We start from the raw sequence: 229,527 nt of genomic DNA, 5'->3' as shown, positions 1-229,527 counted from the left end.
CGAATAACCGCTCTAGCCCGCAACACATCAAACCCTCGGCGCGTCGATCGGCCGAGGGTTTTTTACATTCGGCGTAACAGTGTTTTGTTCTGAAACCCGCTAATTAGAGCCCTCTCATGCGACCTTGGTCGTGGGACGAGAAAAAGGCAAATCTCTAGACTTGGTCGCTCGCATCCTCGTCCCGAGATAAACAAACATGCACCGTGAACGTATCCGCCTGCCGTCTTTGATGAGCAAAGTAATGAGCGCGGCCGACGCCGCTTCCCTGATCAAGGACGGCATGACCGTCGGCATGAGTGGTTTCACCCGTGCCGGCGAAGCCAAGGCCGTGCCCAAGGCGCTGGCGGAACGCGCCAAGGCTCACCCGCTGAAAATCAGCCTGATGACCGGCGCAAGTCTGGGTAATGACCTCGACAAGCAATTGACCGAAGCCGGCGTGCTGTCCCGTCGTATGCCGTTTCAGGTCGATAACACGCTGCGCAAGGCAATCAACGATGGTTCGGTGATGTTCATCGACCAGCACCTGTCCGACACCGTCGAGCAACTGCGCAATCGTCAGATCAAATCGGTCGACATCGCCGTCATCGAGTGCGTGGCGATTACCGAGGAAGGTCATCTGGTGTTGAGCACGTCCGTGGGCAACTCGGCCAGCTTCGCCATTCTGGCCGAGCAGGTGATCGTCGAGATCAATCTGGCGCAACCGCTGGAGCTCGAAGGCCTGCATGACATCTATATTCCCACGTACCGCCCGACCCGCCTGCCCATTCCGGTGCTGAAGGCTGATAGCCGCATTGGCAGCCAGGCGGTGAAGATCGACCCGGCGAAGATCGTGGGCATCGTGATCAGCGACCAGACCGACTCACCTTCAACTGTACTGCCCGCAGACAGTGAAACGCAGGCGATTGCCGGTCACTTGGTGGAGTTCTTCAAGAACGAAGTGCGGCAAAACCGCCTGACCAACCAGCTGATGCCTCTCCAGGCAGGCGTTGGAACGATCGCCAACGCGGTCATGACCGGTCTGATCGACTCGCCGTTCCACGGCATGGCGATGTACTCGGAAGTGCTTCAGGACTCGACCTTTGACCTGTTCGAGGCCGGCAAGCTGGACTTTGCCTCGGGTTGCTCGATGACGCTGTCAGAGCGCAAGCACGACGCGGTCTACAACAACCTGGAACAGTACAAACCGAAACTGTTATTGCGCCCTCAGGAAATCTCCAACCATCCTGAAGTCGTGCGCCGTCTGGGCATCATCGGCATCAACACAGCGCTTGAATTCGACCTGTACGGCAACGTCAACTCCACACACGTGGGCGGGACGCGGATGATGAACGGCATCGGAGGCTCGGGCGATTTCGCTCGCAACGCTCACCTCGCCATCTTCGTGACCAAATCCATCGCCAAAGCCGGCGCGATTTCCAGCGTAGTACCGATGGTCAGCCACGTGGACCACACAGAGCATGATGTGGACATCCTCGTGACTGAGCAGGGGCTTGCCGATCTACGGGGCCTGGCGCCTCGTGAACGCGCTCGCGTGATCATCGACAACTGTGTTCATCCCGCCTACCGCGAAGCGCTCAATGACTACTTCCGCAGAGCCTGCGCTATCGGTGGCCACACCCCGCATGTGCTCCGCGACGCACTCAGTTGGCACCTCAACCTGGAAGAAACCGGCCGCATGCTGTCGGTGTAGGAAAACAGTTCTGGATTGGCGACGACCTTTCGTCGCCACTTTCCACGCACTGCACGCCTTTTTGACAAAAACTGTATTGCTGTACCGGTCGTTTTCACCTCTGAAAATTCAAAATTCACTGTTCCGGCGCACAAAACGCACCATATTTGTGCTTACCGGTACAGTTGCCCCACGAATGAGCAAAACAGTGCCTTTGAACAGTTAACTGGAGCATCACAATACAAGTGAACTGTGTCTGGAGAGAGAGCGACAACAAGAGGAAGATTGGCACCAATCAAGTCACTATCTAATCCCGCCACAAGCGGAAGGAAGAAGCACCATGGAACGCACCGTAAGTTCCGAACTGTTCTACGAAGAAACCGCTCAATCCGCTAAAGCCTCGTTGCCGCTGCGCATGTTCGCCAACCTGATGCTCTGGCAGCGTCGTCTGTCCAGCCGCCACCAGCTGGCCCGTCTGGATGCTCGTCTGCTGGCTGACGCCGGTATCAGCGAATCCCAGCGTTACGAAGAGCTGAGCAAGCCGTTCTGGCGCTAATTTAGCGTCCGCTGGTCCCAGGCGAAGAGCCTCTCACCAGCAACCCGAATTGTTCACACGAAGCCCGTCGCAGGAAACTGCCGACGGGCTTTGTTGTTTCCGGGTTTCGAAGATCGAGTGCGGCTATCAGCCTGATAGGTACAGTTTATTAATTTATTCTCCCAGCAAGTACAGTTGTTGATTCACGGGCCTGTCAGGCATTTCAGGTGACGATAAAGCAGGCTCATCCTGTCAGCTGGCATTTAGCCGTGATAGTGCTGACGATCCCGGTTACGCTAGTCTTGCTTCACCCTTTACCCCAACGCCTGCGAGATAGCTTTGCTCATCGTCGGCTTTGCGCATGTGGTTACTTATTTTGTTCCTTGTGGAGTTCAAACATGTCTCGCTTTCGCCTGATGAGTGCAGCTGTACTTTTGATCGCGGCAACCGGCGCTCAGGCGTCCAGCTTCGTGGTCACCACCGACACCATCGTGCGCGCACTGGACGCGTCGTCCAACGCCACCTCCAAGATCTCCTCGTCCTTCCATGACGACAAGATCGTTCTGGCCGCGCGCGATGACGCAGCCAGCTTCGTCGCCAGCAAAGGCGAAATCCGCGGAGCTCATCTGGAGGGTGCGTTTCAGCACATCCGTGAAGTCAGCCCGAGCTTGAATGCATCGGATGCGCAGCTGGCGCAGGCCATTCTCGCTATCTGATTCAGCATCGCGACAGCTTTGGCGCCGCACGCCCCGACACCTTCACTGGCTCTGGCCGGGGCATTGCGCTAGCCTTGCGATTCGTTTCGCCAATACCGAAGACTCATGCGTTCATTGTCTCGCCTGTTGATTGCAGCGACTGCCAGCCTGATCTGCGTTACCCAGGCTCAAGCGTTCGACACAACCACACAAAGCCTGATCAAAAGCGGGTACGCCACCAGCCAGGTGACGACCGGGCCTTTCGATAACAAGCTGATACTTGCCGCCCAGGATGATGCTGCAGCGTTTATAGCCAGTGATGGCCAACTGCGAGGAGCACAGCTGGAGGCCGCGCTGATGTATCTGCGTCAAGCCCAGCCAAAACTTCATGCCAGCGACCTTGAACTGGCGCAGGCAATTCTCGTCCAATAATCACTTTTGCACCTTCTGTATTCTGGAGCCGTTCCATGCGTACCCCGTTGATTGCCGCTGCCCTCGGCCTGTTGTTGCTGACCGATGTCGCGCACGCGCAAACCTTGAAAGCCACCAGTAACATCGTTGTCCGTGCGTTGGGCCGCAGCGTGGACTTCACCTCCGACACCACGTCTTCGGTTCGCAACTGGAAAATGGTTGTGGAAGCTCAGGACGATGCCGCCAGCTACGTCGCCACGAACGGCGACATTCACGGCGCTAAACTGGACGCCGCGTTCGCCACCTTGCGTGAGCGCCTGCCAGAAGCGCGCAATGCCAGTGACCAGGATCTCGCTGAAGCCATCCTCGCACTGTGAGGCGCGTAGCCGTCTGGCTGCTGGCTTCGGCGCTGTCGCTGATCTGTACGAGCGCCTTCGCCGGCTTGAGTCTGTCGCTGTACACCGACGGGCTGAGTCCTGCCCAGCAGCAAGCCAGCCAGACGCTGCTCGACGAGGCCATGGCGCATTTGCCGCCGATGTTCGTCAGCAAGCTTGATCGTAAAGTCGAAGTCCGCTGGACCGATGACATGCCGTCCAACGCCTACGGACGCGCAGACGGGCCTTACCGTCTGGACCTCAATCAACGCCTGCTGGCGGGCTTGACCGACGGCACCGCAGCCACCACCCGCACCAATCGCCCACACGGGACGGTGCGCGAAGAGATGCTCGCGACGGTGCTGCATGAGCTCACCCATATTTATGATCACGCCCAGCTTTGGTCGCCTGAAGACCGCAAGCTGATCATCGCGTGTGCGCGCCAGGGCAACAGCACCGGCAAGATCGGTCTGCGTGACAGTTGCCGAGGCCAGACCGACCGGCGCTTCACGTTGAGCGACGATCCACGCCTGCTGGACCTAGCCGGCTGGCCACAATACGTGGGACGTCGAGGGGAGCGTGAGGAACGCAACGGTCAGGTTGCCCGCAGCCCCGATATCTACGAAATCAGCAGCCCGTTGGAGTTTGTTGCGGTGAACATGGAGTACTTCCTCCTTGATCCGGCCTATGCCTGCCGACGTCCCGCGCTCTACGACTACTACAAACAGCTGTTCAACTGGGCGCCCGCCGCCAAGGATGACTGCCCGACTTACTACCCGTACCTGAACGCCGGTAACGACTTCGCCCGTGAGCCGCTGGGCAAGCTCGACCCCGAGCGCGTGTATGAGGTTGATTACCTGTTGGCCGAAGCCAATCAGAATCTGGTGAGTCGTTGGGGCCACAGCATGCTGCGCCTGGTCATCTGCAAGCCTGGACGTCCGCGCGGCCCGGATTGCCGTCTGGATCTGGATCAGCATCTGGTGTTGTCCTATCGTGCGTTTGTGAACGACCTGCAACTGTCCAGTTGGAGCGGCCTGACAGGCGCTTATCCATCGCGCCTGTTCGTGCTGCCGTTGGGGCAGGTGATCGACGAATACACCAAAACGGAATTGCGCAGCCTGGCGTCCGTGCCGCTGAAACTGTCCCGCGAGGAAATCGACGGGCTGGTCCAGCATGCCGCCGAGATGCACTGGGCGTATGACGGCAACTATTGGTTTCTGTCCAACAACTGCGCTGTGGAAAACCTCAAGCTGTTGCGCAGCGGCACTGACGACCCTCGGCTGGTGGGCCTCGACAGCATCATGCCCAATGGTTTGCTGGAAGTGCTCAAGGGCAGGGGTCTGGCGGACACCAGCGTGCTGGACGATCCCAAAAAAGCGCTGCGGCTGGGCTATCGCTTTGATTCCTACCGCGACCGCTACCAAGCGATGTTCGATGTGCTGCGCAAATCCACTGACGTGAAGGAAACCACCGTCGAAGACTGGCTGTCGCTGCCTGCGAAAGACCGACGCCCGTATTTCGCCCAAGCCGATCTGCGCACCAGCGCCGCCATGTTGCTTCTGGAGCAGGCCGCTCAACGCCGTCAGTTGCTGCTGGCGCAGGATGAGGTCAAGCAACGCTACCTCAGCGCGGTCGAGAAGAAGGACAACGGTGTGTCGAAGGCCACTGGCACGTTGCAGGACATCCTGGCCAACAGCGGCTTCCTCAGCCGCCCCGCGGAACTGTTGGGCAGTGGAGGGTACGGACTGCCGCAGCAGGGCGAATGGACACGTCTTGAAGAAGAAAGCAGCCAGCGCCAGAAACAGCTGCAGCGTCTGACCGGCGATCTGGACAAAGAGGTGAGGGCGCTGCTGGAGCCTGACCGCGCCGCCGAGATTGCCGCTACCGACGAAAATCTCAAGCAAGTGGGCGAGCATTTGCGGGCGTTGCATAAGGCGGCGGGTGGGTTGGAGTTACCTTGAATACGCGAAGCGATCTACAGGATTGGGTTTGCTCGCGATGGGGCTGGGTCAGATACGTTCATGCCGCCTGACGCTCCGCGTTCGCGACCGTCGTAACCTCCGATTGCTCCTACAGGATCGGCGTCGTACCTCAGATCTGAGGCCTGCCTGCATTTGCAGGGGTGAGCTTGCTCGCGATTAGGGTGGGCCAGACACCTTCATGTCGCATGACACTCCGCTTTCGCGACCGTCGTAACCTCCGATTGCTCCTACAGGATCGGCGTCGTACCTCAGATCTGAGGCCTGCCTGCATTTGCAGGGGTGAGCTTGCTCGCGATTAGGGTGGGCCAGACACCTTCATGTCGCCTGACACTCCGCGTTCGCGACCGTCGTAACCTCCGATTGCTCCTACAGGATCGGCGTCGTATCTCAGATCTGAGGCCTGTATGCATTTATAGGAGTGAGCTTGCCCGCGATTAGGGTGGGTCAGACACACTCATGTCGCCTGACGCTCCGCGTTCGCGACCGTCGTAACCTCCGATTGCTCCTACAGGATCCGCGTCGTACCTCAGATCTGAGGCCAGCCAGCATTTGCAGGAGTGAGCTGACTCGCGATAAGGGTGGATCAGACACATCAATGCCGTCTGATGCGCCGCGATCGGGACCTTCGTAACCTCCGATCGCTACCCCTGCTGGCAGAATCGACTCTGGGTGCGGCTAAACCGTTTCGCCTGGCTCGCCCGGCAGATGCTCATCCAGATGCAGCCAAGGCAATCGGTTGTCGGTCCAGATGTGCCGAACGGCCGGGGCGAGCTCGGGGTGGTCGAGCGTGGCGATGGTCACGTCCATGGTCTCCGGGCTGTTGCGGCTGAAGAGCGCCGCCTGTGCCCCACAGTTACTACAGAAGAACCTTACGCAGGTCGGTCCGGAATCATAGGCCGCAGGGCTTCCGGCCAACCATTTGAATGACTCTAGAGGCACGGTGATCCAGGACACCGCAATGCCGCCTGACGTACGCCGACAAATCGAGCAATGACAATGAGCAATGTCGCGCAAGGGCGCATCGAGTTGATAGCGCAGATTGCCGCAGTGGCATCCACCGGTATGCATTTCGCTCATGGTCATTCTCCCGTTCGTGTTCAGGCTCTGACTGCGTTCGGGCGAAAATGCTTCATTGGTGCGGCAACGATCAGCGGAGCGGCAGCGAAAGCTGGTTGAAAGGTAAGCGCTTTAGCATCACCTCACCGCCGGCGAAAGACCGGCCAGCCAGGACGAACGCTTTTCGACGTTCGCCGGCCCATCTACAACAACAATTCGGTGATTCTGATGCTTGCTCGTGCTCCGCTGTACCCCTCGCTCACCCCCCGACTCCCTGCGCTGCTCGTCTTGAGCTGATTGCTTCGTCTCGTCCGTTTTCACGTCGCGTAACGCCTGGAGTATTTCTATGTTGACCTTCCTCGGCTTTGCCATGGTTGTCGCTTTCATGTACCTGATCATGAGCAAGCGCCTCTCCGCGCTGATTGCCCTGATCATCGTGCCGATCGTGTTTGCCTTGTTCGGCGGTTTCGCCTCCGACATCGGCCCCATGATGCTCGCCGGCATCACCAAGCTTGCGCCGACCGGCGTGATGCTGATGTTCGCCATTCTCTATTTTGCCCTGATGATCGACTCCGGCCTGTTCGACCCGGCCGTACGCAAGATCCTCAAGCTGGTCAAAGGTGACCCGGTAAAAGTGTCGGTGGGCACTGCCGTTCTGGCCCTCGTCGTCTCACTGGACGGCGACGGCGCCACCACCTACATGATCTGCGTGGCCGCCATGCTGCCGCTGTACAGCCGCCTGGGCATGAGCCCGCGCATCATGGCCGGCCTGATCATTCTGGCGGGCGGTGTGATGAACATGACGCCATGGGGCGGCCCGACTGCCCGTGCGGCCAGTGCGTTGCATGTGGACCCTTCGGACATTTTCGTGCCGATGATTCCTGCGATGCTCGCCGGTGTGATCGCAATCCTGGTGATCGCGTACTGCTACGGCAAACGTGAGCGTGCGCGTCTGGGCGAACTGCACCTGCCGGGCGACGAAGTCGATCACAGCGAAATCAGCGTTTCGCAGTTCCCCGACGCACGCCGTCCCAAGCTGATCTGGTTTAACGCCGCACTGACGCTGGCGCTGATGGTTGCCTTGATCATGGGCCTGCTGCCGCTGCCGGTTCTGTTCATGATCGCGTTCAGTATCGCCATGATCGTCAACTACCCGTGCCTGCAAGCGCAGAAAGACCGCGTCGCGGCGCATGCCGGTAGCGTACTGGCAGTGGTCGGCCTGATCTTCGCGGCCGGCATTTTCACCGGTATCCTGTCCGGCACCGGTATGGTCGATGCGATGTCGAAAAGCCTGCTGGCAGTGATTCCGGACGCGATGGGCCCGTACCTTGCGGTCATTACGGCCGTGGTCAGCATGCCGTTTACCTTTTTCATGTCCAACGATGCGTTTTACTATGGCGTGCTGCCGGTGCTGTCCGAGGCCGCATCGCACTACGGGATCAGCCCGGTGGAAATGGCACGTGCCTCGATCGTCGGTCAGCCCGTCCATTTGTTGAGCCCGCTGGTGCCATCGACCTATTTGTTGGTCGCCCTTGCTGGCATTGAATTTGGTGATCATCAGCGCTTCACCCTCAAGTGGGCGGTGCTGGTCTGCGTATGCATCCTGGTCGCCGCACTGCTGATGGGGATCTTCCCTGCGTTCAGCAGTCTATAAGGCAACTGAACTCCCTCGCTGGCGGACCACCGGCAGCGAGGACTAACAAGCTCAAAGGAAAACGTAATGGAATGGCTGACCAACCCTGAGATCTGGGTTGCTTTCTTAACCCTGACTGCCCTGGAAATCGTTCTGGGCATCGACAACATCATCATGATCTCGATCCTGGTCAGCCGGATGCCCAAAGCGATGCAGCCCCGCACGCGGATCTTCGGTCTGGCGCTGGCGATGGTCACGCGAATCCTTCTGCTGCTGTCGATCACCTGGGTCATGCGCCTCACCGACGACCTGTTCGTCGTACTCGGCCAAGGCATTTCCGGTCGCGACCTGATCCTGTTCTTCGGTGGTCTGTTCCTGTTGTGGAAGAGCTCGCAAGAGATCTATCACGGCATGGAAGGCGAGGATGAGCAGATCGAAGAGCCGAAAGGCAAGGGTGGCATGTTCCTGTACACGATCATTCAGATCGCGATCATCGACATCGTGTTCTCGCTGGACTCGGTCATCACCGCAGTCGGCATGGTGTCTCATGTGCCGGTCATGGTCGCTGCGATCATCGTCGCGGTCCTGATCATGATGCTGTGCGCAGGCGTCATCAGCGATTTCATCGACAAGCACCCGTCACTGAAAATGCTGGCGCTGTCGTTCCTGATCGTCGTCGGTACGGTGCTGATCGCAGAGTCCTTCGATGTGCACGTGCCAAAAGGCTACGTTTACTTCGCCATGGCGTTCTCGCTGGCGGTCGAAGCGATCAACATTAAGATGCGTACCTCGATGGCCAAGAAGCGGGCGATGAAGGACCCCGTGAAACTTCGCAAGGACGTTCCGGGTCAATAACACCCAGAGTGCGTTGTAGCGGTGACAGAACGGGGCATTGAGTGCCCCGTTTTTTATTGAACCCGGCGCAATCCTGTAGGACCTGCCGGTGTTGCGCTTCATCTGGCCCCGCGATCTGCAGCAAACTGCGCAGACGCGGAGTACCTGGTACGACGTGCGCTCTGATTTTGCGACGAGTTCCTCGCCGATCGCGGGACAAGCCACGCTCCTACACGGACTCACACAAAGCAAACACCTGATTTATGACAGATTTGTTTCAGGAAATAATCGGCTGTGCCATGCTGGCAATAAGGCCTCAGGCCGACTAAAGCTTTAGTTGAGCAAGCTGATCACGACAGTGCCCAAGCGCTTTCGCTCGCTACACGCTGTACTTTCACTTCTTGCCCAACTGGGCGCTGGCTATTTTTGCCCGCCGGGCTATTAACAGGGGGCTTTCCGTATGCTGACCCTGCTCGATTTGCTTTCTGCCGTCGCGCTGTTGATCTGGGGCACGCACATCGTTCGAACCGGCATCCTGCGTGTCTATGGCTCGCAGCTGCGCCGTGTGCTCAGTCAGAACATGTCTAAACGTCCGCTGGCCTTCGTGGCCGGGATCCTCGTGACCGCAGTGGTGCAGAGCAGTAACGCCACCGCCATGCTGGTGACCTCGTTCGTCGGCCAGAGCCTGATGGGCCTGACGCCCGCGCTGGCGATCATGCTGGGTGCCGACGTCGGGACCGCCATCATGTCGCGAATCCTGACCTTCGACCTGTCGTGGCTGTCGCCGCTGCTGATCTTTCTCGGGGTGATACTCTTTTTGTCGCGCAAGCAGACCCGTGTCGGTCAGCTTGGCCGCGTCGGTATCGGCCTTGGGTTGATCATCCTGGCGCTGCAACTGATCGTCACCGCCGCCGCCCCCATCACTCAAGCGGCGGGCGTGAAGGTGCTGTTTGCGTCGCTGACCGGTGACATCCTTCTCGACGCCCTGGTCGGTGCGATGTTCGCGCTGATTTCCTACTCAAGCCTGGCCGCTGTCCTGCTGACCGCAACACTGGCAGGCGCTGAGATCATCAGCTTGCCGGTCGCCATCGGGCTGGTGATCGGCGCCAACATCGGCAGCGGTCTGCTGGCGTTCCTCAGCACCAGCATGCAGAACGTCGCCGGTCGCCAGGTGGCGCTTGGCAGCTTGCTGTACAAATTGATCGGCTTGCTGCTGATCATTCCGGTGTTGACGCCCCTGGTGCACTGGATGGAAACCCTGGAAGTCAGCCCGTCGAGCCTGGTGATCAGCTTCCATGTGATCTACAACTCGCTGCGCTGCCTGATCATGCTGCCCACGGTTGGACCGATGGGCCGACTGTGCGCCTCGATACTGCCGCAACAGGCCGAGGTCAATGGCGCGGTCAAACCCCGTCATCTGGACCTCACTGCCTTGGCGACACCGAGCCTGGCACTGGCCAATGCGGTGCGTGAAACCCTGCGTATGGGCGATCTGATCGACAGCATGCTCAATGCCATGCAGGAAGTGCTGCGGGGCAATCAGACGGCGGTCACCCAAGAGGTGCGGCGTCTGAACGACGACGTCGAGGTGCTGTACAACGCGATCAAGCTGTACCTGGCGCAAATGCCCAGAGAAGACCTCAGCGATCAGGACAACCGCCGTTGGGCCGAAATCATCGAATTGTCGATCAATCTGGAACTGGCCAGCGGACTCATCGAGCGTATGCTGCGTAAGGTTCAACAGCAAAAGACTTCCCAGCGGCGTTCGTTTTCCGACGTCGGGCTGGAAGAACTTTCCGGGCTGCATGAGCAGCTGATGGCCAATCTGCGCCTGGGCTTGTCGGTATTTCTCAGTGGCGACCCGGAAAGCGCGCGCCAATTGCTGCGTGAAAAACGTCGTTTCCGGGCACAGGAGCGGCGTCTGGCCCATGCCCATGTCAGCAGACTGCAACGTAAAATCGTGCAGAGTATCGAGACCAGCTCGTTGCACCTCGAGCTGATCGCCGACATGAAACGTTTGAATTCTTTGTTCTGCAGCAGCGCCTATGCCGTTCTTGAAACCTCTGACACCGGGGCCTTGTCCAGCGAAAGCCAACCAGAATAATCGAGGTGAACGCAGGGCCCGGTCTGAAGTCTGTTACACATACCGGCCCGCAAGGAAGCCCGTTTTTATGCGTTGCCTGCTGTTCGTTTGTTTGTTCCTGACATCCCTCTCGTCCATGGCCCTCGACCGCTTTCAGGTCGAGGGCTACGTGCTGCCCAATGGTTTGCAATTGCTGCTCAAACCTGCCGAAAAAGGTCATGTGTCGATCCGGCTGGTGGTCGGCATCGGCTTCGATGACTTCCCCTGCAAAGACAAAGAGCTCCCTCATTTGCTGGAGCATTTGCTGTTCAGTGGCATCGACAATTCCGGTGAGGGCGGCCTGGAGCAGCAGATGCAGGCGCTGGGCGGGGAGTGGAACGCGTTCACCAGCAACACCGACACCACGTTCGTGATCGAGGCGCCGGCGCAGAATCAGCGCAAGGTGCTGGACTTGCTCCTTAACGTGCTCACTCACACGCAGATCAATCAGGCGAACCTCGACACTGCCAAGCGCATCGTCGAGCGTGAAGACGGCGGTCACTACTCACACCTGCAGCGCTGGCTGGACAAGCGCGACCTCGGACACAGCGCCAGCAATCAATTGGCGGTAGAGTTGGGGCTCAAATGCTCGGAGCGGCCGGAAGTCGATCACCTGACGCTGGAGCAGATCGAAACCATCCACGACAACTGGTACGCGTCCAACAACATGACGCTGATCATCGTGGGCGAACTGGACAAGCTGTTGCCTGCTTATCTGGAGCGAACATTCGGTCAGCTGAATGCAGTTGACCCGACCGAACACCCGCCGCTGCCTTCCATCAACGCCAAAGCCGAGCCCGAGCGCACGCTGGTCCGCGGCGCGTTGGGCGATGGCGCGAAGCTGCACCTGCTGTTTCCAGAGCCTGACATGGGCGAGCAGCACGATGAGACGTGGGATTTGGTGAAAGCCTACCTGGACTGGTCGCTCTACAGCGAGTTGCGCCTGGACAAAGGCTATTCCTACGGCCCGTGGGCCGACCGGGAAGCCTTCGGCGACACCGGGTTCCTCAGCCTGAACGCCGATCTCGCACGTGATGATGTGGACGCGGCGGTGGCATCGGTGCGTTCGATGCTGGAACGGCTGCGCAAAGAAGGCATGGATCCTGCGACCTTCGCCCGGCTGCAACAGGCTTCGATCGCCAAACAGGCCTGGGCGGTTCAAGGCAACAGCGCGTTGGCCGATTATTACTGGGGCGCTCTGAACGATTATGAGGACGGCCGCTTCGAAGACCCGGCCAAGCGCACGCGGGGCGTGAGCCTGGATCTGGCGAATCGGGCCATGCGCCAGCTGTTGGCGCAGCCCGGGTATCTGCGCATTGAAGAGCCGCTGGTCAGCTATGACGAGTTGTATGAGATCGGCTTGGCGGTGGTCGCGTTGCTGGCATTGGTCATTTTCTGGCGGTGGCGTGTTCACAAAAGACGCCCGCTGTAACAGGACTGCGCTGAGTCCAAGCCCTCCCGTTAACGGTAGGAGCGCGCTTGCCCGCGATCTGCCGCGCAGCGGCAGTAGAACCAGAGGTCTGGATTCGTCTGACACACCGGGTTAGCAGTAATACCTGCCGCTGCGCACCAGATCGCGGGCAAGCGCGCTCCTACGCCTTCGGCAGAAGCAGTTTGTGTACGCGTATGAACTGTGATCATTGGTATCCTGCCAACGATTTTTCCTACAGCCAAAGTGAACACCGAAATGCCGGATCTCAACGCCCTCATGCAGAACTCCCTGGTACAGCGCGTACTGGAGTTCATCAAGCGCTACCCGGGGCTGATCGCGTTCTTCGGTTTTTGCTCCGGCATCGGCAGCTTCATTCTGGTGGACCGGCAAGCCAAGCTCGCGACCTGGATTGCCGTGATCATGCTGGTGAGCTGGTTGTGGCTGATGGTGGAAAACAGTGCCGTTGCGCTGCTGGCCAAACTGTTGAAGCGCGAAATCCCGCAGCCATTGCTCCGATACGCCACACAGATGATCCACCAGGAGAGTCTGTTCTTCGTCTTGCCGTTTTTCTTCGTGACCACCACATGGAACAGCGGCCAGCTGGTGTTCACCGGCGTCCTCGCGGCCGCAGGACTGATCTCGATCACTGACCCGCTGTATTACAAATGGCTGGCACCCCGTCGCTGGCTGTTCATGGCGCTGCACACGCTGACCCTGTTTGCCGCTTTGTTGACCGCGCTGCCCATCATCCTGCACCTGACCACCGCCGAGAGTTACAAGCTGTCGCTGATCATCGCCATGCTGCTGTCGTTCCCGAGCCTGGCCTCCAGTTTCCCGCTCAACAACTGGAAACGCGGCGTCGGGCTCGTGCTCATGACATTGGCCATTGGCGGTGCGGGCTGGATGCTGCGTTCGTGGGTGCCGCCCGCAACCCTGTGGCTGACAGAGGTGGCCGTCAGCACCCAGTTCGACAACCAGAACCGCACGCCGGGCGAGAGTATTCAGGAGATCGGCGTCAATCAACTGCGCAGCGCCGGGCTGTATGCGTACACGTCGATCAACGCTCCGCGCGGTCTGGACGAGCGGATTTATCACGTTTGGCGCCACAACGGCGAAGAAGTCGATCGAATTGCTCTAGACATCCACGGCGGACGTAAGGAAGGCTATCGGGCATGGACTCACAAACAGAATTTTCCGCCCGATGTGCTCGGCAAATGGCAGGTGAGGGTGCTGACAGAGGATGGCCAGATGATCGGCGTTTTGCGCTTTGAAGTGACCGATTCGGATCAGCCTGCGGTGACGCGCAAGAAGATCAAGCCCGCGGGGCTGAAGCCCGGCGCAGACACGTTGGGCTCGTCTGATTCAGACGCTGACAAGCCTGATGACAGTGCGCCAGCGGCGAGCCCGTCCACCCCGGCCAAAACCAACTAAGCTCGTCGCTATGACCCCATCGATCTCCCTCGTCAACCGCGCATCAACGGTGTGCGGCAGCGCCACACTGGACACTTCGACCGACCCTGCTCAGCTGTGGATCGCCGGAGACTGGACGCTTGCCCACTACCACGCACTCAAGCGCCAGACCGATGCGTTAAGCGACGGTTTCGGCCCAGCCACGCAGGTGGACATGAGCGGGTTGGGCGCCCTCGATACCGCAGGCGCGTCGTTGCTGGTGGAGCTTCTGGGTGTTCAACGTTTGCGTTTGCTGGCCGTTCAGGCGCCGAACCTGCCCGAGTCGAGCCGCGCGTTGATGCAGACCATCCAAAGCGCGTTGTGCGACTACTGCCAACCCGTGAAAGACCCTGAAGTCGCTGTCGGCACTCAGTTACTGGCGAGGATCGGGTCTGCTATCGAGGTCATCTGGAACGACACCCTGCAACTGCTCGGTTTCGTCGGCCTGATTCTGCAGACGTTCGTCACCACGTTGTTCCACCCGAAACGCTGGCGCACCACTTCAGTGATCGCCCATATCGAACAGATCGGTCTGGACGCGGCACCCATCGTGGCGTTGCTGACGTTCATGGTCGGCGCCGTCGTGGCCTTTTTGGGCGCAACGGTACTCAAGGCCTTCGGCGCCACGATCTTTACGGTCGATCTGATCGGCTTCTCGTTCCTGCGGGAATTCGCTGTGTTGCTGACGGCGATTCTTCTCGCGGGCCGCACGGCCAGTGCGTTCACCGCACAGATCGGGTCAATGAAAGCCAATGAAGAGCTGGATGCCTTGCAGACCTTGGGCCTCAGTCCTACAGAGCTGCTGGTATTGCCTCGCGTGCTGGCGCTGCTTATCTCACTGCCAATGCTGACATTTCTGGCGATGATCTGCGGCATCGTCGGTGGCGGCGTGGTGTGCGCGCTGTCGCTGGGGATCTCGCCAGCGATGTTTCTGTCGCTGATGCAAGCAGACATCGGCGTGCAGCACTTTCTGGTCGGGATCGTCAAAGCGCCGATCTTTGCTTTTTTCATCGCCGCGATTGGCTGCCTCGAGGGTTTCAAGGTCGAGGGCAGTGCTGAATCGGTGGGCGCTCACACGACGTCGAGCGTGGTGCAGTCAATTTTCGTGGTCATTGTGCTGGACGCACTGGCGGCGATGTTTTTCATGGAGCTTGGCTGGTGACCCGACGTTGCGTGCAACCCAGTGAAACCGTCATTGAAGTGCGTGGCCTGTGTAATCGCTTCGGGCCGCAGGTGGTTCACGAGCATCTGGATCTGGACCTCTATCGCGGGGAAATCCTCGGGGTCGTGGGCGGCTCGGGCAGTGGCAAGTCGGTGTTGCTGCGCAGCATCGTCGGGTTGCAGCGCCCTGCTGAAGGCAATGTCCGGGTGTTGGGTCAGGATCTTCTGAATCTGTCCGTTAAAGATCGCTCCCAGGTCGAACGACGTTTCGGCGTGCTGTTTCAGAAGGGCGCGTTGTTCTCATCACTCACGATCACCGAGAACGTGGCCTTACCCCTGATCGAACACGCGGGGCTGAGCCGTGACGAGGCCGAGCATCTGGCCGGCATCAAGATGGCCCTCGCCGGGTTGCCGCTGTCGGCCGCTCACAAATACCCTGCCTCGCTGTCCGGCGGCATGATCAAGCGGGCAGCGCTGGCTCGGGCGTTGGCACTCGATCCGGACATTCTGTTTCTCGACGAGCCCACCGCAGGCCTCGACCCGATTGGCGCGGGGGCCTTCGATCAACTGATCCTGACCCTGCGCGACGCACTGGGCCTGAGCGTGTTCATGGTCACCCACGACCTGGACACGCTGTACACCATCACCGACAGGGTGGCGGTGCTGTCTCAGAAACGCGTGCTGGTGGCCGATAGCATCGACAAGGTGTCGGCTTACAAGGACGCCTGGATTCACGAATACTTTCATGGCCCGCGCGGCCGCTCGGCCTATGCAGCGGCCACCCACCCACACGAGGTCTCATGATGGAAACCCGCGCCCATCACATCTTGATCGGCCTGTTCACGGTGATCGTGGTCGCCGCCGCGCTGCTGTTCGGGCTGTGGCTCGCCAAGTCCAGCGTCGACACGGCGTTCAAGGATTATCAGGTGGTGTTCAACGAAGCCGTGACCGGCCTGTCTCGTGGCAGCCCGGTGCAGTACAGCGGGATCAAGGTCGGTGACGTGGTTCAATTGCGCCTGGACCCTCAGGACCCTCGCCGCGTGCTGGCGCAGATTCGTGTGGCCGGGGAAACCCCGATCAAGCGTGACACCTTCGCCAAGCTCGCCCTGAACGGCATCACCGGGACTTCGATCATCCAGCTCAGCGGCGGCACGCCACAAAGCGAAGAGCTGAAAGGCGACGACGGCAACCTGCCTGTGATCATTGCGTCGCCGTCACCCATTTCGCGGCTGCTCAACGACAGTAACGACCTGATCACCGGCATCAACGTCTTTCTTCACAACGCCAACGAACTCCTGTCGTCGAAGAACGTGCAGGCGCTGAGCAACACCATGGAGCATCTGGAGCAGACGACGGCAGTGATTGCCGATCAACGCGACGATATCCGTCAGACCCTTAAGCAACTGCTGGTGCTGAGCAAGCAGGCCAGCGCCACGCTGGATCAGACCTCCACAGCGATGCGCAACGCCAATCTGTTGTTCACGGTCGACGGAAAGCAGGCCATCGCGACCGGTCAGGCGGCCATGGTGTCGTTGCAACAGAGCACTGACACCATCAACCAGTTGATCAAAGCCAACAAGGATTCCGTCGACGGCGGGCTCCAGGGGCTGAGTGAGCTGGGCCCGGCGATTCGCGAGCTGCGCGAAACCCTGACCTCGCTCAAGACCATTTCACGCAGTCTGAATGCCAACCCCAGCGGCTACCTGCTCGGTAGCGACAAGAACAAGGAATTCCAGCCATGAGGCTTGCCAGTCATTCAATCCCGGGGCTGTTGCTGGCAAGCGCACTGCTGACGCTCAGCGCCTGTTCGATATTGCCCAAGCAGGAACCGACGGACGTCTACCGCTTGCCCACGACTGCAACCATCAGCAAAGCAGCGACACCTGCGCCTTGGTCATTGCGCGTGGTCAAGCCAAAGTCCAGCGAGACGCTCGACAGCCCACGCATTGCCGTCATCCCGCAGGGTGATGTCATCAGCAGCTACAAAGGCGCCCGCTGGAGCGACCCGGCGCCGGTGCTGCTGCGCAATCGGCTAACCGATGCGTTCTACCGTGACGGGCGTGTGCAGTCGATCAGCACCGACGACAGCAACCTGCAGGCGGATTTCGAGTTGGGCGGGGAGCTCCAGGCGTTCCAGAGCGAATACCGCGGTCAGGCGATCGAGGTGGTGATTCGCCTGGACGCGCGGCTGGCCGATGACCATCAACGCATCGTTGCGAGTCGGCGCTTCGAGGTGCATCAGCCTGTTGGCGACAAACAGGTCCCAGCGGTGGTGGCCGCCTTTGGGCAGGCCAGCGATACGCTGACCGCCCAGGTGCTGCAATGGACCCTGGAGCAGGGCCAGAAGCATTACACCGTCGAGCCGAAGAACCAGTAGCAGACGCAGATCGCAGCGATCACGCCCGCCAGTTCAGCCAGCAGCGCGCACCCGACGGCGTGGCGGGCGCGCTGAATACCGACAGCACCGAAATACACCGCCAAGACATAGAAGGTGGTTTCGGTGCTGCCCTGAATCGTTGCGGCGACCAACGCCGGGAAGCTGTCCACACCCTGGGATTTCATGGTCTCGATCAACATCGCCCGCGCGGCGCTGCCCGAGAAGGGTTTGACCAGTGCGGTGGGCAGTGCGTCGACAAAGCGGGTGTCCAGGCCCATCCACTGAATCACGTGGCGAATCCCCTCCAGCGCGAAGTCCAACGCCCCGGACGCGCGCAGCACGCCCACGGCGCAAAGCATGGCGACCAGATACGGCAGCAAGTTCTTGGCGACGTCGAAGCCTTCTTTCGCGCCCTCGACGAACGTTTCGTAAACCTTGACCTTGCGCAACGCGCCGACCACCAGAAACAACATGATGATGCCGAACAGCGTCAGGTTACCGAGCACCGAGGAGAGGCTTGCCAGCGCCGTGGCGGACAGCCCCGCCAGCACGGCCATGAAACCGCCCAGCAGCAATGCGCCAGGCACCAGGTACGCCAGCACCACCGGGTCCCACAGGCGCAAACGCTGCATGACCGCGACGGACAGCAAGCCGACAAGGGTCGAGGCGCTGGTAGCGAGCAGGATGGGCAGGAAGACCAGCGTCGGGTCGACTGCGCCCTGTTGCGCGCGGTAAACGAAGATGGTGACCGGTAGCAGCGTCAGCGAAGAGGCGTTGAGCACCAGAAACAGGATTTGCGCATTGCTGGCCACGGTCTGGCTAGGGTTGAGATCCTGCAAGGCACGCATGGCCTTGAGGCCGATAGGCGTTGCGGCGTTGTCCAGACCCAGCGCGTTCGCCGCGAAGTTCAGCGTGATCAGGCCGAGGGCAGGGTGGCCGGGGGGCACTTCAGGCATCAGGCGACGGAACAATGGCCCCAATACTTTTGCCAGCCAGTCGACGATTCCGGCTTTCTGGGCGATGTTGAGAAACCCGAGCCACAGGGTCAGGGTGCCGAACAGCACCACCATGACTTCCACCGACAGCTTGGCCATGGCAAAGATGCTTTCGACCATCGCGGCAAAGATCCCTGAGTTACCTCCTACCAGCCATTGAGCCAGCGCGGAAATCGCCGCAACCACGAAAAAGCCAAGCCACAGGCCATTGAGCATCAGTAAATCCCCTCGCAAGATGCGGGGATGATAGCGGCGGGGCCGCAAACAACAAACCCTATCCCACAGTTACCAGACACGACACACAAACTGTAGGAGCGTGGCTTGTCCCGCGATCGGCTGCTCAGCAGTCGTGAAATCAGACCAGTCCATCTTGTCAGGTAATCCGCATTCGCCGTCTTTACGACGACTACGTCGCCGATCGCGGGACAAGCCACGCTCCTACAAAGTTATGCGGCGCTGCCCAGCCATCAGGTGCAGACCCGATCATGTAGGAGCGCGCTTGCCCGCGAATCGATTGTTCTGCCAACGAAGGTGCATTGGATGTGCCGGCCTCTCGCGGGCAAGCGCGCTCCTACCGTTCGGTACGCCTAAAACAACAAACCCCAGCCAGGGCCAGGGTTTGTGTGTTTGACGCTACTCAGCAATCAATCGACCGTCGACTGACCTGCTGGAAAGGATTCCTTGCTGCGCCAGTGCGGCAGCGAGTTCCAGTAGCGCTCGCCCTTGGCGTCGTCGTACATACCTTCCCAACGCGCGATAACCAGGACTGCGAGGGCGTTGCCGATCACGTTCAGCGCGGTACGGGCCATGTCCATGATCCGGTCGACGCCGGCGATGAAGGCCAGGCCCTCCAGTGGAATACCCACGCTGCCCAGGGTCGCCAGCAACACCACGAAGGAGACGCCCGGCACGCCGGCGATACCTTTGGACGTGACCATCAGGGTCAATACCAGCATCAGTTGCTGGCTGATCGGCATGTCGATGCCATACAGCTGCGCGATGAACAGCGCGGCGATGCTTTGGTACAGCGTCGAACCGTCGAGGTTGAACGAATAGCCGGTCGGCACCACGAAGCTGCTGATGGCTTTCGGCGCACCGTAGGCTTCCATCTTCTCGATTACGCGTGGCAGCACGGTTTCGGAACTCGCGGTGGAGTAGGCCAGCACCAGCTCATCCTTGAAGATACGCATCAGCTTGAGGACGGAGAAACCGAACAGACGGGCAATCAGCCCCAACACCACGAAGGCGAAGAACGCGATGGCCACGTAAACCAGGATCACCAGCTTGGCCAGCGGCAACAGCGAGGCAAAACCGAAGTTGGCGACGGTCACGGCGATCAGCGCGAACACACCGATCGGCGCGTAGTTCATGATCATGTGAGTGACCTTGAACATGGTTTCCGATACGCCCTGGAACACCTTGACCAGCGGCTCACGCACTTCAGCGTTCAGACTGGAAAGACCCAGACCGAAGAACACCGAGAAGAAGATGATCGGCAGCATGTCGCCACGTGCGACCGCCGCGAAGATGTTCGACGGAATGAGGTTGAGGATCGTGGCGATGAACGCGTGATCGTGCTGAACCTCGGCGGTGGTCTTCTCGTATTGCGAGATGTCCACAGTGCCCAGCGTGCTCATGTCGATGCCGGTGCCCGGATGGAACACGTTGGCCAGCAACAGGCCGACGACGATGGCAACTGTGGTGACGATTTCGAAGTACAGAATCGTCTTCAGACCGATACGACCGAGCTTTTTCGCATCCCCAACACCTGCGATGCCGACCACCAGCGACGAAATCACGATAGGGATCACGATCATCTTGATCAGGCGGATAAAGATGTCACCCGCTGGCTGGAGGATATTGCTGATCCACCAGGCCTTTTCAGCACTGAAGTGATTGAGCAAGGCGCCCAGCGCGACACCTAGCACGAGGCCGATGAGGATCTGCCAGGCGAGGCTCAGTTTTGCCTTCTTCATGTCATTACCCTTGTTGTAGTTGGCGTGGACATTTCTCAACCGACGCTTCCGAGGTCGCTCTTGCAGAGCAGCATCGAGGCGCGGATGCCCTTAGAGCTGTCCAGAAGGTCACCGCAAGCGAGCGTCCGAGCTCTTAGCAGGCGAAAAAGGGCGCAACTATTCCCACGGAAGGGCCTATCGTCTAATGCCGGAAATGCCTACCTCATGCCGAATCGGCATGAGGTAAATCAAAGACTTACCGAAACCCGGCTCAAATCCCGACATTTTCAGAAGGCAGTTTTATGCTTGGGAGTGGCTAAAACGTCGCCTGTAGCGATGCAGGCGATAAAAATGGCAGGGCAAGTGACAAATCGGTCACCCACGGCCAAAGGGGCATATTCGGTGATTTTTTGTCGATGTACGGTCGTAGGAAATGATGAAGGGCTATGTAGGAAGAGGAACAGGAGGGAAAAGTCTGGAAAACGGGGGTAAAACGCTAGGTCAATCGTTTGCGCGTCGCAAGTCCATAATCGGATCGCAGCGAGAGGGCTGATCTGACGATGGACTTGCGTTGCGGCTTTCCTGACCCGGCCCACGAACGGGAGTACTCCCTGTACACCTGGGTCGCTCCAACCATTCCGTTGGTCAGAACATCCCGGCCCCTTGGTCACGCCCAGTCCCTCCTCGGGGTTGAGCGGCTTTCGGGAAGACCCAAGCGAAATTCAGTCTTCCTTCATTTGAATCAGTACCAGTTTGGATCTTTCTTTAACTGCTCTTTCAGCAATCCCTGCATGCCTTCGTCGGGTTTACCGAGAAAGCGGTAGTTGGCATGCCGAGTCGGGGATTTGTCTGCTGGCAGGCCAGCTGGCACTTCCACCAACATCGCGTAGGCATGCGACTTGTCGAGACTGAACGCCACGATGAGCCGTTTGTTGAGGCACGTGTCCTGGGTTTCGCAGAGAGGCCCTACCAGGTATTTGTCGCCATCTTCGGTCACCGCATTCATCTGCTCGGAGGTACCGGAGAGATTGATCACCCAATCGGGCAAACGCTCTTCCTTCTTCACAACGCCCGACCACGTCTGACGATATTCCGGGTCCGAACTGAGCAGTTCGCTGACCCTCGCCTGACCGTCGTTTGCCGCCATCGCCATGGCGCTGGCGCTCGTCAAAAGCGCCAGCGTCAACGCATGGAAATGCGTGCGAATCATGGTTAACCCCGACCGCGACGACCGAAGAAGAACGACACGACGAACATCACCAGAAACACAACGAAGAGAATCTTGGCGATACCCGTGGCAGTGCCTGCGATACCACCGAAGCCCAGAACCGCTGCAACAATGGCGATGATCAGAAAAGTAATAGCCCAGCTCAACATGGTGATTCTCCTTACTGTTTTTAATTTCTAGCTACGACGAGGTGTCGGATTTGACCCTCGATGTAGATCGTGCCTCTGACGGTATGAATCAGAAGACCCAACTCTGCTGACGCGGCGCTTGATCGATAGCGGTTGCTGCGTCTTCAACCGGTTGCAGGCTCAGTGCAACATCCGTTGCCTTCAACGCACTCGCTTGGGCAAGCGGTGCGCTGTGGCTGTAGGCATGCTGAATCTGAGCCGCGTCGTGATCCTGATTCCAATGATTGAACTGCTGAACAACGATCAAAGTGACCATCAGGGCCAAACTGGCAAACAGACCTTGCTGCAGATGCAGTGGGGAAATGCGAAGTTTGGCGAGTGGTTGAGTGTTCATTCAGCAGGCTCCAGGAATCTTTTTGGCCGACGATGCAGACCTTTGTTACCTGAGACATTGCAGCCTGTGTGCCAGCTTTTTAAATGCAATAAATTCTTTGTAAATCAAATGGTTATGTAAATCTGAAAGATCCTTCTTACGAGCAAGCTGCACGATTGAACAATTGGCATCGTGCGTATTGCACGAAGGGATAGGGGAGGACCGTAAGAAGGCGCGATCTGTGTCGCATAGATAGTGCGAGCACGCATGCCGTCCAGCGGCCGGTACATCCGATGAATCCGCGTCGGCAGAACGATTGATTCGCGGGCAAGCGCGCTCCTACAAGTACCTGCCCGCGCTGAGACTGGCCAGCGCCGCATAACGATGCAGGCGCTTCAAGGAATTACTCGGCGCTCCGTGTCATGACGCGCAAAGTATCGGCATCCACCCCTTTGACGCCCCGAATATTTCGGGCGATTTCGACCGCCAGTTCCTTCTCGGCATAGTTGGCGACGACACCATTGAGGCTGACCACGCCGCTCTTGGTTTCGACCTTTATATTGAGCCCGTCGAGGTTGCGGCTATAGATGAGGCTGGATTTGACCTTGCTGGTGATCCACGCATCACTGAATTCCTCGCGTACGCTGCTGGCTTCGGCCTGATTCTGCTCCTTGATGGCCTGCGTATCCCGCGCACTGAGGCTAATCAGGTTGTTCACCTCGGTGACGCCGTCGGTGTTGCTGGCAAGGCTGCCCGCCAGTTGCTTGGCTTCGGCATCTTTGGCTTGGCCTTTGAGCGTGACGACGCCCTGAGCGGCCGTGACTTCAATGTTCAGCCCCTCGGTCACGCTGTTCCACAACAGCTTCGACTTGATGGTTGCGGTCAGCGTCGCGTCGTCGAAACGCTGGGCCATGTTGGCTTTAGTGCCAGGCTCTGCGGCCACCTGCGGGTCGATCTCCATCTGGTTATCGACCTTGTTGATGCCTTGTGTATCGCCCGCGATCTGGGTCGCCAGGTCTTTATCAACCTGATTTTCGACCTTGCCCGTCAGGGTCGCCGTACCCTGCTCGACCTTCACGCCAATATTGAAGGGGCTCAGGTGCCGGTTCAGCGCGAACGCAGTCCAGATTGACCCTTCCTGACGCGCCTGGGTCAGTTGAGCTTGCAAATCACCCTGCGCCGCCTCGGCGATGAGAGACGTCATTCCGAGCAGGCCGGCGGTGGCAACAGCGAGAGCGATTTTTTTCAGCGGGGGCATGGCAATCTCCAGACATTTTCAAAAAGTACTACTGGAGAGACTTTTCATTTGCGCAGATGTTCTGTTTCGCGAATCACCACGCCGCGAGCCCCTGCTTGAAGCGCTGCGTCCGCTGATGTTGGACGAACCGCGTGTTTTTTGAGTTTTTTGGCAGATCACTACCATGCTGCTCATTTAATCAATCAGAATGAACCATGCAACTTGCCCGATTTTTCCGGGACTAACCAAGATCATTCATTTAGGAGCGTAGGAAAAATGGAAGCAGCCACTGAGAATCAGGGCCGTATTCTGCTTGTGGATGATGAATCCGCCATCCTTCGCACCTTCCGCTATTGCCTGGAAGATGAAGGCTACAGCGTCGCCACCGCCAATAGCGCGGCTCAGGCCGAGGCGCTGCTGCAACGTCAGGTATTCGACGTCTGCTTCCTGGACCTGCGTCTGGGGGAAGACAACGGACTGGACGTATTGGCGCAGATGCGGGTTCAAGCGCCCTGGATGCGTGTGGTGATCGTGACCGCGCACTCCGCCGTAGACACCGCCGTCGATGCCATTCAAGCCGGGGCTGCTGACTACCTGGTCAAACCATGCAGCCCGGATCAACTGCGCCTGGCAACCGCCAAGCAGTTGGAGGTGCGTCAGCTGTCTGCACGGCTCGAAGCGCTAGAAGGCGAAGTGCGCAAGCCCAAAGACGGCCTGGACTCCCACAGCCCGTCGATGATGGCGATTCTGGAAACGGCCCGTCAGGTCGCCAATACGGACGCCAACATTCTGATCCTCGGCGAGTCAGGCACCGGTAAGGGCGAGCTGGCCCGTGCGATTCACGGTTGGAGCAAGCGCAACAAAAAAGCCTGCGTCACCATTAACTGCCCGTCACTGACGGCTGAGCTGATGGAAAGCGAGCTGTTCGGTCATAGCCGTGGCGCATTCACCGGCGCCAGCGAAAGCACGCTGGGTCGAGTGAACCAGGCCGACGGCGGCACCTTGTTTCTCGACGAAATCGGTGACTTCCCACTGACGTTGCAACCCAAGCTGCTGCGCTTCATTCAAGACAAGGAATACGAGCGCGTCGGTGACCCGGTCACTCGCCGTGCAGACGTGCGCATCCTCGCTGCAACGAACCTGAACCTGGAAGACATGGTTCGTGACGGGCGTTTCCGTGAGGACTTGCTCTACCGACTGAACGTCATCACGCTGCACCTGCCGCCGCTGCGTGAGCGTGGCGAAGACATCCTGACCCTGGCGGATCGCTTTCTGGCACGTTTCGTCAAAGAGTACAGCCGCCCGGCGCGTGGCTTCAGCGATGAAGCGCGCAGCGCGCTGCTCAACTACCGCTGGCCAGGGAACATCCGCGAGCTTCGCAACGTGATCGAACGGGCGAGCATTATCTGCCCGCAAGAGAAGGTCGAAATCACCCATCTGGGCATGGCCGAGCAGCCGACCAATAATGCACCGCGCGTCGGCGCAGCGTTGAGCCTGGACGAGCTGGAGAAAGCGCACATCGGGGCGGTGCTGGCCACCAGTGACACCCTTGATCAAGCCGCACGTACGCTCGGCATCGATGCGTCGACGCTGTACCGCAAACGCAAGCAGTACAACTTGTGATGGGGCATCGATGAAGTTCGGGATGAAGCTGCGCACGCGTCTGTTCCTCAGCATTTCGGCGCTGATGACCGTCGCTCTATTGGGGTTATTGCTGGGTCTGGTCAGCGTCATGCAGATGGCCAAATCCCAGGAGTCGCTGATTCGGCACAACTTCATCACGCTCGATATCGGCCTCAAGCTCAGGCAGAACCTGGGCGATCAGCTGGTGATGCTGCTCAGGGAGACGCCGGATCAAGCCGCGCTGGCGCGGAATCAGGCGCAGTTTCAAGAACTGCTTGATCAGGGCATCGACCACGACCAGCAGACCCTAACGAACAGCGGCTTCGAAAAAGCGCGCCTGGACTACGAGCAGTTCCTGAACGCCATTCAGCGCGCCGACGACCCGGCCAACGCGCTCAACGACGACAAGAACGTGACCAGCGCTTTCAACACGCTGCGCAACGGTCTGCTGAATGCACACCGTCAGGCCTTGGAGAACATCAGCCAGGCGGAAAGTGCTTCGCGTAGCCGAGCATTGTGGGTCGCGGCGCTCCTAGGACTGGTGGGCCTGGCGGTGCTGGCCATCGGGTTTGTCACCGCGCACGGCATTGCACGCCGGTTTGGTGCGCCCATCGAGGCGCTGGCCAAGGCCGCTGACAAAATCGGTCAGGGCAACTTCGAGGTGACATTGCCCATTTCCTCGGCCGCGGAAATGAACCAGCTGACCCGGCGTTTCGGCATCATGGCCGAAGCCTTGCGCCAGCATCAGGTCACCAACGTCGACGAACTGCTGGCCGGCCAGCAGCGCTTACAGGCGGTCCTCGACAGCATCGACGATGGCTTGCTGATGATTGATCGTCAGGGTCGACTCGAGCACCTCAACCCCGTGGCTCAGCGTCAGCTCGGCTGGGAAGAGAGCAAGCTCGGCCAAGGGTTGGGCGAAGCGCTGCAGCGGCCCGAACTGGATGAACAGCTGTATCTGGTTCTGCGCGGAGGGACGCTTGAGCGGGCGCCGGAAGACCTGTCCATTGAGATCGACGGCGAAGCCCGACTCCTGACTTACAGCCTGACCCCCGTCAGCCACACTCAAGGCCACGTCCTGGGGGCCGTGATGGTGCTGCACGACGTCACCGAGCAGCGAGCGTTCGAGCGCGTGCGCAGTGAGTTCGTCCTGCGCGCGTCTCACGAGTTGCGCACGCCGGTCACGGGCATGCACATGGCCTTCGGGTTGTTGCAGGAACGGGTGCACTTCCCGCCCGAGTCCCGGGAAACCGACCTGCTCAAGACGGTTAACGAGGAAATGCAGCGTTTGATGCAGCTGATCAACGACCTGCTGAACTTCTCTCGCTATCAGAATGGCTTGCAGAAACTCACCCTCGCGCCGTGTGACGTCACCGAGCTTCTTCATGAAACCCGTGAGCGATTTGCCGAATCGGCACGGGAACAGGACGTGATGGTGCTGCTGGAAATGCAGGAACCGTTACCGCGCCTGCAAGCCGACAAAGCGCACCTTGAGCGCGTGCTGGACAACCTGCTGGATAACGCCCTGCGCCACACGCCCCAATCCGGGCTTATCCGCCTGCAAGCGCGCCGGCACGGCGAACGCCTGGTCATCAGCGTCGAAGACAACGGCGAGGGGATTGCCTACGAGCAGCAGGCGCGGATTTTCGAGCCCTTCGTTCAAGTCGGCCGTAAGAAAGGCGGGGCAGGCCTGGGACTGGCACTGTGCAAGGAGATCGTGCAGTTGCACGGGGGCCGCATGGGTGTGTATTCACGACCGGGGCAGGGCACGCAGTTTTACATGGCGCTGCCTTTGTAGGTGTAGGCCTGTCGGCTCACCTCTTACGGAGAGCCCAGCGCCTTGGGTCGCCCGACCCCGTCACGCCACATCGTCAGTACGTCGCCCTGCGCTGCGCCGCCCACCCGTCACCAACTCGGTAAACTTGCTCGCGCTCAACGGTCGGGCGAACAGCCAGCCCTGACCATAGATCACGCCTTCACTCTTGAGCAGCAAGGCTTGAGACTCGAACTCAATCCCTTCAGCGATCACCCTCAACTGCAGCGCGTGCGCCATGCGGATGATGTGCGGCGCGACACCGCTGCTGGCAGCGTCGTGACCCAGCGCATCAATGAACGCCTTGTCGATCTTCAGGCAGTCCACTGGCAAGGTCTGCAAATAGGCGAGGCTGCAATAACCCGTGCCAAAATCGTCGATCAACACCTGATGGCCACGATCGCGCAGCGCCTGCAGGTGATTGCGCGCCACCACCACGTCGACCAGACCGCGCTCGGTCACCTCAAAGGCAATTTGCCGGGGCGCCACCCGATGCAGCGCCAGGAGCTTGGCCGTCACTCGACCGATGCGGGGCGCCATCACGTCGCAGGCCGCGAGGTTGACCGACACGTAAAGATGCGGATTCGCCCGCAACAGGTGACCGAGCTGCTCCAGCAACTGCTGCAGCACAAAGTCAGTGATCTGCCGGATTTGCCCGGTGTTCTCGGCCAGTGGAATAAAAAGGTCAGGGCTGGTCAGCGTGCCGTCAGGTCGTCGCCAGCGCACCAAGGCCTCAGCGCCCACGCACAGCCGGGTATTGAGGTCGAAAATGGGTTGATACAGAACCTTCAGCTCACCGCGACGCAGCGCGCCGTGCAATTCGCCCCCCAGCGACTGTCGCTGCCGGACCAGTTGCAGCACCAGAATCCCGATGCACAACGACACCAGCACGCTCGCAGGCACCAACAGCCACCAGGCGCCGGTAATCTTCTGCTGCAGACCGTTACGCGGGGTAATCAGCACCAATTGGTATTCCGGGCTCTGTGTCGGCATCCGGTAAACCAATTTGTCCTGCGTGGTGATCAGCGTTTCGACGGAAGTCGGGGTCCAGTCGGACGTGGGCGGCCAAGTCTGCGCCGGCCCCAACACGGGCACGGCCTTGGTCCCTTGATCCAGCACCACGACCAGGCTGCCACCGGGCGGCAGATCCACCACGTCGGTCAGGTGGCCGCGCGAGGTCGATACACGAAAATCACCGCGTCCCAGCATCAGCGACGCGAGGTTGTCATCGGGCTGGGTAGAGGTGTTGAGCCAATAGTCGTAAGTCGGGCCGCGGATGTCGGGCGCACGCGGCTTGCCGATCATGCTTTGCCGGGTCCAGCTGGAGCAGAACTGTGTGTCATCCACGTAAGCCACTTCATAGATGAAGCGATACCGCGAGTTGACCTGCCGCAATTGCTCGATCATCGCCGGGCCACAACCGCGTAGCGGCTGTGCTTCGAGCTGGTCCAGACCTGCGCGTAATTGCCCGAACAGCTGCTCAAGACGCACCAGAAAACGCTCGCCCTGAGCGTTCATCTGCGCGCTTTCTTCCTGCCGCGCCTGATGCATCGCGAGGCCGAAACTGCCCGCCAACAGCACGACAGCGCTCAACAACGCCGCCAGCAGTGCCAGGAGTGAAGGGCGATAAAGAACTGAGCGCAGTTGCGGTGAAGCCGTGAACATCGGCCGGTTTTCCAGATGGATACCAATGAGGTATAGCAACAAGCGCGGAAATAGCCCGCTAAAAACCGACAGTGCGGGTAATTTAGTGCCTGAGGTTGAGCACCTGAAGAATAGCTGCACTTTGCAGATCAGGTTCGCCGTCGAATTTCTGCGGACGGTAATGCATCTGGAAAGCCGCCAAGACGTGGCGACTCGCAATGTCCCATTCCCCGGTTTGCGGCGTCGCATAGCCCAAGAGCGCGAGTTGCTGCTGGAACCATGTCGCGCTGGGCACCACGCCCATCATCTGCGACTGACGCTGCGCAACCTGCTGTTCATCCGGCCAGATCCCCAACCCTTCCTGCGCCAACCGCTTCCATGGAAACAACGGTCCCGGGTCCAGTTTGCGCATGGGCGCAATATCGCTGTGCCCGATGACATGCCGGGGTTCGATCTTGTTGCGTTTGACGATGTCTTTGAGCAACACGATCAGGGACTGAATCTGCGCTTCGCTGTACGGATACCAAAGCCGCCCCGTTGGCGTGTCGCGATAGCCCGGATTGACGATTTCGATGCCGATGCTACTGGAGTTCAGCCAGGTTCGGCCGTCCCATTCGCTTTCACCTGCATGCCAGGCGCGCTGACTTTCATCCACGAGCTTGTAGACCGTGGCCGGGCCGTCGCCGATCAGGTAGTGCGCGCTGACCTCACCGTGGGTCAACAATGCGAGCGAACGCTCAAGCGAGGCCGACGTGTAATGCACCACGACAAACTGCGTGCGGCTGTCGAAATTGGCGGAGGGGTGGCTGGTGTCGAGCTTCGGACCGCTGGTGCAAGCGGTCAGCAACAACAGAAGGAAAAACGCTGAAAATGACTTCATAAAGGGCAGAACACATAGGCAAGTAATGCAACAGTGTAACGTAATGCCCGCGCCTCGCTCAAAAATGGCTGCTGCCGCGCATCACCGGCAACGGCGATGCCCTTATCCTTGCTCGATGCGATTACGCCCTTCGGCTTTGGCTCGGTATAACGCCTGATCCGCGCGTTTAAGCACCAGATCGCTGCGCTCGCCCGGTTTGAACGTCGTGATGCCCATGGACACCGTGATGGTCACCGGCTCGCCTTTGAAGTGAAAGGGACAGGCCTCAATGGTCACGCGTAAACGCTCAAGCAACGCCAGACCCTCGGCCATTTGAGTATGCGGGAGCAGGAACACAAACTCCTCACCGCCGAAACGCGCAATGAAGTCTGACGGCCTCACGCGCTTTTGCAGCTGGGTGGCAATGATCTTCAAGACCTTGTCGCCCGCCAGATGACCGTAGCCGTCGTTGATACGCTTGAAATGGTCCAGGTCGAGAATCCCCAGCAGCAGACTGGAGCGGTGCTTCTGTAGCTGGTCAACCTCATGATCCAGCCGCTCGTTCCAGGCCGCACGGTTAGGCAAACCTGTGAGGGTATCGATCAGGGCCTTCTGTCGCTGCTCTTCCAGGTGCGCGCGGAACCCCTGCGCCTCCTGCTCCATGGTTGCCACGCGGCTGGCCAACGATTGCAGACGCGTTGCGACCTCCTGCTCTCGTTGATCCCGTTGTTTCTGATGTTCGTCCATGGTGCCGATCAGGCCTTCCAGACGCCTCTCCAGCACATTCTTCAGGGTGTCGAGATCGGCCGCTTCCTGCACGCTGGTTTGCAGGTCGCCCACGTGCTCTCGTAATTGATCGTTAAGCTCACGCGAAGCAGACTGCTGCCCCGCGTGATCCTCGCTGGCGGCCTGCAGGTTGCTCTGGAACGACTCCAGCCGCTCATTGAGCTGTTTGAGGTAGAGCTCGAACTCATGCTGACCGCTGTCGGTGATCGCCAGCATCAAGACGGCAAGATCGTCGAGGATCGGCAACAACTCGTACCAGTTCAATCCATGTTCGAGCCGGGCACGCATGGCCTCGGCTTGAGGGCGGTGATGTTCGGGCAACGTCAGATCGTTGAGTAAGCCCAGCAGGGTTTCTTCAATGTGCGCAGCGACCGAGCTGTAGCTCGGCTCGGGCGAAGAAGGCAGCGCATAGGGTCCGTCTTCTTCAACATCGCCCTCGGCGCCGGGCTTGTCTTCACCGTCCGTCTCTTCGTCAGCCTGCGCTGCGGCCTCCTGATCTTCGCTGGACGCGGCTTCAGCCTGCGCGATGGCATGTTCTTCGCTGTCCGGCGTTGGCCCGTCGCTCACCTCAGCAGCGTCTGACTCAGCAGGCGCGATGTCAGGCGCAGCTTCGATTGGCGCTGACTCGGCGCTAGGCTCTGCGGGCGTCGCTTGAGTTTCGACCACCGAGGGTTCAGACGCTGGCGGCGCGACAGACGCCGGTTCAGCGGCTGGCGTGGCAGTCTCTCGCCGCTCGGGCTCACGCTCCGGCTCGACAGCAGGCACCACGGCGTCGGGCACTGCCTGCTTACCGGCGACGACGGACCCATCTGTCATTACTGCAGCAATCGCGGCAGGAGCAGGCTTTTCAGTCGTCACCGCCGCCTCTGATTGCGCGGGTGCCTCGTTCGTCCACTGAGCGGCCTGAGGCGCGCCGCGCGCCGGTGCCGCGTCTTCTTCCTCTTCCTCGGAATCAGGCTGATGAGCACTGGCTGGCGCAGGCTTCAGTGCTTCGACGTGAGGGTGGGCAGACGGAGTCGCCTCTCCCTCTTCGTGCGCATCCCGACCGCCAAACAGACGCTGGAGAAAACCGGGGCGAGCGGCTTCTTCCGGGTGCTCAAGCTGAGCCAGGGCCTGACTTTGCAGCCCGCTCAGTTCGCTGAGCAGCAGCGGCAGTTCACGGGCCTGATTGACGCGGTCTTCAAGATTCTTGGCGAAACGCTTAAGCGGTTTGGCGACTTCTCGGGGCAATGGCAGCGATTGCAGCTGTGCGACCAGCGAGGTCAACGCTGTGCCCATTTGCTCCACGCGCTTTTCGCGGCGTTGTTCGGAGTCCAGCACGGCTTTTTCGAGACGCGGGATCAAGGCTGCCAGACCGGCGTCCATGTCGTCCTTGCGAACGATCTCGCGCATCTCCTTCATGCACTGATCGACCGCCTTGTCAGCGCCTTCGGCCGCCAGGCTGCTGCGCACAAGGCCACGCCGGAGCAGGTCGAGACGAGCGTTCCAACGCTTTTCCAGCTTGTCTTGCTGCTCGATGCTCTTAAGGTACTTTTCTTTCCAGCGTTGGGCTTCGTCGCTCATTCCGAGGGTCCGCGAGGAGATGTGCTTGTTATCGGCAGCGAGTCGCCAATTAATGAGGCCGGCAAGCGAATCTCCACCGCGACGGGCAGATGATCGGAAATGGGCTGAGCCAGCACCTGGACTTTCTCAAGCGTCAGGGTCGGACTCAGAAGAATGTGGTCCAGGCAGCGCTGCGGGCGCCAGCTGGGAAAGGTGGCTTCGATCTGGGGCGCGAGCAGGCCAAGATCACGCAAGGGAGAGGTTTCCAGCAAATCGGCCGCGTGGGTGTTCATGTCGCCCATCAGGACCTGATGCTTGTAGCCGCCGATCAGCTCGCGGATATACGCGAGCTGCCGGGTACGGGTGCGCGCACCCAATGCCAGATGCATCACGACGACGACCAGAGCGTCTTCGCCTTCACCGAAACGAACCAGAATCGCGCCACGCCCGGCTGGGCCTGGCAGCGGATGATCTTCGATATCCCAGGGTCGCAACCGGCTCAGCACACCATTGCTGTGCTGGGCAAAACGTCCCAGGTTACGGTTGAGCTGCTGATGCCAGTACGGAAAAGAACCGAGCTGGGCGAGGTGTTCGACCTGATTGACGTAGCCTGAACGCATGCTGCCGCCATCGGCTTCCTGCAACGCGACCAGATCGTAGTCGTTCAGCAGGTTGCCGATCTTCTGCAGATTTCCGGCCCGACCGTTGTGGGGCAGCAAGTGCTGCCAGCCACGGGTCAGGTAATGCCGGTAACGCTCGGTACTGATGCCCACCTGAATGTTGAAGCTGAGCAACCGGAGCCGGCCATCGGCTGGCAATCCGGATTCCTGCACATGTCGCTCGTTGACCTTGGGGGTGTGCCGGGCAACAGTGCGTTCAGTACCCCAGCGCGTCATCGCCGGCGCTTACTTGGCGGTGAGCGTTGCGCGCTCTTTGGCGATCAGCTGATCGGCCACTTGCAGCGCTTGCTCAGGACCACCGGCAGTGCCCAGATCGAAGCGGTACTTGCCGTTGACGATCATGGTCGGGACGCCCGTGATTTCATACTTCTTGGCCAGTTCTTTGTACTGGGCGATCTTGCCCTTTACGGCGAACGAGTTGAAGGTTTCCAGGAACTTGGTCTTGTCGACGCCTTGAGTGGCGACGAACTCGGCCATGTCGTTCGGATCGGTCAGGCGCTTGCCGCCTTTCTGGATGGCGTCGAACACGGCAGTGTGGACTTTCTTCTCGACACCCATGGTGTCCAGCGTGATGAACAGCTGGCCGTGAGCATCCCATGGGCCACCGAACATGGCAGGCACGCGAATGAAGTGGACGTCGGCCGGGAGTTTTTCAATCCATGGATTGATCACGGGTTCGAACGCGTAGCAGTGAGGGCAGCCGTACCAGAACATTTCGACGACTTCGATCTTGCCTGGCTCGGAAACAGGGACGGCGCTGCTCAGCTCGACATATTGCTTGCCGGCTTCGATCGGCTCTGCAGCTTGAGCGGTCAGACCGAACAGGCTGGTGAATACCAGAGCGGCGCTGAGAATCAGATTACGCATGCTTAACTCCTGGGCATGAAAAGTCACCTCGACAGCGGCTGTTGGACCGGACGGGGTGATGTGAGTTCGCAAGTGTAACGCCTGCGCGCATAAAAAAGGGCAGCCGTTCGCTACCCTTTTTGGCCCGTCTGCACATGAAACATGTGCAAACATTTCTGATCGTCAATCCGCCTGCGACGGGGCCTGCAGCCTTAATCGAGGCTTAATGCAGACCCTGTATGTAGGCCGACAACGCGTCGATATCCTTGTTGCTCAGCTTGGAGGCGATGGAGCGCATGACCATGGTGTCGCCGTCGTTGGTGCGTTCGCCTTCGCGGAACGCGGTCAGCTGCTTCTTGACGTAGTCGGCATGCTGCCCACCCAGGTGTGGAAAACCGGCAGCAGCGTTGCCCGCGCCGTTGGGCGAGTGGCATCCCGTACACGCCGGCATGCCTTGATCCAGCTTGCCCCCACGGAACAGTGCTTCGCCTCGCGCCACCAGGTTAGGATCGGCTGCACCGACGCTGCCTTTCTGGCTGGCGAAGTAGGCGGCGATGTCCGCCAGGTCCTGCTCATTGAGGTTGTTGAGCAGACCCGTCATTTCCAGCACGACACGCTTGCCGTCCTTGATTTCGTGCAACTGCTTGAGCAGATAGCGCGGACCTTGTCCGGCGAGTTTAGGGAAGTTGGGGGCCATGCTGTTACCATCCGGGCCATGGCAGGCGCCACAGACAGCGGTTTTAGCCTGGCCCGCGGCAGGATCGCCCTTTACCGCATCAGCGGCCTGGGTGGTGCTTGAGATGCCCAAGATCAACAGCAGACTCAACAGTAATTTGTTCATCGGCTAATCCAGTACATTTTATTGTTGGAGTAAGGTTAGTCCGACTTGCGCGAACTTCATCCTGCTGACGCACAAAGCACACACAAAATCTGCGGCATTATATACTTGCGCCCATCAAACGGAAACGACACCCCGTTGCCGCACCCTTGCCGCAACGCCCTCACCGGATATCCCATGCAACTCAAGAACCCGATCCTCGGTTTGTGCCAACAAGCCAAGTTCATGCTCAGCGCCGCCAAAGTCGACCAATGCCCGGACGACGAAGGTTTTGAAGTGGCCTTTGCCGGCCGCTCCAACGCCGGTAAATCCAGCGCGCTGAACACCCTGACCCACGCCAGCCTGGCACGCACCTCGAAAACGCCGGGTCGCACGCAGCTGCTGAACTTCTTCAGTCTGGACGATGATCGGCGTCTGGTCGACCTGCCCGGCTACGGTTATGCAAAAGTACCCATTCCGCTCAAGCAACACTGGCAGCGTCACCTCGAGGCTTACCTGGGCAGCCGCGAGAGTCTGAAAGGTCTGATCCTGATGATGGACATCCGTCACCCGATGACCGACTTCGACCTGTTGATGCTCGACTGGGCCATCGCCAGCGGCATGCCCATGCACATCCTGCTGACCAAGGCGGACAAACTGACCTTCGGCGCGGCCAAGAACACGCTGCTCAAGGTGCAATCGGAAATTCGCAAGGGCTGGGGCGACGCGGTCACCATCCAGCTGTTCTCGGCGCCCAAGCGCATGGGTCTGGAAGAAGCGTACACCGTGCTGGCCGACTGGATGGAACTGGAAGACAAGGCGCCTGCGGCGTAAATCGCAGGCAAAAAAAACCCCGGACTTCATATGGGGAGGGGAAGTTCGGGGTCTAAGTCCAGACCACTAGGGAGAGGTCCGGATATCTGCCAACACTTAACACAACATAGGAGCATGAGTGGCTACGTCAACCACTCGCAAACTCTGACCGGGTTTTGTCCGCGGAAGTTCAAAATCTGCGGAAATTTAATGTTGGCAGTCCAGCCCGGACCGTGATTCCGGGCGCGGCCCGCAGGAACGCGCTCCTGCGGGAAAGGCAACAAAGCGCTTAGTGCGCCTCGTCCCAGTTGCTCCCCACGCCCACTTCCACCAGCAGCGGCACGTCAAGATCGGCTGCGCCGCTCATGTGGACGCGGATGTCCTTGCTGATCTGTTCGACCAGATCCTCACGCACTTCCAGCACCAGTTCGTCGTGGACCTGCAGAATCACCCTGGCATCAAGACCTGACGTGTCCAGCCAGCCATTCACCGCGACCATTGCACGCTTGATGATGTCCGCCGCCGTGCCTTGCATCGGCGCGTTAATCGCCATGCGCTCAGCCCCTTTACGCAGCGCCTGGTTCTTCGCATTGATGTCCGGCAGGTAGAGGCGACGCCCGAAAATCGTTTCGACGAAACCCTGCTCGGCCGCCTGAGTGCGGGTGCGCTCCATGTACTCGAGCACACCGGGATACCGCGCGAAGTAGCGGTCTACATACGCTTGCGACTGTTTGCGGTCGACACCGATCTGCTTGGCCAGACCAAATGCGCTCATGCCGTAGATCAGACCGAAGTTGATCGCCTTGGCACTTCGACGCATGTCGTTCGTCACCTCTGGCAATTCGACGCCAAACACCTCGGCCGCCGTCGCACGGTGCACATCCAGGTCGTTGCGGAAGGCGTGGAGCAGCCCTTCGTCCTTGGCCAGATGCGCCATGATCCGCAATTCGATCTGCGAATAGTCCGCCGCCAGCAGCTTGTACCCTTGCGGCGCCACGAACGCCTGGCGAATCCGACGGCCTTCGGCAGTGCGGATTGGAATGTTCTGCAGGTTGGGGTCGCTGGACGACAAGCGTCCGGTCACGGCCACGGCTTGGTGATAGGACGTGTGGATCCGCCCGGTGCGGGGGTTGATCTGCTCGGGCAGTCGGTCGGTGTAAGTGCTTTTCAGTTTGCTCATCGAGCGGTACTGCATCAGCACCTTGGGCAGCGGAAACTCTTGTTCGGCGAGTTCCGCCAGCACCGCTTCTGCCGTGGAAGGCTGTCCGGTGGCAGTTTTGCTGATAATCGGCATGCCGAGCTTTTCATACAGGATCACGCCCAGTTGCTTGGGCGAACCGAGGTTGAATTCCTCGCCCGCAATGGCGAACGCCTCACGCTCAAGCTCGGTCATCTTGTTGCCCAGCTCGACACTCTGGATGCCCAGCAACTTGGCATCGACCAGCGCACCCTGGCGCTCGATGCGCGCCAGGACCGGCATCAGCGGCATTTCGATCTCGTTCAACACCGGCGCCAACGTCGGGATCTTGTCCAGTTTCGCTTGCAGGATTTCATGCAGGCGCAAGGTAAGGTCGACTTCCTCGGCGGCGTAGATGCCTGCCTGCTCCAGCGCGATCTGGTCGAAGGAGAGTTGCTTGGCGCCCTTGCCCGCGATGTCCTGGAAATTCACCGGCGTGTGGTCCAGGTACTTGGCGACCAGACTGTCGCGGTCATGCCGAGTGGCCGTTGAGTCGAGCACATAGGATTCGAGCATGGTGTCGAACTTCACACCCTGAACATTGATGCCCTGGCTCTGGTCGCCTCCGATGGCGCAGTTCGCCAGCAGGTTGATGGCGAACTTGGCGTGCTGGCCGACTTTGATCTTGCTCGCGTCCTCCAGCATGGGCTTGACGGCATTGAGTACCGCATCGCGGTCCAGTTGCTGCGGCACGCCCATGTAGGAGTGGGTCAACGGGATATAGCAGGCTTCGTGGGTCTTGATCGCGAACGACAGGCCGACGATTTGAGCGCGTTGCGCATCGGTACCGTTGCTCTGCACAACGAAGGCGAACAGGTTGGCGGCCTGGAGTTTCCTCAGCCAGTCGTCAAACTGAGTCTGCTCCAGAATCAGCTCATATTTGGCCTCGATAACCGGCGCAGCCTCTTCGGCAGGCGCAATCTCGGTCCCTTCCTGTTTGGCTTCACGCTGCAGGTCGTTGACCCAGCTCTTGAACTCAAGCTCGGTGTACAGCGCCAGCAAGGCTTCGCGGTCTGGCTCGCCGCAGTGCAGGGCATCCAGTTCAATGTCCAGGGGCACGTCGATCTTGATGGTCGCCAGCTGGTAGGAAAGGAATGCCATCTCCTTGTGCTCTTCGAGCTTGGCGGGCAGCGATTTTGCGCCACGAATCGCCAGGCTCGGGACCTTGTCGAGGTTCTCGTAGAGCTCTTTGAGGCCACCGTTGATACCGACCAGCAGGCCAGCGGCGGTCTTTTCACCCACGCCGGGAACGCCGGGAATATTGTCGACTTTGTCGCCCATCAGCGCGAGATAATCGATGATGTGCTCGGGGCCGACGCCAAATTTCTCTTTCACGCCCGCCACGTCCAGCACGCTACCGGTCATGGTGTTGACCAACGTAATGTGCCCGTCGACCAGCTGCGCCATGTCCTTGTCGCCGGTGGAGATGACCACCGGACGATCGGCGGCAGCACTGCTGCGCGCCAGGGTGCCGATCACGTCGTCGGCTTCCACGCCTTCGACACACAGCAACGGATAACCCAGGCCTTTGACGCAGTTATGCAAAAAGTCGATCTGCACGCGCATGTCGTCAGGCATGCTCGGACGATTGGCCTTGTACTCGGCAAACATTTCATCGCGGAAGGTCCCGCCTTTGGCGTCGAACACCACGGCGAAGGGACTTTCCGGATACTGTTTGCGCAGGCTCTTGAGCATGTTCAACACGCCCTTGACCGCACCGGTAGGCAGGCCCTTGGACGTGGTGAGTGGCGGCAGCGCGTGGAAGGCGCGGTACAGATAAGAAGAACCGTCCACCAGGACGAGGGGCGCGAGACTCATGTGCAGGATCAACCTTTTCGGCGGGGTCGGCGCTAGAATGCGAGGACCGTTGACGACAAAGGAGCAAGGTTATCATGCGTACACAAAATCGCTTGTTACTGCTCGCTCTGTTGGTTGCCCCGCTGATCGCGGCGGCAGCCGAAGACGAAGCCCCGTCGGCTGAACCTGACGTCACGATCCGCAAGGAAGGTGACAATTTCGTGCAGGAATACAAGGCAAACGGCTTCGTTTATGCGGTAAAAATCACGCCGAAATACGGCAAACCGTACTATCTGGTGCGCGCCGATGGCACCAGCGGTCAATTCATTCGTTCGGATCAACCGGACATGCTGATCCCCCAGTGGGTACTATTCAGCTGGTAACGCCTTACATTCACCTTTTGCTGGCAGTGTTCATATGTCCGTTTTTACTCCCCTGGCTCGGCCCGAGCTGGAAGCTTTTCTCGCCCCGTACGGGCTCGGCCACCTGCGTGATTTCCAAGGCATCGCAGCCGGAAGTGAAAACACCAACTTCTTCATCAGCATGGAAAAGGGCGAGTTCGTCCTGACGCTGGTCGAGCGCGGCCCCGTGCAGGAAATGCCATTCTTCATCGAACTGCTGGACGTGCTGCACGACGCGAACCTGCCGGTCCCCTACGCCCTGCGTACCACCGACGGGCAGGCGTTGCGCGAGCTCAAAGGCAAGCCCGCGCTGCTGCAACCGCGCCTGTCGGGCAAACACCCGACCGAACCGAACACTCAGCACTGCGCGCAGATCGGCGAGCTGATGGCGCACATGCACCTGGCGACCCGTGAAAAGCCCATCGAGCGCAAGACCGATCGCGGTCTGGACTGGATGCTGAAGGAAGGCACTAACTTCATTTCGCACCTCGGCGAAACGGAAGGCGCTCTGCTGAAGCGCTCCGTCGAAGAAATCGAGCGTCAGAAAGACAAGATCATGGCCCTGCCGCGCGCCAACGTGCACGCCGATCTGTTCCGCGACAACACGCTGTTTGAAGGGACTCACCTGACGGGCGTAATCGACTTTTACAACGCCTGCTCCGCACCGATGCTGTATGACGTCGCGATCGCCGTGAATGACTGGTGCTCGTTCGAGGACGGCAAGATCGATGCGCCGCGTGCTCGCGCCTTGCTGGGCGCCTACGCGGCATTGCGTCCGTTTACGGCGGCGGAAGCTGAGCTGTGGTCAACGATGTTGCGCGTCGGTTGCGTACGGTTCTGGTTGTCGCGCCTGATTGCAGCGGAAAGCTTTGCCGGACAGGACGTGTTGATCCACGATCCGTCGGAATTCCGCAAACGCCTGGAACAGCGCCAGGAAACGCATATTCCATTGCCGTTCGCGTTGTAAATGCATTCGCGAGCAAGCTCACTCCCACAGGGCTGGGGCCGAACAGGTGTCCGTGCATCAACCCGATCCCTGTAGGAGACGTCCGAGGTTACGAGGGCAGCGATGCGGTGTGCCAGTCACCGTTGAAGTTGCTGACCCACCGCATTCGTCGGAACGCCGCCCAGACCAAGCGCGCTCCTACAGAAGAGCGCGCTTCAATTGTAGGAGCGCGCTTGCCCGCGATAACATTTTCCCAGACGCTACAAACTCTCCAGGCACCCCGCCAGATCATCAGCCAGCTTGCTCAACAACTGCTCATACCCCTGGGCCGTGGCAGGCGTGTATCCGCCAAGCCCATCCAGCTCAGCCAGTTTCACCGGCAACCCCGCACTCAGGGTTTCAGCCAGGCGCGGGCGCAGCGGCGGCTCGCTGAACACGCAGGTCTTGCCGAAGGTTGCCAGGCGCGTGCGCATGGCGGCGACGTGCTGCGCACCCGGCTGCACTTCGCTGCTGACCGCAAACACACCCGCGTGCTTGAGCCCGTAAGCCTCTTCGAAATAATCGAAGGCTTCGTGAAACACGAAATACGGCTTGTCGGTGATGCCCGCCACGCGCTGTTTGATCTTCGCGTCCACTGCATCCATGCGTGCATCGAATGCCTTGACGTTACTCTCGTAGCGCGCCGCGTTGGCCGGGTCGGCCTGACTCAGATCGGCAGCCATTTTCGCCGCGATCACCCGCGCGTTGACCGAGGACAGCCACAGATGTGCGTCAACGCTGCCCGGACGATGGTCGTGATCATGTTCGTCAGCATCACCGTCGTCGTCATGGTGATCACTGCTCGCGGTGAAGTGGCGCAAATGCATGCCCGGCAACGACTGCACCGGCACAGACGCCTTGGTTCGTCCCGCCAGCACGCGAGGCAGGAACGTTTCCATGTCAGGGCCGATCCAGTACAGAAGGTCGACGTCCTGGACGCGCCGTACGTCGGACGGACGCAGCGCGTAGTTATGCGGCGATGCGCCCGGCGGCAGCAGGACTTCCGGCACCGCGATTCCGTCCTGCACCGCCGCAGCAATCAGCTGTAGCGGCTTGATGCTGGTCAGCACGCGAACCTCGGCCTGGGCGGGAGCAATGGAAAGAAATCCGGTGATGAATACGACAAAAAGTAAAAAAAGTCGGGACACGGTGACCACTCATGGGGGCAGGAACGGGTAACATAATAACGTCTCTCTCAAAAGCCGTCGCCGCCCATGTCTAAAACACCACTGGCCAGTCGCCCCCACGATCACTCTCATTGCGTACACAGCGCCCTTACTGAAGCCGATACCTTGTGTGCCGGTAAAGGCCTGCGGCTGACCGCTCTGCGTCGTCGTGTGCTGGAACTGGTCTGGCAAAGCCATAAGCCACTGGGGGCTTACGACATCCTCGCGGTCTTGAGCGAAGAAGACGGTCGTCGTGCCGCGCCGCCCACCGTGTACCGTGCGCTGGATTTCCTGCTGGAAAACGGCTTGGTGCACCGCATTGCCTCGCTGAACGCGTTCGCGGGCTGCAACCACCCGACCCACGCGCATCAAGGCCAGTTCCTGATTTGCCGCGAATGCCATGCAGCCATCGAGCTGCAGCACGGGGCTATCAGTGCAGCCATCGTCAACGCGGCCAATGAAGTCGGCTTTGACGTGGAAGGCCAGACCGTTGAAGTGGTCGGTGTGTGTGCTGGCTGCAAGGCCGCCTGATGAGCGACGCACTGATCCGCCTGAAGGACGTCAGCGTCACTCGTGCCGGCCAGAGCGTGCTGGAGAACATCCAGCTGAGCGTCAGTCCCGGCGAGATCGTCACCCTGATCGGCCCTAACGGCGCGGGCAAGACGACGCTGGTGCGCGCCGTGCTCGGATTGCTCAAGCCTGATTCAGGCGATGTCTGGCGCAAACCCAGACTGCGCATCGGCTACATGCCGCAAAAGCTCCATATAGACGCCACGCTGCCGTTGTCCGTCCTGCGATTCCTGCGCCTGGTGCCGGGTGTCGACCGGGACACCGCGCTCGCGGCCTTGACCGAAGTCGGCGCCGAAAAAGTCATCGACAGTCCGTTGCAGGGTATTTCAGGCGGGGAAATGCAACGGGTTCTGCTGGCCCGTGCACTGCTGCGACAGCCTGAGTTGCTGGTGCTCGATGAGCCCGTGCAGGGCGTCGACGTTGCAGGCCAGGCCGAACTGTATGCGCTGATCACCCAATTGCGTAACCGTCATCAGTGCGGTGTGCTGATGGTGTCCCACGATTTGCATCTGGTGATGAGCACCACCGACCAGGTGGTTTGCCTGAACCGTCACGTCTGCTGCTCCGGCCACCCGGAACACGTGAGCAACGACCCGGCGTTCGTCGAGCTGTTCGGTCAGCACGCGCCGAGCCTGGCGATCTATCACCACCACCACGACCATGCGCACGACCTGCACGGTGAAGTGTGCCAACCCGCGGTTGCGCACGATCACCGTCATGATCCTGCGCCAGCACACACGCCCCCTCACAACCATGACCACGGAGACAGCTGCAAGCATGGCTGATTTTCTACTCTATGCCTTGCTCGCAGGACTTGCTCTGGCGATCGTCGCAGGCCCGTTAGGCTCGTTCGTGGTCTGGCGTCGTATGGCGTATTTCGGCGACACCTTGTCCCACGCCGCCTTGCTGGGCGTGGCGCTGGGCTTTTTGCTGGACATCAGCCCGACCATCGCGGTGACGGTGGGCTGCCTACTGCTCGCGATTCTGCTGGTGACCCTTCAACAACGTCAGCCACTCGCCTCGGATACGCTGCTGGGGATTCTCGCGCCCAGCACGCTTTCACTAGGGCTCGTCGTACTGAGCTTCATGCGCGAAGTGCGCATCGACCTGATGGGCTATCTGTTCGGCGACCTGCTGGCGATCAGCCCGACTGATCTTTCGTGGATTCTGGGCGGCAGCGCGGCGGTGCTGGTGCTGATCTGTGCGCTGTGGCGGCCGCTGCTGGCCATCACGGTCCACGAAGAACTGGCGACAGTCGAAGGCCTGCCGGTCGCGGCCCTGCGCATGACACTGATGTTGCTGATCGCCGTGGTCATCGCGGTGGCGATGAAAATCGTTGGCGTACTGCTGATCACATCCTTGCTGATCATTCCGGCGGCTGCGGCACAACGTCACGCCCGCTCGCCCGAGCAAATGGCGTTGGGCGCGAGCATCATTGGTGTGCTTGCAGTCTGTGGCGGGCTCGCGCTGTCCTGGTTCAAGGACACCCCGGCAGGCCCGTCCATCGTGGTCTGCGCTGCCGCGTTGTTTTTGCTGAGCTTCCTTTTACCCAAGCGGTAGAACCTTGGACTGGAAGAACAGTCATACTCCGCAATAATTGAATGGCGGCAATATGCAATGATTCGGTACAGCGCCGCCGATGGTGATCAGTTATTTTCGGTGCAAGGCACTTATGTGTAGACTTGCTCGTTTTTTGCGCAAATAGAGAATCGCAGGAATGAAGCCGTTCGCATCCCGTTATCTGCTGCTTGCTGCATTTTCCATCTTGTTGGTCGCCTGCCAAAGCAAGCCCGTCGAAGAGCCCGCGCCTGTCGCGGCGCCCGATGCGTATCAGCAGCTGGATCAGAATATTGCCAGCAGCGAATTGGCCACCGCTGAAGATCAATTGGCCGCTCTGCAGAGCAAGAACCCTGATGACCCACGCCTGGAGCAGTACCAACGTCAACTGGCTGAGGCGTATTTGAGCCGCAGTCAGATTGTGCTTCAGAAAGGAGACGTCAACGCCGCCGCCACCGCCCTGAGCCGTGCGCGCGCACTCATGCCCAAAGCGCCTGCGTTAACCAGCGGCGTGAATGGCGCGATCGCCAATGCTCGCAAGGCCGAACTCGACAAGGCTGAAGCCGATTTGCGCGCGGCTGAGGCCAAGCGCACTGCCAAGGTCATCGACCCGACCGTGGAAAGCACGACGATCAAGTTGAACATTGCCGATTCAAGGCAATTGCGTCGCCAACTGAACGACATCGCCGCCGATATCGCTGCGTTCAATTGCGAAGTGACCGTTCAGGTGCCCCGCACGGATGACTACCCTTGGCTGGCAACGTTGCTGACCAAGCGCGTGACGAAGATCAACCCGGACTTCGAGTTGCAGATGCAGCGTGAGATCGAAAGAACCGAGCCTGCGCAGATCATCCTGAAACCCGCAAAGCTCTGATCAGATTCTGATCAAAGAAAGGCGTTGCCCTTACGGGCAACGCCTTTTTATTTGGATGCGTAAACGCTTTGTAGGAGCCGGCTTGCTGGCAAAAGCGGCGGGTCCGTCACCTGATGAGTCACAGACCGGTCGCGTTCGCCAGCAAGCCGGCTCCTACAGTTTCGCGGTGAATGAGCCCACCGCGATTGACCTTAGGCCGGAATCGCCTTGGCCTTCGGCTCCCGCGCCCAAACACGATGCTGCTTCATGGCATCGAAGAAGGCGTCGAACGATTTGCTGTCCGAGACCGCCAACAATCCCGCATCCGGGTCCAGGTGCAGCGTGTCGATCAGCTGTTTGGCATCTGCGGCATAAGCGATCGCCTTGAGGTGCTTGTAAGCTTCCAACACGTAATGCAGCGCCACGCCGTTACCGCTCAAGGCTTTCACGGAAGCCGCGCCACCTGGGATGAACACCGCATCGAACGCGATGGACGGCAGGCCTTCCGCCGAGGCATCGACGGCCAATGTACCGCCGCCCGCTGTCTTCACCGGCGCCGAGGTTGGCCCAAGCACCTTGGCATGAGCCGACTCGGCTTCCAGCGCCGCCTTCATGGCGGCAACGGCTTTCTCGTCCACGCCGTCAGCAACCAGAATCGCCACTTTGCGTGAGGCAATATCGCCCGGCAGCAGGTTGGCCTGACTCAGCAATGGCGACTGATCCACCGTCGGTTTGCCAGTCTTCTGAGGTTTGACGGTCGGACCTTTTGGTGCAGGCAACCCGAGGTTCTCGGCGACCCGCTTGGCGAGGGTCATGTCGATGTTCGCCAGAATCTCATTCACCTGACGGGCGCGAATGTGCTCGCGCTCGACTTTGCCAAGCTCGAAGCTGTACGCCGCGATGATGTGCTCTTTCTCGTGCTCGCTCATGCTATTGAAGAACAGGGTGGCTTGGGAGAAGTGATCGCCAAACGACGGACTGCGCTCACGCACCTTGTGCGCTTCAACGCGCTCCTGATACGTCTCGAAGCCGCCATCTTGCGGACCGGCCGGTGTTTCTTTCGGCCAGCCACCGTCAATGGAGTTTGGCTCGTAGGACGCACGGCCCTTGTCGATGGTCATGCGATGCTGAGCGTCGCGCTGACCGCTGTGGTTTGGCGATACCGGGCGGTTGATCGGGATCTCGTGGAAGTTCGGGCCACCAAGGCGGCTGATCTGCGTATCGGTGTAGGAAAACAGCCGGCCCTGCAGCAGCGGGTCGTTGGAGAAGTCGATGCCTGGAACCACGTGGCCGGGGCAGAAAGCGACCTGCTCGGTTTCGGCAAAATAGTTGTCCGGGTTGCGGTTGAGCACCATTTTGCCCAACGGCGTCACTGGCACCATTTCCTCGGGAATGATCTTGGTCGGGTCGAGCAGGTCGAAGTCGAACTTGTGCTCGTCTTCTTCAGCGACGATCTGCACGCCCAGTTCCCACTCTGGATAGTCACCTGACTCGATGGACTCCCACAGGTCACGACGGTGGAAGTCCGTGTCCTTACCCGCAAGCTTCTGAGCTTCGTCCCAGAGCAGCGAGCAGGTGCCGTACTTGGGTTTCCAATGGAATTTCACAAACGAGGATTTACCCTCGGTGTTGATCATGCGGAAGGTGTGAATGCCGAAGCCCTGCATGCTGCGCAGGTTTTTCGGAATCGCCCGGTCCGACATCGTCCAAAGCACCATATGCGCGGATTCAGGGACCAGCGAGACGAAATCCCAGAAGGTGTCGTGGGCCGAGCCGCCGGTGGGGATCTCGTTATGCGGCTCGGGTTTCACGGCGTGCACGAAGTCTGGAAACTTGATCGCGTCCTGAATGAAGAACACGGGCATGTTATTGCCGACCAGGTCGTAATTGCCTTCGCCTGTGTAAAATTTGACCGCAAATCCGCGCACGTCACGCACCGTGTCGCCGGAACCGCGTGGGCCCTGCACTGTGGAGAAGCGCACGAATACCGGGGTTTTCTTCCCCGGATCACGCAGGAATTCGGCTTTGCTCAGCGCTGAATGGTTCTCGTAGCTCTGAAAGTAACCATGGGCGGCGGTGCCACGTGCGTGAACGATGCGCTCCGGAATGCGCTCATGGTCAAAATGCGTGATTTTCTCGCGCATGATGAAGTCTTCGAGCAGCGACGGGCCGCGGTTGCCGACCTTTAACGTGTTCTGGTTGTCGGAGACTTTCACGCCTTGGTTGGTGCGCAGGGCCTGACCGGTCGCGTCTGAACGGAACTGCTCAAGACTCTCGAGCTTCTCGTTCGTGTTGCCTCGATCCAACGTATCGGTGCCGGCCAGGTCACTCTTGGATGTCGGACTTACAGGTGCTGGTTTCTTCGTAGCCATCAGTCTAAAACTCCTCGGTTCAGGCGGCTCTTTCTCGTTCTTCCATAGGCGAAAGGCGAAATAAGCTCGTTAAGCAAGGATTTCCCGGACAGAAGACACGGGAAATCGCGACGCTTATTAAGTGACTGAGGGAAAAAATGGCCGTTCCGTGTTTTTTCTGACCTTTGGTCTAACGTTGCTTCAGCCAAGGGCAGGCCAACCGAAAATGGCGTTATGACCATTCGGCAGGTGATCCGCTAAATAAATGCTAAGAATTCTGGGCCCAACCTTGGCCCGACAGGCTAAAATGCGCGCCCGGTTTATCCAGCCGAGGCGATAAACGGCCGAAATGGCATCGCCCAGCAGTGTGTTCGAGCTTTCCTCACACCCTGTTTTTTCTACCGCGCCCCCACAAGGTTCGCTAAGTGATCGAGTTTCAAAACGTCCATAAAACCTATCGGGTCGCCGACAGGGAAATCCCCGCGCTGCACCCGACCAGCTTGCGGGTCGAAGACGGCCAGGTGTTTGGCCTGATCGGCCATTCCGGTGCGGGTAAAAGCACCCTGTTGCGCCTGATCAACCGCCTGGAAGCGCCAAGCGGCGGCAAGATTCTGGTCGATGACGTCGATGTCACCGCCCTGGATGCCGATGGCCTGCGTGGCTTTCGCCGACAGGTCGGGATGATTTTCCAGCACTTCAACCTGCTGTCGTCCAAGACTGTCGCCGATAACGTCGCCATGCCGCTGACCCTGGCCGGGGACATGTCCCGCGCCCAGATCGATCAGCGAGTGGCCGAACTGCTGGCCCGCGTCGGGCTGTCCGACCACGCCAAAAAGTACCCCGCGCAATTGTCCGGCGGCCAGAAACAGCGCGTCGGCATCGCTCGCGCGCTGGCGACCAAGCCGAAGATCCTGCTGTGCGACGAGGCCACCAGCGCCCTCGACCCACAAACCACGGCGTCGGTCCTGCAATTGCTGGCCGAGATCAACCGGGAGTTGAAGCTCACCATCGTGCTGATCACTCACGAGATGGACGTGATCCGTCGCGTCTGTGATCAGGTGGCGGTGATGGACGCCGGGGTGATCGTCGAGCAAGGCCCCGTGGCCGACGTGTTTCTGCACCCCAAGCATCCGACGACCCGACGCTTCGTCCAGGAAGACGAACAGGTCGACGAGAACGAGCAGAACACCGACTTCGCTCATGTTCAGGGCCGTATCGTGCGCCTGACCTTCCAGGGCGAAGCGACCTATGCGCCGCTGCTGGGGACGGTCGCGCGGGAAACCGGCGTGGACTACAGCATCCTGGCCGGCCGAATCGACCGCATCAAGGACACTCCCTACGGGCAACTGACGCTGGCCATCACGGGCGGCGACATGGACGCTGCGTTCGCCCGCTTCACCGCGGCTGACGTCCACATGGAGATCCTGCGCTGATGGACACCCTGATCAATCTGTTTTCCAACGTCGACTGGTACGAAATCTGGGTTGCCACCGGCGATACCCTGATCATGCTTGGCGTGTCACTGGCCTTCACCGTGCTGCTGGGCCTTCCGCTCGGCGTACTGATGTTCCTCACCTCGCCGCGTCAGTTGCTCGAGAACAAACCGGTCTATGCCACCGTCGGCCTGATCGTGAACATGCTGCGGGCTTTGCCGTTCATCATCCTGTTGATCGTGATGATGCCGCTGACCGAAATCATCACCGGCACCTCGCTGGGGATTCTCGGCACGCTGCCGCCGCTGATCGCAGGCGCCACGCCATTCTTCGCACGCCTGGTCGAAACGGCATTGCGGGAAGTGGATCGAGGCATCATCGAAGCGATTCAGGCGATGGGCGCCACAACGCGCCAGATCATCGTCAAGGCGCTGCTGCCTGAAGCCCGTCCGGGCATTCTCGCGGCGATCACGGTGACGGCGATTGCGCTGGTGTCCTTCACCGCGATGGCGGGCGCCGTGGGTGCCGGCGGTCTGGGTGACCTGGCGATTCGCTACGGCTACCAGCGCTTCCAGAACGATGTGATGTTCGTGACGGTCGTATTGCTGCTGGTGCTGGTGCAGATCCTGCAAACCGTGGGCGACAGACTGGTCGCGCATTTTTCGCACCGTTAATTGAATTCGCCGGTCATAGACCGGCAAGTGCGCGCCACACCGCGCGCATTTCAAGGAGTAGAACCCATGAAAAAACTGTTGGCCGTATTCGCTGCCGTGGCTGCCTTTTCCGCCCACGCCGATGAAACCCTGACCGTTGCCGCCACCGCGGTGCCGCACGCCGAGATTCTCGAATTCGTCAAACCGACGCTGGCCAAAGAAGGCGTGACGCTGAACGTAAAGGTCTTCAACGACTACATTCAGCCAAACGTGCAGGTCGATCAGAAGCGCATGGACGCTAACTTCTTCCAGCACCAGCCGTACCTGGATGAGTTCAACAAGGGCAAAGGCACACATCTGGTGAGCGTGGCCAAGGTTCATGTCGAGCCTTTCGGTGCCTACTCGGACAAGATCAAGAACCTCGCCGACCTGCCTGATGGTGCGACCGTCGCGCTGCCGAACGACGCCACCAACGAAGGCCGCGCGCTCCTGCTGCTGGTCAAGGCCGGCCTGATCACCCTGAAAGACCCGAACAGCATCACTGCCAAGCCAAGCGATGTGCAGCAGAACCCGAAAGCGTTGAAATTCCGCGAGCTTGAAGCGGCCACGCTGCCACGCGTGCTGACTCAGGTGGACCTGGCGCTGATCAACACCAACTACGCGCTGACCGCCAAGCTTGATCCGACCAAGGACGCGCTGGTCATCGAAGGCCAGGAGTCGCCGTACGCGAACATACTGGTCACCCGCGAAGACAACAAGGATTCGCCGGCCATCCAGAAACTGGTTGCCGCGCTGCACAGCCCGGAAACCAAAGCGTTCATCCTTGAGAAGTACAAAGGGGCAGTGGTTCCGGCGTTCTGATCAGAACCTCGCGACACCGCTTTGACTGATCATTCCCACGCTCCGCGTGGGAATGCCGATCAGGCCGCTCTGCGTCCACTGTGACGCGGAGCGTCACGAGATGCATGCCCACGCGGAGCGTGGGAACGATCAAAACAGGTCTGGCATCTGCCACACCATGTGTAGCGAACAATCCCCCATTACTTCCTTTCAACCAACCCCGGCAACTGCGCGATCAGCTTCTGGTTGTTCAACGGCGCGCGGATGAAACCGCGTTGGGTGCCGTCCGGACCGAGGAGGGCGAGGTTGCCGCTGTGGTCGACCGTGTAATTGGGCTTGCTGGTGTCGGCTGGAATAAACGGAATGCTCACCGCATTGGCCAGTTTCTGGATGCTGTCCACCGGCGCGGTCAGGCCCACGAACTGTTTGTCGAAGTAACCCAGATACGTTTTGAGCTGCTGCGGGGTATCGCGGTTGGGATCGACGCTGACCAGCACGATACGCAGTTTGTCGACGGTTTCTTTCGGCAGCTCACTCTTGATCTGACGCAGCTGGGCGAGGGTGGTCGGGCAGATGTCCGGGCAGAAGGTGTAGCCAAAGAACAGCAGCGTCCATTTGTCCTTCAACGAGCCCAGCGACACCGGCTGGCCGTCCTGGTCGACCATTTTCAGATCTGGCACATTGCGGCTTTGCGGCAACAGAATCACACCCGCGTCGATCAGCGCAGTCTGGTCGCCCTGACCCTTGCCCGACAGCACACGGTTAACGGTAAGGCCCAACACCACCGCTACGATGGCCACGAGAATAAAGACGGTCTTTTGCGTTCGGGTCATAAATTCAACACTAGGTAGTGATCTACGAGCAGCGCGATGAACAGCAGCAGCAAGTACCAGATCGAGTACTTGAAGGTGTGGATCGCGGCGTGCGGCCGGCTGCCACGGTACAACACCAGAGCCCAATGCAGAAAGCGAATCCCCAGTAGGCCAGCGCAGATCAGGTAAAGCATGCCACTCATCTTGATCACGAACGGCATCAGGCTCACGGCCAGCAACACGCAGGTGTAGAGCACGATGTGCAGCTTGGTATAACGCTCGCCGTGCGTGACCGGCAGCATCGGGATGTCGGCCTTGGCGTATTCCTCTTTTCGATGGATGGCCAACGCCCAAAAATGCGGCGGCGTCCAGGCGAAGATGATCAGCACCAGAAGCAAGGGCTCGGCGCTGATGTGCCCGGTGACGGCGACCCAGCCGAGCAGCGGCGGCGCAGCACCCGCCAGCCCGCCGATAACGATGTTCTGCGGTGTCGCACGCTTTAAAAAGCCGGTGTAGATCACGGCGTAGCCGAGCAGCGAGGCAAGGGTCAGCCAGGCGGCCAGCGGGTTGGTGAACGTCAGCAGCAACGCCTGACCGACGATCGCCAACAGAGCGGCGAAGGTGAGGGCGGCAGCAGGTGAAACACGCCCTTCGGCGATGGGCCGTCTGTGCGTGCGGGCCATCAAGGCATCAATGCGTCGGTCGACCACATGATTGACCACCGCCGCGCCGCCGGCACACAGCATGATCCCCAGATTGCCCAACAGCAGCACCGCCCACGGCACGCCGGCACGGGTGGCGAGGAACATGCCCACCAGCGACGTGATCAGCATCAGCACCAGGACCTTGGGCTTGGTCAGCTCCAGATAGTCCCGCCACAGCGCCTGGCGATGCTGCTCGCCGGTTGCGGTTGTCATGTGTTTCCTCCTGTCGAAACTACGCGAACGATGTAGGAGCGTGGCTTGTCCCACGACCGCGCCGGGGTCCCGTCCGACGAGCCCCGTCGTCAACCCTGCTCACCCGGTGTGACAGACTCACCGCATTTACCGTATTTACTGCCGCTTCGCGACAGATCGCGGGACAAGCCACGCTCCTACAAGAGAGCGTCGACAGTCCGTCGTTCAACGATGCGGCCCCAGATGCAGCAGCACATGCGCGTGTTGCCAGAAGCTCGGTGCGTGCCTGCGTGAAACGGCGAATGCCGGCCTGACTCGGTAATTGATGAGGGTCATGGTCAGCATCAGCACCGCACCGCCTGCGTTGTGCGCGACGGCTACGGCCAGCGGAAGATGGAACAGCACGTTGCTCACACCCAACGCAATCTGCAGACCCAGCGCCACCGTCAACAACCCTGCCAAACCCTTGAGCCCGGCACGCCGCAGCTGCCAGGCCAGCATCAGCAAAGAAAACGTCACCAGCAGTGCGCCGATGCGATGGGTCAGGTGAATCGCGGTCCGCGCCGTGCTGTCGAGCTTGCCACCCAAGTAATTGGGGCCGATGTGCTGGGTCAGATGAAAGCCGTTGGCAAAATCAGCGTCGGGCCACCATTGCCCCTGACACGTGGGCAGGTCGGTGCAGGCCATCGCCGCATAGTTGGAACTGACCCAACCGCCCAGCGCAATCTGCACCACCACCAGCACCAGACCGACCGCCGCCAGACGCCGCAAGCGCGGACTCACCTGTGGCATAGGCGTGAACACACCACTCAGCCGGGCCGTCAGCAAGAACAAAAGACTTAACGTCGTGATACCGCCCAGCAAATGGGCGGTCACCACCTGAGGCCACAACTTGAGCGTCACCGTCCACATGCCGAAAGCCGCTTGGGCGAAGACCACCCCCAGCAGCAACAGCGGCAGGCCGACCGGTTGATCGGAGAGGTGCCGACGGTGCCAGGCCTGAACACCCAGCATCATGATCATCAATGCCAGGCCGCCAGCGAAATAACGATGCACCATCTCGTTGCGGCCTTTGTGTTCCTCCACGGGCGCATCCGGGAAGCGCAGTTCGGCATGGGCCAGTTGCGCCTCGGTCTTGGGCACGCTGATAAAGCCATAGCAGCCCGGCCAGTCGGGACAGCCGAGGCCGGCATGGGTCAGTCGCGTGTTGGCGCCGAGGAGCACAACCACCAGCGCCAATAAGGTTGCACACAGTGCGAGACGAAATCCGGGTCTGGTCATCATGACCCCCTTAGCCGATGTTCGACAGTTTCAGCAGTTGGCGCAGGTCGTTGAGCAGGTCCTTGCCGTTGACCTCCGCGCCATAGCGCAACACCAGGTTGCCGTGCGGATCTACGATCCACAGTTGGGGCAGCTCCACACCCGGCGCCATTCGGTGGTAGCGCTTGAGGTCCAGCGGATAGCGCTGCAACTGCGGGTATTCGCGGGTGAGCCTGGCGTCGTATTCAGGGTTCAGCGGCTGGGCGGTGGTCAGCGCATGGCTGGCTCGAGAAGCATCCCGGCCCAGGCCGATCTGGATTTGCCGCGCCAGGTACACCAGTTGCTGGCAGTCGGCGTCGCACCGATCGGGCGCCGTGACCAGCAGTTGCCAGCGCTTCTCGTCGGACTGCACACCCAGTTCGCTGCGGCTTTCGCCATTGCCGATCAACTCGCCATGAAAGCTGCGGCTGTCGGGTACCCAGAACTTGAATTTGTACATCGTGGTGGCAAGGACCATCGGCCCTAGCGCCACCAGCAACACCAGGATCAGCTGAAGACGACCGCGACGCCGGCTTCTCGGCGGACGGGCTTCAGACATGCTGGCTGGATTCATCGCGGTTCCCATGCGGTTTCTCCTTCTTCTTGTTGTGCGTGTCTGTGCGCTTGGCCTTTCGGGTCGTGTTGAAACCCAGATACAGATAAAGCCCAACCAGCGCGGTGGCCATGGCGAACCATTGCACGGCGTAACCCAGGTGCTTTTCAGGCCCCATCGCAACGACCGGCCAGTCGGCGCGATACGCCGCCGGCCCTGCCTCCAGACGCAGTTCATGGGCGAAGCCTTCGCGATTCAGTTCAGGCCAGACCTTGGCGGGATCGATCGCCGTGACCAATTTCGGCCAACTGCCGTTCTGCGCATCGGGATGCAGCTGGAAGGTCGCGCCGGGCGATACGTAGACCCACGCGTCCAGATTCAGCGATTGCGTCGGCGTCTCGAAAACAGGAGCCGTGCGACGGTCCGGCCAGGGCAGCCAGCCGCGATTGACCATCAGCCACACACCGCTCGATTGATCATGGAAAGGCTGTATCAGCTCAACACCGGCCTTGCCCTCGCGGGTGCTGTTGTCCAGCAGCAGGCTGTGTTCGGCGTCGAAGCTGCCGCGCAGTTGCACACGTCGGTAGGCGGGATCGGCAGTGGAGGGCAATAATTGGGCCGACATCGGCGGCGCTGCGCGACGCTCGGCGTAGTTGGCGAGCATGAGGCGTTTTTCTTCACCGCGTCCCAGCTGCCAGAAGCCCAGGTAAATCAGTACAGGCAGCAACAGGAGCACCACCAGCGTTGGGGCAATGCCGGGCTGAAAGCGCTTCATTACGCTTCCCGCGCCTGCTGACGCGCCCCACCTATACTCCTTTGCATAGCGTTTGCTCCCGGAGTGACCCGATGCTCAAAGCGGCCATTGTTTTTATGCTCATCGCCACGGTGATCAGTCTGTTCAGCGGCCTGTTCTTTCTGGTCAAGGACGAGGCGTCATCCACCCGCCTGGTCAAAGCCCTGACCGTGCGCGTGACCTGTGCCGCCATTACCCTGGCGTTGATTGCCTATGGGTATTTCAGCGGGCAGCTGGTTTATCACACACCTTGGTAACCCAACACCGTTCTCTGTAGGAGCGTGGCTTGTCCCGCGATCGCGCCGGGGTCGCGTCCGACGAACCCGTCGTAAACCTGCATACTCGGTATCACAGGCTGACCGCGTTTACCGGATTCGCTACCGCTTCGCGGCAGATCGCGGGACAAGCCACGCTCCTACAGGCTTCCGGGAGGCCAACTTTCCGGCGATCACAAGACATACACAAAAACGAACAATCCCACCCACACCACGTCCACAAAGTGCCAATACCAGCTCGCGGCCTCGAAACCGAACTGATGCTCGGCATCGAAATGGCCGCGCAGGATCCGCATCAACATCACAAACAAAATGATCGTGCCGATGGTCACGTGGGCGCCGTGAAAACCCGTGAGCATGAAGAAGGTCGCGCCATAGATGCCCGATCCCAAGGTCAGGCCCAGCTCGGTGTACGCCTCGTGATACTCCATGGCTTGCAGCATCAAAAACGCGATGCCCAGCAAGACGGTCAGTGCCAGCCAGAGTTTCAGCGCCCCCCGATGCCCTTTCTTCAACGCGTGGTGAGCGATGGTCACCGTGACGCTCGAGCTGACCAGCAACACCGTGTTGATCAGCGGCAAATGCCAAGGGTCGATGATCTCCTTGGGTGGCGGAAACAGTGTCGGATCGGGCGTGTGCAACAGCGGCCAGACGTACTGAAAGTTCGGCCACAGCATGTGCGCAATGCCCTTCGGACCTTCGCCACCTAACGCAGGCCCGGTAATGTTGCGCACGTAAAACAAGGCGCCGAAGAACGCCACGAAAAACATCACTTCCGAAAAGATGAACCAGCTCATGCCCCAGCGGAATGACCTGTCCATCTGAGGGCTGTACAGCCCCGCTCGGCTTTCCTTGATCACCGTGCCGAACCAGCCAAACATGATGTAGGCCACGATCAGGCCGCCAATCGCGAAGAAAATCGGGCCGTGGGATTCACGGCCCGCCTTCATGTCGATGAACCAGGTGCCCAGCCCGTACATGGTGATGAACATGCCAACCGTGGCGATGATCGGCCATTTGCTCTGCGCCGGGACGTAATAATGCTCATGCGTTGCCATCTTCTGAATCTCCTCGGCCTTATCGGCCTAACCGCCTGATGCCGCAACGGGGCGGATAACCGGCGGCATGCGAGCGGTGATATCGAACAGCGTGTAAGCAAGCGTCAGGTGTTTCACATCCTTGGGCAGGTCGCGGTCAACGATGAAGCGCACCGGCATTTCGATGCGCTCGCCCGGTTGCAGCATTTGCTGGGTGAAGCAGAAGCATTCGGTCTTGTGGAAATACACGGCGGCGGTGCTGGGCGAGATGCTCGGGATTGCCTGCGCCGTCATCGGCTTGTCGGTCGGGTTCTGCGCCACGAAGAGCATTTCGCTGACGGCCCCAGGGTGCACCGTCAGCTCCTCGGCCTTGGGAAAGAAACCCCACGTCATGTCGGCATTGTTGGTGGCCAGAAACTGCACCCGCACCTGACGGCTGTCATCGACCTGTTGAGTCTGTGTGTACTGATCCCCGGTCTTGCCGTTGATGCCCAGCGCTTTGCACATCACGTCGTACAAGGGCACCAGCGCGAAACCAAACGCGAACATCGCCACCACCAGAATGAGCAGGCGGGTAACGAGTGGCTTGTTCGGACGCGGTGTATCGCTCATCTCTCTTCGCTCTCTCACTTCACTTCCGGCGGGGTCACGAAGGTGTGATACGGCGCAGGCGAAGGCACCGTCCACTCCAGCCCTTCGGCACCGTCCCAGGGTTTGGCCGGGGCTGGCGGGCCGCCACGGATGGTCTTGATCACGATGAACAGGAAGAAGATCTGCGTAGCGCCGAAGGTGAACGCGCCAATCGAAGAGACCATGTTGAAGTCGGCGAACTGCAGGTTGTAGTCCGGAACCCGACGCGGCATCCCGGCCAATCCCACAAAGTGCATCGGGAAGAACGCCATGTTCATGCCGATGAAGGACAGCCAGAAATGCAGCTTGCCGAGGGTTTCGTCGTACATGTGGCCGGTCCATTTCGGCAGCCAGTAATAGGCCGACGCGAAGATGCCGAAGATCGCACCCGGCACCAGCACGTAATGGAAATGCGCGACGACGAAGTAGGTGTCCTGGTACTGGAAGTCGGCCGGCGCAATCGCCAGCATCAGCCCGGAGAACCCGCCGATGGTGAACAGGATCACGAAGGCCACGGCAAACAGCATCGGCGTCTCGAACGTGAGTTCGCCCTGCCACATGGTGCTGACCCAGTTGAACACCTTCACGCCGGTCGGCACGGCGATCAGCATGGTCGCGTACATGAAGAACAATTCGCCCACCAGCGGGATGCCGACCACGAACATGTGGTGCGCCCACACGATAAACGACAGGAACGCGATGCTCGCCGTTGCGTAGACCATCGAGGTGTAGCCAAACAGCGGCTTGCGCGAGAACGCAGGAATGATCGAACTGACCGCGCCGAATGCCGGCAGGATCATGATGTACACCTCGGGGTGCCCGAAGAACCAGAACACATGCTGGAACAACACCGGGTCACCGCCACCCGCCGCGCTGAAGAAGCTGGTGTGAAAGTGAATGTCCATCAGCATCATGGTCACGCACCCGGCGAGCACTGGCATCACCGCGATCAGCAGGAACGCCGTGATCAGCCAGGTCCAGACGAACAGCGGCATTTTCATCAGGGTCATGCCGGGCGCGCGGAGATTGAGGATGGTGGCGACGACGTTGATCGCCCCCATGATCGAGCTGATCCCCATCAGGTGAATGGCGAAGATGAAGTAGGTGACGCTTTCCGGCGCATACGTGGTGGAGAGCGGGGCGTAGAACGTCCAGCCGAAGTTGGGTCCGCCGCCCGGTGTGAACAAGGTCGAGACCAGCAGCAGGAACGCCGCAGGCAGGAGCCAGAAACTGAAGTTGTTCATGCGCGGCAACGCCATGTCCGGCGCGCCGATCATCAGCGGGATCATCCAGTTGGCCAACCCGACGAAAGCCGGCATCACCGCACCGAACACCATCACCAGGCCGTGCATGGTGGTCATCTGGTTGAAGAACGCAGGCTCCACAATCTGCAGACCGGGCTGGAACAGTTCGGCACGGATCACCATGGCGAACGAGCCGCCGAGCAGGAACATGCAGAAGCTGAACCACAGGTACAGCGTGCCGATGTCCTTGTGGTTGGTGGTCAGCACCCAACGCATCAGGCCCTTGGCCGGACCATGCGCATGGCCCTCGTGGCCATGGTCGTCAATCACTGCACTCATGTCCTGTCTCCTGCGCAAATCTCGCGCCAAGCTCTGAATCCGGTGGAGATACACACCCCTGTGGGAGCGAATTCATTCGCGATGCTGTGGTACAGCCGATTGATATGTGTGAGATGTAACGCCCTCTCGCGAATGAATTCGCTCCCACAGGTTTCCCGGCGTACTTGTTTCATTGCGTTCATTTCGCGGCCGCCTGTTTCAGCGCCAGCACGTCTTTCGGGGTCACCATGTCGCCCTTGTTGTTGCCCCACGCATTGCGTTCGTAGGTGACGACGGCAGCGATATCGACTTCCGACAGCTGCTTGCCGAACGCGGCCATCGCTGTGCCCGCGCGGCCGTTGAATACGGTGGCGAGGTGTTCTTCTTTCGGGCCCAACACGGTTTTTGAGCCTTTGAGCGCCGGGAACATCGGTGGCAGACCCTGACCTTCGGCCTGGTGACAGGCCACACAGGCCGTGTGGTAGACCTTGTCGCCTTGGGCAACCAGCTCTTCAAGCGTCCATTCCTTGCTGGTCAGCTCCTTGAGCTTCGCGGATTCAGCCTTGCGCTCGGCCAGCCAGGTGTCGTAATCGGCCTGCGTCTTGGCCTCGACCACGATCGGCATGAAGCCGTGATCCTTGCCACACAGCTCCGTACACTGGCCGCGATAGATCCCGGGCTTTTCGATCCGGGTCCAGGCCTCATTGACGAACCCGGGAATGGCGTCGCGCTTGACCGCGAATGCAGGCACCCACCAGGAGTGAATGACGTCGGCGGCGGTCACCAGAAAGCGGATTTTCACACCCACAGGCACCACCAACGGCTGATCCACCTCAAGCAGGTAGTGCTCGCCTTTGGCTTCCTTGTTGTGGATCTGATCGGCCGGAGTGGCCAGGTTGCTGAAGAACTCGACGTCCTGACCCAGGTATTTGTACTGCCACTTCCACTGGTAACCGGTGATCTGGATATCCAGACCCGATTCAGTGTTGTCGTACATTTGGATCAGGGTCTTGGTCGCAGGGATAGCCATGACGACCAGAATCAACAAAGGCACGACGGTCCAGAGAATTTCCACCGTGGTGCTTTCATGGAATTTGGCGGCAACCTGCCCGGTTGAGCGCCGATGTACGATCATCGACCAGAACATCGCGCCGAACACGATGATCCCGATCACCACACATATCCAGAAAATGGTCATGTGCAGGTCGAAAACTTCGTGACTTACCTCGGTCGCTCCAGGTGCCATATTCGTGGTCCAAGCGGCATGTGCCTGACCGAATATCGACCACAACAGGAGGCCCATCCAGACATGTGGATGTCGCATCATTGCGGGTTCCCCTCTTGTTCTTCTTATCTGCCGGCAGTCATTTCAGGCGGGTGAAGACAATGCCGTGCGCAATGTCTTCACAAATGCCTGTGCGGGCGAGGGAGCGGTCAAGTAAGCAGCTAGAGGACCGGGGCCAAGCCTGCGTCACATTCCAGTTTCATCAGCCAACTCATCACAAATCCGAGTATAGACACGGGCAATGCGTCCGCAATGCGCTGGAGAATCCGCGAAACCCAGCTATACGCACGCGCATTTACTGAAAAAAAACGGCCTGAAACGGCAAAAAGTGGCCTTTTAATAGCGGATGCACATAACCATGAAATGGTTATGACAATTACGTCTTAGCGCAGTTGATAAGCAAGCTAACGTATGACTTCCCTATAATGACTGCCTGGTTTTATTGCCTTATGGAGCATCCATGAACACCGCCGCGTTGCGCGAGCAGATCAAACGAGCACAGGAACACGAGACCCAGACCGGTCAGTTATTGCGCCAACTCGAATTGCAACTTCCCCATTTGCACCCTGCCATCCATTTGCCCGATGTCGATGCCAGAGGTGTACTGGCGCGTTTTGTGATCGCCTACATCGAGCAGGTTCCGGATTTGCTGGACGCCGCCCACGACGTCGCGCTGCAAGCCGGGATCGACAGCCAGATCAAACCCGTGCTGAAAATTGCCGAGCAGTTTTTCATCGCGCCGCCGGCGATCATGGCCGGTCATGAAGGTCTCGACGGCCTGCTCGACGAAGCCTACCTGGCCCATCGTCTGGTGGAAGAGGTCAACGACCTGTACATCGTGCATTTCGGTCAGCCGCTGATCCCGGTGAACACCACCGTCGCCAGCGTCATCGCGCATCAGTTGATCGGCGAGGACTTTGCCAACCAGCTTGATGAAGTGGTTCATCACGCCATTGATGAATTGCTGGACGAGGACAGTTTCTCGCTGGAGTCGGTAGAAGCCTACCGCGACCAACTCGCCAGCCCGGATACCGAAGCGGCATGGAAGCGCTGGCCTAGCTTGTCTCGCCAGCTAGGGGTGGGGCTTGAGATGGAATGCGCGAAGGATTGATGACTTCGACTCAGCCGCCGTTGTAGGAACGCGCTTGCCCGCGAAGAGGCCAGTACAGTCGACATACATTTGTCGGCTGTCATGTCGCTTCGCGGGCAAGCGCGCTCCTACAAGGTCAGGTAAAAGCCGGGATTATCAATGCAACGCCGCGCCGCCAATTGACGTCCGGATCCGTCCTTCGACGCGCCGCTTGAGCAAACGCTGCTCCAGTAACAAGCGCGAGCCTTGCGCGGCATTGGCGCGACCCCATTCCTCCAGCAACTCAAGGCAGGAATGGTCGATGTAACTGAGGTTGCTCAGCGGTACGTGCAGCGTGGTGCCAGGCGGCACAGCCCCCAGCGCCTGCGTCAACGCCGGAACCTTGAGGAACGTCGCAGCGCCGTTCAGACGCAACTCCATCTCCCCCTCGGCCTCCAGATCCACCAGGTTGATCTTCAGACGCGACGCATTCAGCGCCAGCTTCACCAGTGTCAGACCGAAGCCAATCAATACGCCCGTCAACAGATCCGTGAGGATGATCGCCGACGCTGTCGCGCCGTAGATGAACATCGGCATGCGGCCATAACGACCCAGACCTCGGAGCGCCTTGAGGTCCACCAGTTTGAAACCGGTGTACACCAGCACGCCCGCCAGACTCGCCACCGGAATGCTCTGCAGCACGCTGGACAGCAGCAACACGAACGCCAACAGCCAAAGGCCGTGAAACATCGCCGAGAGACGCGTCTTCGCACCGGCCTGCACGTTGGCCGAGCTGCGCACGATCACGCCCGTCATTGGCAGCGCGCCGACCAGACCGCAGAGCATGTTGCCGACGCCCTGAGCGCTCAGTTCCTTGTCGAAATCCGAACGCTGGCCGTCATGCATGCGATCCACCGCCGCGGCGGACAGCAGCGTCTCGGCGCTGGCAATGAACGCCACGGCAATGGCCGCGATCAGGATCGCAGGGTCCGCCAGGTTCAGCAGGTCGGCAGGGCGCAGCCAGTCGATCGCTTCAGCAAGGTTGGCCGGCACTTCGACGCGCTTGACCTGCAAGCTCATGAACAGACTCACCGCCGTGGCGATGCCCACGCCCAGCAGCGCACCCGGCACAAAACGCAACGCATGGGGCCGCCGCTTCTCCCATAACCACATCACCGCGATGGTGCCCAGACCCAGCAAACCCGCTTGCATTCCGCTGCCCGGGCCGACTGCGCCCAACAGGGTCTGCGGGAAGGCGATCAGGTTATCCAGCCCGGAAGGCTTGGGCCCGCTGTCGAACATCACATGGGCCTGGGAAAGCACGATTAAAACGCCAATCCCGGCGAGCATCCCGTAGACCACGGCGGGCGCCGTCACGCGAAACCAGCAGCCGAGTTTGAAGCGGCCCGCGAGCAGTTGCAGCATGCCGGCCAACAGCAGAATTGGGCCGAGCATCGCCATCCCATGCTCACGAACCAGCTCGAACACCAACACCGCAAGACCTGCCGCCGGACCGCTGACCTGCAACGGCGAGCCCGCAAGCCAGCCGACCACCAGGCCACCGATGATGCCGGTGATCAGGCCTTTGGCGGGCGGCATGCCCGACGCGATGGCGATACCCATGCACAGTGGCAGCGCCACAAGAAACACCACCACGGAAGCCAGCAGCTCCCGTGGTAACAAGGATTTGAGATCTGTAGTAGCCATGACGACTCTCCGGTAAATCTTCAGACGTGACAACGCCCGACGGCACGCGCAAAGCGCGGCCGCTACGAGCTTGAATGAGGTTCGAACCGTCAGTTGTGAAGTGGATTCACAGGCTCTTGGGTGTGATCAGTCGCTGATCGTCAATAGCGCTTTCGAGGCGTCGCCATTGGAATGGAGTGTTCGCCATCGAGGGCCAGGAATGTCCCTTGTTCGGCATCGTAGGCGCGGATTTCACTGGTCTCGATGTCGTACACCCAGCCATGAATGAACAACTGGCCGGCGGCGATCTTCGATGCCACCGAAGGATGCGTCTGCAGATGGCGCAGTTGCGCGATGACGTTTTCCTCGGTCAGCACGTGCATGGTTTCGTGCTCGCCGGTGCAGCTGCAGTTGTCCTGCACCACGGTCTTGGCGACTTCGGCATGACGCAGCCAGGCTTTTACCGTCGGCATCTTTTCCAGGGTGTCCGGGTTGAGTACCGCACGCATGGCGCCGCAATCGGAATGTCCGCAAATGATGATGTGCTGCACACCCAGCGCCAGCACCGCGTACTCGATGGCGGTTGAGACGCCGCCATTCATCGGCCCGTAAGGCGGTACGACGTTGCCCACGTTACGCGTCACGAAAAGATCGCCCGGCGAGCTTTGAGTGATGAGCTCAGGAACGATGCGCGAATCGGCACAGGTAATGAACATCGCTTTTGGATGCTGTGCGGTCGCGAGTTTCTTGAACAGCTCTTCCTGCTGGGGGAAGACGTCATGGCGGAAATGCTTGAAGCCATCAACGATGTGCTGCAGTGCTACATCGGCGGACTCTGTAGTCGAAGCGCCTGTCGAGGCGGCCGACTGCGACTTATCCTGGTTACTCATCTCTGATCCTCACTGTCGGATTGAAGTGGATATTCCCGTGTTTCCCGGTGGACGACCCACTTTTTTCTGGCATTACGGACAATTCCCTTTGCACGCGACCAGCCGGTCACTTGCAGTTACCCTAACGGCCAAAACTTAATTGAAACTGAATGCATCGCTCTAGCCTGCGGGTCTTGCTTAAGAAAACCTTAATCGCAGCAAGTCTGTAGAAGCGTGGCTTGTCCCGCGAACGGCGGGCCCCCGTCGTAAACCTGCTCACAGTTTCTGACAGGGTAACCGCATTGACTACCGCTTAGCCGCAGATCGCGGGACAAGCCACGCTCCTCAGATCAAGCGCAATACAGGTAAGACGCCACGCGAGTCACAACAGCGACATCTGCCCGCCCGGTGGACAAAACGCCTCGCAATCGAGCTGGAAACTGTCGCGTCGGTTCAGGCCCAGTTTCTTCACCGCAATACTGTAGCGCTGTGCCAGCAGCTCTGCGAATACTCCTTCGCCGCGCATTCGCGAACCGAAGCGGCTGTCGTACACCTGGCCGCCACGACTCTGACGGACCAGGCTCATCACGTGCTCGGCGCGCTGCGGATAGTGTGCCTGCAGCCATTCCTCGAACAGCGGCGCGACCTCCAGCGGCAGCCGCAACATCACATAGCTCGCACTCAAGGCACCCGCGGCCTTGGCTTCGCTCATCAATTTTTCAAGCTCCATGTCGTTGATCATGGGAATCATCGGCGCAAGGAGCACGCCCACGGGCACACCGGCGTCACGCAGCACCCTGATCGCCCGCAATCGGGCCTTGGGCGCCGCCGCTCGCGGTTCGAGAATGCGTTTGAGCTCGTCGTCCAGTGATGTCAGGCTGATGAACACCGAGACCAGCCGCTGCTTTGCCAATTCAGCCAACAGGTCCAGATCGCGCAGAATCAACGAGCCTTTGGTGATGATCGTGACCGGATGACGGTAGCGCAGCAGCACTTCCAGGGTGGCGCGTGTGATCTTGTATTCGCGCTCGATGGGTTGATACGGGTCGGTGTTGGCACCCAGCGTGATCGGCGCAACGCTGTAGCCCGGCTTGGACAATTGCTGCTCCAGCAACGCCGCCGCGTTTGTTTTGGCGATCAGCTTCGTCTCGAAATCCAGCCCCGGCGACATGTCCCAATAGGCGTGACTGGGCCGCGCATAGCAGTAGATGCAACCGTGCTCACACCCACGGTAAGGATTGATCGAACGATCGAAAGGGATGTCCGGCGAGGAATTGCGCGCGATGATGCTTTTGGCGGTTTCCAGCGTGACGGTGGTGCCTTGGGTGACGGGCACTTCCTGATACCAGCCGTCGTCTTCCGCCACCGAGCGATTTGGCGCAAAGCGATTGTGCGGATTGGTGGCGGTGCCGCGACCGCGCGGAGGCAGTGGGGTGGACATGCGGTCAATCCTGATGACTGTTTATATATACAGTATCGCGAAACCCGCGAACCCTCCACGTCGTACCCGAAAAATTTAGCGTCCGATCGATCAACGGCGCCTCCACTGCGCAGGGGGGCGCTCGGCCTCTATGTACAAATCAAGGGGTCGATACGTTGATCTCGACACACACTGAAATAGCGCCGGTTTGCATGCTTTTTCCCGAACCGCTACTAATGACCCCGGCGCCAATGACGCCAAGGAGCGATAGAAAACACACGTTCAAATAACCAAAACACTCATCGAAAAGGATTTCGACAGTGAAAAAACAATATCCCCTCGTCGCCACCGTGGCGGCGGTTTGTGCATCTGTCACGTTAAGCGCTCATGCAGCGCCGGTTGATTCTCGAGACAAGCCATTCAACGAATATTCCTGGGTGACCACCCATAACTCTTACGAAAAAATTAACCAGAACCTCAAGGAAATGCCCGCGCAACTGAAAGACGGCGTACGGGGCTTCATGATTGATATCTATCCCGATACCAACGCCGTGCGACCTGAGCTGGCCATAAAAGTCTGCCATAAGACACTGGCCTGCTACGGCGCGTTTTCCTCGCAGTTAAAGAACGAGTTCATTCCCTTTCTGAAAGCCAACCCTACAGAAGTCGTCACGATCTTCCTGGAAACCTACGTCAGTCGCGATCAGCTTCAGCAGGTTTTCAACACTCTTCCCGATCTGGCAAGTTTGTCCTTCAATCCGGCAAACTTTCCGGCCACGCGCTGGCCAACGTTGCGGGAAATGGCGGCAAAAAATAATCGGCTGATTTTCCTCACTGACAGGTCTGAAATAGCCGGCAATTATACGGTGCAGGGAAAAACGGTCACCGTGCTGTATGACCAGGACTGGATCGTACAAAACCGGTGGGACACGCTGGGGCTGGTAGCGACCAACATTGGCGCCGCCCACAATTGGTCCTGCCCGACGCGCTGGGACAGGCTGCCGCTGAACACCTCGCAAGTAGATCGGTCGACGGGTAAACAATGGAAAAGATTGTTTCTGATGAACCAATTTCACCACGGCACTTCCACCACACCCGACTCCGCTAAATACGACAACAACATGACGTATTTACAGCGCCGTCAGGACAATTGCGGTCGTGCGCCGAACTTCGTCGGGGTCAACAACTATGCCAGCGGCGAAGTTGATCGTTACACCAACGCACTCAATAACGGCGGCATTTACCTGCATGAAGGGCCTGGCGCAACGAAAAGGGAGGACATCGTTTGCGTTATTCCAGTGAAGCCTGGGCTTGTCAATCGCAAAGCCAACGGGTGCGAGAACGATGAAGCCCGATCAATGTCTTTAAGCGGTGTTGCCAAAAATACGCGAATCACTCTTTTCGACAATGGGTCGGGGAATCGGGACGATGACCATGTGATCATTGATGTCTTGCGAGACATTTCAATGAATGAGCGGATTATCATCCCATCGTTCGAAAGCAGTTATAAGACAGAAGCCTACAGAAGCGCATTCGTCCGGAACAATGGATTGAACGGGAAAGTATCGCGCATCGAAATCAGCAAGACACCCACCGATTTTTCTGATGCGAGTATTTCTTTCTATGAAGGATCGGGCGCCAGTCAGAGTCTCGATTGTACAGTGCCATTCAATCGTCGATTCGACCTTAAAATGAAGAGCAATGGGTACGGCTGCTCCAACGATGAAATACGCTCGGCGCGGATTACAAAAGCGAAAGCCGGCAGTACGTTCACGGTCGTCGGACATCCTAACGGCGAGTACAAGGAGGGCTACACCACGGTGGAAATCCTTCGCGACATTACCTCGCAAATGACCGTCCCGTCCTTTAACAGAAACTACACATCTAGCTACTTCAAGGTGACCAATCACAGGCACCATGTTGATGGCAAAATCTCATATATCGAAATAGGCGGGAAAGCGAATTAACTGATCCGCCTAAAAAAGGGATACCCATGGGTATCCCTTTTTTGTTTGAACGGGTTATGCCTTCAGCTGGGATCAACCGGCTTTTTCAACTTCGGATTAGGGAAGAACTGCACCCCCTGAACCTTCGGATCAGCCGGTTTCGGCACAGGCTTATTGACGCGTGTGCCCAGCTCTTTCGGGATCGACTGACCCTGGGCATTGAGCGTGTCTGAATACCCACAGGCCACGCACTCGCGGTGCGGAACATCGTCCTCGCTCCACATCATCAACTTGTCGGGCTCGCTGCACGCCGGGCAGACCGCCCCGGCGATGAAGCGTTTCTTGGTAATCACGTGCGGTGTATCGGTCATGCTGCCGCTTCCTCACTCAAGCCGCAATGGCGCAAGAGTGCGTCAATCGAAGGCTCGCGTCCCCGGAAGTCGACGAACAGCACCATCGGCGCCTGCGAACCGCCACGGGCCAGAATCGCCTCACGGAACGCGCGACCGGTTTCGGCATTGAGCACGCCGTCTTCTTCGAACTTGGAGAAGGCATCTGCCGACAGTACTTCAGCCCATTTGTAGCTGTAGTAGCCGGCGGCGTAACCGCCTGCAAAGATGTGCGCGAAACTGTTGGGGAAGCGGTTGTAGGCAGGCGGACGCATGACCGAAACCTCGTCACGCACGCCTTCCAGTACTTGCAGCGTGGTGCGACCGTCGCCGTGGGTGGCGTGCAATTCGAAGTCGAACAGGGAGAACTCCAGCTGTCGGACCATCATCAGGCCGGACTGGAAATTCTTCGCCGCGAGCATTTTTTCCAACAGATCCTGTGGCAGCGGCTCGCCGGTTTCGTAGTGACCGGAGATCAGCGCCAGACCTTCCGGCTCCCAGCACCAGTTCTCCATGAACTGGCTTGGCAGCTCGACCGCATCCCACGCCACGCCATTGATGCCCGAGGCGCCCGCGTGCTCAACACGCGTCAGCAAGTGATGCAGACCGTGGCCAAACTCGTGGAACAGCGTCGTCACTTCATCGTGGGTCAGCAGGGCAGGTTTGCCCGGTGCCGCCGGGGTGAAGTTGCACACCAGATTGGCAACCGGGCTTTGCAGCGAGCCGGCCAATGTGCGACGACGGTCACGCGCACCGTCCATCCACGCACCGCCGCGCTTGTTGGCGCGGGCATAGAGGTCAAAGAAGAAGCGGCCGACGTGCTGACCGTTTTCCTTGATTTCGAACAGACGGACGTCCGGGTGCCACGTGTCGAAGCCTTTCTGCTCGGCGATTTCGATGCCGTACAGTTTTTGTACAATCGCAAACAACCCGGTCAACACCTTGTCGACCGGGAAGTAGGCGCGCAGTGCCTCCTGAGACACGCTGTAACGCTGTTCCCGCAGTTTCTCGCCATAGAAGCCGCTGTCCCAGCTTTGCAGGTCCGGGCAGCCCTGTTCGGCGGCGTAGGCTTTCAGCTGTTGCAGGTCTTGAGCAGCAAATGGCTTGCTGCGTTTGGCGAGATCACGCAGGAAGCTCAGCACCTGATCGCTGGACTCGGCCATCTTGGTCGCCAGGCTCAACTCGGAAAAGCTCGCGAAGCCCAGCAGTTTTGCCAGCTCCTGACGCAGGTCGAGGATCTGCTCCATGATCGGGCCGTTGTCGTTCTTGCCAGCATTCGGGCCTTGGTCCGACGCACGGGTGCAGTAGGCTGCATAGACTTCTTCGCGCAGCTTGCGGTCGTGGGCGTAGGTCATCACCGCGTAGTAGCTCGGGAATTCCAGGGTAATCAGGTAACCGTCGAGGTCTTTGGCCTTGGCCGCAGCGGCCATTTGCGCCTTGGCCGAATCAGTCAGGCCGGCGAGGGTGGCTTCGTCGGTGACATGCTTGGTCCAGGCTTGAGTCGCATCGAGCAACTGGTTGGAGAACTGGCTGCCCAGCTCCGACAGTTTGCTCTGCACTTCGGCGTAACGCTTCTGCTGCTCGGGCGGCAGATCGATGCCCGACAGGCGGAAGTCACGCAGCGAGTGTTCCAGAATGGTTTTCTGCGCCACGTCGAAACCGGCGGCTTCCGGGCTGTTGGCCAGGGCTTCGAAGGCCTGAAACAGTTCGCGGTTCTGGCCCATCTCAGTGGAGTAGGCGCTCAATGCCGGCAGGCACGATTCGTAGGCTTCGCGCAGTTCGGCGCTGTTGCACACAGCGTTCAGATGGCTGACCGGGCTCCAGGCCGCGCCCAGACGATCGTTCAGTTCGTCCATCGCCAGCACCAGCCCAGCCCATGTAGGCTGCGTACCTTGCTTGGCGAGGATGTCGGCAATCGCGGCGCGGTTGTCGGCAAGAATCTGCTCAATGGCAGGTTTTACGTGCTCGGCGCGGATCGCCGAGAAAGGTGGCAGGTCGTACGATTGCAAAAGAGGGTTGTTCGCGCTCACGGTTTGGCACCTTGGCTGGAAGAAACACCTGAGCATCTTAATTAGAATCGGCGCTGACCGCAGCTATCAGCGCCAGAGAAGGAGCCTATTGTGGCTATTCGTACTTTCCAGAATCACACACCGGCCCTTGGCGACCGGGCGTTTGTCGATCATTCGGCCATTGTTATCGGCGATGTCGAGATCGGCGCCGACAGCTCCGTCTGGCCACTGACGGTGATTCGCGGCGACATGCACCGCATCCGTATCGGCGCCCGCACCAGCGTTCAGGACGGCAGTGTGCTGCACATTACGCACGCGGGGCCGTTCAACCCGGACGGTTTCCCGCTGTTGATCGGCGACGAAGTGACCATCGGCCACAAGGTCATGCTGCACGGCTGCACCATTGGCAGCCGTATCCTGATCGGAATGGGCAGCACGATCATGGACGGCGCCGTCGTCGAAGACGAAGTGATCATTGGTGCTGGCAGCCTGGTGCCGCCGGGCAAGCGTCTGGAAAGGGGCTTCCTGTACGTTGGCCGGCCGGTGAAACAGGTTCGCCCGCTGACCGAGAAGGAAATCGCCTTCTTCCCCTACAGCGCGAGCAATTACGTGAAGCTCAAGGACCAGCATCTGGCCGAAGGTTTCGACAAGCCCTGCTGAGCAAGACAGCTTTCCCCTGGACGCTGATTAACCTGTGGGAGCGAATTCATTCGCGAGACGTCGGTACATTCGACGCACCCCCTGCGGATGTGCGGGCCTCTCGCGAATGAATTCGCTCCCACAGAGTCCGTGCATCACCCAGACATTCTCTTCACGCTTCTGAGAGACGACATGCATTACCAGAATATTCTGTTCGACCTGGACGGCACGCTGACCGATCCGCGCGAAGGCATCACGCGCTCGATCCAGTTCGCCCTGAGCAAACTGGGAATCGACGAGCCCGACATCACTCGCCTTGAGCACTTCATCGGGCCACCGCTGCTGCAGCAATTCATGCGCGCCTACGATTTTGATGAGGCCAAAGCGTGGGAAGCAGTGGGGTTCTATCGCGAGCGGTTCAAGGTCACCGGCCTGTACGAAAATCTGGTGTTCAATGGCGTTTTCGAGCTGCTCGACCTGCTGTCCGATCAAGGCCGCACGTTATTTATCGCGACGTCAAAACCCTGGGTATTCGCCCATGAGATCGCCCGGCACTTTGACTTTGCCCGGCACTTCAGGCTGATCTACGGCAGCGAACTGGACGGCACGCGGACTGATAAAGTCGAATTGATTCGCCATCTTCTGGACGAGGAAAAACTCGATCCCAAGCAGACTTTGATGATCGGCGACCGCAAGCACGACCTCATTGGCGGTAAGCGCAACGGGCTGGACGTGGCGGCGGTAGGGTATGGGTTTGGCAGTCGCGAAGAGTTGGAAGCCGAAGCGCCGACGTATCACTTTGAATCGCTGAAAGCGCTGCATCAGGCGTGTCTCAAATCCTGACCGCACCACTTCCCATTGTAGGAGCGCGCTCGCCCGCGATTGCGGTGTGTCATCCGGCATTGATGTTTCAGGAAGGCCGCAATCGCGGGCAAGCGCGCTCCTACAGGTCTGACGTCAGGCTCAAGGCTTCGCCAACCGCTCCAGCGCGGCCTTGCGCTCGTCCTTGGGCAACCCGCCCAGCTTTTCGACGGCTGCGTAGAACGCCGGCCAATCGCCGTCCACCTGTTTGAACAGCGCCTCGAACGAGGGCACCCACTGATCATAGAGTCCGATCGGGAGTAACCGGGCGTTGTTCATGGGTGCGTACACCCACGCATCGAAACGCTTGTCGCCGCCCCATTGGCTGTCACGCATCTGTCTGTATTCACTGCGCAGACGCTCGAATTCTGCCGTCTTGCGCTGGCGCATGACGTCCGCGCCAAGAGGCTCGGCGTAGAGCGCTTTGAGACGGTCCCGGGTATTGAGCACCAGTTGCGTGAGTTGATCACGACGTTGCGTCTGGGAGGACGCTGTCTCGGGCGGCAATCCTCGCGCTGCCCGCCACTGCCGGGTGCCTTCTTCTTCCACGAAGGTGGCGTAGGACTCATTGAACTCGCTGTCGTCCTTCACATAAAACCGCTGGTGCGCCAGTTCGTGAAAGATCAACGTCGCCAGACGTTCATCACCCCAGTTCATCATTGAGCTGATGATGGGATCGTTGAACCAGCCCAGGGTCGAATAGGCCTCGACGCCGCTGACGTACACGTCTTTGCCGTCGAGCTTCTGCAACGCCGCTTCCCCTCGCGCCGCATTCTGGTCGTAGTAACCGCGATAGGCGACGCAACCTGCGATGGGGAAGCAATGGGTCACCGGATCAAGAGAAAACTCGCCTGTGGCGAAGACGTTCCAGACCACGTAAGGCCGATGGATGTCCGCAAACAGCCGATAGCTTTGATTGTCCGGCAGATGCAGGTGCTGGCTGGCGAACGCGCGGGCCTGCTGCGACTTGAGCAGACGGTCGCGCAGCTTGGGATCACGCTGCGGATCGGCAATGATATCGCTCACCGGCTCGTGCGCCCTGAGCAACGCCAACTGACCGCTGGCCAATTGCGTGTAATAGGAAAGACTGGAACAGCCGCTGAGGAGTAAAATCGCCAGCATCGGCACGCCGCGCCGCAACCACGTTGTTTTGAGTCGATTCATCCGGCGGCCTTAACGTAGAAAAATACCCAGGTTGCTCATCCCGAGCGTTATGCCGCAGAGCCAGCCTCTGACGCAACCATCATCGTCATCTGCCTGAATGCGGAGTCTGTCATGCGCCTGCCCCTGTCGATCCTTGCTCTGAGTCTGCTGGCTGGATGCGCCGGTCCATTGCCTGCGGTCGATCCGCAACAAGCCTGGATCGACCTGCACACGTTCACCGGCAAGACGCTGATGGCCGACAAACTGGACGGTGTGCGTACGGAGGATGGCCGCTATTTTCAGGTCACACCAGGCAAACACAAACTCGAAGTGCGCTACGACTATGAATACGCACCGGGCGGGATGGGACTGTCGATGGACATTTACAACGAGCTGACGTGCTACGTGACGATCAACTACGACCATTTCGAAGCGGGCCACCGTTATCGCCTCGACGTGCGCCACATCGCCAACAGCATCGACGCCCAGCTGCGAGACGAGCAACGCAAAGTGCTGGCGGAAGAGGGCGAGATTTTTGTATTCCGTGACATCGCTCATCACGAGTCGGTGTTCCGCCGGGTGATGATCTGTGAGAGTGAGCTTGCTCACGAATACTGAGTTACAGACCTCGGAAGCGTCATGGGTGTAACGACCTCGTCGTGAGCAAGCTCACTCCCACAGGAGGGTGTGTAGTGTACGAACTCACCGATCATTCTTCTGATAGATGATCTTCCTGGTGCCGTTCTCACAGGTGCCCACGACCATGTTCTGATCATGAACTTCTTCGTTGCTGACGACTTCCAGCGTGTATGAACTGACGTTCTGCGCCTGAATCTTGGCTTCGATCTCGGCCTTGAGTTCTTCGCAGGGTTTGGGAGCAGCGAACACGCTGCTGGTCAGTGCACTGATGATCAGGGTTGCGGCGATGCGTTTCATGTTCGACTCCTTCGATGCCGTGCGAGTCGCATCGGCCCTGCATATGACCTTGCCGCGACGAGCCGGTTCTCCTTGGCCCAAAACGCAGATGACCCGCATGTGCGGGTCATCGGGTGTTGCCTCAACGCGGGATCAGCTCACCAGGGTGGCATCCAGCGTGATCTTGGCGTTCAGCACCTTGGAAACCGGGCAGCCTTCTTTGGCTTTGGCTGTCAGATCATCAAATTGCTCTTGAGTAGCGCCTGGCACTTTGGCTTTCAAGATCAGGTGCACAGCAGTGATCGAGAAACCTTCGCCGTCCTGAGCCAGCGTGACTTCAGCATGAGTGTCGATGCTCTCGGCTTTCAGATTCGCACCACCGAGGATCATCGACAGGGCCATCGAGAAGCAACCCGCGTGGGCTGCGCCAATCAGCTCTTCCGGGTTGGTGCCTTTGCCGCCTTCGAAGCGGGCCTTGAAGCCGTAAGGGGCTTCGCGCAGAACGCCGGTTTCAGTGGAGATGCTACCGATACCTGTCTTCAGGTCGCCTTCCCAGTGGGCGGATGCTTTCTTGACGATGCTCATGGTGTCTCCTCATGAATGAAAAAAGTGCGAGTGATCGCACGTGGACCAAAAGTCTGAGGAGTGTAGGCGTGAGTTAGTTCAACAGTTATGACACGCGTGCTTAATTTGTCTTTTTTTGGTTATGGAAAATCCGACCAAATTAGTAGGAATTTTCTCTCTGCCCATTGCAACCTCAAAATCCGGCCTTATCCTATGGCTTAACGCAAATATTTAGGCTTAACGCAGGCATTGCTCTCACGCCCCGAACGTTTGAGGCGCCAGACCAAGCCCCAAGAGGATCAACAGCGGCCTATGAAACGATTAGCTGATGTGAAGATTTCTACCCTCGACCTGGTTCCGGTGCGCGAGGACAAAGGCCCGGCGGTTTCGCTACGCAATGCGCTGGACCTGGCGCAACATGTCGAAAAATGGGGATACAACCGATTCTGGGTCGCCGAACACCACAACATGGACGGCATCGCCAGCTCAGCCACCTCAGTACTGCTGGCGTATCTGGCGGGCGGCACGTCGACCATCCGCGTCGGCTCGGGGGGCGTCATGCTGCCCAACCACGCGCCGTTGGTGATCGCCGAGCAGTTCGGCACCTTGGCCAGTCTGTTTCCGGACCGTATTGACCTGGGTCTGGGACGAGCGCCGGGGTCGGATCAGATGACCGCTCGCGCCCTGCGCCGTGAACGCTCCGGCAGCGCCGACGACTTCCCCGATGACGTCGCGGAACTCATGAGCTACCTGGGGCCGCGCCAGCCGCACCAACGCGTCATCGCCGTGCCGGGCACTAACACCAACGTGCCGATCTGGCTGCTGGGCTCGAGCCTGTTCAGCGCGCAGCTGGCCGGTCAGCGTGGCTTGCCGTATGCGTTCGCCTCACACTTCGCGCCGCGTTACATGCATGAAGCCATTCGGGTCTATCGCAACCATTTCCAGCCTTCCGAGGTGCTCGACAAGCCTTACGTCATGCTGGGCGTGCCGTTGGCGGCTGCCGATACGGACGAGCAGGCGGAGTATCTGGTGACGTCGGTGTACCAGCGTATTCTCAACCTGATGCGCGGGCAGAGCCTGATGCAAAAACCTCCGGTCGAGAGCATGAACGGCCTGTGGCTGCCCCATGAACGCGAAGCGGTGATGGACTTCCTGGGCCTTGCGATGGTCGGCGGCCCGGAAAAGATCCGCGCCAAGCTGGACGTGTTGCTGGAACAGACCGACGCCGACGAGCTGATTTTCACCTGCGACATGTATGAGCACGCTGATCGGCTGCGCTCTTACGAGATTCTGGCGCAGGTCGCGAAGGGCTAGTCAGCGCACACAAAAAAACCGACGCCAGATGCGTCGGTTTTTTATGGGCACAACGGGCTGAATCAGCCGCGCTTGTAGACAATTTCCTTGCTGCCGCCGTCGCAGGTGCCAACGACCTTGCCGTCTGCGGCGCTGCCTTTGTCCACAGCTTCAAGCGTGTAAGACGCCACGCCTTTGGCTTTGATCTTCGCGTCGATGTCCGCCTTCACGTCATCGCACGATTTTCCGGCTGCAAAGGTGGTGCCCGCAATGCTCAACAACCCAACCGCCAAAAGAATCTTCTTCATCGGTCACACTCCCTCGTCAGGCGCTTTTCAAGCGTAAAAGGCCGCTGGAGATCAGCGGCCCATCACAGAGTCCTCGCGTCCGAATTCACGAACGGCGGGGTATGTATAGCGAAGGCTATGGCACTCGGCCAGTTTAAAAGTTCAGGTTTTTCAGCTGTTATCGATGCGGAAGCCCACTTTGATGGTCACCTGGAAGTGCGCCACTTTGCCGTTCTCGATATGCCCGCGCGTCTCCAGCACTTCGAACCACTCCATGAGCTTGACGCTCTTGGCGGCCTGGGCAATCGCATTCTGAATCGCATCGTCGGTGCTGGTGGTCGACGAGCCGACCAGTTCGAGCATTTTGTAAGTGTGGTGATCAGTCATGGCAGTTTTCCTCAAATGGTCTTCGATTGGAGCGTAGCAGCGAATCTGCTCCTGACGTCCGGCGTGGGTTGCCTACCTTTGAGGCGCATGGACCGGCTGAAAAGTTCATAAAAAGCGGCTGTTCGAAACCCGCACTGCACTTTCTGAAAACCCTGTAGTCGGAATCAACACACGCCACTCATCACTGCAGGAGAGTCACATCATGGCATTCACGTCATCCCGTAAAGCGTCATTGCAAAGCATGGAAGCCGAGATCGAGAGTTTGCTCAAGTCACTTGAGAGCTTGAAGTCCGACGCTTCGGACGAGTCGCGCAAAACCTTGAAGACCTTGAAGGCCAACGCCGAAAGCGCGCTGAGCCATTCGCGCAGCCTGCTGAGCGATGTCTATGAGGACGTTAAAGTGAAAACCCGCGAAACCGGCGTCGCCACACGTGACTACGCCCAAGAGCATCCTTGGACCACCGCAGGCGTCGCCGTGGGTGCGATCGGTTTGCTGGCGGCCTACTTGCTGTGCAAGCGCGGTAATTGATTACACCTGACCTGAACGTGCCAGCTCTTGCCTGAGCCATTGGGCCAGTTGTTGCGCCCGCCCATCGGCGGCACGTTTGGGTATCCACAAAGCCAGTTGCGCCGGGGTTTCACTGAAGCCCCATGGCGCAGCGAGGCGTCCTGCCTTTAAGTCATCCGCGACCAACGGCTCCGGGGCGATGGCAACTCCAAGGCCTGCAACTGCAGCCTCCAGCAAGTAATACAGATGCTCGAAACCCTGACCGTAGTGCAGCGCGTCGGGATCGATACCGTTTTGCTTTGCCCAACTGGGCCATGCTTGCAAACGCGAGGTGGTTTGCAGAAGCGGCTCGCCCTGCAATGCCTGTGCAGGCGCCTGGCACAGCGCCTCGAACCGCGCGAAACGGGGGCTCAATACAGGGCCGATTCGTTCGCTCGCCAGTTCGAAGACCTGCATATCCGCAGGCCAGGGCGGCTCCGCGAACACCAGCAATGCATCCAGACCCGGTCGCCGCGGATCGAGATCCCCTTCGCCAGCGGACAGATGCAACCTCAGATCGGGCAGGTCGGCGTTCAGCCTTCCCAGCCGAGGGATGAACCATCGCGCCAGAAGACTTCCCGAGCAGCCGAGAACGAACGGGGCATCCGCGCTGCCTTGGCTCAGCTCGGCGCACACGCTGCGCAGTCGGTCGAATGCTTCGCCGCTGGCGTCTCGCAGACGAATACCGGCATCTGTGAGTTTCAGGCCGCGACCATCCTTGCTGAACAGGCTAACGCCCAGGTGCTCTTCGAGAACTTTCAGCTGTCGGCTAACAGCGCCATGGGTAACGTGCAGTTGCTCCGCAGCCTGACTCACACTGTTGAGGCGGGCAGTGGCTTCAAAAGCACGCAAGGCGTTCAGCGGGGGAAGGTCTCGGCTCATGGGATCTGTGAGTTTTTCTGACAGGTTGCGCCGATCTTATCGGTTTTCATCGGCCTTTGCGCTGGTTAAAGTGTGTTCACTGCCTTAACGGCTCACCCTATTCGTCACCTCGGAGGTTCCTATGTCCCAGACAGAGACCCAATATCGCAATGGCCCGGACGTGCGGGGCATGTTCGGCGCGTTCGGCGGTCGTTACGTAGCCGAAACCCTGATGCCGCTGATCCTCGACTTGAACCGTGAGTACGAGATCGCGAAACAAGACCCTGCCTTCCTCAAGGAACTGGCCTATTTCCAACGCGATTATGTGGGTCGTCCAAGCCCGCTGTATTTCGCCGAGCGTCTGACCGAGCACTGCGGCGGCGCCAAGATTTACCTCAAACGCGAAGAGCTGAATCACACCGGCGCGCACAAGATCAATAACTGCATCGGCCAGATCCTGCTCGCCCGTCGCATGGGCAAGAAGCGCATCATTGCCGAAACCGGCGCTGGCATGCACGGCGTGGCAACCGCCACCGTGGCCGCGCGCTTTGGCCTGGAATGCGTGATCTACATGGGCACCACCGACATCGAGCGTCAGCAGGCCAACGTGTTCCGCATGAAACTGCTGGGCGCCACGGTCATCCCGGTGGTGGCCGGCACCGGCACCTTGAAAGACGCAATGAACGAGGCGCTGCGTGACTGGGTGACCAACGTCGACAGCACCTTCTACCTGATCGGCACGGTGGCCGGTCCACACCCTTACCCTGCGATGGTCCGCGACTTCCAGGCCGTGATCGGCAAGGAAACCCGCGAGCAGATGCAAGCCCAAGAGGGGCGCCTGCCAGACAGCCTGGTCGCGTGCATCGGCGGCGGCTCCAACGCCATGGGCCTGTTCCATCCGTTCCTGGATGACACCTCCGTGCGCATCATCGGCGTCGAAGCGGCCGGTCACGGCATCGAAACCGGCAAGCACGCAGCGAGCCTGAACGGCGGCGTTCCGGGCGTACTGCACGGCAACCGCACGTTCCTTCTGCAGGACAACGACGGCCAGATCATCGACGCACACTCGATTTCTGCCGGTCTGGACTACCCAGGCATCGGCCCTGAACACGCGTGGTTGCACGACATCGGCCGCGTCGAATACACCTCGGTCACTGACGACGAGGCCCTGACCGCGTTCCACCAGTGCTGCCGTCTGGAAGGCATCATTCCGGCGCTGGAAACCGCTCACGCCCTGGCTGAAGTCTTCAAGCGCGCACCAACGCTGCCAAAGGATCACCTGATGGTGGTCAACCTGTCCGGTCGTGGCGACAAGGACATGCAAACCGTCATGCACCATATGGATTTGTCCAAGCAGGAGAAACACTGATGAGCCGCCTGCAAACACGTTTTGCCGACCTCAAAGAACAAAACCGTGCCGCCTTGGTGACGTTCATCACTGCGGGTGACCCTGCATATGACACTTCGCTGGCGATCCTGAAAGGCCTGCCAAAAGCCGGTGCCGATGTGATCGAGCTGGGCATGCCCTTCACCGACCCGATGGCCGATGGCCCGGCGATCCAGCTGGCGAACATTCGCGCGCTGGACGCCAAGCAGAATCTGGCGAAAACCCTGCAAATGGTTCGCGAGTTCCGCGTCGAAGACACCACGACCCCGCTGGTATTGATGGGTTACTACAACCCGATCCACAACTACGGCGTGGAGCGTTTTATCGCCGAAGCGCGTGAATCCGGTGTCGACGGCCTGATCGTGGTCGACCTGCCACCTGAGCACAACAACGAGCTGTGCGACCCCGCGCAGGAAGCGGGTCTGGACTTCATCCGCCTGACCACGCCAACCACCGATGACAACCGTCTGCCAACCGTTCTCAATGGCAGTTCGGGCTTCGTGTACTACGTGTCGGTGGCCGGTGTAACCGGTGCGGGCGCGGCGACCATCGAACATGTGAAAGAAGCGGTCACACGTTTGCGTCGCCATACCGATCTGCCGATCAGCATCGGTTTTGGCATTCGCACACCGGATCAAGCCGCCGCCATCGCCCGTGTCGCCGAGGGCGTGGTAGTCGGCTCTGCGTTGATCGATCAGATCGCCAACGCGCAGTCCGCCGATCAGGCCGTCAGCGGTGTCTTGAAGCTGTGCGCCGAGCTGTCCGAAGGCGTGCGTAAGGCCCGTGTGTCCTGAAGGTAAAGTTTCTGATACAGAGGAATCTCCACCTTTGTTAGCAGACTAAGCAGTACAGCAAAGGGGTTCAGAACCTGATTCTGAACCCCTTTTTGCTGACTCGAATTTGCTCAGGAGCACGCTACATGAAAGTCTCGAATCGTTTGATCGCAGGGTTAAGCGTGCTGATGCTCAGCGCCAGCGCGCTGGTCCACGCGGCGCCGCCGGATCAACGTGGCGGCAATGACGACCATGGCCCTGGCCAACATCAGGACCGAGGCCCGCAAGGCGGTCCACAGGACAATCGAGGCAATGATCACGGTAACGATCATCGCAATGACGAGCATGCCGACAATCGTGACAACGATCATCGTGGTGGTCGCCCACCGCAGGATTTCGGCGACGTTCGCCGCACGATTCAAGAGCATCGCGAAATCATCGGCCGCGGCCAGCCACTGCCGCCCAATGTCCACATCGTGAGGGGCCATCCGCTGCCACGCGGCTATGGCCGTCGTCTGGATGACCGCTCGCTGCAATATCTGCCGCGTTACGACGGTTATGAATGGCGTCGTCTGGGGCCAGACATCGTCCTGATCGCGGTCGGCAGCGGGATCGTGTACGAGATCCTGGAAGGTGTTTTGAACTAAGCCACACCCAATCCTTGTAGGAGCGCGCGCTCCTACAAGGGTTATGCGTCCGATATCACTTCTTGAACATCCCCACATTCAATTCCCGAATCCCACCCATCCAGATCGCATGCTCGGTGTGATCGGCAAGGTCATCGCCGGTATCAGGATGGGTGAAGATCACCAGTCCGTTGCGATTCAGCGCCAGATACAGCATCACATCAGCGAACTTTGCATGCTCGAACGCCAACTGACAGCTCCAGTCGGGATGCGGCCCCACAGGCCGCTCATGCACTCGCCCCATGCGGATATCGAATTTGGCCGCTACGGTCTCGCACAACGCACGCGCCTGCTCGATGGTCTGGGCATCGAAATAAACGTGGGCGTGATAGCCCTGAACAGCTGACATGGTGTTCTCCCTCAATTTGGCTGAGCCGATTGTGCATTCGCCGTTTCTAAATCGCGATGGAAGGCATCGGCTTGCCGACCAACGAATCCCCGCTCAACGCCTGTTCACTTTTTAACCAGTCAACAAACCGCTGCACGATCTGCACCCGCCGTTTGCGCTGGGGCAGGACGACGTAATACCCGTAACCCGAGATTGCCGTAGCGTCGATGGGACGGCACAACAAGCCTTGATCCAGCAGATCGTCCACCAGATGTCGCCAACCAATGGCGACACCCTGGCCGCCGATCGCCGCTTGAATCAGCAATGTGTAGTTGTCGAATCGCAACTGTCCCGGCGCGGGCGCCTGGGCGATGTTCAGCGCGCGAAAGACGCCGCCCCAGTCAAACCAGTTGGTGCTGTTTTCGCCACGCAGGTGCAACAACGGAAATTCCTTCAGCGCCTCGTTGGGTAAGGGCAGGGGGCGTCCAGCCAGCAACTTGGGGCTGCAGACCGGAAATACTTCCTCGCTGAACAACCAGTGGCTTTCCCCCTGCTTGAAGCGCCCGTCGCCAAACAGTACGGCAACGTCGATGTCCGCGCGCAGCATGCTGTGGCTACGCTCGCTGGTCACCAGGCTCACGTCCACGTCGGGGTTGTCTTTGTGGAAGCGATGCAGGCGCGGCATCAGCCAATACGCGGCGAAGGCAAAGTCAGTCGCGACCTGCAATACCTCATGTTGATGCTGCTCGGTGATGAGGCTCAGACCGGCATCCATCGACTGCAATCCACTTTGCACGTGATTGAACAAAATCTCGCCGGCGTCGGTGAGCTCAATGCCTCGGTAGATGCGATCAAAGAGGCGCGTTGCCAGTTGTTCTTCTAACCTTTTGATTTGCTGGCTGATGGCCGGTTGAGTGGTGCCGAGCTCGACGGCGGCCGCCGTAAAGCTACGCAACCGGGCGGCAGCTTCAAAACCGCGCAGCAGGTCCAATGACATATCACCGAGGGCTTCAAACATAAGCGTGGCTTATCCTAGGCATTGCGTTTTATGGGCTTTACCGCTGATCCCATGGGTCTCATTCTCTGGAGCAGCAATTTCGCATAAATATTCACTATGGAATGCCGCGAATACATGAAGCGCAAGAACATTCTTTTCATCATGGCCGATCAAATGGCCGCGCCGATGTTGCCGATTTACGCCTCATCTCCAATCAAAATGCCGAATTTGAGCCGCCTCGCCGCTGACGGCGTGGTGTTCGACGCTGCTTACTGCAACAGCCCGCTGTGCGCTCCGTCGCGCTTTACCCTCGTCAGCGGTCAGCTTCCGAGCAAAATCGGCGCTTATGACAACGCTGCCGACTTCCCGGCCGATGTCCCGACGTACGCCCACTATCTGCGCCGTCTTGGCTATCGCACGGCGCTGTCGGGCAAGATGCACTTCTGCGGTCCCGACCAACTGCACGGCTATGAGGAGCGCCTGACCAGCGACATCTATCCCGCCGACTATGGCTGGGCGGTCAATTGGGACGAGCCGGACGTTCGCCCGACCTGGTACCACAATATGTCGTCGGTGCTGCAGGCCGGCCCGTGCGTGCGGACCAACCAGCTCGACTTCGACGAAGAAGTGGTCTTCAAGGCGCAGCAGTACCTGTTCGACCATGTGCGTGAAGACGGTGACCAGCCGTTCTGCCTGACCGTGTCGATGACTCACCCGCACGATCCGTACACCATTCCCAAGTCGTTCTGGAATCTCTACACCGACGACGAGATTCCCATGCCGCCTGCACCGCCCGCGCAGGCCGATCAGGACCCGCACTCCCAGCGTCTGCTCAAGGTTTATGACCTGTGGGACAAGCCGCTGCCGGAACACAAAATCCGCGACGCTCGCCGCGCTTACTTCGGCGCGTGCAGCTACATCGACGATAACGTCGGCAAGCTGCTCAAGACCCTGGAAGACACCGGTCTGGCCGACGACACCATCATCGTGTTCTCCGGCGATCACGGCGACATGCTCGGCGAACGTGGGCTCTGGTACAAAATGCACTGGTTTGAAATGTCCGCCCGTGTGCCACTGCTCGTGTACGCTCCGGGTCAGTTCAAGGCCGGCCGGGTAAAGGCCGCCGTGTCCACCGCCGACCTGTTGCCGACCTTCGTCGCGATGGCGCAAGGCGAGCTGGAGGCGGGCCTTCCGCTCGACGGCCGTTCGCTGCTGCCGCACTTGCAAGGCACGGGCGGTCACGATGAAGTGTTCGGTGAATACATGGCCGAGGGCACCAACAGCCCGCTGATGATGATTCGTCGCGGCGCTTATAAATTCATCTATTCGGAACAAGATCCATGTCTGCTGTATGACGTGGAGAACGACCCGAAGGAGCAGGAAGAGCTGAGCCAGTCCGAGGCTCACCGCGACCTGTTCAACGCGTTCCTGGCCGAAGCAAAGGCCAAGTGGGACATTCCGGCGATACACCATCAGGTGCTCGCCAGCCAGCGTCGTCGGCGTTTCGTCGCCGAGTCGCTGGCCCTCGGCAAGCTGAAGAGTTGGGATCACCAGCCGCTGGTAGACGCCAGTCAGCAATACATGCGCAACCATATCGATCTAGACGATCTGGAGCGCAAGGCCCGTTATCCACAACCTTGAACCCTGCCAACACTTAGAAAACCAAAAAAAGGGGCACACCATGAAGAAGTTGTTCACAACGCTGGCGGTTGCGGTGATGAGCTTGAGCAGCGTCGTTGCATACGCCGCTGACGCAAGCTGCAGTACGGTCAAGATGGCCGATCCAGGTTGGAGCGACATCGCTGCAACCAATGCCACGGCGGGCTTTCTGCTCGACAGCATGGGTTACAAGACCAAGGTCGATACGCTGGCAGTGCCGATTGCCTATGGTGGTCTCAAAGACGGTCAAATGGACGTTTTCCTGGGCAACTGGATGCCTGCGCAGCAGGGCTTCTATGACAAGTTCATCGCCACCGGCGATGTGACGCAATACGCCAAGAACCTGGAAGGCACCGAGTTCACCCTCGCCGTCCCTGACTACGTCTACGACGCGGGTGTGCATAACTTTGCCGACCTGAACAAGTTCGCCGACAAGTTCCACAAGAAGATTTACGGCATCGGTTCGGGGGCTCCGGCCAACGCGTCGATTCAGGAGATCATCAAGAAGAACGAGTTCGACCTGGGCGACTGGAAACTGGTTGAGTCCAGTGAACAGGCGATGCTGGCCGAAGTGCAGCGCAACGTGAAGAAGAAGGAGTTCGTGGTGTTCCTAGGCTGGACACCGCACCCGATGAACGTGCAGATCAAAGGCATGCACTATCTGAAAGGTGGCGAAAAGTACTTCGGTGATACCGGCAGCGTGTACACCGTGACCCGCAAGGGCTACGCCGACGCCTGCCCGAACGTGGCCAAGCTGTTCTCCAACCTGACGTTCACTCAGGACATGGAAAACACCATCATGAAGAACGTGGTGGACAACAAGGTCAGCAATACCGAAGCGGTCAAAGCCTGGCTCAAGGAAAACCCGGCGGTGCTTGAGAAGTGGTTGAGCGGTGTAAAAACCATCGACGACAAGGATGCGCTGCCAGCGGTCAAGGCCAAGTTGTAAGCGTCCTCCAGACCTTGGGATCAATTTGATCTCAAGGCTGATGACTGACATGTGGGAGCGAATTCATTCGCGAGACGGCGCCACAGGCGACAGAAATGTGTCGGATGTAACGGCGAATCGCGAATGAATTCGCTCCCACAGTAGATCTGCGGCATTAGGTAGATCGGCGACCGCCAGCAGCATCCACTTGTTGATCAACCCTCAGCCATCAACCGCCGCAACTCGGCCAGCACCGGCGCTGAGTCCGGGCGCACGCCGCGCCACAGGAAAAAGGCTTCCGCCGCCTGCTCGACCAGCATCCCCAGGCCGTCCACGGCTCGCCCGGCATGATGCTCGGTCGCCCAACGGCAAAACGCGGTGGGCTCCTTGGCGTACATCATGTCGTAGCAAAAGGTTTCGCCCGGTTGAATCAGGCTTGGCGCAATCGGCGGCACCTCTCCCGAAAGGCTGGCGGACGTTGCGTTGATGATGATGTCCACCGGCTCTTCAAGCCAGTCGTAACCGGCGGGCAGCACCGGACCGATATCCGCAAACTCCTGTGCCAGCCGTTCGGCCTTCTCCACCGTGCGGTTGGCGATGACCAACACGTACGGCTCTTCGGCCAGCAGCGGCTCCAGCGCACCGCGTACAGCCCCGCCAGCCCCCAGCAACAGCACGCGCTTGTCCTTGAGTGTCACGCCATGATTGACCTTCAAGTCACGCACAAGGCCCGCGCCGTCGGTGTTATCGCCCAACAGGCTGCCGTCGGCTTGCATCGCCAAGGTGTTTACCGCCCCGGCGCGACGACCGCGTTCGGTCAGTTGATCCGCCAAACGATAGGCCTCTTCCTTGAACGGCACAGTGACGTTTGCGCCAAGCCCGGACACGAAGAACTGCCTGGCGAACGCCGTGAAGTCATCGACTGGCGCCAGGGCGGTCTGGTAATCCAGCGCCTGACCGGTCTGCTCGGCAAACAGGCGGTGAATCAGCGGTGACTTGCTGTGTGCGATCGGGTTGCCGAAGACGACATAGTGGTCAGTCATTACGTGTTTTCCTCAGCGAGCCAGTCGCGATCCTGCAAGAAGTAGTCGGTCAAACGCGCTTCTTCGCTGCCCGGCGCGGCTTTCCAGTCGTAACCCCAACGTACCTGCGGCGGCAGGGACATGAGGATGGATTCGGTGCGGCCACCCGACTGCAACCCGAACAGCGTGCCTCGGTCGTAAACGAGGTTGAATTCCACGTAACGGCCACGGCGAAATTCCTGAAATTCGCGCTGCTGTGCCGTATAAGGCGTGGCCTTGCGGCGCTGCACGATGGGGAGGTAGGCGTCCACAAAGGCATCGCCGATGGCCCGCAGGAAAGCGAAGCTGGTGTCGAAATCCCACTCGTTCAGGTCATCGAAGAACAGACCGCCCACGCCGCGCGGCTCATTGCGATGCTTGATGTGGAAATACCGGTCACACCAAGCCTTGTAGCGCGGGTAGACGTCGGCGCCAAACGGCGCGCAGGCCTGCTCGGCGACTCGGTGCCAGTGCACGCAGTCTTCTTCAACACCGTAGTAAGGCGTCAGGTCGAAGCCGCCGCCGAACCACCAGACCGGTTCTTCACCTTCTTTTTCGGCAATGAAGAAACGCACGTTGGCGTGTGAGGTCGGAACATGTGGGTTATGCGGGTGCATGACCAGCGACACGCCCAATGCCTCAAAGCCACGTCCAGCCAGTTCCGGACGATGAGCACTGGCTGAAGGCGGGAGCCCTGCGCCGAAGACATGGGAGAAGTTGACGCCGCCTTTTTCGATGACGTCGCCGTTCTCGATCACTCGGGTCCGTCCGCCGCCACCGGCGGGACGCTCCCAGGCGTCTTCGACAAAACGTGCGCTGCCGTCTTCCTGTTCCAGCGCGGCGCAGATCCGGTCTTGCAGATCCAGCAGATAGGCTTTGACGGCATCGGTGCGAAAGGACATGGCAGTACCTTGAAAGAACGTGAAACCGGTGTTTGTGAGCATCGTTTTGGGCGCAATCTGCCGCTGAGAAGAGCGTCGCCCATCAAAACGCGGCCGCGAAAGTGGCGCGTAGCATATCACCGGCTTGGCCGGTGCCGCAGTTGACGAAGACCAAACGAAGGAGTCCGATAGAGCCCTTTCGTACAAAAGTTTCGATCCATGACGGAGAAAGCAAATGGCAAAGCGTATCCAGTTCCGCGCCCACGGCGGCCCTGAAGTTCTTGAGTACGTCGACTTCGAGCCGGCCGCTCCCGGTCCGAACGAAGTGCTTGTGCGCAACAAAGCGATTGGCGTCAATTTCATCGAAACCTATTTCCGCACGGGTCTGTATCCCGTTGCCTCGATGCCATCGGGCTTGGGTAACGAAGGGGCGGGCGTGATCGAGGCGGTCGGCACAGAAGTCACCCACGTCAAAGTCGGTGACCGCGTGGGCTACGGCACCGGGCCTCTTGGCAGCTACGCCGACCTGCACCTGACACCGGCGGCCAACGTGGTCAAACTGCCGGACGACATCAGCTTTGAGCAAGCCGCGGCCATCATGCTCAAGGGCCTGACTGTGCAGTACCTGTTCCGGCAGACGTACGAAATTCGTCCAGAAGAAATCATCCTGTTTCACGCCGCCGCCGGGGGCGTGGGCTCCATCGCCTGCCAGTGGGCCAGCGCCATGGGTGTGAAGCTGATCGGCACGGTCAGCTCACCGGAGAAAGCCGCCCACGCCAAAGCCAACGGCGCGTGGGAAGTCATCGACTACAGCAAGGAAGACGTGGCCAAGCGCGTGCTTGAACTGACCGATGGCAAGAAAGTCTCGGTGGTCTACGACGGCGTCGGCAAAGACACGTGGGAAACCTCTCTGGACTGCCTGGAGCTGCGCGGACTGCTGGTGAGTTTCGGCAACGCTTCAGGGGCTGTATCGGGCGTAAACCTGGGGATCCTGGCGCAGAAAGGCTCGCTGTACGTAACCCGCCCGACCCTCGGTTCCTACGCCAACACCCCGGAAGCCTTGCAGGCGATGGCCGACGAGGTGTTCGCAATGGTGTCCAGCGGCAAGGTCAAGGTGGATGACCTGAAAAAATTCGACTTGAAGGACGCGGCCAAGGCGCACACCGAGCTGTCGGCACGACGCACGACCGGGTCGATCATTTTGGTGCCTTAGTCCAACGACTCAATACCTGTAGGAGCTGCCGGAGGTTACGACGGTGGCGAACGCGTTTTGCCTGACACACCGCATTCGCCACTCTCGTAACCTCGCGCAGCGCCTACAGGGTCGTGCAAACGACATCACCCCGCCCGCACCACCTCGGCCGTCACAAGGTCACGAATCACACTCGGATTACGACGCCCGCCCAGCGAACCACCCAAGACCATGTCCAGCTGATTGTGGAAATACTGCTCGATCCGCAACCGCGAACGCGCGGCAGGTCGGCCCGTCGGGTTGGCCGACGTCGACACCAGCGGCCCGGTCAACGCGCACAGCTCACGCACCAGCGGATGATCGCTGACACGCAGCGCCACGGTGTCGCGGCCACCTGTGATCCAGTCGGGCAACAGGCCCTGATGCGGCACCAGCCAGGTGTTCGGGCCGGGCCAAGTGCTGGCCATGCGATCAATCCACAGCTCAGGGAAATCCTCGAAGAGGAAATCGAACTGGCGAATATTGTCGGCAATCAGGATCAAGCCTTTTTCCACAGGCCGCGCCTTGATTGCCATCAAGCGGTAAACCGCTTCCGCATCCCAAGGGTCGCACCCCAGACCCCATACCGCTTCGGTTGGATAGGCAATCACCGCTCCGGCCCGGATCTCTCGTGCGGCTTGTTGCACACGCCAACTGCTGACCATCGTTCACTCTCCGAATTAACGCTGGTGGGCAGTTTAACCTCAGGGCGCCCGGGCAAACCATCGCCCGGCCTCACAGGCCACGCTGTTGTCGAGTTCAAGCTCCGTCAGCGCCGCCAGTACCTTGGGCAACGGCCAGCCACTGCTGGCTGACAAGCCCTCGCTGGTCTGCGGAGCGGCATGCAGCAACGCCAGAAGGGGATGGATAATTCCAGGCTTGCTTTCCCCCGGTTCATTGCTCGGCGGCAGATTTTTCCAGCCTTGCAGCGCCTCCAGTATGTGATCGATGGTCTCCACCAGCACCGCGCCTTCACGGATCAGTTGATGACAGCCCCGAGCGCCCGGGTGATGAATCGATCCGGGAATCGCGTAGACCTCCCGGCCCTGCTCAGCGGCCAGCCGCGCCGTGATCAGCGAGCCACTGGCAACACTGGCCTCCACCACCAGCACGCCCAACGACAGGCCGCTGATAATCCGGTTACGTCGCGGAAAATTGCTGGCATGGGGTTCGGCGTCCAGCGGAAGCTCGGAAATCACCGCGCCACCCTGCGCCACCATGGTCGCTGCAAGTTGACGATGCCGCTGTGGATAAAGTTTTTCGATGCCCGTGCCAAGGACGCCGATCGTGGCACCTTTTACATCCAGCGCACCCTGATGCGCAGCGCCATCGATGCCGAGTGCAAGGCCGCTGGTGACAACAAATCCAGCCCCCGCCAGGCTACGGGCGAACGCCTTCGCCGTATCGAGTCCCGGTCTGGAGGCGCGTCGACTGCCGACCATCCCGAGCTGCGGACGATCAAGCAAGGTGCGATCACCGGCGATGAAAAGAAGCGGAGGGGGATCGGCATTTTCAGCCAGTAAGGCAGGGTAGTCGGGATCGTCCCACATCAACAAATGCTGGCCCGGACGCTCTAGCCAGGCCAATGCAGCGCTCGCACCGTCACGCACTTGCGGGCTGCGCCGTGCGTCAGAACTGGCCGCCGGAAGCCTCAAGGATCGCCAGGCGGACGCCGGCGCGCTCAACGCAGCAGAGGCACTGCCGAACGCATCGATAAGGGTATGAAAACGCTTGGGACCGATTTCGGGCAATCGATGAAGGCGCAGACGCGCCTCCAGCTCGGCAGGGGACTGCCCGGCATTTTCGAACAACGGCATGAGATCTTCCTTGATCCGTGGCCCACTTCAATGAGTGGGCCAACCTGTGGATAAGTCTGTTAACAACAATTAGATAAGTGAAGCACGCCGGTGGGAAAAAGTGTTTTAGAGCTGATACATAGCATTACGGATTGCGCACCCGGTCGTTCACCGCCAGAGATCTGGACGCATGAAGCACCATCGCGTAGCTCAAGCGATTGTAAGTACGGAATACCATCAGCAGACCTGAACGCTCGTCCGGGATTTTTACCTGCTCGCCCGTGATGCGGTCGCGAACAGTCTCGCCCGCCTTGTAGATCGCCAGCACGTTGCCTTCCGCCAGACCGTCGAGACGACCACGGTCCAGCGTGACCACGTCGAACTCGCCAATCTGAGTCACGCCGCGCGGCACATCGATGATCGTGCCTCTGATTTCCTGCTTCGGCTCACTCGGCAGAAAGTTGGAGTTGATCGCGCGCTCTTCACTGACGAACAGGCGGTCGCCCAGGCGAACCTCTTGAGTCGAACGCTGCATCTGCACCGTCGCCACGTCACCTTCGCGGGCTACCACTTCACCGCTGCCGATGTCGTCACCGTTGATACCCAAGGGCTCATCGGTTTCTGGGTCGTAGTAGGTCTTGCCCTTGCGGAAGATGCCGTAGGACACGTGGGCCGGGTCAAAGCTGCCTCGCGCATAAATCCGGTCCCCGGCGCCGCTCAAGACGCGTTCGCCATTACCGGCCACAATGTACGGTGCATCTTCGAACTGCTCGGCGGTGTCCATGATCCGGTTGTTGAGCAGGAATGCGTTGATTGCGCCCAGAGGAATGGTCGGAATCGCATCGGCGATAGGCGTGCTGCGCACCCGAGGGGACAGTTTGATCGTACCGCGAGACTCGCCACGGTTAAGAACAATCCTCGGCTGGCCGTCCACATAAATGAGGTTCAGCGTGTCGCCGGGGTAGATCAAATCAGGGTCGTGGACCTGCGGGTTCGCGCGCCAGAGCTGCGGCCACTTCCACGGTTGGCTCAGAAACTTGCCGGAAATGTCCCAGAGTGTGTCACCGGCGACAACGGTGTAACTCTGTGGATGGCCATCCCTGAGTTGTACTTGCGCCTGGACAAGGCCTGTCGCGGCCAACAGCAGCAGGGCGAGTAGTGATTTCCTCATGCGGTGAATCCCTTTATCATGTTGGCTTCGCGTGAAACATTGAGTCTTGCGAGACTTCGGTTTTACAAGGGTTGCCCGCTTGTGACGTCCACAGCCTAGCAGCCGATTTTGACTTTACCCTACAAGTGCAGCTCTTACGTATATGGCCATTTTAAACATTCTCGAATTCCCCGATTCGCGCCTGCGCACCATCGCCAAGCCGGTGGCTGCTGTGGACGACGGCATTCGCCAGTTGGTCGACGACATGTTTGAAACCATGTACGAGGCACCTGGCATCGGTCTGGCGGCGACGCAGGTTAACGTACACAAGCGCGTCGTTGTAATGGATCTCTCCGAAGATCGCAGCGAACCACGGGTTTTCATCAACCCCGAGATCGAGGCGCTGACCGACGAAATGGATCAGTACCAGGAAGGCTGCCTGTCGGTGCCTGGCTTCTACGAAAACGTCGACCGTCCCCAGAAGATCAGGATCAAGGCGCTGGACCGTGATGGCCAGCCTTACGAACTTATCGCCGAAGGCCTGCTCGCCGTGTGCATTCAGCATGAATGCGATCACCTCAACGGCAAGCTGTTCGTGGACTACCTGTCTAATCTCAAGCGTGACCGGATCAAGAAGAAGCTGGAAAAACAGCACAAGCAAAACGCTTGATTCCTCCCTATCTGTAGGCGCGCGCTTGCCCGCGATTGCAATCTGTCCCTGACGCACTCGTCGGCTGACACCCTGCAACCCCGGGCAAATGCTCTCCTGCGGCCATATTCTTCAAAGAGAAGCCCATGACTGAGCCACTGCGCATCGTCTTCGCCGGCACCCCTGAATTCGCCGCCGAACACCTCAAAGCCCTGCTCGACAGCCCCTATGAAGTGATCGCGGTTTACACCCAGCCCGATCGCCCGGCAGGCCGTGGCCAGAAGCTGATGCCCAGCCCGGTCAAGCAACTCGCCCTGCAGCACGATATTCCGGTGCTGCAACCGCCCACCCTGCGTGCGCCTGAAGCACAGGCCGAGCTCGCCGTCCTCAAGCCCGATCTGATGGTGGTGGTCGCCTACGGCCTGATCCTGCCACAGGTGGTGCTGGATATTCCCCGCCTGGGCTGCATCAACAGTCATGCATCCTTGCTGCCGCGCTGGCGCGGTGCGGCGCCGATCCAGCGCGCCGTGCAGGCTGGCGATGCTGAAAGTGGCGTCACGGTCATGCGCATGGAAGCCGGTCTGGATACAGGACCGATGCTGCTCAAGGCCGTTACCGCGATCACCGGCGAAGACACCGGCGGCACCTTGCACGATCGCCTGGCTGAGCTCGGACCCGTTGCTGTTCTACAGGCCATTGCAGGCCTGGCGGAGGGTTCACTGGTGGGCGAAGTTCAGGACGACAGTCTTGCCACCTACGCTCACAAGCTGAACAAAGACGAAGCACGCATCGACTGGACGCGCCCGGCGGATGAACTGGAACGTCTGGTTCGCGCCTTCAACCCCTGGCCGATCTGCCACAGCACCCTCAACGGCGAAGCACTGAAAGTGCTTGCCGCTCAAGTCGCCGAAGGCGAAGGCGAGCCCGGTAAGGTACTCAGCGCCAGCAAGGACGGTCTGGTCGTGGCCTGCGGGCATAACGCCCTGCGCCTGACTCGCTTGCAATTGCCGGGCGGCAAACCGCTGGGCTTCGCTGATCTGTTCAACAGCCGTCGTGAAAAATTTGCCGTAGGCACCGTATTGGGCGCTCAGGTGGACAGCCAATGAATCCGCGTCTCGCCGCTGCCAAGGCATTGGCTGCCGTACTCAGCGGTAAAGCGTCGCTCAACAGCTCGCTGCCCACTCAACTGGACAAGGTCGAGGACCGTGATCGCGGCCTGACCCAAGACCTGGCGTTCGGCACCGCCCGCTGGGAGCCTCGGCTGTCAGCCTTTGCCGCGAAGCTGCTGCAGAAACCGTTCAAAGCCGCCGACAACGATGTTCAGGCATTGCTGCTGGTCGGTTTGTATCAACTCTTTTATTCGCGCATCCCCGCGCATGCGGCCATCGGTGAAACCGTTGGTTGCGCAGACAAACTGAAAAAACCGTGGGCCAAGGCACTGCTCAACGCTGTCCTGCGTCGTGCGCAGCGTGAAGGCGAAGCGTTGCTGACCGAGCTCGAGCACGACCCTGTCGTCAGAACCGCTCATCCACGCTGGCTGCAAAAAGCCCTCAAAGCCGCATGGCCGGAGCATTGGGAGGCGATTTGTGCCGCGAACAACGCACATCCGCCGATGATTCTGCGGGTCAATCGCCGTCATAAGACGCGTGACCAGTACGTCCAGTTGCTGCAGGACGCAGGCATCGCCGCCACTGCCAGCACCTACAGTCAGGATGGCATCGTGCTGACCGAACCAAGTGACGTTCGCTCGCTGCCGGGTTTCGCCGAGGGCTGGATCAGCGTGCAGGACGAAGCCGCACAACTGGCGGCCGATCTGCTGGAGCTGGCGCCGGGTCAACGTGTGCTCGATGCCTGTTGCGCTCCGGGCGGCAAAACCTGCCATCTGCTTGAGGTGCAGCCGGGGCTCGCGGGCGTTGTCGCCGTGGACCTGGAAGCCAAGCGCATGGTGCGCGTGAAGGAGAACCTGGATCGTCTGGGCCTGAGCGCAGAGCTCATTGCCGCCGACGCCCGTGCCACCGATCAATGGTGGGACGGCAAGCCGTTCCAGCGCATTCTGCTCGACGCGCCTTGTTCGGCGACCGGTGTCATTCGTCGTCACCCGGACATCAAGCTGACCCGTCAGGCCGATGACATTCCAGCCCTTGCGACGCTGCAAGGCGAGCTGCTCGATGCGTTGTGGCCGACCCTGCAGGTGGGCGGCATTCTGCTGTACGCCACGTGTTCGACACTGCCCACCGAGAACACCGAAGTGGTCGACGCCTTCCTCGCCCGCACGCCCGGCGCACGGGAGCTGGACATCGCCGGTCAGCAAGGCAATCCACCGCCGGGCCTTAAACAACCCCACGGCCGCCAGTTGCTGGCGCAGGAAGGCGGGCATGACGGCTTTTATTACGCCAAACTGATCAAGATCGTGGCAGGCACCTGACGCGACTCCCTTGTAGGAGCCGGCTTGCTGGCGAAAGCGTCAGGTCAGACGCCACTGTGGTGAATGATCGATTGCATTCGCCAGCAAGCCGGCTCCTACAGTCCGCGTTCCCTTTCAAACATATGCGTCCCCCTGCGCAGGCAACGACACCATCATCAATTCAAGGAGAGACTGATTGAAGATCATCATTCTCGGTGCAGGACAGGTCGGTGGCACGCTGGCAGAACATCTGGCCAGCGAAGCCAACGACATCACTGTGGTCGACACCGATGCCGATCGCCTGCGCGCACTGGGTGACCGGCTGGATATCCGCACCGTTCAAGGCCGTGGCTCTTTCCCGACCGTACTGCGCCAGGCCGGTGCCGACGATGCCGACATGCTGGTGGCCGTGACCAGCAGCGACGAAACCAACATGGTCGCCTGCCAGGTCGCCTACACGCTGTTTCATACCCCGACCAAGATCGCCCGGGTTCGGGAATCGGCCTACCTGACCCGTGCCGGGCTGTTCGACAACGACGCCATTCCGGTGGACGTGCTGATCAGCCCGGAGCAAGTCGTCACCAATTACATCAAGCGTTTGATCGAATACCCGAGCGCGCTCCAGGTCATCGACTTTGCCGGCGGCAAGGTGCAACTCGTTGCCGTGAAGGCGTATTACGGCGGCCCGTTAGTGGGCCAGCAACTGCGTCAGTTGCGCGCGCACATGCCTAATGTCGACACCCGCGTCGCTGCTATCTTCCGCCGAGACCGTCCGATCATTCCCCAAGGCGATACCGTCATCGAAGCGGATGACGAAGTCTTCTTCATTGCCGCCAAGGCGGACATTCGTGCGGTGATGGGCGAAATGCGCCGTCTGGACGAGAGCTACAAGCGCATCGTCATCGCCGGTGGCGGGCAGATCGGCGAGCGTCTGGCCGAGGCCATCGAAAATCGTTACCAAGTGAAGATCATCGAGATGAACCCGGCACGCTGTCGCTACTTGTCGGACACACTCGACAACACCGTGATCCTGCAAGGCAGCTCCTCGGACCGAGACCTGTTGATGGAAGAAAACATCGACAACGCCGACCTGTTCCTTGCCCTGACCAACGACGATGAAGCCAACATCATGTCGTCGTTGCTGGCCAAGCGGCTGGGCGCAAAAAAGGTCATGACCATCATCAACAACCCGGCGTATGTGGACCTGGTGCAAGGCGGGGAAATCGACATCGCGGTCAGCCCGCAGTTGGCGACGATCGGCACCTTGCTGGCTCACGTGCGGCGCGGCGACATTGTCAGCGTGCACTCTCTACGGCGCGGCGCCGCCGAAGCCATTGAGGTCGTGGCACACGGCGATGCCAAGTCGAGCAAAGTGATCGGCAAGGCCATCAAGCACATCAACCTGCCGCCCGGTACCACCATCGGGGCTATCACTCGCGCCGAACAAGTGCTCATTGCCCACGACAGCACGGTGATCGAATCCGGCGACCATGTGGTCATGTTCCTTGTGGATAAAAAGTACATCCGCGATGTGGAACGGCTATTTCAGGTAGGGCTGAGCTTTTTTTAAGCAAGGAGATCGACGTGCTCGAATCGCTGGAAAAGATGCTCGCCAAGGGCATGGATAACGCACTGCTGCGTTTCGGTCTGGGCAAAGGGTATCTCGATGCCGGAGATCCTCAGAAGGCCGGCGAGCACTTGCAGCGGTGCGTCGAGTTCGACCCGAAATATTCCGCGGCGTGGAAGTTGCTCGGCAAGGCCTGGCTGGCGGCGGGGGATACCGCACAAGCCCGTCAGGCCTGGGAGCAGGGGATTTCAGCGGCAGTCGGCCATGGCGACAAACAGGCCGAAAAAGAGATGACGGTGTTTCTTAAAAAGCTGGATCGCAAAGCGTAGCGCCCCAGATACCGCATAGAAATGCAATTCATTGTAGGAGCCGGCTTGCTGGCGAACCCAATCCGTCATTCAACAGTGATGTATCAGGACGGCTCCATTCGCCAGCAAGCCGGCTTCTACAGGAGTGACCGCGCTCGCTCAGGCCAGACTCAATACCAGCGCGTCTCCCCCTCGGGCCGCTTCTTGAATCGCTTCATGGTCCACATGTACTGGCTCGGGTAAGCGCGCACGTACTTCTCAACGACCTTGCTCATCGCCGCCGCCGAGGTTTCGGTGTCGGTGCTGTACATATCTTCCGGCGCCGCTTCCAGAACCACTTTGTAGCCTGAGCCATCTTCCAGGCGCATGGCATGCAGGAACACGCCCACCGCTTTGCCGCCCGCCAGCATGTTCGGCACGAACTTGCTGGTCAGCGCCACGGTGCCGCAGAACGGCACGAAGATACCGGCCGACTCAGCCGGCTCCGGATCCGCCGGAATGCCCACCGAACCGCCTTTGCGCACTTCCTTGATGACGCTGAGAATCCCTTCCTTGGTCGACGCGGCCACACGGTTACCCAACTGCACACGCTGTTTACGCAGCAGTTCATCCACGGCTTTAAGCTTGGGCGGACGATAGAAAATGATCGGCTTGCACTGGCTGCAATAGAAGTGGTTGAGCACTTCCCAGTTGCCCAGGTGGCTGGTGATGCCGACCACGCCTTTGCCGGACGCGAGCGCGTCTTTCAACACCTGCAAACCTTCGACTTCACGGACCAGATTGATCGATTTCTGAGCAGGCCAGATCCACGCACAGGCGCTTTCGGTCAACGTCTTGCCGATGTCCATCAGGCTGCGACCGACCAGCGCCTCAAGCTCGGTGGGGCTCAGCTCGGGAAAACATTTAGAGAGGTTGATGCGCGCGACTTCACGAGAACGGTTAGGCAGCTTCCACATCAACCAGCCGATGCCGGTGCCGACCCACTGCACGGCACGCCACGGCAACAGGGCAAATAACCGCAACGCCCCGACCATCATGGCGCCTTTGAACTTATCCACAGATCACTCCTGAATCGATGAGGTGGGCATTGTAACCACTACGGCGACCAGTGCGGTCCCCTGTAGGAGCCGGCTTGCTGGCGAAAGCGTCGGGTCAGCCACCTCTAATAGCGGCTAATACACCGCTTTCGCCAGCAAGCCGGCTCCTACAATGGATATTCAATTACCGTGAGAGCTCGGCATACCGATCACAATCCACCGTGTGGTCCATGACCATCCCCGTGGCCTGCATGTACGCATAGCAAATGGTCGGGCCGACGAAGGTGAAACCGGCTTTTTTCAGGGCCTTGCTCATGGCTTCGGCCTCTGGCGTGATGGCCGGGACTTCGCTGCGATCCTTGAAGTGATTGACCTTTGGCTGGCCACCGACGAACGACCAGACGAACGCAACCGGGTCTTCCAGACGCAGCCAGGCCTGTGCATTCTTGCGCGCTGCGTTGAGTTTCAGACGGTTGCGGATGATGCCCGGCTCAAGCATCAATGCCTCGATCTCTGCATCGGTCATGTTTGCAATGCGCTGCACGTCGAAGTTGAACATCACTTCGCGATACCGCGCGCGCTTCTTCAAAATCGTGATCCACGACAGACCTGCCTGGAACCCTTCGAGCAATAGAAACTCGAACAGCATCTGCGCGTCGCGCAACGGCACGCCCCACTCCTGATCGTGATAGTCCATGTAAAGCGGATCTTCGTTGCACCAAAAGCAGCGTGGCATAGGGCTCCCAAGGGTGGAGGCGCTGCTGAATCGGGTATACTCCCGCTCTTTAAATCGCAGCCCCCAGTACAGGTGAATTTCGTGAGCCAGCCTACGCCAGCCGTGCGTACCTTCCAAGACTTGATCCTCGCCCTCCAGCAATACTGGGCTGAGCAAGGTTGTGTGGTACTTCAGCCCTACGATATGGAAGTGGGCGCCGGCACTTTCCACACCGCCACGTTTCTGCGCGCCGTCGGCCCGGAAACCTGGAACGCCGCCTACGTACAGCCGAGCCGTCGTCCTACCGATGGCCGCTATGGCGAGAACCCGAACCGCCTGCAGCACTACTATCAGTTTCAGGTCGTTCTGAAGCCAAACCCTGACAACTTCCAGGAGCTGTATCTGGGCTCGCTGAAGCATGTCGGCCTCGATCCGCTGGTGCACGACGTGCGCTTCGTAGAAGACAACTGGGAATCGCCAACCCTGGGTGCCTGGGGCCTGGGCTGGGAAATCTGGCTGAACGGCATGGAAGTTTCTCAATTCACCTATTTCCAGCAAGTGGGCGGCATCGAGTGCTACCCGGTCACTGGCGAGATAACTTACGGTCTCGAGCGTCTGGCGATGTACCTGCAAGGCGTTGAATCGGTCTACGACCTGGTCTGGACCGACGGCCCGTTCGGCAAAGTGACCTATGGCGACGTGTTCCACCAGAACGAAGTGGAGCAATCGACCTACAACTTCGAACACGCCAATGTCGACAAACTGTTCGAGCTGTTCGATTTCTACGAAAGCGAAGCCGTGCGCCTGATCGCTGCTGAACTGCCGCTGCCGAGCTATGAAATGGTGCTCAAGGCGTCGCACACCTTCAACCTGCTGGATGCCCGTCGCGCGATTTCCGTGACCGCGCGTCAGCAATACATTCTGCGTGTGCGCACGCTGGCGCGTTCCGTTGCCCAGGCGTACCTGATGGCCCGGGCCAAACTTGGCTTCCCGATGGCTGCACCGGATATTCGCGATGAAGTGTTGGCTAAGCTGGAGGCTGCACAATGAGTGCTCAAGATTTCCTGGTTGAATTGGGCACCGAAGAACTGCCACCCAAAGCCCTGAACACCCTGGCCGATGCATTCCTGGCCGGTATCGAAAAAGGCCTGCAAGCCGCTGGCCTGACTTACAGCGCCAAGCAGGTGTATGCCGCGCCGCGTCGTCTGGCCGTACTGATCACCGAACTGGCGACTCAGCAACCGGACCGCAGCGTCAATCTGGACGGCCCGCCACGTCAGGCCGCGTTCGACGCTGAAGGCAATCCGACTCAGGCGGCACTGGGCTTCGCCAAGAAGTGCGGCGTCGACCTGAGCGAAATCGACCAAAGCGGTCCCAAGTTGCGTTACAGCCAGAGCATCGCCGGTAAACCGACCTCGAGCCTGCTGCCGACCATCATCGAAGACTCGTTGAATGACCTGCCAATCCCTAAGCGCATGCGCTGGGGTGCTCGCAAGGAAGAGTTCGTGCGTCCGACCCAATGGTTGGTGATGCTGTTTGGCGATCAAGTGATCGACTGCACGATCCTGGCTCAAACCGCCGGTCGTGAGTCCCGTGGTCATCGCTTCCACCATCCTGAAAGCGTGCGCATCACCTCGCCTGCCAACTACGCCAGCGACCTGCGCGCAGCCCACGTGCTGGCCGACTTCAACGAGCGCCGTCAGCTGATCAGCAAGCGCGTTGAAGAGCTGGCAACCCAGCACGAAGGCACGGCGATTGTCCCGCCTGCACTGCTCGACGAAGTGACCGCGCTGGTCGAGTGGCCAGTTCCGCTGGTGTGTTCGTTCGAAGAGCGTTTCCTGGAAGTCCCTCAGGAAGCCCTGATCACCACCATGCAGGACAACCAGAAGTATTTCTGCCTGCTGGATGCCGACGGCAAGCTGCTGCCACGCTTCATCACCGTCGCGAACATCGAGAGCAAGGACCCGTCGCAGATCGTCCTGGGTAACGAGAAAGTCGTTCGCCCGCGTCTGACCGACGCCGAGTTCTTCTTCAAGCAAGACAAGAAGCAGAAGCTGGAAACCTTCAACCAGCGTCTGCAGAACGTCGTGTTCCAGGCTCAGTTGGGTACTGTGTTCGACAAAGCCGAGCGCGTTTCCAAGCTGGCCGCGTTCATTGCCCCGCGCATTGGCGGCGACGCTCAGCGCGCCGGCCGTGCGGGCCTGCTGTCCAAGTGCGACCTGGCGACCGAAATGGTCGGCGAGTTCCCTGAAATGCAGGGCGTAGCGGGTTACTACTACGCGCTGGCGGATGGCGAACCGGAAGACGTAGCACTGGCGCTCAACGAGCAGTACATGCCGCGTGGCGCTGGCGCTGAATTGCCAAGCACCCTGACCGGCTCCGCCGTGGCGATCGCCGACAAGCTCGACACGTTGGTCGGCATCTTCGGCATCGGCATGTTGCCGACCGGCAGCAAAGACCCGTACGCATTGCGTCGTGCAGCGCTGGGCATCCTGCGCATCCTGATCGAGAAGAAGCTGGACCTCGACCTGATCAAGACGGTGCAGTTCGCCGTCACCCAGTTCGGTGCCAAGGTGAAGTCGGCCGGTCTGGCCGAGCAAGTTCTTGAGTTCATCTTCGACCGCCTGCGTGCGCGTTACGAAGACGAAGGCGTCGATGTGTCGGTGTACCTGTCGGTGCGTGCTCTGCAACCCGGCTCGGCGCTGGACTTCGATCAGCGCGTGCAAGCCGTTCAGGCATTCCGCAAGCTGCCTGAAGCGGCGGCACTGGCGGCCGTGAACAAGCGTGTGTCGAATCTGCTGAGCAAGGCGGAGGGCAACATTGCCCACACCGTCGAGCCGAAGTACTTCGACAACGCTAACGAGTTCTCGCTGTACTCGGCGATTCAACAGGCCGATCAGGCCGTCGTGCCGATGTCTGCCAACCGTCAGTACAACGAAGCCCTGACCCGTCTGGCCGCCCTTCGCGAACCCGTTGACGCCTTCTTCGAAGCCGTGATGGTGAACGCAGAAGATGCAAACGTGCGGGCCAACCGTTATGCGTTGCTGGCACGTCTGCGCAACCTGTTCCTCGGCGTCGCCGACATTTCCCTACTGGGTTAAGCCGGGCTGAGGCAGGAGAACATGATTTGAAGCTGCTGATTCTCGATCGGGACGGAGTGATCAACGAAGACTCCGACGCTTACATCAAGTCGGTGCAAGAGTGGATTCCGATCCCCGGCTCGATCGAGGCGATCGCGCAACTGAGCAAGGCCGGCTGGACGGTGGCAGTCGCCACCAACCAGTCCGGCATCGCTCGCGGCTATTACGATCTGGCCACCCTGGACGCCATGCACGCACGACTGCGTGAACTCGTGGCGGCGCAGGGCGGCGAGGTCGGTCTGATTGTTTATTGTCCTCACGGACCGGATCAGGGATGCGATTGTCGCAAACCGAAGCCGGGCATGTTGCGCACCATTGCCAGCCATTACGCCGTCGATTTACGCGGAATCTGGTTTGTCGGCGACAGCAAGGGTGACCTGGAGGCGGCGGTGGCCGTCGACTCTCAACCTGTTCTGGTCATGACGGGCAAAGGTCACAAGACGCGGAGCAATCCATTGCCCGCGGGAACGTTGATTTTTGACGATCTGGCGGCGGTTGCCGCCGAACTTATCCACAACAGCGCTTCGTTGAACGGCTGACCGGTCGTTCAACGGCACGCTCAATCCGGGCACTGCCCGTAATGGTAAAAGCAGCTATGTCGATAGTGCAGGCCATCAGGATCTTCTTCTTTTACCTGCTGCTGGGCACCAGCGCTCTGCTGTGGTGCTCGCTGAGTTTTTTCATCGCGCCTTTCCTGCCGTTCCGCATTCGTTATCGCTTCATCAATGTCTATTGGTGTCGCTGTGCGGTCTGGCTGACCAGGGTGTTGCTCAACATCCGGGTCAATGTCACAGGCCAGGAAAACGTCCCCAAGACGCCTTGCGTAATCGTTTCGAATCACCAGAGCACATGGGAAACGTTCTTCCTGTCCGCGCACTTCCAGCCGCTGAGTCAGGTGCTCAAGCGTGAGCTCCTGTATGTACCGTTCTTCGGTTGGGCAATGGCTATGCTGCGGCCGATCGCCATCGATCGCAACAATCCCAAAGCTGCGCTCAAGGTCGTGGCGAAGAAGGGCGATGAATTATTGAAAGACGGCGTCTGGGTGATGATCTTTCCGGAAGGGACGCGCGTGCCCTACGGCCAGATCGGCAAGTTCTCCCGCAGCGGGTCGGCACTGGCGGTGAATGCTGAGTTGCCCGTTCTGCCGATCGCCCACAACGCGGGCAAATACTGGCCGAAAGAAGGCTGGGGGAAAAAGCCTGGGACCATCGAGGTAGTGATCGGCGAACCCATGTATGCAGAGGGTACGGGGCCGCGCGCCATCGCAGCGCTGAACGACCGAGTCTACGCCTGGAACGAGGCCACTCAGAAGGCGCTGGGCTCAGCGGCCATGCCTGCACCCGCACCTGAAAAATCACCCGTGTGAATTGTGGATAACCTGTGCACCAATTGTGCGAAATTTCCATTAAACAGATCTAAGTCTTTAATTTCATTGCTTATTTCTGTCGGCAATTATCAAGCCTAAAACGTGCATAAGTTTTCTTGAGCGTTCGTTATTAGCGCTGAATCCATCGGTCTTGAGCCTTCCCGGTCAAGACCGATTTTGTTTTCAGGCCGTTTGGGTACCTTTCGATATCCACAGATTACACAGCGCCGCGATTGCGATTAAAACCAGCCCTCCGCACGCCGCTGCAACAAACCCCATCGCCGGCGACAGGTTGTCAATCGCATACCCCACCAACGGCATCGAGAGGGTCTGGCCCATCCGGTTCGCTGAATCCTGCAGCCCCATGACCTGACCTCGCACACTGGCGGGGGCGAGCTGCGCGACCGCTTCGGAGCTCGCCGCCAGCGTCGGCGTACATAACAGGTTGGTCGGCAAGAGCGCCAGTAACAGCCACCACCAGACCTGATCGAAGAAGACGACAGGCAGCAGTAACAGACTCATGGTCACCGCCAGCCGGTTCAACGACCAGGACCTGTGGACAATCCCGTGAACGAAACCCCCGGCAATCGAGGCAATCGACATGGCTGCGATCACATAGCCGGTGTATGCGATCTCGCCGTTCTCCCGCAACACAGCAATCAATGCGAGCTCCGTCCCGAACAGCACAAACAGCGCGCCCGAGCTGATCAGCAACACGCTTATCAGCCGAGCATTGAGCCACTCACGCAACGTCGGCCGGGCGGGCTCCGTCACCGCGACGACTTCATCGGGATTGCGGATCGGCCAGTTCAACAGGTAAAGCGCCGCGTAGGACAGTGCTCGCCAGATGCCGATGCCCACCAGCACCGCAGTTGCCGAATAGGCCGTTATCAACAGAATGCCGACAGCAGGGGTGATGACAAAAGAGAGCTCCATCAGCATCGTCGTCAGCGAATACGCCGCACGACGCTGATCTTCCGGAACCAGACTGGCGACGAACTGCCTCGAGAGCGAGCCTGTCGGTATGGTGAAAACGCCGGCAGCAAAGGCTAGGGCGACGAAAAGCATGTAATTCACCAGCGGCAGCAGAACCCAGGCGACTGTGGATAACGCACCGCAGGCCGCGACCACCGGACGCAGACCATGCCGGTCCATCATGCGTCCCAGCAACGGTGATCCCACGGCAAACCCCAACGCTGTGGCTGTCGCCACCAGGCCCGCGTCGAAATAACTGCGACCCATCTCATTGAGGACGTGAAGGCTTAACGTCAGCGTCATGATCGTCAGCGGTAAACCCGCGACGAACATAAACAACGTGGCCGGCAATACCCTCGGGATCGCCAGCACTTTCTGGTATTTGCGAAACGACATCCGGTTACAGCTCCTTGATCCGTCTTTTTCCTGAAACCGCGATTCAGATGCTCAGCGCGCGAGCGGTCGGCGAGTCTATTCCTTCGGCTGAAGGAGAAGGGCCACCAGCGCACTCCAGCCTGTCTGGTGGGACGCCCCTAGACCGCGCCCGTTCTCGCCGTGGAAATACTCATGAAACAACACGAGATCCCGACTCTCGGGATCTATTTCAAGCTGTGGATAACCCGCCATCGAAGGACGATTGCCTTCCTCATTTCGTAGGAAAAGACTGTTTATGCGATGGCTGAGTCCGTCTGCCACTTCTTCCAGTGACGCGAGATACCCTGAGCCGCTGGGGTACTCAACAGAAAAATTCTCGCCGTAATAGCGATGAAACTCCCGCAGCGACTCGATCAGCATGAAGTTCAGCGGCATCCAGACCGGCCCGCGCCAGTTCGAATTGCCGCCAAACAAACGAGAGTTCGATTCCGCCGGCTGATAGTCCGCACACAGCGTGCTGCTATCCACCTGCATCTTGAACGGCTGATCGCCATAGTAACGGGACAAAGACCGCACACCGAAGCCCGAGAGAAACTCGCTTTCGTCGAGCATGTGCTTGATCAGGTCCTTGGTCCGTTGTCCGCGTAACAGCGCCAGCAACAAACGGTTGCCCTTGCCCGGTTCGGTCCAGCGAGAGATCAACGCCGCAAGGTCTGGGCGATGGTGCAGAAAGCCCAGCAGACGCTCACGCAATCCCTTCAAACCTTCATGCTCGCGCTGCTCCAGGACACGCACGGCAAACAGAGGTATCAGCCCCACGAAAGAGCGCAGCCGCACGGATTCTCGCAAACCGTCAGGTCGGTGCAGCACGTCGTAGAAAAAGCCGTCGTCTTCGTCCCAGAGTCCCTCTACGTCTTCCTTGTCGACCTCGTTGATCGCCCCGGCTATATAAAGGAAGTGCTCGAAAAACTTCACCGCGATGTCGACGTACACCTCATTGTGCTGAGCAAGCTCCAACGCAATGCGCATCAGGTCCAGCGCATAACCTGCGACCCACGCAGTGCCATCAGCCTGGTCCAGTTGGTAACCGGGGGCGAGGGCGGCCGAGCGATCAAACAGACCAATGTTGTCCAGTCCCAGGAATCCGCCCTGAAAGATGTTGTGCCCCTCGGCATCCTTGCGATTGACCCACCATGAAAAATTCAGCAGCAGCTTGTGGAAAATTCGCTCCAGGAAAACCACATCTCCCTTGCCGGTTTGCGTTTTTTCCATCAGATAGACGCGCCACGTCGCCCACGCATGGACCGGGGGATTTGCGTCGTCGAAGCGCCACTCATAGGCGGGAAGCTGGCCGTTGGGATGCATGAAGCGGTCTTTGACCAGCATCAGTAACTGGTCCTTGGCGAACTCGATGTCGATCAACGCAAATGCCACGGCCTGAAATGCCAGATCCCATGAGGCGTACCAGGGGTACTCCCATTTGTCCGGCATCGAGACGATGTCGAAATTGCACAGGTGCCGCCATTGATTGTTGCGAATGTGCGAGCGCCCTGCGGGTAAAGGGCCTTTTCCCGGATCCCCTTCGAGCCAGGCTTTGACGTCGAAATTATAGAGTTGCTTGGACCACAGCAATCCAGCCAGCGCCTGGCGCTGGACATTGCGCGCGTCCTCATCCTTTAGCCTGTGCTGAAGTGCACCGTAAAACTGGTTGGCTTCGGACGTGCGCTGTTCAAACAGTGCCTTGGCATTGACGTGAGCCGAGCCGGCTGGCGCAAAGCGCAGGTAAACGACCTCAGAGGCTCCGGCTTCAAGGCGCATGTGGAAGTGCGCGGCAACCTTGGTGCCTGAGTCATGTCGGATCGCATCTCGGTTGGCACCGACGATGTAATCATTGATGCCGTCCTTGAACGGCCCACTGGCAGGCTCGCCGAACAGCCGAGGAGTGTTGGTGCTGTTCTCGCAAAACAACCAGTCACAGGATTGTTTTCCCCAGGCGGTTACTTCCTTGTCGGGCTGTGAGGGGTGACGAGCCGCCACTTGATCGTTCTGCAGCACGAGGGCAGGGCGGTCGACAGGCTCGCCGGCCCAGCTCCAGATATCCCGCGCCCACACCTGTGGCAACACCTGCAGGCTCGCCGAGCAATCGGATCGGTTGACCACGGTCACCCGCATGAAGATGTCGTCAGGCGTGTGCTTGGCGTATTCGATAGTCACATCGAAATAATGATTGTCGTTAAAGACACCGGTATCGAGCACTTCGTACTCGGGATCGTCCAACCCGCGTCGTGCGTTTTCTTCTACGAGATCACTGTAAGGAAAGGCCGCGTGTGGATATTTGTAAAGCATGCGCATGTAGGCATGACTCGGCAAACCGTCGACATGAAAATAAAGCTCCTTCACGTCCTCGCCGTGGTTGCCCTCGGCGTTGTTCAGACCGAACAGACGCTCCTTGAGAATCGCGTCACGCTCGTTCCATAACGCCAGTCCGATACACCAGTGCTGCGACTTGTCAGAGAACCCGGCCAGACCATCCTCGCCCCAGCGATAAGCGCGACTGCGAGCATGATCATGGGGGAAGTAGGCCCACGCATCGCCGTCCGCACTGTAATCCTCCCGCACTGTTCCCCATTGGCGATCACTCACATACGGTCCCCATTCCCGCCAACCGTTGGCTGCGTCCCCTACAAGGCGTAATCCCTCAGTCGTCTGCTGCAGGGTTTTGCTGGTTGTTTCGGCAGGCATGTTCACTTTCCAGAAAGTCAGATTGGCCGTTTAACAGGCGCTGATTGCAAGGAAATCTATCGGGGGCCGCGTTCGGTCAAATTATTGGCAACCCGGTAATTCAAAGGGCGATTACTCATGGCAATTAGACCCTGTACACCGCCGGTGTATGGTTCGAGCGTGGGAACACACTTCTTGCCTCTCGGTATTGCGCGTTGCTCTGGACGTGAAGCATCACAGCGGTAAATGGATCGAAATGCAGTTGCCCTGTTTGCGGGCGGAGGCGGTATGAATACATTGGGTGATCTGGCGTCCAGACGGAACAATAACTTCAACCTCATCAGAATGCTTGCTGCAACGGCGGTACTGATCTCTCACAGTTATCCACTCGCCTTGGGCAGTACCGCCATTGAGCCTTTATCCAGTTGGCTGGGTCTGTCGCTCGGTGAACTGGCCGTGATCACCTTCTTTTGCGTTTCCGGCTTCTTTATTTCCCTCAGCCGAGACCGTGCGCCTACTAACCTGGATTTTTTCTCAGCGCGGTTTCTGCGCATCTACCCGGGCCTGTCCCTCGTCCTGTTACTGAGCGTCTTCCTGATCGGCCCGATCTTTACGACACTGGGCGCGCTGGAATATTTCCGCTCAGGTGCAATTTACAGTTACCTGAGCAATAACCTCATGCTGTTCAGCATGAAATTTCAGCTCCCCGGCGTCTTCGAGGATAACCCGTGGCCAGGCATCAACGGCTCATTGTGGACGCTGTTTTACGAAGTGACGTTGTATGTGCTGGTAGGCGGTTTGGGCGCGTTTGCGTTCTACGGACGAGGCGTGCGGTTTGCCGGGTTTCTGCTCGTTTACGCGATCATCTACATCGCCTTCAAGGAGTTGCTGGCCAACACCACACTGCTGAACGAACTGCACCGGGCCCAGTTCTTCTTCACCTGGAGCCTTCCGTTCGTACTCGGCATGTCGCTGTACCGTTATCGTCAGCACATTCAACATCGCTTCGTGTGGTTCCTCCCGCTGGCGGCATTGGCCGCGTGGTCCTATCAAAAGCCATGGTTCTTCGAATGCTTCGTGGCCGCCTGGACGTACCTGATCTTCTACCTGGGCTTTGCCACCAACCGCTTTGTGGATCGCTACAACCAGTTGGGCGATTACTCTTACGGCGTTTACATCTATGCCTTCCCTGTTCAAGAGATACTCGCGCATCAGGTCAAAGGCATCGGTCCTCTCAGCATGATGCTGGTGGCATTCCCGATAGTCTTGGTTGCCGCGATGTTCTCTTGGCACTTCATTGAAAAGCCAGCCATGGCGCGACGACATGCGGTTGCTGCGCAGCTCACGTCCACGATGACAGACTTAAAAACGTATTGGGCAGGTGTGAGAAGCGGGTCGGCCTGAAAAACAAAAACCCCGGCCGATGGGTATCGGCCGGGGTTTTTGTTGTGGCGATTGAACCTTAGAAATCCAGGTTCGAGACCGCCAGGGCGTTGGCTTCGATGAAGTCGCGGCGAGGTTCTACGGCGTCGCCCATCAGCGTGTTGAAGATCTGATCGGCAGCGATCGCGTCTTCGATGGTGACCTTCAGCATGCGACGCACGCTTGGGTCCATCGTGGTTTCCCACAACTGATCCGGGTTCATTTCACCCAGACCTTTGTATCGCTGAATGGTGTGGCGCTTGGTGCTCTCGGCCATCAGCCAGGCGAGGGCTTCTTTGAACTCGGTAACGGGCTTCTTGCGCTCGCCACGTTGTACGTAGGCACCTTCTTCAAGCAACGTGCTGATCTGCGCACCCAGAGCGGTGACGGTCTTGTAGTCATTACTGCCGAAGAAGTCGCGGTTGAACGTCACGTAGTTGGACAGGCCGTGAGAGATCAGTTCGACCTCTGGCAGCCAGACATTACGTTCACGGTCTTCACGCAGGCTTGCCTTGTAAACCAGACCGGATTTTTCGCCAACACGCAGACGCTCGTCGAACTTGGCCAGCCAGTCCTGCATCGCGGCGTGATCCGACAATTGCTCCATCGCTACAGGCGGCAAATACACGAAGTGCTCGGTCAGCTCCTGAGGGTACAGGCGCGACAAACGCTTGAGCGTCTTCATGACCATGCGGAAGTCATTGACCAGTTTTTCCAGTGCAGGACCGGAGATACCAGGCGCGGACTCGTTCAAGTGCAGGCTTGCGTCTTCCAGGGCCGACTGCGTCATGTACTCTTCCATGGCGTCGTCGTCTTTGATGTACTGCTCTTGCTTGCCTTTCTTGACCTTGTACAACGGTGGCTGAGCGATGTAGATGTAGCCACGCTCGACCAACTCCGGCAACTGACGGAAGAAGAACGTCAGCAGCAGGGTACGAATGTGCGAACCGTCGACGTCAGCATCGGTCATGATGATGATGTTGTGGTAGCGCAGCTTGTCGATGTTGTACTCGTCGCGACCGATGCCGCAGCCCAGAGCGGTAATCAAGGTGCCGACTTCCTGTGAGGAAATCATCTTGTCGAAGCGGGCTTTTTCAACGTTCAGGATCTTGCCCTTGAGCGGCAGGATGGCCTGAGTCTTACGGTTACGTCCCTGCTTGGCGGAACCGCCAGCAGAGTCACCTTCCACCAGATACAGTTCGGAGAGGGCAGGGTCCTTCTCCTGGCAGTCAGCCAGTTTGCCTGGCAAGCCTGCGATATCCAGAGCGCCTTTGCGTCGGGTCATCTCGCGGGCTTTACGCGCTGCTTCACGGGCACGGGCAGCGTCGATCATCTTGCCCACGACGGCTTTGGCTTCGTTCGGGTTTTCCAGCAGGAAGTCAGAGAAGTATTTACCCATCTCTTGCTCGACTGCGGTCTTCACCTCGGAAGAAACCAGCTTGTCCTTGGTCTGCGAACTGAACTTCGGATCAGGAACCTTCACCGAGATAATCGCTGTCAGGCCTTCACGCGCGTCATCACCGGTCGTGGCAACTTTGTGCTTCTTCGCCAGACCTTCCTGCTCGATGTAGTTGTTCAGGTTACGCGTCAGCGCGGAGCGGAAACCCACGAGGTGGGTACCACCGTCACGCTGAGGGATGTTGTTGGTAAAGCACAACAGGTTTTCGTTGAAGCTATCGTTCCACTGCAGCGCGATTTCGACGCCGACACCGTCGTCACGTTGAATGTTGAAGTGGAAGACCTGATTCACCGGCGTCTTGTTGGTGTTCAGGTATTCGACGAACGCACGCAATCCGCCCTCGTACTTGAACAACTCTTCCTTACCGCTGCGTTCATCCTTAAGGACGATACCCACACCGGAGTTAAGGAAGGATAGTTCGCGAATGCGTTTGGCCAGGATGTCCCAGCTGAAATGAATATTCTTGAATGTCTCGGCGGACGGTTTGAAATGAATTTCCGTGCCCGTGGAGTCGCTCTCGCCGACGATTTTCATCGGCTCCTGCGGCACACCATGAACGTATGTCTGTTCCCAGATTTTGCCGCTGCGGCGAACGGTCAGGTTCAGTTCTTCAGACAGTGCGTTTACAACAGAAACACCTACACCGTGCAGACCGCCGGATACTTTGTAGGAGTTGTCATCAAACTTACCGCCGGCGTGCAGCACGGTCATGATGACCTCAGCCGCGGAAACGCCTTCTTCTTTATGCACATCAACCGGAATGCCGCGGCCGTTGTCGCGCACGGTGATGGATTCGTCCGGATGGATGATGATGCTGATGTCGTCGCAATGGCCAGCCAACGCTTCGTCGATGGAGTTGTCCACCACTTCAAACACCATGTGGTGAAGACCGCTGCCATCGTCCGTATCGCCGATGTACATACCGGGACGCTTGCGTACGGCATCAAGTCCTTTTAGCACTTTAATGCTGGACGAGTCGTACGTTTGATTTTCGCTCATGCATTCACTCCCGATGGTCGTGGGTCTTGGTGATACTGCCATGTTCCACGTGGAACACAGCCACTGGCGTTTCCGTCTGCCAGCCTTCCCTCAACAATTCATGATCTACACAGGTGATAAATACCTGGCAGCGTAATTCTTCCAGCAAGCGACACAATGCGCTGCGGTGATGCTCGTCGAGCTCCGATGGCAGATCGTCGACGAGATAAATACATTGGCCGCGGCGCGCCTGACTAACAAGATGACCTTGAGCAATACGTAACGCGCAGACCACGAGCTTCTGCTGTCCGCGTGACAGGATATCCGCTGCGTTATGACCGCCAAGCCGAAGACGCAAATCTGCGCGTTGCGGTCCTGCTTGCGTATGACCCATTTGTTGATCGCGATAGAGAGACGAGGCGAGCACAGTGCTCAGGTCTTTCTCTTTATCCCAACCGCGGTAGTAACTCAGGGTCAGGCCATCAAGCTGAACCAGTTCGCTCAACGTCTGTTCGAACACGGGTTTAAGGGCCTTGATATAAGCCCTTCGAAACTCATCGATTTCGTCACTGGCAAGGCACAGTTCCCGGTCCCAAGCCGCCTGCGAAGCGCCGTCAAGTGTACCATGCCGAAGCCACGAGTTCCGCTGCCTCAGGGCCTTCTGCAGGCGCTGCCAAGTGGCCATAAAGCGAGGTTCCACGTGGAACACTCCCCAATCCAGAAACTGGCGGCGGATCTTCGGAGCACCCTCAAGCAGCCGAAAGCTGTCTGGGTTAATCAATTGCAGCGGCAACGTCTCCGCCAAATGAGCAGCGCTTTTAGCGTTCTGACCGTCGATACGAATCTGGAATTCGCCTTGGCGATCCCGCGAAATGCCTAAATTGCTGTGCGCACCTTCAGCGAGTTCAACCTGTCCGAAGACCGTGCAAGCAGGTTGCTCGTATTGGATAACAGGTTGCAGGCGGGTACTACGGAACGAACGAGCAAGTCCAAGCAGATGGATCGCCTCAAGCACACTGGTTTTACCACTGCCGTTGGCGCCATAAAGGATATTGATGCGGGGGGAGGGGGAGAAGGTCACCGGGTGCAGATTGCGCACCCCGGTGACCGAGACGCGGCTGAGAGACATCTATCGACTGCTGATTACAGGCGCATCGGCATGACGACGTAAGCCGAATCGTCATTGCCAGACTCTTGTACCAGCGCACTGCTGTTTGAGTCGGAAAGGATCAGACGAACTTGCTCAGTCGTCATGACGCCCAACACGTCGAGCAAATAGCTCACGTTAAAGCCGATCTCCAACGAACTACCGTTGTAATCAACGCTGATCTCTTCTTCCGCTTCTTCCTGCTCAGGGTTGTTTGCCTGAATCTTCAGCTGACCGCTGGCCAACTGTAGACGAATACCACGGTACTTCTCGTTCGACAGAATGGCAGTACGGCTGAATGCTTCGCGCAACGCTTGACGATCACCCACCACCAGTTTGTCGCCGCCTTTAGGCAGTACGCGTTCGTAGTCCGGGAATTTGCCGTCCACCAGTTTGGAAGTGAACGTAAACTCGCCGGTCGTGGCGCGTATGTGATGCTGACCCAGCACGATGCTGACCAGACCATCCTGCTCGGTCAGGAGGCGTGCAAGTTCCAGAATACCTTTGCGCGGCACAATCACCTGATGCCGATCAGCATGCTCGATTTCTGCAGACATCGAGCACATTGCCAGACGGTGACCATCGGTGGCGACTGCGCGCAGAATGCCTGATTGCACTTCCAACAGCATGCCGTTCAAGTAGTAACGTACGTCCTGTTGAGCCATGGCGAAGCTGGTGCGTTCGATCAACCGACGCAGTTTGCTTTGCACCAGGTTGAACGTCAGCGAACCTGGCCCTTCTTCTACCGTCGGGAAATCATTGGCCGGCAACGTCGACAGCGTAAAACGACTGCGCCCGGCTTTGACGACGAGCTTCTGCTCGTCGACTTTGATATCGATCAGGGTGTCATTCGGCAAGCTTTTGCAGATGTCCATCAGCTTACGAGCCGGCACAGTGATCTCGCCCGGTTCTGCAGGCTCTTCCAACTGAACCCGTCCAACCAGCTCGACTTCCAGGTCGGTACCGGTCAAGGACAGCTGCTGCCCTTCGACGACCAGCAACACGTTCGACAGAACCGGCAAGGTCTGGCGGCGTTCGACAACGCCCGCGACCAGTTGCAGGGGTTTCAACAGGGCTTCGCGTTGAATGGTGAAATGCATGGTCTAGTCCCTTGCCTTGAAAAGCTGCGTCAGCATCACGTAGTCAAAGTACGCAGCAGGTTCTTGTAGTCCTCGCGGATGTCCGCATCGGATTCTTTAAGCTCATTGATCTTGCGGCAGGCGTGCAGCACGGTGGTATGGTCGCGTCCGCCAAACACATCGCCGATCTCCGGCAAACTGTGGTTGGTCAATTCCTTGGACAACGCCATCGCGACTTGCCGCGGGCGTGCAACCGATCTCGAACGACGTTTCGACAAAAGGTCGGAGATCTTGATCTTGTAGTACTCAGCGACAGTGCGCTGAATGTTATCCACACTCACCAGCTTGTCCTGCAACGCCAGCAGGTCCTTGAGCGACTCGCGAATCAACTCGATGGTGATGTCGCGCCCCATGAAGTGGGAGTGAGCGATGACACGCTTGAGCGCACCCTCAAGCTCACGCACGTTGGATCGAATGCGTTGGGCAATAAAGAAGGCAGCATCGTGGGGAAGTTCGACCTTGGCCTGATCTGCTTTCTTCATGAGGATCGCTACTCGGGTTTCAAGCTCGGGTGGTTCGACCGCTACGGTCAAGCCCCAGCCAAAACGCGATTTGAGACGCTCCTCCAGACCTTCGATCTCCTTTGGATAACGGTCGCTGGTCAGGATGACCTGCTGACCGCCTTCAAGGAGCGCGTTGAAGGTGTGGAAAAACTCTTCCTGAGAACGCTCCTTGCGAGCGAAAAATTGAATGTCATCGATCAGCAGGGCATCGACGGAGCGATAGAAACGCTTGAATTCATTGATTGCATTGAGTTGCAGCGCTTTAACCATATCCGCAACGAAACGCTCCGAATGAAGATAAACAACCTTCGCATTCGGATTTTTCTTGAGCAAGTGGTTACCCACAGCGTGCATCAAGTGGGTTTTACCCAAGCCGACACCACCATAAAGGAACAGCGGGTTGTAGCCGTGCTTGGGGTTATCCGCGACCTGCCACGCTGCGGCGCGCGCCAGTTGGTTTGACTTACCTTCAACAAAATTCTCGAACGTGAAGGTACGGTTCAGGTAGCTGGTGTGCTTGAGCGCTCCTTCGACCTGGACATTGCGCTGCTCAGCGCGAGCAGGTGCCTGCTGAGAGCTGGCGCCTGCCATCGGGTCAAAGCTTGCACGCGAAGGCTCGTCATCTACATCCAACGCTACTTGCACCACAGGCGCAGCAGGTGCTGACGCAGGTGTGGCAGCCGGAGCAGAGGACGTGGTGACCTGGCTGGCTGCATTTTGAGCAGCCTGCGATGCGGCGGCGGCCGCTGCCAACGGAGCATTGGGCGCGGCTCGGGGAGCAGAGCTTCGTTTGCTGCCTATTAATAAGGAAAGCGAAGGCGCAATGCCCTGGCCTTGTTCCGCCAACAATTCGAGCACGCGACCCAGGTACTTTTCATTCACCCAATCAAGCACGAACCGGTTTGGCGCATAGACACGCAACTCGTCGCCTTCGGCTTCGACCTGTAGCGGACGGATCCAGGTGTTGAATTGCTGGGCAGGCAGCTCATCGCGCAAAAGCTCCACGCACTGCTGCCAAAGTTCCACTGACACGGATATCCCCTAAGTTTCGAAAGCCGGTGAGGCAAAAACAAGCGCCCATTGTAACCACCCCCGGCAGACTTATCCACATGTAGGTGGCTGACGGGCATCTCAAAATCAACCTCTTATGATGAAAAATCCCGACCGGTGGCATGTGCATAAGCCCTGTGGATAACCGTGACTCAGCCCATTGCATAACTGGGGGCGGAAATCTGTGGGTAACTGCCCTGTGGATAACATCCCATTCCACGCACAGGTTTTCCGAGGGCGCAGCACAGGCGCAACACGGCTTTTAGACAGAGTTTTGATTCTCTGTACACCTTGATTTAAAGGGGCTAAACCTACTTATCCACAGAGAGGGTCGTCTCTAGTCTTTATAAGCTTTACAGAAAAGCTTTAAATACTTTCCTTCTTTATTTTTATGTCTAAGGTCCCCACCTGTCATTCACGAACGGGCGTGTGCCCTACGAAATGCAGGCAAGAAGTAAATGGAAGAAACGTTGGTTGGAAATTGACCTGAGAGCTTGCTTTCTCTAGAATCCCCGGTCTCTTAAAACGGGGGCCATTCCGGCCCGTTGTGGACGAACCAGGTAACACGCCATGAAACGTACTTTCCAACCCAGCACTATCAAGCGCGCCCGCACCCACGGTTTCCGTGCTCGTATGGCCACCAAAAACGGCCGTGCAGTTCTGTCGCGTCGTCGCGCCAAAGGCCGTAAGCGTCTGGCAGTTTGATTAATCGGCACAGGTGGTGAGTCGAGACTTCAGTCGGGAAAAGCGTTTGCTGACACCCCGGCATTTCAAGGCAGTCTTTGACTCCCCCACCGGCAAGGTTCCGGGGAAAAATCTCCTGCTCCTTGTGCGCAACAACGACCTGGATCACGCCCGCTTGGGATTGGTGATCGGTAAGAAGAGCGTGAAGCTCTCCGTCGAGCGCAATCGCTTGAAACGCCTGATGCGCGAATCTTTTCGCCACCACCAAGACACCCTCGTTGGTTGGGATATTGTGGTTGTCGCGCGCAAAGGCTTGGGTGACATTGAAAACCCCGAATTGATTCAGCATTTCGGCAAGCTCTGGAAACGTCTGGCGCGCAGCCGGCCAACTTCAGAAGTCAAAACCGAAACTGCGGGGGTAGACAGTCCTGATGCGTAAACTGGCGCTCGTTCCGATCCAGTTTTACCGCTATGCCATTAGTCCTCTGATGGCCAGTCACTGTCGTTTCTACCCCAGTTGCTCCTGCTACGCGTACGAAGCCATTGAAAATTATGGCCTGGTGCGCGGCGGCTGGCTGACCTTGCGTCGCCTAGGTCGCTGTCATCCGTGGAATCCCGGTGGTTTCGACCCGGTTCCACCTGCTCCCACCTCCCGTTCCTCTTCGATGGCCGAGTAATCATGGATATTAAACGCACGATCCTGATCGTCGCCCTGGCAATCGTGACCTATGTCGGTGTCCTGAAATGGAACCAGGACTATGGTCAGGCTGCCTTGCCGACTCAGAATGTTGCCGCCAACACCAATACATCCGCTCTCCCTGACACTCCGCAAGGTACGGCTGCTGCCAACGCAGACGTTCCGAGTGCAACAGGTGAAGTCGCTGCGCCAACCGAAACTCCGGTGGTTGCCAGCAAAGACTTGATTCAGGTTAAAACCGATGTGTTGAACCTGGAAATCGATCCAGTCGGCGGTGATGTGGTGCAGCTTCGCTTGCCACTGTATCCACGCCGTCAAGACCATCCTGAAATTCCGTTTCAGCTGTTCGACAATGGCGGCGAGCGTACCTTTCTGGCACAGAGCGGCCTGACGGGCGCAAACGGTCCGGATGCCCGCGCTTCCGGTCGCCCTGTCTACGTCGCGACACAGAAAAGTTTTCAATTGGCGGATGGGCAGAACGATCTCGTTGTCGATCTGAAATTCAGCGATGCCGGCGTCAACTACATCAAGCGTTTTACCTTCAAACGCGGCCTGTATGATCTGACCGTTTCTTATCTGATCGATAACCAGAGCGCGCAAGCGTGGAACGGTAATCTGTTCGCTCAGCTGAAACGCGATGCAAGCGCAGATCCGTCGTCGACTACCGCCACTGGCACCGCCACTTATCTGGGTGCGGCCATGTGGACACCGTCGGAGCCTTACAAAAAGGTTTCGATGAAGGACATCGATAAAGGCTCGCTGAAAGATACGGTTCAAGGTGGTTGGGTCGCTTGGTTGCAGCACTATTTCGTCACTGCCTGGATCCCGAACAAGGCTGACAGCAACACCGTAACCACTCGCAAAGACAGCGCGGGTAACTACATCATCGGTTTCACCGGTCCAGCACTGACCGTTGCGCCGGGTGCCAAGGCTGAAACCACCACCACGTTGTACGCCGGTCCGAAAAGCCAAGCCGTACTCAAAGAGTTGTCCCCGGGCCTGGAACTGACCGTCGACTATGGCATTCTGTGGTTCATTGCCCAGCCGATTTTCTGGCTGTTGCAACATATCCACAGCATTGTGGGTAACTGGGGTTGGTCGATCATCTTCCTGACCATGCTGATCAAAGGGCTTTTCTTCCCTCTGTCCGCTGCCAGCTACAAGTCGATGGCGCGTATGCGTGCCGTTGCGCCACGTCTGGCTGCCCTGAAAGAGCAGCATGGCGACGACCGTCAGAAGCTTTCACAGTCGATGATGGAGCTGTACAAGAAAGAGAAGATCAACCCGCTAGGTGGTTGCTTGCCGATTCTTGTACAAATGCCAGTGTTCCTGTCGCTGTACTGGGTACTGCTGGAAAGCGTCGAGATGCGCCAGGCGCCTTGGCTGTTGTGGATAACCGACCTGTCGATCAAGGATCCGTTCTTCATCCTGCCGATCATCATGGGCGCGACCATGTTCATTCAGCAGCGTCTGAACCCTACACCTCCGGATCCGATGCAAGCCAAGGTCATGAAGCTGATGCCAATCATCTTCACCTTCTTCTTCCTGTGGTTCCCGGCGGGTCTGGTGCTGTACTGGGTTGTGAACAACACCCTGTCCATCACTCAACAGTGGTACATCACGCGTAGCATCGAAGCCAAGGCCAAAAAAGCTGCCGCTTGATCTACCCTGTGAATAAGTCATTCAGAACGCCCCCTCGTGGGGCGTTTTGCTATCCGTTAGTTATTCAGGAGCCGGGCCATGAACGTCCCTCGTGAAACCATCGCCGCGATTGCCACCGCCCAGGGACGAGGCGGCGTTGGCATTGTGCGTATCTCCGGCCCCTTGGCCGCCAACGCCGCAAAGGCGATCACTGGAAAAGAATTGCAGCCTCGCCATGCGCACTTTGGCCCGTTCCAGGACGAGCATGGGGAAGTGATCGACGAGGGCATTGCCCTGTATTTCCCCGGACCGAACTCCTTTACGGGCGAAGATGTTGTGGAGCTGCAAGGCCATGGCGGCCCGGTCGTGCTGGACATGTTGCTGCAGCGCTGTGTACAGCTGGGAAGCCGGTTGGCACGCCCCGGCGAATTCAGCGAACGGGCCTTTCTTAACGACAAGCTCGATCTCGCGCAGGCTGAAGCCATTGCCGACCTGATCGAAGCCAGTTCTGCACAAGCGGCGCGCAATGCGTTGCGGTCCTTGCAAGGTGCTTTCTCTCAGCGTGTGGATAACCTCACCGAGAAACTGATCAGTTTGCGGATATACGTAGAAGCTGCCATCGACTTTCCGGAAGAGGAAATAGACTTCCTGGCTGATGGCCACGTCCTCAGCATGCTTGATGACGTGCGTCTTCAGTTATCCACTGTCCTGAGTGAAGCCAATCAAGGCGCGCTGCTGCGTGACGGCATGACCGTGGTAATCGCCGGCCGACCGAACGCAGGTAAGTCCAGCCTGCTCAATGCATTGGCAGGAAGAGAAGCCGCGATCGTTACCGAGATTGCCGGCACGACCCGAGACGTGCTCCGCGAACATATCCACATCGACGGCATGCCGCTGCACGTTGTGGACACGGCTGGCCTTCGCGATACAGAGGATCATGTTGAACGAATTGGCGTCGAACGGGCGCTCAAGGCTATTTCGGAAGCTGACCGAATACTGCTGGTGGTGGATGCCACCGCGCCGGAGGCGCAGGATCCGTTTGCCCTCTGGCCGGAATTCCTCGAGCAGCGTCCGGACCCCGCGCAGGTCACGCTCATCAGAAACAAGACTGACCTGAGTGGGGATCCTGTAGGGCTCGAGGTCAGTGAAGATGGCCATGTCACCATCAACCTCAGCGCCAAAGCCGGCGGTGAAGGGCTTGAGCTTCTGCGAGATCATCTGAAGGCCTGCATGGGTTATCAGCAAACCGCGGAAAGCAGCTTCAGCGCTCGACGTCGGCATCTGGAAGCGCTACATAAGGCCAGTGCTTCGCTAGAGCACGGCCGCTCACAGTTGACCCTGGCGGGTGCGGGGGAGCTGCTGGCTGAGGACCTGCGCATTGCTCAGCAGTCTATCGGAGAGATCACTGGGGCATTCAGCTCTGACGATCTACTGGGAAGAATCTTCTCCAGCTTCTGCATCGGCAAATAACCGGTCCGTTTTTTCGACAGGCAGGTCATTTCCCGACCTGTCTACCCTCGCTTCATCCCCCTCCTGAACATTAAATCCGATCCTTTGACCGCCAGAGCGTACTCGTGCACGCGATTTTCGGTCGTCCAAACAGGACTCACCACCAAATGAGCCCTGTGCATAACCGCGCTTCAGCTCAGTTGATAAGTGGGCCTAAAATCGGAGGATAACCTCGCCTGTGGACAACCATCACTTTAATCCACAGGCTTAGACACGTTATCCAAGGGCCTTATCGGCACATGAACACAGACTTTTGAATCTCTGTACACATCGAATATTAAGGCCTGTAGAGATCTATCCACAGAAAGTTGCCTCTCTAAACATAAACATAAAAACAAAGATTTTATAAATTTCTTTCTTTTTAATTTCTTTAACCGCCATTCATCCACAGCTGGTTAAATTTTGCGCAAAAGGTTCCTTTCAGGGGGGCGAAGTCCCTATACTTGCCGCCAATTTCCTATTCCCCCCCAAAAACAGGCACGAGGTGCGTGGTGGATTTCCCTTCCCGTTTTGAAGTGATCGTCATCGGCGGCGGTCATGCCGGTACCGAGGCAGCACTGGCGTCTGCACGCATGGGTGCGAAAACCCTGCTGCTTACGCACAACGTGGAAACCCTCGGGCAAATGAGCTGCAACCCTGCCATTGGCGGCATTGGTAAAAGTCATCTGGTTAAAGAGATCGATGCGCTGGGTGGTGCAATGGCCACGGCTACCGATCTGGGCGGTATTCAATTTCGCGTGCTCAACAGCCGCAAAGGCCCGGCAGTACGGGCGACCCGTGCTCAAGCTGACCGTATTCTCTATAAGGCAGCGGTCCGCGAGATCATTGAAAACCAGCCGAACCTGTGGATATTTCAGCAGGCCTGCGATGACCTGATTGTCGAGCAGGACCAGGTACGGGGCGTGGTCACGCAGATGGGTTTGCGGTTCATGGCGGACTCTGTGGTTTTGACCACCGGCACTTTTCTCGGTGGACTTATCCACATCGGTTTGCAGAATTACTCCGGTGGCAGGGCAGGTGATCCACCGTCGATCGCGCTCGCACGCCGGCTTCGCGAATTACCTCTGCGGGTCGGGCGCTTGAAAACCGGTACGCCTCCGCGCATTGATGGTCGATCTGTGGATTTCTCGGTGATGACCGAGCAACCCGGGGACACGCCCATCCCGGTGATGTCGTTCCTGGGTTCCAAGGAACAGCATCCGCGCCAGGTCAGTTGCTGGATTACTCACACCAATGCGCGCACTCACGAAATCATCGCTGCGAACCTCGATCGTTCGCCGATGTATTCCGCTGCCGGCGAAATCGAAGGTGTGGGCCCGCGTTACTGCCCGTCGATCGAAGACAAGATCCATCGCTTTGCCGACAAGGAAAGCCACCAGGTCTTCATCGAACCGGAGGGCCTGACCACGCATGAGCTCTATCCGAACGGGATTTCGACTTCACTGCCATTCGACGTCCAGTTGCAGATCGTGCAGTCGATTCGCGGCATGGAAAACGCCCATATCGTTCGCCCTGGTTACGCCATCGAGTACGACTATTTCGATCCGCGGGATCTGAAATACAGCCTGGAAACGAAGGTCATCGGCGGCCTGTTCTTCGCTGGCCAGATCAACGGCACCACCGGATACGAAGAAGCTGGCGCACAAGGTTTGCTCGCCGGTGCCAACGCAGCGCTGCGTGCTCAAGGCAAGGAAAGCTGGTGCCCGCGTCGTGATGAAGCGTACATCGGTGTGCTTGTGGATGATTTGATTACCCTGGGTACTCAAGAGCCTTACCGCATGTTCACTTCTCGTGCGGAGTACCGGTTGATCCTGCGCGAAGACAACGCAGACCTGCGCCTGACCGAGAAGGGGCGCGAGTTGGGATTGGTCGACGATGCGCGGTGGGCTGCGTTCTGTACCAAGCGCGAAAGCATCGAGCAGGAAGAGCAGCGTCTGAAATCGACCTGGATTCGTCCAGGCACTGAGCAGGGCGACGCCGTGTCCGCGCATTTCGGAACGCCACTGACCCACGAGTACAATTTGCTCAACCTGCTGAGCCGCCCTGAAATTGACTACGTCAACCTCGTTGCGTTGACGGGTCAGGGGTCAATCGATCCACAGGTTGCCGAGCAGGTCGAAATCAAAACCAAGTACGCCGGTTACATTGATCGTCAGCAGGACGAGATTACTCGTCTGCGTGCCAGCGAAAATACAAAACTGCCGGACGATATCGACTACACGACCATTTCCGGTCTGTCGAAAGAGATTCAGAGCAAGCTGGGGACAACGCGTCCTGAGACATTGGGCCAGGCTTCGCGTATTCCGGGTGTGACCCCAGCAGCGATCTCGCTGTTGATGATTCATTTGAAAAAACGCGGCGCGGGCCGTCAGTTGGAGCAAAGCGCTTGAGTTCTATGGTCACCCCGCAGCACGCAGAAGAACTGACCCAAGGCGCCCGCGAACTGGGCGTCGACCTGAGTGAAGTCCAGCATGAAAAACTGCTGGGCTATCTGTCGTTACTGATCAAGTGGAACAAGGCCTACAACCTGACAGCTGTCCGCGATCCGGACGAAATGGTGTCTCGCCATCTGCTCGATAGCCTGAGTGTCGTGCCTTACATTCAGGGCGAGCGCCAGCTTGACGTGGGCAGTGGCGGCGGCATGCCCGGTATTCCGCTGGCGATCCTGTTCCCGGACATGCAGGTCACGTGTCTGGACAGTAATGGCAAAAAAACTCGCTTTTTGACCCAGGTAAAACTCGAGCTGAAACTCGACAATCTCCAAGTTATCCACAGCCGTGCAGAAGCATTCCAGCCTGAACAGCCGTTCACAGGAATCATCTCCCGCGCTTTCAGCAGCCTTGAAGACTTCACACAGTGGACGCGTCACATGGGTGACACCCAGACGCGATGGCTGGCAATGAAAGGTCTGCATCCGGCTGACGAACTGGTAGCATTGCCCGCAGATTTTCGTCTGGAAAGCGCGCAAGCCTTGGCCGTACCGGGTTGCCAAGGCCAACGGCATCTGCTGATACTGCGCCGCACGGCATGACAGGGAACACACGCAAGAATGGCTAAGGTATTCGCGATAGCGAACCAAAAAGGTGGTGTGGGTAAAACCACCACCTGCATCAACCTCGCAGCGTCGCTGGTTGCTACCAAGCGTCGGGTGTTGTTGATCGATCTCGATCCACAGGGCAACGCCACCATGGGTAGCGGTGTGGATAAACATGGGCTGGAGCATTCCGTCTACGATCTTCTGATCGGCGAATGTGACCTGAACCAGGCCATGCATTTTTCCGAGCACGGCGGTTATCAACTGCTGCCTGCCAACCGCGACCTGACCGCCGCTGAAGTCGTCTTGCTGGAAATGCAGATGAAAGAGGCACGCCTGCGCACAGCGCTGGCGCCGATTCGCGAGAACTACGATTACATCCTGATCGACTGCCCTCCATCCCTGTCGATGCTGACGCTCAATGCCCTCGTAGCGGCGGACGGTGTGATTATCCCCATGCAGTGCGAATACTTCGCGCTAGAAGGCCTGAGTGACCTTGTGGATAACATCAAGCGCATCGCCGAGCTGCTTAATCCACAGCTCAAGATCGAAGGCTTGTTGCGAACGATGTATGACCCGCGTCTGAGCCTGATCAACGATGTCTCTGCCCAGCTCAAGGAACATTTCGGCGACCAGCTGTACGACACTGTGATCCCACGCAACATTCGACTGGCCGAGGCCCCGAGTTTCGGGATGCCGGCGCTGGCCTATGACAAGACCTCTCGCGGTGCCCTGGCTTATCTGGCTCTGGCGGGCGAAATGGTTCGTCGTCAACGTCGCGGATCCCGCGCCGCCGCCCAGCCCACTTAAGGAAATCCCATGGCCGTCAAGAAACGAGGACTCGGACGTGGGCTGGACGCACTGCTGAGCAGCCCCACCGTCAGCGCGCTGGAAGAACAGGCCGTTCAGGCCGATCAGCGCGAGTTACAGCACATTCCGCTGGATCTGATCCAGCGCGGCAAATATCAGCCACGCCGGGATATGGATCCGCAGGCGCTGGAAGAACTGGCCAATTCGATCAAGGCTCAGGGCGTCATGCAGCCGATCGTGGTGCGCCCGATCGCCGACAACCGCTTTGAGATCATCGCCGGTGAACGTCGCTGGCGTGCCAGCCAACAGGCAGGCATCGAAACGATCCCGGCAATGGTGCGTGACGTGCCGGATGAAGCGGCTATCGCAATGGCGCTCATCGAGAATATCCAGCGCGAAGACCTCAATCCGATTGAAGAGGCCATCGCGCTGCAGCGCTTGCAGCAGGAATTCCAGTTGACCCAGCAGCAGGTCGCGGAGGCTGTGGGTAAGTCACGCGTCAGCGTGGCCAACCTTTTGCGTCTTATCGCGCTGCCTGAGGTGATCAAGACTATGCTGTCCCACGGAGACCTTGAAATGGGTCATGCCCGAGCGTTGCTGGGTTTGCCGGAAGAAAGGCAGGTCGACGGGGCGCGACATGTTGTCGCACGCGGGCTGACCGTGCGCCAGACTGAGGCACTTGTACGGCAGTGGTTGAGTGGCAAGCAGGAGCCTTCCGAACCCGTCAAAGCCGATCCGGACATCACCCGACTCGAGCAGCGTCTGGCCGAGCGCCTAGGCTCTGCGGTGCAGATTCGCCATGGTCAAAAGGGAAAAGGCCAGTTGGTAATCCGTTATAACTCACTGGATGAGTTGCAGGGCGTCCTCGCCCACATCCGCTGAAACAAATCGTGCGTAGCGTGTAGTCGGAAATCACTACCCGGCAGTTGAATAGGGGCTGAACCGCCCCTATACTCTGCGCGCATTTTGTCGGCACAAATTATGCCAAGTTATTGATTTTGGCGGCTGGCATACGAGGAGTCCATGTGATGGAGACACGCACGCCAAACCGCTTGCCATTCCATCGTCTGGCTGTTTTCCCGGTACTGCTGGCTCAATTGATTGTGCTGTTACTGGCAGCGGTGACGCTTTGGCAGTGGCATGGAGTCGTAGCTGGATACTCAGGGCTTTGCGGAGGCCTGATAGCTTGGCTGCCCAATTTGTACTTTGCCCATAAGGCGTTCCGGTTTTCCGGTGCCAGGGCTGCGCAAGCCATCGTTCGGTCGTTCTACGCCGGCGAGGCAGGCAAACTGATTTTTACGGCAGTGCTGTTTGCACTGACCTTCGCAGGTGTAAAGCCGCTGGCCCCGCTGGCGGTTTTCGGAGTGTTCATGCTGACCCAGTTGGTCAGCTGGTTCGCACCCCTGCTAATGAGAACAAGACTTTTGAGACCTTAGGGCGTTTGAGGCAACCATGGCAGAGCAAACAGCTTCGGGCTATATCCAGCACCACTTGCAGAACTTGACCTTCGGTCATTTGCCTGACGGCACTTGGGGCTTCGCGCATTCCGCAGCAGAAGCAAAAGAAATGGGCTTTTGGGCTTTCCACCTCGACACGCTTGGCTGGTCGGTGGCTCTGGGTCTGATCTTCGTCCTGCTCTTCCGCATGGCCGCTAAAAAAGCGACCTCCGGTCAGCCTGGCGGTCTGCAGAACTTCGTCGAAGTCCTGATCGAATTCGTCGACGGCAGCGTAAAAGACAGCTTCCATGGTCGCAGCGCGGTCATCGCACCTCTGGCACTGACCATTTTCGTCTGGGTTTTCCTGATGAACGCGGTCGACCTCGTGCCGGTTGACTGGATTCCACAGTTGGCGGTGATGATTTCCGGCGATCACCACATTCCGTTCCGCGCGGTGTCGACCACCGACCCTAACGCAACCATCGGCATGGCGCTTTCGGTCTTCGCACTGATCATTTTCTACAGCATCAAGGTCAAGGGCATTGGCGGTTTCATTGGCGAATTGACCCTGCACCCGTTCGGCAGCAAGAACGTTGTTGTCCAGGCACTGTTGATTCCTGTGAACTTCCTGCTTGAATTCGTGACACTGATCGCCAAACCGGTTTCTCTGGCGCTGCGTCTCTTCGGCAACATGTACGCCGGTGAACTCGTGTTCATCCTGATCGCGGTCATGTTCGGCAGCGGGCTGCTGTGGCTCAGCGGACTGGGCGTGGTACTGCAATGGGCGTGGGCTGTCTTCCACATCCTGATCATCACCCTGCAAGCGTTCATCTTCATGATGCTGACCATCGTCTACCTGTCGATGGCTCACGAAGATAACCATTAAGACCCGCCTGGCGAGTCTGATGATCCCCTCATTGCGGTGAGGGGGCGCCCGCAAGGGCTTGATGTAAAAAACGATTTTGTTTTACCGCTTTAATCTAAAAAAACCTAACCAATACGACGTAAAAGTCGGGAGGAAAGATGGAAACTGTAGTTGGTCTAACTGCTATCGCTGTTGCACTGCTGATCGGCCTGGGTGCTCTGGGTACTGCAATCGGTTTCGGCCTGCTGGGCGGTAAGTTCCTGGAAGGCGCAGCGCGTCAACCAGAAATGGTTCCAATGCTGCAAGTTAAAATGTTCATCGTGGCTGGTCTGCTCGACGCCGTAACCATGATCGGTGTCGGTATCGCTCTGTTCTTCACTTTTGCGAACCCCTTCGTTGGTCAACTCGCTGGCTAATCGCTCGAATTTTCGAGTTGATTGGTGTGATGGACAACGAACGAGCGAGGTGTTGGCGTGAACATTAATGCAACCCTGATTGGCCAGTCCGTTGCGTTCTTCATTTTTGTGCTGTTCTGCATGAAGTTCGTGTGGCCTCCGGTCATCGCGGCTTTGCACGAACGTCAGAAGAAGATCGCGGATGGACTGGACGCTGCTACACGAGCAGCTCGCGACCTGGAGCTGGCCCAAGATAAAGCGGGTCAGCAACTGCGCGAAGCGAAAGCTCAGGCGGCTGAAATCATTGAGCAAGCCAAGAAGCGCGGTACTCAGATTGTCGACGAAGCCCGTGAACAGGCTCGTGTCGATGCTGACCGCATCAAGGCTCAGGCTCAGGCCGAGATCGAGCAGGAACTGAACGGCGTCAAAGACGCGCTGCGCGCCCAACTGGGCAGCCTGGCAGTCAACGGCGCGGAGAAGATCCTGGGTGCCACAATCGATCAAAACGCGCACGCGGAGCTGGTTAACAAACTGGCTGCTGAAATTTAAGCGAGGGCGATCATGGCAGAACTGACCACGTTGGCCCGACCTTACGCTAAGGCAGCCTTCGAGCATGCACAGGCGCACCAGCAACTGGCCAATTGGTCAGCCATGCTCGGCCTGGCTGCTGCGGTGTCGCAAGACGACACCATGCAGCGCATGCTCAAGGCCCCGCGACTGACGAGCGCAGACAAGGCCGCCACTTTTATTGAAGTGTGCGGCGACAAGTTCGATGCCAAGGCACAGAATTTCATTCACGTCGTTGCTGAAAACGACCGTCTCCAGCTTCTGCCGGAGATCTCCGAACTGTTCGAGCTGTACAAGGCCGAGCAGGAAAAATCGGTAGATGTGGATGTGACCAGTGCTTTTGCATTGAACCAAGAACAGCAAGACAAACTCGCCAAGGTTCTCAGTGCACGGCTCGGCCGGGAAGTGCGCCTGCACGCTGCGGAGGATGCTGCCCTGATAGGTGGTGTCATCATCCGCGCCGGCGACCTGGTTATCGATGGCTCAGTTCGCGGCAAACTCGCGCAACTAGCCGAAGCATTGAAATCTTGAGTTTGAAGGGGCAGCAGAGCAATGCAGCAACTCAATCCTTCCGAAATAAGTGAAATCATCAAGGGCCGCATCGACAAGCTCGATGTAGCCTCCCAAGCCCGCAACGAAGGCACTGTCGTCAGCGTGTCTGACGGTATCGTGCGGATTCACGGTCTGGCCGACGCTATGTACGGCGAAATGATCGAGTTCCCGGGCGGCGTCTACGGTATGGCACTCAACCTGGAGCAAGACTCCGTGGGTGCTGTCGTACTGGGCGCATACACCTCTCTTGCCGAAGGCATGAGCGCCAAGTGCACAGGCCGCATCCTGGAGGTTCCGGTTGGTAAGGAACTGCTGGGTCGCGTTGTCGATGCACTGGGTAACCCTGTGGACGGTAAAGGTCCTCTGAACAACACCGAGACCGACGCGGTCGAGAAAGTTGCTCCAGGCGTTATCTGGCGTAAGTCGGTAGACCAGCCTGTACAGACTGGCTACAAGGCTGTCGATGCCATGATCCCTGTCGGCCGTGGCCAGCGTGAGCTGATCATCGGTGACCGTCAGATCGGTAAAACCGCTCTGGCGATCGACGCGATCATCAACCAGAAAGACAGCGGCATCTTCTGCGTCTACGTTGCTATTGGTCAGAAGCAATCGACCATCGCCAACGTTGTTCGCAAGCTGGAAGAAAACGGCGCTCTGGCCAACACCATCATCGTGGCCGCCAGTGCTTCCGAATCTCCTGCGCTGCAATTCCTGGCTCCTTATGCCGGTTGCACCATGGGCGAATACTTCCGCGACCGCGGTGAAGACGCACTGATCGTTTATGACGATCTGTCGAAGCAAGCAGTGGCTTACCGCCAGATTTCCCTGCTGCTGCGCCGTCCACCAGGACGTGAAGCTTACCCAGGCGACGTGTTCTATCTCCACTCCCGTCTGCTGGAGCGCGCATCCCGCGTTTCGGAAGAGTACGTAGAGAAGTTCACCAACGGCGCAGTGACCGGCAAAACCGGTTCCCTGACCGCACTGCCGATCATCGAAACCCAGGCTGGCGACGTTTCCGCGTTCGTTCCGACCAACGTGATTTCCATCACCGACGGTCAGATCTTCCTGGAATCGGCCATGTTCAACTCCGGCATCCGTCCGGCTGTGAACGCTGGTGTTTCGGTATCTCGTGTGGGCGGTGCCGCTCAGACCAAGATCATCAAGAAGCTGTCCGGTGGTATCCGTACCGCTCTGGCTCAGTACCGTGAACTGGCGGCATTCGCCCAGTTCGCCTCTGACCTGGACGAAGCGACCCGTAAGCAACTTGAGCATGGTCAGCGCGTTACCGAGCTGATGAAGCAGAAGCAATACGCGCCAATGTCGATCGCTGACATGTCGCTGTCGCTGTATGCCGCTGAGCGTGGGTTCCTGACTGACGTCGAAATCGCCAAGGTCGGCAGCTTTGAACAAGCGCTGATTGCTTACTTCAACCGCGATCACGCCGATTTGATGGCGAAGATCAACGTGAAGGGTGACTTCAATGACGAAATCGATTCTGGCCTCAAAGCCGGTATCGAGAAGTTCAAGGCCACCCAAACCTGGTAAGCCGCAGCGGGAGTCGCGAGGCTCCCGCTTGCTAACCTGATAGGTGTTACATGGCAGGCGCAAAAGAGATTCGCAGCAAGATTGCGAGCATCAAAAGCACGCAAAAGATCACCAGCGCCATGGAAAAAGTGGCGGTCAGCAAAATGCGCAAGGCTCAAATGCGCATGGCTGCTAGCCGTCCTTACGCGGAGCGCATCCGCCAGGTGATTGGTCATCTTGCCAACGCTAACCCGGAATACCGTCACCCCTTCATGATCGAACGCGAAGTAAAGCGCGTCGGTTATATCGTGGTGAGCAGTGACCGTGGTCTGTGTGGTGGCTTGAATACCAACCTGTTCAAGGCTTTGGTCAAGGACATGGCGAAGAACCGTGAAAACGGCGTAGAGATCGATCTGTGCGTGGTCGGCAGCAAAGGTGCGGCGTTTTTCCGCAACTTCGGCGGTAACGTCGTCGCTGCGATCAGCCACTTGGGCGAAGAGCCATCGATCAACGATTTGATCGGCAGCGTCAAGGTGATGCTGGATGCCTACCTGGAGGGCCGTATTGATCGCCTGTCCGTGGTATCCAACAAGTTCATCAACACCATGACTCAGCAGCCAACGGTCGAGCAGTTGATTCCGTTGGTCGCCACCCAGGATCAAGAACTCAAGCACCACTGGGATTACCTGTACGAACCCGACGCCAAAGAGCTGCTGGACGGCTTGATGGTCCGTTACGTGGAGTCGCAGGTCTACCAGGCGGTGGTCGAGAACAACGCAGCTGAACAAGCCGCGCGGATGATCGCGATGAAGAACGCCACTGACAACGCCGGTGACCTGATCAGCGATTTGCAGCTGATCTACAACAAGGCGCGTCAGGCAGCGATCACCCAAGAGATCTCGGAAATCGTCGGCGGCGCTGCCGCGGTTTAACGGTTCAAATATTCAGAGGATCCAGCTAATGAGTAGCGGACGTATCGTTCAAATCATCGGCGCCGTGATCGACGTGGAATTTCCACGCGACAGCGTACCGAGCATCTACAACGCGCTGAAAGTACAAGGCGCTGAAACTACCCTGGAAGTTCAGCAGCAGCTGGGCGACGGCGTAGTTCGTACCATTGCGATGGGTTCTACCGAAGGCTTGAAGCGCGGTCTGGACGTTATCGACAGCGGCGCAGCCATCTCCGTACCGGTCGGTAAAGCGACTCTGGGCCGGATCATGGACGTCCTGGGTAACCCGATCGACGAAGCTGGCCCGATCGAAACCGAAGAGCGCTGGGGCATTCACCGTCCTGCGCCTTCGTTCGCTGACCAGGCAGGCGGCAACGACCTGCTGGAAACCGGCATCAAGGTTATCGACCTGGTATGCCCGTTTGCCAAGGGCGGTAAAGTCGGTCTGTTCGGTGGTGCCGGTGTCGGCAAGACCGTAAACATGATGGAACTGATCCGTAACATCGCCATCGAGCACAGCGGTTATTCCGTGTTCGCCGGTGTGGGTGAGCGTACTCGTGAGGGTAACGACTTCTACCACGAGATGAAGGATTCCAACGTTCTGGACAAAGTGGCACTGGTATACGGCCAGATGAACGAGCCGCCGGGAAACCGTCTGCGCGTTGCTCTGACCGGTCTGACCATGGCCGAGAAGTTCCGTGACGAAGGTAACGACGTTCTGCTGTTCGTCGACAACATCTACCGTTACACACTGGCCGGTACTGAAGTATCCGCACTGCTGGGCCGTATGCCTTCCGCAGTAGGTTATCAGCCGACCCTGGCTGAAGAGATGGGCGTGCTGCAAGAGCGCATCACTTCGACCAAAGAAGGTTCGATCACCTCGATCCAGGCGGTATACGTACCAGCGGACGACTTGACCGACCCGTCGCCAGCGACCACCTTCGCCCACTTGGACGCCACCGTCGTTCTGTCCCGTGATATCGCTTCCCTGGGTATCTACCCAGCGGTTGACCCACTGGACTCGACTTCGCGCCAGCTGGACCCGAACGTTATCGGCCAGGACCACTACGACACCGCTCGCGGCGTCCAGTACGTTCTGCAGCGTTACAAAGAGCTGAAAGACATCATCGCGATCCTGGGTATGGACGAGCTGTCGGAAACCGACAAGCAGTTGGTATCCCGCGCTCGTAAGATCCAGCGCTTCCTGTCGCAGCCGTTCTTCGTGGCTGAAGTCTTCACCGGTGCATCGGGTAAATACGTTTCCCTGAAAGACACCATTGCTGGCTTCAAAGGCATCCTCGCCGGTGAGTACGACCACCTGCCAGAACAAGCGTTCTACATGGTCGGCGGCATCGAAGAAGCGATCGAGAAAGCCAAGAAACTGTAATCCAGGCGCCCGGCAACGGGCGCTAATCAGGTTGAGGCAAGCAAATGGCTATGACAGTCCATTGCGATATCGTCAGCGCGGAAGGAGAGATTTTCTCCGGTCTGGTCGAGATGGTGATTGCACACGGTAACCTGGGTGATATCGGTATTGCTCCAGGTCACGCGCCGCTGATCACTGATCTGAAGCCGGGCCCGATCCGTCTGATCAAGCAGGGTGGAGAAGCCGAGGTGTTTTACATCTCCGGTGGTTTCCTTGAGGTTCAACCGAACATGGTCAAAGTGCTTGCCGATACCGTGCAACGCGCTGCTGACCTGGACGAAGCCTCTGCTCAGGAAGCCGTCAAGGCTGCCGAGAAAGCCCTGAACGAAAAAGGCGCAGATTTCGACTACGGATCTGCTGCTGCACGTCTGGCGGAGGCCGCGGCTCAGCTGCGCACCGTTCAGCAAATTCGCAAGAAATTCGGCGGCTAAGGCTCACGACGTTCATGCGCGATTGAGTAAAAGGGTAGCCTCGGCTACCCTTTTTCTTTTTTCGGTTCTTTTTCCTGAATCATCAGCCCGGCCTCCGCTGCGGCTGCTCGCCTGGAATCCTTCATGTCTCTCGATATCGTCATTCTTGCTGCGGGTCAGGGCACTCGCATGCGTTCGGCTCTCCCTAAAGTGCTGCACCCGGTGGCCGGCAACTCCATGTTGGGCCATGTTATCCACAGTGCTCGTCAGCTTTCGCCTGACAGCATCCAGGTGGTGATCGGGCATGGCGCCGATAAGGTGCGTGAACAGCTTGCCGCCGACGACTTGAGCTTTGTCCTGCAGGACAAACAATTGGGGACCGGACACGCAGTCGCCCAGGCCGTGCCGGCGCTAAGCGCTGACACCGTTTTGATTTTGTACGGCGATGTCCCGCTGATCGAAGTGGAGACATTGCAGCGTCTGCTTACGCTGGTGAACGACCAGCAGCTGGGCCTGTTGACCGTCACCCTCGACGACCCGACCGGTTACGGCCGGATAGTGCGCGATGAACAGAACCGCGTCAGCGCCATCGTTGAGCACAAAGACGCCACTGACGCTCAGAAAGCGATCAAGGAAGGCAACACCGGGATTCTGGCTTTGCCTGGCAAGCGTCTGGCCGACTGGCTAGGGCGTCTGTCGAACAACAATGCCCAAGGCGAGTACTACCTGACTGACGTGATCGCAATGGCGGTGAACGACGGCCTGATCGTCGCCACAGCCCAGCCACATGACCCGATGGAAGTGCAGGGCGCCAACGACCGCAAACAGCTCGCCGAGCTGGAGCGTCACTACCAGCTGCGTGAAGCGCGCCGCCTGATGGCGCTTGGCGTGACGTTGCGCGATCCCTCCCGGTTTGATGTGCGCGGTGATGTCGCGGTCGGACGCGATGTCACCATCGATATCAACGTGATCCTCGAAGGTCGTGTAGTCATCGAGGACGATGTGTCCATCGGCCCGAACTGTGTGATCAAAGACAGCACGCTGCGCAAAGGCGCAATCATTAAGGCGAACAGCCATCTTGAAGGCGCCATCGTCGGTGAAGCGGCCGATGCAGGTCCTTTCGCCCGTCTGCGTCCAGGAAGCATCCTGGGCGCTGGGGCCCATGTGGGTAACTTCGTTGAACTGAAGAACGCAGAGATGGGCGAGGGGGCCAAGGCCGGTCATCTGGCGTATCTGGGAGATGCGGTCATCGGCGCGCGCACCAATATCGGCGCCGGCACCATCACCTGCAATTATGACGGCGCCAACAAGCACAAAACGGTATTGGGCGAAGACGTATTCATCGGCTCGAACAACTCGCTGGTCGCGCCTGTGGATATCTCGTCGGGGGCGACGACTGCTGCAGGTTCAACCATTACGCAGAACGTTGCGGTCGAGCAGCTGGCAGTTGCCCGAGCGCGCCAGCGCAACATCGATGGCTGGAAGCGCCCGGTCAAAATCAAGAAACACTGAAGTTATCCACAGTTTGCATCAGGCCTGACTGCCATCGCGCGCGTTCAGGTCTGATTCAGTCCGTCTCTGCCAGGCTTTGATGTATTCACAGCCTTCGGCATCCCCAGAAAAATCATCGCCCTCGCTTGACGAATATCTTTCGATAGGTTTCTATTCGCATCGTTATCTTTCGAAACGAAACTTACGGGTCAACATGTCCAAGCGCAATACCCCTCAACGTCGTCACAATATCCTTGCGCTGCTCAATGAACAGGGCGAGGTGAGTGTCGACGAGTTGGCGAAACGTTTCGAGACCTCTGAAGTTACGGTTCGTAAGGATCTGGCTGCACTTGAAAGCAACGGCTTGTTGTTGCGCCGGTACGGCGGGGCGGTTCCGATGCCGCAGGAATTGATCGGCGAACCGGGTCAGCCGGTATCCCGACACAAACAAGCCATTGCCCGCGCGGCGGTGAAGCGCATTCGTGAGCATGCCCGAATCATCATCGACAGCGGCAGTACCACTGCTGCCATGATCCCAGAGCTTGGTCAGCAGCCCGGCCTGGTCGTCATGACGAACTCTTTGCATGTCGCCAACGCCCTCGGCGAGCTGGAGCATGAACCGGTGTTGTTGATGACCGGGGGCACTTGGGACCCGCATTCCGAGTCGTTCCAGGGCCAGGTCGCCGAACAAGTGCTGCGTTCCTATGACTTCGATCAGCTCTTCATCGGTGCGGACGGCATTGATCTGATGCGCGGTACCACGACCTTCAACGAGCTGCTGGGCCTCAGTCGTGTCATGGCCGAGGTCGCTCGCGAAGTGATTGTCATGGTCGAAGCCGACAAGGTCGGTCGCAAGATTCCCAATCTGGAACTGCCCTGGAGCAGTGTCCACACCCTTATTACCGACGATCGACTGCCTCAGGAGGCACGCGATCATATTCAGGCGCGCGGCGTTACGTTGATCTGCGCCGCTGTTTCCTAGGAGAAAAAACCATGTGTGGAATTGTCGGCGCTGTCGCTGAACGTAATGTCACCGCCATCCTGCTGGAAGGCCTCAAGCGTCTGGAATACCGCGGTTACGACAGTGCCGGTGTAGCGCTGTTCAGCAATGCTGGCGTGCTGGAGCGTCGTCGCCGCGTCGGCAAGGTCAATGAGCTTGAGCAATCGCTGGCGGGCGAACCGTTGGTGGGCCGTCTGGGTATTGCCCACACCCGTTGGGCCACGCACGGTGCGCCTCTGGAGCACAACGCGCACCCACACTTTTCCAGCGGCGAACTGGCCGTTGTCCACAACGGCATCATCGAAAACCATGAGCCGCTGCGCGATCGTCTGAAAAGCCTCGGCTACCTGTTCACCTCCGATACCGACACCGAAGTCATCGTGCACCTGCTGCACCATAAAATGCAGGACACGCCTGATCTGACCGCAGCGCTCAAAGCAACCGTTAAAGAACTGCACGGTGCTTATGGCCTGGCAGTCATCAGTGCCAAGCAACCTGATCGTCTGGTCGCGGCCCGCAGCGGAAGCCCGCTGGTGGTCGGCCTGGGTCTGGGTGAGAACTTCCTGGCCTCCGATCAGCTGGCGCTGCGTCAGGTCACCGATCGCTTCATGTACCTGGAAGAGGGCGACATTGCCGAGATCCGCCGTGACAGCGTGCAGATCTGGACCGCTGCCGGTGTTTCGGTGGAGCGTGAGGTCGTGCAGTACCGCGAAGGCGCCGAGGCCGCCGACAAGGGCGAGTTCCGTCACTTCATGCTCAAGGAAATCCACGAGCAGCCGAAAGTCGTACAGCGCACGCTGGAAAACCGTCTGGGTTCGGATCAGGTGCTGGTCCAGGCGTTCGGCCCACAAGCGGCCGAGCTGTTCGCCAAAGTGCGCAACGTCCAGATCGTTGCCTGCGGCACCAGTTATCACGCCGGGATGGTTGCCCGATACTGGCTTGAAAGTCTCGCTGGCATTCCCTGCCAGGTCGAAGTCGCCAGCGAATTCCGCTACCGCAAAGTCGTGGTCCAGCCGGACACGCTGTTCGTCTCGATTTCCCAGTCTGGCGAAACCGCCGACACCTTGGCCGCACTGCGCAACGCCAAAGAACTGGGCTTCCTCGCAAGCCTCGCTATCTGCAACGTCAGCATCAGCTCGCTGGTGCGTGAATCCGACCTGACCCTGCTGACGCAAGCAGGCCCTGAAATCGGAGTGGCCTCCACCAAGGCATTCACCACTCAGCTGGTTGCCCTGATGCTGCTGACCCTGTCGCTGGGTCAGGTCAAAGGCACGTTGGCTGCTGGCGTTGAAGCTGAGCTGGTTGAAGAACTGCGTCGCCTGCCAACCCGCCTGGGCGAAGCGTTAGCGATGGACAGCACCGTCGAGAAAGTGGCCGAGTTGTTCGCCGAGAAGAACCACACGCTGTTCCTCGGACGCGGCGCGCAATTCCCGGTCGCGATGGAAGGTGCCCTGAAACTCAAGGAAATCTCCTACATCCACGCCGAAGCCTATCCCGCAGGCGAGCTCAAACACGGCCCGCTGGCGCTGGTCGACAGCGACATGCCCGTCGTGACCGTGGCGCCGAACAACGAACTGCTGGAAAAACTGAAATCGAACCTGCAGGAAGTCCGTGCCCGTGGCGGTGAGTTGATCGTCTTCGCTGACGAACAAGCTGGCTTGAACAACGGCGAAGGCACCCACGTCATCTCTATGCCGCACATCATCGATGCCCTGGCGCCGATTCTGTACACCGTCCCGCTGCAGCTGCTGTCTTACTACGTTGCAGTGCTTAAAGGCACGGACGTGGATCAGCCGCGTAACTTGGCGAAGTCGGTGACAGTGGAATAAGTTATCCACAACGAGTCGTTGGGAACTAGAGCTGTCGCCGGTCGGCCATGAATCGATCGGCGACAGCTTTTTACGTTCGGTCCAACAGCCAGTCCCACGTCAAGAAAAGCCACCAGCGGTTTCTCCCCCCAAATTAACGCGCTATAACGGAACCCTTCAGAACGATCGATTGAAACTTCGGCCCCGAGGGCGTTATGGCTAGCAGACCTTCTGTAGAACAACGACGCGAGTTCGGTAAGTTTCTCTCCAGCCGACGTGCTCGCCTTGAGCCTAAGGATTTTGGCCTTCCCGAGGGACCCAGGCGTACGCCGGGATTGCGCCGCGAGGAAGTGGCGGTGCTGGCAGGGGTCAGCGTCAGTTGGTACACCTGGCTTGAGCAGGGCCGTGATATCCAGCCGTCTCCCGACGCGCTGCGGCGCATTTCGAAAGTTCTCAAGCTTGATCGCGTGGAGTCTGCGCATCTGTTTGCGTTGTCCTCACTCGAAGCACCTCAGGCCGAGACCGGCGGCGGGGTCAGCGCCGGGCTGGAAATGCTCGTGCGGGCGATCAATCCCATTCCGGCCTACGTGCGTAACGCTCGGCTCGACATCCTGGCGTGGAACGATGCCATCGCCGATCTGTTCGTCGATTACGGTTCGCTGCAGCCTCATGAGCGCAATACGTTGCGCCTGTTGTTCCTGTACATCCCTTATCGGACCGTGATCCTGGACTGGGAGCAGATGGCGCGGGGTATGATCAGTGCCTTTCGCGCTTCCCGTGCCCTGGCTCAGGACAAGGCGCCATTCGACAGCCTGATCGAGGAGCTGTCCGCGCTAAGCCCGGAGTTTCGCGAGTGGTGGCAGGACACGGAAGTCAAAGGCTTCGACGAAGGCCGAAAGCGTCTGCTGCATCCGGTCAGTGGTTACATCGATTTTACCTACGTGGCCCTGACGCCAGAGGGCCGGCCGGATCTGTCGCTGGTCACATACATCCCTCGACACACTGCCTATGACTCCCAGTCATAGGATAACAACACGCCTTCCTGGCCCTGTCGGGCTTACCTAGAGTGACGGTCATCGCAGCGCAAACAGCGCTGCACCACCGCCAACGAGGTGATACCGATGACTAACCTGAACGCAACTTCGACCCCCTCTGCCTTCGCCACATCGCGTAACCCGGCGACCGGTGAACTGATCGCGACTTACCCGTTTCAGACACAGAGCGAAGTCGAGCAACTGCTGGACGTAAACGCCGCTGCCTTCCGCTTGTGGCGTGCCACGCCGATGCGCGAACGTGTCACCGCCTACCGTCGTCTGTCCGCTGTCCTGCGCGAGCGTTCGGACATCATCGCTGCGCTGATCACCGCTGAAATGGGCAAGACCCTGGTGTCGGCGCGGGCTGAAGTGGAGAAGTGTGCGGCGACCATCGACTGGATTGCCGACAACGGCCCGGCGATCCTGGCCGATGAGCCTGTCAACGTAGACGGTGACGACGAGGTTCACGTTTCCTTCTTGCCGATCGGCACCGTGCTGGCGGTGATGCCGTGGAATTTCCCGCTGTGGCAGGTGATTCGCGCATCAGGGCCGATCATGCTGTCGGGTAACGGCTTCATGCTCAAGCATGCGCCGAACGTCATGGGCTCGGCCTATGCCCTGCAGGACGCCTACGAGGCCGCGGGATTTCCCAAAGGTCTGTTCGCCAACCTGATCGCGGATAACGATACCGTCGCTCGCACCATCGAAGACCCTCGCATCGCCGGTGTGACGCTGACGGGCAGCATGCGCGCCGGTTCGGCCGTCGCGGCGACGGCGGGCAAGGCGCTGAAAAAGAGTCTTCTGGAACTGGGCGGCTCCGATGCCTTTATCGTGCTGGCCGACGCCAATATCGACCTGGCGGTGAAGGCTGCGGTTGAAGCGCGCTTTCAGAACGCCGGACAGGTCTGTCTGGCGGCCAAGCGCTTCATTGTCGAGCAGCCAATTGCCGAGGAGTTCACCCGCAAGTTTGTCGCGGCGGTGAAGCAGTTGAACGTCGGTAACCCGCTGGACAGCGCCAACAATGTCGGGCCAATGGCTCGCGGCGATTTGCGCGATGAGCTCGACGGTCAGGTACAGCGCACCATTGCCGCTGGCGCAACCTTGCTGCTCGGTGGCAAGAAGATTGAAGGTCCAGGCAATTTCTACGAGCCAACGGTGCTGGCCGACGTCCAGCCTGGCATGGCCGCGTTCGATGAAGAAACGTTCGGCCCCGTCGCAGCGATTACCGTTGCCAACAACGCCGAGCACGCCATCGTTCTGACCAACACCAGTGATTACGGTTTGGGTGGCAGCCTGTGGACCCAGGACATGGATCGCGCACAACGCATCGCCCGTCGCCTGGAAACGGGTGGGGTCTTCATCAATGGCTTCCCTGCAACCAACGCGCGTATTCCGGTGGGTGGTGTGAAGAAGAGCGGTTACGGTCGCGAGCTCTCGCATTTCGGCTTGCGGGAATTCACCAATGCGCAGGCCGTCTGGGCCAAGAGCATCGACTGAACACCTCCATAACGTGCCTGATTGCAGAGAGAAAAAATCATGAGTGATCGTTTCGCAAGCCCTGTCCTGCAGCCCGTCAAATTGGGCGGACTGCAACTGAAGAACCGCATTGTGATGGCGCCGATGACCCGCAGCCGCGCGGACGATGCCGGTGTTCAACCCGACTACGTCGCCGACTATTACGCCCAGCGGGCAAGCACCGGGCTGATTGTGACGGAAGCGACCAATATTTCGGCCCAAGCCCGAGGCTACACGCGAACCCCCGGGATCTGGACCGAAGCGCAGATCGCTGCGTGGAAGCGTGTGACCGAGGCGGTCCATCGTCAGGACGGCAAGATCTTCCTGCAGCTCTGGCACACCGGACGCATGTCGCACCCTGACATGCACGACGGCAGCCTTCCCGTTGCGCCATCGGCGATCAAGCCTCACGGGCAGATCCGGGTGCATAAAGGGATGAAGGATTTCGTCACGCCCCGGGCACTGGAAACCGATGAAATCCCGCTGATCGTCGAGGATTATCGCCGGGCCGCCGAAAACGCCAAAGTGGCCGGCTTTGACGGTGTGGAGGTGCATTCGGCGAACAACTATTTGCTCGAGCAGTTCGTGCGTGACAGCACCAACCTTCGAACAGACCGTTATGGCGGCTCGCTGGAAAACCGCCTGCGCTTTCCTCTGGAGGTGGTCAAGGCAGTGATCGACGTCTGGGGTGCCGACCGCGTTGGTATCCGCATCTCTCCGGTGACCACTACGCCTGGCGAAACGCCGCTGGACAGCAACACCATGGCCACCTTTGGTGCCTATGTTGCCGCGCTATCGGACCTCGGGCTGCTGTACATCCATGAGATTGAGGGCGTCACTCAGCTAAGCCGCGAAGAGGTCAATGGCGTCAACTTTGCCGAACTGCGGCAGCGTTTCAGCGGCGCGTATATCGCCAACAACCAGTACACGCTGGATCTGGCCGAACAGACGCTGGCAGCGGGGGATGCTGATTTGTTCAGCATTGGTCGTCCCTTCATTGCCAACCCTGACCTGATCTACCGCCTGGCCAGCGGAGCGCCACTGGCGGAAGCGCCAAAAGCCTATTGGTACGGCGGCGACGCCACGGGTTATTCAGACTGGCCGGCAATGGGCTGACGTCGCATCCCCTCGTTAATCCGCGCTCCATCCCAAGCCGTCGCCCATGCGACGGCTTTTTCATGCTCCCTGTAAACCCTTCTCCCCCCGACCATCACCTCCTGAAGAAAGCACCGCGCATGCTTGTGATCCACGGCAACCTGCTGCTCCAACCCCTCATCCACAGGCGTCAGTTTGATGCCCGGACATTTGTTGATAAGCCGTCGATGGCGCCGGCGATGCCTTGCAGGCGTTTGATTTCAACCTCTGATACGTCGGTGCAGTTATCGGCCGTCCTGGCGTGAAGCTCTTGCGCAGCGCGCTTATCCCGGATGCGCCTGCCTACGTGCGGTTCACCTCTAACGGGGACTCGGTTGAACGCGTTGCCCGAGGGCAGCAACGGCAGGGGAGGCTCCTGCTTAATGAGATGGAGTGCCCAGAGGATCACAGACTTGCAAGCGTGAGCCTGCGCGCGAGGACGTTCACATTCGACGGGCTTATTGACTGCGACGCTGTCATCGCGACTTGGCTCATGCCAGAAAAAGCCTTTGGCGCTGGTAGACAACGGGCAAAGGAGGAGCGGTCGTTCAATGAGCTGCGCACAGGCTCTCGTGCCTGACGCGTTTCAAGTCGTCATGTCATGAGCCCGGAAACGACAAAGCCCGACATAGAGTCGGGCTTGGGGACGTATTCAGGGATTACCAGTTCATGGCATTGATCTCGCGGCAGCAGTGTGTGGAGGGAGGTGTATACACCTCCCGCGTCGGTCAGGACTGAGACCGCTTACTTGTTCAGTTCAGCGATCAGGGATGCTGCCGCAGGGCCGGAGGAAGCAGGATTCTGCCCGGTGATCAGCAGACCGTCATTGACCACGTAAGGACCCCAATCCGGGCCTTTCGAGTAGATGCCGCCCAGGGTTTTCAGCACGTCTTCAACCAGGAAGGGCACCACGTTGGTCAAGCCGACCGCTTCTTCTTCGCTGTTGGCGAAACCGGTGACTTTCTTGCCTTGAACCAGCGGCGAACCCTCAGCGTTCTTGACGTGGCGCAGAACGCCAGGGGCGTGGCATACAACGGCGACCGGTTTGCCTGCTGCGATGAACGACTCAATGAGCTGGATGGAGTGCTTGTCTTCGGCCAGATCCCACAGAGGGCCGTGGCCACCCGGGTAGAACACGGCATCGAAGTCCGCTTGCGACACGCTGTCCAGGCGCACGGTGTTGGCCAGTTGTGCGGTGGCCGCAGGGTCGGCTTCAAAGCGACGGGTCAGCTCGGTCTGGAAATCCGGTTCATTGCTTTTTGGATCGAGGGGCGGTTTGCCGCCCTTTGGCGAGGCTAGAACGATTTCGGCGTTGATATCGCTGAATGCGTAGTAGGGCGCCGCGAGCTCTTCCAGCCAGAAGCCGGTAGGACGGCCAGTGTTGCCAAGGGTGTCGTGGGAGGTCAGAACCATCAGAACTTTCATCGGATATATCCTTTTCTATCGAAGTTAAAGGTGGCGTTAGCGCTAGGTTAGAGCGTTGAAGCTGTGCGTCAGGCCATTAAGTAGACCAGTCGTCTAATGTTTCGGTAAAACAAAATCATTGGGCGGCTTTGATGATCAAATCCGCGACCGCCTTCGGGTAAGCCAGCATGGCAACGTGGCTCGACGGCACTTCAACTGTAGTCGCGTGCAAGCGTTTTGCCTGGTCTCGTTGCTGTTGTGGCGAAATGATCTGGTCCTTGCCCGCGATAACCACGAACGACGGAACCTTGTGCCATGCGGCGTGAGGAACGGGCTGACTCAGGGCCTTGATGTTCAGGGCGCCCTGGGTCGCAGCGACCAGTTTCTGTTCAGCGCGGGGCAGGTCCGGGGCAAAGAATTTGGCAACGCCTGCGTCGCTCACTTTCACGTAGCCATCGGCATCTTTCACGAAGGACGCTTGTCCTGGCATCTCGGGGTAGCCTTTCACCGAATCGAAAACGGATTGGCCGTCATCCGGAGCGTAGGCGGCGACGTAAACCAGAGATTTGACCTTCTCGTCGACATTTGCATCGCTGATCACAGCGCCTGCCCAGGAATGGCCGACCAGAACCACAGGCCCTTGAGCCGCTGCGATGGCCCGGTTGGTCACGGCAACGTCGCCATCCAGCGAATCCAGGGAGTTCTGCACGGCGACCACGTTAAGACCGGCTTTCTCAAGCAGCGGAATCACCTTGTTCCAGGAGGAACCGTCGGCGAAAGCGCCATGCACAAGCACCACCGTTTTGGCCGTCAGGGCAGGGGCTGGACGCTCCTGGGCGTTCGCCAGGCCGACGAAAGTGGCCAGTGTCAGCGCGGACACGAGCGCAGCGATTGTGGTTTTGGTTCTCATCACTTCAGTCCTTGTGGCGGGTTAATGTGGGTACACCTTAATCAAGAGTAGACCAGTCGTCTAGTGAAGTTTTCAATTATTTCCAGGACCGGTTTTTCAAAGGGTTTAATTGGGAAGGGAACTGCACAGGCCGGATGCCGACCTGTAGCGGTGCACAACGTGTGGGGTTTACCGGAGAAGACATCGGCGCCGAAGCGCCGAGAGCGGGCGCGGGTCAGGGCAGACGAAGGATGACCCGGGTCGTCGCCATCGCCATTTGGAAGGGCGCAGGACTTTTTCGATCTTGACCATCACGCTGGCGCCTACCCAGAGCTGGTACAGGCTCTGTGCAACGGCATGGGGATCGCCGCACTCTGGCAGCGAGCCGTCGGCGTTACCCGCTTCGATCGCGCTGGCCAGGCGATCCGTGATGCCCGAAGTGCCGCGCTTGAGCACGGCGCGCATCGGCTCGGACAGATCAGCCACCTCGACGCCCAGCTTCACCGCAAGGCATTTGCCCTGGCAGTCGTGGAACGATTGCGTGTCCTGCCAGATGCGCCAGTAGTTCATCAGGCGTTCACCCATCGTAAGGCCCGGCTCGGCCAGGACCCGGTCGATGTCGGCCAGGTAGCCCTCGAAGTAGTCCTCGAGCAACGCCTCACCGAACGCGTCCTTGGACCCGAAGTAGTGGTAGAACGAACCCTTGGGAACACCCGCAGCAGCGAGAATTTCGTTCAGGCCGACCGCGGAATAGCCTTTGGCGGCCATGATTCGTTGGCCGACATCGAGGATTCCCTGACGGACATCAGATGTCCCGCGGGCAGAAGAACGTGCAGTAGAAGTAGTCATGGGCGAGAAGCATACCTCCTAGCCGATCGGTCTACTAGTGGTGCGTGAGCGCATGAATTTCAGAGATGTGAGGATACTGGCGATCACCGGGCACAGGCGCTTATCCTCAAGCGCTGTTAAACGCCGTTTCAAGTGGATATGTCTTTCACACCTGTTGATAACTTGGACCTGATCAAGCCGCATGCATGGCGGTCACGCGTTTGCCTTCCGATTTACCCGCCTGTTGCACCGCCCACTTCATGAATTCCACAATCGCCCATTCCTCGCGCCGCTCCTTGGCGCAGTACACGAAATAATCGAATTTCAATTCTGACGTCGCGTTGGTGACCTGCACCAGGCGTTTGGATTGCAGGGCTTCGGAGGCGAAGACGTTGTTGACCAGCGCAATGCCCTGGCCGGCGCATGCGGCACTTATCAACAGGGACTCGTCGCCGTAGCTGGAGCCCTGAATCATTTTGCGATTGCCCACCCCGAAGGCGTTCATCCACACCTTCCAGTAATTGCGTTCGGTGTCCTGCAGCAGTGGATAAGTCAGGCAATCCTGCGGGCTTTCGATCGTGCGTTGTTTGGTGAGCAGGTTCGGGCTGCAAACCGGGATCAGGTAAGAGGACCATAAGCGGGTGGCGTGGTTGTCCGGGCTGCTGGCCATTTCTCGCTGGATGGAGATATCCACATGGCCATGCTTGAGGTCCGAAAGGCCGTTGCAGATCTGGATCGAAATTTCGATGGTGGGGCAGCGTTCTTTGAAGTCGCTCAGCGCGGGGATCAGCCAGGAACTGGCGATGGTGGACGTCGTGCCAATGACCAGCCGGGTTTGCCGAGGTTGTTTAAGGGCTGCACCCGACCAGGCTTTTTCGATGACGTCGAAGGTGTCTGACAGTTCGTCGAACAGGCTGCGGCCGCTGGCCGTGAGCTGAATGCCCTTGGCGTCGCGCTCGAACAGGCGCTTGCCGATCTGGTCTTCCAGGCCTTTGATCTGCTGACTGATGGCGGCCGGGGAAACGCACAGATGGTCCGCGGCGCGTTTCATACTGCCGACCTTGCACACCTCGACGAAGGTGCGAAGGGCAATCAACGGGATCGCTCTGCTCATTGTGCATACTCCGCCCAAATGTCACAGCCACTCAGCCAAAGGGTCAATACGTCTGATCGTGTTGCCATCTCGATACGTCCTAAAACTGTGCGTGTCCCATGGCCGAGAAGAAAAAGCGGGCACGGCCGGACCCCGTCTGGTTAACGCCACCAGACAACTGCGTTTCGGTTTCAGCTGTGGATAAGTGAAATCAGGTGGCGGCAGGCGAATCCTGCGCGGCCTGCACCGGCTTGGGCTTGCTCTTGCTGAGCACGAACCACACGGCCAGACAGATCAGACCGCCGCCGTAGAGATGGCCGGCGGACAGGTGCTCATCGAGGAACATCACGCCCCACAGCACGCCGAACGGTGGAATCAGGAAGGTCACGGTGAGTGAACGGACCGGGCCGATATCGGCAATCAGGCGGAAGTAGAGGATGTAGGCGCACGCGGTACAAATGAAACCGACGGCCGCCAGCGACAACCAGACAGTGGTGTCACCCCAACTGGCGGGTGGATTGACGGTGGTCGAAATCGCGAAGAACGGCGCCAGGAACATGGTGGCGCCGACCTGACTGCCGAATGCGACCAGTTTGGCATCCAGGCCGCCTTTGTCGGCAATCCACTGACGTGTCAGGAAGCCTGCTGCGCCGTAGCAACTGGTGGCGACCAGGCACGCCAGTGCGCCCATCACCACGGTGGTGGTGAAGGTCATCGGGCCGGTGGTGGTCAGCAACGTGATTCCCAGCAGGCCAATGAAAACGCCCGCTGCTTTTTTGGGTGTGAGCGTGTCGTTGAAGAACATCGAGCCAATCAACACGCCCATCAGCGGCGTGGTGGCATTGAGAATGGCGGAGTAACCCGCAGGCAACAGCATGGCGGCCATGCTGTACATCAGGAACGGAATACCCGAGTTGATCACGCCCAGCACCATCGTGGCTTTGAGTTTGCCCTGAAAGTCATGCTGGGTTTTGAGGACGGCGAGGATCACCAGCAGGCCGATCGCGCCGAGCAGCACACGAAAGAACGCCGTGGGTAATGCACCCAGTACAGGAGCCGCCACACGCATGAACAGAAAACTTGCTCCCCAGATCGCGGCGAGGAGAAGTAGCCGAACATAATCCGATGGCCTCATGACACATCCTTCCTGAATCTACTGCATTCAACAAAACGACCCGGAAGGTGTAGATTGACGCTCGCCGAGTCAGGGTGTGATGATTTGAGCAGTGTCTGAAGTCGTGCTCAAGCGAGCTTTTCTTAAGCACATTAGATTTTCTTAACTGAGGACCGGCATGAAATTCCCGCCCCTGTACGCCCTGCTGTGTTTTGAAGCGACGGGGCGTCACGCCAGCATGAAGAGCGCGGCGGGCGAGCTTTTCGTCACTCCGGCGGCCATCAGCCAACAGATCGCCAAGCTCGAAAAGGCAGTGGGCGTCACGTTGTTCATCCGTAACACCAAGCGCCTGGAATTGACGCCCGAAGGCAAGATTTACCTGCGTGCCATTCGCCCCGCACTCGGGCAGATATCCGACGCGACCCAGCGTCTGATGAGCGATAACGGTCCCAATACCATCACGGTCAGTTGCACCAGCGGCTTTGCAATGCAGTGGCTGCTCCCGCGCTTGCCTGATTTCCAGGCCATCTGTCCGGGTATCGAAGTGCTGATCAGCACCACCAACCGGCTGGTTGACCTGCTCGGTGACGGCGTCGATTTTGCTGTGCGTCATGGCCTGGGCCGGTATCCGGGGCTTGAGGTCGAGATGCTGATCAACGACCGTCTGCAGCCGGTGTGCAGCCCAGGTCTGTTGCCGGATTCGCGTTTCTTGTCTTCGCCCATCGATCTCAAGAACTACAACCTGCTGCACGATGAGCACCGCGAAGACTGGGCGTTATGGCTCAGGGCGGTGGGGATCGAGGATGCCGAAGCCGCCGTGCACAAGGGCTCGGTTTTTGTGGACTCCAACGGCGTGATCGAAGCCGCCCTAGCGGGCATGGGGATTGCGCTGGTACGTCGCTCTTTGATTCGCGAAGAGCTGGCCTCGGGCCGTCTGGTGGTGCCCTTTCGCGCGACCATCGACACGCCGATTGCGTACTACCTGGTGTATGACGAGACGGCCATCCTGCCTAAGTCCAGTCGGCAATTCAGGGACTGGCTGGTGTCACAGGCCATCGCCAGCCAGCGCGAGTTTACGACGCGCTGATTTCCTGCCGTCCAGGGCGCAATACGCTTCCGGGCATCACGCTGTCTGGTTTTAATGGCTGTTTTTCGGAGCAGTTAAGCCCTGCTTCAGTGCCGGTTGGTGGACCGATACCCGCCCAAAAGCGACCTAATTCCTTGATAAGTCGAATGATTAAGCAATGTTGAGTTAAGTCAAACTTAACCGGTAATTGCGTATTTCTTGTTTGCTCCCTTCTGCGATTTTCTTCAGCTTATCCCTCAACTCAACGGCGTTGCCCTGCACGGGCGGACGCCGATAAACAACGAGCAGGGATGCTCCGGGTTGAAGGAGAACTTCATGACAGACTTTCAAATTTTTCGCCCCATGGCCTGGGACAAACTGGTTCATGAATATGACCTGGACGGTTCCCGACTGCTGCCGTGGGACGGTTATGCGACCCCTATCGGCGGTGGCTGGTGCGTCGTGCGCCCGCACACCCAATCGTTGTCGCACACCCAGATTGATCAAGAGTTCTTCATCGGGATAAAAGGCACCGCCAAGCTGGTGGTCGGCGACCAGACGTACCCGTTCACCATGGGCGATATCGCCGCCATTCCCAAACACACCGATCACTATGTGTTGAACGACACGGACGAAGACTTCCATTTTTATGTGGTCTGGTGGGATCGTGATTCCGCCAACCGCTTCCTCGATGAAGACGCCCGGCAAGCCGTGGCGTCGAACGCGTTCGCGTTGCAAAAGGCGACGGTACACGACGTGTCCGAACCGAGGGTCTCGTGATGGGCAAGTTACTGGTTACCATCACGCCGCCAACCCCCAACGGCGACCTGCACATCGGTCACATGGCCGGTCCTTTCCTGGCCGCCGATATCTTCACGCGCGCGCAACGTCAGCGGGGTCATGACTGCACGCTGGTGTCCTACTCCGACGACTATCAGTCGTACATGCTGCGCCGAGGCATCGAACTCGACCGCGCGCCCCAGGAGCTGGCGCTGGAGAACACCGACAAGATCAACGAAACCCTGAAAAAAATGGGGATCGAGATCGATTTCTGGATGCGTCCGTACCGCAACAATTACTTCAAGAAAGCTGTGGAGGAAATGTACGAGTACGCGGTGAAGGCGGGTGCCATTTACAAAAAAGTCAGCCAGGAACCCTACTGCGAGCACTGCGACAAATGGGGCTACGAGGCGTTCGGCCGCGGCAACTGTGACTACTGCGGCTCGGACTCCGATGCGAGCCAGTGCGAAGAATGCGCGCACACGCCCAATGCCTCGAAGATGAGCAACTTCCACTGCAAACTCTGCTCCTCGCAAATGATATGGCGACCGGTAGAGCGCGAGTTTCTGGCGCTGTCCAACTTCCGTAACCACCTCAAGAGCAGCTTCGAGCATGCGCCGCTGCGCCCGTTCATTCGCCGCTTCCTCAATGAAGAGTTCGAGCTGGGGCCGCTGGACTGGGCGATCACCCGTCCGCACGACGGCGGACTGGACCTTAAACCCGATGGCAGTCGACGTATCCACACCTGGGTGATGGGATTGTCCGGCTATCTGGGCGCGTTCCGCGAATACCTCAACGAGCACAAGCACGCGCCATGGGAATACGACGAGTACTGCCGCTCCGGCAAAGGCCGGATGGTGCATTTCCTCGGTTATGACTGCGCCTTCAGCCACATGATGGTGTATCCGTCGCTGTTGCAGACCATGCACGGCTACCGCATGCGTCAGACCTTCTACACCAACCAGTTCCTCACCCTGAACGGCAAGAACTTGTCCACCAGCCGCAACTATGCGATCTGGGCCCGTGACCTGGTTGACGATGCCTGCACCGACAGCGCTCGGTTCTATCTGGCATTGATCGCGCCTGAGCAGGACACCGACGACTTCGACGTGGAGAAATTCGCTGCCTGGCGCGAAGAGACCTTCAAGGAGGTGCTGGTCAAGCTGGCCGCGCAGGCTGAGCGCGAGCGGGTCGACGGCGACAGCCTGAAGGTGACATCGGCTGATGCGGCGGCAATCAAGATCCTCGTTGCGCGCTGGTTTGAGGTCACATCGGTGGATCACTTCACCATGAAAGGCCTGGCTGTGTTGCTGTCCGACGTGATCAATGCGGCCCGTGATCGCCAATTGCTCGGCAAGCGGATTTTGCCGTACATGGCATTGATCGGCGCCATTGGCGCGCCGGTGTTTCCGGACCTGGCCCGGCAGATTCTGCGCTACTGCCGTTTCACCGAGAACGAAGTGTTCCAACAGCTGGTGTACGTCAGCGCTGTGGAATACGAGATCTGATCCGGGAGGCCGCCGATGAAAACCTCATTCGATGTGATCGTGATCGGCGCCGGCGTCATGGGTGCCTCGATTGCCGCCGCGCTGGTCGAAAACGGCCTGGACGTTGCTCTTATGGAGAAGGGCATCGGCGGCGGTCAGGGCGCGACGCGCGATACCGGTGGCATCGTCAGAGGCCTGGAGCTTGACCCTGCACTGCGTCCGCTGACCCGTCGTGGGGCGCACCATGGCAGCACCGGCATTGTTCATGCGTTATTCGAACAAGCGCTCAAGCGCACCGGTGTCGCCTACATCGCAAGCTCCGAGGTGTGTGGTCAGTACCTGGATGCCGTGGGCACCGAAGGCACCCAGAACATCGAGCTGCACGCGTCGGTGAGTGCGTTGGATAACGGACGTTTTGCGGCGTTCTGTCCGGACCAATGCCTGCTCATCGAGCGCAATGGCGGCACGGTCGATGCGCGGGTCACGGTGTCCAATCTGTGCCGCTACGTCAGCGAAAAGGCAACGTTCCTTGATCATCTGGCAGTTGACCGCTGCCTCGAACTCGACGGGCATGTGCAGGTTCACGCGGGCAAGTTGTGCCTGGAGGCCACGTGGGTCGTTGATGCCTGCGGTGCCGACGGACCGCTGGCGCGGCCTCACGGGGCGGTGCACGCGCGCACCATTCCCTTTACCCGCCTGGGCTGCGATCAGGCGCCGAGCATGCCGGTCATCGCGCACCACCTCAATACCTATCTGCTTCCGCTCGGACGCAGTCTGATGCAAGTCGGCGGTCAACGGCGCCAACGCGCGGCGCATGCGAGTCAGCTGAACCTGTCGGTGATGGACAACGAGCAGGACGTGATGGAGCGCGTGGCCAGATTGGGTTACGACAGAGATCACTGCACGCCCGTCGTCACCCAGATTGCCTGGGATGCCTACACCGACGACGGACACCCATTGATTGGCCGCGCCTCCGCTAAAAGCCATGTCTACCTGGCGACAGGGTTCTGCGGCATCGGCTTCAAGATGGCGCCGAGCGTCGCCGAATTGCTGGCCTTCGAGCTGGGTGGGTTGATGTCCGGCACGTCCATGGACGCCGGCCATCGCGCCATTATGCAAGCGTTCTGCCCTTCGCGTTTTACCGAGGTCGCGTTGTCATGATGCGCCTGGGAATCTGCGCGGCGCTGGACGTCGGCACCACGTTACATGCACGCAGTTTTCTGCGGGGCGTTTACCTCTCCAGTCATCTGTTCAGCAACGTGCGCACTGCGCGGCATTTCTACTTTGATGATGGCGCCAATGCCGAAGGTGGAAGGGCGGCGGCGAGGTATTTCATCGATGCGAAAGTCGATGCAGTGATCGGCCATTTCGCCTCCGAGTCAGCGGCTGCTGTGGTGGAAAGTTATGCACAGGCTGGCATTCCCTTGATTCTTCCTGCGTCCACCTGCGCCGCACTGACTGAAAACGGCCTCACTACCTTCAGAGTCTGCGCGTCGGACCGTGTGCTCGCCGGGCGCTTGTTGGGATTTGCCGAAACTCAAGGGCTCACGAGACTCGCACTGTTCGCCGATCCGAGTCTTCACGGGCAACAACAGCTACGCGAACTTCAGGCCGCAGCGAAGTTATCCACAGTCGAACTGGTTGAAGACAGTACGCAGGCAGACGCCTTGGTCTTTTGCGGTCGCTTAAAAGCCAGCCGGCAATTCCTTGTGGAAAACCGGGCATCGGGTTGTGGATTACCCCTCTTTTTCACTGACGATGCGGCGTCGCCTGCATTGGTCGCGGGATTGACGCACACCGGCACCGTCTATGTCGTCAGCTTCCCGGTGGCCAGCGATCTCCCTGAAGCGCAATCGGTCGATCTGGCTTACCAGCGCCTATATGGGGAACAGGCCCCGGTGTACGCCATTGAAACGCTGGCGGCGTTTTCGCTGGTGGATCTGGCGGCTCGTCAACGCGGCGGGCTGCTCGATGCGCTGCGCTATGAACAGTTTTCCACACCTGCCGGCCCCATCAGTTTCAGCAATGGGGAGAACGATCACGCCCGGGTTTCGCTGTGGGTCTACGCCGACGAGCGCGTCCATGAGCGACGTTTGCTGAGTTGAATCGAGCCGCTTCACGGCTCGCCAAGTCTTTAAACCTTTCAGGAAGAACCACCATGAATCAGTTTGAAATCGAGGGTTTGCGTCAGGAGCTGGACGTCGTGTCGGTCGGCTTCGGTCCCGCCGGTATCGCGCTGGCCTGTGCGCTGGAAGACGAGGCAGAGGACAACGGCAAGAAGCCGTTTGCGCGCGTGCGGTTTTTCGAGAAAGGCCGCGATTCGACCTGGCATGGCGCGTTTCTGCTGGCGGGCACCGACATCAACCATCATGTGTTTCGCGACCTGGTGACCCCGCGTAACCCGCGCAGCCGCTTCTCGTTTGCCATGTACCTGAAAGAAAAAGGGCGCCTGTACAAATTCGGTTTACTGGGTCGTCCGGCCAGTCGAGTGGAATGGTCCGACTACATCGGTTGGGTTGCCGCACAGTTGAAGGACTATGTGTCCTACGACGAAGGCGTGCTCGACGTACTGCCAGTCGCGGAAAAAGGCATTTTGCGCGCTGTCGATGTGGTGACCGCTCAAGGCACCTATCGCACCAAGCGTCTGGTGTTGTCCCACGGCAGCCTGCCGAGAATCCCCGAGGCGTTCAGCGCTCACTTGGGTGGCCGTGTGTTCCACACCTCGCAATACCTCAAGAACATTCATCTGGGCGGCGGCCCCATTGCCCAGCGCTGGCTGGTCTTGGGCTCAGGCCAAAGCGCGGGTGAGGCCGTGGCGCATCTGTTGGGTGCAGCGCCGACCACCCAAGTGCATTCGGTCCATCGGGGCGTGGGTTTCCGGGTTGGTCAGCTGGGGCAGTTTCCCAACATGGCGTTTCTGCCTGAACAGGTGGATTACTTCCATGAACTGGAGCCCGCGCGTCGCAGCAAGGTGTTCGACGAGATTCGTTCGACCAACTACGCGGGCATCGACGCTGACGAGAGTCAGGCGTTGTACTCCTTCCTGTACGAAGGCGAGGTCAGCGGGCATCAGCGCCTGAATCTTCACACCTGGTCCGACGTGGTGTCTGTGGAAAAAGTCGGTGATGCCTACTCGGTGGTGCTGCGTGACAGCAACACAGGTCTGGAGACCACGCTGTACGTCGACGGCATCGTGCTCGGCACGGGCTACGAGCAACTGGCAGTGCCGCCGTTGTTGACGTTGCTGCAGCCGTGGCTGCTGCGCGACGAGGACGGAACCTTGGCCGTGGATCGCCATTACCGTGTGGGTCTTCAGCACAGTGAAGGCGTACAGATTCTCGCCAATGGCACGTCGGAAAAGACCCACGGCATCAGTGATGCGCAGTCGTTTTCGATGGTGGCGTTGCGGGCACAGCAACTGACCGACGCGCTCTTGGCGACCCAACCCCGGCAATTGGCCTCCGTGGTCTCGCACCCGGCGCGGTCCAGACCGGTACGCGTCGAGGCACGGCCATGAATTTCATTTCCCACATCGTCGGCGATTCGAATTTCGTTCGCCTGAAAGGGCTAGGTTTCGAGAACCTGCATTTGAAGCTCGAGTCCTGCAACCCGGCGGGCTCGATCAAGATGAAAACCGCCATCGGCCTGATCGACGCCTACGCCGAGCGTCGACTTATCCACAAGGACACGGTGCTCATCGAGTCGTCCTCGGGCAACCTCGGGGTGGCGCTGGCAATGATTTGTGCCGAACGTGGCTACAGGTTCTGCTGCGTGGTCGATCCCAACACCAATCTGCACAACATCAAGATGATGGAAGCGTTTGGCGCGCAGATCGTCATCGTCACGGAGCGTGACGACAACGATGGCTATCTCGGAACGCGCATTCGCTATATACGCGACACCGTGGCCCGCGACCCTCGCTACCTGTGGCTCAACCAGTACAGCAATCCGGCCAACGCACGCACCCACGAACTGACAACGGCCCGCTCGATCCATATTGCCTTTCCGGCGCTGGACTACCTGGTGGTCGGCGCCGGCACCACTGGAACGTTGATGGGCTGCGTGCAGTATTTCCGCAAGCATTCGCCGCGCACCAAAATCATTGCCGTGGACAGTACGGGGTCGGTGACATTCGGTCAGGCGCCGGGCAAGCGGTTCATTCCAGGCCTGGGTTCCAGCCAGATGCCGCCGATCTTCCGTGCCAATTATTTGCACAAACAGCAGGTGGTGGACGAGCGCGCCACCGTCGCCATGTGCCGTTGGCTGGCCAAGTCCAATGGCGTTCTGGCAGGAGGCTCGACCGGCACCGTGGTCGCGGGACTGGCGGCACCTTCGCTGGGCATTCCAAAGGACGCCGTGGTCGTGGCGATCTCTCCGGACGCGGGTGAGCGTTACCTGGAAACGATCTACAACGACGAATGGGTGATGCAGAAATTCGGCCGGACCGAGCTGGCGGCGCTGAGCTCACAACCCGTCAGCCGCTACCTGAAAAACTACGTTCACACCTTCGAGGGAGAAGCGCTGAATGTCTGATTTTCATGTCGTTCCGGGGGCGGTGATCAAGGACATTCTCGACGGCCAGTCCCACACCATGGTGGCGCGGGTCGAGCAGGTGTACCTGCAGCATCACGACGGCCAGACCCTCAACCCGGACAGCTATTTCCTGCGTTTTCCACAGCAACCGGCCAACCGCATCATCGCGTTGCCGGCCTCCCTGGAGGGCGACGATGCGGTGGCGGGGATCAAATGGATTTCGAGCTTCCCTGGCAACGTCGCTCAGCAAAAACCACGGGCTTCGGCGGTGGTGATTCTCAACGACCGCGAGACGGGTTATCCCTATGCGTGCCTGGAAGGCGCGCAGATCAGCGCAGTCAGAACGGCTGCTTCTGCGGTGTCGGGCGCTTACTGGCTCAACGCCCAGTCGCACAAAGCGGCGTCCGTGGGGTTCATCGGTGCAGGCGTCATCGCCCGTAACATTGCGCGAATGCTGGCGGTGGAAAACTGGGAAATCGGACAGGCCGTCGTACACGATTTCGATGATGCTTCGGCCAAAGCGCTCACCGCGTATGTCGAACAGATCGACTTATGCACAGCCCGCGGCGGGTCGCTGGAAGAAGCGCTGGCCGCTGATCTGGTGGTCTTCGCCACAACCGCTGGCGAACCCTACGTGAAGCCGCCGATGGGTTTCCGACCCGGTCAGGTCGTGCTGAACATCTCCTTGCGGGACATCGCGCCGCAACTGCTGCTGGCGGCCAACAACCTGTGCGATGACGTCGAGCATTGCATGAAGGCCAACACTTCACCTCATCTGGCCGAGCAGCTCACCGGACACCGTGACTTCATGAACGGCACGCTCGCGGGCCTGATTCGCGGCGAGGTGGCGCTCGACCCTGGTAAAGCGTCGATCTTCTCGCCGTTCGGGCTTGGCGTGCTGGACCTGGCGTTGAGCAAGTTCATCGTCGACACCGCGCTGGCTGAGTCACGCGCTGTTGCCATTGATTCGTTCTTTGGAGAAACACTGAGATGGAACTGAGCACCGCGCTGCCAACGGAAAGACTCACTGTGGACGGTGCGCAGAAGCCTGCCATCAAGATCGGTATCGTCGGCTGCGGTTCTCGCGGGTTGACCGTGCTGGAGCGCGTGTGTGCGCTGGCGGGCGCGGGTGAGCGCCGCATCGAGATCAGCCTCTTCGATCCCCATCGACCGGGGCCAGGCCTGCATTCGGTGGAGCAGCCGGAGTATCTGATGCTCAACACCGTGGCGTCTCAGATTTCGATGTTTCCCGATCAGGCTGCACTTGGCGGTTTCAGTGGCCGCCAAGGGCCTGACTTTTATCAGTGGTGCCTGCGCTTCAAATCCGGAGAGCGTAGTGTGCAGCCCAACGCATTTCTGCCTCGTGCGTGGCTCGGCGAGTACCTCGCCTGGACGTATGAAGAGGTGATCCGCTCACTGCCGGTGAACGTGCAGGTGAAGCATCATGCGCGGGTTGTGGATAACGTGGAGCACACTGATTTGGGCGGATTTGTGTTGTCCACAGGCGCTCAAAAACATCGGGTTGACGGGTTGCTGATAACGGTCGGGCACGCAGAACGTGCTGCATCGGTGAACGACTACCAAGGTGCTACGAAAAGGTTTCAGACTTATCCACAGCCGTATGCGCTGGAGGGCATTTCGTCCACAGATGCGGTCGGCATCGAAGGGCTCGGCCTGTCGGCCATGGATGCGGTGGCGGGCCTGACGGTCGGTAGAGGCGGGCAGTTTGTGCAAGCGCCGGAAGGCTTGCGTTATCAACCGTCTGGCCAGGAACCCCGCCTGTTCATGTATTCACGCAGTGGCCTGCCATACCGGACCCGACCTGACATCACGCCACACCGTGTGGGCGGTTCGCCGCTGATCTTCACCTTGTCGGCAGTTGCTGACCTGCGCGCTGCAAACCCTCAGGGACTGGACTTCGAAGCCCAGGTCCTGCCGCTGCTTCAAGCTGAAATGCTGGCTGAATACTTCGGCATGATTGCAGCGCTTCAAGGCGAGTCGTCCTTGAGAACCAAATCCGAGATCGCCAACGCCTTTCTGATGGGCGAAATCCAGGCCAAAGCCGTTGAGCTGGCGCAGCGGTTTGCCGTGGACATGCTCGACGAAAGTGCCTTTGACCCTCGATCCCTGCAAGCGCCTGTGGATAATTATTCGACGTGGGTCAATCGCTTCATTGAAGATGATGTGAAGGAGAGCATCCTCGATCTTGATCACAGTCCGATCAAGGCCGCAGTCGAGGTGTGGAGAAGCTGCCGTGAACAATTGCGTCGCGTTGTGGATAACCAGGGCCTGACGCCTGAATCTCACCGGATTTTCTTCAATGAGTACGCGCCACTGGTCAATCGCCTGGTCGCCGGCCCGCAAAAGGAGCGTCATCAGGAACTGCTGGCGTTAGCTGAGGCCGGCATTCTGCAGTGGGTCCATGGTTCAAATGTTATGCACAGCGCCGGTACATCAGACGTTTCAGTCACGCTCGACAATGGTCAAGTGTTAGTACTCGACGCATTGATCCGTGCCCATGTCAGCGATAACCGCACGCTCGCCTCGCAGCCGCGCATCATCCGTCAACTGCGCGAAAGCGGAATTATCCACAGCATCCCTGGAGGCTGCGAAGCGCCGTACGTCGACAGCCATGGCAAAGCACAGCCCAATCTGTGGATAACCGGCCCTATCGTCGAAGGCGCAACGTATTACAACCACTACGTGCCTTCATCCGGCAGTTATTCGAGAGCGTTTGTGGATGCTGACCGGATAGCGCGGGAGATGCTGGGAATGACGGTCATTTCTTGAAAGTCACTTGTAGCTTCGCTGAGGCCCCTGTGGGAGCGAGCTTGCTGACGAATGCGGCGGGTCTGCGATATCAAAGGTGAATGACACGTCGCATTCGTCAGCAAGCTGGACTCCCACAGAGGTATGTTTCAGATCCGGAATCGTCATGAATCCTAGGCTCAACACACCGTCCCCAAACCCGCGCAACTCAACCCTGCCTTCACCGGCAAATACTGTCGGCGGATGCGCTCCAGCTCCCCGCTGGCGCGCAAGGTGTCGATCGCGCGATTGATGGGCGCCAGCCATGGCGCGTGTTGGGGCTGAAGCTTGAACACCAGTGGCGCTTCGCTGAGTTTGGCGCCTTGACGGAACAGGTTGGGGTCCAAGTGGTTGCTGGTCACTAACGCGTTGAAGATGTCGTCGACCATCGCAATGGCGTCGACGCGTCCGTTGCCGAGCAGTTTGATCAACGCATCCTCTTGTGACGTCTCGAGCCGATCGAGCCTGTGGGCCGTTATGGCCGGATCCAGTGCCCAGTAGGTATAGCCGCGCACCATGCCGATGGTGAGCTGATTCAGCTGCTCGATGGACTGCTTGCGTGCGGGATGATCGGCGAGGAAGTAGAGGTGCTCGTTGACCACGGAGTAGGGTTTGGAGAAGACGTAATGGCGCTGTTCTTGCGGGCTGTTCCAGATCAGCGCGTCGGCGTAGTTAATGTCGATTTCGCCCTTCTGCAGCATGGATTGCAGGCGGTTGACCGGGTAGGTGACGAAGGTCACGTCGACATTGGCCAGCTCCATCACCCGCCGTGCGATGTCGACGGACACGCCGAGTAAATGACCGTTCTCGTCTTCGTAGGCGTAAGGCTTCCACTGCGCGCCGCCCGCCACGTAAGACCCTGCCAGAACAGGCAACGCGAGCAAGCAAAGCAAACAACCGCTCAACAGTCTGCGTCGAAATCCCATGCGATCCGTCAGCCGAGGCTCAAAGTGGATCCCAAGGCTACCAGTTGAAAATGTCTGGGATGTGTCGTAATGCCACTATTTGCTGGCGGCTTCACGAAAAACCGCAAAAAAAGCCCGCGCTGACGGGTATCAGGCGGGCTTGAGGTCTCTAGAGCGTCGCAGCGAGGATCAGGCGCCGGGACTTAAACGGATGATCTTGGGAAATTCGGACAGCGTTATCGGGGTCGAGCACTGATCTGCGTTGCATCGCCAGTGCTGTTCGCTATCGGTCATGCCCTTGTTTGGAGACTGCGTGTCTAGTATGCGGACGGGACCGTTGTTCATCGCCGTGGCGCTGACCTGGTCCTCACGCGATCTCCCGGTTGCCCAGACCACCATGATGCGTTCGCGGCCGTCGCTGAAGGCCAGCTTGTACACGTTATCGGCCTGCAAGCTGTTGCTGGCGTCGTAGTTGAAGTTGCGCAGATAGGGACTGATTGCCTTGAGCGTCGCGTACGCGGGCTTGGGGCTCAGGTCGATATTGAGCAGCCCGAAGTTATGCTCTTGATCGTCCCGCACCGTGCCGTCGTTGATCAGGTCGTACCACCACATGCCCTTGATGTTGGGCACGGTGCGGGCCAGGAAATAGGCGCGAGCCAGATACGCCGACTGGCGCACTGCGCTGATGCCGCAGTTGCCCTCGTGGCTGGGCCATGCCATCTCGGTCAGGTACAGCGACACAGGCTTGCCGACTTTGCCGGAGAAGCGACGGTCCAGATCGCGCATCCAGTTGATCCAGCTTTCCGGCGTGTTGTGATCGCGACCTTCGCAATGCACATAAGGGTGCAAAGAGAGGCCGTCCGCATACTTGAGCACGCCAGCGGCCAGCATGCGGTCAACGAAACCACCTTTGATCCCCGCCGACGTGACGGCGCCTGCCAGCACTTTTGCCTGTGGATTGTTCTTGCGAATGATTGGCGCGGCATCCTTCACCAACGCCACATAATCGCTGCTCAGGCGCGCATCACTCGGGCCTTCGATGTCCCACTCGTTCCAGACTTCGTAGTACTTCACCGGGTTGCCGAGCTGCCGGGTGGTGTAGTCGACGTAGCTCAGGTACGGAATTTTGATTTCAGGCTTGCGTGGCTTCGCGTTGCCATTGAACGAGGTGCCGTAGCCCAGAATGACCATGGGGCTCAGGTCCAGCGCGCTGGCGGTGTTCAGCCAGGCGCGCCATTGCGGGATGATGCGCAGTTGTTTCGGTGTCGGCTCGGCCGTGGACCAGAACGCGTCGTCACGTACCGATGTCACCCCTGCCGCCGTTGCCAGTTCAAGGCTACGCAACGGTTGGGCCAGGTTGTTCATCGAATGGGTGGCGACACCGACGATGAAGGGATCCGCTGCGGCGACGTTAGCCAAGAACAGGCTGGACAGTAACAGCAGGCCTTTACGGCCAATACGCAGTGCATTCATTGGGAAACTTCCGTGTCAGCTCAACCCGGGCAGGCCGGTCCATTGCGCGCGTTCATTCGGCTTTGGGACGGAGGCTTTCGCGTGCGACCTCGCTGCAAGCGCATGTCCGATGGCCATGCCGAGAAACAGGTTGGCCAGGGTCACTTCCAGGGTGTCGGTGGTCCAGCTGACGATGCAGATGCAGAAACCGGTCGCCAGCATGGCGCGTCCATAACGAGTGACGCTGTCGGCCAGGATGAAAAACAGCGGGATGTGCATCGCATACAGGAACAACCCGGCCAGGCCGAAGGTTGCCCACAGGTAAACCACGGTGCTGTCCGACACCATGAAGATGTCCGCACCGACCACCGGGAACGCCGCCACGGCACTGCCGACCAGCCCGAAGCCTGCACCCGTGTACTCGCGGTCTTCGTTCATCAGCACTCTGATCACGTTGGGCCAGGTGTTGACGAGTCGGTCATAGATCGATGACAGCGAGTTGCCCGCCGAGACTTTGTTGGGGTCGAAGTCGAACGCCATCGCAATGAAAGGCAGTGACATGCCGAGCAGTACCGCTGCGATGATGGCGCCGCGCGTGGTCCAGCGAAACCGCGTGATCATCAGCAGGCCGACGCCGCCGATAAACGCCAGCGCCGGTGCCTTACTGGTGGTCAGCACGACGCCGGCAAAGCCGATGGCGCAAACCCCGATCACCAGCGTTTTTGAACGCAGGGTTGCCATCAGGTAAAGGCTGAAGATGGAGATGATGATTGCCAGCGCACTGGATATCCGGGCAAAGCCGGCCGGGCGGTCAGCTTCTTCCGACGCCCAGGTGGTGTTGGCGCTGAGTTCGGTGCCGCCAATGCTGTAGCTGTAACCCTTCCAGGGCAGGTCGGTGTATTTGTCCAGCGCGATACCGGCCAGAGATGCCAGCAGCGCGAAAGCGATGGCCCACATGAACAGGCGCTTGTGCCGGGTGATCTGGTCGCCGCAGGCCATCCCGAACAACAACGGGCTGATGCCATACAGCGCGAACGCAAAGTTGCCCGCGCTCGCGCCGTTCAACGCCGCCCAGGCCGCAGACAAGAGCAGCACCAGGAAGCTCAACCACACGCCGGGCCCGGCTTTGAAGCTGCGCAGTTCGAGGGCGAAGAACAAGAGGCACGCGACTTTCGGGGCGTAAAGCAGTACCGAAATCCCGGCCTTGTCCAGATAGAAACGCAAGGCGCCGGAAAAGGTTTCGACCAGAATCAGGCTGATCGCGACCAGCACGATAGCGGTTGATTTGTCGAACGACAGCATCGACGGCTTTTCAACGTAAGCAGGGGAGGTCGACATCATGGTTACTGCCCCTCGGGAGCGCAGAAATGGGAAGAGATCCTCAGGCGTGGAGGCGCAAGGCGAGCACCTCGCCTGCAAGGCAAAGCTACCGCTCATCGAACTCGGCGGTGGCCGTCGATTGAGCTTGAAAAAAATAGATTCAGGCGCAGGCCATATCGAGAAGGTGACCGTCGTTCAGGTCCCTCTCACGCGGCGTGACAGGGGATATATCAGCCTCAGAAGCAGGGGCTGTCAATCAATTAGTCAAATTTTCGGACAGTTCTAAGAGGTCCTGAAATTCGCGATCTGTAACCTGTTGAATTGATTGATGGATAAAAATTTGACGCTATTAAACAGGAGGGGAAATGAGCCATAGGCAGGGCTGCCTATGACTCATTTTCGTTACACGTCAGGCTGAAAGCCTGCTTTTGTGAACATCAGGTGTACTTGCGTTTGTCGGGCGCAGGAGGGAAGTACTGATACAGCCACGTTTCGCTCAGAGTGCGGTCGCCGGTCTTGATGAACATGCGCATTTCCACCGGATCCACCGAATCGCTGGTCGGATACCAGTCGAAGGTCACGCGAAAACCCTTGATGTCCGGGAGCACCAGGACGTTGAAGTCCTGGACCTTGCCGTTCGACACCGTGACCACCGGCTCGATACCCGAACCCTCTGGCAAGCGGTCGATCCCGCCGCCATTGAAATCCACAGCGAAACGGCGTGCCCAGACGTCCGGGTAATGCTCGCCCGGCGCCCAGCCTTCGATGAAGCCGCCCATGCCCGAACGGGTGGCATGAACCTGAGCCAAAGGCGTGCTCACCGGTGGCAGCGGGCTCCAATATAGCTTGTAGCCGTAGTTCATCGACATGCCGGCCTTGATCGGCACTTTCGGGTTCCAGAACGCAACGATGTTATCCAGCGTCTCGCCGGTCGTTGGCAGCTCCATCAGATCAATCGACCCTTCACCCCATGCCGTAGTCGGTTCGCACCAGAGGCTCGGTCGGCGGTGATACCAGTCGACGGTGTCTTGATAGGTCTTGAAATCGTGGTCGGTCTGCACCAGGCCGAAGCCTTTCGGGTCTTTGTCGGCGAACGCGTTGAACTGCAACTTCGCCGGGTTGTTCAGCGGGCGGCAAATCCACTCGCCGTTGCCGCGCCACATCGCCAGCCGGTCCGAGTCATGGATCTCCGGGTGAAGGGTGTCGCACATCCGGCGTTCATGGGTGCCGCAGCTGAACATGCTGGTCATGGTTGCGATGCCCATTTGTTCGATATCGGCGCGGGCATTGATGTGAGCGTCGATGTCCATGACCACGCGATCGGCCTGACAGTCGATGTCGAAGCGGTACGCGCCGGTTGCGCTGGGCGAATCCAGCAGCGCGTAGACCACGAAGCGCGTGGCGTCCTTGGTCGGTTTCTCGAACCAGAACTTGGTGAAATCAGGAAACTCTTCAGGCTTGTGGGCGTAGGTGTCGATGGCCAGGCCCCGCGCCGACAGGCCGTACTGCTTGTTGCTGTCGATTGCGCGGAAGTAGCTGGCGCCGAGAAACGAGAGAATGTCGTTGATCGCAATCTCCGGCGCCTTGAACAGCTTAAAGCCGGCAAATCCCAGATCGCCCTTGAGCTGGCTCTGGTCGATTCGACTGGCTTCGTAATTGAACAGCTCGGGACGGAAGTGCACTTCACGCGCTTCTTGAGAGGCGGGGTCCACGCTGTACATGCGCACTGGGGTCTTGAAGCCCGCGCCGACGTGGAAGAAATGCACGTCGAGCTGGCCTTTGACGTCATTCCAAAGGGAATGACCGGCGTCGTATTTGATCGCATTGAACTGCTGAGGCGTCATGTTCGCCAAGGTGGGCGGCAGGTTCTGCTTGGTGCTGACATAGGCTTTGCCGGCCATTTGCTTGGCGAGGTCTTGCAAGGTCTTGAAGTCGAAATGCTCGATTTCGCCATCGGCCGCTGCGGCCAATGCACGAGCAGCGTAAAGGCCCGAGGCGGGCAGCGCGCTATAGGCTGCCAACGCCATGGACGCTTTCAGGAGATTCCTGCGATTCATAAGGTGAAGCCTCTGAAGAAATGCTGTGCCTTCCTGCACAAAAAAGTGCGCTTTCCCAATCCTTGCCGAACGCAAATTACCAACAAACAGATAACAATCTCGTCATCTTGTTCGCAAAAAAGATAAAAAATCGTTTCAGAGCACTACTATCGTTTCTTCAGCGTGTTGCGGAGTGTGTCCTCAAGCCTGCTGGATGAACGCCAGGCGCACAGCGAAGCCGATCAGCAGGCTGCCGAACAGCCACTGTTGTATCCGTTGCGCCGTCGCATTGCGCGCCAGCCACCTGCCGATCCAGCCACCCGCCATGGCGTAGACGCTGTCGAACGAGAGGCCGATCAACACCAGAATCACACCGAGTTGGGCGAATTGTCCGGCCACCGAACCCGCGTTGGCGTCGATGAACTGCGGCAGCAGCACCGAACAGAACAGCAGCGCCTTGGGGTTGAGCAGATTGGTCAACAGGCCGCGCAGGATGGCCGTGCGCCAGGAGATGGCCGACTCCCCAGAGGGGCCTTCGCTGGCGCCACTCATGACGCCCGGCTTAAACATCTTCAGCCCAAGCCACAGCAGATAAGCCGCCCCGACGATGCGCACCCCTTCAAAGGTCCAGGGTGAGACTTTGAACAACGTCGCCAACCCCAATGCCGCCAGCGCTACATGGCAACCTCGGGCGATGGCCAGGCCAAAGGCGGTCGCCAACGCCTTTGCGCGACCTTGGCGCGCTCCGGTTTGCAGCAGCAGGATCATGTCGGGCCCAGGCATCAGCAAGACCATGGACAGGGCGAGGATAAACAGCGCGAGGTTTTCCATTCTTCAGCTTTCCGGCAGGGATAACGGAAGAAAATTCTATGGTCGAAGGCGGGGGCAGGTGGTTGCGTGTTTGACCCTTTGAGTTCTTAGTATTGGCAGTTTCTGCCCTTCATCACTTTAGAAAGACCGCAATTATGCCAAATCGCTTAAATGTGAAACTGGATGCCTACGACCGCCGGATTCTCAACGCGCTTCAGCGGGATGGTCGTTTGACCAACGTGCAGCTCGCCGACGAGATCGGGTTGTCTGCCTCGCCCTGCTTGCGACGCGTTCGCCATCTGGAGGAAACCGGGGTGATTCGCGGGTATCAGGCAACGCTGGATGCCGAGACGCTCGGCTTGGGCCTGACGGTGTTTATCGGGGTGAAGGTCGATCGCCATCATGAAGACGAGGCGCAGAGGTTTCATCAGGTGGTGTCTGAGTGGCCGGAGGTCATCTCGGCGTATCTGGTGTCCGGCGAGTCGGATTTCCTCCTGCATGTGGTGGTGCCCGACTTGCGCGCGTACGACCGTTTTCTCTCCGATACCCTGCTGAAGATGCCAAGCGTGCGCGACATCCGCAGCAACTTCGCGATCCGCACGCTCAAGCCACAAGGGCCGCTGCCGCTCGGGCATTTGCCGGTTTAAAGCCAATGTCCGGTGCGCGACCTCGCTGTAGGAGCCGGCTTGCTGGCGAACGGGTTCTATCCGCTAATGGATCTGTCACTGATCCACCGCTTCGCCAGCAAGCCGGCTCCTACAGGAGTCATCGATCGCGCCATGCCGGTAGTTTACGCCTGCGTCGTATGCCCACCGGCTCCCATCGCTGCCTGGCGCAGCGCTTCGGAGCGCGTCGGGTGAGGGTGGCAGGTCAGGGCGATATCTTCCGCTGACGCCGCGAACTCCATCGCCACGCAGTATTCGGCGATCATCTCGCTGACGCTTGGGCCGACCAGGTGTACACCGAGAATTTCATCAGTCTTCTCGTCAGCGAGCACTTTCGCGAAGCCATCGGTTTCGTGATTCACCTTCGCCCGGCTGTTGGCGCTGAAAGGGAATTTGCCGACCTTGTAAGCACGGCCTTCCTCCTTCAACTGCTCTTCGGTCTTGCCGACACTGGCGAGCTCCGGCCACGTGTAGATCACGTTGGGGATCAGGTTGTAGTTGAGCTCGCCTTTCTTGCCGACGATACGCTCCACGCATACCGCCGCTTCGTCCTCGGCCTTGTGCGCCAACATCGGCCCCGACGTCACGTCGCCGATTACCCAGATACCGTCGACGGCCGTGCGATGGCCTTTATTGGCGAGCACGCCGCGCTTGTCGACTTCCAGCCCGACGGTTTCCAGGCCCAGACCTTTCGTCACGGGACGGCGGCCGATGGAAACCAGCACGTAGTCCGCTTCGATCACTTCAGCTTCACCGCCTGCAGCAGGTTCGACGGTCAGGCTGACGCCTGTATCGCTCGCAACGGCCGAGGTCACTTTTGAGCTCAGCTTGAAGTTCATGCCCTGACGCGACAGCGAGCGGTGCAATGTCTTGCCGGCTTCCAGGTCTGTGCCGTGGGCAACGTGGTCGAGGAACTCGACGACCGTCACTTTCGCGCCCAGACGCCGCCAGACCGAACCCAGCTCCAGACCGATCACGCCGGCACCGATGACAACCAGGTGCTTGGGCACTTCACTCAACGACAGCGCGCCGGTTGAATCAAGAATGCGCGCGTTGTCGATGGTCACACCGGGCAGCGGCGTAGGTTCGGAGCCTGTGGCAATGATGATGTCCTTGGCTGTCAGCTCGGTTTCTGCACCGCTGGCGTCCTTGACGATGACCTTGCCGGGGCCTGCAATGCGTCCCCAACCCTTGATCCATTCGGCTTTGTACTTGCGGAACAGGAACTCAATGCCTTTCGTCAGGCCCGTCACGCTTTCGGCTTTCTGCGCCATCATTTGCGCCAGGTTCAACGTGGGCGTGACCTCGATACCCAGCTTCTTGAACTCCTCTCCGGCGGCCGCTTCATACAACTCGGACGCATGGAGCAAGGATTTGGACGGGATGCAGCCGACGTTCAAACAGGTGCCGCCCAAGGTTTCACGGCCTTCGACACAAGCGACCTTCAGGCCTTTCTGGCCCGCGTGAATGGCAGCGTTGTAGCCGCCTGGGCCGCCACCGATGATGACAACGTCGTAGTGACTCATGAGCGCACTCCTGAATGAAAAATCGACAATGGAGGGAAGCGTAGCCCGCTCTCCAAAAATGTCTCGAAAGAACCGAGATCACTTAAATTATGATCGTAATATGTGTTCAGGTTGGAGTTGAGGTCAAGCACTGTGCTTTTCAAGGGGCATCAAGAGGTAACGTGCGGTATGAAGTTCGCCTGTGGATAACGTGTTGGCAGGTTGTGTGTAAAGCTGTTGAAACAGTTCGCTCAGTCCGGTGCATAAACCTCCACCGTCGGGGGCTTGGTCACCTCCGCGACGGCGCGACGAATGCGGGCAAAGATGGTGATCAGCAGCAGGACAGTCATTACCGCGAGGGCAATATTGATCGGCGCAGTGAGTACATAGCCCGAGCCGATTCCCGCACCGAAAACGCCAAAGCACACCAGACGCATGTCACTTTTTAACGGGCCGTCATGGCGCCGCGATGCCTTGATGAGCGGACCGAGCAGACCTGCAAACTCACTGAAGATTGCCAGTAAGGTGACGGTCAGGATCAACAGAAGGCTGACCTTTGGAATGACCGCAAACGGCAGGAATAGCGCGGTTTCGGCCACAATACGGCTGAGTTCGTGGGCGCAAGTTCCGAGGCGGGAATGTTGTCCGAATTCGCTGATCAGCACCGCTTCGACGGCATTGAAGAGCATGCGAATGAGTATCCAGATCGGGATCAGAACGAAGATCCAGGGATGAAAGGCAAACGCGGCGACGAGTACGCCGACCGCCACTGAAATGAGCCCTGCGCACGACGTCACATGGATGGCGCGTACGCCGTCATCGAACAGGATTTTGGCCAGCGGATGCAGAAGTTTCTGCAGCACGGTTCTGAGTGGGGTGAGCATGATCGCAGGCCAGCTCCCTGTGGATAACTTTCTGGGAGCATAGTGCAAGGTTTTTGGTTGTGCAGGCCCGGCATGCTGACGTTGTTATGCGCCCGGAGTAAGACTCGGTCTGCTTAACGGCCAGATGGGTCCAGCCCATGAAGGGCTAACCTGTCTACGGGCTGTCTGAGTGAATAATTCGTCATGCAGGCCTGCAATTACCAGACGAAAATTTCACCACTTCTGTTATATCGTAACGCCCCGTAAAACGGTGTTCGGGCGTGTTGATAAGCAGGCCTGAAAACGAACGGGAAGGGTGATGATGACAGCGTTCAGCAGGTTCTGGAGTGTCGATGCGGGTTGATCTGGATGTTGAAGGGGCTGAGCCGGCAAGCCTGCCGAGGTTCCAGCGTGCGAGTTTTCAGGCCGCGCGCCTGTCGCGACTGACCTACGTGCTGGGCGCCATGGGTGTGCTGGGTCTTGTGGTGTCGTTGTTCGTCGACCTGTTTTCTCCCAATTCGCTGTGGACCGCGGTGCTGACCAACAGCGCGGCCAGTCTGTTGGTGCTCGCTGCGGCCCTGCAATCGGCGCAGGTCGTTGCGCTGTGGCGCGCCCACGTCATTGCACCTGATGAAGCAGTGATCGCGGTCGATGAGCAAACCGAGAACGAGCAGCCGGGTTGGTATGACCGCCTGCTTGGGCGCATCGGTAGTGCCGGGACGTCGATGGTCGGGCAGATCGGCACGCCGGTGTTCTGGTTGGCGGGATGGGCGTTGCTAGCGCTGATCAGTATTTCGATGATCTGGAACATGACCCTGGTCGGCAGCAGCGTCGGCCTGACGGGGAGCGTGGTCGGTGGATTGTTGCTGCTGATCGGCTTTGGTCTGCTGGTGCTCGAGCGTCAGTTCAGTAACGAGTCCGAAGCGAGCTGGCCAGAAGCCGAGCAGTTGGCCCAGATCAGCCGGGTGGCCATTGGTACGTTGCTGATCGCCGCCTTCTGTCTGTTCTTTTCTTCCGCAGATCGCGTCTGGCCCGCTCGACTGGCCGTGCTGATCGGGCTGCTCCCGGGGCTGGTCGCTGTCGAACTGTTGATCCGTGCACTGCTGTCGATCTTCAGCCCGCGCAACGAGCGCCTGGAGCCGCGTCTGGTCGCCAGTAGCTTCGCCGCCGGCTTGCTGCGCTGGCCACCGCGTCCGCTGACAGCGTTGCAGAACGAATTGCACAACCGCTTTGGCATCGACTTGCGGCAGATCTGGGCGTTTACCTACATGCGTCGGGCGTTCCTGCCCGTGATGGCGGTGATCGTTGCCCTCGGCTGGGCGCTCAGCGGTGTACACGAAATTCCCATGCAGGGCCGAGGCATCTACGAGCGTTTCGGTAAACCGGTCGAGGTCATGGGGCCTGGGCTGCACGCCGGCCTGCCGTGGCCGTTCGGGACGGTACTGCCGGTCGAAAATGGCGTGGTTCACGAGCTGGCGACCAGTGTTTCCGAAGGCGCCAGTACGGAGCAGACCCTGGATCCCGCCGAAGGTCCGCCGCCCGCCGTTGCCAATCGACTCTGGGACGCCACGCACATCAACGACAAGTCGCAGGTGATCGCCAGCGGCTCGGGCGACAAGCAGAGCTTCCAGATCGTCAACATGGACGTGCGCTTCGTTTATCGCATTGGCCTGGACGACGAGGCCGCCATGGCGGCGACGTACAACAGCGCCGACATCCCCAGCCTGATTCGCAGCACCGCCAGCCGCGTGCTGGTCCATGATTTCGCGTCGCGCACCCTCGATGAATTACTGGGTGAGCAACGCACGGATCTGGCGGCCGACATCGGCAATGCCGTCGCGCGCGACTTGAAAAAGCTCGACAGCGGCGTGGAGATTCTCGCCACGGTGGTGGAGTCGATTCATCCGCCTGCGGGCGCCGCCAACGCCTATCACGCCGTGCAGGCCGCGCAGATCAGCGCGCAGGCATTGATCGCCCGTGAGCGCGGCGCCGCGGCGGATCAGGCGAACCTGGCGCAGCTGCATGCCAGCATCGCCCACGATCAGGCGGCCGCCAATTCGCGTGAAGTCATGTCGACCGCCCAGAGTGCCGACCTGCGTTTCAGTGCCGAACAACAGGGTTATGCCAAGGCGGGTCAGGCGTTTCTGCTGGAGCAGTACCTGAGCCAACTGACGCTGGGCATGACCCACGCCAAACTGCTGGTGCTCGATCATCGCCTGGGCGGCACCAGTGCGCCCACCATCGATCTGCGTTCTTTCACCCTCCCGGTCGACCCCGCGTCGTCCAAGTCAGCTGAACAGCCTTCGGCTGAATAAGGAGTCCTCCCTTGAGTCTGTTTCATAACCACGATCACCACGACCATGCAGGTCATGACCATGGCGGTCATCATCACGGGCATCACCATCACGGTGAAGCGTCGGGCCCGGCAGCCTTTCCCTGGCGTCGCGCGTCACTGGCAGCCGTGCTGATCGCGTTTGCCGTGGCTGCTGCGAGCCTGGTGCAGGTGCGTTCCGGCGAGGCGACGGTGGTGACGCGCTTCGGCAATCCATCCCGCGTATTGCTAGACCCCGGCCTGAGCTGGCGCTGGCCTGCGCCGTTCGAAGCCGCAATTCCTGTGGACCTGCGCCTGCGCACGACATCAAGCGGCTTGCAGGATGTCGGCACCCGCGACGGCCTGCGCATCATCGTTCAGGCGTATGTCGCCTGGCAGGTGCAGGGCGACCCCGACAACGTGAAACGCTTCATGCGCGCCGTGCAGAATCAGCCGGATGAAGCCGCCCGCCAGATCCGTACGTTTGTGGGCTCCGCACTGGAGACCACCGCCGCGAGTTTCGACCTGTCGAGTCTGATCAATACCGACGCCAGTCAGGTGCGCATCGCCGATTTCGAAAACCAGCTGCGTCAGCAGATCGACAAGCAACTGCTGACCACTTATGGCGTACGCGTCCTGCAGGTGGGTGTCGAGCGTCTGACGCTGCCTTCGGTAACCCTCAATGCAACGGTCGACCGCATGCGCGCCGAGCGTGAAACCATCGCCACCGAACGTACGGCGATCGGCAAGCGCGAAGCCGCGCAGATTCGTTCGGCTGCCGAACGTGACGCGCGGATCGTTGAGGCGGATGCCACCGTGAAAGCCGCCGACATTGAAGCCCAGTCCCGCGTCGAAGCGGCGTTGATTTATGGCCGCGCTTACGCCAGCTCGCCGCAGCTGTACAACCTGCTGCGCTCGCTCGACACCCTCGGCACCGTCGTGGGCCCGACCACCAAGCTGATCCTGCGCACCGATGCCGCGCCGTTCCGTGTGCTGGTGGACGGTCCGCCCCAGCTGGACGGGAAGCAGGATGGCAAGGCTGGAACGCAACCATGAGTGAGCAGGACTCGATGCAGGTCGAGCGTCCCGTGGTCAACAGCCCGTGGTTGCAGGCCAGCCGGTTGGCGTTTTTGGGGCTGTACGTGGTCACGTTGCTGGCCGCGCTCGGCTGGGCAGTGTCCAACGTGCGTCAGATCGACCCGCAAAACCGTGCCGTGGTGTTCCGCTTTGGCGAGCTTGATCGGGTACAGAACGCAGGCCTGTTGTTAGCCTGGCCGCAACCTTTCGAACAGGTCGTGCTGCTGCCCTCGGCAGATCGAGTGATTGAGCGACATGTGGAAACCTTGCTGCGCTCGCCCACCGCATTGGCGGCTGACAAGGTCACCAGCTTCGCCACGCCCATGAGTGATGCGCTGGCGGGGTCCGGTTACCTGCTGACCGGTGATGCCGGTGTCGTGCAGCTGGATGTGACGGCGTACTACAAGGTCACCGACCCGCGTGAGTTCGTGTTGCAGGGCGAGCACGTGTTGCCAGCGCTGGACCGTTTGGTGAATCGCAGCGCCGTCAGCCTCACCGCGGCGCGGGACCTGGACACGATTCTGGTGGCGCGGCCTGAGTTGGTCGGGTCGGACAGTCAGTCGGCCGAGCGCCGTGAACGCCTGCGTGGCGATCTGGTACAAGGCATCAACAAACGCCTCGACGAGCTGACGGCAACGGGCGTCGGATTGGGTGTGGAGGTGGTGCGGGTGGACGTGCAATCCAGCCTGCCTGCAGCGGCCGTGAACGCATTCAACGCTGTTCTGACCGCCAGCCAACAGGCCGATCAGGCGGTGGCCAACGCCCGGACCGATGCGGAAAAAGCCAATCAGACCGCCAACCAGCAGGCCGATCGTACCTTGCAGGTTGCTCACGCCCAGGCGTCCGAACGATTGGCCAAAGCACGGACCGACACCGCTGCTGTAACCGGTTTGGCGCAGTCGATCCAGAACAAGAGCGACCCTGGCCTGCTGCTGCGCATTTACCGCGAGCGTGTGCCGGGCATTCTCAAACAGGCCGGTTCCGTGACGACGGTCGATCCCCATGACGATTCACGCCTGATTATTCAGGGAGCCGACAAATGAGTGGCGAAGCTGTACACAACCACGCGGATGAACACGCGCACGACCACAACGACTCGCCCGCGCCTGGCAGCATGCTGACCGGCAAAGAACAGCGCAGCGCAGCCCGCCAACTGACGCTGGCAATGCTCGCGCTGGGGTTGTTGGCGTTGGGTTTGGTGTGGCGGTTTTTTGCGCCTGAGCAAGTCGGCGTCAGTCAGTTATTGCTGGGCGCCGCCTCGTTGCTGGTGGCAATTCCGGTGGTCAGTGCCGGCTGGCACAGCCTGCGCTATCCCAGTCTGCACGGCATCACCGACCAACTGATCGCATTGGCGATGCTGGGTGCCTGGGCCACGGGTGACCTGATGACCGCCGCCCTGCTGCCCATCATCATGATCTTCGGCCACGTGCTGGAAGAGCGCAGCGTGATCGGCTCCCAGGAAGCGATTCAGGCATTGGGTCGCCTGACTCGAAGCCATGCGCGCCTGATCGCTGCCGACGGCTCGATCCGTGAGGTCGATAACGGCTCGCTGGTGGCCGGTGATCGGGTAGAGGTACGCGCGGGCGATCGGGTGCCGGCCGACGGTCTGGTGATGTCCGGACAGGCGAGCCTCGACACAGCGCCCATCACCGGAGAATCAGTGCCGCTGGAAGCGCGTGCCGGCATGGAAGTGTTTGGCGGTGCGATCAACCTCGACGGCCTGCTGCGCATCGAAGTGACGCGCATCGGTAACGAGTCGACGCTGGGCAAGGTCATCGCCCTGATGCAGAGCGCCGAACGTTCCAAACCACCGATTACACGCCTGCTGGAGCGATACGCCGGCAGTTACATGGTGCTGGTGTTGCTGATCGCGGCCGTCACCTGGTTCATCACCAATAACGCGCAAGCCATGCTCGCGGTGCTGGTCGCCGCATGCCCGTGTGCGCTGGTGCTGTCGGCGCCCGCGACGGCCATTGCCGGGATCGCGGTGGCGGCGCGTCACGGCATTCTGATTCGCAGCTCGGCATTCCTTGAGGAGTTGGCCGACCTGACGTCGCTGGTCGTCGACAAGACCGGGACGCTCACGTACGGCAGCCTTCGCCTGCAGTCGATACAGGCCGAGGAGGGCGCAGGCGAGGACGTGGCCGCGCTGGCGGCGAGCCTCGGTTCGGCGAGCAGCCATCCGGTCAGTCGTGCGCTTGCGGGGCTGGTGGAAAAAAAGGACTTGCTGGCGCTGGAAGACATTCGCGAGCGTCAGGGCCTGGGTGTCGTTGCACAGACTGCGCGAGGCGAAGCGGCGTTGGGGCGTCCTGAATTGTTCGCCCAGTTGGGCATCCCGACGTCGCCGGTTCCCAATCACGACGGCCCGATTGCCGGATTGGCAGTCGACGGTGTGTTCCTCGCCTGGCTCCTGCTGGCCGACAGCCTCAAGCCTGAGGCGCGTCAAGCGTTGAGCGAGCTGCGTGATCTGGGGATGGGGCGTCAGTTGTTACTGACCGGTGACCGTCAGAGTGTGGCTGACACCTTGGGGCACGAAGTGGGCATCAGCGACATCCATGCGCAGGCCTTGCCTGAGGACAAGCTCAATCGCGTGATGGGCGAGATCAAGAGCGGCTTTCGGCCGATGGTGGTCGGCGATGGCATCAACGACTCGCTGGCCTTGAAAGCGGGCGTCGTAGGCGTTGCCATGGGCGCTGGCGGTGCCGACATCGCGCTGGCTTCCGCCGACATCGTGCTGATCGGCAGCGACCTGCGTCGCCTGGGCACCTGCGTACGCCTGAGCCGCCAGTGCCGACACACGTTGCAGGTCAACGTGATCATCGGTCTGGGCTGGACGCTGGCCATCGTTGCACTCGCCGCGTTCGGCGTGCTTGGCGCCGCAGGTGCGATGATTGCGGCGGTTTTGCACAACCTCAGCACCCTGCTGGTGCTGGGCAATGCTGGCCGTTTGTTGCGCTTCCACGAACCGATCGCAAAATTTCACAATCCCGCGTAAGCCTTTGTATTCGGCGCTTTCTCTGAGAGCGCCGGGTTAGACGCCTTGGCTAAGTATAAAAATTCGCTTGAGCTTTGAAGAACTCTGTAACAAATTATCCTACAGTCATGAAGAGGGTGCTCCATCGCAGGCTTCAAATTGGCTAGAACCCCGGGGCGCATGGAAGGCCCGCATTCTGGTTCACCGTCGTCATTCAAAAAGCCGATAGCCTGACGATTCCTACGTGGAATCGGTTTTGGACTACCCTTTTCCGTGTTCCTGGATCAGGGGGTTTTCTCAATGCTCGCGCAACTTCCACCGGCGTTACAGAAGCTTCATCTACCACTGCGACTCAAGCTTTGGGACGGCAACGAGTTTGATCTGGGGACTGATCCCAGCGTCACCATCGTCGTCAAAGACCCTTCATTGGTTTCCGACTTCTCGCACCCCAGCCTTGATCTGCTGGGCAGCGCGTTCGTTGAAGGCCGGCTTGAACTCGAAGGCTCGATCAGCGAAGTCATGCGGGTGTGCGATGAGTTGACCGCCGCCCTGGTGGACGAAGACGACAACGTCGTCCCGGTGCGCACGGAACACGACAAGGAAACCGACGCCAAGTCGATCTCCTACCACTACGACCTTTCCAATGCCTTCTACCAGCTGTGGCTGGACAAGGAGATGGTCTATTCCTGCGCCTACTTCAAGACAGGCCACGAAACGCTGGAGCAAGCGCAGCAGGACAAGTTCAACCACCTGTGTCGCAAGCTACGCCTCAAACCGGGCGAGTACCTGCTCGATGTCGGTTGCGGATGGGGCGGCCTGGCACGCTTCGCGGCGCGAGAGTACGGCGTGAAGGTGTTTGGCATTACCTTGAGCGGCGAGCAGTTGGCGCTGGCCAGAGAACGGGTGAAAGCCGAGCGGCTGGAAGACCGTGTCGAGCTGCAATTGCTCGACTACCGCGATCTGCCCCAGGACGGTCGTTTCGACAAAATTGTCAGTGTCGGTATGTTCGAGCACGTTGGTCATGCGAACCTTCAGCTGTACGCCAAGTGCCTGTTTGGCGCGGTGAAGGAGGGCGGTCTGGTGATGAACCACGGCATCACCGCCAAGCACACCGACGGTCGTCCGGTAGGGCGCGGCGCGGGTGATTTTATCGACCGCTATGTGTTTCCCAATGGCGAGCTGCCGCACCTGTCGATGATCACCGGGTTCATCAGTGAAGCCGGGCTGGAAGTCGTCGACGTGGAAAGCCTGCGTCTTCACTACGCCAGGACCCTCGATCACTGGAGCATGCGTCTGGAAGAGAAACTGGACGTGGCGGCGGCGATGGTGCCCGAGCAGGCCCTGAGGATCTTCCGTCTTTACCTGGCCGGCTGCGCGTACGCGTTTTCCAAAGGCTGGATCAACCTTCATCAGATCCTGGCGGTGAAGCCGCGCCCCGATGGCAGCCATGATTTGCCATGGACGCGGGACGATCTTTACGCGTGAAGCAGGGCGAAGTCTGTTCTCCGTAGGAGCGAATTCATTCGCGAGACGGCGGCACAATCGCTGAGCGTGTGCCGCCTGTACCTTGGCTTCGCGAATGAATTCGCTCCCACATTGGCGCTGCAGGATGTTAGAGGATCGGTGAAATCAACCGCGCGACGCGCATCCCCAGTTGCTGCAAGTGATGGGTTTCTTTGCTGTCCTCGATTGAAATTTCAATCGCCTGGGCGAAGTCATCGCTGAGCATGGCCTCGACTTCCCGGGCGAAATCCTCGTCCACGGTCAGCAGCATCAATTCGAAATTCAAGCGAAACGAGCGGTTATCCAGGTTGGCGCTCCCGATCGCTGAAATTTCGTTGTCCACCAGCACCACCTTCTGATGCAGAAAGCCCGGCTGATAGCGGAACATTCGCACGCCGGCGCGCACCGCTTCAAAGGCAAACAGGCTGGACGCTGCATACACGGTGTAATGGTCAGGGCGCGAAGGCAGCAGCAGGCGTACATCGACGCCCCGCAAAACGGCCAGGCGCAACGCTGCCGACACCGCTTCATCGGGGATGAAGTAGGGTGTGGTGATCCATACCCGTTGTGTTGCCGAGTGAATTGCTTCGACGAAGAACAGCGAGCAGGTTTCCTGGGAGTCTGCTGGACCGGTCGCGAGGAACTGACACAGCACGCCATCTTCGGGGTAGCTGTCAGGCAGGATCAGCGGCGGCAGTTGCCGCGTCGCCCAAAACCAGTCCTCGGCAAACGACTCCTGCAAACACGCCACGACCGGGCCGACGATGGCGACATGCGTGTCGCGCCAAGGCGCCAGCGGCGGCTTGAGGCCCAAGTATTCATCACCGACGTTATGCCCGCCGACGAAGCCTTTCACGCCATCCACCACGACGATCTTGCGGTGATTACGGAAGTTGATCTGAAAGCGGTTGAGCCAGCCGCCTCGAGTGGCGAATGCCTTGATCTGCACGCCGCCTGCGCGCAGTTTCTCTATATAGCTGGCAGGCAGCGCATGGCTGCCGATGCGGTCGTACAGCACAAAGACCTCGACGCCTTCGGCGGCCTTCTCCAGCAGCAGCGCTTGCAGTCGTCGTCCGAGGCCATCGTCATGAATGATGAAAAACTGCACGAACACCACCCGCTTCGCGGCGCGTATCGCCTCGAAGATCGCGGTAAATGTCGCGTCGCCATTAATGAGCAGTTTCACTTCGTTGTTGGCCAGGCAGGGCATGCGCCCCAGCTTGGGCATGGCGCGCAGCGATTCGTAGGCGTCCGAACGGCGGGCGGCTACGGCTTCTTCGATCCAAGGCTTCCAGTTGAAATCGACGATGGCGTTGCGCATCTCGTTGTTCGCTTGCCGTCGTGCCTTGATGTAGGCGTCGAAGGTGCTGCGGCCAAAGACGAGGTAGGGAATAAGGGTGATGTAAGGGATAAAGATCAGCGGCATTGCCCAGGCGATTGAGCCTTGTGCGGTGCGCACGGTCAGCAACGCATGAATCGCTGCTACGATGCCCAACAGATGAGTAAAACCCAGCAAGTAGCCAAAGAAATACGGGCTGTGATAATCCATGCGCAACCTTGTGCTGTAGGCGTCTTGGTGTCTAACAGACCACAGTACGGAAGGATTGTCGCTATTTTATTAGGGCTGCAACTGGCGGCACGATTCGTCGTCTAAGCCTCATCGTCTACCGGCTGTAAAGTGCCGTGTTCAAACTGCTTCTGAGCAAAAAGGAAATCAGGTTCATGAAAAAGCGCGTACTGGCGTTGATGGTTTGTCTGGCTGCGCCCTTCGCTCAAGCGCAAGTGCTGCAACCCGGGCTCTGGGAACTGACATCGAGCAACATGCAGGTCGATGGTCAGCAGATGCCTGATATGCAGGTCATGCTCGCTCAGCTGCAAATGATGGCCCCGCAGCAGCGCGCGGCCATGGAACAAATGCTGGCAAAACAAGGCATTACGTTGGGCGGGCAGGGCGTACGGGTTTGCCTTACTCCGGAGCAGGTGAAGAACGAGCAAATCCCGCTGACGGACCCTAAGACGGGATGCACGCAGCAGATCACCGACCGCAACGGCCCGACCTGGAAGTTCAAATTCAGCTGCCCACGTGCGCAAGGGACAGGCACTGCGCAATTTCTCAGTGATCGCGCGTTCAACACCCACGTGATCGGCTCTTTCAATGCCACCGGCCAGCAGCAAAACGGCAGCATGGACACGAAAGCAGTTTGGCTGGGTCAGAACTGCGGCACCGTAAAACCGAGGACCTGATAGACCGTTTGTCTGAACGCCCCGCCTGTCGGGGCGTTTTTATGTGCATCGTCTATTTCTTGCTCATGTTCCACGTGGAACATCTTCTTGTTTCACATGAGTTTTTTGTTCTTAACCTTTGATTTACGTCTCAATTTTTATCCGTTCTTATCAAAAGCTTCATCTTTGACCTTTGGTCGGCATGTTATATTGTTACTAAGAATGTCATGTCTATCAGAGCCGGGATGCTCGCTTTTCTACGGAACGTGTCATGCACCGACGTCAAATGCTGCTCAATATGCTTTTGGCCAGCGCCGCCTTCGCGCTTCCTTTTTCTGTCCATGCCGCTCAAATTCGCAACGCCCGACTCTGGCGTTCCGATAACAAACTGCGACTGGTGTTCGATCTCAGTGGTCCGGTGCAGTACAAGACCTTCACGCTGAGTGCGCCGGACCGCATCATCATCGACGTCAGTGGAGCGCGGCTGGAAGGCAACTTCCCCGAGCTGGCGCTGGAAAATACGCCGGTCAAGGCGATTCGCTCCGGCCATTTCGGACAGGGCGACACCCGCATCGTCCTGGACCTGACTTCGCCGGTGCAGCTCAACAGCTTTCTTCTCGGGCCAGAGGGTTCACAGGGCAATCGTCTGGTGGTGGATCTGGGTCACGACCTGGTGACGCACACGCCAGCGGCGCTCGCCGCCGCGCCTGCCGTACCGGTTAAAGAACCGCCTGCTCCTGTTCTCGATAAAAATCACCCCAAGCGCGACATCATGGTGGTGGTCGACGCCGGTCATGGCGGCAAAGACCCTGGCGCCATTGGTTCCAAAGGCGAGCGGGAAAAGGACGTGGTGCTGTCCATCGCTCAACTGTTGGCCAAACGCCTGAAGCGTGAGAAGGGTTTTGATGTGCGGTTGGTGCGTAATGACGACTTCTTCGTGCCGCTGCGCAAACGCGTGGACATCGCCCGTAAGTACAACGCCGACATGTTTATTTCCGTGCACGCAGACGCTGCGCCAAGGCTGACCGCGTCCGGCGCATCGGTGTTTGCGCTGTCTGAAAATGGCGCGACCTCTGCCACCGCGCGATTCATGGCTCAGCGCGAGAACGGCGCAGACCTGATCGGTGCGACGAGTCTGCTCAATCTGAAAGACAAGGACCCGATGCTTGCGGGCGTGATCCTCGACATGTCGATGAACGCCACGATTGCTGCCAGCCTGCAGTTGGGCCACACCGTGTTGGGCAGTCTGGAAGGCGTGACCACGCTGCACCAGAAGCGCGTGGAGCAGGCGGGTTTCGCCGTGTTGAAATCACCGGATGTGCCGTCGATTCTGGTCGAGACCGGCTTCATCTCCAACAGCCGCGACAGCCAGCGCCTGGTGACGGCGCGTCACCAGCAGGCCGTGGCCGATGGCCTGTTCGATGGCATGAAGACGTACTTCGAACGCAATCCGCCTGCCGGTTCGTTCATTGCCTGGCGGCAGGCGCAGAAGGCGGCGGAGCAGGCGGTCGTTTAACGACAGCCCATCACGCGATCACAGGTGATCTTGCTCCGGCTGCCGCTGGAGCTCGCCACCCGGCTGATCGTCGTCCAGCCGACCTTCCGGATGTACCCCGCCCAAGCCTCGCCGTCCGAGGCCAGTCCTGTAAAAAACGTCATCGAGCCATACCGGCTATTGGTCTGCGCCCAGCGGCGATTGCCAGCGCTTTCATAGCCGCGCAAGTACATCGTCGTCCCCGACGTCGCCACGCTGTAGCGGTTGCCGTAGGCGTCGACGCACGCCAGTAATGTTGCGCTGCGGGTGCACAGCGCCTGACCGAGTCTGGGCGACGGCGGGGCAGCGAAGACCGGAGCGCTCAGCAGCAGGGAAAGGCCCATCAAAACCCTCAAAACGCTGATCATCGAGACGCCCTTGTAAAAAGTGTTAGCAGGTTTGTATTGTTATACTATAACGTAAAAAGCACCTGAACCTGCTATTGATGAGATGTCCATGAATCGCCTTCCCGTGACCGTTCTGTCCGGCTTCCTCGGTGCCGGTAAAAGCACCCTGCTGAACTATATTCTGCGCAACCGCGAAAACCTGCGTGTCGCGGTCATCGTCAATGACATGAGCGAAATCAACATCGACGGCAGCGACGTGCAACGTGATGTCAGCCTTAACCGCGCCGAAGAAAAACTCGTGGAAATGAGCAACGGCTGCATCTGCTGCACCCTTCGCGAGGACTTGCTCGAGGAGGTCAGCCGGTTGGCCAACGATGGCCGTTTCGACTACCTGCTGATCGAATCCACCGGCATTTCCGAGCCGCTGCCCGTTGCAGAGACCTTCACCTTCCGCGACGAGTCCGGGCAGAGTCTCGCCGATATCGCGCGGCTCGACACCATGGTGACGGTGGTCGACGGCCTTAATTTTCTTCAGGACTTCCAGGCGGCTGAAAGCCTGGACAGTCGGGGCGAAACCCTGGGTGAAGATGACGAGCGCTCCATCACCGATCTGCTGATCGAGCAGGTTGAGTTCGCTGACGTGATTCTGATCAGCAAGATTGATCTGATCAGCTCAAGTGATCGGCAAGAGTTGTTGGCGGTCCTAAAACGCCTTAACAGCCAGGCAGAAATACTGCCGATGGTGATGGGCGCGGTTCCGCTGGGCAAGATTCTCGACACCGGACGTTTTGATTTCGAGCGTGCGGCCCAGGCGCCGGGCTGGCTCAAGGAACTGCGCGGTGAGCACACCCCGGAAACCGAGGAGTACGGGATCGCATCCACGGCTTATCGGGCGCGTCGACCGTTCCATCCGCAGCGGTTTTTCGACTTCATCAATCAGCCGTGGACCAACGGAAAGCTGCTGCGTTCCAAAGGCTTTTTCTGGCTCGCGAATAAACATCAGGACGCAGGGAGCTGGTCTCAGGCGGGCGGCTTGATGCGTCATGGGTTTGCGGGGCGCTGGTGGCGTTTCGTGCCCAAGGCGCATTGGCCGCAGGACGAGGAAAGTACGCAGGTGATCATGCGCAACTGGCTCGCGCAGACCGGAGATTGCCGTCAGGAGCTGGTGTTCATTGGTCAGAACATCAACTTCACCCAACTGACGGCTGATCTGGACAGTTGCCTGCTGACCGATGCGGAAATGGCAATCGGTGTCGAAGGCTGGAGCCAACTGGCCGATCCATTTGGAGACTGGTACGGCGACGCGGCGTGAGGTAGCGGGGCAGTTGTGGGAGCGAATTCATTCGCGAAGCGGGAATACAGTCGACATGGCCATATCGCCTGAAACATTCTTCGCGAATGAATTCGCTCCCACAGGGCTTTGTTTATGTGCAGGTTCACTTGACGTTCATCCGCTCACTGCGCTTTCCACACACCCTTGCTTTGCTGCTCGCAAAACGGCTTCAGGAACGCCGCATCGCTGGCGACGCCGTAATAGTGAATGTTCTGCCGATAGGGCATATTGGCGACTTGCGCGTTGTTGCACTGGCCGAACGACCCCGATGGGCATTGTTCCAGGTAGGTGACTTCGACCTTTTGGTCTTTGAGCTGTGGTTTGCAGAAGCCATCGTGAAACAGGTCGGGCGGGATGTTGAGGTTTTCCTGGCAGACTTTCACATCAAGCCGTTCGGCCTGGCTGTGAACCACGCAGGACTCAGCCCACGCCTGACTCGACGTCATCGCCAACACCATCAACGCCAGCCGCACGGGCAGCCAGTTTGCTCGCATCGATTACCTCCGTCTGCGCTCGTTTTCGGGAGCGACGTTCAAGAATGGCCGGACATGCTGCAGAACATTCCCACCCATGTCATTGCTGGCCCATTGGGCGCAGGCAAGACCAGCCTGATCAAACACCTGCTGGCCCAGAAACCGGCAAATGAACGCTGGGCGATCTTGATCAATGAGTTCGGCCAGATCGGCCTGGATGCGGCGCTGCTGACCACGGCCGAGGATGGTATCGCACTTGGCGAAGTGGCTGGTGGATGCCTGTGTTGCGTCAACGGGGCGCCGTTTCAGATCGGTCTGGGTCGCCTGCTGCGCAAGGCCCGGCCGGACCGGCTGTTCATTGAGCCTTCCGGTCTGGGTCACCCTGTGCAATTGATCGCGCAGTTGCACGAGGCACCCTGGGTTGGCGTCCTTGCGGTGCAACCCGGTGTCATGGTGCTCGATGCGCAGGCGCTAGCGGCCGGTAAGGCCTTGCCGCCGACACAGCACGAAGCACTGGCGCAGGCCGGTTTGCTGGTGTTGAACAAGTCTGAAGCACTGGATGAGGGCAAACGTCAGGCGGTCATCGATGCCCTGCCTGCTCGACCCGTCTTCTGGACCGAACGCGGTGCGCTTCCCGTTGATCGGCTGCCCGGCATCAGCGCGCGTGCCAGCGAGGGTGTGGAGAACCCTGTTGTGCCGAACGTCGCAGCGCCTAGGACGCTGGGCCAGTTACCGGCTGTATGGACCGACCCCATGAAGCCAATTTGCCTGAGCCAAGGCCAGGCGGAAGGCTGGAGCATCGGCTGGCGTTGGCATCCGGATCGGGTATTCGATGCCCAGAAGATCCAGAAGTGGCTGCAAAGCCTTGATTGGCGTAGGGCCAAGCTGGTTATCCACAGCCCGACAGGATGGGTCTCGGCTAACGCGCTGGAGGGTGGGGCATTGACGTGGTCGCCGAGTGAGTGGCGCAAGGATTCACGTCTGGAACTGATCTTCGCATCGCCGCAAGACGAGGCAGCGTTGAACGCGCAGCTGGCAGCCTGTCTGGCCTAGCAGGGGTTATCCACAGCGAATTACTGCTTCCACTTGTTGTGTTCCTGGCGCCATTCCGCGAGCTGAATGATCTCAGCGGTTGGCTTCGGATTCTTGATCTCGAACGGGTAGGGCGCCAGCTCGATCTGCGCGGTGTGCGCACCGAACATCGTGATGGTACCGGGGTGACGCTGTTCGCCGGTCACGGTGAACTCGAAGTTATACACACGCGCCAGACGCTTGCGGCCTTCATTGTCGCGCTTGAACGTGATGCGACGCAGCGCAACGTTGCCGTCGAGCAGTTCGATGTCCAGTTTGGCGCAGTGTTGTTTGACGCGCTCCAGCGCCCGTTCACGCAGACCATGGGAATGCCACAGCCAAGCGCCAGCGGTCGCCAGCAGCATCAGGACGAATATGTTGCCCAGGGTCAGCATGAAAAGAGAGCTCCCACAGAAGATGTCCAGCTTAACTGCGTCAGGTGACTGACAGCCATAGTCCGATAGCTTAATTTCGCTTCACTTCGTCCGGCTTCGCTACTACTGTGCTGTCCCGGCTTCAGGAACCTGTCATGAAACGTTCGCCTCACTTACTCGCCATCCAGTCACACGTGGTTTTCGGGCACGCCGGCAACAGCGCGGCCGTGTTTCCTATGCAGCGTATCGGCATCAATGTCTGGCCTCTGAACACTGTGCAGTTCTCCAACCACACTCAGTATGGGCACTGGGCGGGTGAAGTGTTGGCGCCGCAGCAGATTCCGGCGCTGGTCGACGGGATCGCGGCGATTGGGGAATTGGGAAATTGCGACGCCGTACTGTCCGGCTATCTGGGCAGCGCCGCGCAGGGGCGAGCGATTCTGACGGCCGTCGAGCACATCAAACGCGCCAATCCCCGTGCGCTTTACCTGTGCGATCCAGTGATGGGTCATCCAGAGAAAGGCTGCATCGTGCCGCAAGAAGTCAGCGATTTCCTATTGGATGAAGCGGCGGCAGTGGCTGACTTTCTGTGCCCGAATCAGCTGGAACTGGACAGTTTCTCGGGTCGAAAGCCCTCGTCGCTGCTTGACTGTCTGGCGATGGCTCGGGCACTGCTGGCGAGAGGTCCGAAGGCGATCATCGTCAAACACCTGGATTATCCGGGAAAGCCCGCCGATGGGTTTGAAATGCTCCTGGTGACCGAGCACGAAAGCTGGCACCTGCGCCGACCGTTGCTGGCGTTCCCCCGGCAACCCGTGGGCGTGGGCGATCTGACGTCCGGTCTGTTCCTGTCCAAGGTGTTGTTGGGCGAAGACCTGCGCAGTGCGTTTGAATACACCGCCTCGGCAGTGCACGAAGTGCTGCTGGAAACTCAGGCCTGCGGCAGTTATGAGCTTGAGCTGGTCCGGGCGCAGGATCGGATCGCGCACCCGCGGGTCAAGTTTGAAGCGACTCGCCTGTAACACAATGGTCTGTAGGAGCGTGGCTTGTCCCGCGATCGGCGGGGCACCCGCCGTAAATCCGTTTCACGCGTTCGTTCTCACAGACTGCACACAACGTTTCTGCTGCCGGTGCCCGGCAGATCGCGGGACAAGCCACGCTCCTACATTTATCTCGCCATCGACTTGAGTCTGAGAATCAAACCCCGTCTTCCCTGATCTCGCGATAACGCTTTTCCAGTTCCTGACGAATCTGGCGACGCTGTTGCGCTTGCACGTAGCGGCGTTTGTCTTCGCTGGTCTGTGGGCTCAGCGGCGGTACGCTCGCCGGTTTGCGTTGATCGTCCACCGCCACCATGGTGAAGAAGCAGCTATTGGTGTGACGCACCGAGCGCTCGCGGATGTTCTCGGTCACCACTTTGATGCCGACTTCCATGGACGTATTGCCGGTGTAATTGACCGACGCCAGGAAGGTCACCAGCTCGCCGACATGTATCGGCTCGCGGAAAATCACCTGATCTACCGACAGCGTCACCACATAGCGACCGGCGTAACGGCTTGCGCAGGCGTAAGCGACTTCGTCGAGGTACTTGAGAAGGGTGCCGCCGTGCACATTGCCAGAAAAGTTGGCCATGTCCGGGGTCATCAATACAGTCATCGACAGCTGGGCGTTTCCGGGTTCCATAGCGTGCTCACGGTCAGTTGAGTCAGAAAAATTGGCACCTGTTTCGGTGCTCGATGCAAATCGGTCATCAAGACCCACATTATCGGGACGCTGACAGTTGGCCTGCCGTCACGCCTGTTGCCTATCTGTTTCCATATATTGCACCGGCTTTATCCGCTTTTGTGCGGTGTTAACCTGCGAAAACCCTTGGATGGGGTATTTCCTGCGTTTTGATAAGCCTTTTCTGGCCTTGCTGGCGAATTTTCGTACAGCAGGCGTCCGTCTTTTCGGCAGAAACGCGCATCTTCACGGTTCGTTACAAGGAGTCCGCGCCCATGCATGCCATCAGTTTCATTCAGGACCTGGCCGTTATCATGCTGGTGGCTGGCGTGGTCACCGTGTTGTTCCACCGGCTCAAACAGCCGGTCGTGCTGGGGTACATCGTGGCGGGCTTCATCATTGGTCCGCATACGCCGCCGTTCGGCCTTATCCACGATGAAGACACCATCAAGACCCTCGCCGAACTGGGCGTGATCTTCCTGATGTTCTGCCTGGGACTGGAATTCAGTCTGCGCAAACTGTTCAAGGTCGGTGCCACGGCATTTATCGCGGCGTTCCTCGAAATCATGCTGATGATCTGGATTGGTTACGAAATCGGCCAGTTCTTCGGCTGGAGCACCATGGATTCGCTGTTTCTGGGTGCGATCCTCGCGATCTCTTCTACCACCATCATCGTCAAAGCGCTCAACGACCTGAAAATGAAGAACCAGCGTTTTGCGCAGTTGATATTTGGTGTGCTGATCGTCGAAGACATTCTCGGTATCGGCATCATCGCACTGCTCTCAGGGATTGCCGTCAGCGGCACTGTCAGCTCCGGAGAAGTGTTTTCCACGGTCGGCAAGCTGTCGCTGTTCATGATCGTCGCGCTGGTCATTGGCATTTTGCTGGTGCCACGCCTGCTGGCATATGTGGCGAAATTCGAAAGTAACGAGATGCTGCTGGTGACCGTGCTAGGCCTGTGTTTTGGCTTCTGCCTGCTGGTGGTCAAACTCGAATACAGCATGGTGCTGGGCGCGTTCCTGATCGGCGCAATCATGGCTGAATCGAAACAACTGGCGAAGATCGAGCACTTGGTCGAACCCATTCGGGACATGTTCAGCGCGATCTTCTTCGTGGCGATCGGCTTGATGATCGACCCGCAGATCCTGCTTGATTACGCCTGGCCCATTGTTGTGATCACCGTCGCCGTTGTACTGGGCAAGATGCTGTCCTGCGGCCTGGGCGCGTTCATTGCCGGTAACGACGGCAAGACCTCACTGCGCGTGGGCATGGGTCTGTCACAGATCGGTGAGTTCTCGTTCATCATCGCGGCGCTGGGGATGACGCTTCAGGTCACCAGTGACTTCCTGTATCCGGTTGCCGTGGCAGTGTCGGCGATTACCACACTGCTCACGCCTTATCTGATCAGGGCAGCGGATCCGCTGTCTCACTCACTCGCCGCCATCGTTCCGACGCGCGTGGCCCGGGTGTTCGGTCTCTACGGGGAATGGCTGCGCAGCATTCAGCCACAAGGACAAGGCGCATTACTTGCGTCGATGATCCGCAAGATCCTGCTGCAGGTCGGCGTGAATCTGGCCCTGGTGGTGGCGATTTTCTTCTGCAGTGCGTATTTCGCCGAGCGAATTGGCGACTATTTCAGTGAGTGGGTCAGTGAGGTGGGTCAGCAAAAAGCCTGGATATGGGGCGCTTCGCTCCTGCTGTCGTTGCCGTTTCTGATTGCGGCGTATCGCAAGCTCAAAGCACTGTCGATGCTGTTGGCTGAGATGGGCGTCAAGCCTGAGATGGCGGGCCGGCATACTGCACGCGTGCGACGGGTGATCGCCGAGGTGATTCCGCTGCTGTCGCTGGTGGTGATTTTCTTGCTGATCGCGTTGCTCTCGGCGAGCATGCTGCCGACCAGTGAATGGCTGATGCTGATCGTACTGGTCGCGGCGGTCGTCGCTGCGGTGCTATGGCGGTGGTTCATACGCGTGCACACACGCATGCAGATCGCGCTGCTGGAAACGCTGGGGAATCATCAGGAGCCTTCGGAGCGTTAAGCTGCGAAGGCTCCTGGATGAGCGGTGCGGGTCTCAGCTTTCCAGCCAGACGTCCCGCGCCCAGTGCCAGACCGATTCCCAGCTTTCTTCGGTGACGAGTTCTTCTTCGCCGGACCACAGCACCACGGTGCCGTCTTCCTCGACGCAGTAATAGTCCTCGCCGTCCTGACAGATCGGGATCAGGTCGCGCGGTACACCGATATCCCAGGCATTGGCTGCGACGTCTGGCAGATAGGTGTGGGATTGAGGATCGGTCACGGTGACCGGCTCAAGGCTGCCGTAAACCACGTCACTGACGGTCAGCAGAAACTCTTTGAAGACAAAAGGGATATTGATGAACAGCTCTTCTTCGATTTCGACGAGCTGATCTTCGTCCGGCAGCTCAAGCGGGACAGGAACCGGCTCATTGGCTTCACGGAGTTGTTCGATGACTTCTTCCACGACGTGGATCCTCTAACGATTTGCGCGGGTTATACAGTAGCTCAAAGGCATCACCAAATTAACTGCGCCGTTCCAAAAACAAAACCCCGAAACAAGTTCGGGGTTTTGACTAGAACGGTGCCTCAGAGTTTCAGCCGTTCTGGCGGATACCTGCCACCAGCCAAGGCTGGTTGTCGCCAGGCGCGCGTTCCATGTTCCAGCTTTCGCTGAACACTTCGCCCTGGTCAAAGCGCGAAGTCTTCGACACGCCGTTGAAGGTCAGGGTCGCGATGGTCTTGTCGGCGCGATCGTCCAGACCGTCCAGTTGCACGGTCAGGTTGTCGATGTAGGTCGACTGGAAGCCGTCACCCAGGTCCGCACGTTCTTTTTTCAGGAACTGCAGCATTTGTGGGGTCACGAACTCGGCGATCTTGTCCATTTCGTTCGCATCCCAGTGCTGTTGCAGCGACTGGAAGTGCGTACGCGCGGCTTCAAGGAAGCGCTCCTCGTTGAACCAGGCCGGTGCGCTGATCACTGGACGCGCTGACGCTGCAGGCGAGCCACCGAACATCGAGTTGGTCTGTTGAGGCTGCTCGAAGGTTTCACGCTGGTACGGCGCGCCCGCTGGAGCCATTTGCGGCTGCTGCTGTTTGCGTCGACGTGCCGCGATGAAGCGGAAGATCACGAAGGCGATGATGGCCATGATCAGGATGTCGAAGAACTGCATGCCCTGGAAACCACCGCCCATGAACATGGAGGCCAGGGAGGCCACCTGCAGCGATACCTGCCAGTGGGCCCAGCCATTTGGAAGCACCGCCTGCAGCAGCAGCAGGACGGCCGGCGGCGTTAGGCGCGGCGGCAGGAGCGGAAGGAGCTGTTTGGCGCGCCTGGTGACTTGGCGCCGAGCCCATGCTCTTGCCACCACCGAAACGCGCGGCGTTGGCATCCAGGCTCATGGTGAGCCCGATGACCAGCGCCAAAGCGATGCTTAGAAAACGTTGCATATTGGGAATTCCCGTTTGTGGATTGCACGCGCGCCATATTGAACAGGACAAATGTGTCTGACCAGCGGCCATATGTTTCCGGCTTTTGCGTGGATCTTCAAAGCGCCTGTAATACTTGGGTTGTAGGCCGGTGAAGAAAGTTCTGTAGGAAAGATGGGGGCCGGATGTAGGAATGCAAGTGGGAAGGGGTGTCTGGCGACTGATTACCTGCAATCAGGCGAACCTTTTGTGGAAGCGAATTCATTCGCGACGGGGTTTGTCAGCCTCTGAATCTCTATCGGCTGTACTGGCCTCTGGCGAATGAATTGGCTCCCACAGATTTTGCGCGGTATCAGCGACGGCTCAAACCGGCTCCAGCTTCGCGTAACCCAGCATCAACCACTTGCTGCCTTCGGCGAAATTCACCTGAACCCGTGCCTGAGCACCCGCGCCTTCGAAATTGAGGATCACGCCCTCGCCGAAGACTGCGTGTTGTACGCGTTGCCCCAGCGAGAACTGGCTCTGCGGGATGCCTTCGCCGTCAAACAGACGGCTCGGCGCCATGGTTTTGGAGCCACCGAAAGGACGCGTCACGCTGTTGGACAGCCGCACTTCCTGAATCAGGTTCGGCGGAACCTCGCGTACGAAGCGCGACACCTTGTTGTAGGTCTCGCTGCCGTACAGGCGGCGGGTTTCGGCGTACGTCAGCACCAGGTGCTGCATCGCCCGCGTGATACCGACATAAGCCAGGCGGCGCTCTTCTTCAAGGCGGCCTGGTTCTTCGAGGCTCATCTTGTGCGGGAACAGGCCTTCTTCCATCCCGACCAGGAAGACATACGGGAACTCGAGGCCCTTGGCGCTGTGCAGCGTCATCAACTGAATGCTGTCTTCGTGCTCATCTGCCTGCGTGTCGCCGGCTTCCAATGAGGCATGGCCGAGGAACGCTGCCAGTGGCGTCAGGTCTTCCTCGTCCTCGCTGGCCTCGAAGGCACGCGCGGCGCTGACCAGTTCCTCAAGGTTTTCTACCCGTGCCTGGCCCTTTTCGCCTTTTTCTTCCTGGTGATAGGTGATCAGCCCGGATTGTTCGATCACGGTCTGGGTCATCAGGTGAAGCGGCATCTCCATGACCTTGGCCGACAGGTTTTCGATCAGCTCTATAAAGGCACCGAGCGCGCCGGCCGCGCGGCCGGTCAAGCCCTTGTTGGCGACCAGCAAGCGCATGGCTTCCCACATCGACACGTCAGAGTGCCGCGCGTGTTCGCGGATCGCCTCGACGGTCTTTTCACCGATACCGCGCGGCGGGACGTTAATCACGCGTTCCAGCGCCGAGTCGTTGCCGCGACCTTCCAGCAGGCGCAGATACGCCATGGCGTTCTTGATTTCGGCACGTTCGAAGAAGCGCTGGCCGCCATAGATGCGGTACGGAATGCGTTCGCGAAGCAAGGCTTCTTCCAGCACCCGCGATTGGGCGTTGGAGCGATACAGAATGGCGATATCGCTGCGCGACATGCCGGTCTTGATCGCGCTCTCGATGGTTTCGACCACGTAGCGCGCTTCGTCGTGTTCGTTGAAAGCGGCATACAGGCTGATCAGTTCTCCATCGCCGACGTCGGTCCACAGCTCTTTGCCCAGGCGGCCGCTGTTGTTGACGATCAGGCCGTTGGCGGCTTTCAGGATGCTTGCGGTTGAGCGGTAGTTCTGCTCCAGACGAATGACTTCGGTGTCCGGGAAGTCATCGGAATACTGATGAATGTTCTCGATCTTCGCCCCGCGCCAGCCGTAAATCGACTGGTCGTCGTCGCCGACCACCATCAGGCTGTCGCCGCCTCGGGCCAGCAGTTGTAGCCAGGCGTACTGCACGGCGTTGGTGTCCTGGAACTCGTCGACCAGAATGTGACGGAAGCGACGTTGATAGTGTTCCAGCAAGCCTTTGTTGTCGCGCCACAGATCCAGCGCCCGCAGCAGCAGTTCGGAGAAGTCGATCACGCTCGCGCGCTGGCAGGCCGCTTCGTAGTTTTCGTAGATCGATTTCATGGTGCTGAGGAACAGGTCCCCGGACGCCTGGATGTGTTTCGGGCGCAGCCCTTCATCCTTTTGCCCGTTGATGAACCACTGCGCCTGGCGTGCAGGCCAGCGTTGTTCGTCCAGGCCCATTTCCCGAATCACACGTTTGACCAAGCGTTGCTGATCGTCGCTGTCGAGGATCTGGAAGGTCTGGCTCAGACCCGCTTCCTGCCAGTGCGCGCGCAGCAGGCGATGCGCCAGCCCGTGGAACGTGCCGACCCACATGCCCGCCGGGTTGATGCCCATCAACTGCTCGATGCGGTGGCGCATCTCGGCGGCGGCCTTGTTGGTGAACGTCACCGACAGGATCGAGTGCGGCGAAGCGTTTTCGACCTGCATCAGCCAGGCGATACGGTGCACAAGCACACGGGTTTTGCCGGAACCAGCGCCGGCCAGGACCAACTGACGACCCAAGGAGGCGGCTACGGCCTGACGTTGGGCATCGTTGAGGGAATTAAGCAGAAGGGAGAGATCATCGCGCATCGGCGCATTCTAGGGTGCCGGGATGGTGTGGGCAAACTCTAACGCTGGCCGGTCGCAAAGTTATGCCTTTCTTCAAACTGTAGGAGCGCGCTTGCCCGCGATTGCTGTCTCGGGGCGACACCATCGGTAACCGGTCCACCCTCATCGCGGGCAAGCGCGCTCCTGCAGGTGTGACGGGTATCCGACCGTCCATACAATTTAATTTTCTGACTGTTTGGTCTCTCCGGTGGCTTGTGTATGCTCCGCTGACGTTCAAGGCTCACTAATTATAAGAACCGCCATGACCCCCAGCTCAGAAGCCCCGGCCGACTCTGTGGCGACACGCCGTGTTATCCACAAACAGTTCGCCACCCAGCTTGCCGTCGAGCGCACACGCCTTCTCTATCAGGGGTCGTTGCTGCCGACCCTGTTCATGTTCATCAATGGTTTGCTCTGCGCCTGGCTGCTCTGGAGCCCGGAGCGCTACGTGCTGGTCAGTGTCTGGGTCGGCTGGCTGTCGGCGCTGGTCTGTCTGCGCGTGCTGCAAGTGGCGGCCTTTCGTGCCGCCTCGCCCGAGCGTCAGGCGCAGCCGATCTGGACGCGCATGTTCCTGGCCGGGGCCTGCGTCAGCGGCCTGACCTTGTCCAGTGCTGCGTTGGTGCTGGTGCCAGTTGAAAGCTTCATTCAGCAAGCCTGGGTCTTCGGGCTGATTGGCGCTGCCTCGTTATCCGCAAGCGTGGCCTATGCTGCGAGCATTCCGGCGTTTCTGACCTTCACCGTCCCGTGCCTGTTACCGCCGATTGTCTACCTGTTCTGGGGTGGTGACGTGCCGTTGCGAGGTTGGGGCTGGCTCGGATTAATCCTGCTGTTGGCACTGATCGTGGTCGCCGCGCAGGTCAACCGGTTGATCCAGCGCGGCTTGACGCGCCGTTTTCAAAACCTTGCGCTGATCGAACACCTGCAACAGGCACAGGCCAAAAGCGAAGCGCTCAATCGGGAGCTCGCACGACAATATGAGGAGCGCACGCGCTACCTGTCGCATTACGACGAACTGACGGGCCTGGCCAATCGTTCGTTGTTCAATGAGCGGTTACGCGAGGCCAACCAGCGCGTTCGTCTGGGCGGGCGAAACCTGGCCTTGCTGCACATCAACCTCGACCGTTTCAAGTTGCTTAACGACAGCCTGGGACATGACGTCGCCGATCAGCTGCTGCGTCTGGTGGGACGTCGGTTGAGTGCTGAGCTGGCAGAGGCCGATACGGTTGCGCGTCTGTCGGCTGACGAGTTTGCGGTGCTGTTCAACACCTACGGCAATTTGACCACGCTGGCCCGCGTGACGACGCGGCTATTGGCCAAGTTGCGTGCCCCGGTATCGGTGTCCGGGCACGAACTGGTGGTCAGTGCATCCATCGGTATCGCGCTGCTGCCGGATTCGGCACGGGACATTGCCGCGCTGGTTTCTCAGGCGAACATGGCGATGCAGCATGCCAAGCACCTGGGCGGGAATAATTTCCAGTTCTACACCGAAAGCCTGCAGGCCCGAACGCTGGAGCGTCTGCAACTGGAGATTCAGTTGCGCCGCGCGATTGAGGACGGTCAGCTTGAGGTGTTCTATCAACCCAAACTTGAGTTGGCGACCGGGCGATTGAGCTCGGCGGAAGCGCTCGTGCGCTGGCGTCACCCGGTTCGCGGCATGGTGCCGCCCGGTGAGTTTATCGGGCTTGCGGAAGAGACGGGCCTGATTGCGGACATCGGAGCGTTCGTGCTGCGTCAGGCGTGTCTGCAGGCGCGGGAATGGCAGCGCAGTGGTCTGTCGCCTATCCGTGTGTCGGTCAACCTGTCCGTGCACCAATTGCGTCAAGGCAAGCTGGTGAGTCTCGTGCGCCAAGTGCTTGATGAGGCCGGGCTGATGCCCGAATACCTCGAACTGGAGCTGACCGAAAGCCAGTTGCTGGACAGCGTCGAACACATCATCAGCACCTTCCAGCAGTTGCGAGAACTGGGCGTGAAGCTTGCCATCGACGATTTCGGCACGGGCTATTCGTCACTGAGCTATCTGAAACGTTTTCCTGTGGACTACGTGAAGATCGACCAGGCTTTTATCCGGGGTCTGAACGAAGGCACCGAGGACGCAGCGATCACCCGGGCGATCATCGCCATGGCGCACAGTCTGGAGTTGAAGGTGGTGGCCGAAGGGGTCGAGAACGCTCAGCAGCTGGAGTTCTTGAGAGAGCACAAATGCGATGAGGTACAAGGCTACTTGATCAGTCGGCCGGTGGAGGCCGGTGCGATGGGCGATGTCCTGCGCAAATGTGAAGCCATCGCCTGGAGCCACGCGTGAAAAGTCCTACACTGCAAGGCGACCTGTCATCCAAGACTCATAGGTTGCGAACAGCAAACTCGTTTAGCTGTGCGGTTTGCAGGTCATGTAGTATAACTACAAGAAAGCTACAGCCCGGCCCATCCTTCTATTGAGTCCTGTCCTTTGAATCTGTTGCAGCACATTGCCCAGTCCCGCCATCTCTTGCGTAAGTCAGAGCTCAAGGTAGCCGACCATGTGCTGCTTGATCCGGCTGCCGTGATGCACAGCTCCATGGCCGATCTGGCCCACAGCGTTGGCATCAGCGAACCCACCATCGTGCGTTTTTGCCGTGCCATCGGCTGCACCGGTTTTCAGGATTTGAAACTCAAGCTCGCGCAAAGTCTGGCGGCTGGCGCAAGTTTCGGGCAGTTCGCAATACACGAGGACGACTCGGTCGCCGACTACAGCCTGAAGATCTTCGACACCACGTTGCACACGTTGATGGAAGTGCGAGAGAAGCTTGATCCCCACGCCCTGCAAGCGGCGGTGACGGTCATGGCCGCAGCGCACCGGGTCGAGTTCTACGGTTTCGGTGCTTCAGGCGCCGTGGCGGCGGATGCGCAGCACAAGTTTTTCCGCCTCCTGCTGACGGCGGCCTCGTATTCCGACCCGCACATGCAAGCCATGTCCGCTGTGACACTCAAGCCTACTGACGTTGCCGTGTGCATCTCTCAGTCGGGGCGCTCGAAAGACCTTCTGATCACCGCCAATCTGGTCCGTGAGAGCGGCGCGAATCTGATCACCTTGTGTCCAAGCCAGACGCCGTTGGCCGAGCTGTCCACGGTCAACCTCGCAATCGATGTGCATGAAGACACTGAGATTTATACCCCGCTGACCTCGCGCATTGCGCACCTGGTGGTCATCGACGTGCTGGCGATGGGCGTTGCCATGGCCCGTGGCCCGAGCCTGGTCAACCACCTCAAAAGCGTGAAGCGCAGCTTGCGCAGCCTGCGTCTGTCGCCGAAGTCGATCAAGTCCGCTGAGGATTGAGCCCTCGCGAATCCTGTAGGAACGCGCTTGCATTCGATTGTCGGCTGGCTGCGCAGCGTTCACTAACTTGTAACCCCTACGCCACCTGATCGTCACGGCTCAAGGCCACTCTGTACTCCCGCACACGCAATGGGAGACAGGATATGCCTCGGCACTACGATGACTCGCACCAGCACAGCACCTCCAGCGTCAAGACCCGTCGCCAGCAGGAAGACCAGCGCCGTATGGCGTTTCGACGCGCGATCGAGACGTACTCCGAAGAGCGTCGCTTGAATCAGGAACTCTGCGACTACCTCGACGCCGCCTCGGCCAACTTCTGGCAGGGCGCTAGCGTTTCGGAAGGTGGCCGTCAAAGCGCCCCATCACCTCGCTGATCTGCGCACGTTCGGTGCGGATGAACGCAAGGAACGCGTGAGCCACCGGCGACAGACGCTTATCCCGCGCCTGCACGACGCACCAGCTTCGATACAGCGGCAACTCGGCCACTGGCAACTCTTGCAGCGTGCCAGTGGCCAATTCCAGACTCAGCGCATGTCGCGTCAGCAGTGCAACACCCAACCCCGCAACCACGCATTCGCGCTGCGCCTCCGCTGACGACACTTCCAGCGTGTGCTCAAAGTGGATGCGCTTTTCCTTGAAATACTCTTCGCACGCCTTGCGGGTTCCCGAGCCCGGTTCGCGAACCACCAGTGTCTGGCCTTCCAGGTCCTTCAGCCCCGGGTTGGGCAGCAGGCACAACGGATGGTCCGGGCGCGCCACCGCCACAATGGGGTTGTTCAGGAAGGGCAAGAATTCCAGCCCCATGTCCTGCGGCACCATCGACATCACCACCAGGTCGTCGCGGTTATCAGACAGTCGGCGGATCACCTGCGCACGATTGACTACAGTCAGATTGAGCATGACTTCGGGGTACTGGCGCTTGAACGCGGCAAACAGGTGCGGCACGAAGTATTTCGCGCTGGATTCAATCGCAAGCTTCAATTGCCCCTGCAGTGATCCCTGCATGTCAGACAGCTGCATATCCAGGTTTTCCAGCCGTCCGAAGATGTCGCGACTGGCGAGCTGCAGCGCTTGCGCGGCTTCGGTCATGTACAGCTTTTTGCCCACATATTCGAAAAGCGGTTGGCCAATGAGCTCTTCCAGTTGACGAATCTGCAGGCTGACCGCGGGTTGCGTGAGCGACATTTCCTCAGCCGCGCGACTGTATGAACGCAGATCGCACACCTCGTTGAAGATTCGCAGTTGACGCAATGTCATACGCATCAATGACTTACGCAATTTCAGGTCGCTCCGCAAATGGCTGAATGCGTGACTATAAGGTTTTACTTATGTTTAACCCAATTTTTACTCATTTTTGTTAATTGCTGATTCGTCATAGGGTGGCCCCATCGCTGCGACGCAACATGCAGTAACGGAATGTCGCCACGTACTGACCGGGTTTCCGGTCCGTCTGCTCATCGGTCGAGGAAATGCCAGTGATAACAAAAATCCTGATCGCCAACCGTGGAGAAATCGCTGTCCGTATCGTGCGCGCTTGCGCCGAAATGGGCATTCGGTCGGTTGCGATCTATTCCGACGCGGATCGCCATGCGCTCCATGTGAAGCGTGCGGATGAGGCTTACGGCATTGGTTCCGAACCGCTGGAGGGTTATCTGAACCCGCGCAAGTTGGTGAACCTGGCCGTGGAAACCGGTTGCGATGCGCTGCATCCCGGTTATGGCTTCCTCTCGGAAAACGCCGAACTGGCCGAGATTTGCGCTGAACGTGGAATCAAATTCATCGGTCCGTCCGCTGAAGTGATTCGTCGCATGGGCGATAAAACAGAAGCCCGCCGCAGCATGATCAAGGCCGGTGTGCCGGTGACGCCGGGCACGGAAGGCAACGTTGCCGACATCGCCGAGGCTCTGGTGGAAGGCGATCGCATCGGCTATCCGGTCATGCTCAAAGCCACCTCGGGTGGCGGCGGTCGGGGCATTCGTCGCTGCAACAGCCGTGAAGAACTGGAGCAGGCTTTCCCCCGGGTCATTTCCGAAGCGACCAAAGCGTTCGGCAAAGCCGAGGTCTTCCTCGAAAAATGCATCGTCAATCCCAAGCACATCGAGGCTCAGATCCTGGGCGACAGCTTCGGCAATGTGGTGCACCTGTTCGAACGCGACTGCTCGATTCAGCGTCGTAACCAGAAGCTCATCGAGATTGCCCCAAGTCCTCAGTTGACGCCTGAACAACGCGCCTACATCGGCGACCTGTCAGTACGCGCGGCCAAAGCCGTGGGTTACGAGAACGCCGGGACTGTGGAGTTCCTGCTCGCCGAGGGCGAGGTGTACTTCATGGAGATGAACACCCGCGTTCAGGTCGAGCACACCATCACCGAAGAAATCACCGGCATCGACATCGTGCGCGAGCAGATCCGCATTGCGTCCGGTCTGCCGCTTTCGGTCAAGCAGGAAGACATCATTCACCGTGGTTTCGCGTTGCAGTTCCGGATCAACGCCGAAGACCCGAAGAACAACTTCCTGCCCAGCTTCGGCAAGATCACCCGTTACTACGCACCCGGCGGGCCTGGTGTGCGCACCGACACGGCTATCTACACCGGCTACACCATTCCGCCGTTTTACGACTCCATGTGCCTGAAGCTGATTGTCTGGGCGCTGACCTGGGAAGAGGCGATGGACCGTGGCCTGCGCGCGCTGGACGACATGCGCCTGCAAGGGGTGAAAACCACCGCCGCCTATTACCAGGAAATCCTGCGCAACCCGGAATTCCGCAGCGGCCAGTTCAACACCAGCTTCGTTGAAAGCCATCCTGAACTGACCAACTACTCGATCAAGCGCAAACCCGAAGAGCTGGCTCTGGCCATCGCCGCCGCCATTGCCGCCCATGCAGGCCTGTGAGGAACACGTAAATGTCCAAGAAAATCTTCGTCACCGACACCATCCTGCGCGACGCCCATCAATCGCTGCTGGCGACCCGCATGCGCACCGAGGACATGCTGCCGATCTGCGAAAAGCTCGACAAGGTCGGCTACTGGTCACTGGAAGTCTGGGGCGGCGCAACGTTCGACGCCTGCGTGCGTTTCTTGAAGGAAGATCCGTGGGAGCGTCTGCGCCAGTTGCGAGCGGCATTGCCTAACACTCGTCTGCAAATGCTGTTGCGCGGTCAGAACCTGTTGGGCTATCGCCATTACAGCGACGATGTGGTCAAGGCGTTCGTGGCCAAGGCGGCCGTCAACGGCATCGACGTGTTCCGCATCTTCGACGCCATGAACGATGTGCGTAACCTGCGCGTTGCCATCGAGGCCGTGAAAGCCGCAGGCAAACATGCTCAGGGCACCATCGCTTACACCGTAAGCCCGGTTCATACCGTCGAAGCCTTTGTCGCTCAGGCCAAACAGATGGAAGCCATGGGTTGCGACTCCGTCGCGATCAAAGATATGGCGGGCCTGCTGACCCCTTATGCGGCTGGCGAGCTGGTCAAAGCCCTCAAGGCCGAACAGTCGCTGCCGGTGTTCATTCACTCCCACGACACGGCCGGCCTGGCTGCAATGTGCCAACTCAAAGCCATCGAAAACGGTGCTGATCATATCGACACCGCAATCTCGAGCTTCGCCTGGGGCACCAGCCATCCGGGTACGGAGTCGATGGTCGCCGCGCTGAAAGGCAGCGAATTCGATACGGGGCTTGATCTGGAACTGCTGCAGGAAATTGGTCTGTATTTCTACGCGGTGCGTAAGAAATATCACCAGTTCGAGAGCGAATTCACCGCAGTCGACACGCGTGTGCAGGTCAATCAGGTGCCCGGCGGCATGATTTCCAACCTCGCCAACCAGCTCAAAGAGCAGGGCGCCCTGAACCGCATGGGCGAAGTGCTGGCTGAAATCCCCCGTGTTCGCAAGGACCTCGGCTACCCGCCACTGGTGACCCCGACCTCGCAGATCGTCGGTACTCAAGCGTTCTTCAACGTGTTGGCTGGCGAGCGCTACAAGACCATCACCAATGAAGTGAAGCTTTACCTCACGGGCGGTTACGGCAAGGCGCCGGGTCAGGTCGACGAGAAGCTGCGCCGTCAGGCGATCGGTAACGAAGAGCTGATCGATGTGCGTCCTGCCGATCTGTTGAAGCCTGAAATGACCAAGCTGCGCGGCGAAATCGGCGCACTGGCCAAATCCGAAGAAGACGTGCTGACTTACGCGATGTTCCCGGACATTGGGCGCAAGTTCCTCGAAGAACGCGCAGCGGGCACGCTGACCCCAGAACCGCTGTTGCCCATCCCAGAGCCAGGCACCGTGGCCAAGGCGAGCGGTGAGGGCGTTCCGACCGAGTTCGTCATTGATGTGCACGGTGAAAGCTACCGCGTGGACATCACGGGTGTGGGCGTCAAAGCCGAGGGCAAGCGCCACTTCTACCTGTCCATCGACGGCATGCCCGAAGAGGTGGTGTTCGAACCACTTAACGAGTTCGTCGGCGGTGGCATCGGCAAACGAGCCCAAGCCAGCAAGCCGGGCCACGTCAGCACTACCATGCCGGGCAACATCGTCGATGTGCTGGTCAAGGAAGGCGACATGGTCAAGGCCGGTCAGGCCGTGCTGATCACGGAAGCGATGAAGATGGAAACCGAGGTCCAGGCCGCTGTTTCCGGCAAGGTCGTCGCGATCCATGTGGCCAAGGGCGATCGCGTGAACCCTGGCGAGATTCTGGTCGAGATCGAAGGCTGATCCCGACGCGGCAACGATAAACAGCCTTCCGCGCAAAGACGCGGGAAAGGCTGACGGTTACCTCTGGGGGAGCTCTCGTGGCTCCTCTTTTTTTTGCCTGCGAAAGGCTGAGGCATTCAGCTTCTGCTCGGAGGGTGTGGCGATTGCTTGATCAAAAGCTCATCTGCCATTGCCCCATCAGCGCATGGTTGCGGCTGTTGCTGCCCAGTTCGCCGTTGTAGCCGACGCTCAGGGTGTGATGAGCAGAGAGGCCCAGGTCGAGTCCGGCCTCGACCATCAGGCTGTCACGATCCAGCGCGGTGCCTTCGACGCTGAAAGCGCTGCCGCCGAGCACGAAGGCCTGACGGGTTTCGCTGTTGACGTCGCCGTAGGTATGGCGCCACCCCAGGCTCCCACGTGGGGTCAGGCTCATGCCGTTCTCCAATTGACTGAGCTGTGCCAGACGTACGCCGAAGGTGCTGCTGACATTGTCCTGGCTCTGGTCATCGACGCTCAATGCGGCCGCACCCCCTTTCTCGGTATAGCGGTCGCGGTGGTAGCGCTGATAACCCAGATTGGCGAACGGTTCGACATTGAGGCGCCCGCTGCCCATGGCATACCCGAGCTCGGCAAAGGCCTGCTGGCTGTCGGCGTCGTAGTTGCCTTTTGGTCGGTCACTGAACCCGTCGAATTGAACGGTGCGTTTGCTCTCACCGTCGTGATTGCTGTAAGCCGCGCCCAGACGCAGGGCAAGCGGGCCGTCCTGACGCTGCGCATAGGCGCCGACATGCCAGCTGTTGACCTTGCCGTCGACGCCGGCGCTGTCCAGGTCGGTGCGTGAATAACCGCCCAGTACGCCCATCCGCCACAGAGGCGTCAGCGACCAGTCCACACCCAGCACGCTGCCTTTGGTGCGCTGCTCCAGGCCTGCACTGCCATGTTCGCCGTCGAGCTTGCCGTAGCTGCCGATACCCTGAAGCCAGACACGACCGCGTGCGTTCGGGTCGTTCAGATTGCGCGCGGCATTGGGCACGCCGGTGGCGGCAAGGGCAGGGGTGTCCTTGTCGTCCATACCAACCAGCAGGCTTGAGCCATTGCTCATGCCCTGCATGGCCGACATCATGGTTGCACCGACCTGCGAGGTGCCGCTCAGTGTCGCGCTGGTGAGGTTGGCGTTGCTGCTGCCGGCCAGTTGCTCAATGGCGGAACCGGCAGAAGACGTGCTGGTGTTGAGGAGTGCGTTGTAGAGCGCATTGTTTTTGCCGAGCGATGTCAGGCTGGTGGCGGCCTGATTGCCGTTACCGGTACTGGCGTAATCGGTGAACGCCACGTCGTTACGGGTGTACGTCAGGCCGACGAGGGTGGGTTGATAGCTCAGCGTCGGGGTGAGGAACGCATAGTCGCTGCTGACGCTGCCAAAGGTGCCGCTGATGCTGCCCGCTTGCAGCACGGTGTACTGGCTCTGCCACGGGTAAGTGCCAGGGCTGGCGTTCACCACCAGTGAAGCGCCGTTGAGGTTGGCGTTGCCGCTGACCTTGATCGTGGCGCTGCTGCCATCCGCGTCTGCGCCGAAGGCCAGAGTGGAGCTGCGACTCATGTTCAGGTTGCCGTTGACCTGCGCCGCGCCAAGGGACTTGCTGGCGACCAGTGTGCCGTTGACGTTCAAACCGCCGACGATGCCACCACCTGCATAAACGCCACCTTGATCGACCGTCGTGCTGCCTGCGATGCCGCCTTGGTTGATCAGCTCGGCGCCGCTGGACACGCGGCCGCCTTGGCTGAAGTCACCAAGGCCGGTCAGCGTCCAGGTGCCTTGGCGAACCTGCAGGGTTTCGAAGTTCTGACTGGCGCCGAAGCTGCCGCCGAGTGCGTCGTCCATGATCACGGTGTCGTTGCCGGTGCCGCCATCGACCAGGCCGACAAAGCGGCTGTTGTGACCCAACGTCAGGGTGTCGTTGCCGCCTCCCATGTCCAGCGCCAGGCCATTGCTGCCGCTGATCAAGCCGTCGTTGAACACGCTGTCGGCAAAGTCGCCGACCAGCTTCACACCGAAGCCGCCCAGGCCCTCGATCGTGCCGTGGTTGATCAGCGTCGTGGCCGCGACACCAGAACCGCCGCTTCCATCGTCGACCAGAATGGCGCTGTCCACACTGCTGATCAGTCCTTTTTCAGCGTTGTAGAGGTAACCGCCGCCCGCGGCGATACCTTCGCTGCCGTTGGCGAAGCCGTTCTTGTCGACCCCGCTGGCGCCAAGGCCTTTGATGGTGCCGTAGTTCTCGATGTGGGCGACCAGATCGATGTCTACGCCGTCACCGTCACCGTTGGGTTGCAGGCCATTGTCGCTGCCGGTGATGGTGCCGTAGTTGATCACTGTGCCCACGCCGTCGGAGCCGAAGCCCGAGCCGTTGCGACCCATTACCGTCCCGAAATTGTTCAGCGTTGCGCCCAGATCGGTGGTGATCCCATGGCGCCCTCCCGAGATCATGCCGTAGTTATTGACCGTGACACCCGTCGCCGAGTCGATGTCCACGCCGTCGAATTTCTGATCGGCGTTGGTCGAGTCGCCAGACGAGATCTCGCCATAGTTGGTGACAGTGGCATTGCCGCCGGTTTTCATCCCGTCGCTCAGTTCGCCCCGGATCAGTCCCCCTGCACGGTTGATGATGGTCGTGGTCACGCCCGCGCCGCGCACCGCGTCCAGGTCAATGCCTTGGCCGGTGGACGAGCGAATGGTGCCGCTGTTATCAATCAGGATGGTGCCGCTTGGAACGTTGCTGTTGATCCGCAACGCGTCGTCAAAGCCACTGATCGTGGCGCCGGCGCGGTTGGTGATGGAATAGTTGCGCGCTGCGGTTTCATCACCGCTGCTGTCGAACGCCCGCCCGCCGGTGGACGTAATGGTTCCGCTATTATCGACGACAACGCCGGCTCCACTGGTTGTGCCTTTGAAGCTGACCGCCTTGCCGCTCGCCGTGATGCCACCGGTGGTGGTCACTGTCAGTTTGTCGGTGCCGCTCAGTTCCACGCCAGCCTGGCCGGGTGTGCTGATCACGATGTTCTGCGGTGCCGGAACGGCGATGGCGTCGGCAGCAAAGCCTCCGGAAACGACTACAGCAATGTGCAGGGCGAGGCGAGACTTGACGCGAGGCATGCAGGACGGCCTTTTTTGTATTAAGGGGCCGTCCTGTATAGCGGTTGGATATGACAGGTTTATAACGTGCGCAAATGCTCGAGCGTATTGATCTGCTGTCCGTCGTTGAAGTTATCCACAGCCAGCCACGCGTTGAACGCTGTTTCCAGCGACGGCCATTCGCTGTCCAGGATCGAGAACCAGGCCGTGTTGCGGTTTTTGCCTTTCACCACCATGTGCTGGCGGAAGGTGCCTTCGAAACTGAAGCCAAAGCGTTCCGCAGCGCGCATCGAGCGGGCGTTGTCGGCGTTGCACTTCCATTCGAGGCGACGGTTGCCCAGGGCAAATGATTCCTTGGCGAGCAGATAGACTGCCTCGGTGCTCTTGGGCGTGCGCTGCATCGAAGCGCCGAAGGTCACGTGGCCGATCTCGACGCGACCCTGGCTCGGGACGATGGACATCAGGCTGAGAAACCCGTCCAGCACGCCGGTTTTCTGATCGACCACGGTATAGAACCAAGGGTCGGTCGACGCTTGAAGGCCAGTGAGGTAGTCCTCAAAGGCACCCCGTTCAGTGAACGGGCCTATGGCCAGGTAATCCCAGAGTTTCGGATCGGCACCCGGGCCTTCCAGCGCTTGCCACAAACCGTCCGCATGACGCGCTGCGTCGAGTTTTTCCAGGCGAATGAAGCGTCCTTGCAGCGTGCGTGAGTCCGGCAGCTTCGCCGATTGCCAGTGTTCAAGGTTCGACATGATCGGATTCCAGTCCTACAGCGGTTTGCGAAATTGAATGTAGCCAGGGCGTTCGGCAATGCGTTCGTACAACTGAATGGCGGTGGCGTTGGTTTCGTGGGTCAGCCAATGGACCTTGTCGGCCCCGCCGTTCTTCGCCGCGACGTACACATACTCGATCAGCTTGCGACCGACGCCTGTGCCCCGTTGCTCGGGGACGACCAGCAAGTCCTGCAGGTAGCAGGAATAGTTGATGCTCCAGTTCGAGCGGTGAAAGATGAAATGCACCATACCGACGGCCTTGCCGTCCTCCCAGGCGAGCGCCGCGTGAGTGGGTTCGTTGCTGTCGAGAAAACGCCGCCAGGTGCTTTCGGTCACCGCGTCCGGCAATTCGGTTTTATAGAACGTCAGGTAGGCCTTCCACAGTGGCAACCAGGCGTCATGGTCGGCGGCGGTGACGGGACGGATTTCTACGTCAGACACGGGTCTCTCCTTGGCTCATCAAGCGAGCGATTTCCTGATCGTTTTGATCCTGGCTGGTTGCCAGGCCTTTGCTGACGCCGGCGATGTCTTCGGCGCTACGGTTCTGGTTGAGCTTGCGCTTGCCTTCCAACCGCTCGATGGGAATGGCAAAACCAACGATACCGTTGAGCATTTTCTGGATGTAGTCATCCGGAGCGTCGCTCACGGCCCAGGGCTCGGCGCGAGCTGCCTCGTGTTTGTCAGTCAGACCGCTGACCACGCGTAGCAGCCGCTCTGGATCGGTGAAGACCTCGGCGCGGCCGTAAGCGTGGACCGCCAGGTAATTCCAGGTCGGTACGACTTTGCCGTGTTCGGCCTTGGCAGCGTAGAACGAAGGGCTGATGTAAGCATCGGGACCTTGAAAGATCACCAGCACTTCAGTGCCCAGCGCGAGTGTTTTCCACTGCGGGTTAGCTTTGGCCAGGTGACCGGTCAGCACGCCGTGGGCGCCCTGAGCGGAATCGAGCAGCAGCGGGACGTGGCTGGCTTGCAGGCCGTTTTCGTCGAAGGTGACCAAGGTTGCCAGGCGCGTGCCTTCGATCTGGCTGTGCAGGCTGGCGAGATCCGCATCGTTGAAATAGCTGGGCGTATACATGAGATTTTCCTTGGCGATTGGCCTAATCCTAGGCAGCCTATTGGTCTGTTGTAAGAACCATTAATGGTCAATTTCATAGGACCAATTCGATGCCCGTCGCCACGCCCTCATTGACGTTCGATTTCGCCGGAATCCAACTGGACCGCCGCCAAGGCTTGAGCCGTCAGCTGTATCAGGCGCTGCGCGAGCGCATTCTCGACGGGCGTTTGAGCAGCGGGACGCGCCTGCCCGCCAGCCGCGATCTGGCAGCTTCGTTGTCCATTTCCCGCAACAGCGTGATGCGTGCCTACGACCAGCTTTACGCCGAAGGCTTCACCGACGGCCGCATTGGCGACGGCACCTATGTCGCACAATTGCCGGACAAACCAACGCCTGCAAAAAAACTATCCACAAAAATGTCCACAGGGTTATCACCAGGCTTATCAACAGGGTTATCCACAAAATCATTAAATCATGCTGGTGATTTATCCAGTAAAGTTATCCACAGTGCTTCCATGGATCTGCTGGAACGGCACCATTTGAGCGCTCACAAAACCGGTTTGCCACGCGCTTTTCGCGTGGGCATTCCGGCGTTCGATCTGTTCCCGTTCGACGTGTGGGGCAAGCTCCACGCGGCTTTCTGGCGAAAACCGGGGCTGCATCAGTTGGGGTACGGTGATCCGGCCGGTGAGTGGCGGCTGCGGGAATTGATCGCGGTGTATTTAAGAACATCTCGTGACTTGCAGTGTGCGCCTGAACAAATTGTGATCACCAGTGGCGCCCAGCAGGCGATTGCTCTTTGTGCACAGTTGCTGTTGAACGACGGAGACGGCGTCGCGATTGAAAATCCGGGGTATCGTGCGGCGGGCCACGCCTTTGCGGTTGCAGGCGCAACATTGTTTGGAATGCCGGTGGACGCTGAAGGCATGCGATGCCCTGATTCGAACGATAGCCGCTGCAAGGTGGCGTATGTGACGCCGTCTCATCAGTACCCGTTGGGCGTCACGATGAGTCTGGCGCGCCGCCTGGATTTGCTGGCGTGGGCTGAACGGACACAAGGCTGGATCGTCGAGGACGACTACGATGGCGAATACCGTTACAGCGGTGCGCCTTTGGCACCACTGGCGGCGCTGGATCGGCACGGGCGGGTGCTCTATGTCGGCACCTTCGGCAAGGTCGCTTTTCCGGCGTTGCGTCTGGGGTACCTGGTGCTGCCCCGCAATCTGGTCAAGCCCTTCAGCCAGCGCCGTGCCGTGGACATGCGGCATTCGGAGATCGGCACTCAGGCCGTCATGGCCGAATTCATAGCGTCGGGTCACTTTCAACGGCACATCCGGCGCATGCGTCGTGCGGCGTTGAATCGACGCGATGCCTTGCTGGCGGGCTGGCCTCAAGACCTGCCCGGTTGCAGTCCGATGCCCAAGCCGTCGGCGGGCTTGCATGTGACGGTGACGGTCGAAAGCCAGGCCCGTGAGCAGGACCTGGTGGCGAAGGCAGAAAGCGTCGGCGTTGAGGTGGCCCCGCTGAGCGATTACTGGTTACCCGATTCCGATACGCCTGTGGATAAACGCGCGGGGCTGGTGCTGGGTTTCGCGGCGGTGCCGGAAGCGGACATTGCCTCGGCGCTGGAGCGGCTGCGCAGTGTGTGGCGGTGAGATGCGTACATTTGTAGGAGCGTGGCTTGTCTCTGGGCCGCATCCGGACGATCGGCGACGAAGTCGTCGTAAAACCTGCCAATGCCTTTTGCCTGATGCATCGCGCTCGCCCAATCTACGACGACTTCGTCGCCGATCGCGGGACAAGCCACGCTCCTACAGAAAAGGGTTAAACCATTGAGCCTAGAACGGCCGGCAGCGGGGTTATACTCGCGCCCATTGCAACCATTTCCTGAGATACGTCCATGAGCCTTCCTCTTTCTGCGACGCCGGAACGCAAGTTCGGCACGCCGCTGATTGCCTTCGTTTTATTGGTGATCGGTGCTTTGTTTCTTCAGTCCGCGGTCGGCGGCAAGCAAGTGCTGCTGTTGATCGTCGGTGCGGCGCTGGGCCTGACGCTGTATCACGCCGCGTTCGGTTTCACGTCTGCCTGGCGGGTGTTCATCAATGAGCGTCGCGGCGCGGGTCTGCGCGCGCAGATGGTGATGCTGGCCATTGCCGTCGTCCTGTTCTTCCCGGCCTTGGGCGCAGGCACGTTGTTCGGCACACCGGTCACCGGACTGGTAGCGCCAGCCGGCGTTTCCGTGGTCTTTGGCGCGTTCATTTTTGGCATCGGCATGCAGATGGGGGGCGGATGTGCGTCGGGCACGCTGTTCACCGTGGGCGGTGGCAATGCGCGGATGCTGGTAACGCTGCTGTTCTTCATCGTCGGTTCGGTGGTGGCGACCCATCACGCCGACTGGTGGTTCTCGCTGCCCTCGTTCCCGGCAACTTCCATCGTCAAAACCTTCGGGGTGATCCCGGCCCTGATCATGAGCCTGGCGCTGTTCGCCGTGATCGCGCTGGTCACCATCACACTGGAAAAGCGCCGCCATGGCGAGCTGGAAGCCGCAGTTACCAGCGAGCACGTGGGCTTGCGTCGTTTTCTGCGCGGTCCATGGCCCTTGGTATGGGGCGCCGTTGCGCTGGCATTGCTCAACTATGCAACGCTGGCGCTGGCTGGCCGTCCTTGGGGCATCACCTCGGCGTTCGCCCTGTGGGGCGCGAAGGTCGCCAGCAGTCTGGGCGTAGACGTCGGCAGCTGGGTGTTCTGGCAGATGCCTGCCAACGCCAAGGCGCTGGCCGCGCCGGTGTGGGAAGACATCACGACAGTCATGGACATCGGCATCATGCTGGGTGCGGCAGTGGCAGCGGGGCTTGCAGGACGTTTCTCGCCAAGCCTGAAGATCCCGACCCGTTCGCTGGTAGCGGCGGTGATCGGTGGCTTGTTGCTGGGCTACGGTTCGCGTCTGGCCTACGGCTGCAACATTGGCGCGTACTTCAGCGGTATCGCCTCGGGCAGCCTGCATGGCTGGCTGTGGCTGATTGCAGCGTTCGCGGGTAACGCCGTCGGTGTGCGGATTCGTCCGTTCTTCTTTGAAGGTGAGCGTCGTCCGGTGGTTCTGAGCGGCTGCTGACTCAACGTCGTCACACGCTTGAAAGGTGGGAGTGAGCTTGCTCACGAAGAGGCCGGTGCAGCCGACAGGTATCCATCGGATGTACCGCAGTCTTCGCGGGCAAGCGCGCTCCTACAGGGCCTGATTACTGGCCGATCTGCTCCTTCGCTACCTTGGCAATGTTCTCGGCCGTAAACCCAAACTTCGCCTGCAGCTTCTCGATCGGGGCGGAGGCGCCGAAGGTGTTCATCACGATCTTCGCCCCCGTCTGACCCACGTAACGGTCCCAACCCACGGGGCCGGCCTGTTCCACGACCACGCGTGCCGTGACATTCGGCGGAAATACGCTGTCGCGGTAAGCCTTGTCCTGATCCTCGAACAGCTCCCAGCTCGGCATCGACACCACGCGCGCGGCTATGCCTTCAGCCTTCAGTTTTTCGAACGCCTCGACAGTCATACCGATTTCGCTGCCCGTGGCGATCAGGATCACGTCCACTTTGCCTTTCACCGCATCGGCCAGCACATAGGCGCCTTTGGCGACGTTTTCAGCGCTGGCGTATTTCGAGCGGTCCAGGGTCGGCATCGGCTGACGAGAAAGCACCAGGCAGCTGGGGCGATGGGTTTGCGCCAAAGCGACTTTCCAGGCTTCGGCGGTTTCGTTGGCATCCCCCGGTCGCAACGTCAGCAAACCGGGCGTGGCACGCAATTGCGTGAGGTGCTCGATAGGCTGGTGGGTCGGGCCGTCTTCGCCGACACCAATGGAGTCGTGGGTGAAGACGAACACCACCGGCAGTTCCATGATCGACGCCAGACGAATCGGCGGTTTCATGTAATCGCTGAACACCAGGAAGGTCGACGTGTATGGCCGTATGTAAGACAGCGCCAGCCCGTTGGCAATCGAGCCCATGGCGTGTTCACGGATGCCGAAATGCAAGTTGCGGCCGCTGTAACTGCCTGCCTCGAAGCTGCCGGCGCCCTCAAACGTCAGATTGGTTTTTGTGGAAGGGGACAGGTCCGCCGATCCGCCAATCAGCCACGGGATTTGCTGGGCAAAACCGTTGAGGACTTTACCGCCCGAGGCACGCGTGGCGAGCCCTTTGGGGTCGGCGTCGAAGCTGACCGCGGTGTTGCGCCAGCCTTCTGGCATTTCACCCGCGCGCATGCGTTTGAGTTCGTCGGCCAGTTGCGGCTGATCTTTCTCAAAACGGGCGAAGGTCTCTTGCCAGGCGTCGTAATCGCCGCCGTTGCGGCTCAGCAACGCATCGCGCAAGTAATGGCGCGCTTCGTCGGGCACCAGAAAGCTGCTGTTTTCATCCCAACCGTAGGCTTTCTTGGTCAGCTTGATTTCATCTTCGCCCAGCGGTTCGCCGTGCGCCGACGCGGTGTTGTGTTTATTCGGCGAGCCGTAGCCGATCACGCTGTCGACCACGATGAGGGTCGGTGCGTCGTCGGTCTGCTGGAAGGTTGTGATCGCCTTCGCGAGCGCCGCAGCATCGTTGGCGTCCTTCACATGCAGGGTTTTCCAGCCGTAGCCTTCGAAACGCTTCTGCGGATCGTCGCTGTACGCCAGTTCCGTGTGGCCTTCGATGCTGATGGTGTTGTTGTCATAGATCCAGCACAGGTTCGACAGCTTGAGGTGACCGGCCAGTGAGGCCGCTTCGGCGGTCACGCCTTCCATCATGTCGCCGTCGCCGCACAGCACGTAAACGTTGTAATCGAACAGCGTGGCGCCCGGTGTGTTGAAGCGCTCGCCCAGCCAGCGCTCGGCCATCGCCATGCCCACGCTGTTCGCGCAGCCTTGGCCCAGCGGACCGGTCGTGGTCTCAACGCCTGTGGTCATGCGGTATTCCGGATGGCCTGGAGTCTTGGAGTCCATCTGACGGAATTGTTTGATGTCTTCCAGGCTCACGGCCGGTTTGCCGGAGCGCTTGCCGTGCTCGTCGATCTCGACCACGCCCGCCAGGTGCAGCAGCGAATAAAGCAGCATCGACGCATGACCGACCGACAGCACGAAGCGGTCGCGGTTTGGCCAGTCAGGATGTTCCGGGTGATAGCGCAGGAAATCTTTCCACAGGGTGTAGCCGACGGGCGCCAGCGCCATGGGTGTGCCGGGGTGACCCGAGTTGGCCTTTTGCACGGCATCCATCGCCAGGGTGCGAATGGTGTTGATGGTCAGTTGGTCGCGTTCGCTGTGTTCTTCGATGGAATGAGAGGTTGAAGACGAGCCCATTACATTCTCCTCGTGACAAGTGGCTGAAGCATCCAGATAGGTGTTGAGCACGCGCGCGGCGGGTTCGTTCCATGAAATCTCTGTCACCCGACCGGGTCGAACGATTTATCGCTGAAATGTTTCAGTTGCGAACCAAGCAAGCCATCTGCATTCGAATGCCCTTGAGGTCAGCGTGTGTCGCTTGACCCATGAGATAACAGACGGGGGTGGCCTTTGCAGGAAACGATCATCAAGAAATACCGGGCCATGATCAGGACCTTCACCTACATCGGTTGGTCGCTGTTCTGGCTGTTGATCTGGGATGTGATTGTCACAGTCGATTTCATGCTCTACCTGGAGCGCAAGATCACCTTGCCATCGATGCCGCTGACCTTGCTCGGTTCGGCATTGGTGGTGCTGACCAGCTTTCGGAACTCGAGCGCTTATAACCGTTGGTGGGAGGCGCGAACGTTATGGGGGGCTTTGGTCAACAATTCCCGCAGCTTCGCGCGCCAGGTGCTGACGTTGATCGACGACGAAGGCGAGCTGAATCCGGTCAAGGCTGTGCTGCTGCGTCGGCATGTTGCCTACGTTGAATGCCTGTCGGCGCACTTGAAGGGAAGCGATTGCGGGGAAGACGTGACGGCCATGATTCCTCGCGAGGAATACGAGCGTCGTAAGCGCACCAATAACTTTCCGAACGACATTCTTAACGAGTCCGCTGCAATCATCGCGAACGAATACAAGGCTGGCCGGCTGGACAGCATTCGTCTGGAGCGGCTGGAAGCGACGTTGGTTGAGATTTCCAACTGCCAGGGCGGCATGGAGCGGATCGCCAATACGCCACTGCCTTATCCGTACGTGACCTTTCCCCGATTGTTCATCACGTTGTTCTGCATCATTGTGCCGATCGGTCTGGTGGAAACGCTGGGCTGGTTCACGCCGCTGGCCTCGACAGTGGTGGGCTTCATGCTGCTCGCCATCGAGAAGATCGGCAGCGACCTGCAAAGCCCGTTCAAGGCGTCTGAACACGAGATTCAGATGAAGGCGCTGTGCGACAACATCTCCGGGAACCTGAACTCGATGCTGCGTGATGCCACGGAAAAGCAGCGCTGACTGTCGGCTGAATATCCGATCGTTCCACGCTCCGCGTGGTAATGCCGCCTGTGACGCTCGGCGTCACCCAATGGGCACGATCAACACAGTCTGTAGGAGCGCGCTTGCCCGCGATGGCGTTGTGTCAGTGTCAGGTGTGTGTTTGACACGACGCATTCGCGGGCAAGCGCGCTCCTACAGGACGTTCAGGTGCCGGATTTGATCTTGGTCCACACCCGGGTCCGTGCGCGTTCTGCATCACGCGGCAGCGGCGTCAGCGTGTAAAGCGTTTTCATTGCTTCGGCGGTCGGGTACAGGTTGGGGTTGTTGCGGATCGCCGGATCAACCAGTTCAGTCGCGTCCTTGTTCGGGTTCGGGTACCCGACAAAGTCGCTGATCGGCGCGATCACCTTCGGTTGCAACAGGTAGTTGATGAACGTGTGGGCGTCTTCCACATCCTTGGCGCCTTTCGGAATCGCCAGCATGTCGAACCAGATCGGCGCGCCTTCCTTCGGCAGACGCATGTCCACCACGACGCCGTTCTTGGCTTCCTTCGCGCGGTTGGCCGCTTGCGAGAAGCTGCCCGAATAACCCACGGCCACGCAGATGTCGCCGTTGGCGATGTCAGCCATGTATTTCGACGAGTGGAAGTAGGTGATGTACGGACGGATCTTCATCAGCAAGGCTTCTGCCTTGTCGTAGTCCTTTGGATTCTTGCTGTTGGGATCCAGCCCCAAATGCTGCAAGGCCAAGGGCAGAATTTCTGAAGGGGAGTCGAGCAGCGTCACGCCGCACTGCTTCAATTTGCTGATGTTCTCTTCCTTGAAGATCAGGTCCCAGCTGTCCACCGGCGCGTTGTCGCCCAGCACAGCCTTGACCTTAGCCGGGTTGAAGCCGATCAGGATGGTGCCGTACATGTACGGCACGGCGAACTTGTTGCCCGGGTCGTTGGCTTCCAGCAGTTTCATCAGCTTGGGATCAAGGTGCGAATAGTTGGTCAGCTTGGACTTGTCCAGGGGCTGAAACACCCCAGCCTCGATCTGCTTGGCCAGAAACACGTTGGATGGCACCACGACGTCATAGCCCGAGTTGCCTGTCAGCAGCTTGGCTTCCAGCGCTTCGTTGGTGTCGAAAATGTCGTAGATGAGCGGGATCTTGGTGTCTTTTTTGAAGTTTTCCAAAGTCTGCGGCGTGATGTAGTCGAACCAGTTGTAGACCCGCAGGGTTTTTGGCTCGTCGGCGTGCGCCGCGCCGCCGAGCATGGCCACGCCAGATGTTGCCAGAAGCGTCGATGCGATAAAGCGCTTGAGTCTGTTCATCGTTGTCTCTCTTGTTCGAAGGTAGAGGGTCAGACGCGTTCGAAACCTTCCAGCACGTTTACGGCGTTAATGCCGATTTCTTCGACGGCATAGCCGCCTTCCATCACAAACAGGGTGGGCTTGCCCAGGCGCGCGATTTGCTCGCCCATGCGCAGGTAATCCGGGCTGTCGAGCTTGAATTGCGAGATGGGGTCGTCCTTGTAGGTGTCCACGCCCAGCGACACCACGATGACGTCCGCACCGTAGCGTTCGATCTCGCCGCACGCCTGCTCCAGCGCCGCGCTCCACTGCGTCCAGTCGCTGCCCGCCGCCAATGGATAATTGAAGTTGAAGCCTTCGCCTGCACCTTCACCCAGCTCGTCTTCATAGCCGAGAAAGAACGGGAATTCCGCTTCCGGGTGACCATGAATGGAGGTGAACAACACGTCGCTGCGCGTGTAGAAAATCGACTGGGTGCCGTTGCCGTGGTGGTAGTCCACGTCAAGAATCGCGACCTTCTTGTGACCTTGGTCGAGGAAGGCCTGAGCCGCGATGGCCGCGTTGTTCAGGTAGCAATAGCCGCCCATGACATCGCTGGCAGCGTGGTGCCCCGGCGGACGGCACAAGGCGAAAGCGCTGCGGGCGCCGTTCTGAATCGCAGCTTGGGCGGTGAGAGCAACCTGGGCCGCGCTGTATGCGGCTTGCCAGGTGCCTGCGGTAATCGGGGCGCCTGCGTCGAAGGTGTAATAGCCCAACTGACCGTGCAGGCTGGTCGGGATGACCGAGCGCAGCGTCCGCGCAGGCCAGGTGTAAGGCAGCAGATCGCCTTCAGGGTCGGTTTCGGCCCAGCGTGCCCACGCGCCTTTGAAGAACGCCAGAAACGCTTGGGTGTGAATGCGTTCGATCGGCGCAATGCCGAAATCCTGCGGGCCTTCCACGGCACCGATTTCGCGATCCTTGACGCGCTGCAACACGTGATCGGCGCGCGACGGCATCTCGAAGCAGGGCATCAGCTTGCCGTCGATCAACTCGCAGCGGCCATGATGCAGATGGTGATCGTCTGAATAGATCGTCAGCATTTTCTTGTTCTCCTGGGGCTAAAGTTGTCCGACATTCTTGTGGCGCAAGGCCTCTCGGAGAACGACGGAAACGGCCAAAAGGGGATTATTACGGCCATAAACTCTGTCCGTAAATCGCCCCTAAATGAGGCGAAACGCCCTTTTTCGAGGCGTTCTGGTCTTTACGGCTTGCAATGTTCTCTGCGGGAGCGAGCTTGCTCGCGAAGACTGAAGCTCAGTCACTGAAGATGTGCCGGGTGTACGGACGATTTCGTGAGCAAGCTCACTCCCACAGGGATTCGGTGGCCGGAGAAACGGCATTCACATCCGAAACTGACTCGGCGCCACACCGCTCCAGCGGATGAAGGCATGACGAAAGCTCGCGGTTTCGCTGAATCCCAACGCTTCAGCGATGCGATGAATCGGCAACTGCTCGTCTTGTAGTAATTGCTTGGCGCGCTCGAAGCGTAGCTCGTCCAGCAACTGTTGGTAGCTGCTGCCCGTGGCCTGAAGATGACGGCGCAAGGTGCGTTCGGAGCAGTTCATCTTTTGCGCAAGCACGCCCAGGCTCGGCGTCTGGTCGAGCTGCCCGGCGAGCAAATGACGAATCCGGCCCAGCCAGGCCTGACGCCCCGTGAACTCGATGTTCTGACGACGGCAGCGCTCGCGCATGTCGCGGTGCGTCACGGGGTCGGCCAATGTCAGCGGTTGGTCTAGCCAGCGTTTGTCGAACGCAAAGGCGTTGTCTTCAGCGTTGAAATGCAGCGTACAGCCAAAACTTTCCCGGTAGCTGGCCTGATAATCCGGCGCGTCATGAGCAAAGCGCGCGCCAAGCAGCGGCAGCGGCTTGCCCAGCAGGTCATCGCAAATCACTTTCAGCGACGCCATGCACAGCTCGGCGTTGAATACCCGCAGGCCCTCGTCATCTCGGTAGTCGCTGGCGCTGAACCAGATGCAGTCCCCGTCCTCGATCAGCTTCAACTCGAACAACGTACCCAGCAGCGCCGGGTATTCCAGCGCCAGCCGCAAGGCGTCACCGAAAGTGCCACTGGTGAGCAGGGCGTAACCGAGAATCCCGTAGGACGACACATGCATGCGCCGTCCGAGCGGCAGGCCGATCTCCCTGCGCAGCGCGACAGCGTTGGCGCAGACCTGCATTTCCTGAAACGTCGTGATGCGAATGTCCGGCCGCTTCAAGTCCGCCTCGGTAATCCCGCTCCCGGCCAGCAACGCCTCGCTCCCCCAGCCCTCAGCCGCGAAGGTATCGAGCACCAGCGAAACGGCGTTGAGTGTGGTGAGGTGCGAATGAAGCATGAAGGCCTTCCGATGTTTTGTTCGTCGGGAGGACGGAGCAAGAGCTGTGCCGGACGTCATCCTCGCCCTTGGAAGCACTTGGTGACGGTTGTGAACTACTGCAGCCGCAGAAGATTGTCTACGTTGATTCCCGGCAGCACCCGTGCAACGAATTAGACAAAGCATGCCCGCTACGGGTATATATTGAAGGGGGATGGGATGACGGTGTTAAAGCGAAGGGAGTTCGCTAAATGGCAGTCCGCCGAAATGATCGCCGATAGCGTCTTATGTGATGCCATCAAGGAAATGGAGGTTGGGCTGATAGACGCGGATTTAGGTGGCTGCCTTTATAAAAAGCGGATCGCACGCGAGGGTGGAGGTAAAAGCAGCGGGTATCGCACTTTACTCTCGGCAAGAATCGGGGATCGCTATGTGTTTTTATTCGGCTTTGCAAAGAGTGCCCGGGCTAATGTCACCCAAGGCGAAAAGAAGGCATTGCGCTATGCAGGTAAAGTTTTCCTGAGTATGTCGGATGATGCTCTGACGATCGCTTTACGGGTTGGAACGTTAGAGGAGGTCCACTGTGTCTAGCAAAATCATTGAGTCCTTGCGCGCAGACCTTGCAGAGCTTCATCAGGCTGGGGCGCTAAGCAAGATTACGATGCGCGAGTTCGAAGCAATCTGTCCGACACCGGTCCGGGAGCTCAGTGCGGCAGATATCCGAAATCTCAGGCTGGCATTGAATTTTAGCCAGCCGGTTTTCGCACTTCATTTGAACACTACCGCGTCGACAATCCGCAAATGGGAACAGGGCGAGAGTCGGCCTGCAGGCCCGGCTCTGAAGCTTCTGAATGTAATCGCAGACAAAGGTTTGCAATCAATCCTCTGAGGGTGGTGCAGGAGCTAGAGCAACTCCCCACACACATCCCGCTCAACCAACCGCCGCACTTCGTCTCGTGTAAGCCCCGCGCCGAGCAGTGCGTGCAGTTTGCCGAAGGCGGCTTCGCGGGTCATGCCGCCGCCGGACAGCACGCCGACATCGCGCAGGCGGCTGCCCGCTTCGTAGACATCCAGTTCGACGCCGCCTTCATGGCATTGGGTGATGGCGACGACGCAGATGCCGGTGTCACGGGCGCGCTGGAGACTTTCCAGAAAAGCAGGGTTGTCGCTGGGGCCGGTGCCGCTGCCGAAGCACTCCAGGATCAGACCCTGGATGCCGCTGTCGATCAGGCCGTCCAGTTGGGCGGCGCCGATGCCGGGGAACAGTGGCATGACGGCGACGTTGGCCAAGTGTTTCGGCTGGCGATAATCCAGTGCGGTTGGCAGCGTGGAAGCCGCTTCGCCGCCGCGCGCCCGATTGAGTGCTGCAAAGGGATTGCGGCCGAAGCTGCGGATTTTCGCGCAGCGGTTCGGCTGCAAAATCTCGCCGTGGAAATACAGATGCACGCCCGCTGGCAGACCTTTACCCAGCGACTGCAACGCGCCGTTGACGTTTTCCCAGGCATCGCTGTCCGGCACACCGGCGGGCAGCATGGAGCCCGTGAAGACCACCGGGGCATTCAGGCCCAGCAACTGAAAGCTCATGGCGGCGGCGCTGTAGGCGAGGGTGTCGGTGCCGTGCAGGATCAGCACTGCATCACAACCCTTCACCTCGATGGCATCGACCACCGCTTCGCGCAGACGCTGCCAGTACTGGGGCGTCATGTTGGCGCTGTCGATCAGCGGAGACATCTCGCGAAATTGCCACTTCGGCACGACCAGTGCCGGCTGGCCCGTCAACTGTTCGGCCATGCGAGCCTCGAAACCCGAAGCTGGCGCCAGACCGTTCCCGCTGGCCTGCATGCCAATGGTTCCGCCGGTATAGAGCACCATGACGTGCGTGGCCGGTGAGTGGTTTTCGCGATTCATGCCTGTCTCCCTGGACTGACTCGTTGATGATTAAGGGGTGTCGACCACTGCTTTGCCACTGGCCGGAGCAGGCGTCGCAGCAGGCTGTTGATGCCCCGGTTTCGGCCACGCTGTGAGGTCCAGATCCAGGTCAGGAAACTGACTGGAGTCGAACACGGGCGTGTCGATGCCCGCCTTACGCTGTGCATCGTAGTCATTCAACAGGCGCAAACCAATCTTGAACAGCATGGCCAGGGCGATCAGGTTAACGAACGCCAGCAGGGTCATGGTGATGTCGGCGAAGGCGAACACGGTGCCCAGGTCTTCCACGGCGCCCCACAGGATCAACGCAAGCACCAGCGCGCGGTAGCTGATCAGCGCCTTGCGGCTTTCCCCGATCAGGAAGCGCAGGCTGTTTTCGCCCAGGTAGTAGTTGTAGAGGATCGAGGTGAAAACGAACAACGCCAATGCCACGCTGATGAACAGCTTGCCCCAATCACCCACGACGGCAGCCAGCGAGTTTTGAGTCAGGGCGATGCCGTCTCCTTCGAAGCCCGGCGTATAAAACCCGGACAGCAGAATCAGCAGTGCTGTGCAGGTGCAAATCACGAAGGTATCGAGGAACACGCTGAACGCCTGAACCACGCCTTGAGCGATCGGGTGCTGAACCTCGGCGACTGCCGCTACGTTGGGCGCGCTGCCCAGACCGGCCTCGTTGGCGAACACACCGCGTTTCACGCCCATCACGATGGCGCTGCCGATCAGGCCGCCAAACACTTCATCCATTCCGAACGCGCTTTTGACGATGGTCATCAGCATGTGGGGAACCTGCTCGAACTGCACAGCAATGACGTAGATCGTCACTGCGATGTACACCAGCGTCTTGATGGGCACCAGCAGGTCGGCCACCGCTGCAATGCGCTTGATACCGCCGACGAATACCAGGCCCAACAGCACCGCCAGACCCATACCGGCATAACCGGGCGAGACACCGAATGCATCGTTGAGCGAGTGGGTCACGGCGTGGGATTGCAGGCCGTTGAACGCGAAACCGAAGGTCACCAGCAGCAACACCGCCATGACCATGCCCAGCCAGCGCTTGCCCAGACCGTATTGCATGTAATACGACGGACCGCCACGGTATTGCCCTTCGGCATCGCAGCGTTTGTACAGCTGGCCGAGGGAGCATTCGAAGAAGCTGCTGGCCATGCCGACCAGGGCCGTCACCCACATCCAGAACACGGCACCCGGCCCGCCGAGGGTCACGGCGATGCCGACACCGGCGATATTGCCCGCACCCACGCGTCCGGCGAGGCTGAGCATCAACGCCTGAAACGAACTGAGTTGGCCCGAGCTGCTGCGCAAGCTGTCGCGAAACACCGCAAACATATGAAAAAAGTGACGTAACTGAACGAAACGCGAGCGAATCGTGAAATATCCACCGAGCCCGACGATGAGCACGATCAGCAGTTTTCCCGAGAGGAAGTCGTTGATGACTTCAAGCATGTGTATTCCTCGCTTTTTTAGAGGGGGGCGCACTATACCGATACGCCTTATTGGAGTCTTTATTCGGTTTCCTGCTTTCGAGTTGCGGGTGTTCCTGTAGGAGCGCGCTTGTGACTAACTCGTCATTCAAAAATTCCGGGTAAAAAAAAGGGCCTGGAAGCATCTACTTCCGGCCCTCAAAAGGGTGAGGGGTGTCTAGGCCCTCAGCCTGGTGATCGTCTTGCGGGTGAAGCGGGAGCTTCGGTGATCAGGCCTTCAGCGGCACCAATCGTGGGGCAATCATGTTTTCCGGGCGCAGGATGTCGGCGAGCATCACGTCGTCGAGCAAGCCTTCCTCACGCACCAGTTCCAGTACGCCGCGGCCGGTTTCCAGGGCGACGCGGGCGATACGGGTGGCGTTTTCGTAGCCGATGTACGGGTTCAGCGCGGTGACCAGGCCGATCGAGTGCTCGACCAGTTCGCGGCAACGCTGTTCGTTGGCGGTGATGCCGACGATGCAGTGCTCGCGCAGCATGTCCATGGCGCGTTGCAGCAGACGGATCGAGTCGAAGATCTTGTAAGCGATCAGCGGCTCCATCACGTTCAGTTGCAGTTGGCCGCCTTCGGCGGCGATGGTCAGGGCCAGGTCGTTGCCCATGATTTCGAAGGCGCACATGTTCACGGCCTCCGGAATCACCGGGTTCACTTTGCCCGGCATGATCGAGCTGCCTGGCTGACGCGCTGGCAGGTTGATCTCGTTGATGCCGGTGCGCGGGCCGCTGGACAGCAGGCGCAGGTCGTTGCAGATCTTCGAGAGCTTGACCGCAGTGCGCTTGAGCATGCCGGAGAACAGCACGAAGGCGCCCATGTCAGAGGTGGCTTCGATCAGGTCGGCGGCCGGAACCAAAGGCTGGCCGCTGATGATCGCCAGGCGCTCAACCGCCAGATGCTGATAACCAGGGTCTGCGTTGATGCCGGTGCCGATGGCGGTGCCGCCCAGGTTCACTTCGGTCAACAGCTCAGGTGCCAGGCTGCGCAGACGGTTGAGGTCTTCGGTCAGCGTGGTGGCGAAGGCGCGGAATTCCTGGCCGAGGGTCATCGGCACGGCGTCCTGCAGCTGGGTGCGGCCCATTTTCAGGACGTGGTTGAATTCCTGGCCTTTGGCCGCGAACGCCTGGATCAGGCTGTCGAGGCTGGCGAGCAGGGCGTCGTGACCCAACAGCAGACCCAGGCGGATGGCCGTCGGGTAAGCGTCGTTGGTCGACTGCGCCATGTTCACGTCGTTGTTCGGGTGCAGGTATTTGTATTCGCCTTTCTCATGGCCCATCGCCTCAAGCGCGATGTTGGCGATGACTTCGTTGGCGTTCATGTTGGTGGACGTACCGGCGCCACCCTGGATCATGTCGACGACGAACTGCTCGTGGAAGTCGCCGCGAATCAGGCGTGCACAGGCTTCGCTGATGGCCGCGTGCTTTTCGCTGCTCAGGTGGCCGAGCTGATGGTTCGCATCGGCGGCCGCTTGCTTGACCATGGCCAGGCCGACAACCAGTTTCGGGTAGTGAGCGATCGGAACGCCGGAGAGCCGGAAGTTCTGAACGGCGCGCAGCGTCTGAATGCCGTAATACGCTTCAGCGGGTACTTCGAGGACGCCAAGCAGGTCTTTTTCGATGCGAAATGATGCAGCGGAGGACATGATAGAGAAAGTCTCAAGAAAGGCACGGACTAAGCCGGAACGCCTTTAATACTAGGCCTGTGGCCGATTGCGAACCAATGCTGTTAAGCGCTAGCCTATGCACAAACGGCATAATGTTGATGTGACGTTCGGATTGTGACGAGCGTGTGAACGACTTCGCCAATCACTCTGTAGGAGCGTGGCTTGTCTCTGGGCCGCATCCGGACGATCGGCTGCGCAGCAGTCGTGATTCTGGCGAATGCAGTGCGCCAGACAAATCGTGTTCCCGATGATTGCTGCCGCTGCGCGCCAGATCGCGGGACAAGCCACGCTCCTACAGTTGATGGGCGGCAACCATTGATAAGTGGCGACCCACCCTGCGGGAGAGATTGATGAACCTGGAAAGCAAATGGCTGGAAGACTTCAGCGCGCTGGCCGCAACCCGCAGCTTCTCCCAGGCGGCGGAGCGGCGGTTCGTCACGCAGCCGGCCTTCAGCAGACGAATCCGTAGCCTTGAAGCCGCGCTCGGTCTGACGCTGGTCAATCGCTCGCGCACGCCGATCGAGCTGACAGCGGCGGGGCAGTTGTTTCTGGTGACGGCGCGGACGGTGGTCGATCAGCTCGGCGAAGTCCTGCGTCATCTGCATCACCTTGAAAGCGGGCAGGGCGAGGTCATGCAGATTGCGGCCGCGCATTCGCTGGCCTTGAGTTTCTTCCCACGCTGGATCGCGCAACTGCGCAATGAAGGCCTGAACATCGCCACCCGGCTGGTCGCCACCAACGTGGGTGACGCCGTGCATGCGCTGCGTGAAGGTGGCTGCGACCTGATGCTCGCGTTTTATGACCCGGACGCGGCGCTGCAGATGGATGCGGAAATCTTCCCGTCGCTGCACTTGGGCATGACTGAAATGCTGCCGGTGTGCTCGGCGGACGCGCAAGGCAATCCGCTATTCGATCTCGAAGGCGAAAACAGCGTCCCCTTGCTGGCCTACAGCGCGGGTGCCTTTCTGGGGCGTTCGGTGAACCTGCTGTTGCGTCAGCGCAATCTGCGTTTCACCACGGTTTATGAGACCGCGATGGCTGACAGCCTCAAAGGCATGGCGCTGCAGGGGCTGGGCATCGCCTGGGTGCCTCGGCTCAGCGTCGCGGCCGAGCTGGAGCGCGGTGAACTGGTGGTGTGTGGCGGTCCTCAATGGCACGTGCCGCTTGAGATCCGCCTGTATCGCTGTGCGCTGGTGCGCAAGGCGAACGTGCGGTTGCTGTGGCGTAAGCTCGAAGGGGGCGCCGCACAGACCGGCGCTTGACCTTGAGGTCAGTAAATCCGGGGCTTGGCAGCGAAAACAGAGCGGCTGACAGGAGGTCGTCAGCGTCCTGTTAAACGGCACTCTTTGCGGTATACTGCGCGGCCTTTGGCCGGTTCGACTGGTCATAATTCGTACGACAAGCCACGCCGGTCTTCCCGCGTGGCTTGTTGTTTTTAGACGCGCCTGCGGGCGCCCGATGAAGAGGCACGACGATGAGCGCACTGGTTGGCGTGATCATGGGCTCCAAGTCCGATTGGTCCACCCTTAGCCACACCGCCGACATGCTGGAAAAGCTCGGCATTCCGTACGAAGTCAAAGTGGTGTCGGCCCACCGCACGCCGGACCTGCTGTTCCAGTACGCCGAAGAGGCCGAAGGCCGCGGCATCGAGGTGATCATCGCCGGTGCCGGTGGTGCTGCTCACTTGCCTGGCATGTGCGCCGCCAAGACTCACCTGCCCGTGTTGGGCGTTCCGGTGCAGTCTTCGATGCTGTCGGGTGTCGATTCGCTGTTGTCCATCGTGCAGATGCCGGCGGGCATCCCGGTCGCGACCCTGGCCATCGGCAAGGCGGGCGCGATCAACGCCGCTCTCCTGTCAGCCAGCATCCTGGGCGCCAAGCACCCGCAATTCCACGCAGTGCTGAAAAAATTCCGCACTGAGCAGACAGACAGCGTTCTGGACAATCCAGACCCACGCGAGGCCTGAGGTTTTCATGAAGATCGGCGTAATCGGTGGCGGCCAGCTGGGCCGCATGTTGGCACTGGCGGGCACTCCGCTGGGAATGAACTTCGCGTTTCTCGACCCCGCTCCGGACGCGTGCGCTGCTGCGCTGGGCGAGCATCTGCGTGCCGATTACGGCGATCAGGATCATCTGCGTCAGCTCGCTGATGAAGTCGATCTGGTCACGTTCGAATTCGAAAGCGTGCCCGCTGAAACCGTTGCGTTTCTGTCCCAGTTCGTACCGGTCTATCCGAGCGCTGACGCCTTGCGCATTGCCCGTGATCGCTGGTTCGAAAAGAGCATGTTCAAGGACCTCGGCATTCCGACGCCTGCGTTCGCCGACATCCAGTCTCAAGCAGAGCTGGATGCCGCCGTTGTCAGCATCGGCCTGCCGGCTGTGCTGAAAACCCGCACCCTGGGTTACGACGGCAAAGGCCAGAAAGTCCTGCGCACACCGGAAGACGTGGTCGGTACCTTCGCTGAGCTGGGCAGCGTGCCTTGCCTGCTCGAAGGCTTCGTGCCGTTCACCGGCGAAGTCTCGCTGATCGCCGTGCGTGCCCGTGATGGTGAAACCCGCTTCTATCCGCTGGTGCACAACACCCACGACAGCGGCATCCTGCGCCTGTCCATCGCCAGCACTGACCACCCGCTTCAGGCCTTGGCCGAAGACTACGCCGGTCGTGTCCTCAAGCAGCTGGATTACGTGGGCGTGCTGGCATTCGAATTCTTCGAGGTCGATGGCGGCCTGAAAGCCAACGAAATCGCTCCGCGCGTTCACAACTCCGGTCACTGGACCACCGAAGGCGCCGAGTGCAGCCAGTTCGAAAACCACCTGCGCGCCGTTGCTGGCCTGCCGTTGGGCTCGACGGCCAAGGTCGGCGAGAGCGCGATGCTCAACTTCATCGGTGAAGTCCCGGCGGTGGACAAGGTTATTGCCATCGAAGACTGCCACCTGCATCACTACGCAAAGGCATTCAAGGCGGGCCGCAAGGTGGGTCACGCCACCGTGCGCAGCAAGGACCGCGCAACGCTGGATCGCCAGGTGAAGTTGGTTGAGGCGTTGATCAAGAACTGATCGGCTGCGTCACCGCCTTTGTAGGCGCGCCCAGACCAAGGGCGCGCCTACAGTGATCGAGTCGCATGCGGACTTTTGTTTGAACCATTCATCCCCCGTACCCCTCTCATAGCGTGTTGCCAATTGCCTACTAGGCTTTGGCATATTCATTCAAACAGAGGGAAATGGCATGGGAATCATCGGAACCATCTTCATCGGCCTGATCGTCGGTCTGCTGGCTCGCTTTCTGAAGCCTGGCGACGACAGCATGGGCTGGATCATGACCATTGTCCTGGGTATCGCCGGCTCTCTGGCCGCGACCTACGGTGGTCAGGCGCTGGGCATCTATCAGGCCGGTCAGGGTGCGGGTTTCCTGGGTGCGCTGGTTGGCGCGATTGTCCTGCTGGTGATCTACGGCATGATCAAAAAGAAGTGAAACTGAGTCTGGCCCTCTGCGCTATTGCCGCGCGGAGGGCTAGAATGCCCGGCACTTGAACCCTCCATGCCGAGCCCCTTAATGCGTCGTCTCCTCTTCGTTATCCTGCTGCTGGTCTGTGGACTGGCACGCGCCGCCGATCTCCCGGAAACCGACTGGCTCGAACTGATGCCCAAGTCGGACCAGAAAGCCCTCGAAGCCATGCCCGAAATCGATCACAACTCCCCGGAAGCCCAGGGAACGTTCGACAGCAAGGGTGGGCTGAAGCAGAGCAAAGGCCTGCCCGCCGTGATGTATTCGACCAAGACTGTCGCGGCCATGGACGGCAAGAATATTCGCCTTGGCGGTTACCCGGTGCCGCTGGAAACCGACGCCAAAGGGCACAGCACGCTGTTCTTCCTGGTGCCTTACCCCGGCGCCTGCATCCACGTGCCGCCACCGCCACCGAACCAGCTGGTGCTGGTGCGTTACCCGAAAGGCTTGAAGATCGACGACATCTACACGCCGCTGTGGGTCATCGGCACGCTCAAGGTCGAGAAAGTCAGCAACGATCTGGCTGACGCGGCTTATGCACTGGATGCGTCGAAGGTGCGTGTGGTAGTAGAGGCGGATTTGTAAGAATCGGTTATGGTCTGACGCAGCTTCGTGTAGGAGCGCGTTTGGTCCGGGCGCTCCTACAAAGGCACCGACTCCTGTCAGGCGTCAGTCAACGGCTCAGCCCAAATACTCACGCTCATCACATGCATGTCGTTCGGCTTGATGGTCACGATGTCCGTCATGACGTTTGCCGTCTCGACGCACACCATGTTCTGCCAGCCATTGGCTTCCATGTCGCTGAACGTCTTGGTCTTCTCGATCCAGGGATTCCACACCACCGCTGAGCTTGAGCCGGTGGTCTGGATCTGAATCTTGCGCTTCCACTCAGGGTCAATCACCGAAATCAGGTCAGGCGTGTCCTGATAGATACGGTCCGTCTCGCCACTGAAGGTAATGTCACCGGCTTGCACCTTCTGCTGTTCCCAGCTTTCCAGCGTGTTCAGGTAACTCACGCCGTCCAGGCCTTCGATGCGAACCTGCTTGATATCGCTGACCGCGAAATAACTGTGCAGCGCCTGGCTCAACGTGACGTCTTCAGGCCCCGCATTGAAGCTCAACAGGCTGACGTTCAAGGCCGCATCCATACGAATCTGCAGCTTCAGGCCCACGGTGTGCGGCCAGCCCGGCAGATGCCCTTCGGCTTTGGGCTGAATGAACTCGACGATCAATGCATCGCCATCTTCGCCCATGCCCATCAACTCCCAGTCGATGGCGCGGACCTCGCCGTGGGCGTTGGCCGGCTCGCTGCTTTGACGCATCGCCTGGACGCTTTGCGGGTTGCGCTGAAAGTTGCCGAACCACGGCCAGCAGATCGGCATGCCGCCACGAATCGCCTTGCCGTGTTTGAACAGCGCGCCAGGGTTGGACCAGATCAAAGGCTGATCGCCGTCGACTTGATAACTGATGATGTGCGCGCCCTGCTGGGCAACCACCAGTTCGGCCTGACCGTGGCGAATACGCCAGCAATTGAGCTCACCGAGCTGGATGGATTCGACTTCTGGCGTAGGCATAGGGGTACTCACTCAAAGGACAGTGACTGAATCAGACTGTGCCAAGCTTGATGAGTTTAGTGCGCCCTGCCAAGTGCGAAGAACGCAGCGCCAGGCGGTTTCAGCGCCGCGCAGGAACCGAACGCGTGCGGCCACTGCCGTCGATCGCGACGAACACGAATACGGCTTCAGTCACCTTGCGCCATTCGCTGGACAGCGGATCATCGCTCCATACCTCGACCATCATCTGAATCGAGCTGCGGCCGATTTCCAGGGTCTGTGTATAAAAAGACAGCTGCGCGCCCACGGCGACCGGCACCAGAAAGGCCATGCGATCAATGGCTACGGTGGCCACGCGACCGCCTGCGACCTTGCTGGCCATGGCAGTACCTGCCAGGTCCATCTGGGCGACCAGCCAGCCACCGAAAATATCGCCGAAGCCATTGGTTTCGCGGGGAAGGGCGGTGATTTGCAGCGCGAGATCGCCCTGCGGTATAGGATCTTCCTGTTCAAGTTCGTTCATTGCCTGGGGCCTCTGACCCATGACTCTCTAAGTCTTCATCACGTTAAATTAGGGAAACTCTGCGAAAACGACTTGGGTAAATGGTTTCGCACAAATTCCCTGAAAGACCGGTTGAGCCGCGGCCAGCGAGTATATCGGGCCATGGTTGAAGCTTCGACCGTTCGGTTCTGATTTTGACTGGCTGTTGTTTCGGTCTATGTGCATTTGGAAACAATTTGCTATCGTGCCGGACCGATTTGGCGCACTACGCCGTTATTGGCACGCAATTTTGATGCCCGATTACATCTTCGAGTCGATAAATCGCGTGCACAGCCGTTATCCCCGGCTGCATCGCAATTGATTTTTCGTCCCAAGAGAGCCTCAAAAGAGAAGCCCCTGTTATGTCCTCTGTGTCCACAAATGCTGCGCAGCCATCGCGTCCGCTGACTCGCAACGATTACAAAACCCTCTCGCTTTCTGCGCTCGGCGGGGCGTTGGAATTCTACGACTTCATCATTTTTGTGTTCTTCGCGGCGGTGGTCGGCAAGCTGTTCTTCCCCGTGGACATGCCGGAATGGTTACGTTTGATGCAAACGTTTGGCATTTTTGCCGCCGGTTATCTGGCTCGGCCGTTGGGCGGCATCGTCATGGCGCACTTTGGCGATTTGCTGGGTCGCAAGAAAATGTTCACCTTGAGCATTTTCTTGATGGCTGTGCCGACCTTGATCATGGGCCTACTGCCCACCTATGCGCAGATTGGTATCTGGGCGCCACTTTTGTTGCTGCTGATGCGCGTCATTCAGGGTGCCGCGATTGGTGGCGAAGTGCCGGGTGCGTGGGTATTCGTTTCCGAGCACGTTCCCGCACGTAACGTCGGTTACGCCTGCGGTACCCTCACCTCCGGTCTCACTGCGGGCATTTTGCTCGGTTCGCTGGTGGCGACCTGGATCAACAGTCTCTACACCCCGGCCGAAGTGTCGGACTACGCCTGGCGGATCCCTTTCCTGCTGGGCGGTGTGTTTGGTCTGATGTCGGTCTATCTGCGTCGCTGGCTGCACGAGACGCCGGTCTTCGCTGAACTTCAACTGCGCAAAGCGCTGGCTGAAGAGGTCCCGCTCAAGGCTGTGCTGCGTGACCATCGCGGCGCGGTCGTGCTGTCGATGGCCCTGACCTGGCTGCTGTCGGCCGGTGTGGTCGTCGTCATCCTGATGACCCCAACGTTGCTGCAAACCACCTACGGTTTCGCCCCGGCTGTCACTCTGAAGGCCAACAGCCTGGCGATCGTCCTGCTGAGTCTGGGCTGCATCGGCGCAGGCGCGCTGGCGGACCGTTTTGGCGCGGGTCTGGTGTTCTTGTTTGGCTCGCTGGGATTGTTGGTCAGTTCCTGGACCTTCTACCACACCGTAGGTGCTCATCCTGACTGGCTGTACCCGCTGTACGCCATCACCGGCTTGTTCGTGGGCACCATCGGCGCCGTTCCGTTCGTGATGGTAAAAGCCTTCCCGCCGGTCGTGCGTTTCTCGGGCTTATCGTTCTCCTACAACTTGGCGTATGCCATCTTTGGCGGCCTGACACCAATGATCGTCACGCTGATGCTCAAGGCCAACCCGATGGGGCCGGCCTGGTACGTGGCGGGGCTGTGTGTGTTGGGGATGGTGATTGGGGTGTATCTGCTCAAGCGAACGCCCCACTGACACGAAAGAAATGCCTTGTTGCAAACAAACGGCTTAATTTAAGGCCGCCCTCCTAAAAAGGATGGCGGCCTTTCATTTTTTTGTCACATCTCGGTCATAGAGTAGTCACAAGGCCATCACAGACCCGGCCAACCCTTCACCTCGCCAGGAGCCAGGCATGACACTCAAGCGTTTGATGTCCGCATTCACCTTCGTAGCGGCGAGCGTCGCTGCAGTTCACGCGATGGCGGCGGTTGACCCCGCGATCAAGCCTTATGTCAAAACCACGGGGGTGTCCGGCAACCTTTCCAGTGTCGGCTCCGATACGTTGGCCAACTTGATGACGATGTGGGCCGAGGCTTACAAAAAAGAATACCCAAGCGTAAACATTCAGATTCAGGCGGCCGGATCGTCGACGGCGCCACCGGCGCTGACGGAGGGCACGGCCACGTTGGGGCCGATGAGCCGCAAGATGAAAGACGGCGAGCTGTCTGCCTTTGAGCAAAAGTATGGCTACAAGCCGACGGCGATTCCGGTTGCGGTGGACGCACTGGCGATATTTGTCCACAAGGACAACCCGATCAAGGGGCTGACGTTGCAGCAAGTGGATGCGATTTTCTCCGCGACCCGTCTGTGCGGCGCCAAGGCGGACGCGAAGACCTGGGGTGATATCGGTGTGACCGGTGACCTGGCAGGCAAATCGATCCAGCTGTTCGGCCGTAACTCGGTGTCCGGCACCTACGGCTATTTCAAGGAAGAGGCCTTGTGCAAAGGTGACTTCAAACCCAACGTCAACGAGCAGCCGGGTTCGGCGTCGGTGGTGAGCTCGATCAGCAGCTCGCTCAACGGCATTGGTTACTCAGGTATCGGTTATAAAACGTCCAGCGTGCGCACCGTGCCACTGGCGAAGAAAGAGGGCGGCGAGTTCATCGAAGACAACGAAACCAACGCGCTGAACGGCACGTATCCGCTGGCGCGCTTCCTTTATGTCTACGTCAACAAGGCGCCGAACAAGCCCCTGAATCCGCTCGAAGCCGAGTTCGTAAAACTGGTGCTGTCAAAACAGGGTCAGGAAGTTGTCATGAAAGACGGGTACATTCCTCTACCAGCCAAGGTCGTAAGCAAAGCGTTGGCTGATCTGGGGCTATAAAAACGGCGAGCGCGCGGCGCTTGCGGATAACCCTGATGCGGGGTGACAGGTTCGTCCCGCCAAAAACGAAAAAGGCCTTATGGAACGAGGCTCGCGAAACAATGAGCAGTCCGTTGCCACGATTCCGGGGCGACGGGCTTTTTTGCGTCACCCCGCTGTCATGTATTTGTCATACAGAGTGGCTAGGGTGTGCGCATGAATGATTTGGCCAATTCATCGATGACCGAAAGATCCCCTCCTGAGCGCATTGATTTCAATACGCCCGAGCTGCAACGCAAGCGTCGTATTCGTGCGCTCAAGGATCGTCTGACGCGCTGGTACGTGCTGGTCGGCGGTCTTGCCGTCTTGGCCGCAATCACCCTGATTTTCTTTTACCTCGCCTATGTCGTCGCGCCTCTCTTTCAGGGGGCGAAGCTGACCGCCAATAGCGTTCAAACGCCTGCCTGGCTGCAGGATGCTGGCAAACCGATGGTGCTGGTCATCGAAGAGCAGAATCAGGTCGGCATGCGCGTATCCGACAAAGGCGAAGCGCTGTTCTTTCTTCTCAGTGACGGCCGCGAGCTGTCGCGTGTGGCGCTGCCGGTGCCTGCAGGCGCGCACGTGACCTCGGTTGCGCAGGATCAACCCGGCAAGCCGTTGATCGCAGTGGGTTTGTCCAACGGTCAGGTGCTGGTGTTCAAACATGCTTACCCGATCACGTACCCGGGCAACCAGAAAACCATCACGCCGGCCATTACGTACCCCTACGGCGAGGCGCCTTTGGTGCTCGACGAAGAAGGGCGGGCGCTGGAACACGTCAGCCTCAATGCCAACGACTCCACCTTGATTCTTGCGGGCGCGACCGGCGCCCAGCTGCACGTGCTGTCTCTGACGCAGGCCGAAAACCTGATGACGGGCGAGACGACCAACGAGCAAAGCCGCATCGATCTGCCGCAATTGTCCGCGGCCGTGAAGGCGATCTACGTCGACCCGCGTCAGCAGTGGCTGTATGTGATCAATGGCCGTGCTCAAGCAGACGTTTTCAACCTTCGCGATCGCACGCTGAACGGCCGTTACAAGCTGCTTGAAGACGCCAATGCCGAAACCACGGCCAGCACCCAGCTCGTCGGCGGTATCTCGCTGATGATTGGCAGCTCCAGAGGCAACATCGCGCAATGGTTCATGGCCCGTGATGTCGATGGCGAGATGCGCCTCCAGCACATTCGTGACTTCAAAATGGGCGGTGCGCCGATCTCGCAGATCACGGCCGAGCAACGCCGCAAAGGCTTCATTGCCATGGACACCGCTGGCAAGCTGGGCGTGTTTCACAGCACTGCACATCGCACGCTGCTGATCGACCCGGTCGCCAGCGGCCCGGCCGTCATGGGCCTGTCGCCGCGTGCCGACCGCATCGTCGTCGAGGACGGCGGCAAGTTGCTACCGCTGAGTCTGAAGAACCCGCACCCGGAAGTGTCGTGGAGCGCGTTATGGGACAAGGTCTGGTACGAGAACTACGACGAGCCCAAGTACATCTGGCAGTCCACCGCATCCAACAGTGATTTCGAGCCCAAACTGAGTCTGGCGCCGCTGACGTATGGCACGCTCAAGGCTGCGTTTTACGCGATGTTGCTGGCAGCGCCGCTGGCGGTGGCTGCGGCCATTTACACGGCCTACTTCATGGCGCCGGGCATGCGCCGCAAGGTCAAGCCGGTGATTGAACTGATGGAAGCCATGCCGACAGTGATTCTCGGCTTCTTCGCGGGCCTGTTTCTGGCGCCTTATCTGGAAGGGCATCTGCCGGGCATCTTCAGTCTGCTGATTTTCACGCCCATCGGCATCTTGTTGGCGGGCTTCCTGTGGACCCGCCTGCCCGATTCGATCCGCCTGCGGGTGCCGGAGGGTTGGGAAAGCGCGATCCTGATCCCTGTGGTGCTGCTGGTGGGCTGGGTTTCGCTTGGCATGAGCTCGCACATGGAGAACTGGTTCTTCGGCGGCGACATGCGCTCGTGGATCACTAACGATCTGGGCATCACCTACGACCAGCGCAACGCCCTGGTGGTCGGGCTGGCGATGGGCTTTGCCGTGATTCCGAACATCTATTCGATTGCCGAAGACGCGATCTTCAGCGTGCCGCGCGGCCTGACCCTGGGCTCACTCGCCTTGGGTGCAACGCCCTGGCAGACCTTGACCCGCGTGGTCATCCTGACCGCCAGCCCCGGTATTTTCTCGGCACTGATGATCGGCATGGGCCGCGCGGTAGGCGAAACCATGATTGTGCTGATGGCCACCGGCAATACGCCGATCATGGACATGAACCTGTTTGAAGGCATGCGCACGCTGGCGGCCAACGTTGCGGTGGAAATGCCGGAGTCCGAAGTGGGCGGCAGTCACTACCGCGTGTTGTTTTTGGCGGCGTTGGTGCTGCTGATGTTCACCTTTGTCATGAACACCTTGGCGGAGCTGATTCGTCAGCGCCTGCGCAAGCAGTATTCGTCTCTCTAGGGCAGGTAGATACCGATGAAAAAGACCTCCCTGAAGAGCTGGTTCAAAAGCGGTGGCCCCGGTGTCTGGTTGAGTGCGGGTGCTGTGTCTATCGCCGTGATCATGACCATCGGGCTGTTGGCTGTGATTGCCGTGCGCGGCCTTGGGCATTTCTGGCCCGCTGACGTGATCTCTGCGCACTACGACGTGCCTGGCCAGGAGAAGAATGTACTGGTGGGCGAACTGGTGCAGTCCGAGCAAGTGCCGCGTGCCCGCCTCAAGGCCGCCGGTCTTCCGGTGCCGGATCAGGGGCCTGAGTTCATGACCCGCGATCTGTTCAAGGTCGGTAACCGCGACATCAGCCCCAGCGATTTCAACTGGGTGATCGGCGAGTGGCTCACCGATCAGACCAAGCCTGCCGAACTGATGACGATCGAACGCCGCGAGTGGGGCAATTTCTACGGCTATCTGGTCAACGTCAAAGAGAACGGCAACGTTGTCGCCCAGGGAGAGGCGGCCTGGCCGCAACTGCAGGAACGTATCAAGCGGGTGCAGGCGATCTCGGACGAACTGGACGGTCTGGAAAAGTCAGACATCGGGGCCATCAACCATGGGATCGAACGCTTGCGCCTGCAAGCCCGCAAGCTCGAATTGAACGGCAAGCTCGACGCCGAAGCCCAGGCCGACATGGCCTCGGAGCGTGCCGAGTACGATGCACGCTACAAGGACATCGAATCGCGCCTCGCTGCCTTGCACGCCGATTTCAACCGCGACAGCCTGACCGCGCGCGATGCCAACGGTAAAGAAGTCGAAATCAGCCTGGGCAAGGTGGTGCACGCTTACCAACCCAATGCCATGGGGATCGGCACCAAGCTGGGCTTCTATTTCCAGAAGTTGTGGGAATTCCTCAGCGACGACCCGCGTGAGGCGAATACCGAAGGCGGCATCTTCCCGGCGATATTCGGCACGGTCATGATGACGTTGATCATGGCGGTAATCGTGACGCCATTCGGCGTGCTGGCGGCGGTTTACCTGCGCGAGTATGCCCGCCAGGGGCCGGTGACCCGACTGATCCGTATCGCGGTGAACAACCTCGCCGGCGTTCCGGCCATTGTTTACGGCGTGTTCGGTCTGGGCTTTTTCGTCTATGTGCTGGGCGGCTCGCTCGATCAGCTGTTTTTCCCCGAGGCACTTCCAGCCCCGACCTTCGGTACGCCGGGCCTGCTGTGGGCGTCGTTGACGCTGGCGTTGCTGGCCGTGCCGGTGGTGATCGTTGCGACGGAAGAAGGTCTGGCGCGTATCCCTTTGAGCCTGCGTGAAGGTTCGCTGGCGCTCGGTGCGACCAAGGCCGAAACGCTGTGGAAGATTGTCCTGCCCATGGCCAGCCCGGCGATGATGACCGGCTTGATCCTGGCCGTGGCGCGCGCAGCGGGAGAAGTGGCGCCGCTGATGCTGGTCGGCGTGGTCAAGCTGGCACCGTCGCTGCCGCTGGACGGCAACTATCCGTATCTGCACCTCGACCAGAAGATCATGCACCTGGGCTTCCACATCTACGACGTCGGCTTTCAAAGCCCCAACGTCGAAGCGGCGCGGCCGTTGGTGTATGCCACGGCGCTGTTGCTGGTGCTGGTGATCGCATTGTTGAACCTGTCGGCGGTGACGATCCGTAACCGCCTGCGCGAGAAGTACAAAGCGCTGGAAGAATGATTGAAAGCCACAAGCGGCGAGCTAAACGCGGTCAGTCAAACGCCGCACGCCGCTTCTGCTCGAACTTGCAGCTTGCAGTTCGATGCGTGCCGCTATGAACGGAGTGAGAACATGCAGCATGAACCCCACACCCACGGCATCAACATGTCGGCATTGGGTCGCAAGCGTCAGGGACTGGACTTGGCCAGCGAAGCCGTTGCGCTGGAAGTCCCGGGCCTGAGCCTGTTTTACGGCGAAAAGCAGGCGCTGTTCGACATTCAGATGAACATCCCGAAACAACGCGTCACGTCGTTCATCGGACCGTCTGGCTGCGGCAAGTCCACGTTGCTGCGCACCTTCAACCGGATGAACGATCTGGTCGACGGCTGCCGTGTGCAGGGCGAGATCAAGCTTTACGGGCATGACATTTACACCAAGGGCGAAGACGTCGCCGAACTGCGCCGTCGCGTGGGCATGGTGTTTCAGAAGCCCAACCCGTTTCCCAAGACCATTTACGAGAACGTCGTTTATGGCCTGCGGATTCAGGGCATCAATAAAAAGCGCACGCTCGACGAGGCTGTCGAGTGGGCGTTGCGTGGCGCGGCGTTGTGGGATGAGGTCAAGGACCGCCTGCACGAGTCGGCGCTCGGGCTTTCCGGTGGTCAGCAGCAACGTCTGGTGATCGCCCGCACTATCGCCGTCGAACCCGAAGTACTGCTGCTGGATGAGCCGTGCTCCGCGCTTGACCCGATTTCGACGTTAAAAGTCGAAGAGCTGATCTACGAACTGAAATCCAAATACACCATTGTGATCGTTACCCACAACATGCAGCAGGCGGCGCGCGTGTCGGATTACACCGCGTTTCTGTACATGGGCAAGGTGGTCGAGTTCGGGGACACCGATACGTTGTTCACCAATCCGACCAAAAAACAGACTGAAGACTACATAACCGGTCGTTACGGCTAGCACGTGTTTCGTCAGCCCTGAACCACCGCGCAATCAATCGGACGGACACTCAGCATGATCAAAGACAGCCATACACATCACATCTCCCAGCAGTTCAACGCTGAACTGGAAGAAGTTCGCAGCCACCTGCTGGAAATGGGTGGTCTGGTCGAGAAGCAGGTCAACGACGCGGTCACCGCGCTGATCGACGCCGACTCGGGCCTTGCCCAGCGCGTTCGTGAGGTCGACGACCGCATCAACCAGATGGAGCGCAACATTGACGAAGAGTGCCTGCGCATTCTGGCCCGCCGTCAGCCTGCCGCTTCGGACCTGCGCCTGATCATCAGCATTTCCAAGTCCGTGATCGACCTGGAGCGCATCGGTGACGAATCCACCAAGATCGCCCGTCGCGCCATCCAGCTGTGCGAAGAAGGCGAGTCGCCGCGGGGTTACGTCGAAGTGCGCCACATCGGCGACCAGGTTCGCAGCATGGTGCGTGATGCACTCGACTCGTTCGCTCGTTTCGACGCCGATCTGGCCCTGTCGGTTGCGCAGTACGACAAGACCATCGACCGCGAGTACAAGACCGCGCTGCGTGAGCTGGTCACGTACATGATGGAAGACCCGCGCTCGATTTCCCGCGTTCTGAACGTGATCTGGGTGCTGCGCTCGCTGGAGCGCATTGGTGACCACGCTCGCAACATCTCGGAGCTGGTGATCTATCTGGTGCGCGGCACTGATGTGCGTCACCTTGGCCTCAAGCGCATGCAGGAAGAAGTCAAAGGTCTGTCCGCCGAAATACCTAATGTTCCGGGCGCACCTGACGATAAGTAAGATTGCCTGAGAAAAAACGCCTGGCGAACGCCGGGCGTTTTTGTTTTTGCAGGCACCTCTTTTTTCGGTCACCCGCGAATAAATGTCCCGGTGTCGTCAAACAATTTGGCAGTTGGCCACCAGCCAGCGATATGCTCGCCATTTGCGGTGAACACGCCATCAGGAGCGTCGATGAGTAAAGTCAGTGTATTGGTGGTGGATGACGCGCCGTTCATCCGCGATCTGGTCAAGAAAGGGCTGCGTAATGCGTTCCCTGGCGTCACCCTGGAAGATGCCGTCAATGGCCGTAAAGCCCAAGTGTTGCTGACCAAAGAGGTCTTCGATCTGGTGCTGTGCGATTGGGAAATGCCTGAGATGTCCGGGCTGGAATTGTTGACCTGGTGCCGTCAGCAAGAAAGCCTGAAAAACATGCCGTTCATCATGGTCACCAGCCGCGGTGACAAAGAGAACGTGATCCAGGCGATCCACGCCGGCGTTTCCGATTTCATCGGCAAGCCGTTCACCAACGAACAGTTGCTGACCAAGGTCAAGAAAGCGCTGCACAAAGTCGGCAAGCTGGAGGCCCTGCTGACCGGCGCCCCGGCGCGCGCCAACGCAGCCTTCGCCAATGACTCGCTGAGCGCGCTGACTGGCAATCGCCCTGAAACGGTGAGCGCGACGCCAGCCGCCGCGCCTGCACAACCTTTGATCAAACCCATGGCCAAGCCCGCTGCGGCGGCAGAGCCAACGGGCCGGGGTCAGGGGCAGTTGCGTCTTTCCAGTGGCACTCAGCCGTGTGTGATCAAGGCGCTGACCCTCAAGGAGGCGTCGCTGGTTGTGCGTCGCAGTGAAACCCTGCCGCAGATCCTCGACAGCGCCGTGCTCGATCTGGAGCAGGGCGACAACGCCGAGGTGGCACGTCTGAACGGTTACTTGCATGCCATCGCCGCATTCGAGCAGAAACCGGACAGTGACTGGCTGCAGCTGACCTTCCGTTTCGTCGACCAGGACACTCAGAAGCTCGACTACCTGTCGCGCCTGATCGCTCGTGGTACGGCGCAGAAGCACTTCGTGCCCGGAGCCTGATTCTGCTAACGCTGCAGAACCTGTAGGAGCAGTCGGAGGTTACGACGGCCGCGAATGCGATTTATCTGACACATCGCAATTCGCCACCGTCGTAACCTCCGGCAGCTCCTACAGTGGTTTGCGCGACCTGACCGCGATCCGACCCATCTCTATACCGTACGATTCTCGCGAATCAACGCGCTTCCTCAGGCAGTTGTTTCCAAGATATTCCTCTGTCAGCCCGACGAACCGCACTCCCTGCAAGCATAGAAATTGCAAATCCCTTCGCGCCTGACCCTGACGCGATTTCCTTGACGCTTCGTCTATTACCGATTGATACGGATGAGTCCTTTTCTATCGGTTTCGCTGTTAGGCTGGCCCCCATTGTCCCCTAAGCCAGGCCTATCCAGATGTTAGAGCGCTTGCTGACGGTGTGTGTACTGCTTCTGGCTGCGCAATCGGCCGCAGCTGTCACCATCTACAGATTCACCGATGCCAACGGAGTGGTTTCGTTTACCGACCAACCCGTCCCTGGCGCGCAGGTGATGAAACTCCGAGAGCGCATGGTTGAGCGCATCGACAGCCAGGTTCGCCTCAACGTCAAGAAAGCCAAAGGCACCGACAGCCTGTACGTGCGCAACGACCTGTATGCGCCGGTCGAAATCGAGCTGAGGTTGTCTGGCGTGAAAAACGTGGTCGGCGTCGCCGATCAGGTCATCCGCCGCACCATTCCTGCCCGCAGCAACGAACGATTGCTGGCCCTGAGCCCGCAAATCCCCAGCAAGGCCATGTCGTACAAGCCGAGCCTGCGCTCGATTGTCGGCGATCCTCAGCGCAGTGTTTCAGTCGGCGGGCTGGCTTACCGTTATCCGCTGCCGTGGGTCGGCGGTCCTTTCCGCATCAGTCAGGGGCCTAACGGTTCTTACAGCCATGTAGGCGCCAAGAGCCGTTACGCCATCGACATTGCCATGCCCGAAGGCACGCAGATCATCGCGGCCCGTAGCGGCACGGTGATCAAGACCGAGAACGGTCAGTCCGGGCGAGGGGCGAATCCTTCGGGCAACTTCGTGCGCATCCTCCACGACGACGGCACCATGGGTGTGTACCTGCACCTGATGCAGGGGTCGGTCAGCGTGAAGGAAGGTGAACGCGTGGCGGTAGGCACGCCGCTTGGGCGCTCAGGCAATACGGGCAACAGCACCGGCCCGCATTTGCACTTCGTGGTGCAGCGCAACGTCGGGCTGGCGCTGGAGTCGATTCCGTATGAGTTCGCACGGCCAGTGCAGAGCCTGCCGAATTTCGCCATCGGCGGGAATTGACCATTTTGGCTGAGACCTCTGTAGGAGCGTGGCTTGTCCCGCGATCGGCTGCGCAGCAGTCGTAATCCCATGAGCATCGGCGGTGTCAGGCGAAAATGCATTCGCCAGGCTTACCGCCGGTTTCCGGCAGGTCGTCCGAAGGGGACCCAGACACGAGCCGCGTTCCTACAAGGATTTGGTGCAATCCATCAATCCAGCTTCAACACCTTCGCCAGCACGATCTTCGGGCCTTTCATCTTCTTGATGATGATGCGCAGGCCTTCGACTTCCATCACTTCCTCTTCCTCAGGCACGCGCTTGAGGCTGTCGTAGATCAGGCCTGCGAGGGTTTCTGCCTCGACGTGGTCCAGATCGATGCCCAGCAGGCGTTCGATCTTGAACAGCGGCGTATCGCCGCGCACCAGCAACTTGCCCGGTTGATAGGCGAGGATGCCGCGTTCTGCCTTTCGGTGTTCGTCCTGAATGTCACCGACCAGGACTTCCAGCACGTCTTCCATGGTCAGGTAACCGATGATCTTGCCGTCGGCCTCTTCCACCACAGCGAAATGTGCGCCGCCCTGGCGGAACTGCTCCAGCAGGCGCGACAACGGCATGTGCTTGGACACGCGCTCCAGTGGTCGCGTCAGCTCATCGAGGTTGAACGATTCGGGAATGTGATCCAGCGCCGCCAGTTCCAGTAGCAGGTCCTTGATGTGCAGCAGGCCGACGAACTCGTTGCGCTGCGCGTCGTACACCGGATAGCGGCTGAATTTGTGACGGCGGAACAGTGCGAGGATCTCTTTGAGCGGCGCATTGCAGTCCAGCGTCACCAGGTCTTCCCTGGAGTTGGCCCAGTCGACCACTTCAAGCTCGCCCATTTCCACGGCCGAGGCCAATACGCGCATGCCCTGGTCGCTCGGGTCTTGACCTCGGCTGGAGTGCAGAATCAGCTTCAGTTCGTCGCGGCTGTAGTGATGTTCGTGATGCGGGCCGGGTTCGCCCTGACCGGCAATGCGCAGAATGCCGTT

General features: G+C 59.3%; 205 protein-coding genes and 1 pseudogene (2 of these 206 cut by a window edge). 120 read left to right on the top strand and 86 right to left on the bottom strand.

Features of this window, described 5'->3' with window-relative positions:
* The 7 genes from AB4N84_RS11465 to AB4N84_RS11435 form a co-directional block, all read left to right on the top strand.
* Positions 1-7, top strand: partial view of an NAD(P)(+) transhydrogenase (Re/Si-specific) subunit beta gene (locus AB4N84_RS11465; protein WP_460046408.1) — the final stretch only. The gene continues 1,439 nt to the left of window position 1, outside the view; the window shows 7 of its 1,446 coding nt (coding positions 1,440-1,446); its start codon lies beyond the left edge, outside the window; the stop codon is at positions 5-7.
* Between the two features lie 189 nt (positions 8-196).
* Entirely contained in the window at positions 197-1,690 is a 1,494-nt protein-coding gene (locus tag AB4N84_RS11460; RefSeq protein ID WP_074757611.1) for an acetyl-CoA hydrolase/transferase family protein, read from the top strand.
* A 319-nt stretch (positions 1,691-2,009) separates the two neighbouring features.
* Positions 2,010-2,225: a DUF1127 domain-containing protein gene (locus AB4N84_RS11455; protein ID WP_062386508.1), complete on the top strand. Its 216-nt coding sequence runs from the start codon at positions 2,010-2,012 to the stop codon at positions 2,223-2,225.
* 377 nt (positions 2,226-2,602) lie between these two features.
* Complete coding sequence (locus AB4N84_RS11450) at positions 2,603-2,920, top strand: DUF2388 domain-containing protein (RefSeq protein ID WP_074757609.1); 318 nt, start codon at positions 2,603-2,605, stop codon at positions 2,918-2,920.
* Positions 2,921-3,025: 105 nt separating this feature from the next.
* A complete protein-coding gene (locus AB4N84_RS11445; protein ID WP_074757607.1) occupies positions 3,026-3,331 on the top strand; it encodes a DUF2388 domain-containing protein in 306 nt (101 codons plus the stop codon).
* A 35-nt stretch (positions 3,332-3,366) separates the two neighbouring features.
* Positions 3,367-3,687 (top strand): DUF2388 domain-containing protein, encoded by a 321-nt coding sequence (locus AB4N84_RS11440; protein ID WP_074757605.1) that lies wholly within the window; start codon positions 3,367-3,369, stop codon positions 3,685-3,687.
* Positions 3,684-5,645, top strand: a complete 1,962-nt coding sequence (locus AB4N84_RS11435; RefSeq protein WP_460046406.1) for a DUF7844 domain-containing protein — start codon at positions 3,684-3,686, stop codon at positions 5,643-5,645. Before AB4N84_RS11440 ends, AB4N84_RS11435 begins: the two co-directional genes overlap by 4 nt.
* A 696-nt stretch (positions 5,646-6,341) precedes the next feature.
* Here AB4N84_RS11435 and AB4N84_RS11430 read toward each other — a convergent pair.
* Positions 6,342-6,743, bottom strand: coding sequence for a GFA family protein (locus AB4N84_RS11430; protein ID WP_460046405.1), 402 nt, complete (start codon positions 6,741-6,743; stop codon positions 6,342-6,344).
* 325 nt (positions 6,744-7,068) lie between these two features.
* Here AB4N84_RS11430 and AB4N84_RS11425 point away from each other — a divergent pair, with 325 nt between their 5' ends.
* The 9 genes from AB4N84_RS11425 to AB4N84_RS11385 all read left to right on the top strand — a co-directional run bounded on the left by AB4N84_RS11425 (position 7,069) and on the right by AB4N84_RS11385 (position 17,730).
* Complete coding sequence (locus AB4N84_RS11425) at positions 7,069-8,376, top strand: CitMHS family transporter (RefSeq protein ID WP_074757601.1); 1,308 nt, start codon at positions 7,069-7,071, stop codon at positions 8,374-8,376.
* Positions 8,377-8,442: 66 nt separating this feature from the next.
* Positions 8,443-9,210: a TerC family protein gene (locus AB4N84_RS11420; protein WP_460046404.1), complete on the top strand. Its 768-nt coding sequence runs from the start codon at positions 8,443-8,445 to the stop codon at positions 9,208-9,210.
* A 439-nt stretch (positions 9,211-9,649) separates the two neighbouring features.
* On the top strand, positions 9,650-11,293 hold the full coding sequence (locus AB4N84_RS11415; RefSeq protein ID WP_074757597.1) for a Na/Pi cotransporter family protein: 1,644 nt from the start codon (positions 9,650-9,652) through the stop codon (positions 11,291-11,293).
* Positions 11,294-11,360: 67 nt separating this feature from the next.
* On the top strand, positions 11,361-12,743 hold the full coding sequence (locus AB4N84_RS11410) for a M16 family metallopeptidase (protein ID WP_460046402.1): 1,383 nt from the start codon (positions 11,361-11,363) through the stop codon (positions 12,741-12,743).
* Between the two features lie 255 nt (positions 12,744-12,998).
* A complete protein-coding gene (locus tag AB4N84_RS11405) occupies positions 12,999-14,174 on the top strand; it encodes a DUF5924 family protein (protein ID WP_074757593.1) in 1,176 nt (391 codons plus the stop codon).
* 10 nt (positions 14,175-14,184) lie between these two features.
* On the top strand, positions 14,185-15,354 hold the full coding sequence (locus AB4N84_RS11400; protein ID WP_460046400.1) for an MlaE family lipid ABC transporter permease subunit: 1,170 nt from the start codon (positions 14,185-14,187) through the stop codon (positions 15,352-15,354).
* Between the two features lie 11 nt (positions 15,355-15,365).
* Positions 15,366-16,157, top strand: a complete 792-nt coding sequence (locus AB4N84_RS11395; RefSeq protein WP_425262253.1) for an ABC transporter ATP-binding protein — start codon at positions 15,366-15,368, stop codon at positions 16,155-16,157.
* On the top strand, positions 16,157-17,095 hold the full coding sequence (locus AB4N84_RS11390; RefSeq protein ID WP_074757587.1) for an MlaD family protein: 939 nt from the start codon (positions 16,157-16,159) through the stop codon (positions 17,093-17,095). Before AB4N84_RS11395 ends, AB4N84_RS11390 begins: the two co-directional genes overlap by 1 nt.
* Complete coding sequence (locus AB4N84_RS11385; protein ID WP_460046399.1) at positions 17,092-17,730, top strand: ABC-type transport auxiliary lipoprotein family protein; 639 nt, start codon at positions 17,092-17,094, stop codon at positions 17,728-17,730. Before AB4N84_RS11390 ends, AB4N84_RS11385 begins: the two co-directional genes overlap by 4 nt.
* Here AB4N84_RS11385 and AB4N84_RS11380 read toward each other — a convergent pair.
* The 6 genes from AB4N84_RS11380 to AB4N84_RS11355 all read right to left on the bottom strand — a co-directional run bounded on the left by AB4N84_RS11380 (position 17,703) and on the right by AB4N84_RS11355 (position 23,667).
* The gene (locus AB4N84_RS11380) at positions 17,703-18,941 is read right to left on the bottom strand and encodes a nucleoside recognition domain-containing protein (RefSeq protein ID WP_460046397.1); all 1,239 of its coding nucleotides are present in this window, start codon (positions 18,939-18,941) and stop codon (positions 17,703-17,705) included. The two genes, AB4N84_RS11385 and AB4N84_RS11380, sit on opposite strands and share 28 nt — an antisense overlap.
* Before the next feature lie 428 nt (positions 18,942-19,369).
* Entirely contained in the window at positions 19,370-20,701 is a 1,332-nt protein-coding gene (gene gltP, locus AB4N84_RS11375; RefSeq protein WP_460046395.1) for a glutamate/aspartate:proton symporter GltP, read from the bottom strand.
* A gap of 721 nt (positions 20,702-21,422) precedes the next feature.
* Positions 21,423-21,890 (bottom strand): inhibitor of vertebrate lysozyme family protein, encoded by a 468-nt coding sequence (locus tag AB4N84_RS11370; protein WP_460046393.1) that lies wholly within the window; start codon positions 21,888-21,890, stop codon positions 21,423-21,425.
* Positions 21,891-21,892: 2 nt separating this feature from the next.
* Positions 21,893-22,057 carry a DUF1328 domain-containing protein gene (locus AB4N84_RS11365; RefSeq protein ID WP_002555679.1) on the bottom strand — a complete coding sequence of 55 codons (165 nt, stop codon included), beginning with the start codon at positions 22,055-22,057 and terminating at the stop codon, positions 21,893-21,895.
* A gap of 88 nt (positions 22,058-22,145) precedes the next feature.
* Positions 22,146-22,430 carry a hypothetical protein gene (locus AB4N84_RS11360; RefSeq protein ID WP_460046392.1) on the bottom strand — a complete coding sequence of 95 codons (285 nt, stop codon included), beginning with the start codon at positions 22,428-22,430 and terminating at the stop codon, positions 22,146-22,148.
* Between the two features lie 382 nt (positions 22,431-22,812).
* Positions 22,813-23,667, bottom strand: a complete 855-nt coding sequence (locus AB4N84_RS11355) for a BON domain-containing protein (protein ID WP_460046391.1) — start codon at positions 23,665-23,667, stop codon at positions 22,813-22,815.
* Between the two features lie 255 nt (positions 23,668-23,922).
* Here AB4N84_RS11355 and algB point away from each other — a divergent pair, with 255 nt between their 5' ends.
* Positions 23,923-25,269: a sigma-54-dependent response regulator transcription factor AlgB gene (gene algB, locus AB4N84_RS11350; protein ID WP_074757574.1), complete on the top strand. Its 1,347-nt coding sequence runs from the start codon at positions 23,923-23,925 to the stop codon at positions 25,267-25,269.
* Between the two features lie 10 nt (positions 25,270-25,279).
* Entirely contained in the window at positions 25,280-27,067 is a 1,788-nt protein-coding gene (locus AB4N84_RS11345) for a KinB sensor domain-containing domain (RefSeq protein ID WP_460046389.1), read from the top strand.
* A 60-nt stretch (positions 27,068-27,127) separates the two neighbouring features.
* Here AB4N84_RS11345 and AB4N84_RS11340 read toward each other — a convergent pair whose 3' ends face one another.
* The 6 genes from AB4N84_RS11340 to AB4N84_RS11315 form a co-directional block, all read right to left on the bottom strand.
* Positions 27,128-28,747: an EAL domain-containing protein gene (locus AB4N84_RS11340; protein WP_460046387.1), complete on the bottom strand. Its 1,620-nt coding sequence runs from the start codon at positions 28,745-28,747 to the stop codon at positions 27,128-27,130.
* Between the two features lie 82 nt (positions 28,748-28,829).
* A complete protein-coding gene (locus tag AB4N84_RS11335) occupies positions 28,830-29,606 on the bottom strand; it encodes an N-acetylmuramoyl-L-alanine amidase (RefSeq protein ID WP_460046386.1) in 777 nt (258 codons plus the stop codon).
* A 102-nt stretch (positions 29,607-29,708) separates the two neighbouring features.
* Positions 29,709-31,934 (bottom strand): GGDEF domain-containing protein, encoded by a 2,226-nt coding sequence (locus AB4N84_RS11330; RefSeq protein ID WP_460046385.1) that lies wholly within the window; start codon positions 31,932-31,934, stop codon positions 29,709-29,711.
* The gene (locus AB4N84_RS11325) at positions 31,931-32,809 is read right to left on the bottom strand and encodes an endonuclease/exonuclease/phosphatase family protein (RefSeq protein ID WP_074757564.1); all 879 of its coding nucleotides are present in this window, start codon (positions 32,807-32,809) and stop codon (positions 31,931-31,933) included. Before AB4N84_RS11325 ends, AB4N84_RS11330 begins: the two co-directional genes overlap by 4 nt.
* A 9-nt stretch (positions 32,810-32,818) precedes the next feature.
* On the bottom strand, positions 32,819-33,460 hold the full coding sequence (locus AB4N84_RS11320) for a thiol:disulfide interchange protein DsbA/DsbL (RefSeq protein ID WP_074757562.1): 642 nt from the start codon (positions 33,458-33,460) through the stop codon (positions 32,819-32,821).
* 202 nt (positions 33,461-33,662) lie between these two features.
* On the bottom strand, positions 33,663-34,280 hold the full coding sequence (locus AB4N84_RS11315) for a c-type cytochrome (RefSeq protein ID WP_074757560.1): 618 nt from the start codon (positions 34,278-34,280) through the stop codon (positions 33,663-33,665).
* A gap of 174 nt (positions 34,281-34,454) precedes the next feature.
* Between AB4N84_RS11315 and yihA the strand changes: the two genes are divergently transcribed.
* Positions 34,455-35,090, top strand: coding sequence for a ribosome biogenesis GTP-binding protein YihA/YsxC (gene yihA / locus AB4N84_RS11310; protein WP_062386430.1), 636 nt, complete (start codon positions 34,455-34,457; stop codon positions 35,088-35,090).
* Between the two features lie 268 nt (positions 35,091-35,358).
* Here yihA and polA read toward each other — a convergent pair whose 3' ends face one another.
* Entirely contained in the window at positions 35,359-38,124 is a 2,766-nt protein-coding gene (gene polA, locus AB4N84_RS11305) for a DNA polymerase I (RefSeq protein WP_460046383.1), read from the bottom strand.
* 74 nt (positions 38,125-38,198) lie between these two features.
* On the opposite strand from polA, the gene AB4N84_RS11300 reads away from it, so the two are divergent.
* Together AB4N84_RS11300 and AB4N84_RS11295 are read left to right on the top strand one after the other, a co-directional pair.
* Entirely contained in the window at positions 38,199-38,486 is a 288-nt protein-coding gene (locus AB4N84_RS11300; protein ID WP_074757556.1) for a DUF2782 domain-containing protein, read from the top strand.
* 34 nt (positions 38,487-38,520) lie between these two features.
* The gene (locus AB4N84_RS11295) at positions 38,521-39,471 is read left to right on the top strand and encodes a homoserine kinase (protein WP_460046382.1); all 951 of its coding nucleotides are present in this window, start codon (positions 38,521-38,523) and stop codon (positions 39,469-39,471) included.
* A 239-nt stretch (positions 39,472-39,710) separates the two neighbouring features.
* On the opposite strand, the gene AB4N84_RS11290 is transcribed toward AB4N84_RS11295, so the two are convergent.
* Positions 39,711-40,637, bottom strand: a complete 927-nt coding sequence (locus AB4N84_RS11290; protein ID WP_208605206.1) for a zinc ABC transporter substrate-binding protein — start codon at positions 40,635-40,637, stop codon at positions 39,711-39,713.
* A 66-nt stretch (positions 40,638-40,703) separates the two neighbouring features.
* Here AB4N84_RS11290 and AB4N84_RS11285 point away from each other — a divergent pair, with 66 nt between their 5' ends.
* From AB4N84_RS11285 to AB4N84_RS11270, 4 genes are all read left to right on the top strand, one after another.
* Entirely contained in the window at positions 40,704-41,186 is a 483-nt protein-coding gene (locus AB4N84_RS11285; protein ID WP_074757550.1) for a Fur family transcriptional regulator, read from the top strand.
* Positions 41,186-42,010: a zinc ABC transporter ATP-binding protein ZnuC gene (znuC, locus tag AB4N84_RS11280; RefSeq protein WP_074757548.1), complete on the top strand. Its 825-nt coding sequence runs from the start codon at positions 41,186-41,188 to the stop codon at positions 42,008-42,010. The genes AB4N84_RS11285 and znuC overlap by 1 nt, the downstream gene beginning before the upstream one ends.
* Positions 42,003-42,785 carry a zinc ABC transporter permease subunit ZnuB gene (znuB, locus tag AB4N84_RS11275; RefSeq protein ID WP_074757546.1) on the top strand — a complete coding sequence of 261 codons (783 nt, stop codon included), beginning with the start codon at positions 42,003-42,005 and terminating at the stop codon, positions 42,783-42,785. Before znuC ends, znuB begins: the two co-directional genes overlap by 8 nt.
* 157 nt (positions 42,786-42,942) lie before the next feature.
* Positions 42,943-43,656 carry a PA5502 family lipoprotein gene (locus AB4N84_RS11270; protein ID WP_460046381.1) on the top strand — a complete coding sequence of 238 codons (714 nt, stop codon included), beginning with the start codon at positions 42,943-42,945 and terminating at the stop codon, positions 43,654-43,656.
* Between the two features lie 191 nt (positions 43,657-43,847).
* Here the strand turns inward: AB4N84_RS11270 and katE are convergent, their stop codons facing one another.
* Positions 43,848-46,007 (bottom strand): catalase HPII, encoded by a 2,160-nt coding sequence (gene katE / locus AB4N84_RS11265; protein ID WP_460046379.1) that lies wholly within the window; start codon positions 46,005-46,007, stop codon positions 43,848-43,850.
* A gap of 404 nt (positions 46,008-46,411) precedes the next feature.
* On the opposite strand from katE, the gene AB4N84_RS11260 reads away from it, so the two are divergent.
* From AB4N84_RS11260 to AB4N84_RS11250, 3 genes are all read left to right on the top strand, one after another.
* Complete coding sequence (locus AB4N84_RS11260; RefSeq protein ID WP_074757541.1) at positions 46,412-47,419, top strand: methionine ABC transporter ATP-binding protein; 1,008 nt, start codon at positions 46,412-46,414, stop codon at positions 47,417-47,419.
* Positions 47,419-48,093 carry a methionine ABC transporter permease gene (locus tag AB4N84_RS11255; RefSeq protein ID WP_062386400.1) on the top strand — a complete coding sequence of 225 codons (675 nt, stop codon included), beginning with the start codon at positions 47,419-47,421 and terminating at the stop codon, positions 48,091-48,093. Before AB4N84_RS11260 ends, AB4N84_RS11255 begins: the two co-directional genes overlap by 1 nt.
* A gap of 66 nt (positions 48,094-48,159) precedes the next feature.
* A complete protein-coding gene (locus AB4N84_RS11250) occupies positions 48,160-48,933 on the top strand; it encodes a MetQ/NlpA family ABC transporter substrate-binding protein (protein WP_074757539.1) in 774 nt (257 codons plus the stop codon).
* Positions 48,934-49,112: 179 nt separating this feature from the next.
* Here the strand turns inward: AB4N84_RS11250 and AB4N84_RS11245 are convergent, their stop codons facing one another.
* The 5 genes from AB4N84_RS11245 to AB4N84_RS11225 form a co-directional block, all read right to left on the bottom strand.
* A complete protein-coding gene (locus AB4N84_RS11245; RefSeq protein WP_074757537.1) occupies positions 49,113-49,745 on the bottom strand; it encodes an SCO family protein in 633 nt (210 codons plus the stop codon).
* Positions 49,742-50,641 carry a heme o synthase gene (cyoE, locus tag AB4N84_RS11240; protein ID WP_460046378.1) on the bottom strand — a complete coding sequence of 300 codons (900 nt, stop codon included), beginning with the start codon at positions 50,639-50,641 and terminating at the stop codon, positions 49,742-49,744. The genes AB4N84_RS11245 and cyoE overlap by 4 nt, the downstream gene beginning before the upstream one ends.
* Before the next feature lie 204 nt (positions 50,642-50,845).
* Positions 50,846-51,901, bottom strand: a complete 1,056-nt coding sequence (locus AB4N84_RS11235) for a COX15/CtaA family protein (RefSeq protein WP_460046377.1) — start codon at positions 51,899-51,901, stop codon at positions 50,846-50,848.
* A gap of 10 nt (positions 51,902-51,911) precedes the next feature.
* A complete protein-coding gene (locus AB4N84_RS11230; RefSeq protein ID WP_460046376.1) occupies positions 51,912-52,505 on the bottom strand; it encodes a hypothetical protein in 594 nt (197 codons plus the stop codon).
* Positions 52,471-53,247, bottom strand: a complete 777-nt coding sequence (locus AB4N84_RS11225) for an SURF1 family protein (protein WP_460046375.1) — start codon at positions 53,245-53,247, stop codon at positions 52,471-52,473. The genes AB4N84_RS11230 and AB4N84_RS11225 overlap by 35 nt, the downstream gene beginning before the upstream one ends.
* Before the next feature lie 71 nt (positions 53,248-53,318).
* Here AB4N84_RS11225 and AB4N84_RS11220 point away from each other — a divergent pair, with 71 nt between their 5' ends.
* Complete coding sequence (locus tag AB4N84_RS11220) at positions 53,319-53,522, top strand: twin transmembrane helix small protein (protein ID WP_460046374.1); 204 nt, start codon at positions 53,319-53,321, stop codon at positions 53,520-53,522.
* A 191-nt stretch (positions 53,523-53,713) separates the two neighbouring features.
* Here AB4N84_RS11220 and AB4N84_RS11215 read toward each other — a convergent pair whose 3' ends face one another.
* From AB4N84_RS11215 to coxB, 4 genes are all read right to left on the bottom strand, one after another.
* Positions 53,714-54,598 (bottom strand): cytochrome c oxidase subunit 3, encoded by an 885-nt coding sequence (locus AB4N84_RS11215; RefSeq protein ID WP_460046372.1) that lies wholly within the window; start codon positions 54,596-54,598, stop codon positions 53,714-53,716.
* A 27-nt stretch (positions 54,599-54,625) separates the two neighbouring features.
* The gene (locus AB4N84_RS11210; protein ID WP_460046370.1) at positions 54,626-55,189 is read right to left on the bottom strand and encodes a cytochrome c oxidase assembly protein; all 564 of its coding nucleotides are present in this window, start codon (positions 55,187-55,189) and stop codon (positions 54,626-54,628) included.
* A 14-nt stretch (positions 55,190-55,203) separates the two neighbouring features.
* Positions 55,204-56,790, bottom strand: a complete 1,587-nt coding sequence (gene ctaD / locus AB4N84_RS11205; RefSeq protein WP_074757521.1) for a cytochrome c oxidase subunit I — start codon at positions 56,788-56,790, stop codon at positions 55,204-55,206.
* A 178-nt stretch (positions 56,791-56,968) separates the two neighbouring features.
* On the bottom strand, positions 56,969-58,096 hold the full coding sequence (gene coxB / locus AB4N84_RS11200) for a cytochrome c oxidase subunit II (RefSeq protein ID WP_074757519.1): 1,128 nt from the start codon (positions 58,094-58,096) through the stop codon (positions 56,969-56,971).
* A gap of 418 nt (positions 58,097-58,514) precedes the next feature.
* Here coxB and AB4N84_RS11195 point away from each other — a divergent pair, with 418 nt between their 5' ends.
* Positions 58,515-59,165 (top strand): hypothetical protein, encoded by a 651-nt coding sequence (locus AB4N84_RS11195; protein ID WP_074757516.1) that lies wholly within the window; start codon positions 58,515-58,517, stop codon positions 59,163-59,165.
* A gap of 135 nt (positions 59,166-59,300) precedes the next feature.
* Here AB4N84_RS11195 and AB4N84_RS11190 read toward each other — a convergent pair whose 3' ends face one another.
* From AB4N84_RS11190 to AB4N84_RS11180, 3 genes are all read right to left on the bottom strand, one after another.
* Positions 59,301-60,830 (bottom strand): SulP family inorganic anion transporter, encoded by a 1,530-nt coding sequence (locus AB4N84_RS11190; protein WP_074757514.1) that lies wholly within the window; start codon positions 60,828-60,830, stop codon positions 59,301-59,303.
* A gap of 140 nt (positions 60,831-60,970) precedes the next feature.
* Positions 60,971-61,699, bottom strand: a complete 729-nt coding sequence (locus AB4N84_RS11185) for a carbonic anhydrase (RefSeq protein WP_074757512.1) — start codon at positions 61,697-61,699, stop codon at positions 60,971-60,973.
* Between the two features lie 361 nt (positions 61,700-62,060).
* Positions 62,061-63,119, bottom strand: a complete 1,059-nt coding sequence (locus AB4N84_RS11180; protein ID WP_460046368.1) for a PA0069 family radical SAM protein — start codon at positions 63,117-63,119, stop codon at positions 62,061-62,063.
* A 299-nt stretch (positions 63,120-63,418) separates the two neighbouring features.
* Here AB4N84_RS11180 and AB4N84_RS11175 point away from each other — a divergent pair, with 299 nt between their 5' ends.
* Complete coding sequence (locus tag AB4N84_RS11175) at positions 63,419-65,065, top strand: PI-PLC domain-containing protein (RefSeq protein ID WP_460046367.1); 1,647 nt, start codon at positions 63,419-63,421, stop codon at positions 65,063-65,065.
* Between the two features lie 62 nt (positions 65,066-65,127).
* Here the strand turns inward: AB4N84_RS11175 and AB4N84_RS11170 are convergent, their stop codons facing one another.
* Positions 65,128-65,415 carry a YheV family putative zinc ribbon protein gene (locus tag AB4N84_RS11170; protein ID WP_074757508.1) on the bottom strand — a complete coding sequence of 96 codons (288 nt, stop codon included), beginning with the start codon at positions 65,413-65,415 and terminating at the stop codon, positions 65,128-65,130.
* Positions 65,412-67,499 carry an oligopeptidase A gene (gene prlC, locus AB4N84_RS11165; RefSeq protein WP_460046366.1) on the bottom strand — a complete coding sequence of 696 codons (2,088 nt, stop codon included), beginning with the start codon at positions 67,497-67,499 and terminating at the stop codon, positions 65,412-65,414. Before prlC ends, AB4N84_RS11170 begins: the two co-directional genes overlap by 4 nt.
* A 54-nt stretch (positions 67,500-67,553) precedes the next feature.
* Between prlC and AB4N84_RS11160 the strand changes: the two genes are divergently transcribed.
* The gene (locus AB4N84_RS11160) at positions 67,554-68,102 is read left to right on the top strand and encodes a gamma carbonic anhydrase family protein (RefSeq protein WP_460046365.1); all 549 of its coding nucleotides are present in this window, start codon (positions 67,554-67,556) and stop codon (positions 68,100-68,102) included.
* A 171-nt stretch (positions 68,103-68,273) separates the two neighbouring features.
* A complete protein-coding gene (locus AB4N84_RS11155) occupies positions 68,274-68,924 on the top strand; it encodes an HAD family hydrolase (RefSeq protein ID WP_460046363.1) in 651 nt (216 codons plus the stop codon).
* Positions 68,925-69,044: 120 nt separating this feature from the next.
* On the opposite strand, the gene AB4N84_RS11150 is transcribed toward AB4N84_RS11155, so the two are convergent.
* A complete protein-coding gene (locus AB4N84_RS11150) occupies positions 69,045-70,106 on the bottom strand; it encodes an aminopeptidase (RefSeq protein WP_460046362.1) in 1,062 nt (353 codons plus the stop codon).
* Positions 70,107-70,217: 111 nt separating this feature from the next.
* On the opposite strand from AB4N84_RS11150, the gene AB4N84_RS11145 reads away from it, so the two are divergent.
* Positions 70,218-70,703: a PA0061/PA0062 family lipoprotein gene (locus tag AB4N84_RS11145; protein ID WP_460046361.1), complete on the top strand. Its 486-nt coding sequence runs from the start codon at positions 70,218-70,220 to the stop codon at positions 70,701-70,703.
* 84 nt (positions 70,704-70,787) lie between these two features.
* On the opposite strand, the gene AB4N84_RS11140 is transcribed toward AB4N84_RS11145, so the two are convergent.
* Both AB4N84_RS11140 and AB4N84_RS11135 read right to left on the bottom strand, forming a co-directional pair.
* The gene (locus AB4N84_RS11140) at positions 70,788-71,021 is read right to left on the bottom strand and encodes a DUF1161 domain-containing protein (protein WP_460046360.1); all 234 of its coding nucleotides are present in this window, start codon (positions 71,019-71,021) and stop codon (positions 70,788-70,790) included.
* 132 nt (positions 71,022-71,153) lie between these two features.
* On the bottom strand, positions 71,154-71,585 hold the full coding sequence (locus AB4N84_RS11135; protein ID WP_460046359.1) for an OsmC family protein: 432 nt from the start codon (positions 71,583-71,585) through the stop codon (positions 71,154-71,156).
* Between the two features lie 291 nt (positions 71,586-71,876).
* Here AB4N84_RS11135 and AB4N84_RS11130 point away from each other — a divergent pair, with 291 nt between their 5' ends.
* Complete coding sequence (locus AB4N84_RS11130; RefSeq protein ID WP_074757494.1) at positions 71,877-72,878, top strand: LLM class flavin-dependent oxidoreductase; 1,002 nt, start codon at positions 71,877-71,879, stop codon at positions 72,876-72,878.
* Between the two features lie 62 nt (positions 72,879-72,940).
* Here AB4N84_RS11130 and AB4N84_RS11125 read toward each other — a convergent pair whose 3' ends face one another.
* Together AB4N84_RS11125 and AB4N84_RS11120 are read right to left on the bottom strand one after the other, a co-directional pair.
* Positions 72,941-73,165, bottom strand: coding sequence for a DUF1161 domain-containing protein (locus AB4N84_RS11125; RefSeq protein ID WP_074757492.1), 225 nt, complete (start codon positions 73,163-73,165; stop codon positions 72,941-72,943).
* A 150-nt stretch (positions 73,166-73,315) separates the two neighbouring features.
* Positions 73,316-73,531, bottom strand: a complete 216-nt coding sequence (locus AB4N84_RS11120; RefSeq protein ID WP_074757490.1) for a dodecin — start codon at positions 73,529-73,531, stop codon at positions 73,316-73,318.
* Between the two features lie 202 nt (positions 73,532-73,733).
* Here AB4N84_RS11120 and AB4N84_RS11115 point away from each other — a divergent pair, with 202 nt between their 5' ends.
* On the top strand, positions 73,734-74,060 hold the full coding sequence (locus tag AB4N84_RS11115; RefSeq protein WP_120128247.1) for an ElaB/YgaM/YqjD family protein: 327 nt from the start codon (positions 73,734-73,736) through the stop codon (positions 74,058-74,060).
* Here the strand turns inward: AB4N84_RS11115 and AB4N84_RS11110 are convergent, their stop codons facing one another.
* A complete protein-coding gene (locus tag AB4N84_RS11110; protein ID WP_460046358.1) occupies positions 74,061-74,960 on the bottom strand; it encodes a LysR family transcriptional regulator in 900 nt (299 codons plus the stop codon).
* Positions 74,961-75,081: 121 nt separating this feature from the next.
* Between AB4N84_RS11110 and trpB the strand changes: the two genes are divergently transcribed.
* The 3 genes from trpB to AB4N84_RS11095 all read left to right on the top strand — a co-directional run bounded on the left by trpB (position 75,082) and on the right by AB4N84_RS11095 (position 77,746).
* Positions 75,082-76,308 (top strand): tryptophan synthase subunit beta, encoded by a 1,227-nt coding sequence (trpB, locus tag AB4N84_RS11105; protein ID WP_074757484.1) that lies wholly within the window; start codon positions 75,082-75,084, stop codon positions 76,306-76,308.
* Entirely contained in the window at positions 76,308-77,120 is an 813-nt protein-coding gene (gene trpA, locus AB4N84_RS11100; RefSeq protein ID WP_074757482.1) for a tryptophan synthase subunit alpha, read from the top strand. The genes trpB and trpA overlap by 1 nt, the downstream gene beginning before the upstream one ends.
* Positions 77,121-77,245: 125 nt before the next feature.
* A complete protein-coding gene (locus AB4N84_RS11095; protein WP_460046356.1) occupies positions 77,246-77,746 on the top strand; it encodes an anti-virulence regulator CigR family protein in 501 nt (166 codons plus the stop codon).
* 55 nt (positions 77,747-77,801) lie between these two features.
* On the opposite strand, the gene AB4N84_RS11090 is transcribed toward AB4N84_RS11095, so the two are convergent.
* Both AB4N84_RS11090 and AB4N84_RS11085 read right to left on the bottom strand, forming a co-directional pair.
* On the bottom strand, positions 77,802-78,134 hold the full coding sequence (locus AB4N84_RS11090) for a DOPA 4,5-dioxygenase family protein (RefSeq protein ID WP_460046355.1): 333 nt from the start codon (positions 78,132-78,134) through the stop codon (positions 77,802-77,804).
* A 46-nt stretch (positions 78,135-78,180) separates the two neighbouring features.
* Complete coding sequence (locus AB4N84_RS11085) at positions 78,181-79,131, bottom strand: choline sulfate utilization transcriptional regulator (protein WP_460046354.1); 951 nt, start codon at positions 79,129-79,131, stop codon at positions 78,181-78,183.
* A gap of 114 nt (positions 79,132-79,245) precedes the next feature.
* Here AB4N84_RS11085 and betC point away from each other — a divergent pair, with 114 nt between their 5' ends.
* Complete coding sequence (gene betC / locus AB4N84_RS11080) at positions 79,246-80,751, top strand: choline-sulfatase (RefSeq protein ID WP_074757628.1); 1,506 nt, start codon at positions 79,246-79,248, stop codon at positions 80,749-80,751.
* Positions 80,752-80,791: 40 nt separating this feature from the next.
* On the top strand, positions 80,792-81,718 hold the full coding sequence (gene choX, locus AB4N84_RS11075) for a choline ABC transporter substrate-binding protein (protein ID WP_460046353.1): 927 nt from the start codon (positions 80,792-80,794) through the stop codon (positions 81,716-81,718).
* 194 nt (positions 81,719-81,912) lie between these two features.
* On the opposite strand, the gene aroE is transcribed toward choX, so the two are convergent.
* A complete protein-coding gene (gene aroE, locus AB4N84_RS11070; protein WP_460046352.1) occupies positions 81,913-82,740 on the bottom strand; it encodes a shikimate dehydrogenase in 828 nt (275 codons plus the stop codon).
* Positions 82,740-83,660, bottom strand: coding sequence for an oxygen-dependent coproporphyrinogen oxidase (gene hemF / locus AB4N84_RS11065; protein ID WP_074757626.1), 921 nt, complete (start codon positions 83,658-83,660; stop codon positions 82,740-82,742). Before hemF ends, aroE begins: the two co-directional genes overlap by 1 nt.
* Before the next feature lie 214 nt (positions 83,661-83,874).
* Here hemF and AB4N84_RS11060 point away from each other — a divergent pair, with 214 nt between their 5' ends.
* Positions 83,875-84,852, top strand: coding sequence for an NADPH:quinone reductase (locus tag AB4N84_RS11060; RefSeq protein ID WP_074757468.1), 978 nt, complete (start codon positions 83,875-83,877; stop codon positions 84,850-84,852).
* Between the two features lie 125 nt (positions 84,853-84,977).
* On the opposite strand, the gene AB4N84_RS11055 is transcribed toward AB4N84_RS11060, so the two are convergent.
* From AB4N84_RS11055 to AB4N84_RS11045, 3 genes are all read right to left on the bottom strand, one after another.
* Positions 84,978-85,535: an L-threonylcarbamoyladenylate synthase gene (locus AB4N84_RS11055; protein WP_460046351.1), complete on the bottom strand. Its 558-nt coding sequence runs from the start codon at positions 85,533-85,535 to the stop codon at positions 84,978-84,980.
* A gap of 39 nt (positions 85,536-85,574) precedes the next feature.
* Positions 85,575-86,687 (bottom strand): DNA-processing protein DprA, encoded by a 1,113-nt coding sequence (gene dprA / locus AB4N84_RS11050; protein WP_460046350.1) that lies wholly within the window; start codon positions 86,685-86,687, stop codon positions 85,575-85,577.
* Between the two features lie 124 nt (positions 86,688-86,811).
* Positions 86,812-87,837 (bottom strand): LysM peptidoglycan-binding domain-containing protein, encoded by a 1,026-nt coding sequence (locus AB4N84_RS11045; RefSeq protein WP_074757462.1) that lies wholly within the window; start codon positions 87,835-87,837, stop codon positions 86,812-86,814.
* Between the two features lie 142 nt (positions 87,838-87,979).
* On the opposite strand from AB4N84_RS11045, the gene def reads away from it, so the two are divergent.
* The 5 genes from def (at position 87,980) to AB4N84_RS11020 (ending at position 92,765) form a co-directional block, all read left to right on the top strand.
* Complete coding sequence (def, locus tag AB4N84_RS11040; RefSeq protein ID WP_074757460.1) at positions 87,980-88,486, top strand: peptide deformylase; 507 nt, start codon at positions 87,980-87,982, stop codon at positions 88,484-88,486.
* Between the two features lie 125 nt (positions 88,487-88,611).
* Complete coding sequence (gene fmt / locus AB4N84_RS11035; RefSeq protein WP_460046348.1) at positions 88,612-89,571, top strand: methionyl-tRNA formyltransferase; 960 nt, start codon at positions 88,612-88,614, stop codon at positions 89,569-89,571.
* The gene (gene rsmB / locus AB4N84_RS11030) at positions 89,568-90,890 is read left to right on the top strand and encodes a 16S rRNA (cytosine(967)-C(5))-methyltransferase RsmB (RefSeq protein ID WP_460046347.1); all 1,323 of its coding nucleotides are present in this window, start codon (positions 89,568-89,570) and stop codon (positions 90,888-90,890) included. Before fmt ends, rsmB begins: the two co-directional genes overlap by 4 nt.
* A gap of 175 nt (positions 90,891-91,065) precedes the next feature.
* Positions 91,066-92,439, top strand: a complete 1,374-nt coding sequence (trkA, locus tag AB4N84_RS11025; protein ID WP_074757454.1) for a Trk system potassium transporter TrkA — start codon at positions 91,066-91,068, stop codon at positions 92,437-92,439.
* Positions 92,440-92,474: 35 nt separating this feature from the next.
* Positions 92,475-92,765, top strand: a complete 291-nt coding sequence (locus tag AB4N84_RS11020) for a tetratricopeptide repeat protein (RefSeq protein WP_460046989.1) — start codon at positions 92,475-92,477, stop codon at positions 92,763-92,765.
* Between the two features lie 149 nt (positions 92,766-92,914).
* On the opposite strand, the gene AB4N84_RS11015 is transcribed toward AB4N84_RS11020, so the two are convergent.
* Positions 92,915-93,802 carry a lysophospholipid acyltransferase gene (locus AB4N84_RS11015; protein ID WP_460046346.1) on the bottom strand — a complete coding sequence of 296 codons (888 nt, stop codon included), beginning with the start codon at positions 93,800-93,802 and terminating at the stop codon, positions 92,915-92,917.
* A gap of 163 nt (positions 93,803-93,965) precedes the next feature.
* Positions 93,966-94,517 (bottom strand): DNA-3-methyladenine glycosylase I, encoded by a 552-nt coding sequence (locus AB4N84_RS11010; protein ID WP_074757448.1) that lies wholly within the window; start codon positions 94,515-94,517, stop codon positions 93,966-93,968.
* A gap of 81 nt (positions 94,518-94,598) precedes the next feature.
* Here AB4N84_RS11010 and glyQ point away from each other — a divergent pair, with 81 nt between their 5' ends.
* Genes glyQ through AB4N84_RS10990 form a run of 4 tightly spaced genes read left to right on the top strand, consistent with a single transcriptional unit; the run spans position 94,599 to position 99,002 of the window.
* On the top strand, positions 94,599-95,546 hold the full coding sequence (gene glyQ, locus AB4N84_RS11005; RefSeq protein WP_074757446.1) for a glycine--tRNA ligase subunit alpha: 948 nt from the start codon (positions 94,599-94,601) through the stop codon (positions 95,544-95,546).
* Positions 95,543-97,597: a glycine--tRNA ligase subunit beta gene (gene glyS, locus AB4N84_RS11000; RefSeq protein WP_074757444.1), complete on the top strand. Its 2,055-nt coding sequence runs from the start codon at positions 95,543-95,545 to the stop codon at positions 97,595-97,597. The genes glyQ and glyS overlap by 4 nt, the downstream gene beginning before the upstream one ends.
* 26 nt (positions 97,598-97,623) lie before the next feature.
* Positions 97,624-98,175: a D-glycero-beta-D-manno-heptose 1,7-bisphosphate 7-phosphatase gene (gene gmhB, locus AB4N84_RS10995; protein ID WP_074757442.1), complete on the top strand. Its 552-nt coding sequence runs from the start codon at positions 97,624-97,626 to the stop codon at positions 98,173-98,175.
* A 56-nt stretch (positions 98,176-98,231) separates the two neighbouring features.
* Positions 98,232-99,002 (top strand): lysophospholipid acyltransferase family protein, encoded by a 771-nt coding sequence (locus AB4N84_RS10990; protein ID WP_460046344.1) that lies wholly within the window; start codon positions 98,232-98,234, stop codon positions 99,000-99,002.
* Between the two features lie 183 nt (positions 99,003-99,185).
* Here AB4N84_RS10990 and AB4N84_RS10985 read toward each other — a convergent pair whose 3' ends face one another.
* Positions 99,186-100,373 (bottom strand): MFS transporter, encoded by a 1,188-nt coding sequence (locus tag AB4N84_RS10985; protein ID WP_460046343.1) that lies wholly within the window; start codon positions 100,371-100,373, stop codon positions 99,186-99,188.
* 75 nt (positions 100,374-100,448) lie between these two features.
* Positions 100,449-103,094, bottom strand: a complete 2,646-nt coding sequence (locus AB4N84_RS10980) for an MGH1-like glycoside hydrolase domain-containing protein (RefSeq protein WP_460046342.1) — start codon at positions 103,092-103,094, stop codon at positions 100,449-100,451.
* Positions 103,095-103,361: 267 nt separating this feature from the next.
* On the opposite strand from AB4N84_RS10980, the gene AB4N84_RS10975 reads away from it, so the two are divergent.
* Positions 103,362-104,477, top strand: a complete 1,116-nt coding sequence (locus AB4N84_RS10975) for an acyltransferase family protein (RefSeq protein WP_460046341.1) — start codon at positions 103,362-103,364, stop codon at positions 104,475-104,477.
* A 58-nt stretch (positions 104,478-104,535) separates the two neighbouring features.
* On the opposite strand, the gene gyrB is transcribed toward AB4N84_RS10975, so the two are convergent.
* The 4 genes from gyrB to dnaA are packed head-to-tail and all read right to left on the bottom strand — an operon-like array spanning position 104,536 to position 110,753.
* Positions 104,536-106,953: a DNA topoisomerase (ATP-hydrolyzing) subunit B gene (gene gyrB / locus AB4N84_RS10970; protein WP_460046339.1), complete on the bottom strand. Its 2,418-nt coding sequence runs from the start codon at positions 106,951-106,953 to the stop codon at positions 104,536-104,538.
* A 4-nt stretch (positions 106,954-106,957) separates the two neighbouring features.
* Complete coding sequence (recF, locus tag AB4N84_RS10965; protein ID WP_460046338.1) at positions 106,958-108,061, bottom strand: DNA replication/repair protein RecF; 1,104 nt, start codon at positions 108,059-108,061, stop codon at positions 106,958-106,960.
* A gap of 14 nt (positions 108,062-108,075) precedes the next feature.
* A complete protein-coding gene (dnaN, locus tag AB4N84_RS10960; protein WP_074757428.1) occupies positions 108,076-109,179 on the bottom strand; it encodes a DNA polymerase III subunit beta in 1,104 nt (367 codons plus the stop codon).
* A 35-nt stretch (positions 109,180-109,214) separates the two neighbouring features.
* Complete coding sequence (gene dnaA / locus AB4N84_RS10955) at positions 109,215-110,753, bottom strand: chromosomal replication initiator protein DnaA (protein ID WP_074757426.1); 1,539 nt, start codon at positions 110,751-110,753, stop codon at positions 109,215-109,217.
* 588 nt (positions 110,754-111,341) lie between these two features.
* Here dnaA and rpmH point away from each other — a divergent pair.
* The 24 genes from rpmH to AB4N84_RS10835 all read left to right on the top strand — a co-directional run bounded on the left by rpmH (position 111,342) and on the right by AB4N84_RS10835 (position 135,235).
* Positions 111,342-111,476: a 50S ribosomal protein L34 gene (rpmH, locus tag AB4N84_RS10950; RefSeq protein ID WP_002551315.1), complete on the top strand. Its 135-nt coding sequence runs from the start codon at positions 111,342-111,344 to the stop codon at positions 111,474-111,476.
* Between the two features lie 16 nt (positions 111,477-111,492).
* A complete protein-coding gene (rnpA, locus tag AB4N84_RS10945; protein ID WP_460046337.1) occupies positions 111,493-111,894 on the top strand; it encodes a ribonuclease P protein component in 402 nt (133 codons plus the stop codon).
* A complete protein-coding gene (yidD, locus tag AB4N84_RS10940; protein WP_074757422.1) occupies positions 111,887-112,132 on the top strand; it encodes a membrane protein insertion efficiency factor YidD in 246 nt (81 codons plus the stop codon). The genes rnpA and yidD overlap by 8 nt, the downstream gene beginning before the upstream one ends.
* A gap of 2 nt (positions 112,133-112,134) precedes the next feature.
* The gene (gene yidC / locus AB4N84_RS10935) at positions 112,135-113,814 is read left to right on the top strand and encodes a membrane protein insertase YidC (RefSeq protein WP_074757420.1); all 1,680 of its coding nucleotides are present in this window, start codon (positions 112,135-112,137) and stop codon (positions 113,812-113,814) included.
* 78 nt (positions 113,815-113,892) lie between these two features.
* Positions 113,893-115,263 (top strand): tRNA uridine-5-carboxymethylaminomethyl(34) synthesis GTPase MnmE, encoded by a 1,371-nt coding sequence (mnmE, locus tag AB4N84_RS10930; RefSeq protein ID WP_460046335.1) that lies wholly within the window; start codon positions 113,893-113,895, stop codon positions 115,261-115,263.
* 530 nt (positions 115,264-115,793) lie between these two features.
* Positions 115,794-117,692, top strand: a complete 1,899-nt coding sequence (mnmG, locus tag AB4N84_RS10925) for a tRNA uridine-5-carboxymethylaminomethyl(34) synthesis enzyme MnmG (RefSeq protein WP_460046334.1) — start codon at positions 115,794-115,796, stop codon at positions 117,690-117,692.
* 5 nt (positions 117,693-117,697) lie between these two features.
* The gene (gene rsmG, locus AB4N84_RS10920; protein WP_208605207.1) at positions 117,698-118,333 is read left to right on the top strand and encodes a 16S rRNA (guanine(527)-N(7))-methyltransferase RsmG; all 636 of its coding nucleotides are present in this window, start codon (positions 117,698-117,700) and stop codon (positions 118,331-118,333) included.
* A gap of 18 nt (positions 118,334-118,351) precedes the next feature.
* The gene (locus AB4N84_RS10915) at positions 118,352-119,146 is read left to right on the top strand and encodes a ParA family protein (RefSeq protein ID WP_062386221.1); all 795 of its coding nucleotides are present in this window, start codon (positions 118,352-118,354) and stop codon (positions 119,144-119,146) included.
* Positions 119,147-119,155: 9 nt separating this feature from the next.
* A complete protein-coding gene (locus AB4N84_RS10910; RefSeq protein ID WP_460046333.1) occupies positions 119,156-120,028 on the top strand; it encodes a ParB/RepB/Spo0J family partition protein in 873 nt (290 codons plus the stop codon).
* Positions 120,029-120,174: 146 nt separating this feature from the next.
* Positions 120,175-120,582 (top strand): F0F1 ATP synthase subunit I, encoded by a 408-nt coding sequence (locus AB4N84_RS10905; RefSeq protein ID WP_074757410.1) that lies wholly within the window; start codon positions 120,175-120,177, stop codon positions 120,580-120,582.
* Positions 120,583-120,598: 16 nt separating this feature from the next.
* Entirely contained in the window at positions 120,599-121,468 is an 870-nt protein-coding gene (gene atpB / locus AB4N84_RS10900) for a F0F1 ATP synthase subunit A (RefSeq protein ID WP_074757408.1), read from the top strand.
* A 137-nt stretch (positions 121,469-121,605) separates the two neighbouring features.
* Positions 121,606-121,863: a F0F1 ATP synthase subunit C gene (gene atpE, locus AB4N84_RS10895; protein ID WP_002555987.1), complete on the top strand. Its 258-nt coding sequence runs from the start codon at positions 121,606-121,608 to the stop codon at positions 121,861-121,863.
* Positions 121,864-121,920: 57 nt separating this feature from the next.
* On the top strand, positions 121,921-122,391 hold the full coding sequence (locus AB4N84_RS10890; protein WP_062386210.1) for a F0F1 ATP synthase subunit B: 471 nt from the start codon (positions 121,921-121,923) through the stop codon (positions 122,389-122,391).
* Positions 122,392-122,403: 12 nt separating this feature from the next.
* Positions 122,404-122,940, top strand: coding sequence for a F0F1 ATP synthase subunit delta (locus AB4N84_RS10885; protein ID WP_037016920.1), 537 nt, complete (start codon positions 122,404-122,406; stop codon positions 122,938-122,940).
* A gap of 21 nt (positions 122,941-122,961) precedes the next feature.
* Positions 122,962-124,506: a F0F1 ATP synthase subunit alpha gene (gene atpA, locus AB4N84_RS10880; protein WP_074757406.1), complete on the top strand. Its 1,545-nt coding sequence runs from the start codon at positions 122,962-122,964 to the stop codon at positions 124,504-124,506.
* Between the two features lie 50 nt (positions 124,507-124,556).
* Positions 124,557-125,417 (top strand): F0F1 ATP synthase subunit gamma, encoded by an 861-nt coding sequence (gene atpG, locus AB4N84_RS10875; protein ID WP_074757404.1) that lies wholly within the window; start codon positions 124,557-124,559, stop codon positions 125,415-125,417.
* Positions 125,418-125,445: 28 nt separating this feature from the next.
* A complete protein-coding gene (gene atpD / locus AB4N84_RS10870; RefSeq protein WP_074757402.1) occupies positions 125,446-126,822 on the top strand; it encodes a F0F1 ATP synthase subunit beta in 1,377 nt (458 codons plus the stop codon).
* 44 nt (positions 126,823-126,866) lie between these two features.
* Positions 126,867-127,292: a F0F1 ATP synthase subunit epsilon gene (locus AB4N84_RS10865; RefSeq protein WP_043192055.1), complete on the top strand. Its 426-nt coding sequence runs from the start codon at positions 126,867-126,869 to the stop codon at positions 127,290-127,292.
* A 123-nt stretch (positions 127,293-127,415) separates the two neighbouring features.
* Entirely contained in the window at positions 127,416-128,783 is a 1,368-nt protein-coding gene (glmU, locus tag AB4N84_RS10860; RefSeq protein ID WP_460046332.1) for a bifunctional UDP-N-acetylglucosamine diphosphorylase/glucosamine-1-phosphate N-acetyltransferase GlmU, read from the top strand.
* 193 nt (positions 128,784-128,976) lie between these two features.
* Positions 128,977-129,744: a DeoR/GlpR family DNA-binding transcription regulator gene (locus AB4N84_RS10855; RefSeq protein WP_074757398.1), complete on the top strand. Its 768-nt coding sequence runs from the start codon at positions 128,977-128,979 to the stop codon at positions 129,742-129,744.
* Between the two features lie 11 nt (positions 129,745-129,755).
* A complete protein-coding gene (gene glmS / locus AB4N84_RS10850; protein WP_460046330.1) occupies positions 129,756-131,591 on the top strand; it encodes a glutamine--fructose-6-phosphate transaminase (isomerizing) in 1,836 nt (611 codons plus the stop codon).
* A 194-nt stretch (positions 131,592-131,785) separates the two neighbouring features.
* The gene (locus tag AB4N84_RS10845) at positions 131,786-132,595 is read left to right on the top strand and encodes a helix-turn-helix transcriptional regulator (RefSeq protein WP_460046329.1); all 810 of its coding nucleotides are present in this window, start codon (positions 131,786-131,788) and stop codon (positions 132,593-132,595) included.
* 96 nt (positions 132,596-132,691) lie between these two features.
* Positions 132,692-134,101: an NAD-dependent succinate-semialdehyde dehydrogenase gene (locus AB4N84_RS10840; protein WP_460046327.1), complete on the top strand. Its 1,410-nt coding sequence runs from the start codon at positions 132,692-132,694 to the stop codon at positions 134,099-134,101.
* 39 nt (positions 134,102-134,140) lie between these two features.
* On the top strand, positions 134,141-135,235 hold the full coding sequence (locus AB4N84_RS10835) for an alkene reductase (protein ID WP_460046326.1): 1,095 nt from the start codon (positions 134,141-134,143) through the stop codon (positions 135,233-135,235).
* A 762-nt stretch (positions 135,236-135,997) separates the two neighbouring features.
* On the opposite strand, the gene AB4N84_RS10830 is transcribed toward AB4N84_RS10835, so the two are convergent.
* The 5 genes from AB4N84_RS10830 to AB4N84_RS10810 form a co-directional block, all read right to left on the bottom strand.
* On the bottom strand, positions 135,998-136,678 hold the full coding sequence (locus tag AB4N84_RS10830) for a type 1 glutamine amidotransferase domain-containing protein (protein WP_460046325.1): 681 nt from the start codon (positions 136,676-136,678) through the stop codon (positions 135,998-136,000).
* A 115-nt stretch (positions 136,679-136,793) separates the two neighbouring features.
* On the bottom strand, positions 136,794-137,567 hold the full coding sequence (locus tag AB4N84_RS10825; protein WP_460046323.1) for an alpha/beta fold hydrolase: 774 nt from the start codon (positions 137,565-137,567) through the stop codon (positions 136,794-136,796).
* 168 nt (positions 137,568-137,735) lie between these two features.
* Complete coding sequence (locus AB4N84_RS10820) at positions 137,736-138,395, bottom strand: TetR/AcrR family transcriptional regulator (protein ID WP_460046322.1); 660 nt, start codon at positions 138,393-138,395, stop codon at positions 137,736-137,738.
* Positions 138,396-138,567: 172 nt separating this feature from the next.
* The gene (locus tag AB4N84_RS10815) at positions 138,568-139,488 is read right to left on the bottom strand and encodes a LysR substrate-binding domain-containing protein (protein WP_074754893.1); all 921 of its coding nucleotides are present in this window, start codon (positions 139,486-139,488) and stop codon (positions 138,568-138,570) included.
* Positions 139,489-139,678: 190 nt separating this feature from the next.
* Entirely contained in the window at positions 139,679-140,602 is a 924-nt protein-coding gene (locus AB4N84_RS10810) for a DMT family transporter (protein ID WP_460046321.1), read from the bottom strand.
* 157 nt (positions 140,603-140,759) lie between these two features.
* Here AB4N84_RS10810 and gcvA point away from each other — a divergent pair, with 157 nt between their 5' ends.
* The 9 genes from gcvA (at position 140,760) to AB4N84_RS10765 (ending at position 151,237) form a co-directional block, all read left to right on the top strand.
* On the top strand, positions 140,760-141,668 hold the full coding sequence (gene gcvA, locus AB4N84_RS10805) for a transcriptional regulator GcvA (protein ID WP_074754889.1): 909 nt from the start codon (positions 140,760-140,762) through the stop codon (positions 141,666-141,668).
* Between the two features lie 315 nt (positions 141,669-141,983).
* Entirely contained in the window at positions 141,984-142,427 is a 444-nt protein-coding gene (locus AB4N84_RS10800) for a cupin domain-containing protein (RefSeq protein WP_460046319.1), read from the top strand.
* Entirely contained in the window at positions 142,427-143,935 is a 1,509-nt protein-coding gene (locus tag AB4N84_RS10795; protein WP_460046318.1) for a methionine--tRNA ligase, read from the top strand. The genes AB4N84_RS10800 and AB4N84_RS10795 overlap by 1 nt, the downstream gene beginning before the upstream one ends.
* Before the next feature lie 15 nt (positions 143,936-143,950).
* Entirely contained in the window at positions 143,951-145,075 is a 1,125-nt protein-coding gene (locus AB4N84_RS10790; RefSeq protein WP_460046316.1) for an NAD(P)/FAD-dependent oxidoreductase, read from the top strand.
* Positions 145,072-146,019 (top strand): ABC transporter substrate-binding protein, encoded by a 948-nt coding sequence (locus AB4N84_RS10785; protein WP_460046315.1) that lies wholly within the window; start codon positions 145,072-145,074, stop codon positions 146,017-146,019. Before AB4N84_RS10790 ends, AB4N84_RS10785 begins: the two co-directional genes overlap by 4 nt.
* A 53-nt stretch (positions 146,020-146,072) precedes the next feature.
* Entirely contained in the window at positions 146,073-147,431 is a 1,359-nt protein-coding gene (locus AB4N84_RS10780) for a SidA/IucD/PvdA family monooxygenase (protein WP_460046314.1), read from the top strand.
* Positions 147,428-148,447, top strand: coding sequence for a 2,3-diaminopropionate biosynthesis protein SbnA (sbnA, locus tag AB4N84_RS10775; RefSeq protein WP_460046312.1), 1,020 nt, complete (start codon positions 147,428-147,430; stop codon positions 148,445-148,447). The genes AB4N84_RS10780 and sbnA overlap by 4 nt, the downstream gene beginning before the upstream one ends.
* Complete coding sequence (sbnB, locus tag AB4N84_RS10770) at positions 148,440-149,447, top strand: 2,3-diaminopropionate biosynthesis protein SbnB (protein WP_460046311.1); 1,008 nt, start codon at positions 148,440-148,442, stop codon at positions 149,445-149,447. Before sbnA ends, sbnB begins: the two co-directional genes overlap by 8 nt.
* Positions 149,438-151,237: an FAD/NAD(P)-binding protein gene (locus tag AB4N84_RS10765; RefSeq protein ID WP_460046309.1), complete on the top strand. Its 1,800-nt coding sequence runs from the start codon at positions 149,438-149,440 to the stop codon at positions 151,235-151,237. Before sbnB ends, AB4N84_RS10765 begins: the two co-directional genes overlap by 10 nt.
* Before the next feature lie 158 nt (positions 151,238-151,395).
* On the opposite strand, the gene AB4N84_RS10760 is transcribed toward AB4N84_RS10765, so the two are convergent.
* From AB4N84_RS10760 to AB4N84_RS10740, 5 genes are all read right to left on the bottom strand, one after another.
* The gene (locus AB4N84_RS10760; protein ID WP_460046308.1) at positions 151,396-152,148 is read right to left on the bottom strand and encodes a substrate-binding periplasmic protein; all 753 of its coding nucleotides are present in this window, start codon (positions 152,146-152,148) and stop codon (positions 151,396-151,398) included.
* A gap of 201 nt (positions 152,149-152,349) precedes the next feature.
* Complete coding sequence (locus AB4N84_RS10755) at positions 152,350-153,633, bottom strand: hypothetical protein (protein ID WP_460046307.1); 1,284 nt, start codon at positions 153,631-153,633, stop codon at positions 152,350-152,352.
* Positions 153,634-153,648: 15 nt separating this feature from the next.
* Entirely contained in the window at positions 153,649-154,953 is a 1,305-nt protein-coding gene (locus AB4N84_RS10750) for a hypothetical protein (protein ID WP_460046305.1), read from the bottom strand.
* 416 nt (positions 154,954-155,369) lie between these two features.
* Entirely contained in the window at positions 155,370-156,989 is a 1,620-nt protein-coding gene (locus tag AB4N84_RS10745; RefSeq protein WP_460046303.1) for a glucan biosynthesis protein, read from the bottom strand.
* Positions 156,990-157,169: 180 nt separating this feature from the next.
* Entirely contained in the window at positions 157,170-157,799 is a 630-nt protein-coding gene (locus tag AB4N84_RS10740) for a LysE family translocator (protein ID WP_460046301.1), read from the bottom strand.
* A gap of 152 nt (positions 157,800-157,951) precedes the next feature.
* Between AB4N84_RS10740 and AB4N84_RS10735 the strand changes: the two genes are divergently transcribed.
* On the top strand, positions 157,952-158,425 hold the full coding sequence (locus tag AB4N84_RS10735; RefSeq protein ID WP_460046987.1) for an Lrp/AsnC family transcriptional regulator: 474 nt from the start codon (positions 157,952-157,954) through the stop codon (positions 158,423-158,425).
* A gap of 143 nt (positions 158,426-158,568) precedes the next feature.
* Here AB4N84_RS10735 and lpdA read toward each other — a convergent pair whose 3' ends face one another.
* Together lpdA and AB4N84_RS10725 are read right to left on the bottom strand one after the other, a co-directional pair.
* Positions 158,569-159,969 (bottom strand): dihydrolipoyl dehydrogenase, encoded by a 1,401-nt coding sequence (gene lpdA / locus AB4N84_RS10730; RefSeq protein ID WP_460046300.1) that lies wholly within the window; start codon positions 159,967-159,969, stop codon positions 158,569-158,571.
* A 230-nt stretch (positions 159,970-160,199) separates the two neighbouring features.
* The gene (locus AB4N84_RS10725) at positions 160,200-160,832 is read right to left on the bottom strand and encodes a CDP-alcohol phosphatidyltransferase family protein (protein WP_460046298.1); all 633 of its coding nucleotides are present in this window, start codon (positions 160,830-160,832) and stop codon (positions 160,200-160,202) included.
* Between the two features lie 332 nt (positions 160,833-161,164).
* Between AB4N84_RS10725 and hflK the strand changes: the two genes are divergently transcribed.
* The 5 genes from hflK to cfaB all read left to right on the top strand — a co-directional run bounded on the left by hflK (position 161,165) and on the right by cfaB (position 168,658).
* Positions 161,165-163,126, top strand: a complete 1,962-nt coding sequence (hflK, locus tag AB4N84_RS10720; protein WP_074754857.1) for a protease modulator HflK — start codon at positions 161,165-161,167, stop codon at positions 163,124-163,126.
* Positions 163,127-163,137: 11 nt separating this feature from the next.
* A complete protein-coding gene (gene hflC / locus AB4N84_RS10715) occupies positions 163,138-164,178 on the top strand; it encodes a protease modulator HflC (protein WP_460046297.1) in 1,041 nt (346 codons plus the stop codon).
* Positions 164,175-165,242, top strand: a complete 1,068-nt coding sequence (locus AB4N84_RS10710; protein WP_460046295.1) for an SPFH domain-containing protein — start codon at positions 164,175-164,177, stop codon at positions 165,240-165,242. The genes hflC and AB4N84_RS10710 overlap by 4 nt, the downstream gene beginning before the upstream one ends.
* A complete protein-coding gene (locus AB4N84_RS10705; RefSeq protein WP_074754851.1) occupies positions 165,239-167,194 on the top strand; it encodes a heavy metal translocating P-type ATPase in 1,956 nt (651 codons plus the stop codon). Before AB4N84_RS10710 ends, AB4N84_RS10705 begins: the two co-directional genes overlap by 4 nt.
* A gap of 279 nt (positions 167,195-167,473) precedes the next feature.
* On the top strand, positions 167,474-168,658 hold the full coding sequence (cfaB, locus tag AB4N84_RS10700) for a C17 cyclopropane fatty acid synthase CfaB (protein ID WP_460046293.1): 1,185 nt from the start codon (positions 167,474-167,476) through the stop codon (positions 168,656-168,658).
* 127 nt (positions 168,659-168,785) lie between these two features.
* Here cfaB and cls read toward each other — a convergent pair whose 3' ends face one another.
* On the bottom strand, positions 168,786-170,225 hold the full coding sequence (cls, locus tag AB4N84_RS10695) for a cardiolipin synthase (RefSeq protein WP_460046292.1): 1,440 nt from the start codon (positions 170,223-170,225) through the stop codon (positions 168,786-168,788).
* 173 nt (positions 170,226-170,398) lie between these two features.
* Here cls and AB4N84_RS10690 point away from each other — a divergent pair, with 173 nt between their 5' ends.
* Both AB4N84_RS10690 and AB4N84_RS10685 read left to right on the top strand, forming a co-directional pair.
* On the top strand, positions 170,399-170,920 hold the full coding sequence (locus AB4N84_RS10690) for a DUF3617 domain-containing protein (RefSeq protein ID WP_074754845.1): 522 nt from the start codon (positions 170,399-170,401) through the stop codon (positions 170,918-170,920).
* Positions 170,921-171,170: 250 nt separating this feature from the next.
* Positions 171,171-172,415 (top strand): N-acetylmuramoyl-L-alanine amidase, encoded by a 1,245-nt coding sequence (locus AB4N84_RS10685; RefSeq protein ID WP_074754843.1) that lies wholly within the window; start codon positions 171,171-171,173, stop codon positions 172,413-172,415.
* On the opposite strand, the gene AB4N84_RS10680 is transcribed toward AB4N84_RS10685, so the two are convergent.
* Positions 172,412-172,801, bottom strand: coding sequence for a glutamine synthetase (locus AB4N84_RS10680; protein ID WP_460046290.1), 390 nt, complete (start codon positions 172,799-172,801; stop codon positions 172,412-172,414). The two genes, AB4N84_RS10685 and AB4N84_RS10680, sit on opposite strands and share 4 nt — an antisense overlap.
* 88 nt (positions 172,802-172,889) lie before the next feature.
* Between AB4N84_RS10680 and zigA the strand changes: the two genes are divergently transcribed.
* Positions 172,890-174,092 (top strand): zinc metallochaperone GTPase ZigA, encoded by a 1,203-nt coding sequence (gene zigA, locus AB4N84_RS10675; RefSeq protein ID WP_460046289.1) that lies wholly within the window; start codon positions 172,890-172,892, stop codon positions 174,090-174,092.
* A gap of 143 nt (positions 174,093-174,235) precedes the next feature.
* Here the strand turns inward: zigA and AB4N84_RS10670 are convergent, their stop codons facing one another.
* Entirely contained in the window at positions 174,236-174,607 is a 372-nt protein-coding gene (locus tag AB4N84_RS10670) for an NADH:ubiquinone oxidoreductase (protein WP_074754837.1), read from the bottom strand.
* 54 nt (positions 174,608-174,661) lie between these two features.
* Between AB4N84_RS10670 and AB4N84_RS10665 the strand changes: the two genes are divergently transcribed.
* The gene (locus tag AB4N84_RS10665; protein ID WP_460046287.1) at positions 174,662-175,639 is read left to right on the top strand and encodes a CobW family GTP-binding protein; all 978 of its coding nucleotides are present in this window, start codon (positions 174,662-174,664) and stop codon (positions 175,637-175,639) included.
* 20 nt (positions 175,640-175,659) lie between these two features.
* Here AB4N84_RS10665 and AB4N84_RS10660 read toward each other — a convergent pair whose 3' ends face one another.
* Complete coding sequence (locus AB4N84_RS10660) at positions 175,660-176,052, bottom strand: DUF3301 domain-containing protein (RefSeq protein ID WP_062379920.1); 393 nt, start codon at positions 176,050-176,052, stop codon at positions 175,660-175,662.
* A gap of 134 nt (positions 176,053-176,186) precedes the next feature.
* On the opposite strand from AB4N84_RS10660, the gene pdxY reads away from it, so the two are divergent.
* Complete coding sequence (gene pdxY / locus AB4N84_RS10655; RefSeq protein WP_460046286.1) at positions 176,187-177,053, top strand: pyridoxal kinase PdxY; 867 nt, start codon at positions 176,187-176,189, stop codon at positions 177,051-177,053.
* Between the two features lie 175 nt (positions 177,054-177,228).
* Here pdxY and AB4N84_RS10650 read toward each other — a convergent pair whose 3' ends face one another.
* Complete coding sequence (locus tag AB4N84_RS10650) at positions 177,229-177,714, bottom strand: acyl-CoA thioesterase (RefSeq protein WP_062379916.1); 486 nt, start codon at positions 177,712-177,714, stop codon at positions 177,229-177,231.
* A 314-nt stretch (positions 177,715-178,028) separates the two neighbouring features.
* On the opposite strand from AB4N84_RS10650, the gene AB4N84_RS10645 reads away from it, so the two are divergent.
* Complete coding sequence (locus tag AB4N84_RS10645) at positions 178,029-179,792, top strand: cation:proton antiporter (RefSeq protein ID WP_074754831.1); 1,764 nt, start codon at positions 178,029-178,031, stop codon at positions 179,790-179,792.
* Between the two features lie 33 nt (positions 179,793-179,825).
* Here AB4N84_RS10645 and AB4N84_RS10640 read toward each other — a convergent pair whose 3' ends face one another.
* The 3 genes and pseudogenes from AB4N84_RS10640 to uvrD form a co-directional block, all read right to left on the bottom strand.
* Positions 179,826-180,233: an SMI1/KNR4 family protein gene (locus tag AB4N84_RS10640; protein ID WP_460046285.1), complete on the bottom strand. Its 408-nt coding sequence runs from the start codon at positions 180,231-180,233 to the stop codon at positions 179,826-179,828.
* A gap of 130 nt (positions 180,234-180,363) precedes the next feature.
* Positions 180,364-181,216 (bottom strand): annotated as a pseudogene (locus tag AB4N84_RS10635) (Tim44 domain-containing protein).
* A 342-nt stretch (positions 181,217-181,558) separates the two neighbouring features.
* Positions 181,559-183,742, bottom strand: a complete 2,184-nt coding sequence (gene uvrD / locus AB4N84_RS10630; protein WP_460046284.1) for a DNA helicase II — start codon at positions 183,740-183,742, stop codon at positions 181,559-181,561.
* Between the two features lie 280 nt (positions 183,743-184,022).
* Here uvrD and AB4N84_RS10625 point away from each other — a divergent pair, with 280 nt between their 5' ends.
* The 3 genes from AB4N84_RS10625 (at position 184,023) to AB4N84_RS10615 (ending at position 187,447) form a co-directional block, all read left to right on the top strand.
* Positions 184,023-186,062 (top strand): putative bifunctional diguanylate cyclase/phosphodiesterase, encoded by a 2,040-nt coding sequence (locus tag AB4N84_RS10625; protein ID WP_460046283.1) that lies wholly within the window; start codon positions 184,023-184,025, stop codon positions 186,060-186,062.
* 144 nt (positions 186,063-186,206) lie between these two features.
* Positions 186,207-187,073, top strand: coding sequence for a transcriptional regulator HexR (gene hexR, locus AB4N84_RS10620; protein ID WP_074754821.1), 867 nt, complete (start codon positions 186,207-186,209; stop codon positions 187,071-187,073).
* A gap of 143 nt (positions 187,074-187,216) precedes the next feature.
* Positions 187,217-187,447 carry a PA3496 family putative envelope integrity protein gene (locus AB4N84_RS10615; RefSeq protein ID WP_460046282.1) on the top strand — a complete coding sequence of 77 codons (231 nt, stop codon included), beginning with the start codon at positions 187,217-187,219 and terminating at the stop codon, positions 187,445-187,447.
* Here AB4N84_RS10615 and AB4N84_RS10610 read toward each other — a convergent pair.
* The gene (locus tag AB4N84_RS10610; protein ID WP_460046280.1) at positions 187,401-188,351 is read right to left on the bottom strand and encodes a LysR family transcriptional regulator; all 951 of its coding nucleotides are present in this window, start codon (positions 188,349-188,351) and stop codon (positions 187,401-187,403) included. The two genes, AB4N84_RS10615 and AB4N84_RS10610, sit on opposite strands and share 47 nt — an antisense overlap.
* A 197-nt stretch (positions 188,352-188,548) precedes the next feature.
* On the opposite strand from AB4N84_RS10610, the gene AB4N84_RS10605 reads away from it, so the two are divergent.
* Positions 188,549-189,964 (top strand): acetyl-CoA carboxylase biotin carboxylase subunit, encoded by a 1,416-nt coding sequence (locus AB4N84_RS10605; RefSeq protein ID WP_460046278.1) that lies wholly within the window; start codon positions 188,549-188,551, stop codon positions 189,962-189,964.
* A gap of 11 nt (positions 189,965-189,975) precedes the next feature.
* Entirely contained in the window at positions 189,976-191,784 is a 1,809-nt protein-coding gene (gene oadA / locus AB4N84_RS10600; RefSeq protein WP_074754815.1) for a sodium-extruding oxaloacetate decarboxylase subunit alpha, read from the top strand.
* 151 nt (positions 191,785-191,935) lie between these two features.
* Here the strand turns inward: oadA and AB4N84_RS10595 are convergent, their stop codons facing one another.
* The 4 genes from AB4N84_RS10595 to AB4N84_RS10580 are packed head-to-tail and all read right to left on the bottom strand — an operon-like array spanning position 191,936 to position 196,741.
* Positions 191,936-194,914, bottom strand: a complete 2,979-nt coding sequence (locus tag AB4N84_RS10595) for an autotransporter outer membrane beta-barrel domain-containing protein (RefSeq protein WP_460046277.1) — start codon at positions 194,912-194,914, stop codon at positions 191,936-191,938.
* 59 nt (positions 194,915-194,973) lie between these two features.
* A complete protein-coding gene (locus AB4N84_RS10590) occupies positions 194,974-195,645 on the bottom strand; it encodes a GNAT family N-acetyltransferase (RefSeq protein ID WP_460046276.1) in 672 nt (223 codons plus the stop codon).
* A 15-nt stretch (positions 195,646-195,660) separates the two neighbouring features.
* Positions 195,661-196,107: an N-acetyltransferase family protein gene (locus tag AB4N84_RS10585; protein WP_460046275.1), complete on the bottom strand. Its 447-nt coding sequence runs from the start codon at positions 196,105-196,107 to the stop codon at positions 195,661-195,663.
* Complete coding sequence (locus tag AB4N84_RS10580; RefSeq protein ID WP_460046274.1) at positions 196,100-196,741, bottom strand: FMN-binding negative transcriptional regulator; 642 nt, start codon at positions 196,739-196,741, stop codon at positions 196,100-196,102. The genes AB4N84_RS10585 and AB4N84_RS10580 overlap by 8 nt, the downstream gene beginning before the upstream one ends.
* 89 nt (positions 196,742-196,830) lie before the next feature.
* On the opposite strand from AB4N84_RS10580, the gene pdxR reads away from it, so the two are divergent.
* Positions 196,831-198,375: a MocR-like pyridoxine biosynthesis transcription factor PdxR gene (pdxR, locus tag AB4N84_RS10575; RefSeq protein ID WP_460046273.1), complete on the top strand. Its 1,545-nt coding sequence runs from the start codon at positions 196,831-196,833 to the stop codon at positions 198,373-198,375.
* Between the two features lie 245 nt (positions 198,376-198,620).
* Positions 198,621-199,832, top strand: a complete 1,212-nt coding sequence (locus tag AB4N84_RS10570; RefSeq protein ID WP_460046272.1) for a YeeE/YedE family protein — start codon at positions 198,621-198,623, stop codon at positions 199,830-199,832.
* A 124-nt stretch (positions 199,833-199,956) separates the two neighbouring features.
* On the opposite strand, the gene tkt is transcribed toward AB4N84_RS10570, so the two are convergent.
* Entirely contained in the window at positions 199,957-202,041 is a 2,085-nt protein-coding gene (gene tkt / locus AB4N84_RS10565) for a transketolase (protein ID WP_460046271.1), read from the bottom strand.
* 213 nt (positions 202,042-202,254) lie between these two features.
* Between tkt and AB4N84_RS10560 the strand changes: the two genes are divergently transcribed.
* Positions 202,255-203,136: a bestrophin family protein gene (locus AB4N84_RS10560; protein WP_460046269.1), complete on the top strand. Its 882-nt coding sequence runs from the start codon at positions 202,255-202,257 to the stop codon at positions 203,134-203,136.
* 185 nt (positions 203,137-203,321) lie between these two features.
* Here AB4N84_RS10560 and AB4N84_RS10555 read toward each other — a convergent pair whose 3' ends face one another.
* The 3 genes from AB4N84_RS10555 to AB4N84_RS10545 form a co-directional block, all read right to left on the bottom strand.
* Positions 203,322-204,434 carry a polyamine ABC transporter substrate-binding protein gene (locus AB4N84_RS10555; protein WP_460046267.1) on the bottom strand — a complete coding sequence of 371 codons (1,113 nt, stop codon included), beginning with the start codon at positions 204,432-204,434 and terminating at the stop codon, positions 203,322-203,324.
* A 29-nt stretch (positions 204,435-204,463) separates the two neighbouring features.
* Complete coding sequence (locus AB4N84_RS10550) at positions 204,464-205,492, bottom strand: histone deacetylase family protein (protein ID WP_460046265.1); 1,029 nt, start codon at positions 205,490-205,492, stop codon at positions 204,464-204,466.
* Positions 205,493-205,792: 300 nt separating this feature from the next.
* The gene (locus tag AB4N84_RS10545; RefSeq protein ID WP_460046264.1) at positions 205,793-206,785 is read right to left on the bottom strand and encodes an AraC family transcriptional regulator; all 993 of its coding nucleotides are present in this window, start codon (positions 206,783-206,785) and stop codon (positions 205,793-205,795) included.
* A 198-nt stretch (positions 206,786-206,983) separates the two neighbouring features.
* On the opposite strand from AB4N84_RS10545, the gene AB4N84_RS10540 reads away from it, so the two are divergent.
* Both AB4N84_RS10540 and AB4N84_RS10535 read left to right on the top strand, forming a co-directional pair.
* Positions 206,984-207,355, top strand: a complete 372-nt coding sequence (locus AB4N84_RS10540; RefSeq protein ID WP_074754793.1) for a type II toxin-antitoxin system RelE/ParE family toxin — start codon at positions 206,984-206,986, stop codon at positions 207,353-207,355.
* The gene (locus AB4N84_RS10535; RefSeq protein ID WP_074754791.1) at positions 207,348-207,653 is read left to right on the top strand and encodes a helix-turn-helix domain-containing protein; all 306 of its coding nucleotides are present in this window, start codon (positions 207,348-207,350) and stop codon (positions 207,651-207,653) included. The genes AB4N84_RS10540 and AB4N84_RS10535 overlap by 8 nt, the downstream gene beginning before the upstream one ends.
* 14 nt (positions 207,654-207,667) lie before the next feature.
* Here AB4N84_RS10535 and AB4N84_RS10530 read toward each other — a convergent pair whose 3' ends face one another.
* The 3 genes from AB4N84_RS10530 to AB4N84_RS10520 form a co-directional block, all read right to left on the bottom strand.
* A complete protein-coding gene (locus AB4N84_RS10530) occupies positions 207,668-208,672 on the bottom strand; it encodes an asparaginase (protein WP_460046262.1) in 1,005 nt (334 codons plus the stop codon).
* Positions 208,673-208,702: 30 nt separating this feature from the next.
* Positions 208,703-210,157: an alanine/glycine:cation symporter family protein gene (locus AB4N84_RS10525; protein ID WP_074754788.1), complete on the bottom strand. Its 1,455-nt coding sequence runs from the start codon at positions 210,155-210,157 to the stop codon at positions 208,703-208,705.
* 247 nt (positions 210,158-210,404) lie between these two features.
* Entirely contained in the window at positions 210,405-211,829 is a 1,425-nt protein-coding gene (locus tag AB4N84_RS10520) for an aspartate ammonia-lyase (protein WP_074754786.1), read from the bottom strand.
* 371 nt (positions 211,830-212,200) lie between these two features.
* Between AB4N84_RS10520 and AB4N84_RS10515 the strand changes: the two genes are divergently transcribed.
* The 5 genes from AB4N84_RS10515 (at position 212,201) to AB4N84_RS10495 (ending at position 215,939) form a co-directional block, all read left to right on the top strand.
* Positions 212,201-213,112: a LysR substrate-binding domain-containing protein gene (locus tag AB4N84_RS10515; protein WP_460046260.1), complete on the top strand. Its 912-nt coding sequence runs from the start codon at positions 212,201-212,203 to the stop codon at positions 213,110-213,112.
* Between the two features lie 212 nt (positions 213,113-213,324).
* On the top strand, positions 213,325-213,816 hold the full coding sequence (gene purE, locus AB4N84_RS10510) for a 5-(carboxyamino)imidazole ribonucleotide mutase (protein WP_074754780.1): 492 nt from the start codon (positions 213,325-213,327) through the stop codon (positions 213,814-213,816).
* Between the two features lie 7 nt (positions 213,817-213,823).
* On the top strand, positions 213,824-214,906 hold the full coding sequence (locus AB4N84_RS10505) for a 5-(carboxyamino)imidazole ribonucleotide synthase (RefSeq protein ID WP_460046259.1): 1,083 nt from the start codon (positions 213,824-213,826) through the stop codon (positions 214,904-214,906).
* Between the two features lie 169 nt (positions 214,907-215,075).
* The gene (locus AB4N84_RS10500; RefSeq protein ID WP_460046258.1) at positions 215,076-215,321 is read left to right on the top strand and encodes a GlsB/YeaQ/YmgE family stress response membrane protein; all 246 of its coding nucleotides are present in this window, start codon (positions 215,076-215,078) and stop codon (positions 215,319-215,321) included.
* 81 nt (positions 215,322-215,402) lie between these two features.
* The gene (locus AB4N84_RS10495; protein ID WP_460046257.1) at positions 215,403-215,939 is read left to right on the top strand and encodes a DUF3299 domain-containing protein; all 537 of its coding nucleotides are present in this window, start codon (positions 215,403-215,405) and stop codon (positions 215,937-215,939) included.
* A 77-nt stretch (positions 215,940-216,016) separates the two neighbouring features.
* Here AB4N84_RS10495 and AB4N84_RS10490 read toward each other — a convergent pair whose 3' ends face one another.
* Both AB4N84_RS10490 and AB4N84_RS10485 read right to left on the bottom strand, forming a co-directional pair.
* A complete protein-coding gene (locus tag AB4N84_RS10490) occupies positions 216,017-216,928 on the bottom strand; it encodes a D-hexose-6-phosphate mutarotase (protein ID WP_460046256.1) in 912 nt (303 codons plus the stop codon).
* A gap of 100 nt (positions 216,929-217,028) precedes the next feature.
* Positions 217,029-217,430 (bottom strand): acyl-CoA thioesterase, encoded by a 402-nt coding sequence (locus tag AB4N84_RS10485; RefSeq protein ID WP_062379844.1) that lies wholly within the window; start codon positions 217,428-217,430, stop codon positions 217,029-217,031.
* Between the two features lie 380 nt (positions 217,431-217,810).
* Here AB4N84_RS10485 and AB4N84_RS10480 point away from each other — a divergent pair, with 380 nt between their 5' ends.
* From AB4N84_RS10480 to AB4N84_RS10445, 8 genes are all read left to right on the top strand, one after another.
* Complete coding sequence (locus AB4N84_RS10480) at positions 217,811-219,103, top strand: MFS transporter (RefSeq protein WP_460046254.1); 1,293 nt, start codon at positions 217,811-217,813, stop codon at positions 219,101-219,103.
* Between the two features lie 157 nt (positions 219,104-219,260).
* On the top strand, positions 219,261-220,232 hold the full coding sequence (locus AB4N84_RS10475; protein ID WP_074754768.1) for a phosphate ABC transporter substrate-binding protein PstS family protein: 972 nt from the start codon (positions 219,261-219,263) through the stop codon (positions 220,230-220,232).
* A gap of 468 nt (positions 220,233-220,700) precedes the next feature.
* Positions 220,701-222,713: an ABC transporter permease subunit gene (locus AB4N84_RS10470; RefSeq protein WP_460046986.1), complete on the top strand. Its 2,013-nt coding sequence runs from the start codon at positions 220,701-220,703 to the stop codon at positions 222,711-222,713.
* Between the two features lie 15 nt (positions 222,714-222,728).
* Positions 222,729-224,399, top strand: a complete 1,671-nt coding sequence (pstA, locus tag AB4N84_RS10465) for a phosphate ABC transporter permease PstA (protein ID WP_460046253.1) — start codon at positions 222,729-222,731, stop codon at positions 224,397-224,399.
* Positions 224,400-224,510: 111 nt separating this feature from the next.
* On the top strand, positions 224,511-225,344 hold the full coding sequence (gene pstB, locus AB4N84_RS10460; protein WP_074754762.1) for a phosphate ABC transporter ATP-binding protein PstB: 834 nt from the start codon (positions 224,511-224,513) through the stop codon (positions 225,342-225,344).
* Between the two features lie 54 nt (positions 225,345-225,398).
* Complete coding sequence (gene phoU, locus AB4N84_RS10455; protein ID WP_074754760.1) at positions 225,399-226,157, top strand: phosphate signaling complex protein PhoU; 759 nt, start codon at positions 225,399-225,401, stop codon at positions 226,155-226,157.
* Positions 226,158-226,328: 171 nt separating this feature from the next.
* The gene (locus AB4N84_RS10450; RefSeq protein ID WP_074754758.1) at positions 226,329-227,222 is read left to right on the top strand and encodes a response regulator; all 894 of its coding nucleotides are present in this window, start codon (positions 226,329-226,331) and stop codon (positions 227,220-227,222) included.
* Between the two features lie 389 nt (positions 227,223-227,611).
* Positions 227,612-228,520: a peptidoglycan DD-metalloendopeptidase family protein gene (locus AB4N84_RS10445; protein WP_460046252.1), complete on the top strand. Its 909-nt coding sequence runs from the start codon at positions 227,612-227,614 to the stop codon at positions 228,518-228,520.
* Positions 228,521-228,708: 188 nt separating this feature from the next.
* Here AB4N84_RS10445 and AB4N84_RS10440 read toward each other — a convergent pair whose 3' ends face one another.
* Positions 228,709-229,527 carry the 3' portion of a hemolysin family protein gene (locus AB4N84_RS10440; protein ID WP_074754753.1) on the bottom strand. 522 nt of this gene lie beyond the right edge of the window, so 819 of the gene's 1,341 nt are visible here — the last part of the coding sequence; its start codon lies beyond the right edge, outside the window; the stop codon is at positions 228,709-228,711.

Source organism: Pseudomonas sp. S2_H01 (genome assembly GCF_054668305.1).
This window is presented reverse-complemented; position numbering and strand designations above follow the sequence as displayed.

What these genes read in the sequence shown, in the direction of transcription:
- glyS (WP_074757444.1), top strand. Translation starts at nt 95,543, where the DNA reads ATGAGTGCTCAAGATTTCCTGGTTGAATTGGGCACCGAAGAACTGCCA.
- AB4N84_RS10855 (WP_074757398.1), top strand. Translation starts at nt 128,977, where the DNA reads ATGTCCAAGCGCAATACCCCTCAACGTCGTCACAATATCCTTGCGCTG.
- cyoE (WP_460046378.1), bottom strand. Translation starts at nt 50,641, where the DNA reads ATGACAACCGCAACCGGCGAGCAGCATCGCCAGGCGCTGTGGCGGGAC.
- oadA (WP_074754815.1), top strand. Translation starts at nt 189,976, where the DNA reads ATGTCCAAGAAAATCTTCGTCACCGACACCATCCTGCGCGACGCCCAT.
- AB4N84_RS10540 (WP_074754793.1), top strand. Translation starts at nt 206,984, where the DNA reads ATGACGGTGTTAAAGCGAAGGGAGTTCGCTAAATGGCAGTCCGCCGAA.
- AB4N84_RS11225 (WP_460046375.1), bottom strand. Translation starts at nt 53,247, where the DNA reads ATGAAGCGCTTTCAGCCCGGCATTGCCCCAACGCTGGTGGTGCTCCTG.
- AB4N84_RS10550 (WP_460046265.1), bottom strand. Translation starts at nt 205,492, where the DNA reads ATGCTGACGATCTATTCAGACGATCACCATCTGCATCATGGCCGCTGC.
- AB4N84_RS11215 (WP_460046372.1), bottom strand. Translation starts at nt 54,598, where the DNA reads ATGGCAACGCATGAGCATTATTACGTCCCGGCGCAGAGCAAATGGCCG.
- AB4N84_RS11180 (WP_460046368.1), bottom strand. Translation starts at nt 63,119, where the DNA reads ATGTCCACCCCACTGCCTCCGCGCGGTCGCGGCACCGCCACCAATCCG.
- glmU (WP_460046332.1), top strand. Translation starts at nt 127,416, where the DNA reads ATGTCTCTCGATATCGTCATTCTTGCTGCGGGTCAGGGCACTCGCATG.
- atpE (WP_002555987.1), top strand. Translation starts at nt 121,606, where the DNA reads ATGGAAACTGTAGTTGGTCTAACTGCTATCGCTGTTGCACTGCTGATC.
- AB4N84_RS10990 (WP_460046344.1), top strand. Translation starts at nt 98,232, where the DNA reads ATGTCGATAGTGCAGGCCATCAGGATCTTCTTCTTTTACCTGCTGCTG.
- AB4N84_RS10790 (WP_460046316.1), top strand. Translation starts at nt 143,951, where the DNA reads ATGAAAACCTCATTCGATGTGATCGTGATCGGCGCCGGCGTCATGGGT.
- AB4N84_RS11295 (WP_460046382.1), top strand. Translation starts at nt 38,521, where the DNA reads ATGTCCGTTTTTACTCCCCTGGCTCGGCCCGAGCTGGAAGCTTTTCTC.
- AB4N84_RS10910 (WP_460046333.1), top strand. Translation starts at nt 119,156, where the DNA reads ATGGCCGTCAAGAAACGAGGACTCGGACGTGGGCTGGACGCACTGCTG.
- AB4N84_RS11210 (WP_460046370.1), bottom strand. Translation starts at nt 55,189, where the DNA reads ATGAGCGATACACCGCGTCCGAACAAGCCACTCGTTACCCGCCTGCTC.
- AB4N84_RS11140 (WP_460046360.1), bottom strand. Translation starts at nt 71,021, where the DNA reads ATGAAACGCATCGCCGCAACCCTGATCATCAGTGCACTGACCAGCAGC.
- sbnA (WP_460046312.1), top strand. Translation starts at nt 147,428, where the DNA reads ATGAATTTCATTTCCCACATCGTCGGCGATTCGAATTTCGTTCGCCTG.
- algB (WP_074757574.1), top strand. Translation starts at nt 23,923, where the DNA reads ATGGAAGCAGCCACTGAGAATCAGGGCCGTATTCTGCTTGTGGATGAT.
- AB4N84_RS11255 (WP_062386400.1), top strand. Translation starts at nt 47,419, where the DNA reads ATGGACACCCTGATCAATCTGTTTTCCAACGTCGACTGGTACGAAATC.
- AB4N84_RS10520 (WP_074754786.1), bottom strand. Translation starts at nt 211,829, where the DNA reads ATGTCCTCCGCTGCATCATTTCGCATCGAAAAAGACCTGCTTGGCGTC.
- AB4N84_RS10645 (WP_074754831.1), top strand. Translation starts at nt 178,029, where the DNA reads ATGCATGCCATCAGTTTCATTCAGGACCTGGCCGTTATCATGCTGGTG.
- fmt (WP_460046348.1), top strand. Translation starts at nt 88,612, where the DNA reads ATGACTGAGCCACTGCGCATCGTCTTCGCCGGCACCCCTGAATTCGCC.
- AB4N84_RS11300 (WP_074757556.1), top strand. Translation starts at nt 38,199, where the DNA reads ATGCGTACACAAAATCGCTTGTTACTGCTCGCTCTGTTGGTTGCCCCG.
- trpA (WP_074757482.1), top strand. Translation starts at nt 76,308, where the DNA reads ATGAGCCGCCTGCAAACACGTTTTGCCGACCTCAAAGAACAAAACCGT.
- AB4N84_RS10885 (WP_037016920.1), top strand. Translation starts at nt 122,404, where the DNA reads ATGGCAGAACTGACCACGTTGGCCCGACCTTACGCTAAGGCAGCCTTC.
- phoU (WP_074754760.1), top strand. Translation starts at nt 225,399, where the DNA reads ATGATCAAAGACAGCCATACACATCACATCTCCCAGCAGTTCAACGCT.
- AB4N84_RS10710 (WP_460046295.1), top strand. Translation starts at nt 164,175, where the DNA reads ATGAGTGAGCAGGACTCGATGCAGGTCGAGCGTCCCGTGGTCAACAGC.
- AB4N84_RS11245 (WP_074757537.1), bottom strand. Translation starts at nt 49,745, where the DNA reads ATGACCCGAACGCAAAAGACCGTCTTTATTCTCGTGGCCATCGTAGCG.
- AB4N84_RS11185 (WP_074757512.1), bottom strand. Translation starts at nt 61,699, where the DNA reads ATGAGTAACCAGGATAAGTCGCAGTCGGCCGCCTCGACAGGCGCTTCG.
- AB4N84_RS11190 (WP_074757514.1), bottom strand. Translation starts at nt 60,830, where the DNA reads ATGGCTACTACAGATCTCAAATCCTTGTTACCACGGGAGCTGCTGGCT.
- AB4N84_RS11130 (WP_074757494.1), top strand. Translation starts at nt 71,877, where the DNA reads ATGAAACGATTAGCTGATGTGAAGATTTCTACCCTCGACCTGGTTCCG.
- AB4N84_RS10785 (WP_460046315.1), top strand. Translation starts at nt 145,072, where the DNA reads ATGATGCGCCTGGGAATCTGCGCGGCGCTGGACGTCGGCACCACGTTA.
- AB4N84_RS10745 (WP_460046303.1), bottom strand. Translation starts at nt 156,989, where the DNA reads ATGAATCGCAGGAATCTCCTGAAAGCGTCCATGGCGTTGGCAGCCTAT.
- uvrD (WP_460046284.1), bottom strand. Translation starts at nt 183,742, where the DNA reads ATGCGCGATGATCTCTCCCTTCTGCTTAATTCCCTCAACGATGCCCAA.
- def (WP_074757460.1), top strand. Translation starts at nt 87,980, where the DNA reads ATGGCCATTTTAAACATTCTCGAATTCCCCGATTCGCGCCTGCGCACC.
- AB4N84_RS10490 (WP_460046256.1), bottom strand. Translation starts at nt 216,928, where the DNA reads ATGCCTACGCCAGAAGTCGAATCCATCCAGCTCGGTGAGCTCAATTGC.
- AB4N84_RS11390 (WP_074757587.1), top strand. Translation starts at nt 16,157, where the DNA reads ATGGAAACCCGCGCCCATCACATCTTGATCGGCCTGTTCACGGTGATC.
- dprA (WP_460046350.1), bottom strand. Translation starts at nt 86,687, where the DNA reads ATGCCGTTGTTCGAAAATGCCGGGCAGTCCCCTGCCGAGCTGGAGGCG.
- AB4N84_RS10815 (WP_074754893.1), bottom strand. Translation starts at nt 139,488, where the DNA reads ATGAGCAGAGCGATCCCGTTGATTGCCCTTCGCACCTTCGTCGAGGTG.
- AB4N84_RS11270 (WP_460046381.1), top strand. Translation starts at nt 42,943, where the DNA reads ATGAAGCCGTTCGCATCCCGTTATCTGCTGCTTGCTGCATTTTCCATC.
- rpmH (WP_002551315.1), top strand. Translation starts at nt 111,342, where the DNA reads ATGAAACGTACTTTCCAACCCAGCACTATCAAGCGCGCCCGCACCCAC.
- purE (WP_074754780.1), top strand. Translation starts at nt 213,325, where the DNA reads ATGAGCGCACTGGTTGGCGTGATCATGGGCTCCAAGTCCGATTGGTCC.
- AB4N84_RS11450 (WP_074757609.1), top strand. Translation starts at nt 2,603, where the DNA reads ATGTCTCGCTTTCGCCTGATGAGTGCAGCTGTACTTTTGATCGCGGCA.
- AB4N84_RS11045 (WP_074757462.1), bottom strand. Translation starts at nt 87,837, where the DNA reads ATGAGGAAATCACTACTCGCCCTGCTGCTGTTGGCCGCGACAGGCCTT.
- rsmG (WP_208605207.1), top strand. Translation starts at nt 117,698, where the DNA reads ATGGTCACCCCGCAGCACGCAGAAGAACTGACCCAAGGCGCCCGCGAA.
- AB4N84_RS11430 (WP_460046405.1), bottom strand. Translation starts at nt 6,743, where the DNA reads ATGAGCGAAATGCATACCGGTGGATGCCACTGCGGCAATCTGCGCTAT.
- AB4N84_RS10500 (WP_460046258.1), top strand. Translation starts at nt 215,076, where the DNA reads ATGGGAATCATCGGAACCATCTTCATCGGCCTGATCGTCGGTCTGCTG.
- aroE (WP_460046352.1), bottom strand. Translation starts at nt 82,740, where the DNA reads ATGACTGACCACTATGTCGTCTTCGGCAACCCGATCGCACACAGCAAG.
- AB4N84_RS10980 (WP_460046342.1), bottom strand. Translation starts at nt 103,094, where the DNA reads ATGCCTGCCGAAACAACCAGCAAAACCCTGCAGCAGACGACTGAGGGA.
- yidD (WP_074757422.1), top strand. Translation starts at nt 111,887, where the DNA reads ATGCGTAAACTGGCGCTCGTTCCGATCCAGTTTTACCGCTATGCCATT.
- atpD (WP_074757402.1), top strand. Translation starts at nt 125,446, where the DNA reads ATGAGTAGCGGACGTATCGTTCAAATCATCGGCGCCGTGATCGACGTG.
- choX (WP_460046353.1), top strand. Translation starts at nt 80,792, where the DNA reads ATGAAGAAGTTGTTCACAACGCTGGCGGTTGCGGTGATGAGCTTGAGC.
- AB4N84_RS10985 (WP_460046343.1), bottom strand. Translation starts at nt 100,373, where the DNA reads ATGTCGTTTCGCAAATACCAGAAAGTGCTGGCGATCCCGAGGGTATTG.
- AB4N84_RS11135 (WP_460046359.1), bottom strand. Translation starts at nt 71,585, where the DNA reads ATGAGCATCGTCAAGAAAGCATCCGCCCACTGGGAAGGCGACCTGAAG.
- AB4N84_RS11250 (WP_074757539.1), top strand. Translation starts at nt 48,160, where the DNA reads ATGAAAAAACTGTTGGCCGTATTCGCTGCCGTGGCTGCCTTTTCCGCC.
- AB4N84_RS11150 (WP_460046362.1), bottom strand. Translation starts at nt 70,106, where the DNA reads ATGAATCGACTCAAAACAACGTGGTTGCGGCGCGGCGTGCCGATGCTG.
- cfaB (WP_460046293.1), top strand. Translation starts at nt 167,474, where the DNA reads ATGCTCGCGCAACTTCCACCGGCGTTACAGAAGCTTCATCTACCACTG.
- AB4N84_RS11355 (WP_460046391.1), bottom strand. Translation starts at nt 23,667, where the DNA reads ATGCCCCCGCTGAAAAAAATCGCTCTCGCTGTTGCCACCGCCGGCCTG.
- znuB (WP_074757546.1), top strand. Translation starts at nt 42,003, where the DNA reads ATGGCTGATTTTCTACTCTATGCCTTGCTCGCAGGACTTGCTCTGGCG.
- AB4N84_RS10905 (WP_074757410.1), top strand. Translation starts at nt 120,175, where the DNA reads ATGGAGACACGCACGCCAAACCGCTTGCCATTCCATCGTCTGGCTGTT.
- AB4N84_RS10685 (WP_074754843.1), top strand. Translation starts at nt 171,171, where the DNA reads ATGCACCGACGTCAAATGCTGCTCAATATGCTTTTGGCCAGCGCCGCC.
- AB4N84_RS10750 (WP_460046305.1), bottom strand. Translation starts at nt 154,953, where the DNA reads ATGATGTCGACCTCCCCTGCTTACGTTGAAAAGCCGTCGATGCTGTCG.
- AB4N84_RS10525 (WP_074754788.1), bottom strand. Translation starts at nt 210,157, where the DNA reads ATGCTTGAAGTCATCAACGACTTCCTCTCGGGAAAACTGCTGATCGTG.
- glmS (WP_460046330.1), top strand. Translation starts at nt 129,756, where the DNA reads ATGTGTGGAATTGTCGGCGCTGTCGCTGAACGTAATGTCACCGCCATC.
- polA (WP_460046383.1), bottom strand. Translation starts at nt 38,124, where the DNA reads ATGAGTCTCGCGCCCCTCGTCCTGGTGGACGGTTCTTCTTATCTGTAC.
- recF (WP_460046338.1), bottom strand. Translation starts at nt 108,061, where the DNA reads ATGTCTCTCAGCCGCGTCTCGGTCACCGGGGTGCGCAATCTGCACCCG.
- AB4N84_RS10845 (WP_460046329.1), top strand. Translation starts at nt 131,786, where the DNA reads ATGGCTAGCAGACCTTCTGTAGAACAACGACGCGAGTTCGGTAAGTTT.
- AB4N84_RS11360 (WP_460046392.1), bottom strand. Translation starts at nt 22,430, where the DNA reads ATGAACACTCAACCACTCGCCAAACTTCGCATTTCCCCACTGCATCTG.
- AB4N84_RS10505 (WP_460046259.1), top strand. Translation starts at nt 213,824, where the DNA reads ATGAAGATCGGCGTAATCGGTGGCGGCCAGCTGGGCCGCATGTTGGCA.
- AB4N84_RS11120 (WP_074757490.1), bottom strand. Translation starts at nt 73,531, where the DNA reads ATGACTGATCACCACACTTACAAAATGCTCGAACTGGTCGGCTCGTCG.
- AB4N84_RS10835 (WP_460046326.1), top strand. Translation starts at nt 134,141, where the DNA reads ATGAGTGATCGTTTCGCAAGCCCTGTCCTGCAGCCCGTCAAATTGGGC.
- AB4N84_RS10690 (WP_074754845.1), top strand. Translation starts at nt 170,399, where the DNA reads ATGAAAAAGCGCGTACTGGCGTTGATGGTTTGTCTGGCTGCGCCCTTC.
- AB4N84_RS11095 (WP_460046356.1), top strand. Translation starts at nt 77,246, where the DNA reads ATGAAAGTCTCGAATCGTTTGATCGCAGGGTTAAGCGTGCTGATGCTC.
- AB4N84_RS10530 (WP_460046262.1), bottom strand. Translation starts at nt 208,672, where the DNA reads ATGAATCGCGAAAACCACTCACCGGCCACGCACGTCATGGTGCTCTAT.
- AB4N84_RS11445 (WP_074757607.1), top strand. Translation starts at nt 3,026, where the DNA reads ATGCGTTCATTGTCTCGCCTGTTGATTGCAGCGACTGCCAGCCTGATC.
- AB4N84_RS10865 (WP_043192055.1), top strand. Translation starts at nt 126,867, where the DNA reads ATGGCTATGACAGTCCATTGCGATATCGTCAGCGCGGAAGGAGAGATT.
- AB4N84_RS10975 (WP_460046341.1), top strand. Translation starts at nt 103,362, where the DNA reads ATGAATACATTGGGTGATCTGGCGTCCAGACGGAACAATAACTTCAAC.
- AB4N84_RS11380 (WP_460046397.1), bottom strand. Translation starts at nt 18,941, where the DNA reads ATGCTCAATGGCCTGTGGCTTGGCTTTTTCGTGGTTGCGGCGATTTCC.
- AB4N84_RS11455 (WP_062386508.1), top strand. Translation starts at nt 2,010, where the DNA reads ATGGAACGCACCGTAAGTTCCGAACTGTTCTACGAAGAAACCGCTCAA.
- AB4N84_RS11340 (WP_460046387.1), bottom strand. Translation starts at nt 28,747, where the DNA reads ATGTTCACGGCTTCACCGCAACTGCGCTCAGTTCTTTATCGCCCTTCA.
- AB4N84_RS11330 (WP_460046385.1), bottom strand. Translation starts at nt 31,934, where the DNA reads ATGAGCGACGAAGCCCAACGCTGGAAAGAAAAGTACCTTAAGAGCATC.
- gltP (WP_460046395.1), bottom strand. Translation starts at nt 20,701, where the DNA reads ATGAAGAAGGCAAAACTGAGCCTCGCCTGGCAGATCCTCATCGGCCTC.
- AB4N84_RS10545 (WP_460046264.1), bottom strand. Translation starts at nt 206,785, where the DNA reads ATGCTTCATTCGCACCTCACCACACTCAACGCCGTTTCGCTGGTGCTC.
- znuC (WP_074757548.1), top strand. Translation starts at nt 41,186, where the DNA reads ATGAGCGACGCACTGATCCGCCTGAAGGACGTCAGCGTCACTCGTGCC.
- dnaN (WP_074757428.1), bottom strand. Translation starts at nt 109,179, where the DNA reads ATGCATTTCACCATTCAACGCGAAGCCCTGTTGAAACCCCTGCAACTG.
- AB4N84_RS11010 (WP_074757448.1), bottom strand. Translation starts at nt 94,517, where the DNA reads ATGCCACGCTGCTTTTGGTGCAACGAAGATCCGCTTTACATGGACTAT.
- AB4N84_RS10780 (WP_460046314.1), top strand. Translation starts at nt 146,073, where the DNA reads ATGAATCAGTTTGAAATCGAGGGTTTGCGTCAGGAGCTGGACGTCGTG.
- AB4N84_RS10705 (WP_074754851.1), top strand. Translation starts at nt 165,239, where the DNA reads ATGAGTGGCGAAGCTGTACACAACCACGCGGATGAACACGCGCACGAC.
- AB4N84_RS10515 (WP_460046260.1), top strand. Translation starts at nt 212,201, where the DNA reads ATGAACCTGGAAAGCAAATGGCTGGAAGACTTCAGCGCGCTGGCCGCA.
- cls (WP_460046292.1), bottom strand. Translation starts at nt 170,225, where the DNA reads ATGGATTATCACAGCCCGTATTTCTTTGGCTACTTGCTGGGTTTTACT.
- AB4N84_RS11325 (WP_074757564.1), bottom strand. Translation starts at nt 32,809, where the DNA reads ATGACGCGCTGGGGTACTGAACGCACTGTTGCCCGGCACACCCCCAAG.
- AB4N84_RS10810 (WP_460046321.1), bottom strand. Translation starts at nt 140,602, where the DNA reads ATGAGGCCATCGGATTATGTTCGGCTACTTCTCCTCGCCGCGATCTGG.
- AB4N84_RS10830 (WP_460046325.1), bottom strand. Translation starts at nt 136,678, where the DNA reads ATGAAAGTTCTGATGGTTCTGACCTCCCACGACACCCTTGGCAACACT.
- AB4N84_RS10615 (WP_460046282.1), top strand. Translation starts at nt 187,217, where the DNA reads ATGCCTCGGCACTACGATGACTCGCACCAGCACAGCACCTCCAGCGTC.
- AB4N84_RS10740 (WP_460046301.1), bottom strand. Translation starts at nt 157,799, where the DNA reads ATGGAAAACCTCGCGCTGTTTATCCTCGCCCTGTCCATGGTCTTGCTG.
- AB4N84_RS11415 (WP_074757597.1), top strand. Translation starts at nt 9,650, where the DNA reads ATGCTGACCCTGCTCGATTTGCTTTCTGCCGTCGCGCTGTTGATCTGG.
- mnmE (WP_460046335.1), top strand. Translation starts at nt 113,893, where the DNA reads ATGAACGTCCCTCGTGAAACCATCGCCGCGATTGCCACCGCCCAGGGA.
- AB4N84_RS10470 (WP_460046986.1), top strand. Translation starts at nt 220,701, where the DNA reads ATGGTGCTGGTCATCGAAGAGCAGAATCAGGTCGGCATGCGCGTATCC.
- AB4N84_RS10820 (WP_460046322.1), bottom strand. Translation starts at nt 138,395, where the DNA reads ATGACTACTTCTACTGCACGTTCTTCTGCCCGCGGGACATCTGATGTC.
- AB4N84_RS10480 (WP_460046254.1), top strand. Translation starts at nt 217,811, where the DNA reads ATGTCCTCTGTGTCCACAAATGCTGCGCAGCCATCGCGTCCGCTGACT.
- AB4N84_RS11420 (WP_460046404.1), top strand. Translation starts at nt 8,443, where the DNA reads ATGGAATGGCTGACCAACCCTGAGATCTGGGTTGCTTTCTTAACCCTG.
- coxB (WP_074757519.1), bottom strand. Translation starts at nt 58,096, where the DNA reads ATGATGCGACATCCACATGTCTGGATGGGCCTCCTGTTGTGGTCGATA.
- AB4N84_RS10825 (WP_460046323.1), bottom strand. Translation starts at nt 137,567, where the DNA reads ATGAGAACCAAAACCACAATCGCTGCGCTCGTGTCCGCGCTGACACTG.
- katE (WP_460046379.1), bottom strand. Translation starts at nt 46,007, where the DNA reads ATGGCTACGAAGAAACCAGCACCTGTAAGTCCGACATCCAAGAGTGAC.
- pdxR (WP_460046273.1), top strand. Translation starts at nt 196,831, where the DNA reads ATGCCCGTCGCCACGCCCTCATTGACGTTCGATTTCGCCGGAATCCAA.
- AB4N84_RS11220 (WP_460046374.1), top strand. Translation starts at nt 53,319, where the DNA reads ATGCTCAAAGCGGCCATTGTTTTTATGCTCATCGCCACGGTGATCAGT.
- hemF (WP_074757626.1), bottom strand. Translation starts at nt 83,660, where the DNA reads ATGTCCTTTCGCACCGATGCCGTCAAAGCCTATCTGCTGGATCTGCAA.
- AB4N84_RS11170 (WP_074757508.1), bottom strand. Translation starts at nt 65,415, where the DNA reads ATGACCGATACACCGCACGTGATTACCAAGAAACGCTTCATCGCCGGG.
- AB4N84_RS11285 (WP_074757550.1), top strand. Translation starts at nt 40,704, where the DNA reads ATGTCTAAAACACCACTGGCCAGTCGCCCCCACGATCACTCTCATTGC.
- AB4N84_RS10795 (WP_460046318.1), top strand. Translation starts at nt 142,427, where the DNA reads ATGGGCAAGTTACTGGTTACCATCACGCCGCCAACCCCCAACGGCGAC.
- pstA (WP_460046253.1), top strand. Translation starts at nt 222,729, where the DNA reads ATGAAAAAGACCTCCCTGAAGAGCTGGTTCAAAAGCGGTGGCCCCGGT.
- AB4N84_RS10665 (WP_460046287.1), top strand. Translation starts at nt 174,662, where the DNA reads ATGCTGCAGAACATTCCCACCCATGTCATTGCTGGCCCATTGGGCGCA.
- AB4N84_RS11460 (WP_074757611.1), top strand. Translation starts at nt 197, where the DNA reads ATGCACCGTGAACGTATCCGCCTGCCGTCTTTGATGAGCAAAGTAATG.
- ctaD (WP_074757521.1), bottom strand. Translation starts at nt 56,790, where the DNA reads ATGAGTGCAGTGATTGACGACCATGGCCACGAGGGCCATGCGCATGGT.
- AB4N84_RS10485 (WP_062379844.1), bottom strand. Translation starts at nt 217,430, where the DNA reads ATGAACGAACTTGAACAGGAAGATCCTATACCGCAGGGCGATCTCGCG.
- pdxY (WP_460046286.1), top strand. Translation starts at nt 176,187, where the DNA reads ATGAAACGTTCGCCTCACTTACTCGCCATCCAGTCACACGTGGTTTTC.
- AB4N84_RS11085 (WP_460046354.1), bottom strand. Translation starts at nt 79,131, where the DNA reads ATGTTTGAAGCCCTCGGTGATATGTCATTGGACCTGCTGCGCGGTTTT.
- AB4N84_RS11335 (WP_460046386.1), bottom strand. Translation starts at nt 29,606, where the DNA reads ATGAAGTCATTTTCAGCGTTTTTCCTTCTGTTGTTGCTGACCGCTTGC.
- atpB (WP_074757408.1), top strand. Translation starts at nt 120,599, where the DNA reads ATGGCAGAGCAAACAGCTTCGGGCTATATCCAGCACCACTTGCAGAAC.
- AB4N84_RS10590 (WP_460046276.1), bottom strand. Translation starts at nt 195,645, where the DNA reads ATGTCGAACCTTGAACACTGGCAATCGGCGAAGCTGCCGGACTCACGC.
- AB4N84_RS10755 (WP_460046307.1), bottom strand. Translation starts at nt 153,633, where the DNA reads ATGAATGCACTGCGTATTGGCCGTAAAGGCCTGCTGTTACTGTCCAGC.
- pstB (WP_074754762.1), top strand. Translation starts at nt 224,511, where the DNA reads ATGCAGCATGAACCCCACACCCACGGCATCAACATGTCGGCATTGGGT.
- tkt (WP_460046271.1), bottom strand. Translation starts at nt 202,041, where the DNA reads ATGGGCTCGTCTTCAACCTCTCATTCCATCGAAGAACACAGCGAACGC.
- AB4N84_RS10800 (WP_460046319.1), top strand. Translation starts at nt 141,984, where the DNA reads ATGACAGACTTTCAAATTTTTCGCCCCATGGCCTGGGACAAACTGGTT.
- AB4N84_RS10495 (WP_460046257.1), top strand. Translation starts at nt 215,403, where the DNA reads ATGCGTCGTCTCCTCTTCGTTATCCTGCTGCTGGTCTGTGGACTGGCA.
- AB4N84_RS10450 (WP_074754758.1), top strand. Translation starts at nt 226,329, where the DNA reads ATGAGTAAAGTCAGTGTATTGGTGGTGGATGACGCGCCGTTCATCCGC.
- AB4N84_RS11110 (WP_460046358.1), bottom strand. Translation starts at nt 74,960, where the DNA reads ATGAGCCGAGACCTTCCCCCGCTGAACGCCTTGCGTGCTTTTGAAGCC.
- AB4N84_RS10765 (WP_460046309.1), top strand. Translation starts at nt 149,438, where the DNA reads ATGGAACTGAGCACCGCGCTGCCAACGGAAAGACTCACTGTGGACGGT.
- AB4N84_RS10580 (WP_460046274.1), bottom strand. Translation starts at nt 196,741, where the DNA reads ATGTATACGCCCAGCTATTTCAACGATGCGGATCTCGCCAGCCTGCAC.
- prlC (WP_460046366.1), bottom strand. Translation starts at nt 67,499, where the DNA reads ATGCTCAGGTGTTTCTTCCAGCCAAGGTGCCAAACCGTGAGCGCGAAC.
- gyrB (WP_460046339.1), bottom strand. Translation starts at nt 106,953, where the DNA reads ATGAGCGAAAATCAAACGTACGACTCGTCCAGCATTAAAGTGCTAAAA.
- AB4N84_RS11055 (WP_460046351.1), bottom strand. Translation starts at nt 85,535, where the DNA reads ATGGTCAGCAGTTGGCGTGTGCAACAAGCCGCACGAGAGATCCGGGCC.
- AB4N84_RS10725 (WP_460046298.1), bottom strand. Translation starts at nt 160,832, where the DNA reads ATGCTCACCCCACTCAGAACCGTGCTGCAGAAACTTCTGCATCCGCTG.
- AB4N84_RS11060 (WP_074757468.1), top strand. Translation starts at nt 83,875, where the DNA reads ATGGCAAAGCGTATCCAGTTCCGCGCCCACGGCGGCCCTGAAGTTCTT.
- rsmB (WP_460046347.1), top strand. Translation starts at nt 89,568, where the DNA reads ATGAATCCGCGTCTCGCCGCTGCCAAGGCATTGGCTGCCGTACTCAGC.
- AB4N84_RS11410 (WP_460046402.1), top strand. Translation starts at nt 11,361, where the DNA reads ATGCGTTGCCTGCTGTTCGTTTGTTTGTTCCTGACATCCCTCTCGTCC.
- AB4N84_RS10475 (WP_074754768.1), top strand. Translation starts at nt 219,261, where the DNA reads ATGACACTCAAGCGTTTGATGTCCGCATTCACCTTCGTAGCGGCGAGC.
- AB4N84_RS10570 (WP_460046272.1), top strand. Translation starts at nt 198,621, where the DNA reads ATGAGCCTTCCTCTTTCTGCGACGCCGGAACGCAAGTTCGGCACGCCG.
- AB4N84_RS10660 (WP_062379920.1), bottom strand. Translation starts at nt 176,052, where the DNA reads ATGCTGACCCTGGGCAACATATTCGTCCTGATGCTGCTGGCGACCGCT.
- AB4N84_RS10625 (WP_460046283.1), top strand. Translation starts at nt 184,023, where the DNA reads ATGACCCCCAGCTCAGAAGCCCCGGCCGACTCTGTGGCGACACGCCGT.
- AB4N84_RS11320 (WP_074757562.1), bottom strand. Translation starts at nt 33,460, where the DNA reads ATGCGTAATCTGATTCTCAGCGCCGCTCTGGTATTCACCAGCCTGTTC.
- AB4N84_RS11230 (WP_460046376.1), bottom strand. Translation starts at nt 52,505, where the DNA reads ATGGGAACCGCGATGAATCCAGCCAGCATGTCTGAAGCCCGTCCGCCG.
- AB4N84_RS10555 (WP_460046267.1), bottom strand. Translation starts at nt 204,434, where the DNA reads ATGAACAGACTCAAGCGCTTTATCGCATCGACGCTTCTGGCAACATCT.
- AB4N84_RS11155 (WP_460046363.1), top strand. Translation starts at nt 68,274, where the DNA reads ATGCATTACCAGAATATTCTGTTCGACCTGGACGGCACGCTGACCGAT.
- betC (WP_074757628.1), top strand. Translation starts at nt 79,246, where the DNA reads ATGAAGCGCAAGAACATTCTTTTCATCATGGCCGATCAAATGGCCGCG.
- gcvA (WP_074754889.1), top strand. Translation starts at nt 140,760, where the DNA reads ATGAAATTCCCGCCCCTGTACGCCCTGCTGTGTTTTGAAGCGACGGGG.
- yidC (WP_074757420.1), top strand. Translation starts at nt 112,135, where the DNA reads ATGGATATTAAACGCACGATCCTGATCGTCGCCCTGGCAATCGTGACC.
- AB4N84_RS11145 (WP_460046361.1), top strand. Translation starts at nt 70,218, where the DNA reads ATGCGCCTGCCCCTGTCGATCCTTGCTCTGAGTCTGCTGGCTGGATGC.
- sbnB (WP_460046311.1), top strand. Translation starts at nt 148,440, where the DNA reads ATGTCTGATTTTCATGTCGTTCCGGGGGCGGTGATCAAGGACATTCTC.
- zigA (WP_460046289.1), top strand. Translation starts at nt 172,890, where the DNA reads ATGAATCGCCTTCCCGTGACCGTTCTGTCCGGCTTCCTCGGTGCCGGT.
- yihA (WP_062386430.1), top strand. Translation starts at nt 34,455, where the DNA reads ATGCAACTCAAGAACCCGATCCTCGGTTTGTGCCAACAAGCCAAGTTC.
- atpG (WP_074757404.1), top strand. Translation starts at nt 124,557, where the DNA reads ATGGCAGGCGCAAAAGAGATTCGCAGCAAGATTGCGAGCATCAAAAGC.
- atpA (WP_074757406.1), top strand. Translation starts at nt 122,962, where the DNA reads ATGCAGCAACTCAATCCTTCCGAAATAAGTGAAATCATCAAGGGCCGC.
- AB4N84_RS11235 (WP_460046377.1), bottom strand. Translation starts at nt 51,901, where the DNA reads ATGACCAGACCCGGATTTCGTCTCGCACTGTGTGCAACCTTATTGGCG.
- AB4N84_RS11370 (WP_460046393.1), bottom strand. Translation starts at nt 21,890, where the DNA reads ATGATTCGCACGCATTTCCATGCGTTGACGCTGGCGCTTTTGACGAGC.
- AB4N84_RS10915 (WP_062386221.1), top strand. Translation starts at nt 118,352, where the DNA reads ATGGCTAAGGTATTCGCGATAGCGAACCAAAAAGGTGGTGTGGGTAAA.
- AB4N84_RS10650 (WP_062379916.1), bottom strand. Translation starts at nt 177,714, where the DNA reads ATGGAACCCGGAAACGCCCAGCTGTCGATGACTGTATTGATGACCCCG.
- AB4N84_RS11425 (WP_074757601.1), top strand. Translation starts at nt 7,069, where the DNA reads ATGTTGACCTTCCTCGGCTTTGCCATGGTTGTCGCTTTCATGTACCTG.
- lpdA (WP_460046300.1), bottom strand. Translation starts at nt 159,969, where the DNA reads ATGAGTCACTACGACGTTGTCATCATCGGTGGCGGCCCAGGCGGCTAC.
- AB4N84_RS10595 (WP_460046277.1), bottom strand. Translation starts at nt 194,914, where the DNA reads ATGCCTCGCGTCAAGTCTCGCCTCGCCCTGCACATTGCTGTAGTCGTT.
- AB4N84_RS11195 (WP_074757516.1), top strand. Translation starts at nt 58,515, where the DNA reads ATGAACACCGCCGCGTTGCGCGAGCAGATCAAACGAGCACAGGAACAC.
- hflK (WP_074754857.1), top strand. Translation starts at nt 161,165, where the DNA reads ATGCGGGTTGATCTGGATGTTGAAGGGGCTGAGCCGGCAAGCCTGCCG.
- AB4N84_RS11400 (WP_460046400.1), top strand. Translation starts at nt 14,185, where the DNA reads ATGACCCCATCGATCTCCCTCGTCAACCGCGCATCAACGGTGTGCGGC.
- AB4N84_RS11315 (WP_074757560.1), bottom strand. Translation starts at nt 34,280, where the DNA reads ATGAACAAATTACTGTTGAGTCTGCTGTTGATCTTGGGCATCTCAAGC.
- AB4N84_RS11020 (WP_460046989.1), top strand. Translation starts at nt 92,475, where the DNA reads ATGCTCGCCAAGGGCATGGATAACGCACTGCTGCGTTTCGGTCTGGGC.
- AB4N84_RS11125 (WP_074757492.1), bottom strand. Translation starts at nt 73,165, where the DNA reads ATGAAGAAGATTCTTTTGGCGGTTGGGTTGTTGAGCATTGCGGGCACC.
- AB4N84_RS11115 (WP_120128247.1), top strand. Translation starts at nt 73,734, where the DNA reads ATGGCATTCACGTCATCCCGTAAAGCGTCATTGCAAAGCATGGAAGCC.
- AB4N84_RS10670 (WP_074754837.1), bottom strand. Translation starts at nt 174,607, where the DNA reads ATGCGAGCAAACTGGCTGCCCGTGCGGCTGGCGTTGATGGTGTTGGCG.
- AB4N84_RS11345 (WP_460046389.1), top strand. Translation starts at nt 25,280, where the DNA reads ATGAAGTTCGGGATGAAGCTGCGCACGCGTCTGTTCCTCAGCATTTCG.
- AB4N84_RS11090 (WP_460046355.1), bottom strand. Translation starts at nt 78,134, where the DNA reads ATGTCAGCTGTTCAGGGCTATCACGCCCACGTTTATTTCGATGCCCAG.
- AB4N84_RS11385 (WP_460046399.1), top strand. Translation starts at nt 17,092, where the DNA reads ATGAGGCTTGCCAGTCATTCAATCCCGGGGCTGTTGCTGGCAAGCGCA.
- AB4N84_RS11440 (WP_074757605.1), top strand. Translation starts at nt 3,367, where the DNA reads ATGCGTACCCCGTTGATTGCCGCTGCCCTCGGCCTGTTGTTGCTGACC.
- AB4N84_RS10680 (WP_460046290.1), bottom strand. Translation starts at nt 172,801, where the DNA reads ATGATCAGCGTTTTGAGGGTTTTGATGGGCCTTTCCCTGCTGCTGAGC.
- AB4N84_RS10840 (WP_460046327.1), top strand. Translation starts at nt 132,692, where the DNA reads ATGACTAACCTGAACGCAACTTCGACCCCCTCTGCCTTCGCCACATCG.
- trpB (WP_074757484.1), top strand. Translation starts at nt 75,082, where the DNA reads ATGTCCCAGACAGAGACCCAATATCGCAATGGCCCGGACGTGCGGGGC.
- AB4N84_RS11405 (WP_074757593.1), top strand. Translation starts at nt 12,999, where the DNA reads ATGCCGGATCTCAACGCCCTCATGCAGAACTCCCTGGTACAGCGCGTA.
- AB4N84_RS10445 (WP_460046252.1), top strand. Translation starts at nt 227,612, where the DNA reads ATGTTAGAGCGCTTGCTGACGGTGTGTGTACTGCTTCTGGCTGCGCAA.
- AB4N84_RS11365 (WP_002555679.1), bottom strand. Translation starts at nt 22,057, where the DNA reads ATGTTGAGCTGGGCTATTACTTTTCTGATCATCGCCATTGTTGCAGCG.